Genomic DNA, 230,686 nt, shown 5'->3' on the forward strand with positions numbered 1-230,686 from the left:
ACGGGGAGCACCGGGTCGTCTTCCAGGACTACACCAACCCGTTGCCGTTCGACCTGCAGTCCAACTTCCGCAGCGAGGACGGCCGGGACGACACCCGGGACAAGTTCCGCGCGCTCGGCGCCGAACGGTACGCCGCCGGCTGCCCGATCCACCGCGCCAGCCTGCTGCCCGGCCACCACTTCTCCCAGGGGCTGGGCAGCCTGGTGCAGTCGACCCGGGACACGCTGGCCGCCGAGTTCCCCGCCGCCGACCTGGTCTACCTGAACGTTCAGCAGGCCTTCGACGGCGCGCGGCTCTGCGAGTCCGCGGCCAGCCCCACCGGCGCGCTGGCCACGCCGATCCGGCTCCAGAACAACCCGCCCGACGGCACCTTCGTCACGAGCCTTGCCGGCAAGGACAAGATCGCCATCCAGCGCATCGCGAACACCTGCGCCACGTACTTCCAGACCTGTCAGGAGTCCTGGCACCCGAACGCCGCCGGGCACCAGGTGCTCGGGCAGTGCCTCACCGGCGCCGCGGCCACGGCCGCCCGCGCGGTCACCTGCGTCCGCGCCGGCAACGGGTCGGTCACCGTCTCCTGACCAAGGACGTACGGAAGGACCCACCAGGCCGCCCCTGAAGCCCGGCCAGCGGACGGAACCGGGGAGCCCGGTCCCGCGGGCCACGCGCTCGGGATCCGCCGAACAACTTCCGGTCGTACGGCGGATCCCGGTGCGCTAGGGGCGCAGCGCCGCGCCGAGCACGTGCGGGGCGGCGGGCCCCGGGACGCCGGTTTCCGGGAAGCGGAACCGGTCCAACTCGGTGACGGTGAACCCGGCCGCGCCGATCGCCGCCAGCGTGTCGCGGCCGGTGTGGCAGCCACCGCAGAGCAGCGGCCAGCAGGTGGCGTCGACCACTCGCTGGACCCGGCGCAGGCCGGGCGAACGCGACCGGACGTGCTCGAAGAAACGCAGCTGCCCGCCGGAGCGCGTCACCCGGTGCGCCTCACGCAGCACGGCCGCCTGGTCGGCGACCGAGCAGAGCACCAGGGACACCACGACGGCGTCGGCCACCGCGTCCGACACCGGCAACGCCTCGGCCAACCCGTCGGCGACCGTGACCGGCACCGGCGCCGCCGCCGCGGCGACCCGGGCCGCGGCCCGCAGCCGGGGCTCCGGTTCGACGGCGAGCACCCTGGTCACGGTCGCCGGGTAGTGGGCGAAGTTACGTCCGTTGCCCGCGCCGACCTCGACCACGACGCCGCGCAGGCCGGCCAGTAGCCGGTGCCGGTGCCTCGCCCCGCCGGCACGGTCCATCGCCACACTGGCCCGCTCGAACACGCGGGCGAACAGCGGATGTGAAACTCGCCTACCGGTCATCGCTTCTCCGTCCGGGGGCACGGCACGGCCGGCGTCGAGCGGTGATCCGGCAGGCCGGCGGGACGCGGCCGCGGTCCCGTGCCGTCGGATCCCCGCGCCGGAGCGACGGTCCATACCGAGGAAAGCCGATGCCCAGCAGGCTAGGCGAAGCGGTCGAGGGGTGGGACCCCCGCCGAGGTCACTCCTCCGGTTCGATCGGCACCATCTCACCGTCGCGTTCGACCCGGATCTCGCCGTGGTCGCGTCGCGGCGGCACCTCCGCGATGTTCCGGTTGGGGTCGTTGCCCGGGTGCATCAGCACCGCGTCGGTGTCGGAAGTCTTCTCCCGGCTCTCATCCGGCTGCGTCATGGCACTTGCCCCCTCCTCGTTGGTCCCCCCTGCTCTACCCCCGCAGGCCCGGACGACTCCTCCCAGCGTGCCCGTAGCCCTTCCCGGCCCCCGCAACGGCGTGGTCGGCCCGGCTCGGTGCGGTCGCGTCTCCCGACGCACCGTTGTCCCCGTCCGTTCCACCGCCAGAGGTCTCGACCCGTGACACACCGGGGGTTAGCCGCAAGGGCGGCGGGTATGCCGCAGCGCCCGACACGGCGGAAGGGGATCAGATGTCGGAACGGCATAGCGCACTGCGCTCGATGCACGATCTGGGCTTGGCGGCCTGGTTCGGAGGGTCCCTGATGGGGGCGTTCGGCGTCAACGGCGCGGCGGGGAAGATCAAGGATGCGACGCAACGGCTTCCGGTGGCCTCGGCCGGCTGGTCCCGGTGGACGCCGGTGAACGCCGCCGCGATCGGCGCGCACCTCGCCGGCGCGGTCGGCGAACTGGTCACGGAGAGCCCACGGGTGGCCGCCCAGGCGGGCGTGGCGCGGGCCACGGTCGTCAAGACCGCACTGACCGTGGGCGCGCTCGCGGTCACCGGCTACAGCCGGCTGCTCGGCATGCGGTTGCAGCGGGCCGGCAACCCGCCGGTCGACGGCGTCACCGAACCGAACCACATGACCCCGGTGCAGGTGGCGGCCAGCCAGCGCCAGATGAAGCTGCTCCAATGGGCGGTGCCGGCCCTGACCGGCGCGTTGGTGGTGGTGACCGCCTACATGAGCGAGCAGCAGAAGCCGGGCCAGATGTGGCGCGGAGTGCTGAACCGGGCCGGCGGAATGATGGGCGCTCCGAAGGGCATGGCCAAGTTCGCAGCCGTGAGCAAGCTGACGGGGATGAACCGGCCCGCCGGGGGCGGCAGGATGGCCTTGGTGCACCTGCCCGCCGGAATCGGCAGGTTCGCGGGCATGGGAGCGGCCAAGCGGCCGACGGCCATGTCCAGCCGCTGAGCCCGACCGAGGAACCACTCATCCGCCGATCCGGCGGCGATCCCGCGGGATCGCCGCCGGATCGGCGGATCAGCGCTCGGCCGTGGCACTCGGCGCGCATGACCCGCGCGATGACGGGCAATCAGCCGCCGGTACCGGCGGACGAGCAGCGAGGTGGACATGACGGCGGACAAGGGACGCGATGACGGCCAGGCCCCGCGCGACCCGGAGGCCACGGTGCCGTGGGGCACCCGGGACGTCTACGACACGGAACCGCCCTGGGGCGTTGACGAGGACGATCCGATGGACGAGGGCAGCGAGGAGACGGCCGTCCCGCCTGGACGACGCGGCGAGCGCCGGGCCGGCCTGCCGTCCGGCCCGTCCGGGCCCGCGGGCCGGCACGGCTTCGGCTCGGTCGAACCGACCCGGGCGCCGATGGCCGGCCCGGGTGCGCCACCCGACCCGGCACCCAGCGGCCGGTCCTTTCCCGACGACGCCGACATCGACGAGCGGGCGCAGGACGCCTTCCGCAGCCGGGGCCGCCGTTCCGCCTGACCGATGCGAGCCGTCGGACCCTGCCGGACCTGCCGGTCGTACGGGTTCAGCTGGGGGCGCCGGCTGGCGCGGGACGCTGGTGCCCGGCGTCGGCCAGCAGCCCGGCCATCCGCCCAGCGTCGCGCTGCGCCTGGCCGGCACAACAGTTGTTGAACAGCACGTGCAGCTCGCTGGACTGCCCGGCCAGCTCGGTGAGCAGCTCCGACCAGTGGCGTAGCTCCCGCTCGCCGTACGCGTAGCGGAACTTCTCCCGTTTGTCCCCCGTCGCCCAGTCGTCGCTGTGCCCGTGGAACCGAACCATCGCCAGCTCCGTGGTGGCGATGAGGACCGGTGGGACCGAGGACGGGTGGCCCTGCGGCATGTCGACGCAGACGAGGCTGAGTTCGTGCCTACGCAGGAAGTCCACCGTGTCCAGCGCGGCCCGTCCGTCGAACCAGGATCGGTGTCGAAACTCCACGCCGACGCGCCACGGTCGGCACCGCTCGGCCAGGTCGACCACGCGTCGTTGGGCGGCAGCGCCACGGGCCAGCCACGGGGGCAGCTGGAGCAGCACCGCGCCGAGCTTGCCGGCCGCCGCGATCGGGTCCAACGCCGCGCGGAACCGGGCCCACATCTCGTCGTACGCCCCGGCGGACAGGTCCCGGCGGCGTACCCGTTCCGGGCCGCCCGCCGGGCGCAGGTCGCGCGGCAGCGCGGTGACGGGTGTGGGATGACCGGTGAAGAGACTGAACGCCTTGATGTCGAAGCTGAACCCGTCCGGGGCCGCGTCGGCCCAACCCTGCGTGGTCTCCGGTGCGGGCACCGCGTAGTACGAGGTGTCGACCTCGACGACCGGGAAGTGCCGGGCGTACCAGCGGAGCCGATCGGCCGGTGTGTTCGCCGACCGTGGATACCAGCCGGAGCCCAACACCTCCCGGTCGGCCCAGGACGACGTGCCAACCCGAATCACACCCATGTCATTCCGGTACCCGGGCCGCGCCCCCCGCAACCTCGGCGGACCAGCGGAAAGTGTCGGTACCTGAACGTACGGTGTCCCTGTCCCTGGTCGACAGACGAGCGAAGGGCGACATCCATGAGCACCGTGCAACAGGTCACCACCAGCGAACGGGCGGACCTCGTGCAGACGCTCCGCCGGCACCGTGACTTCCTGCGGCAGACCGTCGAGGGCCTCACCGACGAACAGGCGGCCGCCCGCACCACCGTCAGCGAACTCTGCCTCGGCGGCCTGATCAAGCACGTCGCGGGCACCGAGGAGAGCTGGATGCGATTCGCGGTGGGCGGCGCGGATGGCATGCAGAGCGCGCCGGTCGACTGGGAGGGCCAGTTCCGGATGCGCGAGGGTGAGACGCTCGCCGGGCTGCTCGACGACTATGCCCGGGTGGCGGCACGCACCGACGACCTGGTCGCCATGCTCGACCTCGACTCCACGCACCCCCTGCCGGTCGCACCCTGGTTCGAGCCGGGGGCGAGCTGGTCGGTCCGGCGGGTGTTGCTGCACGTCATCGCCGAGACGGCGCAGCACGCCGGGCACGCCGACATCCTGCGCGAGTCAATCGACGGGGCCAAGACCATGGGCTGACCAGCCGGCGGGCGAGGTGATGTGACGTCTCGTGGGCGCGCGGCGCTGACCGACACGAGATGAACGCAGAGCGGATGGACCAGGAGACCGTCGAACGGCTGCTCGACAGTCCCGTCGATGCCACGCGCGCCGAGACACATCCGATCGTGCCGCTCCTGCTGGCCGTGCGTGCCGAGCCCCACCCGCACGAGTTCGACGGCGAGAGTGCCGCGCTGATGGGGTACCGCCGGGCTCTGACCGACGCACCGGGTCCGCGGCTGCGCCCGGACACACCGCCGGTGCCGGTGGGTGCCGCGCCCGGCCGCGGCCTCATCCGTCTCGGGGCGCGAGCGGGCGTCGCCGCACTCGCCCTGGCCGCGACCGGCGGGATTGCCCTCGCCGCCACCGGGACCTGGCCGGGGTCGCGGCCGGCACCGCCGCCCAGCGTCCCGGCGTCGTCGGCACCGGCACCGACGACGAGCGCGGTGCCGCCGGGAAGCACCACCGCACCGGCGCCCTCGGCGGAACCCGGCGGGACGGCGCGGCCCGATCCTGAGGTCGCCCTTCCGGACCTGTGCCGGGCGTACCGCGCCGACGACGACCCCGGCGCGCTCGACAGCCCAGCCCTCGCCGGTCTCGTCGCGGCCGCGGGTGGCCGGTCCCGGGTACCCGGCTTCTGCGACCGGATGCTCGCCGACGACGCTCGGCACGCCACACCTCCCGGCCAGGTCAGGACTCCCACCCAGCGGAACGGACGCTCCGTGACACCATCCACCGAGCATCCCGGCCCTCCGGACGAGCGTGAACGCCGCACCCCGCCGGCCGACCCGCCGAGCGTGGCCGACCGGCACCGTTGACGTGGTGCGCTGAGCGTCGCCGTGGCGGCCGAGCCCGGAACGGCTCGCCACGGAGGTCGACCCCGTGACGGCGCTGTCCGCGCGATCTGCCGCGCCAGCCACCCGGACCGGATCGGACTGGACCGGTCCGGTCCGGATCAGACCGGACCGGAGCGGAGCGTCGGCAAGCTGCTCGGCCGGCCGAGAGGCGTGCGCTCAGCGCATCCGCGGGCGTCGCGCGCGGAGGTTGCCGCGGTCCCGCCCGTACGCGTCCGAATGCCCCCAGCGGCCGGGGATGTCCAACAGCTCGATCCGCCCGAACCCCGCCGGCAGCACGGGGCTCACCAGCAGGTTTTCGCCGCTGGGCCGCAGCCCGAGCAGGGTGGCGAGCAGCATCAGCAACCCGCCCGAGGACCAGGCCTGGGGTCGGCCGGCCGCCGGCAGCTGGATCGGATACTTCGTCACCTCGCGTTCGTATCCGGCGATGAGCTCGGGTACCGAACCGCCGAGCGTGCACGCCATGTCGAAGATGCCCGACGCGATCCGGGCAGCCTCCGCGTCGCGGCGATAATTGCGCAGCCCCGCCACGATCAGGGCGTTGTCCGACGGCCAGACCGCACCGAGGTGCGATCCGACCGGGTTGTACCGGTGCTGCCCGGCCGCGAACGTTCGCACCCCCCAGCCGGAGAAGAGATCCGGACCGACCAGGTGGGCGGCGAGCGCGCGGGCCCGTTCCTCCTCGACGATGCCGCTCCACAGCAGATGCCCCATGTTTGACGACAGCGCATCGACCGGCGTGCCGTCCGGCTCCAGCGCCAGCGCGTAGTACTCCGCTTGCGGGAGCCAGAAGTCGTTGTTGAACCGCCGTTTCAGCTCCGCCGCCTCCCGCTCCAGCCGGTCGGCGTACTCCGGCTCGCCCCAGAACTCCCGGGCCAGCCGGGCGCCACGTCGCTTGGCGTCGTACGCGTAGCCCTGGAGCTCGCAGGTGGCCCGGGGGAGGCCTGGTATCCGGCCGTCGGCGTACGTGATCGCGTCCGGCGAGTTCTGCCAGCCCTGGTTGACCCACCCCTTGCGGTCGTTGCGCGTCAGGTACCGCAGGTAGCCGTCACCGGTGAGGTCGCCGTACTCGTCGATCCAGTCCAGCGCCATCCGGGCCGGATGCCGCAGCTCGCGGACCAGGTCGGCGTCGCCCGACCAGCGCTCGTACTCGTCGAGCAGGACGACGAACAGCGGTGTGGTGTCCGCCGCGCCGTAGTAGAGGGCCGTCGGCTCCTCGCCGAACGCCGCCGCCTCGCCGTAGCGCAGCTCGGCCAGGATCTTCCCCGGCTCCTCGTCGTGCTCGTCGTCGAGCCTGTCCCCTTGCAGCGTGGCAAGGGTGTCCAGCGTCGCCCTGGCCAGTTCGGGAAGGAACGCCAACGTCTGTAGACAGGTGATGATCGCGTCCCGCCCGTACAACGCCATTCCCCACGGCAGGCCGCCCACCGGCACGAACCCCGTCTTGCTGAGCGGAAGGTAACGCAGCGCGGCCAGGTCGACGAGACACTGCCGGTACACCGCCGTCAGCTCCGGCCGCTCGGAGATCAGCAGCGGTGCCCGGTCGAGCCATTCCTGGAGGTCCTCGCGCATGGTGTGGCGGACGTGCTGCCGGTGCTCCTCCAGGCTGGCCCGTAGGTCGCGCCCGGCCGCGCCCTCGATGTGCGTCGCGACGTGCAGGTCCGTGATCCACTCGCCTTCCGGCTCGATCCGGATCCGGTACGTCAGTCCACCCTCGTCCACGTCCACGGGAGCGGTGCTGGTGACGACCGTCTGGCGGACGAACCGGTCCCGGGCGTACCGGAACCGCAGTTGGCGCCGCTCCGAGTCAGCGACCACGGAGACGTCGCGCGTACGCGGCTGTTGGATCTCCGAGGTGTCGGCGAAGTCGGATCCGATGTCCAGCCGGACGGTGAACTCGGCCGGCTCGGCGGAGTGGTTGAGCACGACGATGCGCTCATGAAAGGCCTCGTCGAGGGACCGATGCCGGATCAGCGAGACGTCCGTGTCGACGTAGTGGCTGGCCGCCCCGGGCACCAGGAAGAACCGGGTCTCGAAGTACGTCATGTCGTCACGGGAGAGGGCGTTCAGCCGTTCGCCGTCGACCTTGAGCACCCAGTGGGACAGGAACCGGGTGTCGAACGCGAAGTAGCCGATGGGGTCGTGCGGGTCGACGAGGATGTCACCCTGTCCGTCGCTGATGGCGAAGGCGTTCCCCGACATCACGTACACCCGCTCCGGTCTCATCGGCGACCGTCCCGTCCGGTGGAGGGATCGGCCGCGAGCTGCCGGGCGGCCTCGCGGGGGTGCCGGGCGCCCGCCGGGCCGGGGAAGATGCGGCGGAACACCACGAAGAGCCGCATGTCGCCCGCGACGGTCAGGTCGTTGCGCAGCATCGCCGCCGAGGCGCGCAGCTGCCCGGCGGCCATCCGGTCGAACACCGTCCGGTGCGCCCGCAAGACCAGGTCGGCCTCGTCGGCGGAGCGGCTGAACTCGACGTGCTGGTCGGTGACGGTGAGGTACCAGTGCTGGGTCCAGCCGTCTTCGTACGCGTCGAGGCGGAGCGTCCCGTTCAACGTCTCCGGTATCTCGGGACGTCGCTCAGGCGTCAGCGCCAGCAGCTGCTCCGCGGCCGTCGTGCCCATCAGTCTCCTCCCCTCGTCCGGTCACCTTCCCAGCGGCGGGGGTGAGTCCGGCTCACCCGCGACGGGTGAGTTCACGGCCGCGGGGTGGGTCAACCCGACGGGTGACACGACGCGGGCGGAGGGATCGTGGCGCGGTCAGCCCGTCCTGATCAGCCCACGGACGTAGGCGGCCTGGCCCACGTGCTGGAGGTCGTCCTCGATGACGCTGACCAGTCGGACCCCGAGCGTCACCGGCGGGTCCCACGAGGTGTCGACCACCCGGTCCAGGTCCTCGGCCTGCAACCCGGAGAGGAACTCTCGGGTACGGGTGTGTACCGCGTCGTAGTAGTCGAGCAGCACCTGCGCGCTCTCCGGCCGGACCGCGGCGACCTGTTCGGGCGTGTGCCCGTACCCGGTGTCGCCCGGGTCGGCGCGGGCCAGGCCGAAGCGGCCCGCCCAGTCACCGGTCACCCAGATCTGCTCGGTGTCGAGCAGTTCGGCCAGGTGGCCGTCCTGGACCCGGGTCAGGTGCCAGACCAGCCAGCCCACCGGGTTGGCGCCTCGGCTGGGAGCCTGGCGCAGCTGCTCCGGGCCGAGACCGTGGACCGCGCCGCGGACCAGGTCGGGCAGCCGGTCGTACGTCTCGATCAGCAGGTCACTCACGTCCACGTCGTACGCCTCCCGAGGGTCGTCTCCGCTCCCTGGTACCGCCCTCCACCCCGGCCAAACCTGCCCGTTACCGTGATCACGTGGTCGCGGCGCTGGAGCTATACCTCGACACCGACGCCACCCGTCGGATCCGGGTGCTGTGGGACGCGCTGGAGTCCGAGGGTGTGCAGAGCATGCGGTCCCTGCTGGAGCAGCGGCACCGCCCGCACGTGTCGCTCGCGGTGGCGCCCCGGTTCGATCCCGAACGGGTCGGCGCGGCGCTGCGTGGCATGGTGGTCGCGGCGCCGCTGCGGCTGTCGTTCGAGCACGTCGGGCAGTTCGTCGGCCGGGTGCTCTGGCTCGGTCCGGCGCCGACCGCCGAACTGCTCGCGCACCACCGGCAGGTGCACGCCCGGCTCGCGGCGGCCGGCATCACCCTGGTCGAGCACTACCAGCCGGGGCGCTGGGTGCCACACTGCACGCTGTCGATGCGGGTGCCGAACGCGCTGATGGCCGCCGCCGTACGACGTTGCCTGGAGATGCTGCCGCTGGAGGCGACGGTCGTCGGCGCAGCGCTCACCGACCACGCTCGCGGCATCTCCTGCCCCCTGCCCTGATCACCCCACCGCCCTCGACCGACCGAGACCTGCGGTGGGCTGCCCACCCGCTCGATGAGGTGGGCGGGCGGGTTGCCGGGAGCCTGGTTCGGGACGACACGAGTCGGGTAATGGGAAACCGCGTGTGCAGACGCTCCCTGGCGTGGGATCGTTCGAGTGAGCCGTGTCACAACAGGCCGGCGTGCGGGCCGCGAGGGGGCGGGATCCGCCCACCTGCCGCCCACCGCCGCTGTCGGTGGGCTCCGAGGGGTCACGGCTGCAAGAGAGAGGCATCGCCATGCAGGCTCAACGCAGCGCGCCACCGGTCGAATCGAGCCAGACCAGCGAAGAATCGCAGGTCGCCGGCAACACCGGACCTTCCACCCCCCTCTCGATCTGGGCCGCCGCGGCCCTGCTCGGCAGGATCGGCACCGACGAGGACGACATCGAGGACGAGCGCCACATCCTGCGCGGATTCGAGTAGCGGGCACAGCTCTCGGAACGCGACGCGCGGCGTCCGCGAGATCCGACCCTGGTCCGTACGCAGATCGACGATGATCCGTACCCGGATCGGCGATGGCCCGTGCCCGGATCACAGCCAGCCGCGTCGCTTGAAGATCAGGTAGAGGGTGCCGCAGACGAGCGCCATCAGCGCGATCGCGAAGAGGTACCCGAACCGCCAGCGCAACTCCGGCATGTGCACGAAGTTCATGCCGTAGACCGTGCCGATCAGGGTGGGTGCGAACAGGATCGCCGCCCACGAGGAGACCTTCTTCAGCTCCTCGTTCTGGGCGTAGCTGGCCGCGGTGAGGCTGCGCATCTCCTCGTTCTGCTGCTGCGAGACCAGGGTGGCGTTGACCGTGAGGATGTTCTGCAACAGGTGTCGGAAGCTGTCCACCCGTTCCACCACCTGGGTCAGGTGGTCGTTGACGTCCCGCAGGTAGCGCTGCAGTTCCTCGTCGGTGCCGTACTTGCCGGAGCCCGCCGCGAGCGCGTTCAGCACGCCGAGCAGCGGTCGGGCGGCCCGCTGGAACTGGATCACCTCCCGGCTCAGCTCGTAGATGCGCCGGCTCGCGTTGGGGTCGCCGCCGAAGACCTCCGTCTCGATCTCGTCGATGTCGTGTTCCAGTCCCGCCACGACCGGGGCGTACCCGTCGACCACCTGGTCGAGGATCGCGTAGAGCACCGCCTGCGGGCCACGGGCCAGCATCCCCGGTTCGCCCTCCATCCGGCCCCGGACGGTGGCGAGGTCGGGCGCCTCGCCGTGCCGGACGGTGATGACGAAGCCCGGGCCGATGAACAGGTGCACCTCGCTGAACTCGACCTCCTCGCGTACGTCGACGTAGCGGGCGGCGCGCAGCACGATGAAGAGCGTCTCCCCGTACCGTTCGAGCTTGGGTCGCTGGTGCGCGTTGATCGCGTCCTCGACCGCGAGGTCGTGCAGCCGGAACTCCTGGGCGAGGGAGAGGATCTGCTCACGGCCCGGCCGGTAGAGCCCGATCCACGCCATCCCGTCGTCCAGCTCCTGCAGGCAGCGGTACGTGTCGGCGAGGGTGGGCGGTGAGGCGTGCCGGTGCCCGTGGGCGTAGACGGCACTGTCGACCAACCCTCCCGGACCGCTCTGCGGCTCCTGCGGCCACCACCCGCCCGGCTCGTGCTCGTGCTCGTCGAGGCGGCGGCCGAAACCGCCCTCCTCCTCCGGGAGGTGACCGTTGCCGACCATGAACACCTCCCCACCGCTGCCCGACGGACGGCACGGGCGGCGACCCGCTCACCACGCCGGCCGGGTCGCTCTACATCCCCGCCTTCCGGCCACCGAAACCGCCCGCCCCACCGCTCAGGCGAGCAGCGAGCCGCCGTCGACGGTGATGATCGTGCCGGTGGCGAACGAGTCGGCCATGCAGAACAGGTAGGCCGGGGCCACGTCGTCGACCTCGCCCACCCGGCCCAGCGGAACCGCGTCGGCGGTCTGGCGGTACAGCTGCTCGCGGATCTCCTCGTCCATCCCGCCCCAGAGCGGGCTGCGGACCACGCCGGGGCGAACGGCGTTCACCCGGATCCGGCGGGGGGCCAACTCCACGGCGAGTGCCCGGGTGAGCGCTTCGGTCGCCCCGCAGATGCTGGACGCCACCGACCAGCCCGGCCCGGGGCGGCTGCCCGCGGTGCCGGTGGTCAGGGTGATGGAGCCACCGTCGCGAAGGTACGGCGCCGCGGCCTGTACCGCGCCGAGCGCCCCGAAGTAACGCAGCGCGAAGAACTCGCGGGCCCGCCCCAGGTCGAGCTCGGCCAACGGCATGAGAGTCAACGGCTCGCCGGCGGTGTAGGCGAGGTGGTCGATCACGATGCCGCTGTCGGCGAGCCCGGCGAAGAGCCGACCCACCGCGGCAGCGTCGGTCAGATCGACCGCGTGGCCGTGGGCGCTCTCCGGTAGTTCGGCGAGCGCCCGATCGACGCTGGCCGGGTTGCTGGAGACGACGGTGACGGTGGCTCCGGCGGCGCACGCCGCACGCGCCGTGGCGAGGCCGATGCCGGAGGTGCCGCCGAGAACGACGACGTGCTGGGAGTCAAGGTTCTGTGATGCCACTGTGTGCCCTTCTCGCGAATGTCGTGACACCCACCCTGCGCGCCGGAGCGAGCCGGCGTCCAAGACCTCTCTGGCCTCCTGTGATACCCGTAAGGTATTGACATGCCCGCCGACCTGGACCTCCGGAAGCTGCGGTACTTCCTCGCCGTCGCCGAGCACCGGCACTTCGGCCGGGCCGCCGCCCAGCTGCGCATCGCCCAGCCGGTGCTCTCCCGCCAGATCCGGGCGTTGGAGCGCGAACTGGGCGCAGAACTGCTGGTCCGCGACCGGCGACGCACCGAGCTGACCCCGGCCGGCGAGCAGTTGCGCGAGGAGGCGGGTCCGCTGCTGGCGCGGGCGACCGCCGTGCAACGGCGGGTCGCCGCGACCGCCCGCGGTGGCGCCGGCACCTTCACCGTCGGGTTCATGCCCGGCCTCACCGTCACCGCCGAAGTGCGCGCCCTCCGCGAGGCCAACCCCGGGCTGGACGTCGAGGTCGTCCGCACCAGCTGGGACACCCAGACCGAGGTAATCCGTGACGGGCGCGTCGACGTCGGATACGTCCGGCTCCCGATCGACGAGCGCGACCTGGCCCTGGAGCCGCTGTTCGAGGAGGCCCGGGTGGTCGTGGTGGCGGCCGACCATCCGCTGGCCGGCCGGCCACGGGTCAGCATCGAGGAACTCGGGGGCGAGCATCTCCTGCAGAACCCGGAGGCGGTCCCGGAGTGGCGGGCCGACGCCCACGGGCGGGGCGCCCGGCACGCCACCGAGACACCGGCGCTGACCGTGGAGGAGAAGCTGGAGTACGTGGCGGCCGGGCGCGGCATCATCGTGCTGCCGCTGTCCACGGCCCTCTTCTACAGCCGGCCCGACGTCAGGCACAGCGTCGTACCCGACATCGGCCCCAACCGGGTCTGCCTCGCGTGGGCCGCGGACAGCCGCAGCCGCCTGGTGCGGCAGTTCTTGACCATCGCGGTGGAGACGCACCGGCCTGGAACGCCGCGCCAGGGGTGACGGAGGCGTTAGCCATCTCACTTCACACCGCGAAAGTTTGCCGGAGCTGAAAGTTCTCCCTAGGTTGTTACGGTGATCGAGCAACCCGCTGCGCAGACCGTCGGACTACGGGACCGCAAAAAGCAGCAGACCCGCGATGCGCTGGCGACCGCCGCGCTGCGCCTGGTCGCCGAACGCGGCCTCGAACACGTGACGGTCGAGGAGATCAGCGCGGCGGCGGACGTCTCCTCCCGGACGTTCTTCAACTACTTCCCCTGTAAGGACGACGCCCTCGTCGCCGACCACTCCGTCGACAGCGCCCGTTTCCTGACCCGGTTGGCGCAGGTACCGCCGGAGGTCCCCGCTCTCGCGGCCGTACGCTCGGCCCTCGCCGAGATGATCGACCGGATGCAGGCCGACCGCGAGCGCTGGCTGCTGCGGATGGTGGTCATCGAACGGAATCCCGCCCTGCTGCCGCGCCTGGTCGCCGCCGGCGTCGAGACGGAACGGACGATGACGGAACTGCTCGCCGGCCGCGTCGGCGTACCGCCCGATCATCATTTTCCGGCCCTGCTCGCGGCCGTGACCGGCGCCGCCTTCCGATCTGCCATGCTCCGCTGGGCCGCCGACGACGGAGCGCGTTCCTTGTCCGACCTGGTGGACGAGGCGTTCGAGACGCTCGCCGCCGGCCTGCCGGACCCGCAGGCCCCCTGACTCCCATCCCTTCCGTACCCACGAATTAAGGAACCCGATGTCCGCACCCACCGCGCCCATCGACGCGGTCGAGGCCGCCCCGACACGCATGTCCCCACGGGAGGTCCTGCAGGCCCTCTCCGGACTGATGGTCGGCATGTTCGTATCGATCCTCGCGTCCACGGTCGTGGCGAACGCGCTGCCGCGCATCATCGCCGACCTGCACGGCAGCCAGACGGTCTACACCTGGATCGTCACCACCGAACTGCTGGCCATGACGGCGACCGTGCCGCTCTGGGGCAAGCTGGCCGACCTCTTCAGCAAGAAGCTGCTCATCCAGTCGTCCCTGTCGCTCTTCGTGATCGGCTCGCTGATCGCCGGCTTCACCCCGAACGTCGAGGTGCTGCTGATCAGCCGGATCGTCCAGGGCGTCGGCGCGGGCGGCATGACCGCCCTGGCCACGATCGTCATGGCGGCCATGATCCCGCCGCGGGAGCTCGGCCGGTACGCCGGCATCTTCGGCGCCGTCTTCGGCGTCGGCACCATCGCCGGACCACTGATCGGCGGCGTCCTGGTCGACACGTCCTGGCTCGGCTGGCGCTGGTGCTTCCTGATCGGCGTCCCGTTCACCCTGCTGTCGATCTTCCTGCTCCAGCGGACGCTGCACCTGCCCGTCACCCGGCGCAAGGTACGCATCGACTGGCTCGGCGCGCTCCTGATCACGACCGGCGTCTCGCTGCTGCTGATCTGGTCGTCCCTGGCCGGCAACAAGTTCGCCTGGGCGTCCGGCTGGAGCGCACTGATGGTCGCCGGCGGCGTCGTCCTGCTGGCCGTGGCGGTGTTCGTGGAGTCCCGGGCCGCAGAGCCGATCATCCCGTTGAAGATCTTCCGGAGCCGGACCGTCTCGCTGGCCACGATCGCCAGCGTCCTCGTCGGCGTGGCGATGTTCGGCGGCACGGTCTTCCTGTCGCAGTACTTCCAGATCTCGCTCGGCAAGTCGCCGACCGTGGCCGGTCTGATGAGCCTTCCGATGATCTTCGGTCTGCTCGTGTCGTCGACGATCGCCGGTCAGCTCATCACCAAGTACGGGCGTTGGAAGATGTTCCTCGTCGCCGGTGGTGCGACCATGACCGCCGGCATGGTCCTGCTCGGCACCATCGACGCGCGGACCAGCGTCGTCGTCCTGTCGATCTACATGGCCGTGCTCGGCATCGGCGTCGGCATGCTCATGCAGAACCTGGTGCTGGCGGCCCAGAACGACGTCCCGGCCCAGGAACTCGGCGCGGCCACCTCCGTGCTGACGTTCTTCCGCAGCATGGGCGGCGCCATCGGCGTCAGCGCGCTCGGCGCCGTGCTCGCCAACCGGATCACCACCCTGATGTCCGAGAAGCTGGGGCCGGCCGCGTCCGGCGGCGGCTCGACCAACGAGGTGCCCGACCTCACCAAACTGCCCGAGCCGGTGCTACGGATCGTGCAGGACGTCTACGGCATCGCCACCGCCGACCTGTTCCTGATCGGCGCGCCGCTGGCACTGCTCGCGATGGTCGTGGTTCTCTTCATCAAGGAGAAGCCGCTGCACACCCTCAGTGGTGACGAGCGGCGGGCCCAGGAGGAGGCTGCCCAGGCGGCCGCCATGTCCCACTGACGACCCCCACCGGGACGGGGTCCCGTGGCGCCGGCACCGCGCCACGGGACCCTTCAGGGCCGCGGATCTTCGATCATCTCGGGGTCGCGAAGGCACTCAGCGTGACGACCGTGCCCGCGCCTGAGGTTTCGATGGTGACATCCGCGCAGAGCCGCTGCACCAGCCAGAGCCCCCGACCGCCGAGCGTCTGCGGCGACGGCAGGCGAGGAGAGACATCGGCGGACATGCCGCCGCCATGATCGCGCACGGTGACCACCACCGCGCCCAGGCCCACTCTGATGGTGACGTCGGCAGTACCGCCACCGTGCTGGATCGCGTTGATCACCACCTCGTTGACGGCGATGGTGAACTGTTCCGCGCTGTCGGAGTCCAGGCCGGCGCTCACTGCCGCATCGGTCACCCGATGCCGGACGGCCGCGACGCCGGGTGCCGTGACACCGCGTACCGTCGCCAGCGCCGGACGCGAATCCGGCTGGTCGGCTGATGTCACATCCACGAGGTCCTCACCGCCGGAGCCTAACCACCACCGGCGATCTTCGCCCGAGGCGTCACGATGCCGGTGACTCACTATAAAGTCGGCACGTTCCCCCAGCCCGGGACGCGAGAGGAGAAGGACGTGCCGCTGTCGAACCCCCACCATCCTGACGCCGGTGGCGTCAGGGTGACCGCGCGGGGTGAGATCGACCTCTCCACCGCCGATGACCTGCAACACGAGATCGAGGCGGCCATCGCCAGCACCGCCTCGGCGGTCACCGTCGATCTCGCCGAGGTCACCTTCCTCGACTCGGCCGGGATCAACGCCCTGCTCAAAGGGCGACGGCTCGCCGACGAGCATCACAAGCCGTACCACGTCACGAACGCGCAGGGTATGGTCCGGCAGCTCCTGCGGCTGACAGGAGTGTGGGACCACCTCTCCAGGCCGGCGGGCGGGTAGTCGCGTTGCGGCGGCAGCGGGCAACGCACCCGGTACGATCGGACGCCGGCATGCAGGCCGGGCCCCGGTGAGGAAGCGACGGTGATGAGCAGCGACACCTCGCACGCCGGCAGTGAGGAGAAGCTCCGGCGACTGCAGGCGGTGACCGACGCCGCGCTCTCCCAGCTCGGCCTTGAGGACCTGCTGGACGAGCTGCTGGAACGCACCCGCGACCTGCTCCAGGCCGACACGGCCGCGATCCTGTTGGTCGACGCCAACGGCGAGGAACTGGTCGCCACCGCGGCGAGCGGTCTGGAACAGGAGGTCCGCCAGGGCGTACGGCTGCCCGTCGGTCGCGGCTTCGCCGGCTCGGTCGCCGCCCGCGGCGAGCCGCTCATGATCGAGCACGTCGACCGGACCAACGTCGTCAATCCGATCCTGATCACCCGCGGGGTGGCCTCCGTCCTGGGCGTGCCGATGCTCAACGGTTCCCAGGTCATCGGCGTCCTGCACGTCGGCACGCTCACCCCGCGGCGGTTCACCAGCGACGACGTCGACCTGCTCCGGCTGGTGGCCGACCGGGCCAGCCTGGCCACCCAGGCCCGGCTGTCGCGGCTCGACCGGGCTGCCGCGGTGGCCCTGCAACGCAGCCTGCTGCCCGCCCGCCCGCGGACGGTGCCCGGGCTCGACGTGGCCGCGCGTTACGTCCCCGGCACCGCCGTCGGGGTCGGTGGCGACTGGTACGACCTGTTCCCACTGCCGTCCGGGCACGTCGGGGTCGCCATCGGCGACGTCGCCGGCAACGGCCTGCGCGCCGCCGTCGTCATGGGCCGCATCCGCAGCGCGCTGCGGGCCTACGCGCTGGAGAGCGACGAACCCGCCGACGTGCTCACCCGCCTCGACCGCAAGGTGCAGCTCTTCGAGCCGGGCGCCATGGCCACCGCTCTCTACGCCGTCCTGGACCCCACACTGCGGAGCCTCACCATCGCCAGCGCCGGGCACCTGCCCCCGCTTGTCGCCGAGCCGGGCGAGGGCACCCGGCTCGTCCCGGTCGAACCGGACCTTCCGCTCGGCGCGTACCCCGGCGCTCCCCGGCACAGCACCCGCACCGAACTGGCGCCCGGTGGCTGCCTCTTCCTCTACACCGACGGGCTCATCGAACGGCGCACCCGTCCGCTCGACGTGGGGATCGACCTGCTGCTCCGGTCGCTGACCTGCCAGCCGGCCGACACGATGTGCAGCACGGCGATGGGCACCCTGCTCGGCGAGGAGGAAGCCACCGACGACGTCGCCGTCCTGGCCGTACGACGTACCGACGGCGCGGTCTGACCGCCGCCGGCGGCCCTTGAAGGTGCGGCGGCCACGGCCGCCCGTGCAACGGTTTGCCGCCCCCGGCACGCGGGTAGACGCCGCTGTCCGTGCCAGAGAAGGGCGGCGAAGGTGCAGAACAACGAGTTCATCGACTCCGTGGCGAAACGGCTGCGGACCTCGCCCGAGCAGGCGACCGCCATAACGCGGGCCACGCTCACCACGCTGGCCGAGCGAATCGAGAGCGGAGAGGCCAAGGACCTCGCGGCCCAGCTGCCCGAGGAACTGCAGGGGTACGCTCACGGGCCCGCCGGTGAAACCGGCCGATTCAGCTTCAACTCGTTCATCAACCAGGTCAGCGGGCGGGCCGAGGTGGACGGCTCGACGGCGCGGGACGGCGTACGCGCGGTCTTCGACACGCTGCGCGAGGCGATCCCACCCGGGGCGTACGACGACGTCGTCACCCAGCTGCCCGCCGAATTCTGGCAGCTCACCGACTCCGCCGGCCGGTACGACGGCCGACCCGGAAGCTGATCGGCGACCGGGTTCAGGGAGCCGCTGACCGGTCTACGCATCAGCCGCCGGCCGCGTGAGTCACCGAAGCGGAGCGGGCGCGTCTCGTCTGGCGGGCCGACCGGGAGCATCTGCCCGGCATGCGCGACGTCCGTTACGCCGCGGCCCGGCACTGACGGCCCGCCCCGGCCACGATCAGCGATCGGGCCGAAACGGCGACCGGCAGCAACGGTGCGGGTGCGCGGCTGCGCCCGCCGGAGCCGATCCCGGTCCTGGCCGACGGATACTCCGAAGGCGGTTGGCTTTACGCCGACGGCCACCTATGGTGGTCGGATGCCACCGGTCGGTAAGCACGCCGCCACCGTCACGACGTTGACGGTGCTTCGCGCTGCCCACCGGCCGGTCCGCGCCGCGCTGCCGGGAGGTCGTTTCCTCGGCGCACGCATCGCGCCCACCCTGGCCATCCAGGGCCTGCCAAGCCCCGTTCCGGGCCGTGGCCCACCGGCGGAACCGTTCACCTTAGAAACGGACGCCAAGGGCGAAGCTACACAGCTTCGGCCCTTTTTCTTTTACCCGGAGAAGGAGACGTCGCCATGAGCACCGGAACGCACCGGCGGGCCGACCAGGACCGGCTGGACAACCTGCATGCATCCCTCAGCAAGGAGTTCGAGGCCCAGACCACGAGACTGACCGAACTCACCGCCGACACCGGCGACCCGGGCGAGGCCCACACCCGGCAGGCGCTCATCGCCACCACCCGGCAGAGCATCGAGCAGATCGCCGGGGCACTACGGCGCGTCGCCGAGGGCACCTACGGCGTCTGCGAGCGGTGCCGGGGCGAGATCCCCGCCGAGCGCCTGGAGATCCTGCCGCACGCCCGCTTCTGCGTCCCCTGCCAGCAGAAGCAGAGCCGCTGATCCGTCGTGCGGGCCACGCGGTGCCGGCCGCCACGGTCGGTCCGCCGACGGCGTGCCCGCCGCCGGGATGGTGAGAGCCACCCCGGCGGCGGATCGGCTCAGCAGCGGGGTACCCCCGGGATGTACCCGTCGTGCCCGGTCAGGACGTACGCGTCGGAGACCCAGCGGTTGGTGCCGATCCGGTTCCAGACGTCGGTGGTGCCGTACGGGCCGGTGACCGTGGTGCCCGCGGTCTGGCAGTAGACACTCACCGTGGCACCGGGGGCGACGGAGCCGACGACCGGGTACCCGGTGCCGGGACCGGAGCGCACGTTGAGATTGCCCGACCCGGTGGTGACGGTGCCGGAGCCGATGCCGGTGATTCCGTTGACCAACTGGAGGTAGTAGGTCCAGTTCCAGTTCGGACCCGGGTCGGTGTGTGTGGCGCCCGGCACCTCGACGTGCCCGACGATGTGCGCCCGGTCCCGCGGAATGCCGTACTTCGCGGTGAGGCCGCGGGTCAGCGCGGCGGAGGCCCGGTACATCGCGTCGGTGAACCAGGCCGGGTTGTCCACGTACCCCTCGTGCTCGATGCCGATCGACCGCGTGTTGTAGGTCCAGTTGCCGGCGTGCCAGGCGATGTCCTTCTCCCGCACCGACTGGGTGACGGCGCCGTCCGAGGAGCGGAACGTGTAGTGCGCGCTGACCTGCGCGGCGGGGTCCTGGAACCAGCTGATCGAGCCGGCGTACGAGCCCTGGGTCACGTGGATGACGACCCGGTCGATCTGGTGACTGGCAGGCCGACCGGCCACCGTGTAGTTGCTGGTGCTGGCCGGCGCCCAGGCGGCCGGCGGGTAGTCGGTACTGAGCGTGCCCAGGTCACCGGCCCGCTCCAGCTTCCCGCGCTGCGGCGTCACGATCCCCGCGGCCACCGTCTCGCCCCGCTCGGCGGTGAATCCGCCGCGCAGCACGTCGAACACCGCGTCCGCGTAGCGGCGGGCGCTGACCGCCGTGCCCGCGCCGCCGTACCGGGCGACCGGCCCGTACCACCGGGCGAGGTCGTCGCGCGCCGTCGCGGTCAGCCCCGCCTGGTCGGCGTACGCGCGTAGCACGGCGGCCGCGCCGAGCACGTTCGCCGTCGGGTCGGTGCGCAGCGCGACCGGATCCAGCCCGGTGCGGGCGGCGGCCTCGTCGAGCGTGTGCTGCCTCGGATTGCTGACCAGGTGCATGAGTCCATATCCGCCGGCCGCGCTCGGCGAGCCGGCGTTCATGTCGAGCCGCGTCTCCGTGTACCCGATCGTCACGAGCAGGTCGCGCGGCACGTCGTAGCGCCTCGCCGCCGTGTCGAAGGCGGCGGCCAGCGGGGTGGACGGTGCGCCGGCCGGGTCGGCGACCGCCGGCGAGCCGGCAGTGGTCGTACCGCCGAGTGCGGTGAGCAGGGCGAGTGCGCCGCCGAACGCCAGGCGGGCACGGCGGGAGGTGCCTGCGGTCATTGCCACTCCTTTCCACTGTCGGCCACCGGGCGGCAGCCGACGGACACCCCGGTCAGCACCAGCCGTTGAGCGGACCGTTGACGCCGGTCCACAGGTACGCGTCGGAGACCCAACTGCCGTCGCTGAGCCGGTTCCAGAGCGCGGTGGCGCCGTACCGCCCGGTGTGGGTGGTGCCGTTCGCCGAGCAGGAGATCGTCACGGTGGCACCGTCGGCCAGCGAGCCGACCACGGCGTAGCCGGTGCCGGGACCGGCTCGCCGGGTCAGGGTGCCGCCACCGTTGGCGTCCACCACTCCCTGGTTGAGCCCGAGCGCCCCGTGGTTGTAGATGGCGCCGCCTGCGCCGATCCACGCCGAACCGTGCCGGGCCCCGCCCTGGTACGCGGACGCGCCGTTGGCGAACACCCACTTGCCGATGTCGTGGTCGGCCATCGGGACGTACGCGCTGTTCTGCCGTAGCCCGAAGTGGACGTGCCGGCCGTAGGCCGCCCCGCCACAGGTCACGTCGGTGCCGGTGTAGCCGAGGAAGGCACCCTGGGCGACGCTCGCCCCGTTGACCGAGATGTTGCTCCACAGGTGGTAGTAGTCGGTGGAGTAGCCGCGGTCGTGGATCACGCGGATCCAGCCCTGGCACATGGTGTACGCGGCACCGGCACGGGCGGCGCGTACCACCTGGTCGCCGTCGGCGAGGTCGACGGAACTGTAGGGAGATTCGCTGCCGCCCCAGCCGTGCGGGCCGCTGGTCAGCGTCCACGTCTGCCCGACCGCGAACGGCAGGGCCATGCCGGTGCGGTAGTCGCCGCCCGCGTAGAGGGGGGCCGGCGCGTTACCGAAGACCGTCTTCTCCTGGCTCGTCACCAGGGGCGACGCGGCGGCGAGGGTGGCGAACTCCGCCTCGCCGTCGAAGGCGACCCGCCACGCGCCGCGCTCGGCGCGGGCGACGAAGATCGCACCGGTGGGGTGCGCGTCCGCCTTCGCCGGCGCCAGGGCCACCGCCGTCCCGAAGGCCCACCCGGCACCGCTGCGGTCGACCGTTATCCGCGTCTGCGCCGCCGTCGTAGCCGCCGACGCGACGGAGGTGAGCAGCTTTCCGGTGACGGCGGCGGTCAGGGAGTCGGTGTCCGGTGCCGCGGCGACCGGTGGGGTGGCGGTGGTGGCGCCGCGGCTGCCGGTGTGGCCGCGAGCAGGAGCCCGGTGACCGTCAGCAGGGCCAGCATCGCGTCGCCAGCTCGTCGTCGACTGTGCCTCATCGTGACCTCGCTCTCGTCTTGCTCTCGATGACCGGAGGAGATTCAGCTCGGGGCCGCGACCGGTCCGGCGGGGGTGGCTGAGTGGGGCGAGGAAGCCGACGGCCGGCACGGCGGCGGCGACCCGGTCGACGGCCGCGGCAGTGTGCCGGCCGAGGAACCTCCACCCATGGACAAGAATCGATGCTTATGGATATAGCCGGAGATTGTTGTGTCGCAAAGCATCGAAGTCAATCGCTACGGCGAAGCTTTCCTACATCCGTCAGGACGGTGTGCCCGGCGGGTCGCGTCGTCATGTCGTACCGGCCGGGCAGGATTGCCCGCGGAGGCATCGGCTCGACGTGGGGACGCGCAATGGCATACGGCTACTTCAACTCGATGAGGACCAGCCCGGGGCACCGCGACGAGGTGGTGGCGATCCTGCTGGAGGGCGTCGACGGCCTGCGCGCCGCCGGTTGCCGGCTCTACGCGGTGGGGGTGGCGGAGGACGACCCCGACCTGATCCGGGTCAGCGAGATCTGGGACTCGAAGGAGCACCACGACCGGTCTCTCCAACTGCCCGAGACGAAGGCCGCCATCGCCCGGGCCATGCCCCTGCTCACCGGCGAGTTCGCGGGCCAGGAGATGACCGTCGTGGGCGGCCTCGGCGTGTGACGCCCGCCCGGACGGCCGAGCAACCGAGCGGCCCGAGGCACCCTCACACGCCGCGGGACCGCAGCGCCCGGATCGACCAGTCGAGCACCGGGGCCAGGCTGTCGGTGGCCGGCCAGCCGTTGACCACCGAGAGCAGCCGCAGGTAACGCTCGCGGCTCGGGTCGTGCGCCGCCTCGAGCCGGGCCAGCAGCCGACGCCGCGACGACAGGTCGTCGGGGCGCGCGCACAGCCGCGCGTACCGCCCGGTCATCGCGGCGACCACGGCGTCCGCCCGGGACGAGCCCGGGTCGACCCCGGCCGTCAGAGCCGGTCCGGCCTCGGCACGAACGATCGCCACCGCGTCCGGCCGCACCACGGTGGACGCGCCGTCGGCGCGGTCTGCCGCGTACTGTTCCGCCAGGCGCCGCATCCGGGCACAGAAGTCCTGGTCCTGGGCGAGTTCGGCCAGCTCGATCCACGCCTCGACCTGTTCGTCCTCCGGGTCGTCGGGCAGCTGCGGGGTCAACGAACGGCGTGGGCCGGCGAAGGCGGGGTCGGCGTCCACCCCGCCGAACACGGCGTCGAGGAAGTCGGCCACCAGGCGCTCGCGCTCCTCCTCGGTGAGCGTGGCCAGCTTGTGCATCAGTTCCATCCCCTCGGTCGTGGATTCGCGTCTGGCGACCATCGCGAGCACCGCTCGGCGCAGCCGCAGCAACCGGATCTGGACGGCTAGGGCGTCGGCGTGCGCCGCGGCGACCTCGGCGAGCGGGATCTCGCGATCGACGATCCGGGCGATCGTCGGAAGGTCGAGTCCGAGCCCGCGCAGTGTCCGCACCATCTCCAGCCGGGCGAGCGCCTGCACCCCGTACCGTCGATGACCGGCCGGGCTACGTCCGCTCGGCGGCACGATGCCGCGGTCGGCGTAGAACCGGATGGTCTTGACCGTCAACCCGGTACGGCGGGCCAGCTCACCGATCGAGTACCGCGTGTCGCCGTTCATGTCCTCCACCCTCGCGCCTCCCCTCGGGGGAGATGCAAGCATCCGTCCGGTCGGGGACCTCCGGACGAGAGGCGGCGGCCCGCCGCACCGTGGTGTGGGCGGGCCGCCGCGACGCTGGTGATCAGCGTCAGACGGCGATCCGGCCGCCGTCCACCGGCAGCACCGCGCCGTGCACGAAGCTCGCCCGGTCGCTGGCCAGGTAGGCGATCGCCTCGGCGATCTCCTCCGCCGAGCCGGGCCGGCCGGCCGGGGCCTGGGCCGCCTGCTGGTCGAGAGCGTCACCCATCGGGGCGGTGCCGCTGGTGAGGGTCGGCCCAGGGCTGACCGCGTTGACCCGGACGCCGTGCGAGCCGTACTCGGCGGCCCACGACTTGGTGAGCAGGACCAGCGCCGCCTTGCTCGACCCGTACAGGCCGAAGCCCGGGTCGCCGAACTCGGCGACCATCGTCGTCACGTTGACGATCGCGCCGTGACCCCGCTTGGCCATCTCCGGGGCGAGCTCGGCGACCAGGAAGTACGGCACCTTCACGTTGAGCGAGTACACCGCGTCGAAGGTCTTCCCGCTGGTCTGCTCGGTGGAGCCGTACGGGTAGATCCCGGCGTTGTTGACCAGGACGTCCACCTGCCCGGCCACCTCCCGTGCCCGAGCGGCCAGCGACCGTGCGGACGCTTCGTCACCCAGGTCGGCGACCAGGAAGTCGGCGCGGCCACCGGCCGCCCGGATCTCCCCGACCACTGCCTCGCCGCGGCTCGCGTCCCGGCCCGAGACCAGCACGTGCGCGCCCCGCTCGGCGAGGGCGAGGGCGGTTGCCCGGCCGATGCCGCTGGTGCCACCGGTCACCAGAGCCACATGTCCCTGCAGTTCCATGGTCTTTTCCACCCACATCTCGTGAAACTTCGGTCGGGGATGTCCCGACCCGTGGATGTCAAGGCGCAGGGCGCTCTGGGCTTTCCCACCGGGCTGCTGGAGCCGCTTATGGCCGCCATAAGTGGCTCCGGCGGCTACTCCGGTCCCTGGTACTCCAACGCGGCGATCAGGTGACCGAGGTCCCGCCGGCGCGAGCTGGCCGGCCAGGCCGCCCAGGTCCGCCGGACGAGCGGATGCCCGGCCAGGGGCGCCCAGGCCAGCGACTCCGGGATCGGTTGCTGCCAGTTCGGCGGCGCCAACGCGAACGCCCCACCGGCGGTCACCGCGGCGAGCTTCACCGGCGCGATGAGCCCCTGCCCCTCGGGCGGAGTGAGGCCCGGGTCGAGACCGTGGCTGCGCAGGATGGCGGTGATCTCGTCGTACCAGACCGGGCTTCCGGAGCGGGGAAAGCCGACCCAGGCCAGCCCGGCGAGGGCGTTCAGCCTGATCCCGTCGGGGCCGACCAGCTTCGCCGCCTGGTCGGCGGCGAGCAGCACTCCCAGTCGCTCCTCGACGACCAGCACGGCGTCCAGGTCGGGGCCGACCGGGTGCTCACGCAGCAGGCCGACGTCGAGGTCCCCGGCGCGGAGCGCGGCGAGTTGGTCCGCCGTCGACATGTGCAGGGCCTGGACCCGGGTGCCCGGATACGCGTCGGTCAGGTCGGCGAGCGGGCCGGACAGCAGGTCGGCGGGGAGCTCCAGCGGGATACCGAGCCGTAGCCGGGCCTCACCCGGCCCGGTGTGCCGGGTGACGGCCGCGATCGCCTGGTCGTACCGGGCGAGCACCGCGCGGGCCTCGGTGAGCAGCGTCGCGCCCGCTTCGGTGGCCTGGACCCCGGTGCTGCTGCGGACGAGCAGCTGCACGCCGAGCTGCCGCTCGAGGCCGTTCATCTGCTGCGACAGCGCCGGTTGACTCACGTGCAGCCGACGGGCCGCGCCGGAGAGGCTGCCCTCCTCCACCACCGCGACGAACGCGCGCATCTCCCGCAGTTCCACGCGCCCATGACACCACGCCCGGCGGCACCGATCGGCGGAACGCGCCACCGGCGTCACGTCCGCCACGGTCCGGTCCGGGTTCGCTACCCGGACGGCGAGACGTGTCGCGGTCCCGCCGGCGACATGGCCGCGCCTCCGTCGACGCCCCGAGCCGGTCCCGGCCCGTCGACGGAACGCGCCGGTCGCAACGACGAGCAGAGACGTGTGGTGTCGGCGATCCTGTCCCCTCGTCACCGGACCCGCTCCCGCTCGTGCCGTTCGGCGTCGGGGGCGCCGGCGGGGTCGGCCTGCTTCGGCGAGGATCGGCGTACCGCGGCGGCCACGGCGAGCAGGCAGACCGCGGCGGCCACGACGAACGACGGGCGACCGCCCAGGCCGACGGCGGCGGATCCGAGCGGGGTGGTCAGCACGATGGGCCCGAACATGGCGCTGTTGGCGGTGGCGGACACCCGGCCGAGCAGCGCCTGCGGCGTGTTCGTCTGCACCGCGGTGATCGCCGCGACCAGCGTCCACGGCAGACCGACACCGCCGACCACGGCCGCTACCACGACGGCCGACGGCCAGGGCAGGCACCGGCCGAGGCAGGCGGCGGCGAAGAGCAGGGCGCCGGCCGTCGCCACCCGTACCGTGCCGTACCGGGACAGGAGCCGACCGACGACCAGTCCCCCGGCGACCGATCCGGCGCCCTGCGCGCTGAGCAGCACGCCGAGGAACGTGCTCGGCAGGTTCAGGTCTTCGGTGACGACCGCGTAGTTCGCCGCGGTGGCGAAGCCGGACATGGCGATCGAGACGGCGGCGAGCCCGACGGTCACCCGGGTCGCCCGCTGCCCGACCAGGACACGGAATCCGGCCCGCACCCCACCGCGCTGTCCGGGTGGCGCGACGGCCGGGGCGTGGGTCGGCCGCAGGGCGGCGTACAGGACGGCCACCAGCACGGGCGCCACGGCGCAGACGACGGCGACGGCCTGCCCGCCGTGCCATGCGTACAGGCCCGCGCCCACCGCCGGAGAGATCAGTTTCATGCCCTCCCCGGCGCTGGAGCGCCAGCCGTTGACGTCGGCGAGTTCGGCGGGCGACAACATGGCGGGCAGCAGCGCGGTCTCCCCCGCCTCGATCAGCAGGTAGCTGATCCCGTAGCCGGCCGACACGGCGTAGAGCAGCCAGGTCTGATCCGGCCCGTGTACCGCCAGCAGGGTCAGTACGGAGGCGGCCAGGGCCAGATCGGTCGCGATGAGCAGCGGACGTCGCGGCAACCGGTCGAGCACACCGCCCAGCCACGGACCGGCGAGCTGGGGGCCGTAGAGGCAGAGCCCGGCGAGGGCCGCGAGGCCGGCCGACCCGGTGAGGTCGAGGACCCAGATGCCGGTCACCAGGTTCATGGCGCGCTGCCACCCAGGCCGGACAGGACGGATATCGACACGAACAGTGCCGCATTGCGTCGCACAGCCACTCCAGGATTGAGTCGGGATGACTCAAATCCTTAGAGGTGAGCCCTACAGGATCAATGTCGACCGGGAGCGTCAACCAATTGTTGACAGCGCGGCGTCCAGCCGGGCGGCAACCGCCTGGACCGGCGCCGGCAGGTGCTCCCGCCCGGCTCGGGTGAGGTCGTCGGCGATGTGCCCGGCCAGCGTGTGCAGCGCGCCCGGGTCGGCCTCGTGGGTGACCGCCACCGTGTCGCGGACGAGCGTCGCGCCCGGAAACCGGCCGTTCCACCGTCGGTCGGCGTCGATCCACTTCTGGAGGTCCGCCACGATCGTGCGCAGCGCCACGAGCCCGGGCGACCAGCCCCGGTCCAGTTCCCGTCGGCGGGCCCGACGCGCCGCGGCCAGCCGTTGCCGGCGCTGCTCGGCCGCCTGACGGCTGGTCAGGCCCAGCGCCGTGGCGATCTGCGCCCAGGTGGCGCCGGCGTACCTGGCCCGGTCGATGAGGTCCAACTCCTCCTCGTCGAGGCGCAGCCGGGCGGCCCGGAGCTCGCCCAGCCGAACCAGTTCGTCGGCCACCCGTCAACAGTACATTGACAGACCGGCGAGAAGATCGGGTAACCAGGACCGGAGCGCGGCTGCGATGATCTACTTTTGTGGAGATCAACAACCGCCGCGAGAGCGGCCGGCCGGGGCGCCTCACCGCGCGGCACGTACGGTCGGCGATCCTGGCGTTGGTCGGGCTGGCCGCCTTCGGCTACGCGCACACCCTGCCCTGGATCGCGGTACGGCCCGGACAGGACCTCGAGGAGCGGCTGCTCGGGCTCGCCCCGTCCGACGAGGTACGCACGTACGCCCTGACCGACCTGCCGGGTTCCCAGGTCGCGCTCTACCTGGGATGGCTCGCCCTGTCGGCGGTCCTCGTCCTGGCCTGGGTACGGCCGCAGTGGCGCGACGCCCTGCGGATCGCCGCCGGGGTGTCGGCGCTGGCGGTGGCGGCGCTGACCTTCCTGCCGAGCGGCGCCGCGGTGGATGCCAGCGGGTTTCCCCGGGCCGACCGGCCGGACAGCACGTATCTCGCCGGCACCTGGCTCGCGCTGAGCGCCATGGGCCTGCTGTCCCGGGCGGCCCTGTCGGCACTGCCGAGACCGGACTCGGCCGGGGCCGACAGCACCGCTGCGGCGCACGACGAGAGCCGTGCTCCGGAATCCGGGCGTCCGGCCGAGCCCGAATCGGCGGCGAGCGGTCCGGCGCCCGCCGGCACGACCGGCGGCCACGACGCCGACCCGATCCCCCTGTTCGTCGCCTCGTCCGACTGGGCTCGGCAGCGCCCCACCTCACGACGGCGGCCGTGGATGGTGGGCGGCGCAGCGCTCGGGGTGGTCGCGGTGGCGCTCGTCGCCACCGTGCTGGCCTGGCCGCGACCGGACGGGCCGGGTGACGGCGGCGCCGCCGAACGGCCGGAGCATGGCAGCGTCGCCGCGGCAGAGCCCGGCGACGACTCCAGTGGCCTCGCCGCGCTGCTGGTCGCGGCGCCGGACGACGCGACGCCCGGCCCCGCCCCGGTCCGGAACGACAAGCTCGACTCCACCCGGATCATGACGTTGGACGAGCCAGCCGCGTTGCTCATCCTCACCCAGCTGAGCAACGTCCGGCACGCGGCCGGCAAGGCTTGGACGGCACCGAACTCCGCCTCGATGATGGTCGTCCTGCTCCAGTTCGGCACCCCGGAGCTGGCCGAGGGCTTCCAGTCCTCCTACGCGGACATGGAGCGGAGCAGCCGCACGCCCGACTCGGAGGTGCCGCTCGCGTCCGTGCCCGGTGCGGCGGCCTACGTCGGCACGACGGGCAACGGGGCGGTCCTGCCCGAGGTGCACGCCGTCGCGCGACACGACGACATCGTCGTGCTCGTCACCGCGGGCGGCGGCGCCTCGGACGACGCCACCAGCGCCGAAGCCCTGCTACGCAGCCAGTACGAGCGGCTGTGACAGTTCGGGCGGCCCGGCCGGGTGATCGTCGTCATGCGGCCGGCGTCCCGCCGCCCGCGTAGATTCTGTGCCGCCGGGCCGGCGTCACCAGGACGTCGCCTGGGCTGCGGAGGATGGCATGACGGGTTCGGCGCAGGCACCGTTGCGGGTGGCGTTGCTGGGTTACGGCCTCGCGGGTCGGGTGTTCCACGCCCCGCTGATCGCCGCGACCGCGGGGCTGCGGCTGCACGCGGTCGTGACCCGGAATCCGGAGCGTCGGCAGCAGGTCCGGCAGGACCACCCCGACGCCCGCCTGGTCGACGACGCGGAGCTGCTGTGGCGCTCGCCCGAAGCGCTGGACCTGGTCGTGGTGGCCACCCCGAACCGACAGCACGTCGCGATGGCCCGGGCGGCGTTGGCCGCCGGCCTGCCGGTGGTGGTCGACAAGCCGCTCGCCGCCACCAGCACCGAGGGACGGGAGCTGGTGGACGAGGCGGGCCGGCGAGGCGTACCGCTGACCGTCTTCCAGAACCGCCGCTGGGACGGGGACTTCCTGACCGTCCGCCGCCTCGTCGAGCAGGGCGAGCTGGGACGGGTCACCCGCTTCGAGTCACGGTTCGAGCGTTGGCGGCCGACGATCAAGCCGGGCTGGCGGGAGAACGCCGCCCCGGAGGAGGCCGGCGGCGCGCTCTACGACCTGGGCGCCCACCTCATCGACCAGGCGGTGCAGCTCTTCGGACCCGTCTCGCACGTCTATGCCGAAGTGGATCGCCGGCGCGCGGGCGCGCAGGTCGACGACGACGCGTTCGTGGCGCTGACCCACGCCGGCGGAGTCCGTTCCCACCTGTGGATGAGCGCCACCGCCCCGCAACTCGGCCCGCGGTTCCGCGTCCTCGGCGACCGCGCGGGCTACACCACGTACGGGCTGGACCCGCAGGAGGACGCGCTGCGCGACGGCGGGCGGCCGGGCGGCACCGGCTGGGGCGAGGTCGCTCCCGAGCGTTACGGCCAGTTCGGTGCCGACGGTGACCTGCGGCCGATGCCGACCGAGCCGGGCCGCTACCAGAGCTTCTACGAGCAGGTGGTGACCGCGCTGCGCGACGGTGGGCCGATGCCGGTGGACGCGCGGGACTCGGTCGACACCGTCTCGCTGATCGAACTGGCGCACCGTTCCTCCGCGGAGGGCGCGGTCCTTCCCGTACCGCCCTCGGCGGCGCGCTGACCACCGGCCCGACCGGGCTCGCGGTACGGTGCCCGGGTCGGGCGGGCCGTGGCCGCGGGAGGTGCCGGAGTGACCATCGAAACGCGGGTGCCACCCGGAGCACCGCCACTGGACTACTACCTGCTCCTCGACCGGCCGGACGGGCCCGCCGAGCGCGCCGAGGCGGTCGTCGTCGAGGAGTTCGTGCACGCGCCCGACTGGTGGACGGTCGGGCTGGGCAGCGCGCTCTGGACGCCGGCGGCCGGCTGGCGGAGTTCGGTGTCGTTCAGCCAGGCCATGCGCGTCGCGCCGGAGGTACGCGCCCGGGTCCGACCGGTGGCGCGGGACGCCGCCGACCGCACCCACCGGCGGCTCGGCGACGGGCCGTTGCCCGACGAGAGGGTGCTGCGCACCCACCTCCACGACCGTCAGGTGTTCCCGGCCGCGGCACCGCTGCGGCTGGGCGACACCCAGCCACCGCACGGCTGCCACGAGCGGCGGGTGTACCGCGTCCTGTTCGCCGGCGAACTGCCCGCGGACCAGTTGGCCGGGCTCGGCGCCCGCTGGCGGCCGGCCGATGCCAGCAGCGGCGACGGCATGCCCGCCGGCCACGGCAGCCTCGGCGACGACCGATTCAGCTGGACGATGCGCCGGATCGGCGGGGGCGTCGCCTGGGCGGTAGACCTGACCGTGGACCTCGCCCGCGCCGCCGACGACACCGTCGGGCCGGTCCTGCACGAGCTGACCTCCACCGTGCGCCTGGCCGGGCTCATTCCGGTGACGACCGAACGGTTCAGCTGACCGTCGAGCGGCACCGCCTCGGCCGACGGGAATCGCGGCAGCCCGCGCCGGGGCAGTGCCCGCCGGTCAGTCGCCGGAGCCGTTCCGGTCGGCCGCCAGCGGTCCGAAGGCGTCCCGTACCAGACGGTTCGCGTCCTCCTGCTCCACTCCGGTGGCCACGAAGAGGTCACTGGTGGTGGTCCTGACCTGGGCGACCACCACCGACCCGGAGAAGCCCACCCCGGCTCGGTAGGCGGCACCCGCACCGGTCACGGCACGCAACGCCGTTCTCCGCGCCTTGTCGGGTTCGTGGCCGGTGGCGAACTCCCGGCGCAGCAGCCGCGTCGCCTCCGCCAGCGCGGACACCGCCTCCGGGAGGGTGTCCGGGATCGGCTCGGCGTCCTCGATCAGGGTCACCGTGCGGCGGATCAGCGTCCCGCTGTTGCGCATGGCCCGGTCGATCGGCTCCGCCGCCCGTGCGTACCGGGCCACCGGGCCCTGCCGGCTCTCCCAGCGCACCGGGGAGAGCGTGCTCGTCTCCCGCGCGGCCTGCGCCGCCTCGGTGAGCGCCGCGACCTCCTGCTTGTTGTCCCGGAGGCGGTCGAGCGCGGCCTGCGCGGCCGGCCCGTCGCGCCGCCGCAGCGCGTCCGCGGTGACGTCGAGCTGATCGGCGAGCAGGCAGAGCGCCGGCGCGGCCGCTCGATTGATCAGCCGCAGCGGGTGCAGCGGGAGCAGGACCGCGGTCACCGCCAACGACACCGCGCCGCCGACGAGAGCGGCCACGAAACGCGGGAACTCCAGGTTCTCCACCATCGGGCTCAGCGTGCCGATGAGGACCGCCGTGGCAGCGGACTGCACCATGACCGCCGGGCTGCCGCCGAGCAGCACCGCCGCGACGATGGACAGCACCACGATCAGCCCGAGCTGCCACGCCCCCGTCCCGACCAGGTAGATCAACGCGTCGCCGATGAGCACGCCGACAGCCACCCCGACGATCAGTTCGACCGTACGGCGCAACCGCTGGCCGACCGACGCGGCCAGCGCGATCACCGCGGAGATCGGCGCGAAGAGGGGCTGCGGGATGTGCAGCAGACCGTCCGCCACCCACCACGAGATGCCCGCGGCCAGACCGGCCTGCAACGCCAGCCCGCCGCTCGCGCGCACCCGTCGCAGCCGCTCGCCGACCCGGCCCCTGCTGCGCAGCGCGGCCAGGGCCCGGCCGTACGCCGCGGCGGCGCGCGGCTCGCCGTCGTCTCTGCGGGCGCTGGTGTCGGCCACGGCCGCATCTACCCTGTGCCGCCCCGCCCAACCGTCACCGCTCCGGGCAGTCCGCCGTTCGTCGGCCGGCCGGCCCCGGGCGCGGCCGTCGTGGCAGCGGATTCCGGACGTGGCCGCGAGTCGGTGGATGGCCGATCCTCGACCTCGGCCGCCGGGCCCGCGAGCCCGGCGCCGGTCCGCCCCGCACGGGTCCCACCACGCCTGCGGGACAATGGCCCCGTGCGGTTCGGCATCCTGGGTGCGACCGAGGTCTACCCGGCCGACGGTCGCCGACTCACCATCGGCGGTGCGCGGCTGCGGGCGCTGCTCGCGCTGCTGCTGCTCGACGCCGGTCGCGTGGTGCCCCGGGAACGCCTGATCGACGGCCTCTACGGCGCCGATCCGCCCGCTCGGGCCGCGAACGCGCTCCAGTCCCAGGTGTCCCGACTGCGTCACCTGCTGTCGGCCGGGCCGGTCGATCCGGTGGAGTTCCACCCGGCCGGCTACCGGCTCGCGGTCGATCCGGACGACGTCGACGCGCACCGGTTCACCCGGCTGGTGGACGTCGGTCGGCTCGCGCTCGCCGCAGGCGACCACGGCCGTGCCGCCGGGGAGCTGCGCGAGGCGCTCGCGCTGTGGCGTGGCGAGCCGCTCGCGGACGTGACCGACGCCCCGTTCGCGTCCGCCCACGCGGCCCGGCTGCGGGAGGGCCGACTGACCGCGACCGAGGACCGCATCGAGGCGGAACTCGCCCTGGCCTGCGCCCCGGAGGCCGTCCGGCCGCTGGTGGCCGAGCTGCGGGAACTGGTCGCCGCCCACCCGCTGCGGGAACGGCTGTACGGCCAGCTGATGCGCGCGCTGCACGCCGACGGCCGCCGGGCCGAAGGGCTCGCCCTCTTCGCCGACCTGCGTCGGCTGCTCGCCGACGAACTGGGCACCGACCCCTCCGCCGACCTGGTGGCCGTGCACACGACCCTGCTGCGCGACCGGGCCGACACCGCGCCGGCGCCGCCGCGGCTACCGCCGCTGCCCGGCCAGCTGACCAGCTTCGTGGGGCGGGAGGAGGAGCTGCGCCGCCTGGCGAAGCTGCTGGCCGAGGCCCGGCTGGTCACGCTGCACGGCCCGGGTGGCGTCGGGAAGACCCGGCTGGCCGTGGAGGCCGCCGGGCGGTACGACGGCGACGTGTGCCTGGTCGAGCTCGCCGCGCTGCCCCCGGGGGCGGAGGTGGCCCCGGCGGTGCTGGCCGCCCTGAACCTGCGCGACACCGCGCTACGCGTACCGGGCGGGCCGCGCGACGCCGCCGACCGGCTCGTCGCGGCGCTCGCCGACCGGCGGTTGCTGCTGCTGCTCGACAACTGCGAGCACGTTGTCGACGACGCCGCCCGATTCACCGCTCGGCTGCTCGGCGCGGCCCCGTCGGTACGGGTGCTGGCCACCAGCCGGGAGCCGCTCGGGCTGACCGGTGAGGCGCTCTGCCCGGTGCTCGGCCTGCCCGTCCCGCCGGACGAGACCGAGCCCGAGCAGGCACACCGGTACGCGGCGGTGCGGCTGTTCGCCGACCGTGCCGCCGACGTGGCACCCGGGTTCAGCGTCGAACCCGGCACCGTGACGGAGGTCCTGCGGATCTGTCGTACCCTCGACGGCCTTCCGCTCGCCATCGAGCTGGCCGCGGCGCGGCTGCGGGCGCTGCCCGTCGCGGAGGTCGCGGCCCGGTTGGACGACCGGTTCCGGCTGTTGAACCGGGGCAGCCGGGCCGCCGCGCCCCGGCACCAGACCCTGCATGCGGTGGTGCGTTGGAGCTGGGACCTGCTGGACAAGCCGGAGCGGCGGCTGGCCCGGCGGCTCAGCGTCCTCGCCGGCGACGCCGACCTGACGGCGGTCGAGCGGATCTGCGCGCCGCTCGGCGCGGAGGCGCTCGACGTGCTGACCGGCCTGGTGGAGAAGTCCCTCGTCGAGGCGGGCGACGGCCGCTTCCGGATGCTGGAGACCGTACGCGCGTTCGCCGCCGAACGGCTGGCCGAGGCGGGCGAGGCGGAGCGGCTGCGCCAGGCGCACGTGGCGTACTTCCTCGACCTTGCCCGGGCCGGTGACGCGGGCCTGCGCGGCCCCGCACAGCTCGACTGGCTGCGCCGGCTGGACGCGAACCGCGACGACCTGCACGCCGCGCTGCGCCGGTCGATCGACGGCAGCGACCTCACGAGCGGGCTGCGGCTGGTCGCCGCGCTGTCGTTCTACTGGTGGCTGCGCGGGCTGCGCGGCGAGGGGGCCGCGCTCGCCGGCCGGCTGGTCGACCGGCTCGACGGCCCACCCGCGGGGCTCGCCGAGGAGTACGCACTATGCCTGCTGGTCGCCGCGCTGGGCGTTTCCGGCGGTGAGAACCGGACGGACGTCGGCACGGCCGGTGACATCCTCTGGAGCCTGGGACGCCCCCCGAAGCACCCGTTCCTGCTCTACCTGTCCGGGATGACGGCCGGTCCCCCGTCGCAGCAACGGATGTCGGTGCTGCTCTCCGCCGAGGAGCGACGCACCATGCTCGGCACCGATGCGTGGAGCGAGGCGCTCGGGTCACTCGGTGTCGCCCTGGTGTGGCTGCTGGACGGCCGGTACGACGAGGCCCGGGCGGAGCTGACGGCCGCGTTCGACGGGTTCCGGGCCATCGGCGAACGGTGGGGCATGATCCTGGCCCTCACCACTCTCGGCGAGGCCGCCTACCGGGCCGGTGACCCGGCGGCGGCCACCGGTCCGATGGCGCAGGCGCTGCGGCTGGCCGACGAACTCGGCTCCACGCTCGACACGGCGGAGCTGCTGCGGACCCGGGCGGACGGGCGGCTCGGGGTCGGCGACCTGGACGGGGCGGAAGCCGACTACCGGCGGGTGGTGGCCATCGCGCAGCCGGCCGGGGCGCCGGAGGTGGTCGCGGCGGCCCACTACGGGCTCGGCGAGACCGCCCGCCGGCGCGGCGCTCTCGACGAGGCCAGGCGCTTCTGTGAGCAGGCGGTGGCGGACTGCCCGACCGGCTGGTTCGGCGCCGAGGTCGTCCGGCTCGCGGCGCTGGTCGCCCTCGGGCAGATCGCGGACGCGGCGGGAGACACGCCGGCGGCGCGCGGCCACTATCGGGAGGTGCTGGGCGCGACCGTGGGCCTGTGGGACGCGCCGACCGTGAGCGCCGCGGTGGACGGCCTGATCGGGCCGGTGCTGCGGCGCGGCGAGCACGAGCGGGCCGCGCTGCTGCTCGGCGCCGTGTCGGCGGTGCTGGCCGGCACGGGCGCCGAGGCCGCGGCACAGGCTGCGGCGGTGACCGGGGCGACCCGCGCCGGGATCGACGCCGACCGGTTCGAACGGGAGTTCACCCGGGGCGCCGCGCTCGGCCGGGAGCGGGCCCTCGCGCTGCTGGACAGCGCCTGACGAGGCACGGCGCCGCCCGTCAGCGCGCGGTGCGCGGCCGGTCAGCGCGTTCGGCGAGGCTGCCGCCATGACTGACGAGACATCGGCCGTCGTGGCCCGGGGCCTGCGCAAGACGTACGGCCGCACGACCGCCCTCGACGGATTCGACCTGACGGTGCCGCGGGGCACGGTCTGCGGACTGCTCGGCCCCAACGGCGCGGGTAAGACCACCGCCCTGCGGGTGCTGGCGACCCTGCTCCGCTTCGACGCCGGTCACGCCCGGGTCGCCGGACACGACGTGACCCGGCACCCCGAGCGGGTGCGCGCGGCGATCGGCCTGACCGGGCAGTACGCGGCGGTCGACGAGACCCTCAGCGGCCGGCAGAACCTGGTGCTGTTCGGCCGGCTCCGGCACCTGCCCGCCCGGATGGTCCGGCAGCGGTCGGACGAGCTGCTCGACCGGTTCGGGCTCACCGACGTGGCGGGACGCTCGGCCGCGACCTACTCCGGCGGCATGCGCCGCCGGCTCGACCTCGCCGCCAGCCTGATCACCACGCCGGAGGTGCTCTTTCTCGACGAGCCGACCACCGGGCTGGATCCGCGCAGCCGCAACGGCCTCTGGGACGCGGTCCGGACGCTGGTCACCGGCGGCACCACGGTGCTGCTGACCACGCAGTACCTGGAGGAGGCGGACCAGCTCGCCGACCGGATCTCGGTGGTGGACGCCGGCCGGGTGGTCGCCGAGGGCACCCCGGCCGAGCTGAAGACCCGCTTCGGCGCGGACCGCATCGAGCTGGTCGTCCGGCACGCCGGGCAGCTGACCGCGGCGGCGGGTCTCGTCGAGCGGATCACCGGCGGGCAGGTCCGCGTCGACCGGGAGATTCGCCGGCTCAGCGCGCCCGTCGCGGATCGGATCACCGCGCTCGCGGACCTGCTGCGCGCGTTGCAGGACGCCTCGATCGCGGTGGAGGACGTCGTCCTGCGCCGGCCGACGCTGGACGAGGCGTTCCTGAACATCACCGGACACGGCGCCTCGGAGCGTACGGAGGTGGCGGCGTGAGCACGACAGTCGAGATGGTTCGGGTCCCGTCGAGCGGCGCCGAGCAGGCCCCTGCCTCGGGCGCGCTCGGCCGGCTGCGCTGGGCGGTGGTCGACGGTTGGGTGATGACCGGCCGGAACATGCGGCACGTGATCCGCTCGCCCGAGGAGATCGTCCTCTACTTCAGTCTGCCGATCATGTTCGTGCTCGTCTTCGGGTACGTCTTCGGCAGCGGCATGGCGGTGCCCGGCGACGGCAGCTATCGGGAGTTCCTGCTGCCCGGGGTGTTCGTGATGACCATGCTGTACGGCCTGGGGGCCACCGCGTCGCAGATCGCCGTGGACGCCGGCCGCGGCGTGGTCGACCGGTTCCGTTCGCTGCCGATGGCCCGGTCGGCGCTGCTGACCGGGCGGGCCGGGGCGGACCTGCTGCGGGCGTTGCTGGAGTTGACCGTCCTGGTGGTGTGCGGGCTGCTCGTCGGCTGGCGGTGGCGCAACGGGATGGGTGACGCGTTGGCCGCCGTGGGTCTGATCCTGCTGCTGCGGCTGGCGTTCACCTGGCTCGGCATCCTGCTGGGCCTGCTCGTGCCGAACCCGGACACGGTGTCGGTGATCGTGTTCCCGTTCGCCTTCCCGCTCACCGCCCTGTCCAACGTGTTCGTGGCCCCGGAGCTGCTGCCGGACTGGTTGGGCGCGATCGCCGCCTGGAACCCGCTGTCGGCCACCGTCGCGGCGGCCCGCGAGCTCTTCGGCAATCCGGGCATCGGTGGGGAGTCCTGGGCCGCACAGCATGCGCTCCTGCTGGCCGTCGGCTGGCCGGTGCTGCTGATCGCGGTGCTCGCGCCGCTCGCCGTCCGGCGCTACCAGCGGTTGAGCCGCTGACCCCTGGGGCCCGACCGGCGGCACCGGCACCGGACTCGGCGGCACACGTCCGTCGCCGGGTCCGGCGCCCGGCCGGACTTCTGAGTCGGCGGGCGCGGCGTCCGCTCCGGGCTTCGGGGCGGACTAGCCGACGCCGGCCGGAAAGACGACGTCGAGTTGCGCGTCCAGCGCGGACAACGCCTGCTCGGCGGTGTAGTGGCCGCCGAGCAGGTAGACGCCGAGGCCCTCCATGAGCGCCAGCAGGCCCGCGGCCCGCTCCTGCTGCCCCGGCCCGGGCAGGAGACCCGCCACGAAGTCCGTCAGTTCCCGGGTGTCCTCGCGCAGGCCGGCGGCGGCCTCGGGCCGTACGGCGGTGTAGGCGAGGAACGCCAACGCGACCCGCCCGTCGGCGCGGGACTCCTCGGTGAGCGGCATGATCGTGATGAACATCGTGCGCAGCAGCAGCCGGGGTGGCGGCTCCTCGCCCAGTCGGACGATCGCCTCGGTGACCCGCGCCTGGTTGCGCTCCCGCACGACGGCCATGGCGAACGCCATCATCTCGTCCTTCGTACGGAAGTAGTGCTGCACCATGCCCGACGAGACGCCCGCCTCGGCCGCCACGTGACGCAGGCTGACGGCTTCCAGCCCGTGCCGGGCGGCCACCCGCATCAGCGCGTCGGCGATGAGCGTGCGCCGCTCCTGGTGGTCGACCTTCTTGGGCATGGGCCTCATGCTGTCACGTCGGGGACGGATCGTTGATCGTCGCCTGTGCCGTGCCACCGGCGGTTCCGGCTCACCGCACGGTCACCGTTCCGGCCGCGGCGTCCACCGTCACGATGTCGCCGGTCCGGATCCGGCGGGTCGCGTCGGGGACACAGATGACGGCGGGGATGCCGTACTCCCGCGCGACCGTGGGGCCGTGCGCCATGACTGCGCCGGTCTCCGTGACCAGCCCGGCGGCGGTGAGGAACAGCGGGGTCCAGCCGGGATCGGTGGTCGGCGCGACCAGGATCTCGCCGGGCTCCAGATGCGCGGTGGCCGGGTCACGCACCACCCGCGCCGGTCCGGTCGCCACCCCGGCCGCCGCGCCGACCCCCCGCAGCGACCCGGCCGTTCCGGTCGGCGCGGGCAGCGCGGCCTCGAGGTCGGTGCCGTCCGAGAGGATGGCCACCGGCACGGTGCGGCGGCGCAGCTCGCGCTCGTGCACCGCTCGGCGGGCGGTGACCGTCGAACGATGATCGGTGCCCTGGTGCACGGCCGCCGCGACCTCGTCCAGGTTCAGGAACATGATGTCGTCGGGCCGCGCCAGCAGGCCGCCGGCCGCCAGTTCGGCGCCGATGAGCAGAAGCTGGCGTCGCATCTCGCGCAGCCGGTACAGGCCGCCGAACTTGCCGGCCTCCCGCAGACCCGCCAGCGACCTGGCCCGGCGCAGCAGGAAACCGGCGAGGCGGCCGCGGACCGGCCGCCTGCGGCGGGCCCGTACGACGAGCCGGTCGAGGGTGGCCTCGGCGGTGGCGGCGGCACGGGCGAAACGGCGGTCGGGCGCCTGCTCGGGGTCGGTGACCCGCAGATAGTTGGCGATCATCGCGAAGACCGGCGTCGGGTCCTCCGCCCACCGGGGGATCCCGAGGTCGACCTCGGCGACGGCACGGTGACCGTACCGGTCCAGGAACGCCGCGAGCCCGATGTCGGGCAGCGCGCCGCGTCGGTACCGGTCGGCCAGCTCGGCGGGCGCGGTGGTGAGCAGCAGGTCGCGGTGGGTCCGGGCCCGTTCGCTGAGCCGCCACAGGGCGAGGTCCATCTCGATGGTGACGTTGTGCGGCATGCCGCCCAGCACACGGTCGATCTCGTCGCGCTCGGCGATGCCCTTCAGGAGGTGGACGGGCAGCGTGGCCGCCAGCATGCCCGCGACGATGGGCCAGACGATGTCGTCCGCGCCCGATGAGGTGTCCTCGTGGTCCCGCACGAACCGGAGCCGGTCGGCGGCGGTCCGCGGCTCGGCCGTGGTGTCCGGGTCGGCCGCGAGCCGCTCGATCTCGCGGAACAACCGGGCTCGGGCGGCCTCGGGCCGGGCCAGTGCCCTGACCACGCCGGTCAGCGCCCGCAGCGCCGTACCGGCGCTCGGCGCGCCGCCGTCGCGCCCGGCCCTGCCGCCGGGTCGAGGTGCGAAGCGAGGGTCGGCGAGCACCCGCTCCATCACCGCCTGGGCCCGCGGGCCGAAATCCACGGCCATGAGCTTGACCAGTCGTTTACGGGCGGACGGGTGCCGGGCCAGGTCGGTCAGGTCGCCGTAGAGCCGCCCGCCGATGTCGGTGACCTCGACCCGCAGCCCGAGGCTGGCGAGCATCGCCACGATCAGCGACTTCAGCGTGGACATGCCCATCGGGGTGACCGGACGCAGCATGCCTTGAACGTGTCCGAACTCCAGGTACACGCGGGGCTCGGGGTCGCCGGTGGGCGGCGGGAGGGGGAAGAGGGTGGTGATCGGCCGCGCCTGGAGCAGCCAGAGCACACCCTGCCGGTCGTACGCCCATTCGATGTCCTGCGGCCCGCCGAGCTGCCGCTGGAGCCGATCGCCCGCGGCGTGCAGTTCGTCGAGCTGGGCGGAGGTCAGCAGGCCCTGGGCGGGCTGAGGTGATCCGTCGAGGACGTACCGGTCGACGTCGCCGGTGCCGTCCACGACGGCGGTGCCGAGACCGGCTGCGGCCTCGACGACCATCTCGGTCCGGCGGCCGGTGACCGGGTTCGCGGTGAAGAGCACTCCGGCGAGCGCCGGCTCGACCATCCGCTGTACGACGACCGCCATCCGCACGGTCGCGTGGTCGATGTCGTGGGCGTCCCGGTAGGCCACGGCGCGGTCGGTGTGCAGCGAGTGCCAGCACTTCTCGATCGCCGACAGCAGGTCGGCGATGCCGGTGACGTTCAGGAACGTGTCCTGGATTCCGGCGAAGCTGGCGTCGGGCAGGTCCTCGGCGGTGGCGCTGGAGCGCACCGCCACCTGACCGCCGCCGAGCTGCCGGTACGCGGCTTCGATCTCGGCCTCCGGAAGCACGCCCGCCTCCTGGGCGGCGGTGGTGACGCAGAAGCCTTCCGGCACCCGTTCGCCGAGCCGGATCAGCTCCCCCAGTCCGGCCGCCTTGCCACCGACCAGCTCGGTCGTCACGCCGGTCAGTTCGGACAACGCGATCACGCGCATCAGGCACCCCTTTTGCAATACGCCTGTATTGCAAAAGAACCTACCTGTTTGGCAATGCACCCGCAATGCCAAGAGGTGTCAGCGGGGGTGGCGCACCCGGGACAGGCAGTACACGTCGCCGGAGTTGACCTCGTGCGGCAGCGAGCGCAGGTAAGCCGCCATCCTCGGCGCGGCCATCCACTGCGGGGAGGCCAGCGCCATGGTGTCGCCGAGCGCGAGGTTGAAGGCCTGGAAACCGAGTGCGGTGAGCCGGCCCAGGCACCGCTGCGCGAGCGCACGCTCGATCGTGGTGAACTCGAACGAGAGCGCGGGCACCGGACGACCGAGCCCGGCGAGCACCTCGTCCTCGTACCCCTCGACGTCGATCTTCACGAAGGCGGGCACCCCGTACTCGGCGATCAGCTCGTCGAGGGTCGTCGACGCGACGTCGATCCGCGCGTCCCACCGCTCCCCCTCCCAGCCGGCCGCGCCGTCGGCGGCCCGGATGAAGTGCGGAGAGGCGGTGGAGATGGTGGGGTTGGCGGAGTTGACGTTGAAGGAGACCCGCCCCGCCTCGGCACCGCAGACGGCCTCGACGACGATCACCTCGGCGTCGCCGGAGTAGATGGCGCGCAGCGCCCGCGTGCAGGGTGGCTGCGGCTCGACGGCGATCACGCGGGCGCCGAGGCGGCGGAAGCTGCCCACCCGGTCACCCACGTGTGCGCCGATGTCGAAGACGAGATCGCCGCGCCGGACGAAACGCGCGTAGAAGGCGTCCATGGCCGCCTCGCGCGCCGGATCGCCGTAGTAGACCTCGAGTGAACGGCGAATCGAGACGGCGTCGGGATCCGTCTTCAGTGCCTCGACAGCGCCGGCTCGGGCGTCCACCTCCAGAATCTAGCCCGGCTGACATGAGGATTTGTCGTCTTTCCGAGGCGCCGGCCAAGCGCGCGCTCCCCGGAGAACTCCGGCTTTCCGCGCAATCGGGGCGTCCGAAGCGCGTGGACGCCCGGCTTAAGGAACCCGAGTTGATCGTGCCTTGCCCCGCCGAACGCGCGAGACATAGGCTCCGGCCAATGTGACCCACCCGAGAGGGGAACTGCATGGCCCGGTCCAGGCGTCCATTCCGGATCGTCCCCGCACGACGGCTGGCGAGCGCCGCCACGATCGCTCTCCTGGTCGGCACGGTGCCGCTGCTCGGCGGCACCTCGGCCGGAGCCCGCCCGCCCTCACCCACCCACTGCCGCGCCGACCCGACCGCCCACCTGACCGGCGTGCCCAGCCCCGAGCAGGCGCTCGGCTTCCCACTCGGCCTCGGCCAGGAACGGCCCGTCACCACCGACGAGATCCGCAGCTACCTGCACACCGTGGACGCCGCCTCCGACCGGGTCGTCACCGGCGTACTCGGTACCAGCGGGCTCGGTCATCCGCTGCCGTACGCCGTGGTGTCGAACGAGCGCAACGTCCGGCCGGCCGCCCTGCGCAAGATCGCGGATGACATCCGGGACCTGCGGGATCCGCGCCGGACCACGCGGAGGCAGGCCGACAGGACAGCCGCCGACTCCCCGGCCATCGTCTGGGTGACCGGCAACGTGCACGGCGGTGAGAAGAGCGGCGCCGACGCGGCGCTCAAGACGCTGTACGAACTGGCCGCCGGTCTGTCCTGCGACGTCGCCGAGCGCAACGACAACCTCGTCACGATCATCGTGCCCACGCAGAACCCGGACGGCCGGGACGCGAGCCGGCGGCAGAACGAGTTCGGCTTCGACCTGAACCGGGACTGGTTCGCGCGTTCCCAGCAGGAGACCGACGGCAAGCTGGAGCTGATGCGCCGCTACCCGCCGCAGGTCTTCGTCGATGCCCACGAGATGGGTGGTTCGCAGTACTTCTTCCCACCCAACGCCGATCCGATCCACCACGAGATCTCCAGCGAGGCCGTCGACTGGATCAACCGGATCGGCGAGGCCAACAAGGCGGGCTTCGGCTACAACGGCGCCTGCACCGAGACCGTCACCACCGAGTGCTACTTCAACTACGCCCGCTACGACCTCTTCTTCATGGGCTACGGCGACACCGTGCCGTCGACCGGCTTCGGAGCCGCCGGCATGACGTTCGAGAAGGGCAGCGCCTCGGCGGTCGCCGACCGGGTCCAGCAGCAGTTCCACACCCAGTGGTCGACCCTGGGCTGGGCCGCCGCGAACAAGCGCGAGGTGCTGACCGGCTACTTCCGGATCTGGACGGACGCGCTCGCCCAGGGCCGGGCGGGCACGCTGGAACCGAACGAGGTGGTCCAGCCGACCAACGAGGTCCAGTTCCCGGTCCCGGACCAGCGGATCCGGTCCTACTTCCTGCTGCCCGATCGGCAGCTCGCCGACGTACGGCAGCTGGTCGAGCGGCTGCGCCGCATGGACGTCGAGGTGTACGAGGTGCAGCAGGCGACCCGGGTGCCCGACGCGCGGATCTTCGGCGGCCGCAGCGCCCGGAACGTGACAGTGCCGAAGGGCGCGTACTGGATCCCGATGGACCAGCCGCAGAAGCACTGGATCCAGGCGATCATGGGCGAGGACCCGTACACGCCGTTCCCCTACTTCTACGACGTCTCGTCCTGGAGCAACCCGCTGCTGATGGGCGTGTCGACCCTCTACACCGGCGACGACGTCCGGCCCAGGGCCAAGCTGGTCCGGCAGATCTCGGGCGGAAAGACCGGCCACCCCTCGCCCCGGGGCTCGTACGGCTACCGCCTCGACTCGGCCGCCGCCGCGGAGTTCACGTTCCGCCTGCTCGATCGCGGGGTACCGCTGGTGCGCGACGGGGCGAGCAGTGTCGTCCAGGTGGCGGCCAACCGGCTGACCCGGGAGATCGACGATCTGGCCAAGTCGCTCGGAGTGACCCTCACCCCGGGCGGGCCGGCCACCGGCGCCCGGGTCGAACTGCCCGACGTCGGTCTCTTCGCCGGCACCGGCATCTCCACCACCTCCGGGTCGCACGGTGAGGCCCGGTACGTGCTCGGCGAGCGGTGGGGGCTGGACCTGAAGCCGGTGACCACCGCCGACATCAACGACAACACCGAGGCGTTCACCGGCCGTACGGTGCTGCTCGTTCCGGACGGCAGCAGCTCGACCGGTGGCCTCACCGCCGCCGGTCAGGCCAACCTGCGCAACTGGATCGCGCAGGGGCACACGTACGTCGGGCTGCGCAACGAGGGCACCCGGATGGCCCGGGCCGCCGGGCTCACCTCCACGACGGAGAAGGCGAAGCCGGCCGGCTACCAGGTGATCGGCTCGCACCTGCGGGTCGACGTCGACTCCGACAGCCCGGTCGCCGCCGGGCGACCCGCCGAGGACTTCGAGTTCAACAACGGCGACCCCATCCTCAACGCCAGCACCACCGGCACCAACGTGCTGCGCTACCCGACTGGGGACACGTTCTGGGCGAACGGCTACACGGTGGGTGTCGACGCGCTGCGCGGCACGGCGGCTCTGGTCGACGAGCCGACCGGGGCCGGCCGTTCGGTGCTCTTCGCGTTCAACCCGCTGTTCCGGGCGTACAACGAGAGCGGGCTGCACCTGGTGGCCAACGCGCTGCTCTACCCCACGGCCGGCGGAGCGCCCACCGCGCAGCGGGCGGCGGCGGTCGATCCGGCCCGGGTCGCCGCGGCCCGGGCACCCGTGACGGAGGACCTGGGTGGCGGCTGGCGACCGGTCAGCATCGAGGTGGCGGACACGGACCTCGCCCGGACCCGGTCGATCGTCGAGCGGTTCACCGCGGACGTCCGGATCTCCGTGTCGGGCGGCTCGGCGTACCTGGTGATCCCGAACCCGCAAGGGTGGCAGGCCGACGAGCACCCGTTCCTGGGTGACCTGACCCGCGCTCTGCACACGGCCGGGGTGCCGCTGCGGTCGTTGGTCGCCTGACGGCGGCAGGTGGTCCGGACGGGCGCGACCGTCCGGACCACCTGCGCCGGCGGCGCCCGACGCCCGCTCGGGCGCTGCCGGCCTTCTCACCTGCCAGGCAGCTGTCCCGGTTTGTCGCGCAGGTCACGTGCCCGGACGTGGACGCCGGACCGGGCGCGCGAGAGTCTTGGAAAGCTGATTCCAAGACGAGGTGAAAGTTGCCATGGACCTGCGCTCAGACGCTGTCGTGCTCTTCGGTGTGACCGGAGACCTGGTCGCCAAGAAGCTCTTTCCGGCGCTGTACGAGCTGACCCGTCGCGGTCGGCTGGACATGCCGGTCATCGGCGTCGCCCGCTCCCGCTGGGACCACCAGCAGCTGCTGACGGCGGCCCGCAAGTCGGTGCTGGAGGCGCAGGGCCGAGTGGACGACGAGGTCTTCGACGCCCTCGCCCGGAACCTCACGATGCTCTCCGGCGACTACGCCGACCCCGACACCTATCAGCGGCTCGCCGAGGCGCTCTCGGCGGCCCAGCGCCCGCTGTTCTACCTGGCCATCCCGCCGGCGGTCTTCACGCCGGTGGTTGACGGTCTGGCCGGCGCCGGCCTGGCCGCTCGGGGCCGCGTGGTCGTCGAGAAGCCTTTCGGCCGCGACCTGGCCACCTCGCACGAGCTCAACAAGGCGCTGCGGGCGGCCTTCGACCCGGAGCGGATCTTCCGGATCGACCACTACCTCGGCAAGGAGGCCGTCGAAGGGCTGCGGGTCTTCCGCTTCGCCAACCGGCTCTTCGAGCCGCTCTGGAACGCCGAGCACATCGCCAACATCCAGGTGACGCTCGCCGAGGGCTTCGGCACCGAGGGGCGCGCCGGCTTCTACGACCGGGTCGGCGCCACCCGCGACGTGCTGCAGAACCACATGCTCCAGGTCGTGGCCCTGCTCGCCATGGAGTCCCCGGCCGACGCCGGCGACGAGGCGTACCGCGCCGAGGAGATCCGCGCCCTGGGCCAGGTGGAGCCGCTCTCGCCGGCGACCACGGTCCGCGGTCAGTACGCGGGCTACCGCGACGAGCCGGGCGTCGCCGCCGACTCCAACACCGAGACCTTCATCGCCACCGAGCTGCGGATCAATTCGCCCCGCTGGGCCGGAGTGCCGTTCTACCTGCGTACCGGCAAGCTGATGCCGAGCACCGCCACCGAGGTCGTGGTGGAGTTCAAGACGCCGGAGCGCAATCTCGTGCCGGGCGTCGACGCAGCCGTCCCGGAGCCGAACCTGCTCCGCTTCCGGCTGGGCCGCAACGACGGCATCAGCCTCTCGGTCCAGGTCAAGCAGCCCGGCGCGGAGGTCACCGGCGTTCCGGTCGAGCTTCCGGTCGATTTCGACGCCACGCTCGGACACCGGCGGGAGGCGTACGAGCGGCTGCTCGACGACGCTCTGGACGGCCGGCACCTGCGGTTCGCGCGTGAGGAGACGATCGAGCAGGAGTGGCGGATCGTCGAGCCGGTCCTGGACCTGACGGAGCCGGTGCTGTCGTACCCGCGGGGCAGCTGGGGCCCGGCCGAGGCGCAGAAGCTGACCTCTCGCTGGCACGCCCCGACCACCCGCTGACCACCGAAGTGGACCGGCGGACGGTGGGCACGTCCCGCCGCCCGCCGGTCGTACCGGACCGATGGTGCCCGGTCGGTCGTCCGGGACCATCCACCGATTGCCCACACCTCCGGGCGACGCAACTTAACCAACGTTAAGCTGGGGCGATGACACCAACCGATACCGCCTCCACCCCAGGCGCGGTGCCGGCCAGGCCGCGGCACACCGCCGCGGGTCGCCGCACCCGGGAGCGGATCGTGCAGACGGCGGCGGAGCTGATGTACCGCAAGGGCGTCGCCGGCACCAGCATCCCGGACGTGCAGCAGGCGGCCCGGGTCAGCGCCTCGCAGATCTACCACTACTTCAGCGACAAGACCGAGTTGGTGCGCGCCGTCATCGCACACCAGGTCGAGCGGACCATCGAGGGCCAGCAACCGCTGCTCGACCAGCTGGACAGCCTCCAGGCGCTCCGCGCGTGGCGCGACGCGGTGATCTCGGCGCAGGAGCGGCAGAACTGCGCGGGCGGCTGCGCGATCGGCTCGCTGGCGAGCGAGCTGGTCGAAACCTACGAACCCCTGCGAGGCGACCTGGCGGAGGCCTTCGACCGCTGGGAGTCGCCGATCCGGTCCGGGCTGCGCCGCATGCGGCAGGACGGGGTACTCGTCGCGACGGCCGACGTCGACCAACTGGCCAGCGCCTTGCTGGCGGCGGTCCAGGGCGGCCTGCTGCTCAGCCAGGTCCGCCGCTCGTCCCAGCCGCTACGGGCCGCCACCGAGGCGGCGATCGGCTACGTGGAGAGCTTCGCGGCATAGCTCCGACCGACCGCCGCGCAGCGATACGCCGGTCGACGTCAATCCACCTGCCGCCGGCGTGCCCGGTGGGCGCGCAGATTGGCCGGGCGGCCACAGACGCGTACGGAATGCCAGACCCCGCTGTTGTTGCGTGAGCGGTCGTAGAAGGCCACCTGGCAGCGCGGGTTGCGGCAGGTCTTGATCCGCCGCCGCTCATCGGTGAGTTGCGCCGCGAACAGTGCCGCGAGGACGAGCGCGATCAGCGCCTGGGCCCCGGCCCCGGTCGGTTCGAGGTGGACCGCTCCGTTCTCGTCGAGCCCGAGCGTGGCTCCCGCGGCGCGGGGCCAGCTCGAAGCGGGGTCGAGGCCCCCGGGGGCGGGTTGGCCGGAATCCGTCGCGCCCCGGCCGCCCACCCCCGAGGGCTATCCCGCGAGCCGCCGGCCGGGTACGGTCCGGAAGATCACGATCGATGGCGGGCGTACGCCCCCGGCCGCGCGTCCGCCGGCCGCGAGGGCCGTCCACCGATGGACGGAGGGGGCAGAGGTGAGGATCAGAGCGGGGCTGTGCGTGGCGGCGCTGGTCGCGGCCGGGCTGGTGGGGGTGGGAGCGGCGCCGGCCACGGCCGCGGACGTGGGCAGCGCCACGGTGGTGCCCGTCCAGGTGACCGGGGATCCGGCGGAGCGCTTCAACCTGGTGATGCTCGGTGACGGTTACACCGAGGCGGACCTGCCCACCTTCCGCTCGCACGTCGACAAGCACCTGAACACGCTGTGGACGATCGAACCGTTCAAGTCCTATCGCAGCTACTTCAACGTCTACGCGATCGAGATCGTCTCCGCCGAGTCGGGCGTGGACTGTGACCCTGGGCTGGGCGACCCCCAGCGGGACACCGCGCTCGGGATGGGTTTCTGGGGCGGCTGCAACCCCCACAGCGTGCAGCGCCTGCTCGGCGTCAACGGAGCAGCGGCGAACGCGTACGCCGACCTCGCGATCGGCACCAACCGCGGAAACCGGCAGCTCATCGCCCTGGCCAACAGCAACACGTACGGGGGCGCGGGTGGCGCCAACGCCACCGCGTCCGGCGGCAACGCGCTCTCCGCGCTGATCGGCCCGCACGAGATCGGGCACTCCCTGGGCGGCCTGCAGGACGAGTACGACTACTACGCCCGCGGCGTGGCCGGTGACACGTACGAGGGACCGGAACCCTCGTCGGCGCATCACACCCTGCTCACCGAGCAGCAGATGCGCGACACCCAGGCCAAGTGGTGGCGCTGGCTGGGCGAGCCGAGCGAGTCCGGTGGCACGATCGGCCGCTACGAGGGTGGGCTCTACCTGCAGAAGGGCGTGTGGCGCCCGAGCCAGCACTCGATGATGAAGTCGCTGGGCTTCTACTTCGACCAGGTCGCCCGCGAGCAGATGACCGAGCGGATCGCGAGCCGGGTCGACATCCTCGCCGGCGGCACGGAGACGGATCAGCCCATCGGCGCGGACCGGGTCGTCCGGGTCGAGACCCTGCACCCGGTGAGCCACGAGCTGACGGTCAGCTGGACCGTCGACGGCACGGCCGTTCCCGGCACCGGCAACGCCCGTGACCTCGATCTGCGGACGCTGCGGCTGACGCCCGGCACGCACACCGTCACCGCCACGGTCACCGACCCGACGCCGTTCGTACGCGACCCGGCGCTGCGGGACTCGCCGGCCCTGACCCAGCGCCGTACCTGGACCGTCGACACCCGCGTGGTCACCCCCGCCACGAACGAGCCACTCGCCATCACCGCGTCGACCGCGACCGACCGGCCGGTCGGCGCGCAGGATGTCGTGTACGTGGAGACCACCCACACCACCGACCGGATCCCGGCGGTGAGCTGGGCCCTCGACGGTCGCCCGGTGCCCAACCCCGGCCACGACGGTGACCTGGAACTCGCCCCGCTCAACCTGGCTCGGGGCGCCCATCAGCTGACCGCGACGGTCACCGACCCGGAGACGGGCGACGCGGTGACCCGCTCCTGGACGGTCGACGCCAACCGGCCCGACGTCGACTACGACCTCTCGGAGCCGTTGCTCACCACCGCGAAGTCCGGCAAGCCCACCGAGTACGTGTACAACGGCCCGTTCACCATGGGCCTGACCGGCACGGACGACAGCCCGGGACAGGTCACCGCGGAGTTCCGGCTCGACGGCGACGGCTGGCACAACTACTACGGCTCGCCGGCTGACGCGAAGGCGCCGTTCCAGTTCAGCGCGACCGGCACCGTCGTGGACGACCTCGTCTACGGCAATCTCGGCTCGGGTGGCCTGTCGATGTCGTCGTTCGCGCAGCGCTCCCCCGGCTACGGCCGCCACACGGTGGAGTACCGGGGCATCGACGCGGTGGGCAACATCGGCTCGGCCGGGAAGTTCGTGGCGACGCTGATCCCGTCGCCGCCGACCTGCACGGACGTCATCTCCGGCCGGCGCACCGGCGCGCTGGTGGTCACCTCCGGGGTCACCTGCCTGCGCGCGGCGACTCTCACCGGCAGCGTGACCGTCCGGCCCGGGGCCGCCCTCGTCGTCGAGCGGTCCTCGATCACCGGTGCGGTCTCGGCGACCGGCGCGACGGCCGTGGAGCTGTTGAACAGCAGCGTGCGGGGCGCGGTCACGGTGACCGGCACCACCGACCACGTCACGGCGGTGGGCACCCGCGTGGACGGCGCGCTACTGCTCACCGGAAACGCCACCGGCACGACGGCGGCCATCCTCGCCGGCAACGACGTGACCTCGCTGCACTGCTCGGGCAACAGCCCGGCCCCGGTCGACCTCGGCGCACCGAACACGGTGCGCGGCGGCACGTCGGGACAGTGCCCCGGCCGGTAGCGCACATCGGGTCCGGGGTGGTTGTCGTCGTCCGTGACGGCAGCCACCCCGGCGCCGGGCCACCGGCTACAACGTCGGATTGCCCTCCGGGACCGATCGTCGGTGCAGCTCGTCGAAGAGAGCGACGCCCACCAGGACCACCGCCACGGCGACGGCGGCGGCCACCGGCGCGAACAGCAACGTGATCGGCGCGACCGCGCCCAGGGCCAACAGACCGACGTAGAGCGCGCCGCTGCGCCGGACCGGACGGACCCCCTTCTCAAGGAACGCCCGGCCGATCAGGAACAGCGCCGGGCCACCGAAGATGACGACCACCAGCGCCCAGTCGATGGGATAGCTCGGTTCGCGGACGACCTGGCCGAAGCCGACCGCGCTGCAGATCACCCCGCCGACGATCAGCAGCAGGCTGAAGTTCGACCGGTCGGTGAGGCGCAGGACGGGGCCGGAGTCGCCCGGATGCTCCGATCGGCCCATCGACCGGTGGTAGAAGTAGATCCGCCAGTAGGCGACGACGGTCAGGAAGGCGGCCACGAGCACCGTCGTCCGGCCGACGGAGAGCCCGGGAAAACTGACGGCGGCGCCCGTCTCGAGCACCACCTCGGCGAGGGCGATCATGAAGAACTGGTTGTACCGCTCGGCGAGATGGCCGAAGACCAGCGAGTTGTAACTCCCCCGGTTCGAGCCGAGCCGGGGAACGACCCAGGCCGTGGCCATGCCGAGCACCTCGATGCCGACGGCGATGGTCCACAGGATGCCGCGACCGACATCCTCCCCGGCCGCGCCGGTGAGCCAGAAGACGGCAGAGGTCGTGTGCCAGCAGAGCACCCGCGCCGGAGACTTCCACTCCGGACCGCCGCGGAGCGCCAGGGCCAGGTGGAGCGGACGCACGACCTGGATGAGGACGTACGTGACGGCGAAGATCACGCCGCGCTCCCCGAACGCCTGCGGCAACGAGACGGCCAGCACCAACGTGCCGAACATCGTGGCCGTCAGCCCGATCTGGATGGTGGGGGAACGGGGGTCGTAGATGCTCGTGGTCACCGCGTTGATCGACCAGATCACCCACATGGCGACGAAGAACAGTAAGGTCTGGCCCGCCTCGGAGAGCAGCGTGTGCCGGACGATGGTCAGGTCGTCGGCGATCCGTCCGGCGAGACGGGCGAGCGCGAACACGTAGACGACATCGAAGAGCAGCTCCAGCACGGTCGCGCTGCGCGGGACCCCACCGCGGACCGGGCGGGCCGGAATACGGATCACCATGCCCGACTTACGTGGATTCGCACCTTCATCGCGGTCAGTTCTACCATGACCGTTCACGACCCCGGGCGCACACGACCAGCGCGCCCACGCGACAGTCGTCGTGGGTGCGGAGCAGCGGGAACGCCGGTCCACCGGACCCCGGACAAGCCGAGGGCCGCCCCGCCGACGAACGGCGAGGCGGCCCTGGCCACCACTGGGCGGAGGTTAGCGACCGGTGGCCGCGCGCTCCCGCCCGTCGTCGACGTTGACCTCGTCGAACGGGGGTGCGCCGTCGACCGCGTCCGCGGCCACCGCCGCCGACTTGACGCTGTCCGGCAGGTCGATGCTCGTGCGCAGCGTGACCGGCTTGAGCGCCAGCGCGGCGATGACACCGACCACGGCGATGACCGCGGAGATGAGGAAGATGTGCCCCGTGGCGTCGCCGTAGGCGGCCCGGACGATGTTCTGGATCGCGTCGGGCAGCGCGCCGATGTTCAGGTTGCTGGTCTCACCCGTGCCGGAGGTGGGGACGCCGGCGGCGGCCAGGTCGTGGGTGATCTGGTCGGTGACCCGGCGGGCCAGGACGGCGCCGAGCACCGAGACACCGATGGTGCCGCCGAGCGACCGGAAGAACGCCACGCTGGAGCTCGCGGCACCGATGTCCTTGAGCGAGACGGTGTTCTGCACCGCGAGGACGAGGTTCTGCATGGTCATACCGACGCCCACGCCGACGAGGAACATGGCCGCGCCGAGCAGGTACAACGACGTCTCGTGGTCGATCATGCCGAGCAGCGCGAAGCCGATGACCAGGACGATCGCGCCGAACACGATGTACGGCTTGATCCGTCCGCTCTTGGTGATCAGCCGTCCGGCGACGATCGAGGAGATCAGCACGCCACCCATCATCGGAATGGTGAGCAGGCCGGCCTCGGTCGGCGTGTAGCCGCGCCCGATCTGGAAGTACTGGCCGAGGAAGACCGAACCGCCGAACATGGCCATGCCGACCGCGAGGCTGCCGAGGATGGCCAGCGCGGTGGTGCGCTCGCGGATGATCGCCAGCGGGACGACCGGTTCGGCGGCCCGCTTCTCGACCACCATCGCCAGGGCGAGCAGGACGACCGAGCCGCCGACCATCGCGCCGGTCTGCCAGGAGACCCAGGCGAACGAGCTGTCGACGAACGAGATCCAGATGAGCAGCACGCTGACGCCGGCGGCGATCAGCGCCGAGCCGAGGTAGTCGATCTTGACGTTCTCCCGGCGCACGACGGGCAGCTTCAGCGTGGCTTGGAGCAGGACGAGCGCGATGATGGCGACGGGCACGCCGACGAAGAAGCACCACCGCCAGCCGAGCCAGGAGGTGTCGACGATGAGGCCGCCGAGCAGCGGGCCGCCGACCGTGGCGAGGGCCATCACACCACCGAGGTAGCCGTTGTAGCGGCCCCGCTCGCGAGGCGGGATCATCGCGGCGATCGCCACCTGGACGAGGGCTTGCAGGCCGCCGACCCCGATGCCCTGGAAGGCGCGGGCGGCGATGAGCTGGCCGGCGCTCTGCGAGAAACCGGCGACGATCGAGCCCAGCAGGAAGACGACGATGGCGAGCTGGATCAGGAGCTTCTTGCTGAACAGGTCGGCGAGCTTGCCCCAGATCGGGGTGGTCGCGGTCGCCGTCAGCAGGGTGGCGGTGACCACCCAGGTGTACTGGTTCTGCGAGCCGTTCAGCGCGCCAATGATCTTGGGCAGCGCCGTCGAGACGACCGTACTGCTCAGCAGCGCGACGAAGAGCACCAGCAGCAGACCGCTGAGTGCTTCGAGCGTCCGCCGGTGCGTCATCGGCTCGGCGCCGGCCGTTGTGGTGGGTGCGCTCATCGCGCGGCCTCCAGGTTTTCGTGATTTTCGAGGGCGACCTCTAGGTCGCGGGTGAATCGGCGCAGCCCGGCGCTGAGCGCGGCGACCTCGTCCGCGGTCCAGCCGGCGAGGGCCCGGTCGAGCAGTCGGGCGTACCAGTCGTGGGTGTCGGTCAGGGCGGTCCGGCCGTCGGGGGTGAGTGCCAGGACCTGTGCTCGCCGGTCGACCGGGTCTGGACGCCGCTCGACCAGACCGTGCGAGACGAGGGTGGCCACGGCACGGCTCACGGTCGACGGATCGAGCCGGGCCCGCAGCGCCAACTCCCGGGCATGACAACCGTCGGCGAGCCCGTCGAGCTGCGACAGGATACCGACCAGCCCCAGGGGGATGATTGGCCGCTCCTCGGCCCGGCGCTGCTTGATCAGCCGGACACCTCGGAGGAGGCCCTGGAGCCGGTGCACGAGTTCACGAGCGTCAGTACTCATGATTCCTCCCAACCGGCAGATGGTTGCCCTACGCAAGCATCTACAAACCTTGCCCAACAGGCAAGTTTGCCGCCTGAGAACTGCGTCACGTACGGTCAATGCCATGGACGAGACCCCTGGGCTGCGGGAACGCAAGAAGGCAGCCACCCGACTCGCCCTGCACGAGGCCGCGCTACGGCTCGCCATCGAGCAGGGAGTGGACGGCGTGACCGTCGAGGCCATCGCCGACACCGCGAACGTCTCCCGCCGGACCTTCTCGAACTACTTCTCCGGCAAGGAGGAGGCGATCTTCCACGGCGACACCATGCGACTGCGTCGGATGTTGGAGCTGATCCGGGAACAGCCGACCGACGAGCAGCCCTGGACGGTGCTCACCCGGGCGGCGTTGCGGCTCACCGAGGAGACCTACCTCGGCAACATGGAGTGGCTGATCCGGCGCCGGCAGCTGCGGGGGCACCCGAGCCTGGCCTCGCACCAGGTCGCGGCGTACACGGTGGTCGAGCGGGAGCTGGCCGCGGAGCTGGCGGACCGGCTCAGCGGCGACGACGTGGGACTGCGGGCCCGCGTCCTCGCGGCGGTCTTCCTGACCACCATGCGGGTCGCCGTTCAGGACTCCACCGAGCATCCGGATCGACCGCTGCTCGACGTCGTCAACGCCGCGCTCGCGGCCGCCGCGCCGGCCTGAGGCCTGTTTCATCAGACCGTGCCCGGCTGCGCCGGCCTGGAGCACCGCGCCGGCGGCGGACGACCGGCGGTCGGCCACGACGACGGACGAGCCGGGTCGGCACCCGGTCAGCGTCGCCAGACCGGCGGCGAGCGCCACTCGACCAGGGCCAGCGCGACCCACGCCACGGCGATGACCAGGACGGCGACCAGTGGTGGAAATCCGCCCAGGCCGATCACCAGGGCGGCGACCGCCAGCCCGACCTGGGCGAACGCGACCTGCCGGGTCACCCGCACGTCGAACCCGCGGTAGACGATGATGCAGCCCAGCAGCAGCGTCAACTGGCTGCCGCCGAGCAGCGGACCGGCCACCCCGTGGTCGCCGTGCACCCCCTCCCGCGCGGCCACCTCCACGGCGACGCCGGAGGCCACGATCGAGCCGTACACCAGCAGGTGACCGTAGGCGTAGAGGTAGCTGCGCACCACCAGCGCCCGGCCACCGCGAAGCGCCCGGTTGCCCGCCTCCTGGTCGAAGGTCGACGCGAAGTACACCCACCAGATCCCGCAGGCGATCACGAAGCCGCCGACGCCGACCGCCACGGCCGTCGGCTGCCACCCGGTCTCGCCGATCCCGTTGGCGACCGCGAGCACCGCCTCACCGAGGACGACGATGGTGAACAGTCCGAACCGCTCCGGCATGTGTGACCGCTGGACCGGTGCCCGACCCGCCCAGGTGTACGCCAACGGCCCGGCCACCGCGGCGTTCAAGGCGAGCCCCACGCCCCAGAGCGCGTAGCGGCCCGGAGACGGCACCAGCAGGGACGAGAACCACAGCACCGCATCGAGCAGGAATCCTGCGGCATTCCACCAGCAGAACTCCCGCGCCCGCTTCCGGCGCCACCCGACGACTCCGTACATGCCCGCGAGGAGGGCGAGCAGCAGCCCGTACGCCAGCGAGTACGGGGCCGAGTCGTCGGCCACCCCGCCGTCGAGCGTCGCGGCCAGCGCGAGCACTCCCAGCATCGCCACGAGCTGCACGAACCGGCTCGGCGGACGGTCGTCGTCGAAGAGATCCGCGAAGTACGAGAAGCTGAACCACAGCCACCAGATGGTCGTGATCAGGCCGGCGAAGACCAGCACCCCGTGGGCCGAGTGCTCCTCGTTGAGCAGCGCGCCGAGCTGGAACACGGCGACGACGAAGACCAGGTCGAAGAAGAGTTCCAGCCAACTCGAGCGTCGCGCCTCGGTGACCCCAACGGCCTCGGGAAGCCCACCGGTCCGTCCTGTCACCTCAGCAGACTAACTGCCGCTTATGCCCGTAAAATCGGTTTCTGTCTCGCCCGCCTCGTCGCGGCCGAACCCGCGGGCGTGACCATCAGCCTGGCCTATACCCACCATTCCGATCGGCGATGGCCGACCCGAAATCGGCCGACCCGGAGCCCGGTTGTGTCGGTTCGTTGGTCCAGTGGCGCCACGGCGTGCGGCGAGCCGATCAGGCCGAGCGTGCGGTGGCACCGAAACGTGAACTGCATTTTGGAGCGAAGTCATGGGAATGTTGGACGGCAAGGTCGCGCTGGTCACCGGCGGCACCTCCGGGATCGGCCGGGAGAGTGTTCTCCTGTTCGCCAGGGAAGGTGCCAAGGTGGCCTTCACCGGCCGACGTCCGGACGCCGGCCGGGAGGTGGCCGAGGAGGTCACGAAGCTGGGCGGCGAGGCCCTGTTCATCGAGGCGGACGCCACCCACTTCGAGGGTGCCGCGGACGTCGTACGGCAGGTCGTGGACCGTTTCGGCCGGCTCGACGCGGCGTTCAACAACGCCGGCACGGCCAACGTCGGTCCGCTGACCGAGCTGGACGAGCAGTTCTGGGACAACCTCATGGACGGCAACCTGAAGGGCGTCTTCTTCTACCTGCAGGCCGAGGCCGCACAGATGAAGCGGCAGGGCGGCACCGGTTCGATCGTGTTGAACGGCTCGGTCTTCGCCGAGCTGGGCACGTGGGGCATCTCGGCGTACAGCGCCAGCAAGGGCGGCGTCGCCGCGCTGGCCCGCGCGGCCGCCGTGGAGCTCGGCCCCGACCAGATCCGGGTGAACACCGTCAACCCGACGGTGATCCGGACGCCGCTGACGGCCGGCGGCATCACCACCACCGACGAGGGTTCGGAGCACCACCCGCACGGCGAGCGGATCCCGCTCGGCCGCATCGGCGAGCCGGAGGAGGTGGCCCAGGTGGCTCTCTTCCTCCTGTCCGACCGGGCCTCCTTCGTCACCGGGCAGTCGATCATGGTCGACGGCGGACAGAGCGTGAACTGACGCTCGTCCGGTAACGGCACGACGTGACGCCGGGGAAGTGGCGGCCTCCCACAACGGTGCGGGCGGCTACTTCCCCGGCGTCGTACGGCGGCGCGCGCGAGCGACCAGAGCCACGGCGATGAGCAGCACCCCCAACGCGCCGGCCGCCATGGCCACGCCGGAGACGACACCGATGTCGCGGTCGGCTCCGTCCGCGGACCGTTCGGCAGGCGTCGCGCCGGTCGGCTCCGCCGTCCGGGCCGGCGAACCGGACGGCGCAGGTGCCGTCAGCGGGTAGCGCAGGACCGTCGGCCGCGTCCCCGGCTGGCCGGCGCTCTCGGAGACGGTGAGCAGCGAGCGCCCGTCGGGGCTGTAGCTGATCGACTCGCCCTGCGGCTCGTCCGGCAGCGGCGTGGCGCGGGGGGTGCCACCGGTCAACGCCGCGATCACGTCGCCGTCGGCGACGTCGAACTCGAAGGCGTCGGCGTACGTGCGCAGCGCCACCCTGCGTCCGTCCGGCGCGGTGGCCGCACCCGTGATGACCGAACGACCCAGCAGGCCGTACGGGTTGGTGGTCGTCGAGGCGGGCAGCTTCACCTGCCCCACCTTCGCCAGCGGAACGGTCGCGCCGGGCCGCAGGGCGGCGGTCGGGGCGTACAGGTTGGCGGAGAACTTGGTGACGACGACCGGACGGCCGTCCCCGGTCACCAGCATGGCCTCGGCGTCGTGCGGGCCGTCCGGGTACCTCATCCGGTGCAGCACGGGCCGATCGGCGCCCGGCGCCAGCTTCCACACCGCGACCGTCTCCCGGGAGCGGTCGTTGTCGCCGACGTCCGCCACCCAGACCGTCCCGTCGGCGCCGACGGCCAGATCCTCGGTGTCGAGCGGCCGCGTCGGGTACGGCACCGCACGCACGACCGCGCAGTCCCGGTCGAGGAAGAAGATCCTTCGGCGCGCCTCGTTCTCCGCGCCGTCGTTGATCATCACGAAGCCGTCGTCCGTGGCGACCATCCCGGAGAGCTCGGTCAGCCGGGAGTCCCGGACCGCACAGGCCGCCTCGCCCGGGGCGGCCGCCAGCGCCTGCCCCGGCAACGCCACCACGGCCAGCAGCAGGAGAACGCCCAGCACCGCGCTTCGCCGCTTCCCGACTCCGTCCACTACCCGCATCCCCGCAATCTTTCCACCGCGGGCGGGTCCGCGTCGGCAGCGACTGCGCGTTGCCGTCCCGTCGGGTTCACGACGCGGCAGCGGACCGGACGCCGGTGGTCCGGCCGGGACGACATCGGACACGCCGGTGCCGGCCACCCGTGGGTGGCCGGCACCGGTGATCGGATCAGGCGGCGTTGAGTGACGCGGCCAGGGCGTCGGCGAACGCGGTGTCCGCCGGGGCACCGCTCACGCCGATGCGCCAGGTCCCGCCGGCGAGATCCCCGACGGGCAACGACCGGCCGCCCGGCTGCCACAGGGGCTGCCACGCGATGGAACCGCCCGCGCGGTTGAACCAGCGGTTGTCCTCGCTCCAGGCCGATCCGGCCCGGTAGGCGGCCACCAGGGTGGTCGACTCATCGGTGGCGAGCGTCCACGGGGAGAAGCCCGCGGCGTCGCCGTCGCGGTCCGCGCCCGCGGGGTCCCCGAGCCGGGGCAGGCTGGAGTCCAGGTTCCACGCGGCCTCCCAGACCGGGGCCGTGGTCGGGCCCGTCACGTGCCACCGGAAGCCCACGTCCACGGTGCTCGGCGCGAACCGGAACCGCCAGTCGACGGTCACCGGCTCGTCACCGAGCGGGATGCCGGTGAGATTCAGGTCGGTGCCGTCGGCCGACACGGTCACGCCCGCCGCCGCACCCGCCGTGTCGGTCGGCCCGAAGGTTCCGACCGCGAGGTACGGCGCCGTGGAGCGGAACGACGAGTCCGTCACCGTCCGGTACTCGCCGCGCCCGGCCGGGTCGGCGGCGTACGAGACCAACCGCGCCTGCGGTGCGGTCTGCACGACCGCCCGGTAGTACGGCGTGCTGACGACCTGCCCCTTCGTCACCACCGGAGTACGCCAGTCGAGCGGCGCGAGCCAGAGGCCGCCCTGCCCCCAGCCGGCGCCGGTGACGTACCACTGGCCGCCGCCCGTGTCGTCCTTGACCACCTCGGCGGCGTGCGCGTTGATCCGGCCGACCAACTGGTCGACGGTGAAGTGCAACGGGTCCGAGCTGCGGTAGACCCGGGTGTCCTGGTAGCCGCTCTCGCAGCAGACGAAGAGGTACCAGGAACCACCCTGGCGCACCACGAACGGCGACTCGGTCGGCCCACCGAAGGTGCCGGTGGCCGGGTGCTCGAAGGCCGTCTGCCGGTCACTCCAGTGCAGGAGATCCCGGCTCGTGCGGTAGGCGACGATGTGGTGACCACCGGCGGGGGTGCTGTTGGCCGTGTAGTACATCACCCACTGGTCGCCGACCCGGGTGACCATCGGATCCCGCCCGTCGAAGCCGTCGGTGAAGAGCGGGTTCGCCGAGCTCCGGGTCCAGTGCGTCAGGTCCTTGGAGGTGGCCAGGTGCATCCGGTACGCCTCATGATCCGGGGTGCCGCCGGCATAGAACATGTAGTAGGTGCCACCGTGGAACAGCACGTACGGGGCCCAGATGTGGGTCTCCCCCGCGCTCGGGTCGGCCTCCAGGGCGAACGGCTGCTTCGTCCAGGGGCCGCGCGGCGACGGCGCCGTGGCGTGCCCGAAGAACTTCTCGTCCAGCGGGTTGGCCGGCTCGGCGTGCGTGATCGCGAAGACGTGCCACAGGCCCGTCGTGCGGTCCCGCACCATGGTGTGGTCGTTGTAGTACCAGGGCTCGTTCTCGCCGACGCTCGGGTCGTAGACGTTCACGAACTCACCGGCGGTCACCTCGGTGGACCGGTTCTCGTACGGCTGGTTGTCGACTCCGGCGGGGCCGGCGGCGCGGGCCGGGACCGGGGCCACGACCAGCCCCACGGCGAGGGCGAGCAGCGCCGAGATCCGGCCGGCACGGGAAGGTGGGCGGGGCATCGCATTCCTCCACACGGATGGATGGGCGTTCCGGGGGTGCGGTGGGAGCGGGTGGGTCCGCCGCCGCGACCGGCGGCGGACCCACCCCGGGCGCTACTGCTTGCCGCCGAGCTCGGTGTAGACCTGGGCGGCGTTCTCCTTGGTGATCTGCGTCGTGCCGAGCGTGGTCGTCTTCGGCACGTCCTTCTGGCAGTCGACGAGGATCTTCTTGGCCATGTCGATCGCCTCGCGCCCACCGGTCGGGTACTGGAACGTCGCCTGCAACCGGCCCTGCTCGACGGCCTTGATGCCGCCGGACGGCACGGGCAGGGCGTCGATCCCGGTGAACTTGATGGCGCTCTCCTTGCCGGCCGCCTTCGCCGCCAGGTACGCGCCCTCCGCCATCGGGTCGTTGTGCGAGTAGACCGCGTCGATGTCGGGGTGGGCCTTGAGCATCGCGTCCATGACGCTCTGCCCCTTCTCCCGCAGCCACTCGGCCGTCTGGGTGGCCACGATCTCGATCTTCGGGTTGCCGGCGATGCCCTCCCGGAAGCCCTGGGCACGCTCGGCCGCCGGGGTGGAGCCGGGCAGGCCGGAGATCTCCACGACCTTGCCGCCCTGCGGCAGGAGCGTCTTCGCGTAGTACTCGCCCGCGGCCTTACCGATGGCCACGTTGTCACCGCCGATGAACGCGGTGTACGCGTCGCCCTCGACCTTGCGGTCCAGCACGATCACCGGGATCCCCTGGTCGTACGCCTTCTTGACCACCGCGGTGAGCGGCTTCGCCTCGTTGGGCGAGATGATCAGCAGGTTGATGCCCTGGGAGATGAAGTTCTCCACGTCGGCGACCTGCTTGCTGTTGTCCTGGGCGGCGTCCGAGACGACCACCTTGAAGCCGGGCACGTCCTTCGCCGCGTTGGTGATGTCGTCGTTCATGACCTGCCGGTACGGCTCGGCGTTGTTCGCCTGCGACATGCCGATCAGGAAGTCCTTGCCGCTGCCGCACTGGGCCGCGGCGTCCGTGCCGCCGTTGCCGTCGCCGGCCTTCTCGACGCTGCAGGCCGTGGTGGTGGCGAGGACGGTCAGCGCGAGGACGGCGACCGCTCTTCGGGCGTAGCGCATTGTTACCTCCGGTTGGTGGTGGGGGTCAGGAGATGCGGGGGCGGAGCTTCTGCAGCGCGGCGGCGGCCACGATGACCAGTCCCTTGACGACCAGCTGCACGTTCGCGTCGATGTTGTTCAAGGCGAGGATGTTGTTGAGGATCCCGAGCAGCAGCGCACCGGCGATGGTGCCGCCCATGGATCCACTGCCACCGGCGAGGCTCGTCCCGCCGATGACCACGGCCGCGATCGCGTCGAGCTCGTAGCCGGAGCCGTCGTTCGGGCTGCCCTGGTTGAGCTGCCCGGCGTGGATGATCCCGGCCAGCGCGGCGAGCAGGCCGGAGATGGCGAACACGGCGATCCGCACCCGGCGTACGGGGACGCCGGAGAGGCGGGCCGCCTTCTCGTTGCCGCCGATGGCGTACACGTGGCGGGCGAAGGCGGTGGTGCGCAGCAGCAGGAGCGCGCCGATCCCGATGGCGATGAACAGCACGGCCGGCACCGGCAGCACACCGTTGATCGACCCGCTCAGCAGCGAGAACGCCTCCGGGGCCTCCTGTGGCCCGTCCCCGTACGCGATCGGGATGCCGAGCCCGCCGGACCACATCCGGGCGATGCCCCGGGCCGCTTGGAGCCCGGCGAGCGTGACGATGAACGACTGGATGCCGATGCGGGCGACGATCGCCCCCTGGGTGGCGCCGAAGGCGGTGCCGATCAACAGCACGATCAGCACCGTCGGGAGGATGCCCAGTCCACTGTCGACCATGAGGGTGGCCGAGCCGACCGCGGCGAGGCCGAGCACCGCGCCGACGGAGAGGTCGATGCCCCCGATCAGGATGACGAACGTCATGCCGACCGCGATGATGCCGATCTCCGAGACCGCCCGGACGATGTTGGCCAGGTTGCCGGAGCTGAGGAAGATGTTCTCGCCGTTGCGGACGGGCGACACCGCGATCGCGATCAGGAAGACGGCGACCAGGCCGAACAGACTCTGGAACCGGAAGAAGTTGTCGACGAGCGCGTGCCGGTCCCTCGGCAGCCGCAGCGACGGCCGGCGGGGTGGCGGTGTCTCGGCCGGCGCTTCCTCGACGGCGGTGGGGTTGGGCGGGTTCATCGGGTCTCCTTGGCATCGTCGCCGTTGGCCGCGGCGAGGATCGCTTGTTGGGTGGCGGACGCCCGGGGCAGGGTGGCGACGGTGCGGCCGCGGTGCAGGACGACCACCCGGTCACAGAGGCTGAGCAGCTCCGGCAGCTCGGACGAGGCGAGCAGGATCGCCATGCCGGTGTCGGCCAGTCGGTGCAGCAGCCGGTAGATCTCCGCCTTGGCCCCGATGTCGACGCCTCTGGTCGGCTCGTCGAGCAGGAGCAGCCGCGGCCGGGTGAGCAGTTGCTTGGCGAAGACGATCTTCTGCTGGTTGCCGCCGGAGAGCGTGGCGGCGGCGACGGCCGGCGAGGCCGCCTTCACCGCGAGGGCGGTGAGCTGCTCGGCAACGGTCCGCCGCACTGCCTGGCGGCGTACCACACCGAGGGTCGTCAGTGACGACAGCGCGGAGAGCACGACATTCTCCGCCACCGAGTGCTCCAGCATCAGTCCCGCGCCCCGCCGGTCCTCGGGCACGAACGCGACCCCGCGGGCGAGCGCGGCCCGGGGGCCGTGCGGGTGGTACGGGCGGCCGTCTATCGCCACCTCGCCGGTGCGTCGGCCGGAGCCGCCCGCGCCGAAGAGCGTCTCGAGCAGCTCGGTGCGGCCGGCGCCCATCAGCCCGGCGAGGCCGACGATCTCCCCGGAGCGCACGGTGAGGTCCACTCCGGCCGGCTCGGTCCGGCCCGGGGTCGGCCGGCGCGGCGTCACGGCGAAGCCGCGTACGTCGAGCAGCACCTCCCCCGGCTCGTTGCGGCCCTCGCCGAACAACGCGTCGACCGACCGTCCGACCATCAGCTGGATGATCTCGTCGCGGGAGGCGGTCTTCGGGTCGACGGTGCCGGCCAGCCTGCCGTTGCGCAGCACGGTCGCCCGGTCCGCGATGACCTCGAGCTCCGCCATCCGGTGGGAGATGTAGACGATGCCGACGCCGGCGCGGCGCAGCCCCGCGATCGTCTCGAAGAGCCGCTCGACCTCCGCGTCCGCGAGCGCCGCGGTCGGCTCGTCCATGATCAGCACCCGGGCGTCGAGCGACAGCGCCCGCCCGATCTCGACCAGCTGCTGCTCGCCGACGCGTAGTGACCCCACGAGGCGGCGGGGGTCCAGGTCGGCGCCGAGGGTGCGCAGGTGGTCCGCCGCCTGCCGGCGCATCCGCCTGATGTCGACGGCGCCCAGCCGCGTACGTGGCTCTCGCCCCAGGAACATGTTCTCCGCGATGGAGAGGCCGGCCACGAGATCCAGTTCCTGGTGGATCGTGGCGATTCCGGCGCGCTGGGCGTCGACCGGTCCGGCGAAGCTCACCGGCCGGCCGTCGACCTCGATGGTGCCGTCGTAGTCAGTGATGACCCCGGACAGGATGTTGATCAAGGTCGACTTGCCGGCGCCGTTCTCGCCGAGCAGCGCGTGCACCTCACCGGCGCTGATGGTGAGGTCGATGTCGCGGCAGGCCTGGACACCGCCGAACCGCTTGCCGATGCCGGTCATCCGGACCAGCGGTCGTTCTGTCATACGGCACCTCGTGGGTCGTCTGCGGGATCTGCTGCGGTGGAGCCGGAGCCGCCGGGCCCGCGCGACGCGGACCCGGCGACTCCGCCGACGGTCACGACGAGGTCAGCTGCGCCTCGACGTAGTCGAGTCCGGCGAGGTATCCGGTCGACGCGGCGGCCTTACCGGTCACCGTGAGGGTGAGCGTGTGCCGACCTGCCGTCAGGTCCCGCTGGCCGTAGTCGATCGGGTCGCTGACCACCACCTCGGGCGAGTGGTACGCGTCGAACGCCGCACCGACCTGCGTCCCGTCGATCGCCACCGTGTTGATGCCGTAGTCCCGGGCCAGCGTCTGCACCAGGCGCAGCTGGTACGTGCCGGTCGTCGGGACCGTGAACGCCACGGTGACGCTCCGGTTCGGCGCGTCCGGCCGGAACCACAGCTGAGCGCTCTGCGACCAGTGCACGCCGCAGCAGTCGCCCTGCACCTCGGCCGGCCCCTCGGCGGTCACCGCCGGCAGCGTCGACTCGCCCTCGATGCGCAGGGTGTCGCCGGTGCGGGCCGAGTCGGTGGTCGAGTACGGCCCGGCGTTGCCCGCCGCGTCGACCGCGCGCACCCGGTAGTACCAGGTCTCGTGCAGGCCCAGCCCGCGGTGTTCGAAGCTGGGCCGGGTCGTGGTGCCGATCCGGTTGTCCGGTCCGGGCTCGAAGCCCGCCTCGCGGGAGGCGAAGACCTCGTAGCCCGGCGCGTACACGTCGTCCGCCGCCTGCTGCCAGGTCAACGTCACGGCGTTGGTGATGCCGCTGGTGGCGGTGAGTTCCTCGACCGCGCCCGGCCGGGTGTGGTCGGTGAACGGGTCGACCAGGCTGAGCGCCGCGTACCGGGCCGCGGACCACGCCGGCGCGTTCTCGGTGGGGGTCAGGGTGACCGTCACCTTCGACTTGCCGGCGGTGAGTGCGGCCGGCAGGCGGTACTCGTCGTCGAGCCAGCGGTGGGACTTGTTGGCCAGCGGCTGGGACCAGACGCCCGCATCCCGCCCGTCGACCCGGACGGCCACCGACTGGTACCCGGCGGACTGGTCGGCGAGCCGGCGCAGGACCGCGCCGGTGTTGTCGGGGTCGAGGGACACCCGGAACTGGATCGGCGTGGTGGAGGCACGGGTGTCGTCGGTGACCGGGCGAGGCGTACCGTCGTCGCCCTCGAAGGTCGCGGTGAGCGCCGCCGGCGTGCCGCCGCCGGCGTACCCGTGGGCGGACTCGCTCGCCGCGTCGCCGACGTCGACGGTGTCCGTCCACCGCTGTCCGACGGTGTCCTGGCCGTACCAGTACGCGGTGGAGCCGTACCGGGCCGGATCCTGGTCGCCCGGGCCGTGCTCGATGCCGAACCGCAGGCCGGTCGAGAACGACACCGACTCGGCCAGCATGAGCCGGAACGCGCCGGTGCAGTCGTACTGGCAGCCGTAGTCGGCGATCTCGTGGGCCGGGTTACCGTTCATGGGCGCGGAGAACGTGCCGTGGTTGAAGTACCAGCCGCTCTCGTAGAAGTCCTCGGTACCGGTGCCGTGGATGCTCGGGCTCTGCGCGCCGTCCACGTAGACCCGCTCGTCGCCCTCCAGGTAGTTGCGCTGGTTGCCGGCGGGGATGTGCCCCTCCATCGTCTGCGTGACGCCCACGAACTTCCCGCGCCCGGCGACGTCGAGGAAGAGGTGGTCGGCGCCGGGGACGGTGTCGGCGCTCGTCGCCGTGGCCCGGAAGTAGCCGGCGTCGCCGGTGGGGCGCAGTCCGGCCGCCCACTTGGCCGACCGGGCGGTGGTCACCGTGGCGGTCGACGACTCGATCGGCTCGGTCGAGCCGTTGCGCAGCTCGACGGTGTAGCGCGACCGGTAGGGCATCGGCCACCAGGCCGAGAGGGTGGCGGTCTCCGGGTCGACGCCGAACATCAGCGACCGGACCTCGTGCAGCCCGAGGCCGGTGCCGAAGAACTCGCCGAGCGGCGCGTCGACGGTGGTCTTCCCGTCGAACGTGATCCGCAGCCGGGTCTGGCGCAGCACCGCGTCGGAGGCGGCGACGGCCGCCTTGCGCTCGGCGTCCGCCGGGTAGGACAGGGTGTTGCTGCCCTGCCAGCTCTGCGCGGTGATCTTGTAGTCGTGTGCGGTCTCGACGTCGGCGTGGGCCGGGCCGAGGTCCACCGTGTCGGTGCGCTGGGGCGTGCCCGACACGACGCTGTCGACCCAGTAGGTGAACTCGTTGATGTCCAGGTCGGACGAGACGAACTCGTTGCCGATGGTGATCTTCGACTTGCCGGCCGTGGCGCTCGCGGGCAGCTCGACGGTCTGGTCCCGCCAGGTGCCGAAGGGCACCGGCTCGTTGGCCGGCCACTCGCCGACCGCCACCCCGTCGACCAGGATCCGCGCCCGCTGGTTACCGACGTGCGGGTCGAACCGGCGGGTGAGCCGTACGCCGGTGTTGGCCGGGTCGACGGCGACGGTGAACTGGCTGCCGCCGCCGGCGCCGAAGGCACGGCCGTCGTCGGCGATCGGCTGGGGCGCCCCGACGAGCTGCGGGATCCGCAGCGTGAGGCCGGTGACCGCGCCGGGACCGTTGCCGCTGGCGAGCGTCGCGCGGCCGCCGGCCGGCACCGAGAACTCATGCTCGACCGTCTTCGCGCCCGGCTCCGCACGCTTCGGATCGCGGGTACCGGCCGCCTTGAGCTGTTCGATGACGTCGAGGGCCCGGTCGGCCGGGTCGAAGGTGCGTACCCCCTCGGCGCTGGTGAACTTGCGGTAGGAGACGTGGTAGAAGATCGGGTTCTTCTCGGTGGTGACCACCATCGAACTGCGGTACGTCATCGGCGCCTTGATGTAGACGCCTCCGGAGCTCTGCGCGGCGTTCGCGACGACGGGATAGACGAAGGGTGCACCGAGCTTGCCGTCCACGACGTCCTGGATGTTCGCGTCGAGCACGGTGCGGCCGTCGAGGACGACCTTGATCTTGCCGGTGGCGGAGACGTTGCCCTCGTCCCGGGTGAACCAGATCGAGTCGATCTCGCCGGCGCCGGCGGCCTCGGCGATGACGCAGCCCTCCCCCGTGGTACGCAGGCAGGAGTACTGGCCAGAGAATCCGTCGTCGTTGCCGCCGCTGCGGTCGAAGCTGGAGAACTGGTAGGCGCGGGCCCCGTCGGTGAGGTTCGGGAGCCGGTCGAGCTGCCGGTAGACGTCCCAGCCGACGGGTCCGTCGGGGGCCGGGCCGGGCGCGGCCGCGGCCGGTCCGGCGAGACCGACGACGGCGGAGCCGGCGATGAGGGTCGCCGCAGCGGCGGCGCGGAGCAGCCGCCGGGCAGGGGTTCGTGGTGTGCGGGTGGTGGGTGTCATGAGTCGCCTTCCACATCGGTGGGTAGGGCGGTCCTGGGTGCGGTAGACAAGGAATCGATTTCTCACCGCAGTTGCGATCAGGTTAAGCAGCCTCCGGGCGACGGTCAATCCTCATCGGTCAAATACCAGGTCGACGGACCCCCGGCGTTGACAGCCATGCCGGTCGCTTCTATGGTCCTCGATCAGAACTGAGCAAACGATTTCTCCGTTCGCGAGCACACGTCGCAGCTCCGCGGCAGGCTGGGAGGTCCCCCGTGCCCCGACTCGTCGTCCTCACTGGATTTCTCGGTGCCGGCAAGACCACCACAATGCTGACTGCCGGGCGCCTGCTCGGCCGGCGCGGCCACCACGTCGCTGTCATCACGAACGACCAGGGCGGCGACCTGGTCGACACCCGGCTGGCCGAGGCGGTGGTACCCGACGTCGGTGAGGTGACCGGAGGATGCTTCTGCTGCCGTTTCGATGACCTCGCCGACCTCGTGACGGAGCTGCTCGACGGTGATCGGGCGGACACCATTCTGACCGAGGCCGTCGGCAGCTGCACCGACCTCCAAGCGACCGTTATCAGACCTTTGCGGGCCCGCTACCACGAGCGGCTCACGATCGCCCCCTTGACGACCGTCGTCGACCCGGCACGCCTCGACACCCTCACCGGGGACCTCGGCTACCTCTTCGACCGTCAACTCGCCGAGGCCGACGTCATCGCGGTCAACAAGGCGGACACCCTGTCGCGGGCGGAACTCGACGCGCTGCTCGACCGGATCCACGGGCGGCACCCCACCGCCGGCGTCCTGGCGTACAGCGCGAGTACCGGGGCGAACGTCGAGGAACTCGTCTCGCGCTGGACCGGCAGCCGGCCGAGCAGCCCCGCCGTCGACCTGGACGTGGACTACGACCGGTACGCCGCCGCGGAGGCCCAACTGGGCTGGCTCAACCAGACCTGGCAGGTCTCCGCCGCCGACGGGTTTCCCGCCCGACGATGGGCGCACGTCGCGCTCGACTCGCTCTCCGCGGCCTGCGCGCGGCGGGGCCACATCATCGGTCACGCCAAGCTTGCCGTCCAGTCGCCCGCCGGACTGATCCGGATGAGCGTCGTTGCCGCGGGTGAACCCCCGCGCCACGAACCCACCGGTTCCGAGGATCCGTCGGTGGCGCACGCCACCGTCCTCTTCAACATCCGCGCCGCCTGCCCACCCCGGGACCTCGAGTCGCTGCTCCGCGCCGCCGCACTCGACGCCGACGTGACCGTAGGAGCCGCCGCCCGGCCGGGCCCGGCCCGCGCGTTCGCCCCCTCCTATCCCCGACCCGTCCACCGCCTTCCCGCCGCCTCCGCATGACGACGTCAGGAGCCACACATGGCTGACCAGCCGTACGACGAGTGCTGTCCCGACAACTCCTGCAGCCCGAACCGCCGCCGTTTCCTCACCCTCTCGCTCGGCGCCGCCGTCGGCACCGTACTGGCCGGCAGCCGAGCGGAAGCCGCAGTCGCCCTGGGCGTCGCCGAGGAGCAGCTGATCGGCGTACCGCTCGACAAGGCGCTGCCTGAGGGTTGGTCCGCCGACCTGCACCGCCGCGGCGAACCCACCAGCTACGAGGGCTCAGACCTTCGGTGGCTCGGTATGCCGGTTGGCGGGGGTGCCGCGGGCCAGTTGTATCTCGGCGGCGACGGAAGGCTCTGGTACTGGGACATCCTCAACCGCCCCGCGGCCGGCACCACCGACTCCGGGTACGCGAACCCGCGACAGCCCAGCTCGCCCATCCGGCACGGGTTCGCACTCCGGACCCGGTCACGGGGGCACGTCCAGACCCGCCCGCTGGACGCCACCGGCTTCGGCCAGGTGCGCTTCACCGGGCAGTACCCGATCGGCCGGGTGCGCTATCGCGACGAGGACGCCCCGGTCGAGGTGACCCTGGAGGCGTTCTCCCCGTTCGTGCCGCTGTCAGTGACCGACTCGACCCTGCCGGCGACCGTCCTGGTGTACACGTTGCAGAACACGTCCGACAGCCCGGTGGACGCCACTCTGCTGGGCTACCTGGAGAATCCGGCGTGTCTCGATGCCCGGACCCAACGCGCGATCACCCTGCGGTCGGCGGCGATCGGCGGCGGATCCCTGCGCGGCGTCCAGTTCTCGGCCACCGAACCGGAGGCGACGGACGGCCGGCCCGACATCCTCTTCGAGGACTGGGAGCGGGACGACTACGACGGCTGGACCGTCGACGGCACCGCGTTCGGCGTCGGCCCCGTGCTGGTCTCCGAGGTGCCCGGCTACATGAAGCAGGGCGGGCCGCTCAACGTCACCGGGCAGAGATTCGTCACCTCGCACGACTTCCGCGGCGCCGACGGCGACATAGGCCGGGCCGACAGCCCGACCGGCCGGCTCACCAGTGCCCCCTTCACCATCGATCGACGGTCGATCCGGCTGTCCGTCGGCGGCGGCGACCACACGGGTCAGACGTGCGTGAATGTGCTGGTCGACGGCGTCGTGGTGGCCACGACGACCGGCCGCGACGCCGAGTCGATGCACACCGTGTTCCTGGACGTCACCGCTCACCAGGGAAAGACCGGCGTCATCGAGATCGTCGACGCCCACGACGGGGCATGGGGTCACATCAACTGCGACCGGATCGTGTTCACCGACACCGCGCCACGCCCGGACGTCGTGTTCGAGGACTGGGAGCGGGACGACTACGAGGGCTGGACCGTCGAGGGCACCGCGTTCGGCGCCGGCCCTGTGCCGGTCGCCGAGGTGCCGGACTACATGAAGCGATTCGGCGACCTCGGGGCCACCGGACAGCGGTTCGTGACGTCCCACGACTTCCGTGGCACCGACGGTGACACCGTCCGGGCCGACGCCGCGACCGGCAAGCTCACCAGCCGACCGTTCACGGTCGAACGCCGGTACGTCAACGTCGCCGTGGGCGGTGGCAGCCACCGTGGTCAGACGTGCGTGAACCTGCTGATCGACGGAACGGTGGTGGCGAGCGCCGCCGGACGCGACGTGGAACCGATGAGCCCGACGACGTTGAACGTATCCGCCTACCAGGGCCGCACCGCGGTCATCGAGATCGTGGACACGGACACCGGCGGCTGGGGCCACGTCAACGTCGACCGCATCGTGTTCACCGACGTGTCGAGCGACAGCCGACCGCTGGACCAGGTGCCGGACAACGGCACGTTGGTGCTCGCCGCGCTGGACGCACGGGCGCAGGTACGGCCGTCGCTGGCCCGGTGGGCCGACCCGGACCAGGTGTTCGACGGGGAGGACGGTCCGACGCAGGTGGACGGCTCCCTCGCCGGCCAGGCCGGGTCGGTGGCCGTACCCGTCCGGCTGGCGCCGGGTCAGCGGCGGACCGTCCGATTCGTGCTGGGCTGGCACTTCGGGGTGCCCGACCGGGTCTCGCTCGGTTTCCTGCACGGCTCGGACACCCTGCGGCGGCAGTACGCGACCCGCTTCGCCGATGCCCGCGCCGTGGTGGAGCACGTCGCCGGCAACCTCGACCGGCTGGAGGGCGACACTCGGACCTGGGTCAAGACCTGGTACACCGATGCCACCCTGCCGCACTGGTTGCTGGAACGCACCCTCGCTCCCGCGTCCACGCTCGCCACGAGCACCTGTTACCTCTTCGACGACGGACGGTTCTACGGCTGGGAGGGGGTGTACTGCTGCCCGGGCACCTGCGAGCACGTGTGGAACTACGCCCAATCGATCGCCCGGCTCTTTCCCCAGCTGGAGCGCGACACCCGAAGCAGGGTGGACCTCGGCATCGGGTTCCATCCCGACACCGGCCAGATCGGCAACCGCGCGGAGGCCGACATGGGCTGGGCGACCGACGGGCAGTGCGGCACGATCCTCCGCTGCTACCGGGAACACCTGACCGCGCCGGACGACACGTTCCTGCGGACGAACTGGCCGCGCCTGCGGCGCGCCCTGGAATGGGTCATGGAGCATGACGCCGGACCCGACGGCACGCTCGACGGCGCGCAGCCGAACACTCTCGACACCGTCTGGTACGGCGAGATCGCCTGGATCACCGGCATGTACGTGGCGGCGCTGCTGGCCGGCGCGGCCATGGCCGAGGAGATCGGCCAGAACGAGTTCGCCACCCGGTGCCGGGCCCTGGCCGAGTCGGGCAGCCGGCACCTGTCCACCGAACTGTTCAACGGCGAATACTTCATCCAGAAGACGGACCCGGCGCACGCCGACGTGATCAACAGCAATCGCGGCTGCCACATCGACCAACTCGTCGGGCAGAGCCTCGCCGGTCAGCTCGGGTTGCCGCGGGTGGTGTCGAAGGAGCAGGCGGTCAGCGCCCTGAGCAGCCTGTACCGGTACAACTTCACCCCCGACCAGGTCGCCTACCGCGAAGGCAGCGCGATCCCCGGCGGTCGTTGGTTCGCCATGGACCACGAGTGGGGGATGTTGATGACCAGTTGGCCGCACGGTGGCGACGACACCGCGGCGGGGAACCCGGCGAGCTGGGCCGCGATGTACTTCAACGAGGTGTGGACCGGGCAGGAGTACCAGGTCGCAGCGCACATGCTCCAGGAGGGCCTGGTCGAGGAGGGGCTGACGCTCACCCGGGCGGTGCACGAGCGGTACGCGGCCGGGAAACGCAACCCGTACAACGAGATCGAATGCGGCGACCACTACGCGCGGGCGATGGCCAGCCACGGCGTCTACCTCGCGGCGTGCGGCTTCGAGTACCACGGGCCCCGGGGCCACATCGGCTTCGCACCACGGATGAGCCCGGAGCGATTCGCCGCGGCGTTCACCGCCGCCGAAGGATGGGGACTCTTCCGACAGGAGCGGCATGGCCGGCACCTCGCCGGCACGATCGAGGTCCGATACGGCCGTCTCCGGGTGAGCAGCGTCGCACTGGCGGCGCCGCACCATCCGGCCAAGGTGACCGTGCGCCTGGGCAACCGTGCGCTGCCGATCGGTGACTGGTCGTACCGGGACGGGCGTATTCTCGTTACCTTGAGCTCCGAGGTCGTGGTGGGCCGGGGTGACGCCCTGCAGGTCACAGCCAATGGTTGACCGTGGCGGGCCCCGGCACCGGCCGGAAGGCCGTGACGATTCCGTCATTACCCACCCGTAGGATGCCGGGTCCCGTCACCGCAGCGGGCCGGGTGCCCGCGTGAGAGTTCACATCATCGTAGGAGTCGACCGGATGGAGGCGAATGGCGACGATCTATGACGTGGCACGGCAGGCTCAGGTCTCGCCCGCGACGGTGTCGCGGGTGCTGAACGGACGTACCACGGTCGATCCAGCCATGGCTGCGCGGGTGCACCAGGCGATGCGGGACCTCGACTACCGTCCCAACGCCGTCGCCCGTAACCTGCGTCTGAGCCAGACCAGCCTCTGGGCGGTCATCATTTCCGACATCGGGAACCCGTTCTTCACCTCGATGGTGCGCGGGGTGGAGGACGTCGCGCAGGGCACCGGCTACTCGGTCGTCCTGTGCAACAGCGACGAGGACCCGGAGAAGGAGTCCCGGTACATCGCCGCCGCCCTGGCCGAGCGGATGGCCGGTGTCATCATCTCCACGTCGGGCCGGTCGACCGCCATCAACCGGCTGGTCGAGGCGCGCATCCCGGTCGTCGCGATCGACCGCCAGCTGCGCGGCGTCACCATCGACACGGTGCTCGTCGACAACCTGCAGGGGGCGGAGATGGCCACCACCCACCTGCTCGACAACGGCTACCAGCGGGTCGCCTGCATCACCGGCCCGCGCCGCATCTCCACCGCCGCCCAGCGGCTCCGCGGTTACCAGCGCGCCCTCCGGGCAGCCGGCCACGAGGCGAGCGACAGCCTGGTGCGGTACGCGGACTTCCGCGAGGAGGGCGGTTACCGGGCCATGGCCTCGCTGCTCGACAGCGACAACCCACCCGACAGCGTCTTCGCGACCAACAACCTGATGACCGTCGGCGCCGTCGAGTGCCTCGTCGACCGCGGGGTGCAGGTGCCGGCGGCGTTCGGTGTGATCGGGTTCGACGACATTCCCTGGGCCCACCTGGTCAGACCCTCGCTGAGCACCGTCTCCCAGCCGACGTACGACCTCGGCCGGGCGGCCGCGGTGCTGCTCACGGAACGGATCGCCAACCCGACCCGACCGCCGTCGACCGTCACCCTCAGCACGGGCCTCCAGGTGCGGGAGAGTTCCACCCGCCCGCGCTGACCGGGACGGCGACGCGTTCGCCGCTTGGCCCTGCCGCAGTTGCGGCGTGCCGTCGGCTGAAGGGCGGGCAGCCTGCCCCCGTCAGGTCAGGCCGCCCGCCCGGCATCGCCGGCCGCCGACACCGGCGGCGGCAGTAGGGTGCGCCCCGGGTCGGACCGACCCGGGGCGCACCGGCACGTGGGACTAGAGAGCGACCTCACCGCAGAGGTGTACGTGGAGGCCCAGCTCGGCGAACATGGCGGCCTTCACCCGCAGCGCCCGGTCGGCGGTCTCCCGGTCCGGCGCGTACGCGACGTTGACGTGGTTGGCCTTGTGCCGGGCCATCAACTGGTCACGGCCCACCCCGTGCAGGACGGCGTGCATGATCGGCCACTGCGGGTTGGTGGCCTCCAGGCGGCGCCGGGTCTCCTCCTCGGGAAGCTCGACGACGGTCCCCCGACCCAGGTCGACGTGCAGCGCGCCGTCCATGATGAACACCCGCGACCAGACGATCTCGCCCGGCTTGGAGACGCCACTCAACGTGCCGCCACCCAGCGGGAAGAACATCGGCGGCTGCCGCATGCTGTACGACTTGTCGTACCCGCCGTTGTGCGAGGCGGGCACCGAGCCGGAGATCTCGAACACCCAGACGAAGTCCTCGCCGTACCGCTCCCCCCAACGGATGTCGTGCAGGGTCGTCGCCGGGTCGAGGCCCATGGCGGTCCAGATGCGGTTGGTGACCAGGGAGTCGACGGCCACACCCTCGTCGACCTCGTTGAAGTGCGGCAGGGGCGCGCCCGCGTACAGCTCACGGCTGCCGTCGCGGCTGAGCACCGGCGGCCGCTGCACGTTGTTCAGCAGGCCCTCGGCGAGGTCGCTGGCCGGGACGGTGTCCTTCAGGCCCTGCTGGTACTGGATACCGACGGCGTCCAGGCCGAAGTCGTCGGAGATGCGCAGCGCCGCGATGTACATCTTGAACTGGCTCGTGAGCTGGGCGTCGGTGAGCTCGGTGGCCTCGTCCGTGCCGGTGTGGAAGGTCATCCCGGCCTCGTCCAGCCAGCGGCGGACCGCGTGGGCCTCCTCGTCCGACACCCGTGCCATCTCCGCGACGAGCGCGCTCTGGGACAGCCGCTCCTTGTAGATGCCGAGCGGGTTGATCAGCTCGTCGTCGAAGATCGCGTTGTACATGCCCATGCAACCCTCGTCGAAGACGCCGATGATCGCCTTCTCCCTGGCCAGCTGGGTGGCCAGGGCGCGGCCGAGCTCGACCTCGGCATCGTCGGCAAGGGTCGGCAGATCCCGCACGTGGCTGGTGTCGTGGCGCAGCTCGCCGGTCTCCAGCCAGGTCCGCAGCCCCTCGACCGCCCACTCGTCGGTGAAGTCCTTGCTCCACAGCGCGGAGTGCTTCACCCCCGCCTTGGTGAGGCTCGCCGTGAGGTTGAGCAGGCCGACGAGCCCGGGGAACTCACCGCTCCAGTTGGCGACGATGAGGATGGGACCCCGGTGGCTGCGCAGGCCGGCGAGCACGTGGTGGCTGTACTGCCAGACCGCCTCGACCACGATGAGCGGCGCGTCCACGGGAAGCCGCTTGAAGACCTCGATACCGGCCCGCTGGCTGTCGATGAAACCGTGGCCCTTGGCCGCGTCGAACGCGTGGCCGCGCTCCACCTTCCAGCCGAGCGCGTTGACCGCGGTCGCGAGGTCGGTCTCCAGTTGCTGCTGGGTGGGCCAGCAGGTGATGTTGGCGCTGGGCCGGAGATCGCCGCTGGCCACTGTGTAGACGGTGCCGGGCGCGGCCGACGGTGGGTCGGCCAACTGGGGCAGCTGGTAACTGGTCATGGGGCGACTCCTTCGGTGCCTCGGTTGTCGCTGGCCACCGGCGGACCGGCGGCCAGAAGACGGACCTGACGTGCAGCGAGCGCATGCGCGACCCGCTTGGAACTCGTGTACAGCTCGCGATAGAGCCCGTAGAGCTCGTCGTAGTCGGCGGCAAGCTCGCGCCGGGGCGTCCGGATCTCCTTCACGGGGTTCCAGGTTTCGATCGAGACGTCCCACTCCGTTCGCGCGGCGAGGAAGGCGGCTCCGTAGCTCGCGCCGATCGTCTGCGAAGGGATCACCTGGTCGCGCCCGGTGACGTCCGAGACGATCTGGGTCCAGAGCCCGCCCTGGGTGCCGCCGCCGACCGCGACGACGCGTCGGATGTCGCCACCAGCGGCCTCGATCGTCTCGATGTTGTGGCGCACACCCAGGCCGGTCGCCTCGAGCGCCGCTCGGTACAGGTCTCCGCGCGTGTGCGAGACGGTGAGGCCGGCGAGTACGCCGCGCGCGTCCGGATCCAGGATGGGGGTCCGCTCGCCGGCGAAGTAGGGCAACATGAGCAGCCCTCTCGCGCCCGGCCCGGAGGCCTCGGCCAGCCGGAGCAGTTCGGGGTAGTCGGGCGAGCCGAACAGCTCGCGCAGCCATCCGGTGATCGCGCCGGAGGTGGCCAGGCCGCCGGCGAGGTTGCGGGTGCCGGGCAGGGCACCAACGGTTCCCCACAGTGACGGGCTCGTCAGGGCGGACGCGACCGTGTGGACCAGGAACATCGTGGTCCCGTACATCAGCATCAGGTCGCCGACGCCCTGGGCCCCGACGCTGATCGCCTCCGACCAGGCGTCGATGGTGCCCGTGATGACCGGAACACCCGGCGGCAGGCCGGCCTCCGCCGCAGCCTGTGCCGTCACGACCCCGGCCACCTCGCCGGGCCAGCTCAGCGGGGGCAGGACCAGGTCGGGAGCGATCTGCGCGGCCCAGGGCGCATACCAGTGCTCGCTCTCGGTGTCGTAGAGCGGCGTGCACTGGCTCGCCGAGTGCTGGTCGAGCACGTACCGGTCGGTGAGCCGCACGACGAGCCAGGAGCTGGGCATGAAGAGCCGCCGCGCCCGTCCGAAGAGCTCCGGTTCGTTGTCGGCGACCCAGGCGATCTTCGCGCCCGCCGCCTGGCTGGACAGCGCGGAGCCGCACCGGCGCAGGATCTCCGCCTCGCCGAACTGTTCGTTGAGGCGGGCGATCTGGGCGGTGGAGCGGGTGTCGACGCCGTACAGGATGGCCGGACGCAGCGGAACGTTGGCGGCGTCGGTGAGCAGCACGCACGGGCCCATCCCGCTCACCCCGACGGCCACGACCTCCGCGTCACCGGGCGCCAGCAACTCGCGGCTGAGCGAGACGAACTCCTGCCACCAGACGTCGGCGTCCATCTCGACCCAGCCGGGCCGGGGACGGCTCACCTCGTGCGATCGGGTGGCCGAGCGGACGACCCGGCCGGCGGCATCGACGAGGACACCCTTGCTGCTCGAGGTGCCGATGTCGACGCCCATGACGGTCGCAACCTTCATGGCGCCACTGTTTCAGCAATCGATTTCCGAATCAAGAGCGAAGTACCGGCCGGCTTTCCGTGCGCTCGACCGCCGGGCCACGGCCTGGCCGGAGTTTGCGCTGGTAAGAGGGTTCACGGTGACGGCATCGATGACCAGCGACGGCTGAGAAATCGTTAACCCGATTCGCGATTCCCCTGGGCGGTCACCTGCGGCAGATCAGCCGCCTGGCGGCCGGGGGCTCCCGTCGCGCACGCCTAGGCTGAGGTGATGGAGCTCGAATTCGCCGGCGAGATGTGGTTCTGGCGCGGACCGGCACCCTGGCACTTCGTCACCGTTCCGATCGCCGAGTGCCGCGAGTTGGCCGCGACGGCCTCTGCGGTGAGCTACGGCTGGGGCATGATCCCGGTCATCGCCCGCATCGGCACGACCACCTGGGCCACCTCCCTGTTCCCGAAGGACGGGAGTTACCTCGTACCGGTGCGTAGCTCGGTGCGGAAGGCCGAGGGGCTCGAGGTGGGCGAGACGGTGAGCGTACGGCTCAGCGTGGACGTCTGAATCGCTCCGGCCGGGATCGCCGCGTCGTTGTCCTCCGGATGCGTGGAGTGACCACGGCGCACAGAACACGCAACGTCACCACGAGCGCGGCGGTGCACCCACCGCTCCGCGCGCTTTGCTCTGCACCCCTATACGCACCACGCCGCTGAGCTGGGCCTTCTTCACAGGCAGCTAAGCGCGCCCGCCGAACGCTGTGACTTCCGGTGACTGGCGCGTATGCGGGTGCAGAGCAAAGCGTCCGCGGGGTGTGTCCGGAGCGGGTGCCGGCATTGCGCTGAGTGACTCCATCGCCGGCCGGGTGAACACTCTCTGCGCGGGAACGCCATCGGCCCCACGCGCCGGGACGGAACCCGGGCGCGCAGGGCCGAGGACGACGGACGCGTCAGCGGACGCGGACGAAGACCGGGTTCGAGTAGAACCAGAGGTCGTCCCACGGGCTCTCCAGCCCGTCGGCGAGCGGCTCCATCTCGTCGGTGCTGGTGCCACGCACCCGGGCGTACATGTCCTGCTCCACATCGCGCAGGGTGTGCCGGATGACGTACTCGGCACCCTGCCGGCGCCAGTCGCGAGGGCCGAACCGGGCGATGACCTTGGTCGTCGGGTTGGTGTCGGCGTTCACGTCGGCGCTCGGGCCGGTGATGTTGCCGACGATGAGGTCGACCCGCCGGACCTCCGGACGGTCACCGTTGGCGTTTTCGCCGTCCAGCGGCCGGAACCGGATCTCGATCTCGACGTCAGTCCTGTTCCGGCGGCTCAGCGTGATGGTCTCACCCATCTCGGCCTTGCGACCCTGGGAGCCTGCGGTGACGTCGAGGCTGCGGATCAGGTCACCGGTGCCGACCCAGATCCGGCCGTTGCGCAGGCCGTCCATGATGTCGGCGTAGTCCTGCCGGGCCAGCACGTGCGTCTTGCTGTACTCGCCCGGCCAGAAGTCGGAGCCACCGCGCGTCCAGTGCACGTGCGAGTCGGAGGTGGCGGTGATCCACCAGCGCCGCCCCTCACCGAGCAGCGAGTCCCAGAGGCCGCCGACGCGGGCGGTCATCTGATCGAAACCACCGTGGGTCGGGTAGTTGCCGTAGCCGCCGCGATCGCCCCCGTTGAGCGGCCCCGCCTGGTGTCCGGGCGCGCCCTCGAAACCGATGTAGACGTCCGGCGCGACGTTGTTGCCGTTGCGGAACTCCCGGGGGGTGTCCTGGCCGTACACGCCGAGTCCGGGCGCGGACCGGGACGCGTGGTGAGCGATCACGATCGGCTTGAGCGGCATGTTCCGGGCGACCTTGAGGAACTCGATCATCTTGGCCTCGGTGTCGCGGCCCGGGTCGCTGGGGAAGGCGTCGTACTTGGCGAACCGGCTCTCGAGTTCGAAGAGTTGCTTCGCCTCGTCCTCGTGCCGCGGGATCATCAGCGTGTGGTGGTCGAGGGACGGGGCGTCGAACTCCATGCCCCAGAACTGGAGCACCTCCGGCACCAGCTTGCGGGAACGCAGCAGATCCGGGTAGGCCTGCTCCAGGTTCACCTTGGAGTGCGTCGGGCCGCCGTGGTCGGTGCACATCGCCCAGGTCAGGCCGAAGTTCTTGGCCATGATGGCGTTGGTCACGATCGGGTAGACCGCGTCGGCGCCCTTGTGGAACGTGGGCGGGTTGGACGACGTGTCGAACTCGCCGCTGTACTCGGAGTGGACGTGGTGGTCCCCGGCCCGCCACACCCGGCCGCGGGCGTCACCCGGCTTCTTGCCGCGCTCCTCCTCCTCGTCGGCGAAGGCGGCGGTGGCACCCACCACCGGGCTGGCGGCGGCCAGCGTCGCGCCGACGCCGGCGTACTTGACCAACTTCCGCCGCGAGATCCGCGACTGCTCAGCCTGCTTCAGATCCTTGTCGCTCAAAGCGAAGCGCTCCTCAGTCCAGCAGTTGCCTGTGTCGACAGGCAGCCTCGGCAAGCGCTCTGAATACCGGCTGTACAGAGTTCGGGCATCCGGTGAACAGCGACGCGTAGATGCCTGAATCCGGCGGACTGACCAGCCCCGACACGACTCCACCGTGGATGATCGTGTCAGCTCGGGCGGGAGGCGTAACGGGAATGAGGCAGGCCAGGTCGGGCGGTCGACGCCGTCGACGGGCGGAAGCGATCCCCGCCCGTCGACGGCGCTGCCGTCAGAAGGCGCGGTAGCTGAGGTACTTGCCAGCCTCGTAGGTCCGCAGCGTGCCGGTGCTCGTCGCGATCCCGGTGCAGTCGGCGGTCCGGTAGAGCACGACGTCGGTGAAGCCGCTCCAGCCGACGTGGCCCGCCGCGGTCGCCGGCAACGGGGCGCACTCACCGGTCGGCGCGTCGACGTGCGCCACCTCGGTGCCGAAGTCGGCGGTGTAGAAGGTGAGACCGGACGGCGCGGACCCGGCCGCCGAGGCGGGCGAGGCCGCGACGCCGAGCCCGGCGGCCAACATGGCGGACGCCGCCAGGGCAGCCCCGATCCTTGCTCCGTTTCGTCGCATAAGAACCCTCCTGAGCATCGATGGGTGACTCTGGGATCCTCACCCAGTTTGTTTGCGGGAGCAAGTATCTGGATGCTCCTCGCCGCCGAGAGGAAGGACACAATTCCGGCGCGCACAACGGGGTAACGCCGGACCAGCCGGGCACACTCGACTGGGTACGCGGGTGCGACCTGGGACGGAGCGGACGGGAGCCGGTGAAGACCTCGATGGGCGCCGCGGCGGACGACAGCCCGCTCGTCCGGCTCGCGCAGACCGGCGATGCCACGGCGCTCGGTGTGCTGCTCTCCCGGCACGAGGCGCAGATGCGGGCGGTCGCCGTGAGCATGCTCGGTTACGGTCCGGACGCCGAGGACGCGGTACAGGACGCCATGGTGATCGCCCTCAGCCGCATCGGCGAGGTCCGCGACCCCGCGGCGGTCGGCGCCTGGCTGCGGACGGTCGTCCGCAACAACTGCCGGATGGTGCTGCGCGCGGCCCGTCCGCTGCCAGTGGCCGAACCGGAGTGGTTCGCCCTGCCCGCTGACTCGCCCACCCCGGAGCAGGCACTGGACCGGGGTGCACTGCGCGACTGGGTGTGGCACGCGATCGACGCGCTCTCCGAGTCCGACCGGCTGGTCACCCTGCTCCGGTACTTCAGCGACGCCTCCTCGTACGACCAGATCGCGACGCTGGCCGGCTTGCCGGTCGGCACCGTCCGCAGCCGGCTCAACCACGCCCGCCGCAAGCTCGCCGACGGTCTACGCGCGGCGGGCACGGCAGCGCACCCCGACGCGGCGGCGGCGACCGACGCGCGGTGGCGCGAGGGCCGGGACACGCTGGCCGCGGCGATGCGCGGCGACTGGGAACGCGTGGTACGCGACACCTGGTGGCCCGACGCCGAGATGCTCGTGCCGGAGATCGGCGTGCGCGGTGGCCGGGACTTCGCCGTCAAGGGCATGACGAACGACCTGAACGACGGCGTACGCCAGCGCCTGCGCAACGTCGTGGCCAGCCGCGACCTGCTGATCTGGGAGACCGATCTGATCAGCCCGCCGGACGACCCGGAGCACTGCCCGCCGGGTGCCCTCTGGCTCTACGAGCTGAACGAGGGCCGGGTGCGGCGGATGACCCTTTTCCACCCGACTGGCTCCCGGGAGAGCCGCAGCTCGGCGGAGTGAGCCGCGGCGCGGCCGGGTCGCTGGAAAAGATCTCCCGACCGAGCGAACTTTCCGGCCCACCGGCGCATCTGGTTCCCGGCATCAGCGCTCGACACCCGCCTCGGCGCACCGCCGGGCGGGCCAAGCAACGGGAGAGTCATGAATTCCACCAGTTCCGCCAACCTTGCCCCGGGACGGCACGAGTTCGACGTCGACGGCGTCCGGCAGGTCTACCACGTCGCGGGCAGCGGCCCGGTCTGCGTCGCGCACTCCGGCGGCCCCGGCATCGTCTGGGCGTACCTGCGGGCACCGCGCCTCGAGGAGCACTTCACGATGGTGTACGTCGAGCCGGTCGGCACCGGCGCCTCCGGCCGCCTCGAGAGCCGCGACGGCTACCGTCTCGACACCTACGTCCGGTTCCTGGCCGCTGTCGTCGAGCACCTCGGCGAACCGCGGGTGCATCTGCTCGGCCACTCGTACGGTGGTTTCGTCGTCCAGCGGTACGCGCTGGAGCACCCCGAGCGCGTCGCCGGTCTCGCCCTCTACGACACCTCCCCGGTGACCGGCGCCGAGTTCTGGAACGTGGCGATGGAAGGGCTGGCCGCGTACCCGCAGCGGTACCCGGAGAACCCGGAGGCGGCCGCGATCCCGGCCGCCTTCCAGCAGGCCATCAGCGCCACCGACGACGAGACGCTGACCACCGGCCTGCGCGGAGGCCTGCCGGTCTACTTCGCGGACTTCTGGGCTCGCCGGGACGAGTTCGCCCCGTTCGTGGCCGGCGTCCAGGCCTGGGCGGAGCCGGCGTCGGCGCAGGATCCGGTGCCGTTCGACGTGCGGGACCGGCTCGGCGAGATCACCGCGCCGACCGTGGTCATCGTCGGCTCGTACGACTTCATCTGCGGGCCGCGGTGGGCCGAGCAACTGCACGAGGGCATCAAGGGCTCACACCTGGCCGTCCTGGAACAGAGCGGCCACTTCGGGCACATCGAGCAGCCGGAGGAGTTCACGAAGGCCGTGACGGAGCTGCTGCGTCGCTGAGCCACTGGGCGCGTCGCTCCGGCACCCGGGGCGACGCGCCCGCCCGGGAGGGAGGACCTCCCTCACGCCCGGCGCGAGCGCGCTGCCCGGCCCGTACGCGGACTGGGCCGCCGGACGGGACGCCGCCTCGCTGAGCCTGGACTTCAAGCCGTACAACCTCGACTCCCTCACCCTCGACGGCAGGCCCGTGCGCGGCAGCGTCTCCGCGGAGGAGAAGCTCGTGGTGCAGGCTCCGATCACGACGGATCAGCAGTTCCTGCCGATGTTGAAGCGCACGCCGAGCTACCTCACCTGGCTGGAGGAGAAGTTCGGCTCGTACCCGTTCGACTCCGCCGGCGTGGTCCTGGCCGATTCGGCCTCGGCGATGGAGACCCAGCAGATGGTCACCCTCGGCAACATCTTCCCGATCTTCGGTGACGGCCGCTTCGACCGCACCGTCCTGCACGAACTCGCCCGCCACTGGTTCGGCGACGCGGTCACCCCCACCGGCTGGAACGCCTTCTGGGTCAGCGAGGGCTGGGCCCTCTACGCCGAGAAGCTCTAAGCGAAGGAGTGGAACAACGTCAGCGACGCCGAGTTCGTCCGCGGCAGCCGGGAGATCGACGCGCAGCTGCGCGGGGAGTTCGGGCCGCGTACGTCAACCGGGTGACGGGCCACGACTTCACCTCGCTCATCGACGCGCCCCCGGAGACCGGCCCGCTGACGTCCTGACCGGCACAGGACCCGGGTGGACCGGCGGGCACCGGTCCACCCGGAGTGTCGTCCGGGCGCCCGCTCAGCCGACCCGGGACGGCGCGAACACCACGTCGGCCGTGTCCACCGTGCCGGCGCTGCGGCCGGGCGCGCTCTGGAACTTCCAGTAGAGGTTGGTGTGCGCGATCACCTGGGCCGGCGGGGGAGCGCCGTAAGCGCTGAGGTCGTCCGTGGTGTGCGCGTCGGCGACCAGGGTCACGTCGTAGCCGCGGACGAAGGCCCCGTGCAAGGTCGAGCGAATGCACGCGTCGGTCGATGCGCCCGTGATCAGCACCCGCCCCACGCCACGCTCGGCGAGCAACGCCTCCAGGTCGGTGGCCTCGAACGAGTCGCCGTAGTTCTTGTGGACCAGCGGCTCTCCCTCGCGCTGGACCAGCTCCGGGACGTACTGCCAGCTCTCGCTGCCCCGCACGAGCTGCTCGTCGGCGTGCTGCACCCAGATGACCGGCACGTCCTGCGCGCGGGCCCGATCGAGCAGGACGTTGATGTTGGAGATGACGCCGTCGCGGTCGTGCGCGTTGGCCACCACCCCGTTCTGCACGTCGATGACGAGCAGGGCGGTGTGCGGCCGGTCGGGGAGGGTGGTCATGACAGCTCCTGGTTCGCCTCCCGAATCCGGGAATCGGATCCGGTGGATGGGTACCGTGCCGCTCCACCCTAGGCTCGACCGCCGACAGAAACGGCGTCCGCCGATGGCCTCCTGGTCCGTTTTGCCTGCTCTGGGTGGGGGTAGGGCGTACAGGCCCGCTCCAAACAGCTCCTGGAGGAAGCGTCCAGATGGATTCCAGCAAACCAGCCAAGGCGGTCCGCGATGCCGTCGAGGCCGCCGCCGAGAAGGTGGCCGACGTGCTGACTCCCGACCTGCCCGGTGCGCCGGGCAGCGCCGCGCCGACCGTCGACGAGCCGACGGCGCCGCACGACCCGTTGCCGCCGAAGAAGGATCAGGGTGCGCCGCAGACCCGCACGCCCACCGGCGCGCGGACCGGCGCGCCGCCGACCGCGTACGGCCAGCAGGGCGCCTACCTGACCAGCGCGCAGGGGGCCCGGCTGCGCGATACGGACCACTCCCTGAAGGCCGGCCCGCGCGGCCCGGTCCTGCTCCAGGACCACCATCTGCGCGAGAAGATCACGCATTTCGACCACGAGCGCATTCCCGAGCGCGTCGTGCACGCGCGGGGCGCCGGGGCGCACGGTGTGTTCACCGGATACGGCACCGCCGACGGGATCACGAAGGCGGCCTTCCTCAGCAAGGGCCGGGAGACCCAGGTCTTCGTACGCTTCTCCACCGTGCTCGGGTCGCGCGGCTCGGCCGACACGGTCCGCGACACGCGTGGCTTCGCCACGAAGTTCTACACCGACGAGGGCACGTTCGACCTCGTCGCCAACAACATCCCGGTCTTCTTCATCCAGGACGCGATCAAGTTCCCCGACATCATCCACGCCGGCAAGCCGCACCCTGACCGGGAGATTCCGCAGGCCCAGAGCGCGCACGACACCTTCTGGGACTTCGTCTCCCTGCACACCGAGGCGCAGCACCACACCATCTGGAACATGTCCGACCGGGGCATCCCCCGCTCCTACCGGATGATGGAGGGCTTCGGCGTACACACGTTCCGGCTGGTCAACGCCGCCGGCGAGACGGCGCTGGTGAAGTTCCACTGGAAGCCCAAGCTGGGCGTGCACTCCCTGACCTGGGAGGAGGCGCAGCTGCTGGGCGGTGTGGACCCGGACTTCCACCGCCGGGACCTGTACGACGCCATCGAGGCGGGCGCGTTCCCCGAATGGGAACTCGGCCTCCAGGTCTTCCCCGACACCCCCGAGGAGACCTTCGCCGGGATCGACCTGCTCGATCCGACGACGATCGTGCCGGAGGAGCTGGCCCCGGTGCAGGCGGTCGGGCGGCTGGTCCTCAACCGGACGCCGACGAACTTCTTCGCCGAGGTCGAGCAGGTCGCCTTCCACGTGGGCCACCTGCCGCCGGGGATCGACGTCACGAACGATCCGTTGTTGCAGGGCAGGCTCTTCTCGTACGTCGACACGCAGCTCACCCGGCTGGGCGGCCCGAACTTCGCCCAGATCCCGGTCAACCGCCCGCACGCCCCGGTCAACGACATGCAGCGCGACGGCTTCCACCAACACGCCGTCCATGCCGGGGTGGCCCCGTACCGGCCGAACTCGCTCGACGGTGGCAACCCCTCTCCGGCGGGGGACGACGAGAACGCGTTCGTCGACGTGCCGGTCACGGTGGCGGAGGCCCCGAAGGTACGCGCGAACCCGGTCTCCTTCGACGACCACTTCAGCCAGGCACGCCTGTTCTGGCTGAGCATGTCACCGGTGGAGAAGGAGCACATCGTCCGCGCGTACGCGTTCGAACTCGGCAAGTGCTTCCACCAGGCGATCCGGGAACGGCAGTTGCAGTGTCTCGCCAACATCGACCCCGTGTTGTGCGCGCAGGTCGCCGCCGGGCTGGGGCTGCCGGCGCCGGAGCCGACCGTGCCGCTCGCCGACGTCGCGCCGAGTCCCGCCCTGTCGCAGCTGGGCCGGGAGTGGCCGGGCGACGGCCGCGTGGTGGGGATCGTCGTCGACCCAGACGGCGATCTCGACGGCCTGTCCGAGGTACGCCGGGCCGTGCTCGGCGCGGGCATGGTGCCCCTGCTCATCGCCCCGCACGGCGGTGTGGTCGGCGACCTTCCGGTCCAGCGGACCTTCGCCACCGCCCGGTCGGTCGAGTTCGACGCGTTGCTGCTGGCCGGTGCCCCGGCTCCCGCGCCGGACGCGCTGCCTGCCCGCGACGGCAAGGCCGGCGCGGCCGGGTCGGCGACCGTGGATCCGCGGGTGCTGCTCCTGGTCGAGGAGGTCTGGCGGCACGCCAAGGCGGTCGGCGCGTGGGGGCCCGCTGTGATCGTCCTGGAGCGGGCCGGTGTGACGGGGACACCTGGCGTGGTGACCGTCGAGTCCGGCGTCGAGGCGTTCGGCGCGGTGCGGCGGCTGATGACCGCGCACCGGGTGTGGGAGCGGTTCCCGGCCTCGGTCCGCTGACCCGGCGGCCGGGGCGAGGGGCCGTTCCTCCGACGGGAGGAACGGCCCCTCGTCGGTCCCGGCGCAGCGTACGATTCGGCGGGTGACCAGCGATCCCGCCTTCGCGCAGCACCTGCGCGACCTCGCGCTGCTTCGCCGTGTCCGTGACCGGATCGATCGGGAGTACGCGCAGCCACTGAACGTCGAGGCGCTCGCGCGCGGGGTGAACATGTCGGCCGGGCACCTCAGCCGCCAGTTCCGGAACGCCTACGGTGAGTCGCCGTACTCGTACCTGATGACCCGGCGGATCGAGCGTGCCATGGCGCTGCTGCGTCGTGGCGACCTCAGCGTCACGGACGTCTGTTTCGCGGTCGGCTGCTCGTCGCTGGGCACCTTCAGCACCCGCTTCACGGAGTTGGTCGGGGTGCCGCCGAGCACCTATCGCGCCCAGGCCGCCTCCGCTGCGGCGGAGATGCCGTCGTGCATGTCGAAACAGGTGACCAGACCGATCAGGATTCGAGAAGCGCGGGTCAGCGGGACGCAACTAGCCTGACCGCCATGGACATCACCATTCACTACGCCTTCCTCCCGCAGACCGATCCGGACGCCGCGCTGGCCTTCTATCGCGACACCCTCGGCTTCGAGGTCCGCAACGACGTCGGATACGGGGGGATGCGCTGGATCACCGTCGGCCCGGTCAAGCAGCCGGGCACCTCGATCGTCCTGCACCCCCCGGCCGCCGATCCCGGCATCACCGACGACGAGCGACGGACCATCCTCGAACTGATCGCCAAGGGCAGCTACGGCGCCGTGACGCTGGCCAGCGACGATCTCGACGAGGTGTTCGAGCGGCTGGTGGCCAGTGGCGCGGAGGTCGTCCAGGAGCCGACCGAGCAGCCGTACGGTGTTCGCGATTGCGCCTTCCGCGATCCGACCGGCAACCTGATCCGTATCAACGCAGCACGCTGAGTTCTCCGGGCGCTCGCGGTCGCCCTGCCGGGAGCGGCCAGGGCCGTGGCGCGACCGCCCCGGCATAGGAAGACCAGACATACTGCTCGAAGCCGCAAAGATTGATTGGGCGACGTCGACGGGGACCGCAGCGACCGCCTCGCCCGACAGAGGGAGATCCGATGAGCAAGGCCACGCGGACGAACGCCCACTCGCCTGCGCCGCACGCCGCCGACCGCCACGAGGTGATCCGCGTGCAGGGTGCCCGCGAGAACAACCTCAAGGACGTCAACGTCGAGATCCCGAAGCGCCGGCTGACGGTGTTCACCGGCGTCTCCGGTTCGGGCAAGAGCTCCCTGGTGTTCGGCACGATCGCCGCCGAGTCACAGCGGATGATCAACGAGACGTACAGCGCGTTCGTGCAGGGCTTCATGCCGACGCTGTCCCGGCCTGAGGTCGACGTCCTGGAGGGACTGACGACGGCGATCATCGTCGACCAGGAGCGGATGGGCGCCAATCCCCGCTCCACGGTCGGCACCGCCACCGACGCCAACGCGATGCTGCGCATCCTCTTCAGCAGGCTCGGGCGGCCGCACATCGGCTCACCGAACGCGTACTCCTTCAACGTGCCCTCGGTGAAGGCCAGCGGCGCGATCACCGTCGAGCGCGGCGCCGGGCGGACGAAGACCGAGCGGGCGACCTTCAACCGGCTCGGCGGCATGTGTCCGCGCTGCGAGGGCATGGGTTCGGTCAACGACATCGACCTGACCCAGCTGTACGACGACAGCAAGTCGCTCAACGAGGGCGCCCTCACCATCCCCGGCTACAGCATGGAGGGCTGGTTCGGCCGCATCTTCCGTGGCTGCGGCTACTTCGACCCGGACAAGCCGATCCGCAGGTACACCAAGAAGGAGCTCCACGACCTGCTGTACCGGGAGCCGACCAAGATCAAGGTCGACGGGATCAACCTGACGTACGCGGGATTGATCCCGCAGATCCAGAAGTCGTTCCTGTCCAAGGACGTCGACGCGCTTCAGCCACACATCCGCGCCTTCGTGGAGCGGGCGGTGACGTTCACGACCTGCCCCGAGTGCGACGGCACCCGGCTGAGCAAGGAGGCCCGTTCGTCGAAGATCAAGGGCAAGAGCATCGCCGACGTCTGCGCGATGCAGATCAGCGACCTGGCCTCCTGGATCCGGGACCTCGACGAGCCATCGGTCGCCCCGCTGCTCACCGGGCTGCAACACCTCTTCGACTCGTTCGAGGAGATCGGCCTGGGGTATCTCTCGCTCGACCGGCCGGCCGGCACCCTGTCCGGTGGCGAGGCACAGCGGACCAAGATGATCCGGCACCTCGGCTCGTCGCTCACCGACGTGACCTACGTCTTCGACGAACCTACGATCGGCCTGCACCCGCACGACATCCAGCGGATGAACAATCTGCTGCTGCGGCTGCGCGACAAGGGCAACACCGTGCTGGTGGTGGAGCACAAGCCGGAGACGATCGCGATCGGCGACCACGTCGTCGACCTCGGGCCCGGCGCCGGCACGGGCGGCGGCGAGGTGGTGTTCGAGGGCACCGTCGACGGGCTGCGGGCCAGCGGCACGCTCACCGGGCAACATCTCGACGACCGGGCCGCCTTGAAGCCGTCGGTGCGGAAGCCGACCGGAGTCCTGTCGGTACGCGGCGCCGACACCCACAACCTGCGGGACGTCGACGTCGACATCCCCCTCGGCGTGCTGGTCGTCGTCACCGGCGTGGCGGGCTCGGGCAAGAGTTCACTGATCCACGGTTCGGTGTCCGGACGGGACGGGGTGGTCTCGGTCGACCAGACCGGGATCCGTGGCTCGCGGCGGAGCAACCCGGCGACCTACACGGGACTGCTCGACCCGATCCGCAAGGCGTTCGCGAAGGCCAACGGGGTGAAGCCGGCGCTGTTCAGTCCCAACTCCGAGGGCGCCTGCCCCACCTGCAACGGCGCCGGTGTCATCTACACGGACCTGGGCATGATGGCCGGGGTCGCCACCACCTGCGAGGAGTGCGAGGGCAGGCGGTTCCAGGCGTCGGTGCTGGAGTACCACCTCGGCGGCCGCGACATCAGCGAGGTGCTCGCGATGTCGGTGACCGAGGCCGAGGAGTTCTTCGGCGTCGGCGAGGCCCGCACGCCGGCCGCGCACGCCATCCTCGACCGGCTCGCCGACGTGGGGCTCGGTTACCTCACCCTCGGGCAGCCGCTCACCACGCTCTCCGGCGGCGAGCGGCAGCGGCTCAAGCTGGCCACCCACATGGCCGAGAAGGGCGGTGTCTACGTCCTCGACGAGCCGACCACCGGGCTGCACCTCGCCGACGTCGAGCAGCTGCTCGGCCTGCTCGACCGGCTCGTCGACTCCGGCAAGTCGGTCATCGTCATCGAGCACCACCAGGCGGTCATGGCCCACGCCGACTGGCTCATCGACCTCGGCCCCGGCGCCGGCCACGACGGCGGCCGGATCGTCTTCGAGGGCACTCCCGCCGACCTCGTCGCCGCCCGCTCCACCCTCACCGGCGAGCACCTCGCCGCCTACGTCGGCGCCTGATCGAGCACCGCGAGGGCCTCGGCCCGGGTCGCACCTGACCCGGGCCGTTGCAGGCTCGGCGCAGGTCCGACAGCATCTCGGCTTCGATGCGGATCGACCCCGAGGTGTCACCGGCAGCGCCGGCCACGGCTGGCGGAGGCAGGGCGACGCGGGCCCACCGCCGGCCGTCTCGGACCCCCAGGCGAGGCTGATAGAATGTGAACGTGGGACTGATTGAGGTAGACAGAGCCTAGCCACCGAACTGCCGGTGGCTTTCACTCGTGTGGGCACCGCCCGCGCCAGTGAACGATCGTTTTCCACGCACCCACGCGTGAGTCCGCCCTTCTCGGGCGTTGACACCGCCGCGTGCGTCTCGCCGGCACGTTCGCATCGTACCGATCCTGGTCCCGGGTACATGACTGCGAACGCGCGACTTCGACCTGCCAGGTACGCAACCACCTCCTGCCCGACATCCGGGTAGCGGCGCCTCGCCGCAGGACGGTGGCGCCTCGGCATCCCGTCGATTCTCTCGCCGCATCGGCACCCGGCTCCGTGGTCGGTCGTTCCGCCAGATCCGTCTGGCTTCGCCACCCATCCACGGAAGGGCATTGCCATGCAGCATCGCACCTCGCGCTCCCGCGCCCGTCACCGTCGCGCGCACTGGAAGGCCAGCGCGCCGGCACTCACCACCTGCACGAATCCCGCCTGCGGTAAGCCCACGCCTCCGCACCGCGCCTGCCAGCACTGCGGCTCCTATCGGGGACGTGAGGTCTTGCCCCCCACGGGCAGTGACACGTGAGCACCGTCCTGACAACACGAAGCCGTTGGATGCGCATCCGCGATCACCTCGCCGAGGCCGGCGAGCCCGCGTTCCGGTTCCGTCAACTCGTCACGGCGTGGCGAAGCTCGACAGCCGAGAACTTCGCCGACGTCCACGCCCTCCCGGCGCGTCTCCGTGGCGACCTCGCGGAGCGGTTCGGTCCGCGGCTGGAGAGGTACCCGCTCGCGCGGAGCCTCGACATCCTCGACCGGCAGGCAGCCACGAGCCACAGGAAGGTGTACCTGGCCTATCTGCTCATCGCCGACGTCAACGACAGCGCCGAGCATCTCGCCGCTCTCGCGGCGCTGGTCCACCAGCGCTCCCGGCCCGAACTGTTCCACGTCAGCGTCATCCGCTACAACGAGGCGGCCGGCGCAGCGCCGGAGTATCGCGCCCCGTCCCCGGCCCGCACCGACGAGTTCGTGCACGGGCTCACCTCGCGCGGTGTGCACGCGACCAGAAGACGCCAGTCCGGCACGGGTATCGACGCTGCCTGCGGGCAACTGCACGCCAGATACCTCTCCACGCACTCCCCGAAGGCCGCTCCCGTCGAATTCCCGCACATCCATCCGTTGGCGACGGCGGAGCAGACCACCGGCTACGAGGAACCGATCCCCGTCACGCCTGTCGGCGGTTGACGGAAGAGAAAAGGAACCACCACTCATGTCTACGAAGTCCGCCGTCACCCTCCGGGATCTGACCTTCGAGTGGCCCGACGGCACCGTCGCGCTCGCCGGCGTCACCGGCACCTTCAGCACCGGTCGGACCGGGCTCATCGGTCGCAACGGCGCCGGCAAGTCCACTCTGCTCCGGCTCATGGCCGGTAACCTGCGACCGACCGCCGGCCAGATCGAGACCAGCGGTGAGGTCGGCTACCTGCCGCAGACGCTCACCCTGCGGCAGGAGACCACCGTCGCCGAACTGCTCGGCATTCAGGGCATCCTCGCCGCGCTCAAGGCCATCGAGGCCGGCGACACCGGCGAACATCACTTCGATGCGATCGGCGACGACTGGGACATCGAGGCCCGCGCCGACGAGGCGCTGCATCAGATCGGGTTCGCCGCCGCGGACCTCGACCGCCGGGTCGCCGAAGTCTCCGGTGGGGAGGCCATGCTCATCGCGATCACGGGACTGCGCATCCGGCGCACTCCGATCACGCTGCTCGACGAGCCCACCAACAACCTCGACCGCGCCACGCGCGCCAAGCTCGCCGAGTTCGTCGACCAGTGGCCCGGGACGCTCGTCGTCGTGAGCCACGACCTCGACCTGCTGGAGCGCATGGAGAACACCACCGAGCTCTACGGCGGCACCCTGGAGACGTTCGGCGGCCCCTACAGCGCGTGGAAGGAACACCAGGAGCAGGAGCAGGCGGCCGCGATGCAAGCCGCACGCTCAGCTCAGCAGGCGCTCAAGGTGGAGAAGCGGCAACGTATCGAAGCGGAGACGAAGCTGGCACGCCGCGAACGGACAGCGAAGAAGACCCAGAAGGACGGCGGCATCCCGAAGATCCTCGCCGGCAACCGCGCCAGCAAGGCCCAGGCATCCGCGGGATCGCTGCGCTCCACTCTCGACGACAAGGTCCGGGCCGCGCAGGCCGCCCTCGACGCGGCGGGCGCACGTGTCCGCGACGAGGAGCACATCCACCTCGTCCTGCCCGACCCGGACGTCCCACGCGGACGGCGCCTGGTGGAGCTGGAGGACGAGAACCGGACCATCGTGATCCAGGGCCCGGAGCGGGTGGCGCTGATCGGCGCGAACGGCGCCGGGAAGTCCACCCTGATCGATCGACTGGTTCAGCGCGCCGAGCCGACTCCCGGGCGACCCCACGGTCGCCTCGTCACCGAACTCGTCGGGTACCTTCCGCAACGCCTCGACGGGCTCGACGACGACGCCAGCGCAATGGACAACGTGCAGGCCGTCGCTCCGGGCACGCCGGCGGGCACCATCCGCAACCAACTCGCCAGGCTGCTCCTTCGCGGCGACAGCGTGGACCGCCCCGTCCGCACCCTCTCCGGCGGGGAGCGATTCCGGGTCTCGCTCGCCCGGCTCCTCCTGGCCGAACCGCCCGCCCAACTGCTGATCCTGGACGAGCCGACGAACAACCTCGACATCGCGAGCGTCGAGCAACTCGCGGAAGCCCTCGACGCGTACCGCGGCGCCCTCCTCATCGTCAGCCACGACTTCGCCTTCCTCGAACGGATCGGCGTCGACACCGTCATCGAGCTCGACGGGAACGGGCGGATGCATCAGCGCCGGTCCCTGGACGCCTGACCGCCCTGGAGAGCGCGCTTCGACAGGCGAGCGAGGAGGTGGGTCGTCATCGACCCGCCTCCTCGCTCGCACAGGCGGGATCGACCATGACTCGACGCCGATTGCCCAGTTCGCAGACGTGGCGAGGGCCACAACGGCGCGGAAGCTCGACCGACAGCCATCCGGTCTTCACCGACGATTCACGCAACGCGCCCACCGGCCTGGCTAGCGTCGCGACCGTTCGAACGACCGAGCCCGCCGAGTCGTGTCGGGACAGCTCGCGCCGACCCGGGGCTCGTACGAGATGAGGGTCGCATGGAACTAGACCGCAGGAAGTTCATCGCCATCGGCGGTGCCGTCACGGCTGCCGCGCTGCTGCCCGGTGCCGCCGCCTGGGCGGACGCGGGTGACGCGGCCACGCCCGGCGCAGTCGACGAGCGCAAGCCCGGCAGGAGCGGCGAGCCGGACGGCGTCTGGCTACCAGGTGACACCCACGTGCACGACGACCACTCGTCGGACGGCAGCGCACCACGCCAGCTGACGGACCAGCGCGACCCGGGCAACCTCCCGGTCAGCGACCAGATCGCCTATGCGGAGTCGGCCGGCCTGGCCTTCCTGCCGCTGACCGACCACCGCACCTTCGACCAGCACTGGGACCCGCTGTGGCGCTCCGACAAACTGCTGCTCCTCACCGGTGAGGAGGTGAACGGCTCCCCGCACTCGGTGGTCCTCGGCGCGGTGGACACGGTGGTGGACGGCGCGAACCCGCCCGGCTCGGCCGCGTTCCGCCACATCCAGCAGTCGATCTGGGACACGCACGCCCAGGACGCGTTCTGGTCCGTCGCCCACCCGGACGACGGCGAGTACACCCCGGCCGCCGGCCCGAACGACAACGCCAACGTGCAGGGCGTCGACGCCGTCGAGCTGTGGAACGCCAGCAGCAACCCCGACGTCGAGATCGAGTACGCCGAGAACCGCTGGAACCACGGATTCCGCTTCGGGGGCGTGGCGGCCAGCGACAGCCACTTCAAGGAGCTGCGCCCGAACAGCGCCCCCGGTAAGCCCACCACCTGGGTCTTCGCGGCGGAACGGACGACCCGCGCCATCCTCGACGCGCTCCGCGCCGGCCGTACGACGCTGACGTACGGCACGGGCGGTGCGTTCGCCACGATCGAGGCCGACCTGGACGGCGACGGCCGGTTCGAGGCGATGGGCGGCGACGAGGTGATCGTCGGGAGTCGCTCCCTGCCGAAGCGGGCCGCCCTGCGGGTGCGGGTCAAGGCCGGTGTCGGCGCTCGGGTGCTCGTGTACGCCGCCCCGGGTCGCTCGGCCGGGCCGGTCGCCACGTACGTGCCCACAACGGACGACCAGACCTGGCTGATTCCGCTCGCGCTGACCGCTGACCACACCTGGTACCGGGTCGAGGTCCGCGCCCCGGGCGAGCTCTCCGGCCGGGAGGCGGACCCGAACCTGCCCGACCAGTTGCGCGCCGCCACGTCGCCGATCTTCGTGTCGGTGAAGCAGGCCGCCGTACCGGCTCCCGAGATCGAACTCCCGGCGGCGAACGGCACGAACGACCGGGCCGAGCTCGCGGTGGGTGAGCCGGGCGGCTTCGCCGGGTTCGCCGACATCGCCGTCGACGGGCAGGTCTCCCACGTCGTCGCCGAGGTGCACGAGGGCCACCGGACGTCCGTGGTCTACCGCCGACTCGACGGGCACGGGAACCCGCACAGCGACAAGACCGTCGTGCTCTCCGAGGACTCCGGCACCGCTCGCGCACCCCGCGTGGCCGTTTCGGGCAAGGACGTCTGGGTGGTCTGGCAGGACGCCAGGGGACATGAGCAGCCGCACCGGCCGGGCATCTGGCTGCGCCACAGCCACAACTGCGGGCAGAGCTTCGGGGCGGCCGAGCAGCTGGCGACCGGGCAGGGGCGGGCCGAGCACCCCGCGCTCGCCCTCCTCGACGGCGGGCACCCGGTGGTGGCCTGGGCGGAGAACAGTGGGGGCGCCTTCGACGTCCGCGTCCAGGTCGTCGGCGTCGACCGCGAGCCGGTCAACGTGTCGGCCGCCGGCAAGGTGATCGTCCCGGGCACGTCCGCCGACGCCCGCTCGCCGATCCACCCGGCCTCCCTCTTCCCGGCGATCGCCGTGACGAAGGACCGGCGGATCGTCGTGACCTGGCAGGACAACCGGTTCGACCCCGACGCCGGTTGGACCGGTCACACCCCGCCCGCCGGCCAGCCCGCCAGCGGCGGCACCAACCCCGACAACTGGGAGATCATGGCCGCGGTGCGGGCCGGCGAGGGCAGGAGCTGGAGCGCCCCCGTACGGGTCAGCGGCAACGACGACGCCGCCGACCGGCACCCGGGCGTGGCGGTGGACCGTGACGGGGCGTACGTCGTGGTCTGGGAATCGAAGGCGCTCTCGGCCTCCGGGGCGAACCTGTCGCTGCGGGCGAGCCGTTCCAGCGACGGTGTGACCTGGTCGGCGGCCGAGCCCGTCGCGCTCGACCCGAACGCGATGAGCCAGCGGCCCCGGGTCGCCGCCGACCCGGACGGCACGGTCCGCGTCGTCTGGTACGACTCCCGATCCGCCGACTGGCGCTGGAAGGTCTTCACCTCCCGGCGCAACCCCGCAGGCTGGACGCCACCCCTGCAGGTGAGCACCCTCGGGAACAACACCTGGCCGGCCGTGGACAAGGGGGCGGTCGTCTTCACCAGCGACCGCCGGGCCACGCGCAGCCAACGTGACCGTACCCAGGAGATCTACCTGGTGCGGCAGGGCTGAGCCGATCCGGTCGGGGCGGCGGCTTGTCCGCTGGCCGCCCCGACCGGGGCCGGACATCCATCCCGCCCGCCTGCCCACCTGCCCGCCGAGAGCAACCAGGTGGGCGCCGGCGGCGGAACGAGATAGTGTGCCAGGCATGGAGACCACCGGGCTGTCCTTCGCCGCGACCGCACGAGCTACCCGCTCGACGGTCGCCGCAGCCTGACCTCCTGAGTCCCCGCCGGCGGCCGGAAACGGTCCGCCGGCTTTCGTGTCTCCGCACCCTCTCCCGTGCCTGCGGACCTTTCCGGTCAATCCGACCCGAAAGGTCGCACCATGACATCCGAGAAGATCATCGGGACGTTCCTCGACTTCTACCGCGAGCGGGGTCACCGGCCCCTTCCCGAGAGCACGCTGGTCCGGCCCCCGGACGATCCGGTCCTCTTCACCACCTCCGGGATGCATCCGCTGACGCCCTACCTGGAGGGACGGCCACACCCGCTGGGCCGACGGCTGGTGAACGTCCAGCGTTGCCTGCGCACCACCGACCTGGGCGAGGTCGGCGACGACACCCACCTGACCGTCTTCCAGATGCTCGGATCCTGGTCCCTCGGTGACTACGGCGTCCCGCAGAGCCTGCGGTGGGGCTATGAACTGCTCCGCGACGGCTTCGGGGTTCCCCACGACCGGCTGCACGCGACCGTGTTCGGTGGCGACGACCAGGTCGGACCGGACACCGGCGCGCTGGGGGTCTGGGAGCAACTCGGCATACCCGTCGAGCTGACCGGCCGGGAGAACTGGTGGTCCAACGGACCGACCGGGCCGTGCGGGCCCGACTCGGAGATCTTCGTGTGGACCGGCGGCACCCCGCCGACCGGCACCCCGGGCACCGACGGGCGGTGGATGGAGGTGTGGAACCACGTGGGGATGCGCTACCACCGGCACGGCGACGGCCGGCTGGAGCCGCTACACCGGCCCGACGTCGACACCGGAATGGGGCTGGAGCGTCTGGAGATGGTGCTGCGCGGCCACCGTTCGGTCTTCGAGGGCGACAGCTTCGTGCCCTGGGTACGCGACGTCGACGGCCTGTGGCAGCCGGACGAGGAGGAGCTACGCCTCGTCTGCGACCACCTACGGTCCAGCGTGGTCGTCATGGCCGACGGGGTGCGTCCCACGAACACCGGTCGCGGCTACGTGCTGCGCCGGCTGATCCGCCGTACGCTCACCACGCTGTGGCGCGGCGACCCGGCGCGCAGCCTCGGCGACCTGCCGGACGAGCCGTTCACGCGGACGCTCGACCAGTTCCGGCAACACGCGGACATCGACGAGCTGCGCTACCTGCTGCTCGCCGAGGAGCGGCGGTTCCGGGACCTGCTGCGCCGTGGACGCCCGGTCGTGTCGCGTCACCTGTCCCGCGGACCGCTGCGCGACGAGGACTACCGCCACCTGCACGACACCTACGGGCTCCCCCGCGAACTGGTCGACGGCCTGGTCGCCGAGGCGGCGTGAACGACTACGGTGCTCCGGGCCGGCCCGGACGCCGGCCCGTAACCCGTCAGGTCAGCGGTGACGGAGACTCGGCGCCGGGCACCAGCAGCCGGGGCGCGCCGGAACCGTCCGCCGGCACCGACCAGACGTCGGGGCGGCCGTCGTCCTGGCGGAGCGTGTACGCGAGGGTCTCGCCGTCCAGCCACGCCGCCTGGTCGTCGACGCTCGCGGTCTCGGCGGTCGGCGTCACCCGCATCGTGGTCAGGTCCAGCACCGACAGACGCCAGCCCCGCTGCGGGTCGGCGTCGATCGCCTGCTTGAACGCGAGCCGCGTGCCGTCGGGCGACAGCGACGGGCACTCCACGTTCTCCTTCAGCGTCTCGACCTTCCGCGCGGCGAGGTCACCCCGGACCAGGTACCGCTTGCCGCTCGTCGACATCGTCGCGTAGAAGACGTTGTCGTCGGCGGTGAAGGTGACCCCCCAGTAGTTGACGTCGGCGCTGCGGTACGGCTCGCCGTCCCGCGTCACCGCGAATTCCTCCAGAGACGTGACGGTGGTGCCGCTGCGGGTGTCGAGGATGCCCGTGCGGGTGGAGAAGCCGCTGGACGTGTAGGAGTCCCCGCCGACGAACGTCGTCCAGGAGACCATGCGGCCGGAGGCGGAGACCCGGGCCCGGTTCGGCAGGCCCGGAACGGCTACCGACCGCCGCGGACGAAGTGCGGAGTCGAGCACGACGACCCGGTACGACCAGGCGTTCTCCGGCCCCAGGCAGACACCGGTGCCGGCGGCGGCGTACACCCGCAGGCATTCCAGGTTCGAGACGGTACGCGGGCCGGCCGGGTCCGCCGCGGCGACGGAGGCGACGTGCCGGTCGGTGACGGTGAGCAGGCGCGGTCCGGGTTCCAGGGTGACCGCACCGGCGCCCGCCCCGGCGGGTGCCGCCGGTGACCCGGCCGGCTCGGCGGCGAGTGCGGCGTAGCCGGCGGCCGCGCCGAAGAGCAGCACGGCCGAGGCTGCGGCCACGCCGACCTTCGCTCGCGTCGACATGGTGGTCATCGGGACACCTTCCGGGTGACGGGACCGTATGCGGGGGCCAGCAGGAGCACGGTGACCAGGAGGACGACCGCGACGGCCACTGCGGCGACCCGGGCCGAGTTCTCCGGTCCCCACGCCTGCCAGCCGAGGCCGAACAGGACGGATGAGACGAGGTACGCGAGCGCCTGCCCGCTCTGCACCAGCGCGATGCCGGTGGTGCGCAGTCGCGCCGGGAGCACCGGCCCGGCGAGCGCGATGAGCACCCCGTCGGTGGCCGCGTAGAAGACGCCGTAGAGGGTGAGTGCCAGCACGAGCAGGGGCCAGCCGGTGACCGGGCCCGCGAGCAGCAGGTAGGTGACGCCGAGCGCGGCGTACCCGCCGAGCACCACCGGCAGCCGGCCGATCCGGTCGGCGAGCAGGCCGATCGGGGTCGCGAGCAGCAGGTACACCAGGCTGGTGCCCACCGCGAGCAGCGGGAACCAGGTGAGGTCCACGTTCTCCCGGCGTTGCAGCAGCAGGTAGACGAACCCGTCCCCGATGGTGGCCAGCCCGAGCAGTGCGGCGGCCGTCACGAGCCGGCGGGCCGGCCGGTCGCGCAGCAGGCCGAGCACCTCGCGGACGGCGACCTTTCCACCGTCGGCGTCCTCCTCCGCCGCACCGTCGGCCCGGTCGGCCGCGCTCCGCGCGTCGCCCGCGGCCACGCGCCCGGTCGACGGCTGCGACGGCCGCTCACGAACGAACAGGACGAGCACGACGACGGCCAGCGCGGCGACGCAGAAGCTGGTCACGAAGACCGCGTCGTACGAGCGGCCGACGGCGAGCAGCACGGCCATGGCGACCAGCGGACCGAGGAACGCGCCTACGCTGTCCATCGTCCGGTGCACGCCGAACGCCCGACCCAGCGACTCCGGTGGCGTCGACGCCGTGATGAGCGCGTCCCGAGGTGCGCTGCGTACGCCCTTGCCGAGCCGGTCCACCGCGATGACCGCGCCGATCAGCGGCACGGACCGGCCGGCGAGCAGCAGGCCGAGCTTCGCCACCGCGGAGAGCGCGTACCCGAACCCGGCCACGAGCTTGCGCCGCCGGATCCGGTCGGCGACGAAGCCACCGACCACCCGCAGCAACGCGGTGGCTCCGGTGTACACGCCGTCGACGACGCCGAAGGCCAGCGGACTGAGCTGAAGCCCCAGCACCAGGTAGAGCGGCAGAACCGCGGTGACCATCTCGGCGGAGACGTCGGTGATCAGGCTGACCGCGCCGAGGGCGACGACGTTGCCGCTGACCAGGGCGATCCGGCGGCCGGCCCGACCGGTGTCCGCGCCCGGTGGTTCGGTCTTCGGCCGGGAGACGGTCGACAGGTACACGTGGCGTCCCCTTCGGATGGTGGCTGACGGTCGCCCATCGTGCGGCCCGCGCGCAGCGGCCACAACGGACCGCCGGTGCCGGGCGGGCGTGCAGGTGATGAACATCCGCGCAACAGCGAGGTGTTCGCCTACATGGATGTGTTGTTCACCCGCCGGTCGACGACCGGTCCATCGATCTCCCTACATTCCATCCGCTTCCAACCCCCGACCCTCGAAAGAGAGGTTCCTGGATGGGCATCCGCCTTTCCCGCCCCGCGGTGCCGATGGCGACGGTCGCGGTGCTGGTCACCGCCACCGCCGCCGTCGTCATGACCGGCGGCACCTCGGCCTCGGCGGCCACGGCCACGTTCAAGCCGGTCGCCGACACGTACGTCCAGAACGACGCGGCGTCCACCAACTACGGCACGTCGGCGCAGATCGTGGTCGACAACTCGCCGGTCCGCCGGATGTTCCTGCGCTTCACCGTGAGTGGGGTCAGCGGCACCGTCACGAGCGCCAAGCTGCGGCTGCGGACGATCAGTGGCAACGACGGCAGCAGCGCCGGCGGCACGTTCCGGGCCATGTCGAACACGACCTGGTCGGAGACCGGCACGACCTGGAACAACCAGCCGAGCATCGACGGTGCGACGCTCGGCTCGATCGGCTCGGTCGCCGCCGACGGGTGGTACGAGGTCGACGTGACGTCCCACGTCCGGGGCAACGGCACGTTCAGCTTCGGCGCGACCTCGTCCAACACCGACGGGGCGTACTACGACTCCCGCGAGAGCGGTGCGGACGCGCCGCAGCTGGTGATCACCACCGGCACGACGACGCCGCCGTCCTCGGGCGATCCGGTGCTGGTCGGCGCCGGCGACATCTCCGACTCCGGCTCCGGCGACACGGCGACCGCGGCGCTGCTGGACAACATCTCCGGCACGGTCTTCACCACCGGTGACAACGTCTACAGCAACGGCACCGCGTCCGAGTTCAGCTCGTACTACGCGCCCACCTGGGGCCGGCACAAGTCGCGTACCCGGCCGTCGCCGGGCAACCACGACTACAACACCTCGGGTGCCACGGGCTACTACAACTACTTCGGCACGCAGGCCGGCCCGAGCGGCCGCGGCTACTACTCCTACGACCTGGGCAACTGGCACGTCGTGTCGCTGAACTCGAACATCAGCATGTCGGCGGGCTCGGCGCAGGAGCAGTGGCTCCGCTCGGATCTGGCCCGCCAGCACCAAGCCGTGCACGCTGGCGTACTGGCACCATCCGCTCTACACGTCGAGCTCCAACCACGCGCCGTCGACGTCGACGCGCCCGCTCTACCAGGCGCTGTACGACAACAACGCCGACGTCGTGGTCTGGGGTCACAACCACGTGTACGAGCGGTTCGCGCCGATGAACCCGAACGGCGGGTACGACGCCGCCCGGGGGATGCGCAGCTTCGTCGCCGGGATGGGCGGTGCCGGCCACTACAGCTTCGGCACCATCCAGCCCAACAGCGAGGCGCGGAACAGCTCGGCGTACGGCGTCCTGAAGTTCACCCTGCACGCCAACAGCTACGACTGGCAGTTCGTGCCGGTGGCCGGGCAGAGCTACAGCGACAGCGGCACCGGCGCCTGCCACTGACGCATCCCGTGCCCGCCGGCGCGGTCACCTGGTGGTGGCCGCGCCGGTGGGCGCACCCGAGCTACCGGCGGGGTCGCTGCGCGGGGAGCCGCCCGACGGCGCGCCCGGCGCCGACCGGACCGGTGATGGTGACCCGGCGTACCCGCGGGTCGGCGATCAGCGCCTCGACCGCCGCGGGGGCATCCGCGTGATCGTTGGCGACCACGTTGACGACTCCGGTGGGCAGCCCGGCCTCGGCCAGCACGTCGGCGATGATGATCCCGGACATGACCGGCGCGTCCGCACCGGGCCGGATCAGCACCGTGTTGCCGACGGCCAGCGTCACGGCGATCGCCCGCGCGCAGTAGACCATCGAACCGTTCCAGGGCACGAACGACACGACCACGCCGGCCTCCTCGCGTCCGGTGGAGCCGGCCCGGTCCATGGCGAGGAGTTCCGCGACCGGCCGGGTCGCCATCGCAGCGCCCTGTCGCAGCTGCCCGGCGGCCAGCCGGATGTTGAACTCCGCCCACGCCAGGCTGCCCGCGGTCTCCTGACGCAGGATTCCGGCGAGCGCCTCCGTACGCTCCTCGAGCAGGTGCGCCGCGCCGAGAAGCACCGTCCGGCGCCCCGCCGCCCCGGTCGCGGCCCAGCCGGGGTACGCGGCCTGAGCCGCGTCCACGGCAGCGCGGACGTCGGCGGCGCGGACATCGCCGTCCGCCGCCGGAATCGTCCGGTACAGCTCCGTCACAGACATCCGGGCCGCCGTCAGCTGTGCGGGTGAAGAAGGTCCGCGAGGCCGATGCGGGTGAGGAACTCCGAACGGATCCGATCGGCGACCACGCTGACGACCTCCGAACCGTCGTCGGCCGGGTCGATGTGCACGCGGAACGGCCGCTTGCCGTGCGGGGTGTCCACGACGCGGACCACCGCGGCGGCGACCTCGGCGACGTCCGCGTCCGCCGGCGCGAGTTCGGCCAACCGCCGGCTCACCTGCTCCATCAGGCCCGCGTACCGCTCCTCGTAGGCCTTGACGGTCTCCTCGTCCGCCGGACGCCCGCTGTGCGCGAAGTGGTTGGTGCCGCTGGTGAAGGAGCCGGGCACGACGATGCTGGTCTCGATGTTGAACCGGGCCAGCTCGGCGGCGTAGCTGACGGCCAGCGCGTCCATGCCCGCCTTCGCCGCGAAGTACGGGGCGAGGTACGGCGGCGTGCCGCCCTTGGTGCTGCTGGAACCGATCCACACCACCAGGCCGTCACGGCGGGCGCGCATGACGGGCAACGCGGCCCGGTTCACCCGTTGCGTGCCCAGCACGTTGATGTCGTAGACGTGCGCGATCTCCTCGGGTGTGAACGCCTCGGCCGGGCCGGTGACCATGTGGCCGGCGTTGTGGACGAGCACGTCGAGCACGCCGTGCTCGGCGACGATCGCCGCGACGGCCGCGTCGGCGGACTCCTGCGACTGCACGTCCAGCTCGATGGTGCGCAGGTCGGCGCCGTGCTCCCGGGCGAACGCGTCGGCCTCGGCGACGGCCGGCGCGTTGCGGCCGGTGGTGTCGCGCATGCTGGCGTAGACGGTGTGACCGGCACGAGCCAGCGCCCGCGCCGAGAGCGCGCCGAAACCGCTGGACGCGCCGGTGATCAGTATGACTGACATGGCTGCTCCTAATACGTCAGAAGACGATGACGCTGCGGCCGTGCGCGGTGCCCGCGCCCATCGCCTCCAGCGTGGCGGGGGCCTGGTCGAGGGAGATCTTTGTGATCTCGGGAAGGATCCCGTGAGCCGCGGAGAACGCGAGCGTGTCGCGCAGGTCGTGCGGCGACCCGGACGGGTTTGCCATCACGTGCAGCCGGTTGAGCACCATCGGCTGGGTCGGCAGGCTCAGCGGCTCGCCGTCGTACCCGCAGAGCACGAGCGTGCCGTCCGGGGCGAGCCCGCCGAACGCCGCCGCGGCGGCCGCGGTCGTCGGAGCCGCGTTGAGGATGACGTTCGCACCGCCGTCCCAGGCCTTGAGCGACGCGGCCGGATCCTGCTCACTGGTCGCGACGAACCGCTCGGCGCCCAGCGACAGCGCCTGCTCCTCGGCCCGGCGCGAGTGGCCGAGCACCGCGACGCGCGCGCCCATCGCCACGGCGTAGCGGATGGCCAGCGCTCCGATGCCGCCCGAACCGATGACGGCGACCCGCGACTCGGGGCGGATGCCCGCCTGCCGCAGCCCGTTGAACGCGGTGATACCCGCACACATCAGCGGGGCCGCGGCGATCGGGTCCAGCCCGGCCGGCAGCGGGGTGACGTAACCGGCCTTCAGCAGGGCGTACTCGGCGTACCCGCCGTCGACGACGATGCCGGTGATCCGCTTGGACGGGCAGAGGATCTGGTCGCCACGGACGCAGTAGTCGCAGTGCCCGCACGAGTCGTAGAGGAACTGGGCACCCACGGCGGTGCCGACCGTCGGGAAGGTGACGCCCTCACCGACGGCCTCCACGACACCGGTGATCTCGTGTCCGGGCACCACGGGGAAACGGGCGAACGGGTAGTGCCCCCGGAGCAGGTTGAGGTCCGTGAAACACACCCCGCACGCGGTCATCCGGACGAGGACCTCCTCCGGCCCCGGTGTGGGCACCTCGCGTTCGACCAGTGACAAGGGTGTGTTGACAGCGGTCGCGACAGCGGCGCGCATCGTTACTCCTTCTTCATGGGTGGCCGGCCGACCGGCAGCTGGCCTGTCGGCCGAGGTCGGACGCCCGCACGACGCGTGAGCGGTTGCCGTGCGAACGCGATTCGGTGGGCGAGGGCGGCGGAGATGACGAGTGCCCCCGGTGGTGACAGCCCCGATGTTTAGGCTCGTTCACCCGGCATCTCCGCCGTCGCTCAGGTCGTCACTTGGCGAGGAAGCCGAGCAGCGCTTCGTTGACTTCCTCGGCGTGGGTCCAGAGCAGGCCGTGCGGCGCGCCTTCGACCTCGACGTACTCGGCGCTCGGCAGCGCCCGGTGGAACGGGCGTCCGGTGGCGTCGATCGGCAGGATCCGGTCGCCGGTGCCGTGCAGGATCAGGGCCGGTACGTCGATCTTGGCGATGTCGGCCCGGAAGTCGGTGAACCAGGTAATCGGCGCGGCGGCGGCGGCGTACCAACCGCCGCTGGCGGCCACGGACCAGCTGTTCCGAACGGCTTCCTCGCTGATCCTGGTGCCCAGGTTCTCGTCGAGGTTGTAGAAGTCGGCGTAGAACGCCGTGTAGTACGCGTACCGGTCCTTGCGTACCTGCTCCACGATGCCCTCGAAGAACTCCCGAGGCGCGGCGCCGGTGGGGTTCTCGTCCGTCTTGAGCAGGAACGGCTCCAGCGAGGCGAGGAAGGCCACCTTCGCGACCCGCGCCGACCCGTAGCGGCCCACGTACCGGGCGACCTCACCGGTGCCCATCGAGAAGCCGACCAGAACGGCGTTGGTCAGGTCGAGCTTCTCCATGAGGACGTTCAGGTCCGCGGCGAAGGTGTCGTAGTCGTACCCGACCACCGGCTGGCTGGACTGACCGAAACCGCGACGGTCGTAGGTGATGACCCGGTAGCCGGCCGCGAGCAGCTCGGCCGACTGCTTCTCCCACGAGTGCCCGCTGAGCGGAAAACCATGGATCAGTACGACCGGCTGACCGCTGCCGTGGTCTTCGTAGTACAGGTCGATCGGGGTGCTGTTCTCTTCACCTACGGTGACGTACGGCATGTTCTTCCCTTCGTTGTGCGATCCCCCGGGAGTGGGGGCGGGCAGGCGGCCACCGGTCCGGCGGACGGCTGCTGTTCCATCCGCCCGCCGGGCCCGGTCGCTGGCGCGCTCTGCGGTGATCCAAGAGTCGGCAAATGCTGTGTGTGCCGCATCTGTCAGATGACTGGGGCGCCGTCATCCGCACGGCGGAACGATCTCCACACCGATGACTTACCGACCGGTGTCCTGACGTACGTCGCGGGACGACATCGACCAGAGGCGTGCCGGCGGGCCGGCGCGTCATCCCTCAGCGGTCCCCGGGCGCGGCCGGCCACCTCGACCAACGCCGCGGCATCCGCCGGGACTGCGACGTCCGCGATGAGTCCCAGTCATCCGCTAAGTCATCTGACCGGTCACTTTCAGGCCCGGTGGGAGCAAATTGGGTGTCGAGCAGTTGCAGGGACTTTGGGCACCGGTCCGAGCGGAACCAGCTGGACGTGATCCTCGGGTGCCACCGGTAGTCGAACGGAGAACGAGATGCTTCACCCGCGGGCCGGCCACGGTGTGTCCTGGGCACGCCGGGACAGATACCAGTCCCCGGGCTTCACCGCGCCGTACGCCGAATCCTCGATGCATGGCGAGGCCGTCATCGAGGCGTCTCCGCAACGCGTGTACTCGCACCTGGTCGACGTATCGCGGTGGCCCGACTGGGTCCCGGAGGTGCGACGAGCGCACGTCCCGGACGAGATCCGGCTCGGCGCCGCGTTCGAGGTCGAGATGTACGGCGTGCGGCTGGAGGCCGTGGTCTCCGAGTACGAGCCGAACACCCGGTTCGGCTGGATCGGCTCCTCGGCCGACCTCAGCATCTACCAGGCCTGGGTGCTCGTTCCGGTCTCCCCCGGCACTCAGGTCATCGCCAAGAAGGTGGAGCGTGAGCTGACGACGGCACTGGTGCGCAATTCTCAGGCGGAAGAGTTCTACTACGCCCACCAGGACACGCTGCTGCGGTTGAAGCGCCTGGCGGAAGATGGCGGACCGTCGGCCTGACACCGGGCGTCGACGTGGGGCCGCACCGCTGGCACACCGTTACCCGGGCCGCCCGGGCGACGTCACTGATCCGGCACCTGTCCGAGCTGCGAATCTCCGTCCTCGGCGTCGGGAAGCGCCGCCAGGGCGTCGCGGAGCGCGGCTCTGGAGGTGATGCCGAGTTTGGGGAAGATCTGGTAGAGGTGCGTGCCGACGGTCCGGTGCGAGAGGAACAACTTCTCGCCGATCTGCTTGTTCGTCAGTCCGGAACCCGCGAGTTTCGCGATCTCACGTTCCTGCGGGGTGAGGACGGCCAGCCGGGCGACGCTTCTCGGTTTCGCCAGACCGGTGGCGCGCAACTCCTTGCTCGCCCGTTCGACCCACGGCCGGGCGCCCAGCCGTTCGAAGGTCGCCAGCGCGGCTCGAAGCTGTGCCCGGGACTTCGCGGTCGCCTTGTTCCGGCGCAACCGTTCGCCGTACGCGAGCCGGACCCTGGCCAGGTCGAACGGCCAGCGCTCGACGTCGGGCAGCGTCAACGCCGCCTCGAACGAGTCCTCGACCTGGTCGTCGGCCGCGACGTACGCCGACGCCGCGGCGCTGAGCAGTGCGAGCCGCGACGACAGCGCCCCGAGGTTCGCCTCCTTGATGGCGGCCGCGTGCGCGGCCGCCTCGGTGAACCGGTTGGTACGGAGCGCCGCCTCCACGAGGTCGAGACATCCCCAGAGCGCGTGCGGGACGTACGGCGCGATCGTGCCCGCCGGGCTGAGCAGGGTCAGGGTTTCGTACGCGCTCTCGGAGTCACCACACGCCAGGTCGTTCAGCCCTTCGGCGTGGTAGGCGAGGAACTCAGCGGCCCGGGCTCCCCGCGGTGCCGCGAAACTCAGCATGCGGTCGGTCAGGACCCGGCTGGTGTCGGCATCGCCGCGCGCGGCCGCGACCAGCGCCTGGACGTACTGGAAGTACCACATGAAGAAGCGGAAGCCGTGCTCGTGGCAGAGGCGCAGGCCCTCGTCGGCGAGTTCGATGGCCTCGTCCCAGCGCCCGGTGTGGATGTCCGCGAAGCAGAGATGCAGCAGGGCACCGAGGTGGCGACGGGCCGGTGCGGCACCGTCGCGCCCGAGGCGCACCACCCGCCAGTCCACGTCCCGGCAATCCGGAAGCCGGTCCAGGTAGATGGACGCGACTCCGATCCACACGATCTGCGTCGGGTCGATCTCGTCGCTCATTCCGCCGACCAGCGCATCGAGCCGGCTCACCGCCGCCTGCCCGGTCCGCGCCGGGTCGCCGAACGTCGCGGCCGCCACCGCGAGCACCTCGGGCGCCTCGGGCGTCAACCGGTCGAGGGCGGCGAGGAACGGCTCCCACATCCTGGGCTCACCGGAGAAGTAGCACAGCAGCAGAAGCGTGAGCATCGCGTCGATCAGGGACTGGTCCTCGGCGTCGTACCCGTGGTCACCCGATTCGATCGCTCCGACCAGGAGCCGGTGTGCGGTCCGGACGTCGCCGTCGCTGTTGAGCAACAGGTGGACGGCGGCGGCGGTGGCGTGCAACGAGTCACCCGGGCTGGCCCGGCGGGCATCGTCCAGCAGCTGCGACGCGTTCACCAGTTCCCCGCCCGCGTCGGCGCCGATGTAGGCGGCCTGTCCCAGACGTCGGCTCCGCTCGACCGGATCGGGACTCAGGTCGGCCGACCGCGTCAACGACGCGACCGCACCCACGGCGTCACCCCGTCGCAGGATCCGGTGCGCGGCCTGCTCCAGCAGGGTGGCGACCTGTTCGTCCGGGCCGAGCGTGGCCTCACCGAGGTGCCAGGCCTGGCGTTCGGGATACGCGACCAGCGTCCGCGCGAGGGCGCTGTGTGCCCAGCGCAGCTCACCGCTGGTGGCGACCTCGACGACCGCCGACTCGATGAGCGGATGCCGGAAGGCGAAGCGGCGGGTGTTGCTGTGCACGCGAACCAACTGGTCGCGTTCGGCCGGTTCGAGGTCGTCCAGGTCGTGTTCGCCGGACGCCGTGAGCAGCACGCCGAGTTCGCCCGTGCCGTCGAGCGCACCCAGCAGCAGGAGCCGGCGGCAGGACTCGGGCAGTCGGGACACCCGGGACGCGAAGAGCGCCTGCAGACGCCGGGGCAGCGGGAGGAACGAGGGCAGCGAAGCCGCCGCGAGGCGCTGCGGCTCGCTCAGCGCGGTGGGCAACTCCAGCAGCGCGAGCGGGTTGCCGCGAGCCTCCGACAGCAGCCGGCGTCGGACGGCCGGGGCGAGGTCCGGAAAACGTTTGTTGATCAGCTCGCTGGCGGCGTCGGCCGGCAGCGGCTGCAGGTTGAGCGTGGGGATGCCGCCCTGCTCGAAGAAGCTGGCGGTCTGCGACCTCGACGCACCCAGGAAGCCGACGCTGGTACCCACCAGGCGACGCGCGACGAACCCGAGTACCGCCGAACTGGCCCGGTCGAGCCAGGGCAGGTCGTCGACGATGAGCAGAAGCGGTCCGGCGGTGGCCATCGAGCGGAGCAGCAACAGCACGGCGTTGGAAACCAGCAGCCGGTCCGGCGGCTGGCCGGCGCCGAATCCGAGCGCCACCTGGAGCGCCTCACGGTGCGCGGGTGCGAGTTCGTCGAAGGCGTCGTACAGCGGGAACAACAACTGGTTCAAACCGGAGTAGCTGATGTCGGCCTCGAACTCCACGCCGGCCGCGCGGAGGACCCGGGTGCCAGTATCGACGGCGGCCTCCGCCACGACGTCGAGCAGTGCCGTCTTGCCGACCCCGGGCTCGCCCGAGATCAGCAGCGACCCGCCGTTGACCGCCGCCTGCCGGAGAAACCTGCGGGCCAGGACGAACTCTTCGTCACGGCCGACCAACGACCCCGTCGAGGCCTCGGTTTGATCCAAGCTGAGCACCTCCACGCCGTACTCGAGAAGAGAACCGGCCGGCGCCATCCTCCGTCATGGCTTGCTCACCATGAGCGGCGGCTCCGCCGATCACCGGCACCCGCCGCTGGTGGCCGGTCATCGGCTCCGCGGTCGGGACCGCTGCGTCAAACCGTCGACGAGCGCCTCGGCCCTCTGCCGGACGACCACTCTACCGACACTCCCATCGCACTTTATTCAAGCGATTGCATATCCCTCGCGTCGGTCAGTGCGGCCCGATTCGTGCTCGTTGCCGCTCGCACCGTCACCGGCCCCGGGAAGGGCCGAAACAAGGAAAGCAGGCCGATATAGGTGGAGGACGAGTCGAGCGCGGCCCATCGTTCCTAGGACTGGCTGGGCCACCCTGTAGAGTTGCCCGGGCAATTCACACAAAGGCTGGTTGGAAGCGTGCAAGAGCTCACTCTGGGCGATTTTTTACGTGCGCGCCGTGCGGCTCTCGTGCCGACCCAGGGCGACCTGCGTTCGGCACCGTCACGGCGGGTGCCGGGGCTGCGCCGCGAGGAAGTCGCCCGACGTGTCGGCGTCAGCGTCGACTACTACGTGAAACTCGAGCAGGGGCGGCGGATCACCCCGTCGGACAATGTCCTGCACGCTCTCGCCGATGTGCTCGAACTCGACGACGTGGCCCGCGAACACATGTTCGACCTGGCCCGGCGGGTCAACCACCCGCGGCTGGAGCGTGAACCGACTCAACGTGTACGCGTCGGAATGCTCCGCCTCATGGAATCACTGGGCGGAGTGCCCGCCGTACTCACCGGGCGGCGGACCGACATCCTCGCGGCGAATCCCGCCGCTCGTCTCCTCATTCACGACTTCAACGCGATGCCGGCACGCGAGCGGAACACGGCCCGATTCATGCTGCTCTGCGAGAAGGCCCGTCTGATTCATCAGGACTGGGAGGCTGCCGCGGCGGGCGTGGTCGGCATGCTCCGGATGGACTACGGCCGCCACCCGAACGACCCACGGGCGGCGGAGCTCGTCGAGGAGCTGAGCGCCAAGAGCGACGTCTTCCGAACGCTCTGGTCGGAGCGGCACGTCGCGACGAAGGCGGTCGTGGATACGAAGGTGATCGAGCACCCGATCATCGGCCCGATCCGGCTGCATCTCGAGGCGATGCAGACGCCCGAGGACAGCGACCAGACACTCCACGTGCTGATCCCCGCATCGGACTCCACGTCCCAATCGGCCATGCGGCACCTTCAGAAGCTGTTGGGCAGCCGCTGACCGTCGCCGGCTCGACGGGCCAGGGGACCCGAGGCGCCGGCGCGGCGAGCGACCGGGCTCCGTCGCCCGGGGGCGGTCCACCGGTCAGGCAGGTACGACGTAGGGGAAGGTGCCGGCTCTGGCTCCGGCGGCGACCTCGGCGCTGAGGCCGGAGGAGATTCCGGTGTTCAGCACCATGGAGAACATGACCTCGGGTGCGTTGTCGGCCATGGCGCGTCCGTTGCGGGTCGCGAACCCGTAGTTCGCCGCCGTGCCGACCTGGTACGACAGCACGTCCGGGTAGACCTCCCGCGCCACGCTCCAGCCGTACGCCTTCGGGTCGGGTGCCGTCCCGTTGGCGGCGACGACCCGGGCGACGGCCGAGGCGATCTCCTCACCGTCGGCCCTCAGGTCGTCGCAGGGGTGCCGGACGTTGGCCGGGTTGGAGAAGTCGGTGTCGGTGGGCCAGAAGATCGGCCACATCATGGGGTGTGCGGCCCGGTTGATCTGCCGCCACCCGCCCGCATCGGTGGCCAGCATGGTGCGACACCAGACACCGATCTGCGTGCCGTCACGCAGTATCTTCTCGTCGCGGGAGACCTCCAGGACGATCGACTCGACGGTGGTGCCGGCGAAGGTGTTCTTCGCATTCTCCGGCCGCCACGCCGACCGGTCCAGCTCGGCGCCGTTCTTGAACGCGTCGTTCACCGTCGCGAGCTGACCGAGGTCGATGTAGAACGGGTCGGCGATCCGTCCCGCCCAGACGCGCAGGTAGTTTCCCTCGATGATCTCGCCGGTCCGGCCCTCGACGAGGAGCGTTCCCGTGGCGGCGTCGTCGCGCGCCTCCGCCGCGGTGAGCGCGTGGAGCCTCAGCGCCTGCTTGCCCTGCCCGTCGCGTTCGCCGAAGGCCAGCCGGTAGGTCAACTCCTCGAGCTCGGCCCCGTTGAAGTGGACCTTGAACTCGTACCGCGCCTCGGCGTGGAAGCCCATTTTGATGTCGGCCCCGGTCACCGAGCTGTTGACGTCCATGACGAACACGGTGCCGCGTTCGCCGTCGAAGACGAACAGGTCGTTGAGGTAGAGCTGACCGCTCTGCGCGGCGTGCGGGGTGTCGAGATGATGCGACATGATCATACTCCGGCAAGAGCGGCTAATCGGGCGTTTCGACCATACCGGCGAAATGCCTGCCGCACCGAGGCGATCGGCCGAAAGCGGGTGCGCACCCGAGCCTCGCGTCGGACTCGAGATGATCCCGACGATCCGGAGCCGCCAGCAAGCGCCGGCGGCGACCACACCGGATGCGATCAGCCGCAGTTGTTGCTCGTACGCCGGACCGTGTACTCGCGGTCGTCGTGGGTGATGCCGGAGGGCGAGCCGTCGAACCACGTCTCGACCTTCTCCCAACCCCGGCGCTGCTCGAAGTGCAGGTGCGGGGCTCCGGAGTTGCCGGTGCTGCCGAGTCGACCGATCTGCTCGCCCTGGGCGACCTGCTGACCCTCCCGCACCATCGGCGGCTCGAGCAGGTGGAGGTACTGCGTCTCCCACCGGCCACCATGGTCGATCTTCACCCAGTAACCGCCGCCGCGCCCCCGCGGCCCCTCCGGGTTGTCCGGGGTACGCCCACCGAGCGAGCCGTTGATCCCGGCCACGGTGACCGTGCCCGCCGCGGCGGCGAGCACCGGCCTACCCCACGCCTCGCCCTCGATGGGAAACAGGTCGACGTCGTAGTCGTCATGGCCCGGATAGGTGCCGAGCTGCCAGGTCTCCCCACAGGCGACCGGAAGCTGGAACAGCGGACGCGGACCCGGCGGCAGCAGCATCGGAACGATCAGCGCGGCGACCGCCAGGACGGCCGCCGCCGCGACGAGCGCGAAGACGATCCGAGCCGTACGGCTGCGGGGGCGGCGGTGGGTGTGGCGTCTGCGGGGGCTGGCGGTCGTCACCGGACGAAGCATGGCAGACGCCGGCAACCACCCGTCACCGCAACAGCCACTTCTGGTGGTCCGCCCCGGCGTTGCAGGTCCACTGCTGCAACGGCGCGCCGTTCTCGGTGCGCTCGTCCACCACGTCCAGGCACTTCCCGCTGCTGGCGTTCACCAGCTGCCGCTCCTCGTTCAAGCTGAACTTCTGCGCCGGGGTGCCGTTGCAGTCGGTCAGCTGAACCACCGCGCCGTCGTCGCTGGACGCGTTGGCCACGTCCATGCACCGGCCGTCCAGCTTGATGCTCCCGTCCGGACCGAACGTCCAGAGCTGGTTGCGGTCACGCGCGGCCAGGCAGTCACGGATGAGCAGGCGCGGCGAGCCCGGTGCGTCGAGGTCCTTGATGTCCAGGCACCGGTTGCTCGCCACGCCGACGATCCGGCTGCCCGGCTTGCGCGGGGTGGGGCTCACCGTCCCCGTCGACGTGCCCGGCCTCGGCGGCGGGGCGGCGGCCGACGGGCTGCTGGTGGTCGTCGTGTCTCCACCGGAGCTCTCCACGGCCGACCGGAACCCGGCGGTGATCTTCTGGAACGCGCTCGCGTTGGTGGTCCAGACGGCCTCCGGTGTCGACCAGACGATCCGGTAGCCCTGCTGCTCGGCGGTCGCGAACGTGCGCTGACGCGCGTGGACGAGCACGCCGGAGTCGGCCGTGTAGACCCACTCCCAGTCGGCGGCACGGAGCTGGTAGTTGACGGCGACGATCTCGACCCGGCGGTAGTCGCGGTACTTCCCGCCGACGGCCGGGTCCTCCTCACGCCTGGTCAACTCGGCCACGGGGTCGTTACCGGGCGCGTCCGTCCGGGTGACCGTGAGCATCCGCTCGCCGCCCGGCTCGTGGAACTCGACCGTGCCGCCGCTCCGGACGATCCGCCAGTCACGCGGCGCCGGCAGGGAGTATCCGCTGCGGTCCTGGTAGACGGACCAGGCGAGCGCTCCCGGCGTGGGAGACGTCGACGAGTCGGCCGGCGAGGCCCCCTGGGGCACGGCCAGCTCCACCGGCTCGCCGAGGTCGGCGCGGTCCGCGGGCGCGTCACGTACGGCCAGCGGAACCCCGATCCCCAGCCCGAGCAGCAGCACGGCGGCGACCGCCCCCACCAGCCAGGCCCGCCGCCGGCGGGTGGTGCCGGCTGTTGGTCGCGGAGCGTCGGCGGCCGGTGCCGACGCGCTCCGGGCGGACGCGCCCGAAGGAGGTACGGCCGCCACGGGCGCCACCGGCGGCGTTTCCGGCCACTCGGGGGCGGGCCGCTCGGCGGCGGGCGACTCCCCGGGAGCTGCGGACCTGGGAACGGTCGGCGGCACCCCCGGATGCTGCGGGATCGGCTGTGTCTTCGCGGTGAGCGCCGCGCGCTGTGGCGCGTCGGCGAGCAGTCGACGCAGCAACTGTTCCGCGGTGTCGGCGTCCATCCGCTCGGCCGGATCCTTGCGGAGCAGCCCCTCCAGCAACGGTGTCAGCGGGCCCGCCTGGCGAGGCCGCGGTGGCGGCTCGGTGACGAGCGCGGTGAGGCTCATCATGCTGGACGGCCGGGCGTACGGCGACTGACCCTCGACGGCGGCGAAGAGCGTGGCGCCGAGCGACCACAGGTCGCCGGCCGGACCGATCGTGCCTTTCATGGCCCGCTCGGGCGAGACGTACGCGGGCGAGCCCAGGACGATCCCGGCGACGGTCAGGGTCGAGTCCTCGACCGCGGTGGCCAGACCGAAGTCGGTGAGGACGATCCGCCCGTCCGCGCCGATGAGGATGTTGGCCGGCTTGACGTCGCGGTGCACGATCCCGGCCCGGTGGGCGGCGCGGAGCGCGCCGAGCACCGCGAGCCCGATCTCGGCCGCCCGCACGGGCGGGAGCGAGCCCTCACCGGTGATGACGTCGTGCAGCGAGCGGGACGGCACGTACTCCATCACGATCTGCGGATCGCCGTCCGCGCTCAGCAACACGTCGAAGACCTTGACGGCGCTCACGTGGTCGAGTCGCGCGATGGCCCGCGCCTCGCGAAGCGACCGCACACGCAATTCCTGCCGCGCCTGATCGGTCAGGTTGGGCGGCGGAACAATTTCCTTGATGGCCACGTCTCGGTGCAGCATCCGGTCACGGGCTTTCCACACCCGACCCATTCCGCCTTGGCCGAGCAGCTCCAAGACCTCATACCGATCGGTAACAACGAGTGGTACGATCTCCGGCACGCGGGAGAGGTTACCTGCCTGATCCGGCGTTCATTTTCCTGCCGGTCGCCGCAGCCCATTTGTGACCCGGGCCATCCCTGCCCAACCCCGATTGCCACCGGTGATTGAGCGCGCCAGGTAACGGTGGTCGAGCGCACCGTGAGGATTGGTGCGGGATTTCCCGCAGGGCGTCGGATATTGGACACGGAGACGGGTGTCACCAACAGGTGCCGACCAACCACATTCGACGGTTAGCCGATAACCCCGCCGTCGAAATAGGTACTTCACCGGCAGCGACGCGGTCGCGGTGAGCCTCGGCACACATCGCCGCGCCGCATTCACGGACTGTTTCCGTACGCTGACAGATCCAGCCGGAGGCCGATTTCCGCATGCCTCCAACCACGCCGGCAGGCGTCGTCGACCACCTTCCCCCTCGACCCGGACCGCTGGCGCCGAGGGCCCCCGCCACCCACACGGCTCGAACGGAGGCTTCGGAACAGCGACGCCACGCTCCCAGCCGCCGTGCCACAAATGCTGTGGCGAGCGCTACAACGCCGCTCGCCCCGATGGCTGAACCAGGGATTTCTCCACGCCGTGTGTAGTACGAATGGCCCGGGAGCGCCGGGAAGCCGTCGCGCGCCCGGCACAGCGAACCCGAGATGTGAAAGTGGGACGGATGAACTCGTACGGCGCGACAGGCCCTGCTTCGCTGAACAGGGCCGACACTGCCGGCCTGACGGCGCGGATCGCCGGTCCCGTGTTGCTGCCGGAGGATGCGGACTACGCCACCGAATGCGCCACGTTCAACCTGATGACCGCGCTGCGACCGGCCGTCGCGGTCGGCGCGACCAGCGCGGCCGACGTGCGGGCGGCGGTCCGGTTCGCCGCCGAGCGGGACCTGCCGGTGGCCGTCCTCACGACCGGACACCAGGTGGCCCGCCCCGCCGAGGGCGCGTTGCTGATCAACATGTCCCGGATGAACGCGGTGCACGTCGACGCCGCCCGAAGCCTCGCCCGGGTCGAGGGCGGCGCCCGCTGGGAGCAGGTACTCCCCGAGACCGACAAGCACGGCCTCGCTCCGGTCAGCGGCACCTCCCCCACCGTCGGCGTCGTCGGTTACCACCTCGGCGGCGGGGGCAGCCCGATCCTGGGCCGTAGGTACGGGTACGCCGCCGACCACGTACAGGCCATCGAAATCGTCACCGCGGACGGTGAACTGCGCCGGGTCACCGCCGACTCGGAGCCGGACCTGTTCTGGGCGCTGCTCGGCGGCAAGGGCAACTTCGGCGTGGTCACCGCCCTGGAGTTCAACCTCTTTCCGGTGCAGCGCTTCTACGGCGGCGGCCTCTTCTTCGCCGGCGAGCACGCGGCCAAGGTGTTGCACACCTGGCGGGACTGGGTGGTCGACCTGCCGGAGGAGATGAACTCCTCCGTCGGTTTCCTGCGCCGTCCTCCGCTGCCTGACGTGCCGGAACCCCTGCGGGGAACCTTCGTGATGCACGTCCGGTTCACCTCGCTCGGACCTGCGGACGAGGCCGAGCGGCGGCTCGCGCCGATCCGCGAGATCGCGCCGACGGTGCTGGACACGATCACCGAACTCCGCTACCGCGAGGCCGGTTCGGTATTTCTGGACCCACCCAGACCCGTACCGTGGGTGGAACGCTCGACGGCGTTGCGGGACTTGCCCGGCGAGGCCGTCGATGCTCTGCTCGCCCAGCTCGGCCCCGACTCGGGCACCCAGCTGGGATTCGTCGAACTACGGCCCCTCGGCGGAGCGCTGGCCCGACCGACCGCGGTGGCGAACGCGGTGCCCGGTAGGAGCGCACGCTGGCAGCTCTTCGGCTCCGGTGGCGGCCGGCCCGAGCTGGCCCCCGTCTTTCGCGAGCAACTGACCGCCATGATCGACGCGGTGGCGCCGTGGGCACAGGACGAAATCATGCCCAACCTCCTCAGCGACCGGCAGGGCCGCACGCCGGAGGAGCTACGCAACATCTACGGTTCCGAACGCTACGACCGACTCGCCGCGATCAAGAAGCGCTACGACCCACGCAACCTCTTCCGCGTGAACCACAACATCACGCCCGCCTAGCCACGACGCCCCGTCCCGTGCGTCGCACAACCGCAGGAGGAATCACCCATGACGACCAGCGAGATCCCCACCCCGATCCAGGCCTTCATCGACGCCACGAACCGCGCCGACTCGGACGCCTTCGTCGCCTCGTTCACCGACGACGCGTACCTCAACGACTGGGGCCGCGAGTTCCGCGGCCGGGACGGGGTACGCGACTGGGACCGCACCGACAACATCGGCGTGCAGTCGCGCTTCGAGTTCAAGGGGATCAAGCCCGGCACGGACCCGGACAGCTACATCGTCACCCTGAAGGTCTCGGGCAACGGCTACAACGGCACCGGCCCGATGACGTTCCACCTGCGCGACGGCCTGATCTCGAGCCTGCGCATCAGCGGCTGACCCGGGCACCCGGAGATCCGACGAGCGGTCGTCGCGCGCCACCGAGGCGCAACTACCAGCGCTCTCCGGCGCGCACCTCCGCCACCCGCCACCGGCCCTCCGACTCGGGTAGCAGTCCGACGAGGAGCCGGGCCCCCTGACCGTTGGCGAACCGGACCTGCGCGTGCGTCTCGGCGTGCGACTGCCCTCGCTCGCGGACGATCGTCGTACCGTCGATGGTGTAGGCGGTGAGCGCCTGGTCCCCGGCGTAGAGCTCGGCGAACTCCGCCGGGCCGGCCTGCGCCCGGCGCTCGACCGTGAGCAACCCGTACGCCACCGCGAACTCCCCGGCCACGACCGCGTCGAGGTAGGCCTTCGCCGTCGCCTGCGCGGGGCCTCGCTCCGCGATCGCCCGCCTCGTCGTGGTCACCAACCAGACCATCGCGCAGCAGGCCGCGACCGCCCCGACCGCCAGCGCCGACCAGATCGACAATCGTCTGGTACAGCAGCCGAGGCAGGCGACGGCGATCAGGCCGAACGCCAGGACGCCCGACACTCTGGCCCCTCGACCCGACATGGTCAGGCAGCCTAGCCCGGCCCGGGCTCAGTCGACACCCCTGGCGGTCAAGGCGTCGGCCAGGTCGTCGGAGTGCTTGAGCGCCATCACGAGCAGGGGTACGACGAACGCCAGCGGCTGCACGGGCACACCGCGCGCACGTTGCGCCTCGCGCACCTGTGCGGCGAAACCCGCGATGACCGGCACGGTGGTGATCGTCATGGAGAGCATCAGGGCGATCCTGTTCGGATCGACCCCGAACCTCCGCAGTGGCCCGAGGGCACCGGCGATGGCGTCGATCAGATCCTCGGTGCGGGTCGTGAGGGTGACCAGGGCGGCGAGGAGTACGACCACGACCACCCGGGTGATGTTGACCGCCGCGGTCGGCAGCGACAGGAACAGCGCCTGCGGCACGAGCATGACGAGGATGAGCCAGCGCAGGTCCCGGAGCTGACGGCCGAGCTCGCGCAGCCCCAGGCCGGTGAGCAGATAGCAGCCGATCACGAACGCGATCGCGCCGGCGAGCAGCCATGGGTTCGCCGGGGCGAGTGAGATCGCCAGTGCGAGAGCCATGACGGTGAGCAGCTTCGGGCCGGCGGGCATCCGGTGCAGAACGCTGCCGCCCGGCCGGTACATCGCGATCAGAGCTGCTCCTCCTCGTACCGGGCGATGACGGCGGCCGGGTCACCGCGGTCCACCAAGGCGCCGGCCTCGAACCGCACCGCGATGTCGCACCGGGCGGCCAGCCGCGGATCGTGGGTGACTATGACGAGCTGCTGCGGCATCTCGTCGAGCAGGAACCGCGCGATGCGTCGGCTGTTGGAGGCGTCGAGGTACGCGGTCGGTTCGTCGGCGACGACGAGGCCGGGCTCGCGGATGAGCACCGCGCACAGCGCGAGGAGCTGCTTCTGCCCGCCGGAGAGGGTCTGGGCGGGCGCGTCGGCGTGCTCGCCGAGGCCGAAGCGGTCGAGCGCCGCGGTGACCCGCTCCTGGACCTCTGTACGGGACAGACCTCGTCCCCGGAAGGAGAACGCGACGTCCTCGGCCACGGTCGGCATGATGATCTGCGCGTCCGGGTTGCTGAAGACGAAGCCGACGCGGCGGCGGACCTCCTTCGGTTGCCGGGCCGGGTCGACCCCGTGCACCCGCACCTCACCCCTCGTCGGAGTGACGAGACCGTTCAGCATCCGGGCGAAGGTCGACTTTCCGGAGCCGTTGGAGCCGATCACGGCGATCCGACGTTCGTCGAGGTCGAGTGACAGGTCGCGCAGCACCTCCCGGCCGGAGAACTCGACCGACACGTTCTCGAAGTGGATCTCGTCGTTCACCGGACCACCTCGAACAGGGCGGCCACGCCGATCCCGCCACCGACGGCCGCCGTGGCCAGACCGAGCGACCCGGCCGGGGCACCCGATCGCACGAGCCGGGAGAAGAGCCGCACGACGCTGACCGCTCCGCTCGCGCCCCAGGGGTGCCCGAGCGCCAGCGCGCCACCGTCCGCGCAGACCCGTGCGTCGACCTCGTCACCGGCCGCCAGACCGAGACGGGTGAGCACGGCCAGCGTCTGCGCGGCGAACGCCTCCACGATCTCGACGGCGGCGACGTCGGAGAGGGTCACGCCGGCGCCGCGCAGCAGGGCCTCGACCGCGGGCACCGGCCCGAGCCCGGGCAGGGCCGGGTCGCAGCCGACGGTCGCGCTGGCGACCAGGGCGAGCCCCGGCGCGTCGCCACGGGCACCGGCCGGCACGATCGCGACGGCTGCGGCGCCGTCGCTGTTCCGGCAGGAGTTGCCTGCCGTCACGGTGCCGCCGTCCGCGGCGTCGGGGAACAGCGCCGGGAACCGGTCGAGCATGGTGGGGATGCGTGGGCGTGGGCCGCTGTCGCGGGTGAGGCCGTCGAGCGGCACGAGTTCGTCGTCGAAGCCGCCCCGCTCGCGGGTCGCGGAGGCGAGCCGGTGGCTGCGCGCGGCGTACCGGTCCTGGCGGTCGCGGCTGACCGCGTCGAGCACGGCGAGGTCCTGGGCGGCGCGCACCATGTCCGGGTCGGCGAAGCCGGCGGGGGTGAACGGCGCCTTGTGGTACGCGACCCCGTCCGCGATGCGGGTGGGCGCGGTGGATGCGCTCTCGGTGCCGCCCGCGATGCGGGTACGAGCATCGCCGGCCCGGATCGCGTCGGCGGCGGTGATGATCGCGGCCAGGCCGCTGCCGCACTGCCGGTCGATCGTCATGCCCGGTACCGAGAGATCCAGTCCCGCGGCGAGCGCCGCGAGCCGGGCGGTGTTGCCACCCGGCCCCATGCAGTTGCCGAGCACGACGTCGCCGATGGCGAGCGGCGCGGCCGTGGCCAGCGAGGCGTCGTCGACGCAGGCGCGGACGACGGGGGCGGCGAGTCGTTCCACGGTGACGTCGGCGAGCCGGCCGCCCTTGCTGGCGATCGGGGTACGCCGCGCCGCGACGACGACCGGGAGGTTCCGCTGCTGCTCAGACAACTCGGGTCATCCTCCCCTCGATCGCGTCGTGCCTGATCCGGTCGCGGGCGGGCTTGCCGGTGGCGGTACGCGGCAGGCGCTCGGTCCAGAACCAGCGGCGCGGCAGGTGCGTGCCGGACAGCAGCGCGCCCGCCTGGCTGCGCAACTCGCGGGCCGACGGTGGCCGGCCGCCCGGGCCGGTCTCGATGACCGCGGCGACGAGGGAACCCGCCCTCGTGTTGGGCAGCCCGAAGACCACCGCTTCCTCGATCCCGTCGATCCGCTGGAGTGCCGCTTCGACGTCCTCCGGGATCACCGTCGCGGCTGCGGTGAGGATGGCGCCGTCACTGCGGCCGCGGAATCGCAGCGGATCGGCTGCGTCACCGCTGACCAGGTCACCGACCGTGCCCCAACCGTCGTCGTCGCGTCGGAACGGTCCGGTGGCCGTACCGAGGTATCCGCCGGCGAAGTACGGGGATCGGACCCAGAGCACGCCGTCGTCGACGCGGGTCTCGACACCGTCGAAGGGGCGCAGTCCGCGGCCGTCGGGGTCGACGGCGACGAACGAGAGTTCGGCGGCTCCGTAGTAGGAGACCAGCCGGATACCGGCTGCTTCGGCCCTGCCGCGCAGGCCGGGGTCGAGTCGGGCACCACCGATCAGGGCGACGCGGAGCCGATGTTCCCGGCCCGCCTCGATCCGCTCGAGGACACCGCGCAGGGCGTACGGTGTCCCGTGCATCACGGTGGCGTGCTCGAGGTCCGGATCGGAGACGGTGTGCGTCCGGGGCAGGAGGATGCTCGCGCCGACCGTGCGGGCGTGGACGATGGAGAACATCGTCACCGACGAGACCAGTGGCGAGGGGACGTAGACGACGTCGGCGGCCGTGAGATCGAGGAGCCGCTCGACTCCCAGGTACGAGGCGGACCAGGACTCGTGCGTACGGACGATCACCCTCGGCGTCCCGGTGCTGCCCGAGCTGAAGGTGGCCCATGCCATGCCCGGTACCGGATCCGCCGCCGTGACCGTCCGGCGCAGGCCGTCCCAGTAGTCACCGTTCCACCGGTCGTCGCCGATCAGTGGCACGCCGCCCGCGTTCCGCACGGCGAAGGCCGTCGCGATCGCGTTCAGCCGATCCCCGTCGAGGATCGGGACGACCCGGCCGGGTGCGTCCACACCCCCCGTCCCGGCGGCCGAGATCCGCTCACGTAGCTGCGCCTCGGTCAGCACCGTCGATCCGCAGCGGACGGCGGGTCGCTCGCTCGTCACCGTACGCTCGCGTCGGTCTTCGGCTGCGCGGCCCGCGGCCGGGGCACGGCCGCCGTCTCCGCGCCGAACGCCCGGGGGTACGCGCGCCAGAGCGCCATGGCGACGGTCGCCGCGATGGCCACCTTCAGCAGGTCACCGGGGAGGAAGGCGGCGCTGGACAACGCCGCCTTCCCGAGCGGGAGCCGGGTGACGAGTGCCTGGACCGGGATGCCGACCGCGTAGACCACGAGCGCGCCCCCGATGAAACAACCCAGCGCCGTCCGCCACCATGTCGGGGGCCGGTTGCCGAACCGCACGATTGCCCCCGCGACGAAGGCTCCGGCGATCCAGCCGAAGAGGAAGCCGGCCGAGGGGCCGACGAACACGCCCGCGCCACCACGTCCACCCGACAGCAGCGGCAGACCCGCGAGGACGAGCACGAGGAAGAGCGTGACGGCGGCCGCGCCCCGCCAACGGCCCAGGATGGCGCCGGCGAGCATGACGCCGAGCGTCTGTGCGGTGATCGGCACGGCACCGCCGAACACCGAGATCGCGCCGGGGATCCCCAGGACCGCCAGGATCGCGGCGAAGACCACGATCCTCGTGACGTCCCGCGTGTCGAGACCGCGACGTCGCTCCATGGTCGGCTCCTTCCACGCCCGCGTTGGTCACGCGAGCCCGGTCTCTCGCCCGGCGACAGGACGCAGGCGTTCGGATGGCGTGGAGAACGCTGTTCACCTGAACACCGTTCTCCTGAACGGCGTTCACTATACTTGCGGGATGCCGAGGCCGGAAAGCACAGCCGCGTACGCCCGAAACTCCCGCGACGACGTCATCGAGGCAGCCCTGGGCATCCTGGACCAGCAGGGGCTACCGGATCTCACGATGCGTCATCTGGCCGCCACTCTCGGCATCCAGCCGAGCGGGCTCTACTGGCACTTCCCCAACAAGCAGGCGCTGCTCGCCGCGGTCTCCGACCGGATCATCGCGGGCGCCCGCAGCGTCGACACCGCCGGGCGCAGCTGGCAGCAGCGGGTGCAGGCAGAGGCCGGCGCCCTGCGTGACGCGCTCCTCGCGTTCAAGGACGGCGCGGAGGTCGTCTCGAGCACCCTCGCCCTCGGCCTCGGCGCGGAGGGGCTGCAACGGCGCCTGACCGGGGCGATCGACGCGGGCGGATTCGACGAGGAGACCAGCGAACTCGCCGCCGCGACCATGGTCCATTTCATCGTCGGCCACGCCTTCCACGAGCAGCAGCGCATCCAGGCCGACAGCCTCGGCGCGGTCGCGCACGCGCACGCCCTCGATCGGGAGGACCCCGCGGAGGCCGTCGACCGGCCCGGGGCGTTCGACTTCGGAATCACCCTCCTCATCGCCGGCCTTGAGCAGCAGGGGGCGAAAGCACCCGTCGATCCGGCCTCTGCCGGCTTTCAGTGATCAGCTGACCCACGCCGAGGTCGCCCGCGCCAGCACGCCGGCGACTACTCCTCCGGGGCGCCTGGGCCGACCTCACCACGCCTGAGGTGCTCGGCGTTGAGGTCGGCCTCGCTGTGCGCGTGCGCGGCTCCGTCACCGGGTTCTGCCGTTCGGCGTCCCTTGACGTCCTGATACACCGCGCCGCTCTCGAGCGCCTCTTCTTCCTGCTGCCGCCGACTCTTCCTCGGGGTGGTCACACACCCCCCTACCCCACCCCCCAACCCACAAACCCCCACCCACCCCCTCCCCGCAGGGGCCTCTTTCACGGAAAGAGGGGCCATCCGACGCGCGGAGGCCACTCTTTCCGTGAAAGTGCGGGGATTGACGGGGCAGGGGTCAGGGTGTCAGCCTGTTCTGACAGGGGTGTCAGCACAAACTGACAGCCCCGGAAGGGAACCAGCGGGATGACCCAGGCTCCGTCCTCGAGCGAAGAGCTCCTACAGGTGCTCACCGCGTTGGCGAGTCCGCATCGGCTGCGAATCATCGCGGCGCTCGCCGGAGGCCGTGTCTACGTCAGCCAGTTGGCTCGACAGCTGCAGATGAACCGACCGCTGCTCTACATGCACCTGCAGCGGTTGGAGGCGGCCGGCCTGGTGACGGGAACGCTGGAGACGACGCGCGACGGCAGTTCGGTGAAGTACTTCGAGTTGGTGCCGTTCGTACTGACTCTGACGCCGGAGGCGATCACCGAGGCCATGCGGTCGCCTCAGTCGGAGCAGGTGGAGACAGGCGGGGCGGGCACCGGTGGCCCGCAATCCGGTGGATCGCGAGAGGACAAGAGCTAGATGAGCACTGTGCTGAGCGCCGACCTGGACATCGCACACACGGCCACGATCGCCTCGACAGTGCTGGTAGTGGCTCTGGTAGCCATTCTCGGCTTCGTCGGACTCGGCTTCTATCGGGCCCGGCGATCGTCGGCAGGAGCGGAGCAGTACCAGGCGCTGGCCGAACGCGCCGCCGAGGCCGAGACGCGGATGGCGGACGCCGTCCGGGCCACCGCCGCCGAACTCAAGGCACTGCGCTCGGAGCTGGGCACCACCAGCGGCGAATTGGCCGGCGTCAAGCAGCGCCTCGGCGAGCTGGAACGCCTGTTGAGCCAGATCGGTTGACGTGCCCCCGCACCGGGCAACCCCTCGACGGAAGGACCGCCATGCGCTCGGGTGCACGGGCAGGGACGAGGAACAGGTTGCTGGCGGCCGTCGCGGCGCTGCTGTTGCCGCTGGCCGTGGCCGCCCCCGCGGCTGGTGACCCGACCGGCGACAGGTCGCCCGACGACCTGGTCGGGAGGGCGGCGGAATACCTGCGCCAGCACAAGATTGACAACCGGATACCGGGCCTGACGTACGCGATCGTGCGGGGTGACCGGGTGATAGGTCAGAACGCCTGGGGTGTCGACGGCGACGGCGGGTCGATCACCCCGCAGACCCCGTTCGTGCTGGGCTCGGTGAGCAAGTCGTTCACCGCACTGGCCGTCATGCAACTCGTGGAGGCGGGGCGGGTCGAGCTGGACGCCCCGGCGCGCCGCTATGTCTCCTGGCTGCGGCTGGCGGACGAGTCGGTCGCCGCCCGGATCACCGTACGGCAGCTGCTGACCCACACGAGCGGGCTGCCCGATGTGGTGAACCGGGGCTTGCTCGACCGGTTCGACAACTCCCCCGGTGGTCTGACCAGGACGGTACGGGAGCTGGCGACGGTCGCGCCGACCGCCCCGCCGGGTGAGGCGTACCAGTACAGCAACGCCAACTACATGGTGCTCGGCGCGCTCGTCGAGGCGGTGGCCGGGCAGTCGTTCGGCTCCTACCTGCGCCGTCACGTGCTGGACCCGCTCGGCATGACCCACGCCGTCACCAACGAGGCGGAGGCCCGCACATTCGGCCTGCCGGCCGGGCACCGCTACTACTTCGGCCGCCCGCAGCGATTCGACCCTCCCTTCGACACCGCCGGCCTGCCACACGGCTATCTGGCGATGAGCCTGGACGACCTGACGCACTACGCCATCGCCCAGCTGAACGGCGGCCGGTACGGCGACGCCTCGGTCCTCTCGCCACCGGGCATCGCACAACTGCACACCGGTCAGGTCACCACCGACGGCGGCGGCCGTTACGGGTTGGGCTGGCGGGAGAGTGTCCTCGACGGCCCCGGAGATCACATCGTCTGGCACGCCGGGGCGACTCCGCACTACTTCAGCCACCTTCTTCTCATCCCGGAATCCGACCTGGCCGTGTTGGTGATGTCCAACGTCTACGGCTTGTCCATGGACTGGCCGCTGGCCTCGGCGGCGTTCAACGTCGCCCGGATAATGCAGGGCGGCGAAGCGGTGCCGGGCGACCCGGATCCCGTCCTCAACCGGCTGCTGCTCGGGCTGGTCGTCGTCGGTGCGCTGCTGCTGGGCCTCCTGATCTGGACGACCGTGCGGATCCTGGGGCGGCGGCGAAACAGATCGAGGACGGCACGCAGACGGATCATCGCCGGCACCGCGGGCTGGGTCGTCGGTTGTGCGGCGCTCGCGGTCGGCGCGCTCTGGGCGTTACCGGCGGCGTTCGGCGGTGTCGGGCTGGCGCAGGCGATGTTGTACGCGATGGATCTCGCCCACACACTGATCGTCATCGCGGGGCTGGCCGTCGGCATCGCGGTTGTACGCCTCGGTGCCGCCGTGCACGAGCTGACCCGGCGAGGGTGACGCCGGCTGGCCGAGCAAGCTGTGTCGACAGTGGACCGAACGCGGGTACCATGCCGGCGTAGCGCACGAGTGGCAGGACGACGACCCTCTCGACAGGAGCCCCGGCATGGCTGGCCCGGACACCGAACTCGCCGCGAAGATCCAGTCCGACGTGCCGCACGCGGCGCGGATCTGGAACTACTGGATGGGTGGCAAGGACAACTTCCACGCCGACCGGGCGGCCGGCGACGCCGTGGCCGAGGTCTACCCGGAGATCGTGGTCATGGCACAGCAGTCCCGCCGGTTCCTGGTACGCGCCGTGCGCTTCCTGGCCGCCGAGGCGGGCATCCGCCAGTTCCTGGACATCGGCACCGGTCTGCCCACCATGCAGAACACCCACGCGGTCGCCCAGCAGATCGCGCCCGAGTCACGGATCGTCTACGTGGACAACGACCCGATGGTCCTCGTACACGCCCGTGCGCTGCTCGCCAACACCACCTCGGAAGGCGTCACGACCTACGTCCCCGCCGACTACCACGACCCGGAGAGGATTCTCGTCGAGGCGGCGCGAACGCTGGATTTCGACCAGCCGATCGCTGTGATGTTCATGGGCGTGATGGGCTACGAGCCGGACCTCGACGTGGTGCGTTCGATCGTCGGACGGACCATGGACGCCACCAGCTCCGGTAGCCATCTGGTGTTGTGGGACGGCACCGACACGAGCCCGTCGGTGGTCGCCGGAGCCGAGCGGCTGGCACAGAACGGCGGGGTTCCGTACATCCTGCGCAGCCCGCAGGATCTCGCCAGCTGCTTCGCGGGTCTCACGATGGTCGAGCCCGGCCTGGTGCCGATCCCGCTGTGGCGTCCCGACGCCGCCGACGCCGTGGGAATCGACGCGTACGGCGCGGTGGCCCGGAAACCCTGACCCGCACTGTGGCGGGAGCGCTCAGCCGGCTCCGGTGCGCTCGCCCCGGATCGGTAGCCAGTACGCCGGGATGAAGGCGGCTATCACCGCCACGCCGAGCAGCGGCAGGAACGCCCCGACCAGCGTTCCGGCGGCGATCCAGACGATCGCGACCCGGAAACGGCGGGCGACGAACCTGGCGCCGGCATCGTCGATGGTGGAGCCGAGCAACCGACGCCCGCGGCGGGCGTACGCCCAGATGATGTTGAAAAGGATCGCAGCCAACTCGATCGTGGCGCCGTAGAACACGACGGCGCTGCGCTCGCCGTCGCCGGAGTGGAACGCTTCGGACAGCACCGAGGCGGCGAACGGCAGGAACGCGACATCCATCAGCAGCAGGGTGTTCAGGAACATCAGCAGCCGATCCACCATCCGGATGTGATCGAACATCACGTGGTGGTTGACCCAGATCTGGCCGATCATCAGAAAGGTGACGGAGTAGGCCAGGTACGACGGCCACAGCACGCCCAGTCCGTGGAACAGCCGCCGGAAGTCCTCCGGCGGCCGGATGTCCAGCACGAGCAGGGTCACCGCGATGGCGAAGACGGCGTCGCTGAACGCGACCAGCCGTCCCGGGTTGCGGGTCCCACCGAACGCCGCCGATGGCGCGGCCACGCGGCCCCCGTGCCGTGGCACGCCTACGCCCCGGCCCGGTCGCGACGTCGGCGGTGACCGGCGCCGAACGGCAGGCGGGCACGCTTGATCGATCCGACGCTGATCTCTCTCTCCGGTGACGCCTCCGGCATGACCGGTCAACTCGCGGACGCGGGCCAGGGTGACTGGTGTCCGGGTAGCCTTTCGCCACGCCAACGCTCGAACCCGGCCGGATCCGCCTCATCGCCGGATCAATCCAACTGATGCTGATCATCGGAATGATTCGTTTGATTTGATGCTTCTCTCGCGCGACGCTTGATCCGTCAACGAACGAACACGGGTCAACGGAGGCTTCACATGAGCAACCCGCAGCGAGTAGCGATCGTCACCGGCGGTTCTCGGGGCATCGGCCGGCAGGTCGTGCAGCGGCTCGCCGAGGAGGGCTACGCCCTGGTCGTCAACTACGCGGGCAACAAGGCCGACGCGGACGCGACGATGGCCGCGCTGGCCGGGATCGGCGCGAAGGCGATCGCGTTCCAGGCCGACGTCGCCGACGAGAACGCCGTGGCCGCGATGTTCGACGCGGCGGAGCGGGAGTTCGGTGGCGTCGACGTGGTGGTGAACATGGCCGGGATCATGCCGATGGGTCCGTTGGTCGATCTCGACCTGGACACCCTCGACCGGACGATCCGCGTGAACCTGCGGGGCGCCTTCGTGGTCAGCCAGCAGGCCGCCCGCCGGGTACGGGCCGGTGGCGCGATCATCAGCACCTCCAGCTCGATCACCAAGTTCAGCCGGCCGGGCTATGCCGCCTACGCCGCCGCCAAGGGTGGGGTGGAGGCGATGACGCTGATCCTCGCCCGCGAGCTACGCGGTCGGGACATCACGGTCAACACGGTCGCCCCGGGCCCGATCGGCACGGAGCTGTTCCTGCGCGGCAAGGACGAGGAGACCATCGCCCGGATCGCCGCCGAGCCGCCGCTGGGACGGATGGGCATGCCCGAGGACGTCGCCCCCGTCGTTGCGTTCCTCGCCGGACCGGGCCGGTGGATCAACGGCCAGGTGGTGTACGCCAACGGCGGCGCCATCTGACCGCCGCACCGGCCCTGGCCGCCGCCGGGGCCTGGCGCCCGCCCCACATCCGAAGGCCCTCCCCTCACCACATCAGAGGTCTCCGACATGAGCAAGATCATCATTATCAGCGGCGCGTCCAGCGGATTCGGCGCACTCGCCGCCCGGGCGCTGGCCCGCGCCGGTCACACCGTGTACGCCGGAATGCGCGACCGGGCCGGGCGCAACGCCCGGGCCGTCGCGGCCGCCGAGGAGTACGCCACCGAACACGGTGTCGACCTGCGCACGGTGGAACTCGACGTGTCGTCGCAGCCGTCGGCGGACGCCGCGATCGCCACCGTCCTGGCCGAACAGGACCGCCTGGACGTCCTGGTCCACAACGCCGGCCACATGGTCACCGGCCCGGCCGAGGCCTTCACCCCCGAGGAGTTGGCCGCGGTCTACGACACGAACGTGCTCGGCACCCAGCGCCTCAACCGGGCCGCTCTCCCGCACCTTCGGGCCCAGCGCAGCGGTCTCGTGGTCTGGGTCGGTAGCTCCAGCACCCGCGGTGGCACCCCGCCCTACCTGGCGCCGTACTTCGCCGCGAAGGCCGGCATGGACGCGCTGGCGGTCAGCTACGCCGCCGAGCTCGCCCGGTTCGGCATCGAGACCTCGATCATCGTCCCGGGCGCCTTCACCAAGGGCACGAACCATTTCGCCAACGGCGGCCACCCTGCCGACCAGGCCACCGTCGCCGCCTACGACGAGCTCTACCCCGGGCTGGTGGAGCAGGTCGGCCAGCGGTTGGCCGAGATCGAACCACCCGACGCGAACGTCGAGTCGGTCGCCGAGGCCATCGTCGAGGTGGTGGACACGCCGGCCGGCAAGCGCCCGTTCCGCAGGCACATCGATCCCTCCGACGACGGGGCCGAGGTGGTCAACGCGGTCGCCGACCGGGTACGGGCCCAGTTGCTCACCCGGATCGGGCTGGCCGACCTGCTCGGGCCACGCCTTGCCCCCCGGTGAGTTGGGACCGGCCAGTCGGACCATGGCCGCCGAGGCGTCGCGCCGTACCGGGCCCGACGCCCGGCGGCGGTCCCGGATGGACCGTCCCTCGGAGCCTGGTGGCCTGCAACTGAGGCAGCTGGAGTACTTCCTCGCGGTCGCGGCCGAGCAGAGTTTCACCCGGGCGGCCAACCGGCTGCACGTCGTCCAGTCGGCCGTCTCGGCGGCGATCTCCGCACTGGAGCGGGAGCTGGACGCGGTGCTCTTCGAACGCAACGCCCGGCGCGTGGTGCTGACCGCCGCCGGGGAGGCGCTGGCGCCGGAGGCCCGGGCGACCCTGGACACCGCGCGAGCGGCCCGGAACGCGGTCCAGCAGGTCGGCAAGGAACTCGCCGGCACCATCGCCGTGGGTTGTCTCAGCGGCGTCGGCGGAATCGACTTCGCGGGCCTGCTGGGCGAGTTCCACGCTCGGCACCCGCTGGTCCGGCTCTGGCTGCGGACGGCGGAGTCGGCCGGGTCGGCCGGTCTGGCCAGGTCACTGACGGCCGGGGAACTCGACGTGGCGTTCCTCGGCCTCGCTGGTCGCCCGTTCCCCGAGCTACGTACCCGCCGGCTGCTGCGCCTGCCGCAGGTGCTGGCCGTTCCTTCCGCTCACCCGCTGGCGGACCGGGACACGGTCGCCCTGCCGGAGGTGGCGGACGAACAGTTCATCGACTATCCGCTGGGCTACGCCAACCGCACCGCGATCGACCAGGCATTCGCCACCGCCGGACTGCGACGCGTCATCGCGATGGAGGTCAGCGACGTGGCGGTGGCCGCGGAGTTCGTCAGCCACGGCTTGGGGGTGTCCTTCCTGCCCGCCCGGATGGCGTCGAACAGGGACGATCTCAGGACCTTGCCGCTGACCGGTCAGTCGCTGGAGTGGTCGCTGCACGTGGCGACCGCGAGCGGCCGGCGGATCACCGCGGCCACCGCAGCCCTGCTGGAGATGGTCGACGAGCACCTGGAGCCGGACGCGGAGTCCGAGTAGCTTCACCCGTGCGATCGCCGCGCCGGGACCGGCGGTTGCGGCACGGAACGAGCCGTGGGCCGCCTACTGGCCGAAGGTGTAGCGCAGGTCCGCGTTGACCAGTTCGTTGAGCCGTTTACGCAGGTGTCCCAGGAGCGACGCGTCGGGCAGGGGCTCGGCGACCAGCAGCGTCCAGCGCAGCCGCGTACCGGCACCACCGTCGGGCTCAAGATCGAAACGTACCTGGGCGTCCGGCCGCCGGGGCCAGAGTGATGACCAGACGACCAGGTGCGGACGGTCGGCGCGCAGGATCTGCGGCGATCGTTCGTCGTCGAGCAGGCGAAGCCAGGGACGCGCCGGATCCCGGTCGGGCTCGGTGAGCGCTTCGAAGACGACGTGCGGCGGAGGTGGCTGGCCGCGCACCCGACTGCCGGCTTCGATCACGCCCTCAGCCTAGGCGGCTCATCGCGCCGCCTCGACCTGACCGAGGTCGCCTGATCGGACTGCGGGTTCCGGCCCGGCCCACCGTCACGGCTCAGGTCGACGGCCGGCCTCTCGGGCGCTCGGGCGCGCCCAGGTCAGGCGTCGGCGGGCGCGGAGCGGAGCAACTTCTCCAGCTCCGGGCGAATCGCGTCGGTCCAGGGCGTCGGCCGCAGGGTGGCCGGGTCGAGGCGGACGATCACCGACAGCCCTCGGCGTCGACGGTCGCACCGTCCGGCGCTCCACGGCCGTTCAGATCTTCGTCACACGAGTGAGCTGCCCTCGCCGCCGGCTCCGTCGGTGACGGCCAGCGCGGCGTCGATGAGAGTCGCGGCGGCGGCGCGGGCATGCACGGCGGCATCGCTCGTACCGGCTATGGCGGCGGTGGTCTGCGCGCCCTCGGCGAGGATGGCGAGCTGGGAGGCGAGCGACGTGGGGCCGCCGGCCTCGGCGACGAGTTCGGCGAGCCGGGCCTGGAACTGTGCCTTGTGCTCACGGACGAGGTCGGCGACCCGCGGCGCGTTGGCGCCGAGTTCGCCGAACGTGTTGATGAAGACGCAGCCGCGGAAGTCGTCCTCGTCGAACCAACGGGCCAGCATGTCGTAGACGGCGAGCAGCTTCGCCCGCGGTGTCTCGCCGGTCTCGACGGCCGCCTCGACCATCTCGTTCCAGAGCCGCCGCCGGCGTTGCAGGACCTCCTCGACGATGCTCTCCTTCGAGGGGAAGAGCTGGTAGAGGCGCTTGAGCGAGACGCCGGCCTCGACCCGAAGCGCATCCATGCCGACCGCCTGGATGCCGCGGCTGTAGTAGAGCCGGTCAGCGGCGGCCAGCACCCTGTCCCGAGTCTCCTCGTCGGCCTGCGCGAGCATCTTCCCCTCCTGCTGTCCGGGTTCCGGTGATGACGGTCACGGCCGAATGCCCGTCGAGAGACTACCGCCGAGAACGGCCGTTCTCTACGCTACTCGACAGGACGTGAGAACGACCGTTCTCAGATGCGACCGGGAGGCCGTCATGCCATACATCACCGTCGGGACCGAGAACAGCACCGACATCGACCTCTACTACGAGGATCACGGCCAGGGGCAGCCCGTCGTCCTCATCCACGGCTACCCCCTCGACGGACACTCCTGGGAGAAGCAGAGCGCCGCCCTGCTCGCCGCCGGCTACCGGGTGATCACCTACGACCGACGGGGCTTCGGGCAGTCCAGCCAGCCCACCGTCGGCTACGACTACGACACCTTCGCCGCCGACCTCAACACCGTGCTGGAGACGCTCGACCTGACCGACGTCGTGCTCGTCGGTTTCAGCATGGGCACCGGCGAGGTGGGCCGCTACCTGAGCCGGTACGGCTCCGCCCGGGTGGCGAAGGCCGCCTTCCTGGCCTCGCTGGAACCGTTCCTGCTCAAGACCGAGGACAACCCCACCGGCGTGCCGCAGGAGGTCTTCGACGGCATCCTCGCCGCTGTCACGAACGACAGGTACGCCTACTTCACCGACTTCTACCGCAGCTTCTACAACACGGACGAGACGCTGGGCAGCCGGCTCTCCGAGGAGGCGCTGCGGAACAGCTGGAACGTCGCCGCCGGCTCCTCCTGGTACGCCTCCAGCGCCGCCGTACCGACCTGGCTCACCGACTTCCGGGCCGACATCGACAAGATCGACGTACCGACGCTGATCCTGCACGGCACGGCGGACAACATCCTGCCGATCGACGCCACCGGCCGTGAGTTCCACAAGCGGCTGCCGAAGGCCGACTACGTCGAGATCGAGGGCGCCCCGCACGGTCTGCTCTGGACCCACGCCGCCGAGGTGAACGAGGCGCTGCTGGCCTTCCTGGCCAAGTAACCCGAACCGGCCGAGGGAGGGCTCGCACCGCTCGGCGCGAACCCTCCCTCGATCATGTCCAGGCCCTGCCGTGTCGTACGTGGCAGGCAGGATGCGGGCATGTCCGAGTCCGCTCCACACCGACACCACGCCATCGACTACGTGGAACTCACGGTCACCGATCTCGAGCAGGCCAAGCGCTTCTACGCCGAGGCGTTCGGCTGGCGGTTCAACGACTACGGGCCGGCGTACGCCGGCATCCGCAGCCCGCAGGGCGACTCGGCGCCCGAGGTGGGTGGCCTCCGCACGGATCTGGAAGCCCGGCCCGCCGGCCCGCTGGTGCTGCTCTACTCGGCTGACCTGGACCGTTCCGTGGAGGCGGTGAAGGACGCCGGCGGCCGGGTGGTGAAGGGGCCGTACGGCTTTCCCGGTGGACGCCGGTTCCACTTCACCGACCCGAGCGGCAATGAACTGGGGGTCTGGTCCGAGCTCTAGCGCGAGGCGACGTCAGGGTTTCCGGCCGCCTCCCCCGCAGCCGTGCGCAGTCATCGAGCCCTGGGTGGCCGACGACTGCGGGAGGGTGATGGCAAACACGTCTCAACCCTTAATCGAACGGACTAGTCTGTTCGATTAAGGGAGGGGTCATGGTGACGAAGACGAGGAAGACCACCACCGAGGAGCGGATCCTCGCCACAGCCGCGAAGCTGTTCTACACGCATGGGCTACGCGGCGTCGGCATCGATCAGGTCATCGCCGAGTCCGGGGTCGCCAAGTCGACGCTGTACGTGCACTTCCGTACCAAGGAAGAGCTGATCGCCGCCTACCTACGGCGTACCGACGACTCCTGGATGGCGCAGTTGCAGGCCGCTGCCGCGCGCGCGGGTGACCGGCCCGCGGACCAGTTGGTCGGGCTCTTCGACGCGCTCCTGGACGCCTTCGACCGGCACGGGTTCTTCGGTTGCCCCTTCGTCAGCGCGGCCGTCGAGACGTCACTCGACTCCGAGGCCCGCGCAATCACCGTGGGTCACACCGAGCGCCGGCAGAGGTGGCTGGTGGACGTGTCGACCCAGGCCGGTGCCGCCGACCCCGACGCGCTCGCCCGACAGATCGGGCTCCTGATCGACGGCGCACTGGCCGCAGGCCGGCTGTCGCAGGACCGGGCGGTAGTGGACGAGGCGAAATCGGCCGCCCGGTCGCTCGTCGCCCAGCGCACCGTCTGATCGACGTTCGGCAGCCGACCCACCCGCCCATCCACCACAACGGTACAGATGCAAACGGAAGACGAGGTAGCGCCATGCGCGCTCTGGTGCTCAACGAATTCGGTGGCCCGCTGGTCCTGGACGAGGTCGAGAAACCCGCACCCGGCCCCGGACAGGTATTGGTGAAGGTCGCGGCGAGCGGCGTCAACCCGCTGGACACCAAGATCCGGGCGGGGAAGGCCCCCCATGCCCGCAACCTGCTGCCGGCCATACTCGGCCTGGACCTGGCCGGGGTCGTGGCCGAGGTTGGTCCGGAGGTCACCGGATTCGCCCCTGGCGACGAGGTGTACGGACTCACCGGCGGCGTCGGGGACCTACCGGGATCACTCGCCGAGTACGCAGCCGTGGACGCCCGGTTGCTGGCCCGTAAGCCGGCGTCGCTCAGCCTGCGTGAGGCCGCCGCCCTGCCGCTGGCCGCCATCACCAGTTGGGAGGCGCTCGTCGACCGGGCGCGGGCCCGCACGGGTCAGCGGGTGCTGGTGCACGGTGGTGCCGGCGGCGTCGGACAGCTGGGCATCCAGATCGCCCGCACGCTCGGCGCCGAGGTCTTCGCCACCGGATCGACCCGAAGCCTGGCGACCATCGCCCGGCTCGGCGCGACTCCCATCGACTACACCACCAGCCAAGTCGAGGAGTACGTCGCCGAGCACACCGCCGGCGAGGGCTTCGACGTCGTCTTCGACACCGTCGGCGGCGCCACCCTCGACCTGTCCTTCAGCGCGGTCCGGACCTACACCGGTCACGTCGTCAGCGCGCTCGGTTGGGGCACCCACAGCCTGGCGCCGCTGTCGTTCCGCGGCGCCAGCTACTCCGGGGTGTTCACCCTGTTGCCGATGCTGACCGGCCGCGGGCGTGAGCACCACGGCGAGATCCTGCGCGAGGTGGCCGCCCTGGCCGACGCGGGGAGGTTGAAGCCCCTGCTCGACCCCAGGCAGTTCGACCTCGGCACTGTCGCCGACGCCCACGCCGTCGTGGAGGCCGGCACCGCCAACGGCAAGGTCGTGATCAACGTGGCGGAGTGAGCGCCCTACCCGCGACCGATCCCGGATCCTCAGCTGCTCCCGGGCACAGCACGGCTAACTGCGGTTCGCCGATCTCCGGTTCCGTTGGCACCGGGGACGCGAGAATGAGGAGAGGGCTGCCGGCCCGCGGTGGCCGACCGTGTGGGTCGAGCAGCAATGGCACCTGACGGGAGCGACACGGTGCGCGGAAGCGTCAGATCATGATCACCGTCGGTGAACTGCTGCTGAGCCGGCTCCACGAACTCGGCGTACGGCACATCTTCGGCCTGCCCGGCGACTACAATATGGAGTTCCTCGACCAGATCGAGGCGTTTCCGGGGATCGAGTGGGTGGGCAGTTGCAACGAGCTGAACGCCTCCTACACCGCCGACGGCTACGCCCGACTGGCCGGCATCGCGGCGATCGTCACCACCTTCGGCCCGGGTGAGCTCTCCGCGGTGTGCGGCCTCGCCGGGGCGATGGCGGAGTCCGTGCCGATCGTCTCGATCGTGGGCGGGCCACCGGTCCGGATCATGGAGCGGCACGCGGCCATGCACCATTCGCTCGGTGACGGCGATTACGACCGTTGGGTCCGGATCGGCCGTGAGGTGACGGTGGCCCAGACCAGCCTGACCGCCGACAACGCCAGCAGCGAGATCGACCGGGTGTTGCGTGAAGGTTGGCTGGCCCGGCGACCGGTCTACATCCGGCTGCCGGGCGACGTCGCCCGGCAGCCGGCGGCGCCGCCCTCGTCGCCCCTCACCCCACCTGAGCCGGCAGTCGACCCGGAACAGCTCGACGCGTTCGTCGGTGCCGCCCGGCAGTTGCTCGCCGGCGCCGCCCGCCCGGCGCTGCTGGTGGGCAACCTGGCGATCCGCTACGACCTGCGGGAGTCGGTCGACTCGTTGCTGACCGACCGGAACTGGCCGGTCGCGACGCAGAGCATGGGGCGCGGGTTCATCGACGAGTCGAGCCCGCACTACGTCGGCATCTACAACGGCGGGGACAGCCTGGAACCGGCCCGTGCGGCGATCGAGGGGGCCGACGCCCTCGTCTGCGTCGGAACCAAGTTCTTCGACTGGGACGGGCTGTTCACCGCCGACCTGGACCTGTCGCGCATCATCGCGCTCGACACCGCCGTCAGCACCGTCGGGCAAGCCGTCTTCCCGTCCGTGACCCCGGCCGCGGCACTTCGCGCGCTGTACGAGGTCGCGCCGGTACGCGAGGCCGACTGGGAGGTGACGATCGAACCGAACCACAACCCGATCGACCCGACCAGCACCGAGCCGCTCCGGCAGGCGCTGCTCTGGTCCGCGGTCGCGGCCATGCTGCGTCCCGGTGACGTGCTCGTGCCGGAGACGGGCACTCCGTCGTTCGGCGTGGCGAACTTCCACCTACCGCCCGGCACGGACGTCCTGCTGGCGCCGCTCTGGGGCGCGATCGGGTACGCGACGCCGGCCGCGTTCGGCGCGGGGATGGCACGACCCGACCGCCGCGTCGTCCTCATCACCGGCGACGGCTCACTCCAGCTGACCGCCCAGGAGATCAGCCGGATGCTCGCCACCGGACAGCGCCCGATCATTCTGGTGCTGAACAACGGCGGGTACACCGTGGAGCGGGCGGTCGACGGCCCGCACCAGCCGTACAACGACATCGACAACTGGCGCTACGCCGAACTGCCGTCGGTGTTCGCGCGGAACGCGCCGATCAACTCGCACGTGGTCGCCACCGAAGGCGAGCTTGCCCGGGTCTTCGCCGGCCTGTCCGGCACACCCGACCGGTTGACCATCATCGAGGTGCAGCTCGACCCTTCGGATCTGCCGGCCGGCATGCCCCGTTGGGGCAGGGAGACGAGCGCCCTCGACTATCAGGTGCGGTTGTCCATGAACCCGCCCCGGTTGCCGTGGGGTGGCCTGCCCGGCCAGACGGCGAGCTGAACCCGGGCCCGGTCGGGTCGGCGGCTGCCGACCCGACCGCTTCGCCCGGCCCGAGCAATCCCGGCCATCGCATCGACCGAGCGCGCGCCTCCCGAGGGGGTGGTCACGCCTGCCGCCTCGCCGTAGCATGAGGCGACATGCATCGATGATCGACCATCTTCGGGGGACGCGTGGCCGAGCAGCAGATCCAGCGTGTGTTCATACCGCCATCCGACGGGCCCGGCCCGGACGTCCCGGCCGCCGCCGACCCGGCAGCACCGCTGAGCCCCGCGCGGATCACCGGCGTGGCAGCCGGTTTCATGACCGCCAAGGCGCTCTTCGTCGCCGCCGAGGTCGGCCTCTTCGCCGCCATTCCCGCCGAGGGAGCGACCGCGCCGGCCATCGCCGAACGCTGCCGGATCCCGGTGCGCAGCGCCCGCGCGCTCGCCGACCTGCTGGTCCCCACCGGTCTGCTCGAACACGACGGTGAGCGTTACCGCAACGCCCCCGACACCGAGGCGTTTCTCGCCGAGCGCGGCCCGCTCGACATGCGTCCCATGCTGACCTACTGGGACCTGGTCAGCTATTCGGCCTGGTCCCGAGCGTCCACCGCGTTCCGCACCAGGCAGGGCGTCCGCGGCGACCTCACCGAGGAGCAGGTCCAGGCGTACGAGGCGTCGGTGGCGCTGGTGACCGCGGAGACGGCCGTCGACCTCGCCAAGACCTTCGATTTCAGCCCCCACCGCCGGGTGCTCGACGTGGGTGGCGGCATCGGCACCTTCGCCAAGCCGCTCCTCGGGGCCTACCCACACCTCACCGCGACCCTGCTCGACCTGCCCGAGGTGGTGGCGGTGGCCCGGAAGAAGATCGCCGGTGACGCCTTCGCCGACCGGCTCGACCTGGTGAGCGCGGACGCGTTCGTCGATCCGCTGCCGGACGGGCACGACGTGGTGATCGTGGCCAACTTCCTGCACCTGTTCTCTCCGGAGCGCAACCTCGAACTACTGGCCCGGCTGCGCGCCGCCGTGACGCCGGACGGCCGGCTGCTGCTGGTCGACTGGTGGCGCGACGCCGCGGCCCCCCACCCCGCGACCCGCCTCGGCGGGGGTGAGTTCCTCATCATCAGCGGCGGCGACACCTACGAGGCGAGTGATGCGCAGCAGTGGCTCGACGCGACCGGTTGGCGGCTCGTGGAGCACCGGCCGATGGCCGCGCCGGCCGGGCTGATCGTCGCCGCACCGGCCTGAGTGGACCCACAATCGGGAACGTCGACGTACGCCTAAGGTGGACGGCATGGCAAGCGCGGCCTTCGACACCGGCGGCTCGGCCGCCCGGAATCCGCTGACCATGCTCACGCTGGACGAGCTCCGCCGGCGCACCAGCGTGAAGTGGCGGATGCACCCGCCCGACGTGCTGCCGCTCTGGGTCGCGGAGCAGGACACGCCCCTCGCTCCCCCGGTCGCCGACGCACTCCGCCGCGCGATCGACCTCGGCGACACCGGCTATTCGCACGGCACGGCGTACGCCGAGGCGCTCGGCGACTTCGCGGCCCACCGCTGGGGCTGGCACGACTTCCGCGTCGACCACACCACCGTCGTGCCCGACGTGATGATGGGCATCGTCGAGGTGCTCCGGCTCGTGACCGACCCCGGCGACGCCGTGGTGGTCTGCTCACCCGTGTACCCGCCCTTCTACGCCTTCGTCACACATGCCGGCCGGCAGGTGATCGAGGCTCCGCTCGGGCCGGACCTGCGGCTGGACCATGCCGCGCTCGACGAGGCGTTCGGCCGGGCCCGGGCCTGCGGCCGCCGGCCGGCGTTCCTGTTGTGCAACCCGCACAACCCGACCGGAGTCGTGCACCGCCGGGACGAACTCGAGGCCGTCGCCGACCTGGCCGACCGGCACGGCCTACGGGTGATCTCCGACGAGATCCACGCCCCACTCGTGCTTGCCGGGGCGCACTTCACCCCGTACCTCACGGTGGCCGGCGCCGAGGACGCCTTCGCCCTCACCTCCGCCTCGAAGGCGTGGAATCTCGCCGGCCTCAAGGCGGCGCTCGCGATCGCCGGGCCACGAGCCGTCGCCGACCTCGACCGCATGCCGGAAGAGGTCAGCCACGGCCCCAGCCACCTGGGCGCCCTCGCGCACACCGCCGCGTTCCGCGCCGGCGGCCAATGGCTGGACCTGCTCCTCGACGGTCTCGACAGCAACCGCACGCTGCTGGCGACGCTGCTCGCGGAGCACCTCCCCGCCGTCACGTATCACCGCCCCGAGGGCACCTACCTCGCCTGGCTGGACTGCACCCGGCTGGGCATCGCCACGCCGCGGCCGACCGGGGAGCCCGGCGTGGCCAGCGACCTCGCCGGGCCCGCGCGGATGTTCCTGGACCGAGCGCGGGTCGCCCTCAGCTCCGGGCACGTCTTCGGCACCGGCGGCGCGGGCTTCGTACGACTCAACTTCGCCACCTCGCCCGCGATCCTCACCGACGCCGTCACCCGCATGGGCGAGGCAGTCGAGGGCATCGCGCAGGCTGAGCCTCAGACGCCGCCGGCCCGCCCCGTGATGACAGCCGAGGCGTCGTGACCGGCCGCGCCGGCCCGGTAACCAACCATCCCCGTCATGGTGCTCGGCCGCGCTACGGACGGGACGTGACGCCCGCAGGCCGCCGGGTCAGCGCAGCCGCCGGGCGGTGAATCTCGCCGGTGGCTCGGCGATGGCGTCCTGGGCCGCGATCAGCTGGAGCTCCCGGGTGCCCGCCGCGAGGGTCGCCTCGAGTACGGCGAAGACGGAGGCGATGGTGCGCTCCAGTGCCGTCGCGGGCGAGCGCGTCGTCGACAGGTGTGCCAGGTACAGCGCGGCGGTGATGTCGCCACCGCCGTTCGGGTTGATCGGCAGCAGCGGTGTGGTGACGGCCCACGCGCCCTCGTCCGAGACCGCCACCACCTCCAGCGACCCCTCGGGCACGTCGCCGTGCAGCACGCTGGTGACCAGGACGTGTCGCGGCCCGGTGGCGCGCACCGTGTCGACGGCGTCCAGCACCTGCGGCAACGAGTTCGTCGTCCGGCCGGCGAGGAAGTCCAGCTCGAAATGGTTCGGGGTGATGATGTCCGCGCGCGGGACGACGACGTCGCGCATGTACTCCGGGATACCGGGTCGGACGAACATTCCGCGGCCGGTATCGCCCATCACCGGATCGCAGCAGTACACCGCGTTCGGGTTGATCGCCTTGACCTTGTCCACCGTTTCGAGGATCACCGCACCCATCGCCGGGTCGCCCTGGTAGCCCGACAGCACCGCGTCGGCGCTTCCGAGCACCCCGCGGTCCTCGATGCCGGCGATCACCTCGGCCACGTCGGCGGGCGCCAGCAGCGGCCCACGCCACGCGCCGTACCCCGTGTGGTTGGAGAAGTGAACGGTCAGCACCGGCCAGACCTCGTGCCCGAGCCGCTGCAGAGGGAAGACGGCCGCCGAGTTGCCGACGTAGCCGTACGCGACCGAAGACTGGATGGACAAGATTTTCACCGGCCCATCATGGCGGTTCCCGGCGGCGTCACACGCACTGCCCACCGCATTTGTCGGGTGACGCACTTCCGGCGGCTCAAGCGCGGACGGCCGATTCTCCCCCGGCCAGGACCGCGATGATCTCCGCCGGCGCAACGCTGGCCGGCCGGTCGCTGACCTGCCCGTCACCGAGTTCCACGACCCGCCACACACCGTCGGCGCGCAGCGCGAGATCCACGGTGACGAACGGCAGGGCCACCGCACGGACGAGCGGGGCGAGCCAGCCCAGGTCGAGGCGGCCCGGCGGTCGCGCCTCCGGCGTGTCCGGGTGCGGTCCCACCAGGACGCACCTGCCCTCCACCCACCAGGTCCGCACCTCCGCCGAGGTGAACGACTCGAACTCCCGCAGCACGAACCCGCCGACGAAGTCGTCGTCCCGCAGCTGCCTCATCCGGGAAGCCACCCGCCACGCGCCGTCGGCGTCCGCGACGTCCGGGATGAACGCCGCCTCGTCCCAGTGGTGCTTCGCCGACTTCACGTAGTCACGCAGGACTGCGGGGCCGGCGCCGAGCTCGAGCCGCGCGCGATCGAAGTCGGCACGGCCCGGACCGGTCGTCCACACCGAGCGCGGTGTCACCGGTGCCAGCGCCGGATACCAGCCGGGCAACTCGTGTGCCCGCCGGTACTGCTCCGCACTCGTACGCATCGTCACGCCACGCGCGGCGGCAAGCTGTACGAGAGCGCCGTATCGATGGCTGGGGAGCATCCAGCCCCGGTAGACGGCGGTCTCCCCGACGGGCAGGGACGGCACTGCTCGCTCCGGTTCCTCGCCCCGAGCCAACACGTCATGATCAACCACGGCGACGGTCAGACCGGCTTCCCGGGCCGTCCGCGCCTCCGCGGCGAAATGCTCATCGGGACGGCGTGGCCGCAGCGGATCCGAAGGAACGAGTAGCAACACGCTCCGGATCCTGCCCGGCCCGACCGCACCACCTCCATCGGATATCCAGCACGACGAGCGGCGCCTCCGGCCGATCTCATAACAGCCTGTCCGATTCACCCACCATGGTACGAATAGTTCGTTGCACAATCGGCGAGGCGGGCGAGCTGTGGCGCGGACCAGGTGGGAACGGCTCATACGGGATCCACGTCAGCCCCGAGAGATCACCTTCGTCGAACTCTTCTTCGACCTCGCCATCATCTTCGCGCTCATGCAGTTGTCGCGTCGTTTCCTGCGCGACTTCGGCTGGGAGAACTCGCTACAGACAGTGGTCCTCCTGGCGGCGGTCTGGTGGATCTGGGTAGGTGCAGCCCGTACCACCGACTGGCTCGACCCGGAGCAGCGTTTCACCCAGGGCATCGTCATCGGGATGATGTTCGCGGGTCTGGTGGCCGCCGCGTCGGTACCCGAGGCCTTCGGCCGGCACAGCCTCGTCTTCGCCGGGGCGAACGTCGCGGCGCACCTCGTACGGCACCTGTCGATCATCTCGGCGATGCATGGCCACCCGGTCGCGACGCGATCACTACGAGCCGCGATCTGGTTCGGCTCGACCGCGATCCTCTGGATCACGGGAGCGTTCCTGCCGACGGCGCCGCAGCTGGCGCTCTGGTCGATGGCGATCTTCCTGGACTACCTGGGCGTCGGGCTCGGCTGGCGGGTGCCCGGCATGCCGCCGGTGCCGGAGGAACACCTGCGGATACGGGGCGACCACATCGCGGAGCGCCACCGGCAGGTCTTCATCATCGCGGTCGGGGAGGTGGTCCTGACCAGCGGCGTGGCGCTCAGCCGAAGCGGACTCGACGGCGTCCGGATCGGCGCCTTCGCCATCGCGTTCGCGATCGCCGGACTGACCGCCCGGTCCTTCTTCCTGCCGCGTGGACTCCCGCTCAGCGAGGCCCTCGACCGGCGGCCGTCCGTGGTGGCCGTCCGCGCCTCGTACACCCACCTGCTCATGATCCTCGGGATCGTCGTCACGGCCATGAGTACCGAGGTACTGATCTCCCAACCGCTCGGCGAGGCCCGCGCCCAGTGGTCGGCCGCCATCCTGGCCGGCCCCTTCCTCTATCTGGCCGGACGCACCCTGTACGCCCGGTCCGTGTTCCAGCGGCGCCCCTGGCGGGCCCCGGCCGGGATGCTGGCCATCGTGGCCATGTCCCCGGGCATGCTGCGCCTACCGCCGCTCGCCGTGGCCGGCGCCGTCTGCCTGGTGCTGCTCGGCATCGTGTTCAGCTACGGACGGATCGGCGCCGACCCGGTCCGCGCGGACTCTCCGCTGGAACTGCTGCTGCGGAAACGGGAGAACGCTCGGCAGCTCTCCGCGTACGAGCTCTTCTTCGATCTCGCCATGATCTTCGCCCTCACCCAGGTGTCGCAGCGGATACTGGCCGACGTCAGCGTGGGCAACATCGCGGAGTCGATGGTCCTGCTGGCCGCGATCTACTGGATCTGGGTCGCGACGGCATGGTCGACGGACTGGTTCAACCCGGACGATCCGAGACTGCAACGGCTCATCATCGTCGTCATGTTCGCCGGGCTGCTGATGGCGGCCGCGGTGCCGACCGCCTTCGGCGAGAACGGCCTGCTCTTCGCCGGCGCGTACGCCGGGATCCACATCGTCCGGGGGATCGTGCTCGTTCCGGCCCTGCGGGGCTCTCCGCTGCAGGCCCGCTCGGCGCGGGTCCTCATCTGGTTCGGGATCTCGGCCGTCCCGTGGCTGGTGGGCGCCTTCCTGCCCGCCTCGGATCGGCTCTTCCTCTGGGCGGCGGCGATCGTCGTCGACGGTGTGAGCGCCTGGTTCGGCTGGCCGGTACCGAAGCTCACCGCGCCGCAGTCGCACCTGAAGGTCATCGGCGACCACATAGCGGAGCGGTACCGTCAGGTCTACGTCATCGCCCTGGGCGCGGTGGTCCTGCTGAGCGGCCGGGCCTACAGCAACTCGGGCTTCGAGGACTTCCGCACGTTGGCCTTCGTCCTCGCCTTCACCAATGCGGCGCTCATGCTGTGGAGCTACTTCCTACCGACCGCGCGGGACCTCGGGGCGGTGGTCGACTCGACCGCACCGAGGGTCGCGGTCGCGGCCGCGTACTGCCACGGGATCATGGTCGCGGGAACGGTCGTCGTGGCGGCCAGCGCCGTGATTTACATCCGCAGCCCGCTCGGCCAGGTGAACGCGGCGTGGTCGCTGCTCATCGTGGGTGGGGTAGCCCTGCACATCGTCGGGCGGACCCTCTTCGGCCTCGTGATGTACGGGGTGAGCCGTCCGTGGCGCGGCTCCCTGGCGTTGCTCCTGCTCGCCGCCATCACACCCGGGTTGCTGATGGCGCCGCCCCTCGTGGTGGCGATCGCCGTCGCGATCGTCGGGTTCGGGCTCACCCTCCTGTACGCGCGGGCCAGGTTCTCCTGACCCGCGATCCAGACGTCGTACCGTTCGCAGATCGCTCCGGCCGCGCCCGACGGCGCGGCCGGCCCTGAGCCGGCACCGCTGTCAGCCCGCGGCGCGCTGCGTCGAGATCGAGCGCACCGCGCCGTCGCGGAGCACCGCGTGCGCGCCGACGGTCTGGTTGACGATCTGCGTCACCCGTACGTCGACCGCGACGCTGGCCAGCGCCACCGCGTCGGGGCGGCTGATCCCGTACTGCCGCTGCATGAGGGTCAGCATCGAGTCCAGCGCCATGAAGGTGGCGTCGTCGAGGGTCGCGCCGACGCCGAGGGTCAGCCAGGCGTCCGCGGTACGGGCCACCGGGCCGGTGATCGGGAAGTCGTCGCGTACGTCGACGGTCAGGCTCACCTCGTCCATCGGGCACTCGATCGCGGTGCCGCCGACCTCCCCGTCCCCCTGCGCGGCGTGTCCGTCTCCCACCGAGAACAACGCTCCGTCGACCGGAATCGGCAGCAACAGGGTGCTGCCGGCGGTCAGCTCCTTGCAGTCCAGGTTGCCGCCCCACTGACGGGGCGGGACCGTCGAGTGCAGACCCGGCTCCGCCGGTGGCATGCCGAGCACTCCCATGAAGGGACGCAACGCCACCGTGTGGCCGTGCTGGTTACGGCCGACCATCGCCACCGGATCGAGTTCCCAGGAGTGCACCACGCCCTCGTCCTCGACGCCGTACCGCTCGTTGAATCCGCTCGGCCAGCCGCCGGCCACTGTGGTTCCCCAGGTCGCCGGGACGACCGCGTCGATGCGTACCTCGAGGGTCTGGCCGGCGCGGGCACCGCGGACCGCGACCGGACCGATGAGCGCGTGTCCGTGGTCCGGCTGGTACTGCGGGGCCCGGGCGCGGTCCCTGTTCCACCCTCCCTCGTAGGGGCCGGCCGACCACCAGCAGTCCAGCGTGCGGTAGGTGACGGTGTCGCCCGCGTCGATGGTGAGCACCGGTGGGAAGTCGGCGGAGAAGTGTCCGTGCAGCGTCTCGTCGCCTGGCGCGAGGATGTGTCGCATCTGGGCAGGCTAGTTGCCGGCCCGGGGAACGGGGTAGCTCCCCGCCCCGCCGGCCGGTGCGGCACGACATATGTCGTAACCGAGCAGAGCCCAACCGCTACGGATGGTCATTGACCCGACCGCTACATATCGATGACCATTCATCAGCCATGTGTCTCTGGAGCTGACGGAGGTAGGGGCATGGGATTTGCGCGGCGATTGACAGCCGTCGGAGCGATCGTCGGAATGGCGATCGTGAGTGCGCCCGCAGTGGCGAGCGCCGAGGTGGAAGCGCCCGGCATCGTGCTCGAGAACGGGGTGACCCAGCCGGTCTTCTCGTACGACGAGGCAGTTCAGGAGGTCGTCTACGTCGAGGCGCCGATGGACAGCGACGCCGACGGCCGCCGGGATCTGATCGAGGTCGACGTGGTCCGGCCGGCGGAGACCGAGGCGGGCATGCGGGTGCCGATCATCATGGAGGCCAGCCCGTACTACGGCCGGGACGCGGGTGATCCACTGCCGGATCAGACCCGCGGCTTCCCCGGCTGGTGGGACGAGTACTTCGTCCCCCGGGGTTACGCCGTCGTCCAGGTGGAGATGCAGGGCACGTCCCGATCGTTCGGCTGCCCCACGACCGGCGGGCCCGAGGACACGATCAGCATCAAGGCGGTCGTGGACTGGCTCAACGGGCGCGCCCCGGGCTTCCACCACGACGGAAGCGTGGCGGTCGCCGACTGGAGCACCGGCAACGTGGGCATGCAGGGCGTCTCGTACGTCGGCACCCTGCCCAACGCGGTCGCCACCCAGGGCGTACCCGGCCTGCGGACCGTGGTGCCCATCTCCGCGATCTCCAGCTGGTACCGGTACGTGAACGACCAGGGGGTCGCCTGGTCGACCTGGAGCGAGAACGTCGACTTCCGGTACACCGAGTACCTCGCCGACTACGTCTCCGTCGGCCGGACACTCCCCGGCTCGGTGTCGGCCCCGGCCTGCGAGTCGGTCATCACGGGGATCGGCGACGCCGAGGAGGCCAGCGACTCCGACTTCACCCCGTTCTGGCAGGAGCGGAGCTACCTACCGGACGCCAACAAGATCAAGACGGTCGGCACGTCCGTCTTCATGGTGCACGGTCTCACCGACTTCAACGTCAAGACCATGCACTTCGCCGACCTGTGGAGTGAGATCGAGAAGCGCAACATGCCCCGCAAGATCTGGCTGCACCGCGGCGCGCACGTGAACCCGACCAGCTTCCGGTTGCCGGAGTGGCAGGCGGTCATGCACCGGTGGATGGACTACTGGCTGTACGACATCCCGAACGGGGTCATGGACGAGCCGATGGCGGACATCCAGCGTCCCGACGGCAGCTGGGAGACCCACTCGACCTGGCCGGACGCCGACGCCAAGGAGGTCGACCTGCGCTTCGGCCCGAGCACGGACGGCGCGGCGGGCACCCTGTCACCGCAGGCGCCGGGCGGCAACCCCACGCAGAGCTTCGTCGACCAGCGTGAGTCACAGGCGATCAAGATCGGCAACGCCGAGCAGGCCAAGCCGGGCCGGCTCGCCTACGTGACCCCTCCGCTCGCGTCCGACGTACGCCTCTCCGGCACGCCCGAACTGGCGGTCCGGATGTCGACGACGGCCGAGACCGCGCTGCTGTCGGCCATGCTCGTCGACTACGGCGCGGGACCGACCGTCACCGTCGCGGGCAAGGAGCCGCTGGAGGTGGTCCAGGAGTCCTGCGAGCCTGCGGACCTGGCCGGCGGCACCGGGTGCGCCGAGCCGATGGAGACGAATGTGGAGATCACCCCCGAGCGCGTCCTGGCGTGGGGCCACATCGACGTCAAGAACTCGCCGGACCTGCGACGGAGCCAGCCGTTGACGCCCGGCACGCAGTACAACGTGAAGTGGAAGACCCTTCCGTCCGAGCACGTGATCCCGGCCGGGCACCGGATCGGGCTCGTCATCACCGGCAACTACGACGCGAACCCGTCGTCGAACCGGCCGGCGCGTGACACGGCCGCCATCGGCAGCGAGATCACGGTGTACCTGAACGGCAGCACCGTCACGCTTCCGGTCGTCGGCGGCAAGGCCGCCCTGGGCTTCTGACCAGGAAGCATTGCCGATCGTGTGGACCAGCGGGCGGGCCCCTCACAGCAGCTTCCAGGTGAGGGGCCCGTTCGTCTGGTCAGGCAGTCCCCTCCGAATTTCCGGCTCGCGCGGCGGCAACGGCCCGGCCGCGTTCCGAGTCCGGAAAGCGGGCGAGCATGGCCCGCACCTCGTCGGCGCTCACGTCGGCGCCGAACAGCTCGCTACCCGGTTCGAGCCGTACGCCCTCGGCCAGTGGGCCGGCGACGACCGGATCGAAGCCGAGCCGGTCGACGAGGGATGCAACGACCGCGAGGTCGGCGGAGTCGTCGCCGGCGATCGCGATGGCCTTGCGGCCGGCGGCCCCGGTGGGCCGCGCCTCGTCCTCGAGGTCGTGATATCCCATGTGGTTGAACGCCTTGACGACGCGGGAATCGGGCAGGAACGCCTGGACGGTCTCGCTCGACGAGGTGCGCGGGTCGGTGAGGTCGTCGCGGATGCCGTCGATCTCCCACCAGTAGTTCATCGCGTCGACGACGAGCTTGCCGCGCAACGCCTCCACGGGAATGCTGCGGTACTTGCCCAGCGGAAGGGCGAGGATCACGATGTCGGCGCCGGCGGCGTCGGCCGCGGTGGTGGCGACGGCGCCGGGTGTGAGCACCTCGATGGTGAGGGCGATCCTCGCCGGGTCACCGGAACCGGCGATGAGCACCCGGTAGCCGGCGGCGACGGCGAGCCGGGCGAGCACGGTGCCCACCTTGCCGGCGCCGAGGATGCCGAGGGTCTGTGGCGCGTTCCGGGCGCTGTCGTTCATGTCTTCCTTCCCCGACGCTGTTCTGATGTCCGTGGATCCGGTCAGCCGGCCAGGATGTCGCGAACCATCGGAATGACCTTGCTGCCGTACAGCTCCACGGCGCGCATCCGGGCGCTCACCGGCTGCGCGCCTGCCGTGTAGATGAGGTCGAACCGGCCGACGCCGACGCTGCGGATCGCGTGCGCCATGCGGCGGGCCACGGTCTCCGGCGAGCCGATGTAGAGGGATCCGTGCGCCACCTCGGAGTCGAACTCCTCGCGACGGATGGGCGGCCAGCCGCGCAGCTTGCCGATCCGGTCCCGCATGACCCGGTAGTACGGCCAGAACAGTTCCTTCGCCTGCTCGTCGGTGTCCGCGATGAAGCCCGGCGAGTGCATCCCGACCGGGTACGCGGTCGTCCCGAACTGCTCGGCCGCCCGCCGGTACAGGTCGATGTAGGGCGCGAAGCGCTCGGGATCGCCGCCGATGATGGCGAGCATCAGCGGGAGCCCGTAATGGGCGGTACGCACGACCGACTGCGGCGAACCACCGACGCCCACCCAGGTGTTGAGGTGACCCGATTCGGTCTTCGGGAAGACATCGGCGTTCTCGAGCGGGGCACGGACGCTGCCGCTCCAGGTGACCGGCTTCTCCTCCAGCAGCTTCGCGAAGAGCTCGATCTTCTCCTCGAAGAGCACGTCGTAGTCGCGCAGGTCGTAGCCGAACAGCGGGAAGGACTCAGTGAACGAGCCGCGTCCGAGGATCACCTCGGCGCGGCCGTTCGAGAGCGCGTCCACCGTCGCGAAGCGCTGGAACACCCGGACCGGGTCGTCCGAGCTCAGCACGGTCACACCGGAGGCGAGCCGGATGCGCGAGGTACGGGTGGCGATCCCCGCCAGCACGGTCTCCGGCGTCGAGATCGAGTACTCCGGCCGGTGGTGCTCGCCGAGGGCGATGACGTCGACGCCGAGGCCGTCCGCGAGCACCGCTTCCTCGACGACCTGCCGGATCGCCACGGCGTGGGAGACGGGCTTACCGGCGTCGTCCTCCGGCACGTCGCCGAAGGTGTCGAGACCGAACTCGAGGTCAGACATTGGTGGGCTCCTTCGCTAGCAGCTCGCGGACCCGCGGCGCCACCTCGCTGCCGAGCAGCTCGATGGTGCGCGCGCGTGCCTCGCGAGGCAGATGCATGATGTCGTACTTCAGGTCGAAGCGGCTCAGCCGCAGGTCACGGGCCACGGTGGCGATCTTCTGTGCGACCGTCTCGGGTGATCCGACGAACAGCGCCCCCTGGTCGATCTCGGCCTGGTACCGCTTGCGGTCCGGCTTGTAGAAGCCACGTTCCTCGGCGAGCGCCGCCACGACCGGCTGCCAGTACTGCCACCAGGTCTCCACGGCCTCCTCGTCGGTGTCCGCGACGAGGCCGAGCGAGTGCTGTCCGATCGGCTGCACGGGATGCCCGAACTGTTCGAGCGCCCGGTGGTAGAGGTCGACGTGTCCGGCGAACCGCTGCGGACGCCCGCCGATGATCGCGAGCATGAGCGGTAGTCCGTAGCGGGCGGCGCGGATCACCGAGTCCGGGCTCCCGCCGACGCCGATCCAGGTCGGGATCCCGCCCGGGCGCATCCGCGGATGCAGTCGCTGCCTGACCAGCGGGCTTCGGACGGTCCCGGACCAGGTGACGGGTTCGTCCTGCTGAAGCCGTACGAAGAGGTCGAGCTTCTCCTCGAACAGCCGCTCGTAGTCCGCGAGGTCGTAACCGAACAACGGGAACGACTCGGTCGCCGACGCACGTCCGAGGACGATCTGAGCGCGGCCGTTCGACACGGCGTCGAGGGTCGAGAACTCGTGGTAGAGCCGTACCGGATCGTTCGTGCTGAGCACCGTGACCGAGGTGCCGAGCCGGATCCGCTCGGTCGCCGTGGCGATCGCCGCGAGCAGCACCGGGGTCGCCGAGTCGTTGTGACCCTCCCGGTAGTGCTCACCCACGCTGAACACGTCCAGCCTGACCGACTCCGCGAGCCGCGCCTCGTCGACGAGCAGCCGCACGGTCTCGGCGTCGCTGAGAAGCCGGCCGCCGTCCGTGGCCACCTCTCCGAACGAGTCGAGCCCCAGTTCGAAGCCTTCGGTCGTCACCGTCTCCTCCTCACGCTCGCACCAGTCGGGGTACCCCCTACCGCCGAGCTCCCTCGACGATTGACATGTCAAACATGTTAGCTTTGGATTGACATGTCAACCCGGGAGGCGAACATGACGAAGGACACACCGCGGCAGCGCGGACGCCAACTGCCCACCGCGGAGGAGCTCCGGATCTGGCGCGACTTCATCGAGACGACGGACGTGCTCCGGTCCCGAATCGCGTCACGCCTCCAGAGCGAGTCCGCGCTGTCGCCGGGCGACTACGCCGTACTGCTCGCCCTCACCGAAGCCCCGGAACAGCAGATGCGCTCCTCCGAACTCGCGGCGCACATCGGCTGGGAACGCAGTCGGCTCTCCCATCACCTCGGGCGGATGGAGCGGCGTGGCCTCATCCGCCGACAGGAGTGCGCCACCGATCCGCGCGGAGCGGAGGTCCACCTCACGGCGGTGGGCGCCGAGGCGTTCCGCGGATCCACCGTGCCGCATCTGCGCGCCATCCGCGAACTCTTCGTCGACGCCCTCACCCCGGATCAGCTCCTCGCCGCCGGCGAGATCGCTGCGGCGCTGCGCGCCCACCTCGACACCCGGCAGGCGAAGTGATCACGCAATCTGCTCGTCGGCCCGGATGCGGGCGTGCAGGTGCATGTCGTGTCGACCGTCGGAGTGGACGGCGTCGCTCCGCTTGGTGCCCTCCAGCAGAAAGCCGGACTTGACGGCCACCCGGCAGGAGGCCAGGTTGCGGGTCGAGTGATCCAACGCCAGGCGATGGAAGCCGGCCTCGCCGAGGGCCCAGACGCTCAGGGCCGTGAGCGCGCCGGACGCCACGCCCGCACCACGGGCGGCCGGGAGCACCCAGTACGCGCACTCGGCGACACCGTCGTCGAGGTCGATCCCACGCATCGCGATGCGCCCCAGCACCTCGTCACCACCGCGGGTCACGGCCCAATGTGCGCCCCTCTCCTGCGCCCAGTCTCGGCGATACCGGTCGAACCACTCCCGGACCTGTTCCTCCGACGCCGGCCGGCGGGTGTGCCATCGCTGGATCTCGGGGTCACGGTAAGCGGCGAGGAAGACCGGGACGTCGGCCGCTTCCCAGGGCCGCAGCAGCAGATCGGCGGGGGCCGCGAGGACGGGTTGCGGGCCGGCGGCCAGCGTGCCGGCTGGGATGGTGGGCGGCGTCGAGAGGGCGGACGTCATCGCCCATCCTCTCCCGGCGACCGGCACGCGTGTCAAGTTCTCATGCGTACGCTCCGAGCGCGCGGCGGCTGCACGCCCGCGCCCCGATCGGCGAGAGGCGGCGACCGGACATGCGCGTGACGATGACGACCGCTGTGGCGCGGACCGGCCGGGTCAACGAGGACTTCACCGGCGCGGTACCGACGGCCGTGGTGCTGATCGACGGCGCCGGCATTCCCGGCACCGAATCGATCTGTCGGCACGGCGTGGCCTGGTACGCCACCAGTCTGGGTGGCATCATCCTCGGCGTCGTGTCACTCGTGCGGGACCGCAGCCTCCCGGCGCTGCTCGCCGAGGCCATCGAGCAGGTGACGGACGCGCACCGGGACACCTGCGACGTCGCCAACCCCATCAGTCCCTCGGCCGCCGTGGCCATCCTGCGCGTGTCCGGCGGCCACGTCGAGCACCTGGTGCTCGGCGACTCGGTCCTCGTCCTCGACCGGGTGGACGACGCGCCGCTCGTCGTCTCCGATCCCCGCGAAGTGGTCGTCAGCCGGTCCTACCGGTCCGCGATCGAGGCCAGCGTCGAGGGCAGCGACGAGTACCACCGGCTCCTACGGGAACTGCGCGCCAACCGGAACCAGCCGGGCGGCTTCTGGGTCGCCAAGGACGACCCACGCGCGGCCGAGGAGGCGATCACCGGCGGTTGCCCGGCCGCCGAGCTGACCGGTGCCGTACTGCTCAGCAACGGAGCCAGCCGCATCGTCGACCGGTTCGCCCTCGCCGACTGGCCGGAGGTCCTGGCCGTACTGGCGTCCAGCGGCCCCGCCGAGATCATCCGTCGGGTCCGGCAGGCGGAGGCGCGTCACGAGGTGACGGCGGACGACGCGACGATCGCGTACTGCACCGACCTCGGTGTCAGCCAGTGGTGACCGGGAGCGTGGCGTAGCCGCGCAGCACCAGGCGGTCGCGGCGCTCGGCCGGACCGGCCAGGCTCAGCCGGGGCAGCATCGCCAGCAGCAGCGGGAACGCGACCTGGGCCTCCAGCCGGGCCAGCGGCGCCCCGAGGCAGTAGTGTGCCCCGCCACCGAACGAGACCGGCTGGATGTTCGGACGGTCCGGGTCGAACCGGTGCGGGTCCGGGTAGCGGGCCGGGTCCCGATTGGCGGCGCCGAGCAGCATGGTCACGTCTGCTCCGCCCGGGAGGCTCAACCCGTCGCCGAGATCCAGTGGAACGGTCGTGAGCCGGCCGGTGAGCTGCACCGGGGAGTCGTACCGCAGGATCTCTTCGACGAACGCCGGCGCGAGGTGCGGGTCGGCCCGCAACCGGTCCGCCTGCTCGGGACGCTCCAGCAGCAGCTGGATGCCGGTGCCGAGCAGGTTCGTGGTGGTCTCGAAGCCGGCGACGAGCAGCAGTACCAGGTTGGCGAGCAACTCCTCGCCGGTCAAGCCGGTACCGCCGGTCTCGTCGTGCACGGCGACGAGCGCGCTCGTCAGGTCCTCCTGTGGGGCCCGGCGGCGCTCCTCGATCAGGTCGACGAAGTAGGCCTCGAGTTCCCGGCCCGCCACGTCGGCGAGCCGCATCTCCTCCTCCGTGCTGATCGGCTCCAGCACCACGGTCAGGTCCGCGGCCCGCTGCCGGAACCACGAGCGGTCCGCCTCCGGGACGCCGAGCAGCGCGCAGATCACCCCGATCGGCAGCGGGAACGCGAAGGCGCTCATGAAGTCCGCGCTGGCCGGCATCGACTTGATCAGGTCCTCGGCCTGACCCGCGATGACGTCGCGCATCTCGGCGACCCGGCGGGCCGTGAAGGTGGCCGAGGCGGCACGGCGTACCCGGCCGTGGTCCGGCGGGTTGGTCTGCAGCATGGACAGCACGATCGAGGCGACGCCGCGGTTACGCCGCCAGTCCGGCCAGAAGCGGTCGTAGTCGGTGGCATCGGCGATGCGCAGGGTCGGCTCGCGCAGCAGCCGGTTCGTGAGCGCGTGGGTGGTGACGAACCAGCGTCCGTCGGGCGCCTGGAAGATCGGCGAGTGAGCCCGGATCACGTCGTAGGCCGGGTACGGGTCGACGCGGCCCTCCGGCAGGAACAGCGACGCCAGCGCGGTCTGATGGTCCATCCCCGTGCCTCCCCTGTAGATGGATGTGCCGTCTTGCATCATGCCCGGCCGTGCTCACGTTGTGCTCGGCCTCGGCGGGCAGGCGTCGCGGCGGGAGGGACCTGGAAAGCCGACGCCACTCACGGCGACGCGAGATGATCTGGTCATGCAGGCGGCAGACGACACGCCGGCCCTACTGACGGTCGGTCACGGACCGTTGTCCCGTGCCGCGCTCGGCCGGCTGCTGACCGACGCCGCCGTGAGTCTGATAGTCGATGTACGCCGCTTTCCCGGCAGCCGCGCCAACCCCGACGTCCGACGGGACGCGTTGGCGCAGTGGCTGCCGGAACTGGGGATCGAATACCGCTGGGAGGAGCGCCTCGGTGGCCGACGGCATCTGCCGGCTGGTACACCCGCACACGACGTGTGGTGGACCGTCCCCGCGTTCCGCGCCTACGCCGCCTACACCCGCACACCACCGTTCCTGGCAGCGCTGGAACTCGTACTCGAACAGGCCGCGTCGGGCCCGACCGCGGTCATGTGCAGCGAGAGCGTCTGGTGGCGTTGTCACCGCCGGCTGATCGCCGACGTCACGATCCTGAGCCGTGCCGTGCCGGTACGACACCTCATGCCGGACGGACGGTTGACGTCGCACCCCGTGGCGGCCGGGGCCCGGCTGCGTCCCGACGGAGCCGTCGAGTGGACCGGCGGCTGAGGGGGAGCCACGCCGCGCTACGCGGCGGCGAGCAGGAGGATCCCGAGTGTGAGCAGCGTGGCCACCTTCGCCACCTCCAGCACCACATAGCTGAGGTGGCTTCCGGAGCGGGGCGCGTCCTCACCCGCGAGCACCCGCTTGGTCCGGGAATTCAGCCGGGGCCGGACCGCGACGAGTTGTAGCAGCAGCACCACGACCGCCAGGCCGGCCAGCCCCACGAGGGAGCCGGACGCCGAGCCGAGGACGACGGTCGCGAGCAGGGTCAGCGCGAAACAGGCTTCGATCACGTTGAGCGCTCGGAAGACCAGGCGTCCGATGCCGAGCCCGATGGGCACGGTGACTCCGGGCGCGCGGAACTTCAGCGGCGCTTCGAGGAACGAGATGGCCAGGACCATCCCGAGCCAGACGAAGACCACACCGGTGGCGAGGGCTGATGGCAGACTCATCGGCATCTCCTATCCCTGCGGGGGATCTTCGTGCGTCCGGAGCGTCGGACCGGCCACCGGGACGGGGCGCTGGCCGGGCGGACGACCGGCCAGCCGGCGTCGCATCGACCCGGCGATCCGACCGGCCTGGAGCTTCGCGTACTCGGCGTGGGGCCCGGCGTGCCGGTCGTCGATGGTGGCGGCCCAGAGTGCGAGCCAGCGCTCGAAGTGCCGTTCGGTCAGCGGTTCCAGCCGGTGCAGCGCGAAGTGGAGCTGGAGGGCGTTACGCCGGTAGGTGCCGGCCTTGAAGATCACGGTCTCCCAGAAGTCGCACATGATCGGGAGGTGCCGGTCGAGGTCGAGCTTCGCCACATCGACGAAGACGTGCCCGAGCAGGTCGTCGGCGAAGGCGCGGGAGTAGAAGTCGGTGACGATACCGGCGATGTCGCTGCGGTCCCTGATGTCGGTCCCCATCTCCGGCGCTCCTTTCTCACTGGGCGGGCGGCGAGGTCGAGGTTCCGGGCAGGCCCGGAACCTCGACGCGAGCCCTGGTCAGCGGCTACCGGCCCACGCGTCGGAGCCGAAGACCTCGTACCGGATCTGGGTGCCGGGTACGCCCCGCTCCCGCAGCCGGCCGCGGACCGCCTGCATGAACGGGAGTGGTCCGCACAGGTACACCTGCGCCTCCGGGGTCAGTGGGATCTCGTCGACCTCGATCCGCCCGGCGCGGACCTCGGTCGACCCGTCGAACTCGCGCGGCGTGGGCTGCTCGTACCAGACCAGATGCCGGAAGGAGCGCAGTCGGGCTCCGCTGCCGATGATGTCGGGTCGCAGGCAGTGTCGTTCGAGGCTGCGTTCGGCGTGCGCGACGACGACCTCGCGGTTCGGTTCCGCCCGGGAGACGTGGTCGAGGATGGCGGCCATCGGCGTGATCCCCACACCGGCGCTGACCAGCACCAACGGCGCGGTTCCGGCGGTCAGGGTGAGATCTCCGTAGGGAGCGCTCACCGCCAGCCGGTCCCCCGCACGAACGTGGTCGACGAGATGGCTCGACACGACCCCGTCCGGTGCCCCACCGACGCCCCGCACCCGGCGCACGGTGATCCGCAGCCCGCCCAGCCCGTGGGCCGCCTGGGACAACGAGTACTGGCGGATCTGCCGTCCGCCGTCCGGCAGGTCGACGGCGACACTGACGTACTGCCCCGCCCGATAACTCGGCGTCGGTGACCCGTCGGCACTGGTCAGCACGAACGAGACGGTGTCCTGCGCCTCCTCGCGTCGGTGACTCACCACCACTTCCCGCCACGGATGATCCGGATCGACCTCGGCGTCGGCGTACAGCCGGGCCTCCAGCCCGATCAGGCGGCAGGCGAACAGCCAGTAGACCTCGTCCCAGGCGGCGGCCACCTCCGGCGTGACCGCGTCGCCGAGCACTGCGCCGACCGCGTTCAGCAGGTATCGACCGACGATCGTGTACTGCTCCGGCCGGATGCCGAGCGAGGCATGCCGGTGGGCGATGCGGCGCACCACCGGGTCGAAGGGCGCCCCCTCGCCCACCAGGTCCGCTGCGAAGGCGACCACGGCGCCCGCGAGTGCCTTGCGCTGCTCACCGCTGGCCTGCGCGCTACGGCTGAACAGGCGCAGCAGTTCCGGGTTCTCGGTGAGCATGGTGTCGTAGAAGAGCCCGGTGATTGTTTCGATGTGTGCGCGGACGGCGGGCAGCGTGGCGCGCACGGTCGCTTCGTGCTTGTTGGACAGCACGGCTTCTCCGATCAGCTGTGGTGGATCAATGACCCGGGCGGGCCGGCGTCACTCACCTGGTGGTGAGCGACAGGAGCAGATCCCGGGTCGGCGGATGCAGCAGATCGCCGATGGTCACCTCGTCGAGGCTGGCGTAGAAGGCCTCCTGCGCGCGGCGCAGGGCGCCACGGAGCCGGCAACCGGCCCGCAGTGGGCAGGCGGGCGCGTCGCACCTGACCACCTCCTCGTCGGCCTCGAGCCGACGGATGAGGCCACCGATGCTCACCGATGTCGCGCCGTCCGCGAGCAGGACGCCGCCGCCACGGCCGCGGATCGTCTCGATCAGCCCCAGACGCTGGAGCCGCTGGACGATCTTCGCGAGGTGGTTCCGTGGCACCTCGAGGGACTGCGCCAGTTCGTCGACGGTGGTCCTACCGTCCCGGGTCCCCATGAGCATCACGACTCGGAGACCGATGTCCGTCGACTGATTGAGCTGCACATCGGCAGCCTAACAAAACAGGTATTCCAGAGTCCTGTTATGTGGGTCGGTTCACGCCTGCCCGCCGGAGCCCGCACACACCCAGCGCCGTAGCGCCCACCGTCGTACCCGCCTAGGGTCGAGGACCGTGCACAGGCTGTCCCGTACCGATGCGCGTCGCCTCGCCGTGCGCGCCCAACTCCTGGACGCGCGCCGGCCGACCGGGGTGTTCGAGGTCGTACGCCATCTGACGCTGGTGCAGAACGACCCGACCGCGGCCGTCGCGCCCAGCGCCGATCTGGTCCTGTGGGGCCGGCTCGGCTCCGCGTACTCCCCCGGGCAGCTCCGCGACGCTCTCGACGAGCAGACCCTGTTGGAGCTGCACGGCTTCATCCGGCCGCCCGAGGACCTCGCGCTCTACCGGGCCGAGATGGCCGACTGGCCCGGCCGTCCCCCACTGCGCGAATGGCAGGAGGACCTGCGGGACTGGGTGGCCGCGAACAACGGCTGCCGGCTGGACATCCTCGCCCGGCTCCGCGCCGACGGGCCGCTGACCTCGCGCGAACTTCCGGACACCTGCGTGGTCCCCTGGCGCTCCTCCGGCTGGACCAACAACCGCAACGTCACCAAGATGATCGACTTCCTCGTCCAGCGGGGCGAGATCGCGGCCGCCGGCCGGCGCGGCGCCGATCGGCTGTGGGACCTCGCCGAGCGGATCTACCCGGACGAGGTGGTGCCGCACGAGGAGGCGATGCGGATCCGGAACGAGCGCCGGCTGCGGGCGCTGGGCATCGCACGCGGACGTGCGCCGGTCTGCCCGGGCGAGCCGAACGACGTCGGTACGGCCGGCGAACCCGTGGTCGTCGAGGGCGTGAAGGGTCAGTGGCGGGTCGACCCCGAGTTGTTGGACCAGACGTTCACGGGTCGGACGGCGCTGCTGTCGCCGCTGGACCGGCTCGTCTACGACCGCACGCGGATCGCCGAGCTGTTCGAGTACGACTACCAGCTGGAGATGTACAAGCCGGCCGCGAAGCGCCGCTGGGGCTACTGGGCGATGCCCATCCTCTACGGGGACCGGCTGGTCGGGAAGCTCGACGCGACGGCCGACCGCAAGGCCGGTCTGCTCCACGTGCACGCGACCCACCAGGACGTACCGTTCAGCCGGGAGGTGACGGCCGCGGTACGGCGCGAGATCGAGGACCTCGCGGACTGGCTCCGGCTGACCGTGGTGCCGACGAACGCACGTTGATCGTGTCGGGCGGTGACGCTGGGCCGTCGGACCACGTCGGCTGCGGCGCCCGGCGGGGCACCGCAGCCGACGTGGTTGTGGCGGAACACTCGCCGCCTGCTGGGCGGCTCTACTGGAAGAGCTTGTCCAGCTGGTCCGCCTCGACGTCCTGTCCGGCGCCGTTGTACACGGCGTTCGTGACCACGGTCCAGGAGGCGCGCGGCCAGGTCCGGAAGGTGATGTGGCCGCCGGCGATGGTGGCCTCACCCTTGCCGACGTCGAACGTGGCGACGTTGGTGGCGCCGCCGATGGCCTTGGTCCCGTTGGCGTAGCCACTGACCAGCAGGTCGTCCTCGTCGGTATACGTGGCGGCGATCTCGGCGTCGCCGGTCACCTTGAACGCCGCGTCGTTGTTGAACCAGGTCGGCCAGGACTCGGGCATCCCCCAGGCCGCCGGAACATCGGTGTCGTAGCTCTGCTTGAGCAGCGCCCCGGGTGCGTTGAAGGCGCCCCTGTCGGTGGGCGTGACGTTCTGCACCGGGAGGCCGAGCGAGGTGGCCGCGGTCGTGGACGCGCTGCCGAGCGCCACGAGGTTGCCGCCGGACTTCACGAACTGCTGAAGCTTGTCGAGCCCGTCCGGCACACCGCGAGCCCAGGCGAACTCGGGGGGATTCTTGGCGGGGTCGAGACCACGGGTGATGCTGTTCGCCGAGATCCCCGGAGCGAGCACGATGGTGTCGTACTTGGCGCTCAGGTCGGCGTAGTCGTCCGCGGAGACGACCTGATAGTTCACGCCGATCTGGTCGAACATCCACATCATCCATCCGCCGGGCATGTTGTTCGCCCCGCGGACGAGACCCACCCGCGTGTCGTCCTTGAGCTTGACCGCGTCGACCTTGGGCACCGCGTTGGCGGCGTACACCGGCAGGCCCGTCTCCTGGCTGGCTCGGGTCAGCACCTGCCGTGCCTTCGGATCCTTCGACGGCACCAGCAGCGCACCGGCGGGCAGCTTCCGGCCCTCGACCGTGACAGCGGCCTTGGCGCGGTACGTCGGCACATCGGCCTTCTGCAGGTCGGCGATGACCTGAGCCAGCCCGTACGAGGTGGGGCTGAGGACGTAGGCGCCGCGCTGGCCGGGGTGAGCCGGCATCCGCTGCTGCACCGGCTCGATGCCCCTGACCCGGGTCGTGGCCGCCTCGAAGGGCTTCGCCACGGCGTCGACGTCGACCCCCAGCAGCAGGGCGAGATTGTCGGTGGTCTCGCTGTACGGCATGATCAGCGGGCACTGGGCGCACTTACGCGCGCTGTCCGGGTACTCGTCGATTCGCAGCAGCTGATCGATCCAGCGGCCCATCGGCTGCTTGGTCTTGAGGATGTAGGAGCCCTCGGGGTACTTCTTGTCCCCCGCGGTGAACGCCCGCGTGGCCTTCTCGATCTCCGCCTGCCCGAAATCGAGGAGCCTCATCATGTCGTACAGGGCGTACGGGTCGCGCTGATTCGCCGGAACCACGTACGCGTACGGGCCGCCGGTCCAGTTCTCGCCGTTCCGGTTGGACACGTAGAGGTTGTTGTACAGCCACGACCTGGGGTCGCCGGACACCGTCTTCATACCCGAGTAGGCGGCAGCTTCCCCGTACTCCACGATCTGCTTGAGCGTCCAGGTCTTGCTGTCGTACGGCAGCACCGACCGCAACGTGTTGTCGGCGGGCTCGAGGATCTTGTCGGAGGTGTAGGTGTACGCGAGGTCCCGGACCGACGCGATCTCGGTCAACCAGGTCGACGTACCGAGGAACGGGCTGTAGCCGATGACGTCGGCGTTCCACAGAATGCCGTACGCGTCATTCCACTTCGAGCCCTTCTTGCCCTCCGCGACCAGGTCACGCTGGGTCTGCATGCCGAGCGAGTTGGACGCGGACACCACGATCGGGTCCAACGTGTCGGACATCGGCTCGTCCCACGGCGGCGACCAGATCCGCGGGGACGTCGTCCCCGCCTGGTGCATGTAGTGCTGGGCGACCGGGCGGTACTTCTGCTCGAGCCGGACCCGGGTCTGCGACTCCTTCTGGGTCATCATGAACCAGTCGCGGTTGTCGTCATGCCCGGTGTAGTGGTGGTACAGGTCCGGATAGGTCCGGTCGTAGTTGGTGCCCGCCGTCTTGTTGAAGTGGTCGATCACCAGATGCTGACCGTCGGGGTTCTGCGACGGGACGATGAGCAGGATCGTGTTGTCGAGGACCTGCCGGGTGAAGTCGGAATTCTCCGTCGCCATCCGGTGCACGACGTTGACCAGGGACTGCGTGGAGCCCACCTCGGTCGAGTGGATCGTCCCCTCGATGTAGTAGACCGGCACGCTCTTGGCGGCGAGTTTCCGGGCGTACTCGTCGACGGCGATTCCGGCCCGCTTCGCCTCTTCCCGCATCACCCGCGGGTCGGAGAGCCGCTTGTTGATGTCGAGGATCTGGTCGATCCTCTTGAGGTTGTGCTTGTTGCTCATCAGCATGATCGGGTAGTCGTTGCCGAGTGTCGTCCGGTCGACAACCTGATATTCGGCCTCGTCGGAACGATCCGCGATGAGCTTGAAATAGCGTTTGACGCTGTTGAAGTCGGCGAGTTTCCCTTCATCTCCCATCTCGAAACCGAAGAAGTCCTTCGGCGTCGGGACACCCTTGACCTTGACGCCGGCCTGCACTGCCGCCCGCTCGCCCAGCTGGGCCTGCACGGGTACAGCCACGAGTCCGACCATGGCCGTGACGATCGCCACGGAGGCTACGTGCCGTAACCTCATGTCGCCTCCTCGCCTGGAAAACTGGTGGCGATAGAGTCCTGGCGATGCCATGAGATGGTCAACCATTACCAATCGGTAAGATCAAAATTAAGACGATCTTCCTGAAATCGATTGCCCGCCCGGCCATCCGTCCGCCGGTCGGCCGATCTTCAGACTTTTGATCCACGCCTATACCAAATATCGGGACAACCCTCCGGTCCACCGACGGTGACCACAAGTGCTCGTCAATGAACGAAAGCGCAGTGGGTCCTCGCCGACACCCGGACGCCGGCCGCGCTTGTCGGTGGTCAGGACAGCGTGGCCGACACCGCCCGCTCCGCCCGTCCGGACCGTTGCCACCCCGCCAACACCCTCCCGCACTACGCTCATCACAAAGGGACGACGAACCTGAGGGTGACCGATGTTCACGGCGGTAGCTACCGGCGTCGACGAGCCGCTGTCGATCGCCGAACGTGAGATCCCCGAGCCAGGTCTGGGCGAGGTCCTGGTCAAGATCACCGCATGCGGGGTCTGCTACACGGACCTGGACCTACTCCAGGGGCACTGGCCCATCGCGCGTTTTCCGGTCGTGCCGGGCCACGAGATCACTGGCGTGGTGACCGCCGCCGGTCCCGGCGTCTCGTGGCCGCCGGTCGGCACCGCCGTCGGCGCCCAGTTCCTCGGCGACTCCTGCCGCCACTGCGACTACTGCGTGCGCGGCGATCAGATCCTCTGCCCCCGCAAGCGGATCACGGGCATCGTCATGGACGGCGGATACACCGAGTACGCCGTCCTCCAGGCTGACTTCGTGACCCCGCTGCCGGAGGGGCTCGACCCGGTGGCGGCGGCACCGCTGATGTGCGCGGGCCTGACCGCCTTCAACAGTCTCCGGCAGGGTGGGATCACCGCCACCTCGCGCGTCGCGGTCATCGGCACCGGCGGCGTCGGCACGCTGGCGGTACGCTACGCCGTCGCCATGGGCGCCCGCGTGGCCGTCATCGGCCGGTCGCACCGGGGCGAAGCGGCGGCGCGGGAGCTGGGCGCCGAACGGTTCATCGCCACCCAGGACACCGACCCGGGCGAGGCGCTCAAGGCCTGGGACAACTGCGGCGCGAACCTCGTCGTCAACGCCGCGCCCTCGACCTCGGCCGCAGCCGCGACCGTCACCGGCCTGGCACCGGACGGCTGGCTCGTGCTGTGTGGGTACGACCCGGAGCCGCTGGTCCTGCCCACCCGGGTGATGGTCCTCAATCGACTGCACGCCATGGTCAACCCGTCTGGCTCCCCGCACGATCTGCGCGACACCCTCGAGTTCTCGGCGGCGCACGGCATCCTGCCCGAGATCGCCCCGATCGGCCTGCGCGACGCCAACGCGGCGCTCGACGCCATGGCCCAGGGCTCCTCCGCCAAGCGGTCGGTCATCGCCTTCGACTGAGCAACGGTCGAGCGAAGCGCAGCCGCACGGCGCGATCAGCTGAGCTTCAGCCAGTGGTTCGCCGGGACTCCCCCGAGTCGGCGACAGCGCCACCCGACCTTCGTGGTCGGCCGGGCACTGCCTGTCACGACCGTGCCGTGACCTGCATCTCAAGCGCGTCGGGGTGACTCGAAGTTTCCCCCGCGTTCTCCTGCTGGGCGTCGAACATTCCCCGGCACGCGGCCTGCCCGGCGCACGGTCGGACGGTGACGCGAGCCGGTGACCTGGCATTACCCGGGCATGCGGTCGGCTCCACAGCACCGAGAACCCCGGCTGCGTCCCCGGAAATCGAAAGGACCCGTCACATGGGTAACCCCCGCACGAGGTCGCGTCTCCATCCGAGATCCGCGATCGCCGCCGCGGCGACCGTCGTCGTCGCCCTGACCCCGTTCGCGGCGGCCGGACCCGCGTCCGCGGCAACCGACGCCGCTGACGCGACTCCGCAGCACATCGTGCTCACGCCCGCGGAGCACGCCGACACCGCACAATCCTTCACCTGGCAGACCGGCTCGAAGGTCACCGACGGAGAGGTGCACCTCCGCAAGGCGGGCACGAAGAAGTGGAGCGTCGCCAACGCCCGCGTCAACGAGGAGCTCGTGAGCGGCGGTGTTCCCACCCGCACGCACTCGGTGACCGTCGACGACCTCAAACCCGCCACGCGGTACGAGTACTACGTGGGCAACGCTGCCAAGATCAGCGACACCTACACGTTCACCACGGCGGGCAAGGCCGGCGATCCGTTCTCGTTCATCTACTTCGGCGACGCGCAGAACGACATCGGCAAGAAGTGGAGCCCCGTCGTCGACCAGGCGTTCCAGCGCTTCCCGGATGCCGTCGGCACGGTCAACGCCGGCGACCTCGTTGACGTGGGCAGCGACAACGGCCTGTGGAACGAGTGGTTCGGCGCGATGGACGGTCACAGCCAGACCCGCAACGTGATCGCGGCTCCCGGAAACCACGAGTACAAGCAGGCCGACCTCCTCAGGACCTTCAAGTCGAACTTCGAGTTCCCCGGTGACGGACCGGTCGCCGACGCCACGGCGACCAAGGGCATGACGGACGGCGAGAAGCAGAAGATCGCCTACCAGAAGCAGATGCAGATCGCGCTCGCGGAGACCGCGTACTACACGGACTACCAGGGCGTTCGTTTCATCACGCTGAACGCGACCCGGTCCGAGGCCCTCGAGCTGATGACGCCGAAGGACCTCCCCGAGTGCCACGTCGCGTGCCCGAACCCGATCGAGCTGTGGCTCGACATGCAGCGCGAGTGGCTCGACTCGGTGCTCCGGAACAACCCCAACAAGTGGGCGATCGCGGTCTTCCACCAGCCGGTCTTCTCGGGCTCCGAGGGCCGCGACGAAGCCGACCTGCGCGCCGCGTGGCTCCCGGTCTTCGAGCGTGACGACATCGACCTCGTCCTCATGGGCCACGACCACAACTACGTCCGGGGTTACGTGGACGCTGACGCGACCGGCACCCCCGGCATGACGACCGGCCCGGTCTACGCCATCTCGGTGTCCGGACCGAAGTACTACGAGCCCGCCCCGTACGACGACAACACGTGGACCCAGAACGGCGCGACCCAGGTCGTCCACGCCGCCCACACGTCGACCTTCCAGGGCATCAGCGTGTCGAAGGACCAGATCCACTACGAGTCGGTCGTCGCCGGGAAGTGGGACGACAAGTCGACGACGGACGTCCCCGTCGGCGGCACCCTCGACTCCTTCACCATCACCAAGTACGACGACGGTGAGAAGTACGTGACCGAGGCCGGGATGCCGATCCCCAAGCCGAAGAGCACCGGCGAGGTCAGCAACAAGCGCACGGCGGACGAGACCACCGCGCAGCAGCCCGCGAAGGTCGCGCTCGGCCACGAGCGCATCGGCACCCTCACCGCGCCGACCGTGGCGCAGCCCGGCCCGACGACCGTGAACCCGACCACCGGCGCCGTGTACGTCGCCGACGGCGCGAGCACCGGCAAGGGACGGATCGAGTCCGTCGACCCCACGACCGGCAAGGTCACCGAGTCGTTCGAGGCCGGAGCGCCGATCAAGGACCTCTCTTACGATCCGGCGTTCAACGGCGTTCTCGTCGCCTACCAGGATGGTCGGATCGCGTCGTTCATCGTCAGCCCGGGCCACTTCGGCGACCCGTACATTCCGCCGATCCCGACCGGGATGAAGGTCGTCTCGGTGCAGTACGACAGCGCCACCGGGCAGGTCTTCCTCGGCCTCGCGGACGGCACCGTGGTCTGGCTCGACGGGGACTTCAAGCCGGTGGGCCAGGCGAACGTCGGGGCCGGCCTGTCGGCCATCCGCCTCGACGACGCCACCGGCACCCTGTACGTGACCTACGACAACGCCGTCGACGGCGAACCCGGCCTCCGTCTGTTCGACACGCGTAACGGCATGCACAAGCTCGCCGAGTACGCCCTCGACGCCGGTGCCGCCTCCCTCGACGTCGACATGCAGGTCGGCGTCGCGTACGTCGGCCACGCGGCCGTCGAGGGGGATGCCGAGAACGGTGGTCTCTCGGTCGTCGACCTGCTCGGCGGCAAGGTGACCCGCTCCGACGAGCCGGAGTTCGGCACCTCGATCGGCGGTGTGGGTGTCGACCCCGCGCGGGGCATCGTCTACCTCGCGAGCGCCGACAAGTCTCCGGCCCCGGTGATCGTCGTCGGCCGTGAGCAGGCCCCGAGCATCGACGCGTCCCCGGTCGCGCGGATCGCGATCGTCGGTCAGACCGCGACCTTCGACGCCAGCGGTCACGGCATGCCCACCGCGACCGTACGCTGGGAGATGCGCAAGGGCGCCCCGGGCAACGACAAGTGGACGCCGGTCGCCGGTGCCACCTCCGACGTCCTCAAGGTCGTCGCGTCGAAGGCCGTCGACGGGAGCCAGTACCGCGCGGTCTACAGCAACTCGATCGGTGGCAAGGTCTACTCGACCAGCACCGCCTCCGCGACCCTGCGGGTCGTGGGCGAGAAGTGACCCACGGCTGCTCTCCGGCGCGGTAAGGCTGGACACCGACCCACCGGTGCGGGGCGCGTTCCGGGTAGCCGGAGCTCGTCGAGACCGCTGCCGAACCCACGGTGGTGCGCCTCCGGACGGGGCCGTCGCGATCCTTCGCGGCGGCCCCGTCCGCGCCTTTTCGCGGCGACCCTCGCCCTTACCCTCCACCCTGGGCGGGGCGGCCCGTCAGGGGACCACGCGGGTGGCCGGGCTCTCTCCCGGCAGGCCCGACATCTCGGTCTCCCCCGGGGCCACCGGAGTGCTTCCCAGCACGTCTCCGTCCGAGGAGTAGGCGGTGACGGTGGCCTGCTGGTCGTGCGGCACCGTGGCGGTTCCCGCGTTCGCCCCGTCCAGGGTGACCGGGGTTGGCGGTGCGCTGCCGACCGCGACCGTGACGCGGGCCGCGTCCGGCGGGGCTACGATCCGCACCTGGTCCGTCGGCGTGCGGCCGCGGTTGTCGGCCCGGACACGCCAGCCGATCGGCCGCTGGTCGGCGCCTTCGGCGGGCAGCAGCAGCCGCAGGTCCTTCCACCAGCCGGTTCGGTCGTCGCCGTGCATGGCGTACGCGATGACCCCGCCGCCGGCAGGCTGCACGGTGAGCAGTGCGGCGTCCTGGCCGTCCACGCTCGCCGACCAGCGCACCCGCACCGTCGTCCCGGCGGCGGGGAGGCGACTGTCGGTCAGTGCCGTTCCCACGAAGTTACGCAGGTTGACGTCCCTCAGCGGCACACCCGGGGCGTCCCGCTTCACGTCGGCGAGCAGCGCGTCCATTTCCGGTCCGGTCGGGTCCACCGCGGCGTACGGGCCGCCGCCGAGGCCTAGCTGATAAAGCAGGTGCTCGCCGCGGCTGACCCGGACGCCGGGTTCGCCCCGCAGCGGCGCGGCGGGCAGGACGGCGACCCCCACGCCGCTGCCGTCGGGCCTCGCGAGGTTCTCATACTCCACGGTTCCCCTCGGCGTGTATCGAGGGTCACCGCTGATCGTCACGGTGGAATCGGTCGGCCCGACGACGACCGCCAGACCATTCGACCCGGATCCGGCCCGCATCAGGGTCATCACGGCATTGTCGTCGCCCTCGCTGTGGCCGGCGTAGCGCAGCTGTTCGACGCCGGCCCCGGGCGGACCCACGAACCAGACCAGCGAATTCTTCGTGAGCAGGCCGATCCGCAGCGGCACCGCCACCAGCGCCACCCGGTGGCCCGGCTGGTCGCTGCCGTAGAGCAGGCGGATCCGGTCGCGGTCACCGACCTTCCACATGCCGTCCGGATGCCAGCCACCCAGGGACGAGTCCGTGCTCAGCCGCGTCCGCAGCCTGTCCAGCCAGGCATCGTCGCCGGTCAGGGCGCCGCGCGGTGGCGCGTCGAGCAGCGACGTCGGGGCGGCCGCGACGGCGATGCCGGGTGCCCAACCGGGCAGGCTCACCACGTTGGTCTGGACGCCGACGAGCATGGCCATGACCGTGGCGACCGCCGCCGTCCACCCCAACCGGATGCGCCGATGCCGCTGCTCGCGTCGCGCGAACGACGGCCACGGGTCCTCGGGTACGCCGATGCCGTCCGCGGCCTGCCTGAGCGCGGCAGTGAGCGCCGATTCCGCGAAGCTCTCGTTCATGCCGGTTCCTCCTTCAGCCGGTGCGAGGACGCCACGGCAGTTGCGCCCAACCCGGCACGCAGTCGGGCCAACCCACGCGATGCCTGACTCTTCACCGCTCCGACGGAGCAGCCGAGGACCTTTGCGGTATCCGCCTCGCTCAGGTCCTCGAAATAGCGCAGCGTCAGGATTGCCTGTGTCCTGGGCGGCAAGCGCCGCAGCGCGGCGAGGAGCAGTTCTCGTTCCTCCACCTGTCCATAGGGGTCCGGCGCCGCAGCGCTGTCGGAGGTCAGCAGCGGAACCTCCAGCGGCCGCCGCCGACGCCGCCAGGAGATCGCCGTGTTGACCATCACCCGGCGTACGTAGACCTCGGGTGCGTCCCTGCGCAGCACCCGCCCCCAGCGCCGGTGGGTCTTCTCCAACGCCGACTGCACGAGGTCCTCGGCTGTCCCCCGGTCACCGGTCAACAGGTAGGCCGTGCGGAGCAACGGCCCCCATTGTCGCTGTACGAACAGCCGGAACTGATCGTCGTCCTGCCGCGCTGTCACGCCACCTCCAGGTCGCATCCACCGCGTTTTTTCGTGCGCATGCAGAGCCAGACGCATCCGGCGGCAGCTGAGGTTGAGTCGAAACCGGACGCCGCGGTGAATTGTCTCCGGGGCATCCGGCCGGGCCGGGCGGGACAGCTCGTGAACTCCGCTCTCGACGCGGGCACTGCGGCAGGTCCCTCCGGCGAGGGAGCGCTCTCCCCCGTCGGCGGGGGTCGCGCGGGCCGGGGCGCCGGAAGGATCGGACGCATGACGACATCGGCATCGATCGCTCGCCGGACCGGCCACGGAATGACGTACGCGGTGCTCGGCTGGGCCGTGGCATACGGGGGCGTACGTCTGGCGTGGACCGTCGGTGAGGCTCCGGAGTTCCGGCAGTTCGGGTCGGACCTGCTCGGCTTCACCGGCTGGCCGTCGGTGGCGTCATGCGTGGCCGCGGGTGTGGTGGCGGTCGCCCTGGACCGGGCCGCGACATGGCGGCCGGTGCTCGCGGCGCTCGCCTGGACGGTCACCGGGGCGCTTGTCGCGGCGGCCGCGATCCTGCTGCCGGAGCTGGTGAGCCTGCTCCTGTTCGCGGCCGGGCCGTACTTCGACCCGGTGGCGTTCGCCAGCCGGCTCGGTTGCGTCACCGGAGCGGTCCTGCTCGGGCTGGCCACCGCCCGCTACCAGCGGCGGACCCGCGGCGACTGTCCGGACTGCTGCCGCACGGGCCGACCGGGTCATCGGCGGCAGGCACCCGCACGCTGGGCGCGCTGGGCCGCGTACGCCGCGATGGCCGGCCTCGTCACCCGCTTCGCGGCCCAGTTCGTGGTGGGATTCGACGGCCTCACCAACGACGCCGCCCTGATCCGGTTGGAGATCGGTCTGCTGCTGGCCGGGGTGCTGTTGCCGCTGGCACTGGTACACCGCTGGGGCGAGACCTGGCCGCAGTGGGTACCGCTGCTCGCCGGCCGCACGATCCCTCGACCGCTGCTGCTGGTGCCCGGCTTCGGGCTCGGGACAGGGATCGTCGCCTACTTCGGCATGGGGCTGGTGCAGTTGACGTCCGGATCGGTCAGCGAATTCTCCGACACGTTCCTCTGGGTGGCGATGTCGGCGTACTGCATCCTGGGGCTCGGCCTGCTCGTGGCGTCGAGCGACTACCACCTGCGTACCCGCGCCGCATGCCGCGCCTGCGGCCGGTGACCCCGGGGATAGCCGCAGCGTCCGCGCCAGGGCGTGTGTCGAAGTCTTCGGCCGGGCCGAGGCGAAGTCCGGTCCTCGTCCGGGCGCGCCGCAGGCCGGCCAGGACCTCTGACACACGCCCTAATCCTGCAGGAGATTGCGCACGTACCGTAGGACCAGGAACCAGGTCGATTCGGGACGTTCCACGGCGACCGGGTCCGCCTGCCGCATCCGGCTCAGCAGCCTCTGCTCGGCGCTCTCCGGGTCGACGCCTCCGTCGGTGCTGGCCTCGACGTCGTAGTCGGGCCGCTCCTCCTCCAGCGCGTGCAGGAAATACGCCAGCGCGTCGATGCTCGTGTTGAGCAGGTGTGGAGGGCCGTCCTCCGGGATCGAGTACACCATCCCCGTGGCGGTGTCGACGATGACGTCGTCCAACGCGATCCCGCCCAGAGTCAGCCAGGTCGACATGTCGAACGGGCAGCTCGGATACTTTCGCGAGACCGCCTGCCAGGCAGCACCGCCGATCCGCAGGTCGCCGTCGAGAAGGCGCTGGTCGGCCTGGAACCAGCCAACCTGGTCCGGCAGGCCGACCTCCCGCAGGAAGGTCCGGGTCGGCTCGTGCGCGATCACGGCGAGCACCCGGTCGTCCAGGGTGACCAGTTCATCGGCGGGAAACACGGACTCCATCACGGTCCGGTCGATCAGGGGGCTCATGGAACCGCATCCTTGTGCAGATTGGTGGTCACGGCGACCCGCCGCGCGATGGGCGGCACCGGCGCCCCAGACATGGACGTGTCTCAACGTGCCGCTTCCGCCGGAGTTCGACGCCGCCGCTCTGGCCCACCTCGGCACTAACGATCCCTACCAGTTCGGCACCGAGGTGACCGGCCGCGTCGGCTGTGCCTGGATCTCGGAATGGTTCCGCGCGAAGCGCACCGGCGACGACGCGGCGCTCAAGCGGGCCGCCGACGCGATGCTCAGCAGCCACGAGTGGCGGGTGCTGCGCCTGATGAACGAAAAGGGTGACCGGCCGGAGGTGTTCTGGGACATCGCCGACCAGGTCGCCGCCGGGAATCCGCCGATCGGCTACGCCCCAGCGTTAGGCTGCGACTAGCTGTACTTGGGCTGCCGGACCGAGGGCCCTGACTGCAAACGCGTCCCACGAGGAGCAGGCCGAGCGGTCACGGGTAAGCGGTCTGGCCGGCGGAGATCTGGGTATGCAGAGCGGCGTGGAACGGACACCGATCGCCGAGTACGGCTTTCTGTCCGATTGCCGCTCGGCCGCCCTTGTCAGCCGGGACGGCTCGGTGGACTGGTGGTGCCCGGAGCGATTCGACAGCCCATCGGTCTTCGGCCGGATCCTCGACCCCGACGCCGGGCACTGGGTCCTGCGCCCGGTCGGCGAGCGGAACGGCCGGCGCACCGAGCGGGCGTACGTCGGCGACACTCTCGTGCTGCGCACCGTGCACCGGACCGACAGCGGCAGCGTCGCGGTCACCGAGGCGCTCGCCTCCGAGCCGGGCGCCCGCGGCCACGAGCTGGGCTCCGCGTCACCCGCGGTGCTGCTGCGCACCGTCGAAGGGCTCAGCGGCCGGGTGCGCATGTCGACCGACTTCGCGCCCCGCCCCGAATACGGCCTGCTCACGCCTCACCTGCACTGCCAGCCGAACCGAGTTGTGGCAGCCGCCGGGCCCGCCAGCCTGACCTTACGGGCCGGCGTACCGCTGACCTGCGAGCGCGGCCGCGTCCACGCCGAGTTCGACGTCTCTGCCGGCCAGCTGGTCGGGTTCGACCTGGCGTACGCGCCGTCGTTCGGTGGCCCGCCGGCTGCGGAGCTGGATCCGGTCGCGGCGATCGCCGAAACCGTCCAGGCGTGGCAGGTTCTGCAGGACGGCCATCGCTACGACGGCCGCTACCCCGATCTCGTCCGCCGCAGCTCCGTGATCCTGCAGGGCCTGACCTATCGGCCCAGCGGTGCGGTCGTGGCCGCAGCGACCACCTCGCTGCCCGAGCAGCTCGGCGGTGACCGCAACTACGACTACCGGTTCGGCTGGCTGCGCGACTTCTCGTACACCCTGCACGCGCTCTGGGTCGCCGCCTGCACTGAGGACACGTCCCGGCACTTCGCCTGGGCGGTCCGCTCGGCGGGCCGACTCGGACCTGAGCCCGCGCCGATCATGTACGGCGTCGGTGGTGAACGGGACCTGTCCGAGCACGTCCTCGACTATCTGGGCGGTTACGCGGACAGCCGCCCGGTACGTGCCGGGAACGACGCCTGGCGGCAGCGACAGATGGATGTGTCCGGCGAGGTGCTGGAAGCCGCCTACCTGCTCCGGGACCGATTGGGGCAGTTCGACGAGGAGCTGCGGGAAACGCTGGTCGACCTCGCTGATCAGACGGTGGCCATCTGGCACCGGCCCGACGCCGGCATGTGGGAGGTCCGGGACGAGGAGCGGCACTACACGTCGTCGAAGGTGGGGTGCTGGGTGGCGCTGGATCGGGCGGTACGGCTCGCGCCGTGGCTCGGGGATAGAGCGGACCCTCGGCGGTGGGCCGCGGCCCGTGACGAGATCCACCGAACGGTGCTGGAGCAGAGCTGGAACGAGCGGGTCGGCGCCTTCACGGTTGCCTTCGAGTCGGACGAGTTGAACGCCTCGGTGCTGATGATGCCGCTGGTCGACTTCCTTCCGGCCGGCGACCCGCGGATGTGGGCGACGATCAAGGCCATCGAGCGGGAACTCGCCACCGACGGCGTCGTGCGGCGCTCGGCGACAGAGCCCGCCGGCTTCGTGTGGTGCTCGTTCTGGCTGGTGAGTTGCCTGGTGCTGGCCGGCGACATCCAGCGGGCGACGGAGCTCTTCGAGCGCACCAACGCCAAGGCCAACGACCTCGGCATCTTCGCCGAGCAGTACGACCTGGTGACGGGTGAGCACCTGGGCAACACTCCCCAGGCCCTGTCGCACATCGGCCAGATCCTCTCCGCTGCGCGGCTCACCGACCCGACCCTGAGGTTTTGATCCACTGGTCGACAGGATCGGCCCTTGACGCGGTCAGCGCGCGCTGGGCGACAGGAACCGATTCCGGCCGGCCGCCGAATTGCTGTTCCGGATCCTCGCCAAGTTCGGTGGCCGAACCCGCGACCTGGGCGAGGCTGCTTCGTTGCGTCACAAATGGCCCTGGCCTCAGGAGCGTAGAGCCAGTCAGGATCCGGTCGCCTGCAATCTACGGAGCGCAGCTTCCGCGAGCTGGCTGAGGTACTTGTCGCCGCCGGGATCGTTGGCCATCTCCTGAACGACAACCAGTGTGGTTCCGACCCGGACGAAGACGCCGTCGCATTCCAGCGTTCCAGCGGCGGACGTCATCCTGCAGATGACACGAACACTCTCGTCGCCAAGTTGCGGCCCTGGTGCCGTCGCGAAGCGGTAGCTGTATCCGTCGGACAACGCGACGGTGGGGCATCGGCTGATGAAGGTCCGCAAGTCGGTCAGTGCGCGCCGGGCGCCGTCATCGGCGTAGGTCCTGAGGACTTCGTTACCCACCCAGAGGCTATCGGGACCTCCGCCGTAGCTGAGGGTGGCCGCGGCGATCGCTGATGGAGTCCCGGTTAGCTGAGTGCCCGACAGTAGCGGGATCATGCTGTCCGAACAGGGCACTTCGGCGTCCGGGCGCTGATCTCCGGCATCCCGGGCCATGATCGTCGCGATGTCCACGGTGAATCCGGGCGGCACCGAGCCCGCGGCGACCAAACGCGCGGACAACACCGCGGAGTAACTCGGCCGGCCGGTCGCCGGAACCGCCGGGGAAGCCGGCTCCGCGGTTGTAGCCGAGCCGGTCGCCTGCGCAGCCGCGGAGACGGTTCCGCCCGCTGACCGGTCCGCTCCAGGAGCCGTTGAAGAACCGCAGGCGGTCACCGCACAGACGGTCACCACCGCGACTGACCTACGCAGCATCATGCTGAGCACCGGGCAGATTCCACCTCTCGGGCGAGACGCGCCAGGCTACCAGCGCCCGTGACTGTTGGGTCCGGCACCGGGCCGAAGGATCTTGGCAGGCCACGCGTCGGGTCGCGGAAGGTGCGATCCGTTCAGGAGCCTTGATAGACGCACGAGGGTACGGAGAGCGATCGCGGCGCATCCGGACGTCCCCGTTGGCCGCAGCGAGCTTGTCCCATCCCTCTGCTCTAATCCCGCCATGCATGTCGTCGTCACAGGCGCACTCGTCGCAAACGGCGCGGTCCTGCTCGTACACCGCAGGCCGACCAAGCGGGCATACCCAGATGTCTGGGATCTGCCCGGGGGGCAAGTCGAAGCGGGTGAGTCGGAACTACAAGCCCTCGCGCGTGAGATGCACGAGGAGCTCGGTGTTCACATCGTGGCGGAGTCCGCCGCACGGTTGGGCGTCGTGCATGACGGCAGTGGTGAGGACGCCGTTCACGTGGGCGTCTGGCGGATTGGCGACTGGGTTGGCTCTCCCACCAACCGCGCACCTGACGAGCATGACGACATCGCATGGGTCGGGATCAGTGAGCTGGGCGACCTTCCCCTCACACACGGCGTCTTGGCGGCAATGGTTCGTTCGCTGCCCGAGTTCGAATGCGACCGCAGGCAGCAAGATGTCACCGACTGCACCGACCGGGATGGCCGAAGGAACCAAGGCCGGCTGTCGTGCATGTGCTGCGACGGATTCGTCAATCCGGTGATGGGACCAGCCACGGCGCGGTCCCAGGCCAGTGCGAACACCGCGACGCGCGACCTGGCTGGTCTCCGAAGGCGTAACGATCAACGACGTGACGACGTCGATGGGACACGAGCAGACCTCGACCGCGTCGAACCGCTGCACCCACGCGACGGCTGAACGCGACGGCCCTCGCTTGTGAGTTCTGGGCGTTCTGTCCGGCGGCATTCGTCGGCGTCCCTCACCTCGGCGCCACCGTCCGGCGGCGGTCCTCGCTGGGTAGCTCTGCTGTCACCGATCCGGTCGGCAGCTCAGGCGCCGACTCCAACCACCCGCCGTGCGGCCTGCCGCACGCGCGTTTGTCGGATAGCTTGTCCGGTATGGGCATTGATGCTGATCGTAATCGCACTGCTAATGGCGGCTCACCGGACGGGAGCGATCGGATCTCGTCTCCGCCACCCGCGCCGGTGCTGCTCGCCGCACTGCTCGTCGCCGCTGGCGCGCTGGTGCCACTCGGGTTGCTCGTCCTGCTGCTGACCGAGTACGAGGCTCGGAATCTGGTGCCGGCGCTACTGCTCGCTGCGGTCGGCGTGGGTGTCTGCGCGTCAACCGGGTACGGGCTGTGGCGCGGCTGGCGTGGGTCCCGGATCGTGGCCGTGCTGCTCGGCGTGCTGCTTCTGCTGTCGGGGTTGAGTTCGCTCGGGTCCAGCGATTTCGGATTCCTGCCGATGGCGTACGGCGCATTGGTGACGCTGCTCGTGCTGGTTCCCGCCTCCGCCCGAGCCTGGTTCCGTCATTCCTGACGCGCCCTTCATATCGGATCGAACCAGCGGCCTCCTCGTGTGAACTCTGGGGTGGCGTAGGTGGTCTACTCGTGTTGCCAACCGAGGGGAACGCCGTGCCACCGCGTTACCGCTACGAGCAGATCGCCGACGACCTCGCAGAACGCATCAAGTCCGGCGAGTTCCCGCCCTGCTCCAAGCTGCCCAGCCGGCGAGAGTTGATCGAGCACTACGGCGTCACCGAGCGCAGCGGACGGGGCTTGGTTTCCGTCGCTCAGCGCTGCCCAATGGTTGGGCTGCTTCTCTGGTTGCTCGGCAGGCTCCTCGATACGCCCACTCGTCAGGTCAGGCCGCGCAGGGGCCGTAGTCAATCGCTGAGGTCAAGCCGACTCATCACTCGGTTAATGGCCGCGAGTGGTCATTCGTTGGAACGAGTCTTCGCCCTTCCGGGCGGCCTCGCACTGTGGACCGCTCCGGCGGTGTCCAACGTCGGCGACGGTGTCGTTGCTGGCCCACTGTTGGTGTTCCAGCTGGATCCGTCGCCGAGAAGCGCGTCACCTCGCGGCCGGCGCACGTAGAAGACCAGCCGCCCGGCTCGCTGCCGAGCGACCAGGCCAGCGGTTACGAGCCGCGAGGTGGGCCGAGACTCGGTTTGGGGCCAGTCCTGCATCCGATGAGCGGCCCAGCTCGGCCTTCCCTGCCGTCCACGATGACCCAGCGTCGCGCACCTCCACGGGGTGGGGACAACCTGCGGCGACTCGTCGACAGCACAGCTAGGCGTGAGCCAGGTCCGGCCGATCTCTGACATGCGATCGTTTGCACGGATGTCGATGTGGTTCGTGCTTCCGATCGATCGTCCGCTGGGGTTAGGGTCCCGTTCACGTTTCTCCGAAATGATCAATGAGTTCGCAGTCGGCCCGGAGAGCAAGAGGACCCCACCCCTATGCCCGAGAATGACCAGAGCTCATCCCGATTCACCCGTCGACGACTTCTCGGGACCGGGGCCGCAGCCGCCCTCGGTGCTGCGTCGTTGGCGCTGCCGCCGAACGTGCAGAAGGCGCTTGCCTCGCCGCCGAGGACCTCCGGTCGTCTCAGCGACATCAAGCACGTCGTGATGTTGATGCAGGAGAACCGCAGCTTCGACCACTACTTCGGCACGATGTCGGGCGTCTGCGGCTTCGACGACCCGAATGCGCTGATCCTGGAGAACGGCCGCTCCGTCTTCCACCAGCCCTGGGACGGTCACCCGGACGGTTACGTGCTGCCGTTCCACCTTGACACCAAGAAGCTCGCCGGCCACGCGCTGCCCTCCACCGACCACGGTTGGCAGGGCCAGCACGAGGCGTGGAACGGCGGCAAGATGGACAACTGGATCCCGGCGCACATTCCGCACGACGGCCAGAACGCACCGTTCACCATGGGCTACCTGACCCGTGAGGACATCCCGTTCCACTACGCACTGGCTGAGTCCTTCACCATCCTGGACCATTACCACTGTTCGGTGATCGGCCCGACCGGCCCGAACCGGCACATGTGGATGTCGGGCACGATCGACGTCGATGGTCTGGCCGGCGGCCCATCACTGACCACCAGTGGTCCGGCCAGCCAGTTCTCCTGGAAGACCTACCCGAAGCGGCTCAGCGAAGCCGGCGTGAGCTGGAAGGTCTACCGCCAGCCGGGCGGCCTCACCGGATCGTCCGCGATCAGCAAGTTCACCGACTTCGCCCAGGCCCAGCCCGGCGACGGCTTCTACGAGAACGGCGTGGCGACCCAGCCCCTGGGTCAGTTCGAGTACGACTGCCTGAACGACTCGCTGCCGACGGTCAGCTGGATCCTGCCGCCGTCCGGTTACGACGAGCACCCCTCCACCCCGGGCTCGGCCGCGGCCGGTGCGCAGTTCATCGCGGGCAAGATCGACGCCATCGCGTCGAACCCGGAGGTATGGGCCAAGACCGTCTTCATCCTGTCCTACGACGAGAACGACGGCCTTTTCGACCACGTCGTTCCGCCGACCCCGCCGGCCGGCACCCCGGACGAGTTCGTCTTCAAGACCTCCACCGTCGGTGAGCAGGGCCGGGGATGGCCCAGCGGCCTCGGCTTCCGGGTGCCGTGCATCATCGTGTCGCCGTGGACGGCGGGCGGATACGTCTGCTCCGAGGTCTCCGACCACACCTCGCAGTTGCAGTTCCTGGAGCACATCACCGGGGTCAAGGAGACCAACATCAGCGCGTGGCGCCGGGAAACCTGTGGTGACCTGACCGCGGCGTTCCGGTTCAACAACGGGCGGGCCAAGGCCCCGACGATGCCGGACACCGTGGGCGACTACAACTTCACCCAGTACGCGATCAACAACCTGCCGATGCCGGAAGGGCCACCGGCGAAGCAGCAGATGCCCAGGCAGGAGAAGGGCCACCGGCCTCACGTCGGCTGACACCTACCGAAGCTCATCGCGGGCCCGGCCGGAGAATACCTCCCGGCCGGGCCCTCACCCTCTACGCGGGCACCCGGTACACCACTCATCAAGACTTCGACCTGCCCGGCGCTACCTGAGCGGTAGGAGTGCCGCTCGTCGGATGAGAAGTTGCCTGATCCGACTGAAGGGTGCTGACAGGTGTTTCGTCCAATGCGCGTCGAGGCGCAATTGCCTTTGTAGAGGAACGACGGGTTCTTCCTCCGGACCCCGCCGGAGTCATGCGGGTAGCCCTCGATCAGGCCGTCGCCGGCCTGCGCGATTAGCTCGACGGCTCCGCAGGGTGATCACCGCCAGGCCCGCACCACGAAGGACGCGTTCGACCTGTGCCAACAGCAGGGCTGAGCTGTCCGAGCGGCCACCGAAGTCCACAGGCGTTCCGCGCTGTCGTGTGCCCCATGGGTGCCCCAGACAGCCATCCGCCGACCACCGTCTGACGTCCCCGACGAGGGACTTACACTGTCGCGAATGTCGGTCAGCTATCCCGTGTTCCTCGCCATCGTTGGCGGCTTGCTCTTCGCCGGGGCACTCGCGATACCTTCCGGCGTTCTCGCCATCCGCTTCCGGCTTGCGCGCGGGATCAAGGTCATCGGCACGATGCTCATGCCGGTGGTGGGACTTGGCGCGGGGATCGGCCTGCTTTGGCTGAACCCTGTCGAAGGCGAGTACAAGGTGGGGCTCTGGTTCCTCCTCCTGGGCATACTCGGACCTTTCGCCGCCGTCTATGACCTGCGTCGGGTGCTCGCACGGCGGCGGGAGGCCGAGCGCGGGCCCGTACGTCAAGCGGACCTTGACGCACGTGCGGACGCTGTCGGAACGGGCTGAGCCGGCTCTCGTGTCACGGACCGCGCCCGCGACGGTCACCGCCACAGCGGCGCAGTTGACCCAACGTCGAGGCCCCTAGAACATCGTTCGGTCGGCGCGATTCGGGTCGGTAAGAACGTCCCAGTCCTCGGCGCTCATCGGGAACGGCCCCCAGTGCGGCAGATAGAAGGGCCGCCGCGGTGGGTCGGCCACCGTGAACGGCTTGAACGCCGGATCCGCGATCACCCGGTAGACGAACTCGGCCGTCGACATGTCCAGCTGGTGCCACGGCTCGATGCCGTTCCACCGCGCGACCACAGGCCAGCGGTCGGGCTCCACAGAGCGGTCCGCCAGCCAGTAGTACTCCCCTTCGGTCTGATCGCTGCCCCACTGGATCAGCCCCGACCCCCTGGCGGGCTCGTACATCTCGTACGGGGCCCACAACCTCGCGGAGTCATGCTCACTCGCCCACTGCCGGCAGAAGGCCCAAGTCCGAAGCAGCGGCTGCGCGTGATGGTCGGTCGGCCGCAGAAGGTCCAGGTACGCGTAGAACGCTCCCGGCACGAACCGCCGGCACAGCTCCTTGAAGTCCGACGGAAGCCCGATCCCCAGCTCGGCTTCCACCTGTTCCCAGCCGGTATCGCCCTCAGACTCGTGGTGCCATCCGGTCACGTCGATGACCCGGTCGATCCACGTCAGCTGATCATTCACGGCCGGCAAAGTAGCAGCACAGGCGGACATCTCCTCGCCTGGACGTCCCGCCTGCTGACCGTTGCTGTACTTAGCTGCTGTACGGACGGCAAAAAGGCCATCACCGATGCCCGGGAATGGCCTTTTACCTGCGTGGGCGATACCGGGATCGAACCAGTGACCTCTTCGGTGTGAACGCGGACGCGGGCCACCATCGGGTGTCGTCGGATGCTGTTGTGCAGTGCCTGGCACGGCCTACTTGCCGCCCCGCGCGGTCCGGTACCGGTCGCTGCTGTTGCTTTCGCTGCCTTCTGGCTGCCTCGCCTCCGACGTAGTTCAGGGCGAGCTGTCGGGCTGGGCGAGGATCCTGGAGGCGGCCCGGGTGGAGAAGGCCGATCAGCTGATCACCGAGGTCGCCCGATCCACCACCAAGGCCATCGCTAGATTCAAAGCCCGTAAACCAGAGCCCCCACGACGGGCAGCCGCCCCGCTCGCCCGTCCAGCGCAAGGAGTAGCAGCCCGGTGAGCTTTCACATGCACCTGCGGGCCACGGCCTCCAACGAGATTCCACAGGACTTCTCGTCGCTGCTTGACTTCATGTGGGCCGCCTGGGAGGCGCACCCGGAGGAGTACGCGGCTGGCATCGCCGATTCCATCGAGAAGGACTTCGGCCACGTCGAAAAGCTTTACACCATGGGCACGGGCCATGGTGACGCCACGAATGCCGCCAGCACTTTGCCGATCTCCGGCGGCCGCCAGATATACAGCAGCCCTGCGAAGGACCAACCGCCGTTCGTCATCCTCAGCCCCGCCGAGACGCGAAAAACGGCCGAGCTCCTCCACATCGTCTCCTTCGACGAACGCTGGCAGATCGCCGGGGCGAAACTCTCCAAGCCATACGTCAGCTGGGAGGACGAAAACGCGGCTAGAAACATCTTCCTCGGCTACCACAACAACTTACGCACCTTCTACGCGCGGGCCGCGCAAGCCGGGCACGCGGTGATCAAAGCCTTTTGGTACTAGACGCCATCGGGCAACGCAGCCCAGGACAACTAGCCGCTCGACGTGCAGCCGGCTACCCTCGACACAAGATCGTCTCGCCGGATGTGTCACCCACGTCCCGATACCGATCTGTCATGCAGGTCCTGAGACCCGACATTCCGGCGGTCGGCCGTGTCCTCCGCCAACTAATCCACAACACCTCAGCGCGCTGATGGCGGCATGAGACTGCGGGGCGTCGGCCCCTCGACGCGGCGAAGCGAAGCACCCAGGTGCCGGGCGACGTCTCGCGAGGGAGCGAGGACTCAGCGGGCGGGAACCGGATCGGTCGACGGCCACTCCCGCCTGATCAGCCCGTAGACCCACGAGTCGGAGACCTCGCCGTTCACGACGCAGTCTTCCCGCAACGTCCCTTCACGCACAAAGCCGAGCTTCTCCAGCACGCGGGCAGATGCCACGTTGCGCGTATCGGCCTCAGCCTGGACGCGATTCAGGTCCAGCGTGTCGAATGCCCACCGCAGCAACTCGCGCGCGGCCTCCGTCGCGTAGCCATGGCCCCAGGCCGCATCGTCGAAGCAGTAGCCCAGCGACGCGCTGCGGTAATCCGGGTTCCACCGGTTCAGGCTGCACCAGCCGATAAACGCCCCGTCGGAGACACGATCCACGGCCAGCCGCGCCCCGGTGCCCACCTCTGCCATCTGCCGGCAAGCCGTGATGAACCGCTCGGCGCGCACGCGTTCGCTCCACGGCGGCGCGTCCCAGTAGCGCAGCACGTAGGCGTTGCTGTGCAGCGCGAAAAGGTCGTTCGCATCCGCGTCGTCGAAGGGACGCAGCCGAAGGCGAGCGGTGTGCAACGTGGGCGTGGGCAGCGACATGTGCGTCATTTTGCCTCCCGTGATTGATGGCCGATCTACCCGGCATCTGATGCCGCCCACTCGCAACGGGTTTCTCGGCGGGCGGGAGAGTGGCGTGCCCGCTCACCGGCAGATTCGCGCGTCCCGAGGCGCACCGACGTGCACCTCGATCCCTGCTGTCAAGCATCAGGTGGCAGGGATGTCGCACGTCAGTTGTCGGGCCACGTGGGCAACGGGCCGGCCTCGGCGTTACCGCTTCGGCCAGAGATCTCAGCGAGCGGCGCGGAGACGTCTTAATGGCCACTCGTCCCGCGGAGTGCTCCTCGAACGCGTGGCGCATCAGCATGAACGGCCGCCGCGCCCCGGCTGGCTGCCGGCCCACGAACCTCAACCACCTCGGCGCTACCGTCTACGGCGGCCCCGGGTTTCCCGCTTTCCGCGCCAGCCGCCGGGCGTTCTGGCTGGCCGGCGTGGAGCGACAGCCGAGCGTCGGACGCGCGCCCAGGCGGCGGCGCATGCGGCCCGTTCAGGGCCGCCTTGATAGATGTACGGAAAGCCCTCCCACATGCGCCGGCAGCCGGCTGTGCTCCGTCGGTGAGGCGCGACACTCGTCCGCCGAGTGCCCTGCGAAAGTCGATGGCGCGGATCGCGGCATGAATCAGTGTCAGCGGCCACCTTCGGTCCACCGCCAGCGGTACCGCTCAGGGATCCAGGCTAGGGCGTCGGCATTGGTCGGCTCCGTCAGAGCGACTACGGACTCGTCGAACAGGTGCCACTCGTGCCGGGAATACGCCTCGGCGGCGATGAGCAACGTCGAGGCGTGGTCGCCGTGCAGCAAGACCTCGCTCACGAGCCCAGCGTCGTGACGGCCCTCGACAACGGTGTCGTAGACGACTTCCACCTGGTTGATTGGGCCGCGTACGAGCGGAACCCCTCGGCGGGACCGCAGCGAGCCGGAGTCGAACTCCGGCAGTCGGAGTTGCACGGTCGGGATGAAGCAGAGGCCGAAGAGCGCGTCATCCTGGTAGACGCTGACCTCTGCCGATGCGTCGGCGCCGATGGCGCGTAGCCAGGCGTAGGGCGTCCGTGCGGCGTCGGGTTCAGCCCACGCAATCGCGACATCGCCAGGACCAGACTCAAGGGCCCGTTCCACTCCCTCCCACGACTCGACACTCATGGAGGCCAGCAGAAGTGCGGCCGAGATGTTCTCAGTGATCCAGCCGTGTCGGTCAGCCAGTCCAGCGGCAGCCAAGAGGTCTGCCACAGCCTCGCGCGTCATGGCGGCTAGGTCGTCCGCCGAAGGCATGATGTGCCCGCGCGCTGCGGAGAAGACCGGGAACGGGCCACCGTCCTCGCGGAAGACTGCCCAGGCCGGTTCACCGGTCCGGCTGGTGAACTCCCAGCCAAGGCCGTCTCGGGCGCTCACATCACTGGCGATAACCGCATCCCACAGAGAGCGCCAGTCCGCCATCAGTCAACTCCTTTCGGGTGTGATGGCCTGTCGTCAGACGGCATTCGCACGGTAGCGACTGTGCGCGGCGAACCGGCGGTGGTGTGCGGCTCGACTCAGACGAGGTGCGAGAAGGCCAACGTCAAACCGATCACCGTTCACGACGCCAGGCGCACCTGCGCCACGCTCCTGGCCGACCTCGACGTCCACCCCAGAGTCGCCATGCAGGTGCTGAGGCACGCCCGCTCCTCCGTGACGATGGAGATCTACACCCAGGTATCGATCAAGGCGACCAGAGACGCACTCAAACGCCTCGGCGACTCACTCGCGCAATACCGAGCTGCTGTAGTTAACTGCTGTACAACAGCAGAAAGGCCACCTCCCGAACCCGGGAAGTGGCCTTTGACCTGCGTGGGCGATACTGGGATCGAACCAGTGACCTCTTCGGTGTGAACGAAGCGCTCTCCCGCTGAGCTAATCGCCCTCAGCGCGGATGACTTTACCTGATCGTCCGCCCCGACCGCGAATCCGGGGTCAGTGCGTCGCGAGGTAGTGCATCAGGCGGGCGATCACGTCGATGCCGAGGCTGTACTTGAGCGACAGCCAGAGCACCACCGCCACGAAGATCAGGCCGACCGAGCCGAGCACGATCCGTACGCCGAGGGATTGTCGCGTCACCCACTGTGTCCAGCCCTGCACGTGGCGGCGGGTGAAGCCGAGCAGCCTTCGGGCCCAGTGGTACTCGACGGCCCAGATTCCGAGGCCCGCGATCACCAGCAGCCAGCCGGGTCCGGGTAGTGGGATGAGAGCGACACCCACGGTGACCACGATCGCGCCCGCGATCGTGATGAAGATCTTGAGGGTGATCCGGCCGGTCGGGTTGGCGCGGATGAGTTCGAGGGTGGTGGAGGCACGTGTCCGCCAGCGTGGCCGTGGGTCAGCGAGGGCTACACCCCCCGCGTCGGCCTCCGGCCACCTTTCACCGGAGTCCGGCCGACCGGTCTGGTCGTGCTGATCCATCGGCACCGCGTACCCCCGCTTTTTGGCTGTTCGGACCGCGACTTTCGGTGGGCGAGGCGCCGCGATCGGATCCACTGAGGATCGGTTCGTGACCATTTCACCCCCCAGTGTCGCTCGGGACCGTCACCCCTTCCGACGACTGGACGTTACCGGAGTAAGTCGACGACTGAGCCACCCGATCCCGGGCGGGACGACGCACTGGGCAGAACCGGAAATCCTACATGAATTTTCACATTCAGGAGGCCTTTCCGAACCCCTTCCCACCACTGGGTGAAGTCAGCGTATGGCGGAGCGTAGCCAGGAGTAGCACCTGAGTATGGGAAAAGCGGGACACGCGCGTTCCGCAGCGGTGCCGGGGGGAGAACGTCCATGAGTGTCATCCGACCGACGACCGTAGAGGTCGAGACGTCGCTAAGGCTCGTCGCGCCTGACGCCACCGCCTTGCCGGTGCGTGCCAGCTTGCGTTACGACCCTGCTGACCCGTATGCGGTCCATGTCCTGTTCCATGCCGAGTCGGCCGGAGGCGAGGCGGTGAGCTGGTCCTTCGCCCGCGAACTGCTGGTCACCGGGCTCGACGAACCGGCCGGCATCGGGGACGTCCGGGTATGGCCGTGGGCCACCCCGCGCGGCGACTTCGTCGCGCTCGCGCTGTCGTCACCCGACGGCAACGCTCTCTTCGAGGTGCCGCGGAGCGTCCTGGTGCGCTTCCTGCGGCGGACGTACGTCGTCGTCCCGCGCGGCCGCGAGGCCGAGCACCTGGACGTCGACACGGCGGTGAACCGGCTGCTCGCCGGCCGCTGAGTACCCGCACACCGGGCAACACCGGCCATTCGGCCACAGGAGCCGCGCGGACCTGCCGAGTCCGCGCGGCTCCGGCATGCCCAGGTGTACGCCGACGCCCGCCCCGGGGGCCGGTTCGCGGTCAGCCGTGGGTGGTGATGCCCCCGTCGACCGGAATGACCGCTCCCGTGAGGTACGCCCCGGCGCGCGACGAGAGGTAGATGGCCGTGCCGGCCATGTCCTCCGGCCGCCCGATCCGCCCCAGCGGCACCTGCTGCTCGATGGTCGCCCGGGACGTCGGGTCGTCCAGGGCGAACGCCATCATCTTGCTCTCGAACGGGCCGGGCGCGATCGCGTTGACGGTGATCCGGTCGCCGGCGAGCTGGTGGGCGAGGCTGCGGGTGAGCATGTGCACGGCAGCCTTGGTCGCCGAGTACGCGTACACCTCCATCCACGGCACCCGGACGCCGTCGATGGAGCCGATGTTGATCACGCGGGCGGGGTCGCCGTCGCTCGCTGCGGCGCGCAGGGCCGGCAGCAGCGCGGTGGTGAGCCGGAACACGGCCTTGACGTTCACCGCCCAGAGCTTGTCGAACGCGCTCTCCGGGTACGCCTCCAGCGGCGCGCCCCAGGTCGCACCCGCGTTGTTGATCAGAACGTCGAGCCGGTCGTACCGCTGGCGGATCGCGGCGGCGAGCGCTTCGGCGCCGGCGTCGGTGGACAGGTCCGCCGGAATCGCCTCGCAGCGTCCCTCCGCGGAGAGCTTCTCGGCCACGGCGGCGCAGACGTCCGCCTTCCGCGACGAAATGATCACGTGCGCGCCGGCCTGCACGAAGCCCTGGGCGATCATCAGGCCGATGCCTCGGGAACCGCCGGTGACCAGGACCGTCTTGCCTTCGACCGAGAACAGATCCGTCATGCCCATCCCATCGCGAGTCGCCGGGTCGCCGCCGGCCGTCCAGCTGGCGGCGGCCGGTCGAGTGACGACGCGGCACTGTCGTCGCCGACCGGCACTACCGCCGGGTAACGTAGCCCGGCCCGGCGGACCGGGACAAGACCGTGCCGCCGCGGTCCGTCGGCGGACGCACCACGTCGAAGATCCGCGGCGCGGCAGAGAGATGCAACGACCTGCGTTGCGGGCTAACGTCGGGTGCGATGGTCTCCTCTGGTCAGTACCCCCCGGCAACGGTCAGCACGGCTCTCCCCTCCGCCGCCGCCGAGATCGACACTCTCGGGCTGGCCGGCCTGGCCGGCGATCCCGGCTGGCGGCGGCCGGTGCTGGTCGACCGGGACCTGCTGGTGCTGACCACGAGCGGGCACGGTGACGCCGAACTGGACTTCGAGCCGATCCCGTGCCGCCCCGGCACCCTGCTGCGGGTGCACGCCGGGCAGGTGTTGCGCTGCCCCTGTCCACAGCTGGACGCCACGGTGGTGCGCTGGAACGCCAACGCCCTGCGGGGCCTCGACGTGGATCCGGACGCCGTACCGACCTGGCGGCAACTCGCCGGCGAGGACGAGGACGCGGTGATCACCGAGGTGAGCCAGCTCGCCGTGGACTGTGCCCGGCACCGGGCGGTGCCCGCCGCGCGAGGGCTGCTGCGCCATCAGCTCGCCGTGCTGCTGCTCCGGCTCACGCTGGCCGGCGGCGGGCCGTCGACGTCCCGGCCCGAGGAAGCCACCTTCCACCGGCTCTGCCGGGAAGTCGAACGCGGCTACCGGCACACCCGCCGGGTCGAGGACTACGCCGCGCGGCTGGGCTGCTCGGTGCGTACGCTCACCCGGGCCTGTCTGGCGGTGACCGGGCGCAGCGCCAAGCAGGTGATCGACGAGCGGGTGGCCCTGCAGGCCAGCCGTTTGCTCGCGGCAACCGACGAACCGATCGCCCGGATCGGCCGAGGCCTCGGCTTCAGCGAGCCGACCAACTTCGGGCGGTTCTTCACCCGCGAGACGGGAACGAGCCCCGGCGCGTTCCGGGCCGCCCGCGAGCAGCCGCTACCCGGCCAGGTCGTCCGGCCCCGTACGCTCGTCGAGCCGAGCCTCGATCGCGCGCTCGACGCTCTCCCCAACGCCCGGCGACCGCGCTGAATCCACCGTGGACCACGCGGGCGTTTCCCGATCCGCCGCTGCGGGCATCTTCGATCCCGACACGACAGGCATGGCGGGGAAGGGAGCCCGGCGATGGGTGTGATGTTCCGCAAGCGGCAGAAGATCGGGCCGCTGATCCTCAACTTCACCGAGAACGGCTTCTCCTCGTGGAGCGTGAAGATCGGCCGGTGGTCCTGGAACTCCCGGGCGCGGGCGCACCGGGTCGATCTACCCGGCCCGCTGTCCTGGAAGCAGGACAAGTCCCGCCGCTGAGCTCCGGAGGACGTGTGGGGTGCCGGTGGCGACACCGGCACCCCGTTCGCCGTCGGGTGTCGGTGCTGTTCAGGCTGCTCCGGCCGAGCGGGTGAGGACCACGTCGCCGCCGAGCCGTCCCTCGGCCGGGTCACGGGTGACCACGCCCGCCGCGAGCAGGTCGGTCAGCGCCCGCAGCGCGTCCGACGAGCGGTAGACGGTCGCGGTCAGCGCGTGGCGGCGAAGCTCGGTGACCGTACGGGGGCCGGTTCGGGCCAGCTCGGCGAGGAGTTCCCGGCCCAGCGGGTCGAGCTCCGGATCGCCGCCGGCGTCGGGCAGCCGCCCAGCCGGGTCGCGCAGCCGTACGTCGCCGGCCACCCAGAGCGTCTCCTTGAACGCCTCCAGGCTCCGGTCCGACCCGGTGCCGAACGTGATCGACGCCGTCTCGCCGCCTGCGGGCACCAGATCCACCTCGGTCACCAGCGGAAAGCCGGCCGCGTCCAGTTCGGCGCGGGCGCTGCGGCCGGCGCGGAGCAGGAGCTCGGCGGGTCGGCCGCCGGCCGCTGCTCGTAACACCGCGGCGTCGGGGACACCGGAGGCGCCGACGGCGTCCACGAAGGAGAAGAGCGGGGCACCGGCCGCCCCGCCCGCCTTCAGCGCGACCGGCAGCCGGCTCGGGTCACCCGGCACCACGTGCACGGCGACGTCGGCCGGCAGCCCGGCCTCGATCGGGCCGAGCCGGGCCGGCAGGTCGGCCGCCGCCTCGGCGAGCACCAGCACGGTGAGCCGGAGCCCGCGTAGCCGGTCGGCCTGCCCGGCGACGAGCCGCAGCGCGGCCTCGGCGGAGTCGACGTCGGGGTGCGCGTACGCCAGGGCCACGGTGGCCCGTCGAGAACGGTGCAGGGCCGTCGGCAGCCAGGTCTCCAGCTGGCGGACGAGCAGTTCGCGGAGGGCGGCGGCGGTCGGGTCGGTCGGCATCCTGCCGTTCTACCGCACCGGCCGGTCAGGCCGGCACGGAGATGCCCACCCCGCCGCGGGTCTGCCCGCCGTAGCGCTGCCGCTCGCGGTCGAGGTCGAGCCGTCCGATGCGCTTGCGTGCGGCGCGGGCGGCGTCGTCGAGCAGGTCGGCCGGGACGAGCCAGACCACCTCGAACTCGAGGCCGTCGGGGTCCTGCCCGTAGAGGCTCTTGGTGGTGCCGTGGTCGGAGCTGCCGACCAGCGCGCCGGCCGCGGCGAGCCGTTCGGCGGTGACGGCGAGCTCGTCGAGCGTGTCCACCTCCCAGGCCAGGTGGTAGAGGCCGACGGTGCCGCGCCCCGCGGTCGACCGGCCGGCGCCCGCGCCGATCTCGAACAGGCCGAGGTCGTGGTCGTTGGTCGAGCCGGGCGCCTGGAGGAAGGCGCCGCGGAAGCCGTCCGGGGCCATCTCGACCGGACGGAAGCTCAGCGCGTCGCGGTAGAAGGCGACGCTGCGGGCGAGGTCGCTGACGTAGAGGACGGCGTGGTTGAGCCGGTGGATTCCCATGCCCCAACGGTAGCCCGATTTAGTTGAGCGTTCAACTACTGACGTTATGATGGGTGTCATGACGCGGTGGTTGAACACGGACGAGCAGCGCACCTGGCGGGCGTTCCTCGCCGCCTCCCGCGGCGTGATGGACGCCCTCGACCGCGAGCTGCAACGGGACGCGGGCATGCCGCACGCGTACTACGAGATCCTGGTCCGCCTCTCCGAGGCACCGGATCGCCGGATGCGGATGAGCGAGCTGGCCGAGCTGACCGGATCGTCGCGCAGCCGGCTCTCGCACGCCGTCGCCCGCCTCGAGGCCGCCGGCTGGGTCCGTCGCGAGGACTGCCCCACCGACCGGCGCGGCCAGGTCGCACACCTCACCGAGGCCGGCTTCGAAACGCTCGCGGCCGCCGCGCCCGGCCACGTCGAGGGCGTACGCCGGCACCTGTTCGACGCCCTCTCCCCCGCCCAGGTCGACCAGCTGCGCAGGATCAGCGAGACGCTGGCCGCCCACCTGACCGGATCCTGACGCATCCACACCGGCGCGGGTCTTGTACTTACCGTTCTCGGATGAGCACGATGGGGCGTGCCCTCCGGCTTCGGCGAACTGACTGACCAGGCGCATCACCTGGTGTCCACCGGCGACCTGGCCGGTGCTCAACGGCTGCTCTCCGACGCGCTGAGCGACGCCGATCCACGCCCGGCGAACGCCACCACCGAACTGGCCGAGGCGGCGAGCCTCCAGGCGCGGGTCCTGGTCGCCCTCGGCGAGCCACACTCCGCCCGAGGTTGGGCCGCGTTCGCGTACGCCGCCCACACCCGGCTGCACGGCCGTTCCGACCCGCGTACGGTGGCCGCCGCCGCGACCCTGGCCGCGGTGCTGCACCGGGTGGGCAGCCATCCACGGGCCGCCCGGCTCTACCGGGACGTCATCATCGAGCTGACCGCGCAGGACGGGCCGGAGTCGCTGCGGGTGCTCGCCGCCCACGCCGACCTGGCCACCGTCGAGTACGCCCGCGGGCAATGCCGGACCGCCCGGGACCGCCTGCAGGACGCCTGGGAGCTGCACCGCGAGGTCTACGGCGACGGGCATCCCAGCGGCATCAAGATGCTGGCCCGGCTCGGCGCGATGCAGCGCGACTGCGGGCAGTTCGGCGAAGCGCACGACAGCCTCGCCCTGGCCCGGGAGCTCTGCCGGCAGCACCTCGCCGGCGACGACCCGCTCGCCGGCCAGGTCGCCACGCTGGCCCGGGCCGCCGCCAACCCGGATCACGTCTGTTCGGACTCCCCGCCGGCCGCGCACGACGCGCCGGTCGTGCCCGCCGCCCGCACCCCGTCCTACGGGGACACGCCGGGGTACCCGCCGTCGGAGCCGGAGGGGCGGACCGTACCGGTGCCGCGCCAGCCGGTGGACGACCCGGCGGGGGCGGAGCAGGCGAGGGCGGAGCAGGCCTGGTGGTCGCCGGACTCCGACCAACAGGTCCCGGGCGCCGGCGCCGAGCCGCCCGGTGGATCGGGCGGCGGCGCCGGGACGCTGCCGCCGCACGGCGATGCGCGGCTCGGGGCGGAGTGGACGACCTCAGCCGGGGACGGGCCGCCGCCCCTCTCCGGAACGGAGGCGGGTGGCTACCCGCCGGTCGACGACGCCGCCCCGCCGGCCGGGAGCGCCGTGCCACCGGCGGTGATGGCGCTCGGCGGCGGGCAGCAGGAGGCCGACGGCGTGCACCGGGTACGCCGCGACGTCGAGCCGTACGAGCCGTCGAGGCTGCTGCCCGTGCCGGTGCGCCGCACGCCCTCCACGTCGGGGCGGCGACTGGTAACGCTCGTGATCGCCGGGGTGGCCGTGGTGCTGCTCGGCGCCGCGGCGGTGATCGCCGGCGTGTCCCGGGTCGGCGGCGACGACCCGCCGCCCGAGCTACCGCCCGGCTCGGCCGGCTCCACCCCGACGAGCACGACCGCGAGCCGGTCCGCCGCGGCGAGCCCGACGCCCCGCATCGGCGCCCCTCCCGCCGGGGTCGACCTGCGCGACAACCGGGACAACGTCGCACTGCGCTGGACCTACCCGGCCGGCGGCGAGGGGCCGGTGGTCATCTCGGGTGGAAGGGCCGGCCAGCCCAAGAGCGCCCTCACGGATCTGCCCGCAGGCACGAGCGACTTCGTGGTCTACGGGCTGAGCCCGAGCAACGACTACTGCTTCACGGTGGCGGTCGTCTGGTCCACCGACACCGTCGCCACCGCCGACGAAATCTGCACCCACCGCCGCTAACCCCACCGCCCCACCCCACCTTCCGCCCCAACCCCGCCCTCCCCCCCGCCCAAGATCCGCGCACCTTCACGGAAAGAGTGGCTATTCCGCGGCGAATAGCCACTCTTTCCGTGAACTAGTTGCTGCGGTCGTCGGTGGGTAGGGGCGGGAGGCGGAGCAGTACCCGCAGTCCGGGGTCGGCGTCGGCGAGGCTGACCGTGCCACCGGCCCGGCGCACCAGCTCGCGGACGATCGACAGCCCCAGGCCGGCCCCACCGGCGTCGCGGGCCCGCGCGTCGTCCAGCCGGGTGAACCGGTCGAAGACCCGATCGCGGTCCGCGGCGGGAATGCCCGGTCCGTCGTCGGTCACCGTCACCAGGTGGTACGCGCCGTCCGGTACGGCGGCCAGCACCACCCGGGTACGCGCGTGCCGAACCGCGTTGTCCACCAGGTTGGTCAGCACCCGGCGCAACTCGTCCGGGTGCCCGACGATCCACAGCGGCTCGTCCGGCGGCGACGCGTGGACCGGCGGCGACGGGTAGCGGGCGGCGACCGCGGTGAGCAACTCGCCCAACTCGACCGGGCCGACGCCGCTCGACCGGGCCCCGCCGCTGACGCCGCTGCCCGCCCCGGCCGCGCCGCTGACACCGCCGCCCGCCCCGGTCGTGCCGGCATTCCCGTCCTGGTCGGCGTCGGACTCGTCGAGCCGGGCCAGCAGCAACAGGTCGTTCACCAGCCGGCCCAGCCGTTCGGTGTCGGCGAGCAGGTTCTCGGTCACCGCCGCCCAGTCCGTACGGTCGCCGAGGCGGCGGGCCACCTCCAGTTCGGTGCGGATGTTGGTGACCGGACTGCGCAGCTCGTGGGCCGCGTCGGCGAGGAAGGCCCGCTGTCGTCGCCGAGCCGAATCCAGCCGATCCAACATCCCGTTGAGGGTGACGGCCAGCCGGTGCACCTCGTCGCGCGAGGCGGGCACCGGAAGACGGTCGGGTCCGGCTCGTCCGGTGATCTCCTCGGCGCCGCGACGCAGCGCCTCCACCGGCCGCAGGGTCGCGCCGACCACCCGCCAGGCGACCGCGGCGAGGACCGCCACCAGCAACGGAAAACTGATCAGGAGGATGCTCCCGACCACCTGCGTGCTGTGCCGTACGTCCGTCATCGACTTCGCGACCAGGACGGTGAGCGGGTCGGTGGCCGTACCGGCGGGCACCGTCACGACCCGGACCGGGCCGGCGAGCCCGGCCCGCTCCCCCGACACCGACAGGCGCTGCCGGCGGTGCGGTTCGAGCCGCTCCGGGCGGACCATCGGCACCAGGCGGTCGGCGTCGATCGACGCGGCCCGTACCCGCCCCTGGGTGTCGATCACCTGGACCCGGACCTGCCCGCCGGCCACCGGCAGTGGATCGGGCAACGCGTCCTCGGCGGCGAGCAGGGCGACCGCGTCCGCGGTGCGGAACGCCTCGCTGTCCACGCTGCGCTGCAGCACGTAACCCAGCACACCGAGCAGCACCAGCCCGCCGAGCGCCAGTCCGACCGAGAGACCGAACACGCCGATCGCCATCAGCCGGCCGCGCAGCCCGAGCGCGGGCAGCCACGGACGCGGCAGCGCGCTCACGTGGCGAGCCGATAGCCGGCGCCGCGGACCGTCTCCAGTCGCTCGCGGCCGATCTTGCGGCGCAGGTAGCCGACGTAGACCTCGACGGCGTTGGGTGCCGTCTCCACACTCGCGTCCCAGACGTGGTCCAACAGTTCGGTCTTGGAGACCACCTCGCCGGGGCGGCGCATCAGGTAGTCGAGCAGCGCGAACTCACGGGCGGTAAGTGCCACCTCCGTGCCGGCCCGGGTCACCCGCCGCCGCGCGGGGTCGAGCCTGAGGTCGCCCACCGCCAGCACGACCGGGCGTTCCGGCGCGCCGCGCCGCAGCAGCGCGCGCAGCCGAGCCAGCAGCACCACGTACGAGAAGGGCTTGGTGAGATAGTCGTCGGCCCCGCAGTCCAGCCCGTCGGCCTGGTCGTACTCGCCGTCCTTGGCCGAGAGCATGAGCACCGGAAGCCAGTGTTCCTCGGCACGCAGCCGACGGACCACCTCGTAGCCCGAACAACCCGGCAACATGACGTCCAGGATCATCGCGTCGTAGCCACCGCCCCGCGCCGCGTCCAATCCGGCCGGCCCGGTCGGCGCCACGTCCACCGCGAAGCCCTCAGCCTGCAGACCTCGTTGCAGCGAGGCCGCCAGCCGCGCCTCGTCCTCCACCACCAGCAGCCGCACGGATCAAGGGTGCCACTGCGCCGCACTCCGGCCTCCTCGCCCTCGAAGCCGGGCGAGGAGGCCGGAGCCGTCCCGCGTCAGGGACGGTCGATCAACCGACCGGCGTGCAGGGTCGCGGTGAGCAGCTCTGGGTCGCCGGTGCGGTCGTACGACTCGACTGCCGTGTCGGCGAACTTCAGGACGTGCTCGTCGCCGTGCTCGGCCGCCTGCTGGAGCGCGTCCGCACGGGTCGGCTGCGGATGGCGTCGGACGATCTCCGCGTACGGTGCCGGCCGGGCCGGGGCGTACGTGGCGACGACCGCCACCACGGCCGCCCAGGCCGCCGTGAGGCTCGGCAGCCACTGTTCGGTCGGCAGGACCGGGAGCACGTGCCGCACGGCGTTGGGCGCGGTGGCGGCGTGCACCAGCAGGACCGGTGAGCCGTGACCGAACCCGAGGTAGGCCTTGGCTGCGAGGTCGACGAGCGATTCCACCCGCGCCGGGACCTGCTCGGCGGACGGGGCGGGTTCCAGCGCACGCAGGCTCGCGGTCCAGCCCGGGCTGCGCTCGAGCCGGTCGAGCCGGTGAGCGATGAAGCCGCTCTGGTCCTCGAGCCGGGTGACGGCCCGCAGGGCCTGGTCCGGTGTGAGGGTGCCCGCGGGCGCGACCGTCCCGCCGAGCTCGCGGTAACGTGCCGCCCAGAACGCCAGCCCGTGGGCCAATTCGTCGAGGGTCTGCCGGGCCGGTGGGCGATCCGTGCCGCGCAGCGTACGCACCGCGTGCCCGACCCGGATGACGCCGTGGGTGGAGCCGGCCACGATCCCCGGCAGCAGTCGCGGCCACCACTCGGCGAGCACCTCCGACCACGGGCGTTCGGTCAGCTCGTGCCGGAAGAACGCGGTCCAGTCCGGCAGCCGTCGTGCCTGGCCCAGCGCCACGTTCCACTCGCCGCGCCGGACGGCCTCGCTCGTGCCGGGCAGCTCCGCCAGGCGGCGTACGTAGCGCCCGAGCCAGCCCTCGACGTCGATGTCGAGCCCCCGCCGGACCATGACCTCCACGGCCATCGGGCCGTGGTTGGTCAGCCCGTGGTTGCCCTCCTCGTCGCCCCCGAACTCCGGCCCGTACGCGTGCAGCCGTTCGTAGGCCGCGGGCAGGGCGTCCGTCGTCGCTCCGCTGGTCATGGCGGCGGGGAGCCTCAGCGGACGACGTCGTAGACGAGCTTGGTGATGCCGTTGGCGTACGTCTCGGACTCGAGCAGCTTCAACATCTGCTTGTCCTTGTCGGTGTCGCTGAACATCCGCTTGCCGGCGCCGAGCAGCAACGGGTAGAGCAGCAGATGGTAGCGGTCGATCAGGCCGGCGTCGGAGAGGTTGCGGGCGAGGGTGGCGCTGCCGTGGATGAAGATCGGGCCACCGTCGGTCTCCTTGACCTTCGCGATGTCGTCGAGGCTGCGCAGGATCGTGATGTCACCCCAGTTGTCGACGAGGGCGTCCTCGCCGAGGGTGCCGGACACGACGTACTTCGGCAGCTCCTTGAGGTCGGCGAACTCCGCCATGTCCGGCCACACCGGCGAGAACACCTCGTAGCTCTTCCGGCCGAACATCAGCGCGGTGGCCTCCTGGGTCTCCCGGCCCTTGAGCTCGTACGCCTCGGGCACGACCTTGATGTCCTTGTAGGTCCAGCCACCGCTGCGGTGGTTCTCGGTCGGGCTGCCACCGCCGGGCGAGTCGACGACGCCGTCGAGCGAGACGAAGGCGGTGTAGATCAGCGTGCGCATTCTCAATGTCCTATCCGTTGTCCGAATGGTGACCTCAGTCTGTAGTGGTGTCCCACGCCCGGCCACGATTAGGCTCAGACCTAATCGGGAGGGGTGGCTGATTGATCCACCTGCACTTCACGGCGGCCGACCTGGCCCGGGTACGCTTCGCCGCCTCGCCCCTCACGGAGACCGTCGCCAGCCTCCGTGCGCTGGCCGCCGGGAGTCGGGGACGGCACCTGCACCGTCCCTGGATCGACCGGTTCGCCGAGTGCGCGGGCAGGCTGCGCAAGCGCGATCTGGACCTGCTGCGAGCGTTGGTGCGCCCGGCGGGCTACATCCCCGACTTCCTGGTACCGCCGCCGGGTCGCCGGTCCCCGACCTTCGCGGACGCCCTCGCGCAGGTCGCCGACGCCGACCCGGAGGCGGTGGCCAAGGAGTTGGCGCACCTGGCGTCACACCGGGTCGCCCAGCAGGGGCCCGGCTGCGAACGGCGGCGGGCACTGCTCCAGGCGCTGGTGGACCGGCCCGACGCGGGCATCGGACCGATCACCGAGGCGATCGAGGCGTACCACCGGGTTGCCATCGCCCCGCACTGGCCGCGGATCGACGCGCTGCTCAACGAGGACATCGCGTACCGGCTCGAGGCGCTGGCCGACGGTGGCGTCGACCGGATGATGAACAATCTGCATCCGTCGGTGACGTTCGCCGACCAGACGCTGACGATCGCCAAGTACTACGAGGGCCACGCCGACTGCGGCGGACGAGGCCTGCTCCTCGTGCCCTGCGCCTTCGCCTGGCCGGATGTCCTGGTGCGGACCGCGCAGCCCGAGTCGCCCAGCGTCTCCTACTCCCCGCGCGGTCTCGGCCGGCTCTGGGGAGAGCACTCCGAGCAGCCCGACTCGGCGCTCGCCGGCGTGCTCGGGCAGACCCGGGCCGCCCTGCTGGCCCAGCTCGATCTGCCGATGTCGACCAGCCAGGCCGCCACCCAGATGGCGCTCTCCGCGCCGACGCTCAGCGTGCACCTTCAGGCGCTGCGCGCCGCCGGACTGCTCACCTCGCGTCGCGCGGGCCGGCAGGTGCTCTACTCACGGACCGCACTCGGCGACCAACTGCTCAGCGAGGCGGGCCGACCCTCCGGCGCCTGAACGTGCCCATCCGGTGGTGTCGGGCGACACTCCCGACACCGGACGAGCGCTCGGATCGGCCGCTCTCAGCGCCGTCACAGCGTGAACCAGGCAGTATGTCATCAGGAGGTGTCACATCATGTCCGTCCTGAAGAGCCGTCCCGTTCTGCGCTGGCTGGTGCCGGTGGCCGCCGCCGTCACCGTGATCGGCGGTGGCGCCGCGGTCGGCACGTTCGCCGCCGAGGCCGAGCCGAGCCTGCCGCCCCGCACCGCCGCGCAGCTCCTGGTAGATCTGCAGACCTCGCAGCTGGAAGGGCTCTCGGGCACCGTCGTGCAACGGGCCGACCTGGGCCTGCCGTCGATCGCGGGCCTCGCCGCGGGCAGCAACGACCTGGCCGCGCTGGCCAGCGGTACGCACACCCTGCGGGTCTGGCACTCCGGGCCGGACCGGCAGCGGATCGCGCTGCTGGACACGCTCGGCGAACGCGACCTCATCCGCAACGGCCGGGACGTGTGGACCTGGGACAGCCGCGGCAACACGGCGACCCACCGCACCCTGGGCAGCGAGGCCGCCGGGAAGCGCGGGACCGGCGGCGACGCCGCGCCGGAGCTGCCGGCCACGCCCCAGGAGGCCGCCGACCAGGCGCTCGCCGCCATCGAGCCGAGCACCGTGGTCAGCGTCGGGCGCGCCGCCACGGTCGCCGGGCGGGAGGCGTACGAACTGGTGCTGGAGCCGCGCGACGAGGCGTCGCTGGTCCACCAGGTGCGGATCGCCATCGACGCCGACGAGCACGTCCCGCTGCGGTTCGAGATCTTCGCGACCGGCAGCGACCAGCCTGCCTTCGAGGTCGCGTTCACCCAGATCGACTTCCGGCGCCCGGACGCCGACCAGTTCACCTTCAACCCGCCGCCCGGCGTGACGGTGCGGGAGGAGAAGGCCGATCGGACGGACCGCCCGGCCGCCAGGCCCGCGATGCCGGAGCACCCGCAGTTGCGTACGGTCGGGACCGGCTGGACCACGGTGCTGGTGGCGCAGGTCGGCGCGAAGGGCGCCGCCGGGACCAAGAGCCCGGCCGGCGGTGAGATCGCCGGCGTGCTCGGCTCGTTGCCGGAGGTCAGCGGCGCCTGGGGCAGCGGACGGCTGTTCACCGCGAAGCTGTTCAACGTGCTGCTCACCGACGACGGCCGGGTGCTGGCCGGGGCGGTGACCCCGGAGCGGCTCTACGAGGCGGCCCGCGGCTGACCTGGCCACCCGCCCGATTCGACAGGGGCGGACATCGAGAGACGACGGCGCCGCCGGCACATCACCGGCGGCGCCGTCGCACGTACCGGACCGGTCGCGAAGTCCACCGGTCCGTTCGTTTGGCCGAGACGGCGGCGGCACGCTATCTTTCAGAATTCAGGCATAAAAAAAGAACGGCTAAAAAATGCCGTTCCAGCAACAATTATAGTTTCTAGGGAGACGGCTTGTCAAGGCACTCCGGCGGTACCGGCGAATTGCCGCTCGACGACGAGATCGGCCGCGAGCAGGAGTACGTCTCTGTGCTCTACCAACGCCTCGACCAGCTTCGTGAGCAGGCCGCCAGCCGGCTCACCGACGAGCTACGGACGACCGGCGGCACCCTCCAGGCCCGTTCCCAGCGCGACAGTTCGGTGCGCATGTACGCCGAACAGGTCGAGCAGCTCTCCGCGGTCGAGAACGGGCTCTGTTTCGGCCGGCTCGACGGCGAGGACGGTTCGCGTCGCTACATCGGCCGGATCGGCATCTTCGACACCAGCGGCGACTACGACCCGCTGCTGATGGACTGGCGGGCGCCGGCGGCCCGCCCGTTCTACCTCGCCACGGCCGCCAACCCGCAGGGCGTACGGCGCCGACGGCACCTGCGTACGCGGCAGCGCAAGGTGACCGGCCTCAACGACGAGGTGCTGGACATCAACACCGCCTCTCCCACGGCACACGAGGAGCTGACCGGCGAAGCGTCGCTGTTGGCGGCCTTGAACGCCGGGCGTAGCGGCCGGATGCGGGACATCGTCGAGACCATCCAGGTCGAACAGGACAAGATCATCCGCGCCGATCTTCCCGGCGTCCTCGTGGTCCAGGGCGGCCCGGGCACCGGCAAGACCGCCGTCGCGCTGCACCGGGCGGCGTACCTGCTCTACACGCACCGACGCGAGCTCTCCACCCGGGGCGTGCTGCTGCTCGGCCCGAACGCCACGTTCCTGCGCTACATCTCCCACGTGCTCCCGGCGCTGGCCGAGACCGGTGTGCTGCTGCGTACCCAGGCCGACCTCTTCCCCGGTGTACAGGCGCGCCGCGTCGAGCCCGCCGAGACCGCAGCGCTCAAGGGCCGCGCGGTGATGGTCGACGTGCTGGCGGCCGCGGTGCGGGACCGGCAGCGGGTGCCGGACGAACCGATGGAGATCGAGGTGGAGCGGGAAGCGCTCACCCTGGACCCCGAGACGGTACGCGCGGCCCGTGATCGGGCCCGCCGCACCGGCCGACCGCACAACCTGGCCCGGGCGCTCTTCGACGTCGAGATCGTCCACGCTCTCGCCGAGCAGGTGGCCGAGCGCATCGGCGCCGATCCGCTGGGCGGCGAGAACCTGCTCGACGAGGCCGACCGCGCTGAGATCCGCCGCGAGCTGCGGGAGGAGCCGGAGATCCGGGCGGCGTTGGACGAACTGTGGCCCGTGCTCAGCCCACAGCGACTCCTCGCCGACTTGTACGCCGACCCGGACCGCATCGCCACCGCGGCGCCGATGCTCACCGCGGAGGAGCGCTCGCTGCTGCACCGGGAGCCGGGCGGCTGGACGCCGGCCGACGTGCCGCTGCTCGACGAGGCCGCCGAACTGCTCGGCGAGGACGAGCGCGAGGCCGCGGCTCTCCGGGAGCGCATCCGCTCGCTCCAACGGGAGTACGCCGAAGGCGTACTGGAGATCGCCCGCGGCTCACGCTCGATCGACGTGGAGGACGAGGCCGACGGCGGTGAGATCCTCGGTGTGACCGACCTGATCGACGCCGAACGGCTGCTGGAACGGCAGGAGGAGACGGACCGGCTGACCACCGCGCAGCGAGCGGCGGCCGACCGGAAGTGGGCCTTCGGACACGTCATCGTGGACGAGGCGCAGGAACTGTCGCCGATGGCCTGGCGCCTGCTGATGCGCCGCTGCCCGAGCCGGTCGATGACCATCGTGGGCGACGTGGCGCAGACGGGCGCGCTCACCGGCACCCGGTCCTGGCGGGAGGCGTTGGCGCCGTACGTGGCCGACCGGTGGCGGCTGACCGAGCTGACCGTCAGCTACCGCACCCCGGCGGAGATCATGGCGGTCGCCGCCGACCTGCTCACCGAGATCGACCCGACGCTGACCCCGCCCCGCTCCGTACGCGCCAGCGGCGTACCGCCGTGGGACCGCACGGTCGCCGCGGACCGGCTGACCGTTGAGCTGGTCGACGCGGCGGCCCGGGAGGCGGCCGGGCTGGGCGACGGCCGGCTCGGCGTGATCGTGCCGGCCGGACTGGTCGACGAGCTGGGGGCGACGCTCACCGCGGCGCTGCCGGAGGCCGCCATCGGCGACAACCCCGAACTGGAGAGCCGGGTCGTCGTCCTCACCGTGGCGCAGGCGAAGGGGCTCGAGTTCGACTCGGTGCTGGTGATCGACCCGGACCTGATCGTGGCGGAGTCGCCGCGCGGCCGCAGCGATCTCTACGTCGCCCTCACCCGGGCCACCCAACGCCTCGGCGTCCTCCGCCCGGCCACGACGGCCTGACGGAGGACACCACCGGTCGATCATGAGGTTGGCGTGGGCTTTCGATCTCGGACAGTCCCGCCAACCTCATGATCACCGGGACGGGTCCGTCTCGGTGGTGAAGTTGCCCACCTGGCTGGCGCTGCTGGACTGGTCACTTGTGGATCCGCCGGCCGGGGTGCTCATGCCACCGGTGGTGGCGTCCCCGGTGGTCGTCGGCGCCACCTTGCCGCGATGTTGCTCCGGCTGCCGCGCCACCCGCCGCGCGCTGGCCGGGCCGGCGGTGCCGCCGGTCGTGGTGACCGCTCCCTGCCCGCCGACGGGCCCGCCGTCGCGGAGCACGGTCGGGTCGATCCGCTCGTGTGCCGGGTCGTCCGGGTCGACATCCTGAATCGCCCGCTGCACATCCGTGCGCGGCACCGTCACCTCGTCGACGGCGCCCTTGCCGTAGATCCCGCCGGCGATGCGTTCCTCGGCCCGCCGGGCGGCCTCCTGTCGCATGTCATCCTCACGCACGTCAAACCACCTCGCAGAAACGTCGGTCTCGCTGCGTGCCCGCCGCCGGGGACGTCAAACACGGCGGCCGCGCCGCGGATCCCGCGTCGAACAGCGACGGACGGCCCGGTCGCCGCAAAGGACGCCGTCGCGCCGGACCCTCAGCCGGCACGACGAACCTCCGTCAGGAGAAGGGAACGCGCACAACCACTCACGCATCGACGAGGTGGACATACACCGTCCCTACCGGTTAACCCGCGCGTTTCCCGCTGTGCGCCTCCCCGCCGTACCCACTGCCCATGCTGACCCGCGACCGGCGGGAGTGGCCTGCCGGAGGAGGAGTGACAGCGTGCGCACAGTACGACGTATCGCGGTCGCGGCCCTTGCGGCGGCGACCGTGACAACCGGGCTCACGGCGCCCGCCGCAGCGAAGCCGCGTCCGGACCGGACGTTCGACCTGCAGGCTCACCGCGGCGGCCTCGGGCTGCGGGTGGAGAACACGCTCGCCTCGTTCGGCAACGCCCTCCAGCTCGGGGTCGGCACCCTCGAACTGGACGTACAGATCACCGAGGACGGGCAGGCCGTGGTGACCCACGACCGCAGGATCAGCGGCGCGAAGTGCGTCGACACCGCGCCGGTGACGCCCGGCGATCCGGAGTACCCGTACGTCGGGAAGTACGTCAACACGCTCACCCTGCCCCAGGTACGCACCCTCGACTGCGGCTCGAAGACGCTGGCGGACAAGCCGGGTCAGCTCGCCGTGCCGGGTGCGCGGATGCCACTGCTGCGCGAGGTCTTCGACCTGGTGAAGCGGTACGACGCCGACGACGTGAAGCTCAACGTGGAGACCAAGGTGGAGGCCGGCGCGCCGGCCGAGACCGCGCCTCGGGAACAGTTCGTGCAGGTCACCGCGGCCGAGATCCGCCGCGCCGGCCTGCTCGGGCAGGTGACGATCCAGAGCTTCGACTGGGGCGCGCTGATGCGGATGCGCCAGGTCGAACCACGGCTGCCGCTGGTGGCCCTCACCAACTACGACTTCCTGCAGACGGGCCAGCCGGGCGCTTCGCCGTGGCTGGGCGGCCTCGACATCGACGACTTCGGCGGCGATCCGATCAAGGCAATCCGCAGCTTCGGCGCGGCCGCGTTCTCACCCGTGCACGGCTTCCCACAGAACGGCATGGTCACCGACCCCGACTATCAGCCGTACGTCACCAAGGAGATGGTGGCGCGGGCCCACCGCTACGGCATCAAGGTGATCCCGTGGACGGTGGACGACGTGCCGACCATGGCGAAGCTCATCGACGACGGCGTGGACGGCCTCATCACCGACTACCCGGACCGGCTGCGCGGCCTGCTCGCGCAGCGCGGCTACCGGCTGCCGAAGGCGTACGCCTCGCCCTTCGACATTCAGGCGCACCGCGGCGGCCGGGCCGAACTGCCGGAGAACACCCTGCCCGCGTTCACCAACGCGCTGGGGAACAAGGCGATCTCGACCCTGGAGCTCGACACGGGGGTCACCGCCGACGGCGCGCTCGTCGTGCTGCACGATCGCGCCATCAACGGTTCGCACTGCGTCGACACCGCGCCGGCCCGCCCGGGTGACCCGGAGTTCCCGTACGTCGGCAAGCTGGTGCACGAGCTGACCCTCGCACAGATCAAGACGATCGACTGCGGCACCAGGACGCTGCCCGAGCTACCCGAGCAGGTGCCCGCTCCCGGTGCCCGGATCCCCACACTCGACGAGGTCTTCGCGCTGGTGGAGCGCAGCGGCCGGAACGACATCCGGATGAACATCGAAACCAAGATCAGCCCACTGGTCGACGACACCGAGCCGTACCGCAGTTTCACCCGCAAGCTGGTGACCGCGATCGAGCGGGCCGGGTTCACCGACCGCGTCACGATCCAGTCCTTCGACTGGCGAACCATCACCTACGCCCGCCGGCTGAACAAGCGCATCGACACCGTCGCGCTGCTCTGGCAGTACGGCCCGGCCGAGTGCGCCAGCCTCGCCGACGAGTGCTCGTTGCAGGCGGTGTACGGCGACCGGTCCGTGAAGAGCCCCTGGACGGCCGGGCTGGACTGGTGGAAGTACCAGGACCTCGGGAAGCTGATCCGGGCCGCCGGCGCCGGCACCGTGTCGGCCAACTGGCAGGTGCACGACCCGGCGCAGGGCACCGTCGCCTCAGCCGACTGGTACCTGCGCGAGAACCCGGCGTACTTCCACGGACCGGATGTGCGGACCCTGCAGAGCCGGTACGGGCTGAAGGTGGTTCCCTACACCGTCGACGACGCGTCGGTGATGCAGCGCGTGATCGAACTCGGTGTGGACGGCATCATCACCGACGACCCCGCCCTGCTGGTCGGCGTCGCGATCCGCAACGGCCTGCGCTGACGTACCACGCCGGTGGTGCCCGCCCAGGGCGTCACCGGCGTCGGTGCGACGCAGACCACCGCCGATTTCCGGACCGGCACCGGGTGTTACCTCTCCCTGAGCCTCGGGTAGTCGGTGAGCGTCCCCGCCACGAGACCCGAAACCATGCCGTGGCCGAAACGCGGTAGCGGGGCGGGGAGCGCACGACTCATCGCATCCTGAGGAGGACAAGATGAGCACCCAGGCTGCATCCACCAGGCCGATGAACCGACCGGCCGCCGACGTTCAGAACCGTCAGGCCATGCAGGAGACGCCGACGCGTCCGATGCCGGTGATCAGTGACGGGCATCGGGAGCAGATGCCGCAGACCGGCACCGAGACCAAGCAGGCGTTTCTCACGACGGAATTCTGGATTTACGCCGTCGTGATGGCGGGCGTGGTGATCGCCGCGTTCTGGGGCGGTTCGGACACCAACGGGTTGAACATCAACAACCCGGTTCAGTCGTGGTGGATCATCGCCGCGCTGACCGCCGGTTACCTGGTGAGCCGAGGTCTCTCGAAGGCCGGGTCGCCGAAGCGGTCGCTCAGCGAGCGGCGCACCGGCCGGCGTTGACGCTTCCTACGGACGGCGGCCTCCGGGAACTCCCGGAGGCCGCCGTCCTACGCGTCCCACTTGCGAAACCGATGGACCTACTCGTCGAAGCCGAGGTCCTCGCCCAGGTCGCCCTCGAAGGCGTCCTCGATCAGCTCCCCGGCGACCAGGCCGCCGGCGACGCCGAGCGCGCCGGCGGCGAGCATCCCGCCCATCCCCGGGCCACGCCCGTGTCCGTGGTGTCCCTGGTGGCCGCCGTACGCCGGGGCGTGCCCGAAGCCGCCGGCGTGCATGCTGCCGTAGTGCGAGGTCGTCTCGCGTAGCCAGCCGTCGACGACCTGCGTCCAGTCGAGCCGGTCGGCGTCGGCGTGCGCGACCTGGTAGCGGCCGTAGCTGTCGTGCCCGGAGCTGAGGAAGCCGCCCCGCTTGTCGCACTCCAGCACCACGTCGACGCCGTACTGGTTGGTCACGAAGGTCAGCTCGACTTCGCGGACCGTCTGCGCGTACTGCGGCGCCGCGAAGAACTCGATCTCCTGGTAGAACGGCAGCGTCTGCTGCACGCCGTAGATCTGACCGCGTTCGAGGTCGGCGTTCTTGAACCGGAAGCCGAGGCGCTGGAACGCGTCGAGGATCCGCTCGTGCACCGGCAGCGGGTGCACCGCCACCTGGTCCAGATCGCTCTTGTCCACCGCGCGGGCCACCGCCAGCTCGGTACGCAGACCCATCGTCATGCCGCGCAGCCGCTGGCCGTAGACGTCGGTGATCGGCGTCTCCCACGGCACCGGCAGCTGGAACGGGATGGCCAACTGCTGCTTCGGGGCCAGCTCCAGCGGGCCGCTGACCACCATGCGGTGGAACTCCACCATGCCCGCGTACTCGGTGTCGTGCCCCTCGATCTCGACCCGGGTGACCAGCCCGAGCACCACCTGCTCGATCTTTGCCGGCGTGTCCCCGCCGAGCAGGTTGACCTGCCCGTCGAGGCCCAGACCCGGACGGGTGTTCGGGTTGGTCAGCACCGTGTCGACGCTGGGGCCGCCCACACCGAACGCGCTCATCATCTTCTTGAAGACCATCGGAACTCCCGTGCGACCGCCGAGGGCTCCACCGTGGAGCCGGACGTTGCTCGATCGCACCCTATCGAGCACCCCTGTGAGGTCCCTGTGAAGCGCGCCGGTACGGGTGACGGCAGGCGGGTCGGCCGGTGGGTCGCCAGCTACCGCGCGTCACGGCCGGCGGTTGCCGCGCGTTGGTCGTGACACAAGGGTCCGGCGCAGTTGCTTCCCCGTGCAACCCGCCGAGGGGGACACCGCGTGACTAACTCGAATCGTGGGGACGGAGGTTTCTCATGGCTGATCGCGACGCCGCGTTCGCGGAGTACTTCGCGGCGCGGTCGGACGCGATGCGTGCCACCGCCTATTTGCTCTGTGGCGACTGGCACCGGGCGGAGGACCTGGTGCAGACGGCGTTCACGAAGCTCTACCTGGTCTGGAACCGGGTGGCGCGGCACGAGGTGCTGGACTCCTACGTGCGCCAGATCCTGGTCCGCACGTTCCTCGACGAGCGACGGCGCGGCTGGTGGCGACGAGAGCAGGTGGGCGGCGCGGACACCGATCGGCCGACGCCGCCGCACTCGCCGGAGAACCGGTTGGTGATGCTCCAGGCGTTGGCCGCCGTGCCGCCGCGCCAACGTGCCGTCCTGATTCTCCGGTACTGGGAGGACCTGTCGGTCGAGGAGTCCGCCACGCTGCTGGGCTGCTCACCCGGGACGGTGAAGAGCCAGGCCGCCCGGGGCCTCGACACGCTCCGCGGCCTCCTCCCCGTCAGTCACAACGAGATCCAGTAGGAGGCCCGATGAACGGGGACGAGCTGCGTGCGGCGCTACGCGGCGAGATGGCGGCCAGTCACCCACCACCACCACTGGGTACCGCCGGCATGCTCGGCGTGGCCCGGCGGGCCCGCGCACGCCGCCGTACCATCTGGGCCTGCGCCGGATCCGCCGCAGCGGTGTTGGCCCTCGCCGGCGTCGCCACCGCGAACACCCCGGACGGCAGCTACTCCGGCCCCGCGGGTCCAGCGCCGGCCACGCCACCGACGAAGCCGGCCGGCCCCGCGTCGGCCGTGCCGCCCACGTCGAAGGATTCCGCGACGCCGTGGCCGACCGGACCGGACGGCCACCCGCAGGAAGACCGGACCGCACAGGCCGGTTCGAGGTACGACCAGGGTGTCCGGCTGCTCGGTGAGATCGTCTCCGTCGTACCCACCGGTTACACCGCGCCCGAGGACGCGCCGGGCCGGCCGGCGGACGCGATGCCGCTACGAAGCCACCAGGCGCAGTTCGAGGAGCGGGTGGACGGTGTCGACGTCTGGAGTTACATGTCGTCGGCGGCCCTCGCCCAGGGCGATCGGACCGGCCGGCTGCTCGTCGAGACACACACCGCGGGCAATGAGCTACCGAGCGAGCCGTGCGCGCTCGCCCGCGGGTTCTGGGGCATGCAGGGCGAGTGCCAGGTGGTGACCGTCGAAACGGCGCAGGTGGGTGTGGTGGCCCGGCCCACCGTGGACGACCGGTTCGACCAGTGGGCGGCCTACCGGCATCCGGACGGCGTGGTGGTCTTCGTCGCTCAGGGGCGGACGCTCGACGCGAACGAGCCGGGTCTCGTCACGCTGCCGTTCTCCCTTCGGCAGCTGGCGGGCCTCGCCGTCGACGAACGTTTCCACCTGGAGTGAGGGGCCGGGCGGTCGACTGTCCGCGCCCAACGGCACGGCAGCCGACGGCCGGCGGGACGTCCGCTCGTCGAGCCGGTGCTACGTCGGCTCGACGAGGACCAGCTCACCGACCTGCTCACCGATGAGCGTCCGCCCCTCCGGGGGCAGCCCGGCGTCGGTGATCAGAATGTCGGCGGCCTCCAGCGGCGCGATGGTGGCGATCCCGATCGTCTCCCACTTGGTGTGGTCGGCGAGCACCACCAGCCGGCGGGCCGCGCCGATGAGGCATCGGTTGACGCCCGCCTCGAGCAGGTTCGGCGTGGTGAAGCCCGTACGCGGGCTCATCCCGTGCACGCCGAGGAAGAGCAGGTCGACGTTGAGCGTGCCGATCGCCGACTCGGCCACCGGGCCGGTGAGCGCGTCCGAGGGCGTACGGATGCCGCCGGTCAGCACGACCGTCTGGTCGGCCCGGGGATCCTGGTAGAGCGCGTCGGCCACCGGGATCGAGTTGGTCACCACGGTGAGGCCGCGTACCTCGGAGAGCAGCCGTGCCAGCGCGGCGGTGGTCGTACCGGCGGAGAGCGCGACGGCCATGCCGGGCTCCACGAGCGAGGCGGCCCGCCGGGCGATGGCCCGCTTCTCGGCCTGCTGGCGGATCGACTTCGCCGCGAATCCCGGCTCTTCGGCGGAGCCCGGCCCGGCCAGCGTCGCGCCGCCGTGCACCTTGTCCACCAGGCCCCGTTCGGCCAGCACCTCCAGGTCCCGCCGGATGGTCATGTCCGACACGCCGAACCGGCTCACCAGGTGGCTGACCCGGACGCCGCCGTGCTGCCGGATCAGCTCGAGGATGGCGCTCTGCCGTTGCTGGGCGAGCATCCGGTCAACCTCCTTCGACCCGTCGCCGCCGGTGGGTCAGGCCGTCGCCGCGGCGTCCTCACGGACCACCGCGACCTCGCCGGCGGGCACCAGCAGCTCGCCGTCGCACCGTTCGCCGGTCAGCAGGTCGACGCCGGCGGCGGCGATCCTCGCGGCGTCCTCGGTGTGGTTGACCACGAACAGCCAGCTGCCTTCGCCGGCACGGCGGCGGACCACCTCCACGCCGGCCGGTGCCGCGGCGGCCGGCCGGACGCCGGACTCGGCAACCAGGCGGGCGACCAGCCGGTCGGTGGCCGGCTGCGCCAACCGGGTGCCGACGTACCAGGCGGCGCCCGCGCCCACCGCGTGCCGGGTCACCGCGGCCACGCCGGGCAGCGGCCCGTCGGCGTACGAGGCGAGCACTTCCGCGCCCTCCGGGTGCAGCCACTCCGTCCACACGTCGGCCGTGGTCCCGTCGTCGAGCCGGACCTGCTCCCCCTCGCGCAGCGGGAAGAACTCCTCGGTCCGCACACCGAGCAGCTCGCGGAACGCGCCCGGGTAGCCGCCCAGCCGGATGTGGTCGTGCTCGTCGACGATGCCGCTGAAGTAGGTGACCAGTGCGGTGCCACCGGACTCGACGAACCGGCGCAGCGCGGCGGTGTCGGCGTCCCGGGTCAGGTAGAGCGTGGGCACCAGGACCAGCCGGTACCGGTCCAGGTCGGCCGAGGGGTGCACGACGTCGACCGTGATCCCGGTGCGCCAGAGCGAGTCGTAGAGCGCGGTGATCCGGTCCAGGTACGTGACGTCGGCGCTGGGGTGCGAGTCGAGTTCGACGCCCCACCAGGCCTCGTAGTCGAAGAGGATCGCCACCTGGGCGTCGACCCGGCTGCCCCGGATCTCGGCCAGCGCTTCGAGGTCGGCGCCGAGCCGGCAGACCTCACGGAAGACCTTGGTCTCCGGGCCTGCGTGCGGCACCAGCGCCGAGTGGAACTTCTCCGCACCCGCCCGGGACGCCCGCCACTGGAAGAAGAGCACCCCGTCGGCGCCCCGGGCCACGTGCGTCAGGCTGTTGCGGCGCAGCTGGCCGGGGGTCTTGGCGATGTTGCGTGGTTGCCAGTTGACCGCGCTGGTGGAGTGCTCCATGAGCAGCCAGGGTTCGCCACCGGCGACACCGCGGGTGTGATCGGCGGAGAACGCCAGCCCGACGTGCGCCCTCGGATCGGCGGCGGTCAGGTAGTGGTCGTTGGCGACGAGGTCCACGTCGCCGGCCCACGAGTGGTAGTCGAGGTGCTTGATGCCCGTGCCGATCATGAAGTTCGTCGTCACCGGCTGGCGGACCAGCCCGCGCAGCACCTCGCGCTCGGCGCGCAGTTGCGCGCGCTGTTCGTCGGAGGAGAAGCGCAGGAAATCGAGTTGCTGGGTGGGGTTGGCGAAGGTCGGCGCGCTGCGCGGCGGATTGATCTCGGCCCAGTCGGCGTACCGCTGGCTCCAGAAGGCGGTGCCCCAGGCGGCGTTGAGCCGCTCCAGGTCGCCGTAGCGCTCGCGCAGCCAGGCCCGGAACGCCTCGGCGCTGACGTCGCAGTAGCAGTGCACGTTGTGGCAGCCGAGCTCGTTCGACACGTGCCACATGACCACGGCGGGATGCTCGGCGTACCGGGTGGCGATCGTTTCCACCAGTGCGAGCGACCGCTCCCGGAAGATCGGGGAGCTCGGGCAGTACGCCTGCCGGCCGCCCGGCCAGAGGATCGTGCCGTCGGCCCGGCGAGGCAAAGTCTCCGGGTGGTGCCGCGCCAGCCAGGGTGGCGGGCTCGCGGTGGCGGTGGCCAGGTCGACGTCGACACCACCGGAGTGCAGCAGGTCGAGCACCCGGTCCAGCCAGCCGAACTCGTACCGGCCGGGCGCCGGTTCGAGCAGGGCCCAGGAGAAGATCCCGACGGAGACCAGGTTGACCCCGGCCCGGCGCATGAGTTGGACGTCCTCGGCCCAGGTCTCCTCCGGCCACTGCTCCGGGTTGTAGTCGCCGCCGTAGAAGATCCGATCGCCCTGCCATTGCCGCATGGCAGCAGAGCGTGCCCCTATCGATCCCTCAAGTCAACAGATTCCAACATAGAAAGGTTTCCAACGTTTACCTCGTAACAGCCCAGTCACGACTAGGCCATCGATCCCTTCCGGCCCTCTTGACACGGACGTCGGGACGGGTAGCTTGAGGCGCCACTGGGAGTTCGTGTTCAGCAATGTGGATTAACGGTGGATCCAGTGTGCGATCACGAGCACCCATCCCCCACCCCCGACCTTGGGCACAGCGCACCTCTTCATCCGCAGGAGGAACCATGTCCCGTCCCCGTACCCAGGCCGAGTATCTGGCCAGACTCGTACCGCCCTCCGTCGCCGGCCTCAACCGCCGTTCGCTGCTGGCCGGCGCGGCCGGCGCGGGCGGCCTGCTCGGCACGGGAATGCTCGCCGGATGCGGCGACTCCGACTCCGGCGGGTCCGGATCCAAGACGGTGTCGATGGGCTCGAACGCGTCCGACCCGACGCCGAAGGACGTGCTCGCCAAGGTGTCGGGCGCCTTCAAGACGTCCTCGGGCATCGAGGTCGCGATCAACACCGTCGACCACAACACGTTCCAGGAGAACATCAACAACTACCTGCAGGGCAAGCCGGACGACGTGTTCACCTGGTTCGCCGGCTACCGGATGCGGTTCTTCGCCGAACGGGGACTGGCCGGTGACGTCTCCGACGTCTGGGGCAAGCTCTCCGGCTTCTCCGACGCCTTCAAGAAGGCCTCCACCGGCGACGACGGCAAGCAGTACTTCGTGCCGTTCTCGTACTACCCGTGGGCGGTCTTCTACCGCAAGTCGGTCTGGCAGCAGCACGGATACCAGGTGCCCAAGGACCTGGACGAGTTCACCGCGCTGGCCAACCAGATGAAGAAGGACGGCCTCGTCCCGATCGCCTTCGCCGACAAGGACGGCTGGCCGGCGATGGGCACGTTCGACATCCTGAACCTGCGGATCAACGGCTACCAGTTCCACGTCGACCTGATGGCCGGCAAGGAGGCGTGGACCTCCGACAAGGTGAAGAAGGTCTTCGACACCTGGGCCGGGTTGCTGCCGCTGCACCAGCCGGACTCGCTGGGCCGCACCTGGCAGGAGGCCGCCCAGTCACTGCAACAGAAGAAGAGCGGCATGTACCTGCTCGGCCTCTTCGTGGCGCAGCAGTTCAACGCCGACGAGCAGGCCGACATCGACTTCTTCACCTTCCCGGAGATCGACTCGGTGGTCGGCGCCAAGGCGCTGGACGCGCCGATCGACGGCTACATGATGGCGCGCAAGCCGAAGTCCGAGGCCAACGCCAAGAAGCTGCTGGAGTACATCGGCGGCGTGGACGCGGCGAACATCTCCGTGCAGACCGACCCCGGCACCCTCGTCGCCAACACCGGCGCGGACACCAGCGGCTACAGCGCCCTGCAGAAGAAGGCGGCCGAACTGGTGGGCTCGGCCACCGAGATCGCCCAGTTCCTCGACCGGGACACCCGGCCGGACTTCGCCTCCACGGTGATCATCCCGGCACTTCAGCAGTTCATCAAGGACCCGAAGGACATCGGCGGGCTGCTGACCAGCATCGAGAACCAGAAGAAGTCGATCTTCACGAGCTGACGGCGAGAGGGGGAGGACATCATGTCCGACCTGCCCCTGATCCAAGCGGATCGCGCCGTGGAACCGCCGGCCGCGACCACCACCACGAGTGGTGGTCGCGGCCGGCGGCTGCGGCTCCTGTCCCGCACCGACCGCGTGGTGATCACGCTGATGGTCCTGGTTCCACTGCTGCTGGTCACCGCCCTGGTATGGCTGCCCGCGCTGGCCACCGTGGTGCTCTCGGGCACCGACTGGGACGGCATCGGCCCGCTGGACGACATCGACTTCGTCGGCGGACGCAACTACCGCGACGTCTTCACCATCTACCCACCGTTCGTGCCGGCGGTGCAGCACAACCTGCTCTGGCTCGCGGCGCTTTTCCTGGTGGCCACGCCGTTCGGCATGTTCCTGGCCGTACTGCTCGACAAGGAGCTGCGCGGCGGCCGCTTCTACCAGACCGCGCTCTACCTGCCGGTGGTGCTCTCGCTGGCACTGATCGGCTTCGTCTGGCAGCTCATCTACTCCCGCGACCAGGGCCTGCTCAACGCGGTGCTCGGCACCGACGTCGACTGGTACGGCGACCCGGGTGTGAACATCTGGGCGGTCATGCTCGCCTCCGGCTGGCGGCACGTCGGCTACATCATGCTGCTCTACCTGGCCGGGCTGAAGGGCGTCGACCCGTCGCTGCGCGAGGCCGCGTCCGTCGACGGGGCCTCGGAGGCGAAGGCGTTCTTCCGGGTGATCTTCCCGGTGCTACGCCCCATCAACATCATCGTGCTGGTCGTCACGGTGATCGAGTCGCTGCGCGCGTTCGACCTGGTGTGGGTCGTCAACAAGGGACGCAACGGGTTGGAGCTGCTCTCCGCCCTGGTAACCCAGAACGTGGTGGGCGAGGCCAGCCGGATCGGCTTCGGCTCGGCACTGGCGACGATCATGCTGGTCGTGTCGCTGGTGTTCATCACCGTCTACCTGGTCACCGTGATGCGCGGGGAGGACCGATGACCACCAGCACAGCGACCCGGCCACCGGCCGCCGAGGACGCGCCGCCGCAACGGCGCCGGCTCACCCCGCAGCGGGTGGTGCTGCACGTCTTCCTCATCGCGGTGGCGATCGGCTGGCTGTTCCCGGTCCTCTGGGCCGTGCTCACCTCGCTGCGGTCGTACGACTACACCGCCACCCACGGGTACGTCTCGTTCGGCGGCTGGACCATCGACAACTACGTGACCGCGTGGCAGACCGCCGAGTTCGGCAAGCACTTCCTCAACTCGGTCTACATCACGGTCCCGGCGGTGCTGCTGACGCTCTTCCTCGCCTCCTGCGTGGCCTTCGTCATCGCCAGGTTCAGCTGGAAGATCAACCTGGTGCTGCTCGGCCTCTTCACCGCGGCCAACCTGCTGCCCCAGCAAGCCCTGCTCATCCCGCTGTTCCGGCTCTTCACCGAGGTGCCGCTGCCCGAGTTCATGAGCGACTCGGAGCTGCTGTACGACAGCTACTGGGGCCTGATCCTGATCAACGTCGCCTTCCAGTGCGGCTTCTGCGTCTTCGTGCTCAGCAACTACATGAAGGCGCTGCCACGCGACCTGTACGAGGCGGCGATGGTCGACGGGGCGAGCGTCTGGCGACAGTACTGGCAGGTGACCATGCCGCTGTGCCGACCGGCGCTGGCCGCGCTCGCCACGCTGGAGGTGACCTGGATCTACAACGAGTTCTTCTGGGCCACCGTGCTCATGCGCAGCGGGGACAAGTTCCCCGTCACCAGCTCGCTGAACAACCTACGCGGCGAGTTCTTCACCGACAACAACCTGGTCTCGGCCGGTAGCGTGCTGGTCGCGATCCCGACCCTGGTGATCTTCTTCCTGCTCCAGCGACACTTCGTCCGGGGCCTGACCTTGGGAGCCAGCAAAGGATGAGCGTTGTCCACCTGCGCCGCGCGCGGACCAGCCTGGTGCTCGACGCGCGCGGCCCGGGACTGCCCCGGGTCGTGCACTGGGGCGGCGACACCGGCGACCTCGACGACCACGGACTTCGCCAGCTCGCCGACGCCACGGTGCCGCCGGTGGTGCCCAGCAGCTTCGACGTTCCGACGGTGCTCTCCCTGCTGCCCGAGGCGAGCGCCGGCTGGAGCGGACGGCCGGCACTGGCCGGGCATCGCGGCCGTACCGACTGGTCCACCTCGTTCCGGCTGGACCGGCTGGAGGTGGACGACCCGGCGGACCCGGCCGCTCCCGCGCGGGTCGGCGTCCACGCGTCCGACCCCGAAGCCGGCCTGTCGCTGACCATCGAGCTCACCCTGGACCCGACCGGCCTGGTGCTGCTGCGCCACCGGCTCCGCAACGACGGTACGAGCCCGTACGAGCTGCGGGAGCTCACCCCGGTGCTGCCGGTACCCGCGGTCGCCACCGAGCTGCTCGACCTGACCGGCCGGTGGTGCCGGGAACGGTCGCCGCAGCGGCACCCGTGGCCGATGGGCACCTGGGTACGGGAGGGCCGGCACGGGCGCACCGGCCACGACGCGACGTTGCTCCTGGTCGCCGGCACGGCCGGTTTCGGCTTCGCCACCGGTGAGGTGTGGGCGGTGCACACGGCGTGGAGCGGCGACCACGTGACCTTCGCCGAGCGCAGCCCCACCGGCACGGCGACCCTCGGCGGCGGCGAACTGCTCGCCCCGGGCGAGGTGGTGCTCGGCCCCGGTGACTCGTACGCCACTCCCCTGCTCTACGCGGTCTGGTCCGACGCGGGGCTGGACGGGCTCAGCGACGCCCTGCACACCCACCTGCGGGCCCGGCCGCAGCATCCCCGTGCGCCGCGACCGGTCACCCTCAACGTCTGGGAGGCGGTCTACTTCGACCACGACCTGGCCCGGCTGCGCGCGCTCGCGGACCAGGTGGCCGAGGTCGGTGTCGAACGGTTCGTGCTGGACGACGGCTGGTTCCGGGGCCGGCGGGCGGACACCGCCGGGCTCGGCGACTGGTACGTCGACGAGGGCGTCTGGCCCGACGGCCTGCACCCGCTGATCGACCACGTCACCAAACTCGGCCTCCAGTTCGGCCTCTGGGTCGAGCCGGAGATGGTCAACCCGGACTCGGACCTGTTCCGCGCCCACCCCGAGTGGGTGCTCGCCGCTCCGGGGCGGCTGCCCCTGCCGTGGCGCAACCAGCAGGTGCTCGACCTGGCCCAGCCCGAGGCGTACGCGTATCTGCTGGACCGGCTCGACGCGCTGCTGACCGAGCATCCCGGCATCAGCTACCTGAAGTGGGACCACAACCGGGACCTCACCGAGGCGGGCCACCAGGGCCGGCCCGGTGTGCACGCGCAGACCGAGGCGGTCTACCGCCTCCTCGACGAACTGCGCCGCCGACACCGGAACGTGGAGATCGAGAGCTGCTCCTCCGGTGGCGCCCGGGTCGACCTGGAGATCCTCGCCCGCACCGACCGGGTCTGGGCGAGTGACTGCAACGACGCCCTGGAGCGGCTCGCCATCCAGCGCTGGACCGGGCTGCTGCTCCCGCCGGAGCTGATCGGCAGCCACATCGGCTCGGAGCGTTCGCACACCACCAACCGAGTGCACGATCTCGGCTTCCGGGCCACCACGGCGCTCTTCGGCCACCACGGCATCGAGTGGGACATCGCCTCGATCAGCCCGGTGCAGCGGAGGGAACTGGCCGCCTGGGTGGCGCTGCACAAGCGACTGCGCCCGCTGCTGCACACCGGCCGTACGGTCCGGGTGGACCACCCCGACCCGGCCGTCTGGGCGCACGGCGTGGTGGCCCACAACGGTTCCGAAGCGGTGTACGCGGTCAGCCGGCTGGCCACCTCCGTGGCCCAGGTACCGGGCGCGGTCCGCCTGCCCGGCCTGGACCGGCGGCGGCGGTACACGGTGCGACCGGCGCAGGGGGTACCGGCGCCGGCGACGGTGCAGCGGGCCGAGCCGGGCTGGCTTCCGACCGGGGTGACGCTGACCGGGGCCGCCCTGGGCACCGTGGGTCTGCAACTGCCGGCCCTGCACCCCGAGCAGGCCCTGCTGTTGGAGGTCACCGCGGTCGACTGATTTTGTTCGAAGATTTTCGGCCGGGCATGTCGAGACGGCGGGCCACTGCTTCTACCTGAGAGTGAGAGCACCGACAATGAGGTGCGTAGGCGTGAGGAGCCGACCGTGAAGTACATGTTGCTGATGCAGTTCAGCGCCGCCGGGACCGAGTTCCCCCCGATCGGGACGTGGACGCCGGAGGAGATCCGGGCGCACATCGCCTTCATGGGCGACGTCAACGCCAAGCTCACCGCGGACGGCGAATGGGTCCAGGGGGAAGGGCTCGGCGGCCCGGAGCAGGCCCGGATCGTCCGGGCCGGCGAGGGCGGTGTGCCGGTGGTGACCGAGGGCCCCTTTCCGGAGACGAAGGAGTTCCTCGCCGGCTGGTGGATCGTCGACTGTGCGACCCCGGAGCGGGCCGTGCAGATCGCCGCGCACATCTCCACCGCCCCCGGGCCGGGCGGACGGCCGCTGAACATGCCGATCGAGGTGCACCCGGTGATGTCCGCCCCGCCCCAGGAGCTGTGACGGCTGGCCACCACCGACCGACGCACCGAGGACCTGCTGCGCGAGCTGGCGCCGCAGGTCCTCGGCGTGCTCGCCCGGCGTTTCGGTGACTTCGCCACCGCCGAGGACGCCGTCCAGGAGGCGCTGCTGGCCGCGGCGAGACAGTGGCCGGACGAGGGGACGCCGGCGAACCCGCGCGGGTGGCTGATCCAGGTCGCGTACCGCCGGATGATCGAACTGGTTCGCGCGGAGGCCGCCCGGCGCAACCGTGAGGATCTGGTGGCGCGGCGGGAGCCGGACGACCGGCGGGCCGCCCCGGCGGCGGACGAACAGCTCTTCGGGGAGCGGGACGACACCCTGGTCCTGCTCTTCCTCTGCTGCCACCCGGCGCTCTCCCCCGCCTCGGCCATCGCGCTGACCCTGCGCGCGGTCGGTGGCCTGAGCACCGCCGAGATCGCCCACGCCTTCCTGGTGCCCGAGGCCACGATGGCGCAGCGCATCAGCCGCGCCAAACAGCGGATCCGCTCCTCCGGGTTGCCGTTCCGGATGCCCGACGAGGCCGACCGTGGTGACCGGTTGGCCGCCGTCCGGCACGTCCTCTATCTGATCTTCACCGAGGGACACACCAGCAGCGCCGGACCCGACCTGCGCCGGGTGGACCTGTCAGTGGAGGCGATCCGGCTGACCCGGACGCTGCACGAGCAACTGCCCGACGACAGCGAGACGACCGGACTGCTCGCGCTGATGCTGCTCACCGAGGCGCGTAGCCCGGCGCGTACCGGCCCGTCAGGTGAACTGATCTCCCTGGCGGAGCAGGACCGCAGCCGGTGGGACGCTTCGGCCGTCGCCGAGGGCGTCGCGCTGGTCACCCACGCGCTGCCCCGCGGCCCCGTCGGGCCTTACCAGATCCAGGCCGCCATCGCGGCGCTGCACGACGAGGCGCCCTCGGCGGAGCAGACCGACTGGCCACAGATCCTCGCCCTGTACGAGGTCCTCGAACGACAGTCCGGCAGCCCGGTGGTGGCGCTCAACCGCGCCGTGGCCACCGCCATGGTGCACGGGCCGGACGCCGGCCTGGCCGCCATCGCCGAACTCGGAAACGATCCCCGGCTGGCCGGGCACCATCGGGTGCACGCCGCCCGCGCCCATCTGTACGAGATGGCCGGTGATCGCGACCGCGCGATAACCGAATACCGGGCGGCGGCGGCCCGGACGAACAGCCTGCCCGAGCAGCGGTACCTGGCCATGCGTGCCGCCCGGCTGGCCGGTGCGCGGAGCTCATCGAACGACGAGTGACGGGGTACGACATGGCGTACGTCCTGCTGGGCATCGCGATCGCGGCCGAGGTGATGGCCACCAGTCTGCTCAAGTCCACCGCGGGGTTCACCCGGCTCTGGCCGACGCTGGCCTGTCTCGGCGGCTACGGGCTGGCGTTCGTGCTGCTGTCGCAGGCGGTGAAGCAGATCCCCGTCGGCGTCGCGTACGCCCTCTGGTCCGGGCTGGGGACCGCGACGATCGTGGCGATCGGCGCGGTCTTCCTCGGTGAGCCGGTCGGCGCGGTGAAACTCGTCGGCATCGCGTTGATCATCGCGGGCGTGGTCATCGTGAACCTGAACGGCACCCACTGACCCGACTCCTCGGACAAACTGGCCTGAACCGGACCTGAGGGTTGACCGTGCCCCGACGGGGTATTCGCCGAAGATCAGCCGGTGGGGAAGGAGACGCCACATGGTCAGCGTGGGTTACACCCTGTTGTGCGAGCAGGCCGGGCCGAAGGAGCTCGTCGACCACGCGGTGCGGGCGGAGGCAGCCGGGTTCGATCATCTGGTCGTCTCCGACCACTACTACCCCTGGCTGGACTCGCAGGGCCACTCCCCGTACGCCTGGTCGGTGCTGGGCGCGGTCGCGCACGCCACCGACCGCGTCGACCTGATGTCGTTCGTGACCTGCCCGATCCGCCGCTACCACCCGGCCGTGGTGGCCCAGAAGGCCAGCACCGTCGGCCTGCTCTCGGACGGCCGGTTCACCCTCGGCCTCGGCGCGGGCGAGAACCTCAACGAGCATGTGGTCGGCGGCTGGCCGCACGTGCAGCAGCGGCACGAGATGTTCGAGGAGGCGCTGCAGATCATCCGCCCGCTGCTCAACGGCGAGACCCTGACCTTCTCCGGCAACCACTTCGACGTGCCCGACGCGTACGTCTGGGACCGCCCGGACACCCCGGTGCCGATGGCGGTCGCCGCCTCCGGCCCGCAGTCGGCCAGCCTCGCCGCCGAGTACGGCGACGGCCTCATCGCCACCGAGCCCGATCCGCAGATCATCGCGCTGTACGAGGACGCGGGCGGTGGTGACCGCAACCGCTACGGCCAGCTGGCGATCTGCTACGGCCCGGACGAGGCCGAGTGCCGCAAGATCGCACACGACCAGTTCCGCTGGTTCGGATTGGGGTGGCGGGTGATGCCGGACCTGCCCAATCCGGGGGCGTTCAACGCCGCCACCCAGTTCGTCCGCGAGGAGGACGTGGCGCAGGGGATCACCTGCGGTCCGGACGTCGAGCGGCACGTCGAGGCGTTCCGCGCCTTCGTCGAGGCCGGCTTCACCCACGTCGCACTCGTCCAGGTGGGCGGCGAACGCCAGCCGATGTTCCTGGACTGGGCCCAGGAGCAGTTGCTGCCGCGGCTGCGCGAGCTGTGAACCGACCGACAACGAAGGAACCCCGATGCGAATCGGCAACGTGGAGATCCGCCCGCTCGGTGGCGGCCTCGGCTGCCTGCTGATGATCCTCTTCTCGGTGCTCGCCTCGGTGGTGCTCACCGTCCTGGTCAACCTGCTGCTCTGACCACACCGGCCGCCGGGCCGGCGACCACCGCTCGACCTGAAATCCGGCCGGCCTGCCGGTCAGGCCGGGTCCAGCGCCACGTCGGCCACCACCGGGTAGTGATCCGACGCGTGCTCCGCGACGCCACCCCGCACCACCCGCACCTCCCGCACCCGACCGACCAACGCCGGCGAGCCGAGCAGGTAGTCCAGCCGCATCCCGACGAACTCCGCCCCGCCGTGCCAGGTCGGTACGGTGAGCCCCTCGTCCGATCCACCGACCGCGGGTTGCAGGTCGACCAGGCCCGCGCCCAGCAACACGGCCACCGCCCGGGTGTCCACCGTGCGCCCGTCACGACGCAGGTGCCGACGGCGGTACTTCGGTTGGAGCCGGCTCAGCTGCTCGCTGTGATCCGTCGCCGGGTCGAGCGCGTTCAGGTCGCCGCCGACCAGCGTCAACTCGCCCGGCGCCCGCCGGACGGCCCCCGCCAGCCAGTCCACCTCGACCCGCCGCCAGCCGCCCGAGTACGGACTCAGGTGGGCACCGAGCACGGTGAGCGGCCCCGCTTCGGTGGCCAGCACCACCCGGGCCGCCGCGTAATGGAACGGCCGGCGCAGCGGGCCGGCGGCGAGCGTACGCAGCGGTGGGCGTACGAGCACGGCCACCGGCTGACCCACACAGCTGCCCGCCCGGTGCGGGCGCAGACCCAGCCGGTCGGCGAACCCGGCGAGCACCTGGTCGTCGAAGCCGCGCAGCTCCTGCAGGAGCAGCACGTCGGGCCGCTGCGCGTTGATCAGCCCGACGATCTCGTCCCGCCGATCGGAACCGTCGGCGTCCCGACCGCCGGTACGGATGTTCCAGGTCATCACACGCAGCACGGCACCCTCATTCCGTCCGGGCGGCCCGGACCAGTTCGTCGTCGAGGGTGTCCACGTCCTCCGCCTCGAGACTCGGGCGGTTGCCCGCGTACACGTCGGCGTTGGGCCGCACGATCCAGTAGAGCAGGCCGATCCAGAGCGCGCTGAGCAGGATCGCGCCCATGAAGTCGGTGGGGTGGTGCATGCCCCGGTAGATCCGGGAGGTGGCCACTCCCAGCGGCATGACCACGGCGAGCACCACGGTCAGCCACCGCCACCAGCGGTCGGTACGAGCCATGACCAGCACGGCGATCGCCGTGTACAGGCAGATAGTCGCGGCGATGTGACCGGACGGGAACGACGACGTGGGCATCGGCCCGTCCAGGTTCTCCACCGGCGGGCGGGGCCGGTCCACCGCGTGGGCGCTGGTGAGGAAGAGGCTCAGCTCGCCGAACATGGCCAGCGCCACGAAGAGCACGGGCCGCCACCGCCGCCACACCGCGAGCACCAGCGGGCAGAACACCAGCGAGACGAGCAGGATCGCGTGGGTGTCGCCGAACTTGCTCCACCACCAGCTCAGCTCGGTCAGGGCCGGGGTGTGCCGGTGCGCGAACCAACGCGGCACCTCGGTGTCGAGGGTGGCCAGGAACGTCACGCCGGCGTGGTAGCTGACGTACATCCCGAAGCCGTAGAGCACGCCGAAGACCAGCACCCACCCGACGAGCAGTTCCGCCACGGCGGAGCGTGGGTGCTCCAGTACGTGTTCCTCGGCCGGCGCCGGTGCGATGTCGTGCCCCGCCTCCGGCTCCAGCCCGTCCGCCAGCGCAGGCGCCCGCCGGCCGCGCTCCCGCCGCCAGAGCCGGAAGGCGTACGCGGTGACGCCGAGCCAGGCCGCACCGAGCAGCCAACCGGCGAGCACGTCGGAGACGAAGTGCACGCCCAGCGCTATACGGGTCAGCCCGATGAGGACGACCAGCACGGTGACCAGGGCGATGGCCGGCCTACGCCAGCGGGGCGCCAGCGCCGGGAGGAAGACCAGCAGCAGCGCCCCGTACGCCACGAACGACCCGAGGGCGTGCCCACTGGGGAAGCTGTTGCCGGGCGCGCTGGCCACCGGCACGTCGACGATCGGCCGGAGCCGGCCGACCAGCGTCTTCAGCGACGGATCGAGGATCAGGCCACCGACGCCGGTGACGATCAGGTAGACGGCCAGCCGGGGCTGGCGGCGAATGAGCAACCCGACCACGGCGATGGTGACCAGCCAGATCAGGATCGGCCGTCCACCGAGGTCGGTGACCGCCTGGAGCACGGTCACGACGGGGCTGTGCGAGGCGACCAGGTGGTTGAACCACTCGGCGACCGCCCGGTCGGCGGTCTGCAGCGGGCGCCAGCGGAACCGGACCAGCATGAGCAGCAGGCCGAACGCGGCTCCGGCGCCGATGATCGCCGCCAGCCCCGCGACGCTCCGCTCGGCGAAATGCCCGATCGGTCGCCGCAGCACCTCCCTGACCGCGGTCATCCCGCACCTCCCTCGATCTCCCTGGCGAGGCGGCTTTACCCGGTTCGCGCGGCGCGTACACAGGAGGGTCAGCCGCCCGGCGCGGCGGTCGGGGTCGCGACGCTGCCGGTCTGGCCCGGGGGGGTTGCCGGTCGGGGCCGGGGCGCGTCAGGTGACGGTCATCTCGCCCGGGTCCACCGCGCGTTCCTCCTCCGGCTCCCACAGGTCCGGCTGGGCCGGCTCGCGCACACCGATCCGCAGCGCCTCGAGCTGGGCGGTGAACGCGAGCCCGCCGAAGAGCGCCATGCCGGTGAGGTTGGCCCAGATCAGCAGCGCCATCATCCCCGTCAACGCGCCGTACGTCTGCCCGAACGCGTCGCTGAAGCCGACGTACGCGGCCAGCAGCAGGCTGGTCGACCACCAGAGCACGGTCGCGATGCCGGCGCCGAAGAACAGCCAGGACAGGCCGGGTTGCCGCCGCCGGGGCGCGTGCCGGAAGAGCACCGCCACCGCGAGCACGGTCAGCGCCAGGCTGATTGGCCAGCGGACCACGTCCCAGACGCCGTGGACCCACTTGCCCCACGCGTAGTGCCGCTGGACCGAGTCCCCCATCGGTCCACCGCCGACGAGGATCAGGAACCCGGTCAGCGCCGGCACGCCGGCGGTGACCGCGAGGACGGCGGCCCGCAGGTACTTCCAGAGGGCGGGCCGGTCCCGCTCGACGCCGTAGATGCGATTGGCGCCGCGCTCGATCTGGGCCATGGTGGTGGTGAGCGCCACCAGGCCGGTGAGCAGGCCGAGGGTGAGGGCCAGCTCGCCGGCGCGCTCGGTGCTCTCCCCCTCGCCGAGCAGTTCGGCCACGACCGGCTCGCTCGCCCCGGGGGTGACCGCCAGTACGGTGTCGGCGACCACCTGGCCGCCCTCCTCCACACCGAGCTCGCTGATCAGGCCGGTCAGCGCGATCATGAACGGCACCACGGCGAGGCAGAGCTGGAGCGCGAAGGCGCGGGAGTGGCTGAAGCCGTCGCCGTAGCGGAACCGGATGAACGCGTCCCGCAGCAGGTGCCAGCCGCCCTGCCGGCGCAGGGTGTGCCAGGCGTCGTCGGCGGAGAGCTCCTCGTCGGCCATGAGGCGGGTCTCCGGCACCATCCGGGTGCTACTCACGGCGCGCCTCCTCGACCAGTTCCTCACCCCGCTCGGCGGCGCGCTCGGCGTCGACGGCGAGGTCGCGCGCCCGCTCGGGTTGCGGCACGCACAGCCAGAGCGACTTCGGCCTGATCACCGCGCGCAGCCGGCGGCCGGGGGCGATGAGGTCACCGTCGAGTTCCCGGGGCTGGGCGCGGCTGGCGGTGACGATCACCCGCCGGCCGCGGAACACCTCCATCCTCGGCACCCGGCCGCGGCCGCGGATCACCGCCCAGCCGAGGGAGAGCCAGTGCCGCAGGGTGCGCGGGGTGAGCACGGCGACGTCCAGCCAGCCGTCGTCCGGTTCGGCCTCGGTGAGCAGCCGGATGCCGCCCTGCAACCGCCCGACGTTGGCGACCAGCACCGAGCGGGCCCGGCGGCGCACCGGGGGCCGGTCGTCGACCCGGATCGACACCCGCATCGGACGGTCGCGCAGGTGGCGGGCGGCTCCCACCACGTACGCGGGCCAGCCGATCCGCGCCTTGGTCGCCTCGCTGGTGGCGGCGAGCATCTGGGCGTCGAAGCCCATGCCGGCCATGACGGTGAAGTAGCGCCCGTCGACCTCTCCCACGTCCAGCAGTCGGCGGCCGCGTTCGATGGCGACCTGCAGCCCGGCGGCCAGGTCGGTGGAGAGGCCGAGGTTGGCGGCGAGGAGGTTGCCGGTGCCCTGGGGCAGGACGGCCAGCGCCACGTCGGTGCCGACCAGTCCGCTGACGCAGGACATGACAGTGCCGTCGCCGCCGCAGGCGAAGACCACCTCGACGCCGGCCTCGACCGCCGCCTCGGTCTGCCCTCGCCCCGGGTCCTCGACGCTGGTCTCGTACCACAGCGGCTCGGGCCAGCCGGCGGCGGCGAGGACGTCGTTCACCGTACGCCGCAGCCGGTCCGGATCGGCCACCTTCACCGGGTTGACCACGACGGCGGACCGCAGCCCGCCGTCGTCACACGCCGTCCGCGCGCCCCGTCCACCAGTCACGGCGTCAGTGTGCAGCAACGGGCATCGTCTAGCGAGCCGTGGCGGGCGAGCGTAGGAAGTGCCACAGACAGGTTTGGGTCAGGTGTGCGTGCGCCCCAGCGGCTGGACCGGGCGTGCCCGCCGGCCCGCCGCTGGTCGGGGGGTCGACCGCGCCCGGACCGCGGGGGCGGGCGGGCCCGGGCGCCGGATCACGCGGCCGTACGCAGCGCCTGCTCCACCCGCCGGCGCAGGTCGTCGAGGTCGGCCCCGGCCTCGGTGAGCACCAGTGCCGCCAGCCCATGGCCCTCGCGGAGCAGACCGAGCAGGATGTGCTCGCTGCCGATGTGGTTGTGCCGCAGCCGGATCGCCTCGCGCAGCGACAGTTCCAGCACCTTCTTCGACCGGGGTGAGAACGGACCGCCGGCGTGGCGGCGCCGCCCCCAGCGGCGGCGCGGTTCGGGCATCGCCTCGCGCAGCGCGTCGGGGCCGAACGTCTGCTCGACGCGGGCCACGATGGCGGCCAGATCGATGCCGATCTCGCGTAGTGCCGCCGCGTCGGCGTCGCCGAGGCCGACGCCGCCGACCTCGACGTGCCGCCGGATGCCTGTCCGCAGGTCGTCGGCGTCGACGCCGGCCTCGGTGAGCACCCGGCTGGCGAGGCTGGCCTCGTCGGAGAGCAGGGCGAGCAGCAGGTGCTCGGTCCCCACCGGCCGTTGCCCCTCGGCTCGGGCCTCGTCCCGCGCCCGGCGGACGATCTCGCGGGCTCGGTCGGTGAACCGTTCGAACATCACGCCTCCCAGGAAGTGGGCACCGCAGGTCGCCCGCCATGCTTCTTGTGGACCGCCTGCCGGCTGACCTCGAGCGCGTCGGCGATCTCCTGCCAGGACCAGCCCTGCCGGCGGGCGTTGTCCACCTGGACCACCTCGAGCCGCTCGAGCAGCCGGCGCAGCGCGCGGACGGCGCGCAGGCCGACCCGGGGGTCGGGGCTGCCCGCGGCTGCCGCGAGTTCTGTCGCCTGAGTCATGTTGTCAACTTACGTTGACAGCCCCGTCATGTCAACCCTGGTTGACATTCCGACGGCGAACCGACCCGCCACCCGTGGTCGCGCGACTACCCTCGGTCGAGGAGCGTGGTCGTGCCGGGCGCGACGCCCGGGAGGTGATGTCCGATGACCGCAGCCACCGATCGGGCGGTGCTGGTCGGCCTCGGCACGGAGCGCAACCTCCCGATGGTGCGGCTCGCCGCCGAGGAAGCCGTCGGGCACGGCCGGCCGCTGCACCTGGTGCACGCCTTCGACTGGCGCAGCGCGTTCGAGGCGGAGACCGTGGCGGCCCCCCGAGAGGAGGCCGAGGACCTCATCGCGTGGGCCAACGACCTGGCCCGCGACGTCGGACCGGAGCTGGCGGTGACCGGCGAGATCGTCGAAGGGCCCCGGATACCCGTCCTGCTGCGCCGGTCCCAGCAGGCGTTCCTTCTCGTCGTCGGCGACAGCGGCATGTCCACCCGCGAAGACTGCGTACCGGCGGAGGCGCCCGCCGTGCAGTTCGCCGCCCAGGCGAGCTGCCCGGTGCTGGTGGCCCGCCCCGACCCGCCTCCGCAGGGCCCCGTTCTGGTCGGCTTCGACGGATCACCCAGCTCCCACCAGGCACTGAAGTGGGCGTTCGACTGCACGCAACGGCGCGGCAGCCGGCTGCTCGCCATCCGGGCGGTGGAACCCGACGAGGACGACGAGGAGATCTCTCGACAGCTCACCGAGGCGGTCGACAGGTACGCCGGCCACCACCCCGAGGTACCCGTGGAGTGCCACACGATCCGCGGTGACCCCGGGAGAGTGCTGGTCGAACAGTCCCGCTCGGCGCAGGTGGCGATGATCGCCCCGCGCGGCGACGAGCCGGGCCGGGGCATGCTCGGCGCGGTGGCGCAGGCGCTGCTCTACCACGCCGCGTCGCCGGTGATCGTCGTCCGCGGCATGACCGGCACCGCCCCGTAGGAATCCTCCGCTCACCCGACGGGACCAACGAAATGCGCTTCCGGATGCAGCACCCCCCGAACCGCGAGAGGCTCAATCACCATGGACACGGCTCTCGATGCGCAAGGCCCGCTGACCGAGGACGAGCTGCGCCGGCTGGACGCGTACTGGCGAGCGGCGAACTACCTCACCGTCGGACAGATCTACCTGCTGGACAATCCGCTGCTCCGTCAGCCGCTGACCCCCGAGCACCTCAAGCCCCGCCTCCTCGGCCACTGGGGCACCAGCCCGGGGCTGAACCTGCTCTACGCCCACCTCAACCGGGCCATCGTCGCCCACGACCTGAACGCCATGTTCATCACCGGGCCGGGTCACGGCGGCCCGGCGATCGTGGCGAACACCTGGCTGGAGGGCACGTGGAGCGAGCGCTACCACGACGTCGGACGCGACGAGGCCGGCATGGCCCGGCTGTTCCGGCAGTTCTCCTTCCCCGGCGGCATCCCCAGTCACGTGGCCGCGGAGGTGCCGGGCTCGATCCACGAGGGCGGTGAGCTGGGGTACGCGCTCAGCCACGCGTACGGGGCCGCGTTCGACCATCCCGACCTGCTGGTCGCCTGCGTGATCGGCGACGGCGAGGCGGAGACCGGGCCGTTGGCCGGCAGTTGGCTCTCCGACGTCTTCCTCAACCCGGCCCGCGACGGGGCGGTCCTGCCGATCCTGCACCTCAACGGCTACAAGATCGCCGGACCGACGGTGCTGTCCCGGATCCCGGAACCGGATCTGCTCGAACTCATGCGCGGCAACGGCTACCGGCCGTACGTGGTCGCCGGCGACGACCCGGCGCAGGTGCACCAGATTCTCGCCGCCACGCTGGACCGGGCACTCGCCGAGATCGCGACCATCCAGCGGCTGGCCCGCTCCGGCGGACCCGTCGAACGCCCCCGCTGGCCGATGATCATTCTGCGGACGCCGAAGGGCTGGACCGGCCCGCGCGAGGTCGACGGCAAGCCGGTCGAGGGCACCTACCACTCGCATCAGGTGCCGCTGGCCGAGGTACGCACCAATCCGGGGCACCTGGCCGAACTCGAGCGCTGGTTGCGCAGCTACCGGCCGGAGGAGCTCTTCGACGCCACCGGCGCGCCCATCGCCGAGCTGGCCTCGCTCCCGCCGCGCGGCGACCGGCGGATGAGCGCCAACCCGGTCACCAACGGCGGCATGGTGGTGCGGGAACTCGCCCTGCCCGACTTCCGCGACTACGCCGTCGACGTGCCCCGCCCGGGCGAACCGATGGCCGGCGCCACGGGCGTGCTCGGCCCGTGGATCCGCGACGTGATCGCGGCCAACCCGGAGACGTTCCGGCTCTTCGGGCCGGACGAGGTCGCCTCCAACCGGCTCGGTGCCGCCTTCGAGGTCACCGACCGGGCCTGGGTCGCCGGCACCGTGCCCGGCGACGACCACCTCTCCCCGGACGGGCGGGTGATGGAGGTGCTCTCCGAGCACCTGTGCCAGGGCTGGCTGGAGGGCTACCTGCTGACCGGACGGCACGGGTTGTTCACCAGTTACGAGGCGTTCATCCACATCGTCGACTCGATGGTCAACCAGCATGCGAAGTGGCTCAAGGTCACCCGGGGCATCCCCTGGCGACGCCCGCTCGCCTCGCTGAACTACCTGCTCTCCAGCCACGTCTGGCGGCAGGACCACAACGGCTTCTCGCATCAGGATCCGGGCTTCATCGACCACGTGGTCAACAAGAAGGCCGAGGTGGTCCGCATCTATCTGCCGCCGGACGCCAACACCCTGCTCTCCACCATGGACCACTGCCTGCGCAGCCGGCACTACATCAACGTGGTGGTGGCCGGGAAGCAACCGGCCCCGAACTGGCTGACCATGTCCGAGGCGATCCAGCACACCCGCCGGGGACTGGGCATCTGGGACTGGGCGAGCAACGACGCCGGCAGCGAGCCGGACGTGGTGCTCGCCTGCTGCGGTGACGTGCCGACCCTGGAGGCGCTGGCCGCCGCGGACCTGCTCCGCCAGCACCTGCCGGAGCTGAAGGTGCGGCTGGTCAACGTGGTCGATCTGATGCGGCTCCAGCCGCCCAGCGAACACCCGCACGGCCTGTCGGACAGCGAGTTCGACACCATCTTCACCGCCGACCGGCAGATCATCTTCGCGTACCACGGCTACCCGTGGCTGATCCACCGCCTCACCTACCGCCGTACCAACCACGACAACCTGCACGTACGCGGCTACAAGGAGGAAGGCACCACGACGACCCCGTTCGACATGGTGATGCTCAACGACCTGGACCGCTTCCACCTGGTCATCGACGTCATCGACCGGGTGCCCGGGCTGGCCGCCCGCGCCGCCCACCTGCGTCAGCACATGGTCGACACCCGGCAGGCCTGCCGCGACTACACGCGCCAGCACGGTGAGGACGACCCACGGGTGGCGGAGTGGCGCTGGGTCCGGGAGACCGACCCCGGGTTGCGAGGCGGCACGTGAGCGGCACCGAGATCCTGGTCGGCTACGACGGTTCCCCCGACTCGGCGGTGGCACTGCAGTGGGCGCTGGACGAGGCGGCACGCAGCGGCCGCCCGGTCCGCCTGGCGTACGTCTTCGAGTGGGCGACCGTGGTGGGCTGGCTCGGCCCCGGCGTTGCCCCGGGCGTCTGGCCGGACGAGTCCGCCCGGCGCGAGGTCGAACGGCTGGTGCACCGGGCGGCGGGCGACACCGCGAACGCGCACCCGGATCTGGACGTCACCGGCGAGGTGCTCGACGGCCCGCCCGCGTTCATGCTCCAGGAACGGTCGGCGGACGCCGGGCTGCTGGTGCTCGGCAGCCGGGGACACGGCGGGTTCGTCGGACTCCTCGTCGGCTCCACCACGGTCAATGTCACCGCCCACGCGCACTGCCCGGTCGTGGTGGTACGCGCGCCCGCCGGGAACGTGCCGGCCGGGTCACCCGACGGGCCGGTCGTGGTCGGCGTGGACGGGTCCGAGCAGTCGCTCGCAGCGTTGGGCTTCGCTGCCGAACGGGCAGCCCAGCGACGGGTACGGCTGCGGGTGATCCGAGCCTGGTCGCCGCAGGGCGCCGGCGACGCTTCCGGCGACATCGACGAGCGGCTGGCGGGTGAACGCGGCGCGCTGGCGGAGTCCCTCGCACCCTGGCAGCGCACGTTCCCGGGGCTGGACGCCACCGTCGAGGTGGCGATCGGTAGCCCCGCGTCCCTGCTGGTCGAGGCGAGCGGCGGGGCGCAGCTGGTGGCGGTCGGCACCCGCGGGCGGGGCGGGCTGCGTGGCATGCTGCTCGGCTCGGTGAGCCAGCAGCTCATCCAGCACGCGCGGTGCCCGGTGGCGGTCGTCCGGGAACGCTGAGCTCGGCGGGCCGCGCTGGCGTCCGGATCGGACCCATGGCCCGCCGGACCGGCCGCACGGACCCGGTGTCCCACGACAGCCGCCGCCCAGCCCCGCCGGATCAGACCGGGTCGACGGCTCCCGCGGCAGCCAGCACGGCCGCTTCCCGCGCCGGATCCAGGCCGACCGGCGTCCGCGCCGGACGGCCGGCGCGCGGCGGCACGCCGCCCACCTCCTGCAGCCAGCGCCAGGTGTCCCCGACCGTCTCGACCGCCGGGCGGCAGCTCAGCCCGGCCGCGTACGCCCGCTCGACCGCACGCTCCTGCAACCACCGGTACTCGTGGCCGCGCGGGATCCAGATCGGCAGGTCGTTCCAGGGCACGATGCCGGCGGCGAGGATCGGCTCGGGCGGCGTCCAGCGCAGCCGCACGTCCGCCCCGGTCACGCGTACGCAGGCGTCGAGCAGCTCGCCCATGGTGGTGTGCCCCGTCCGGCTGACCACGTTGTACGCCCCGCCGCGCGCCCGGGCGCCCTGGTCGAGCAGCCAGCCGGCGAGATCGCGTACGTCGACGTACTGCACCGGCAGGTCGGCCGGGCCGGGGGCCAGCACGTCCCCGCCCCGGGCGACGCGCCCCAGCCACCACGGCAGCCGGCCGATGTCCTCACCCGGGCCGAGGATCAGCCCCGCCCGGGCGAGCAGCGCCCGCTCACCGAACACCTCGCGTACCGCCCGCTCGGCACCGGCCTTGTTCTGCGGGTAGTCGCCGTCCTCGGCGTCCGCAGCGGCCTCGACGGTGGGCGCGTCCTCGTCCGAGCCGGGCGCTACCGGCTCCGCGTAGACCGAACCGCTGGACACGTAGCCGTAGTGCCCGACCGCGCCGGCCAGCGTACGGGCCGAGTCGAGGATCACCCGCGGCGCGCCGTCCCAGGTGTCCACCACGAGATCCCACTCGCCGCCGGCCAACGCCGCCAACCCGTCGGGGGTGGTCCGATCACCGCGCAGCCGGCGTACGCCCTGCGGCACGTCGCCGTGCAGCCCCCGGTTGAACACCGTCACCGACCAGCCTCGGCGCACCGCCTCCGCGACCGTCGCCCCGCCTACGAACCCCGTACCGCCCAGCACCAGAAGCCTCATGGCTCCACCGTGCCCGGTCGCCGGCCGGGGATCGAGCGTTGTTCACGGTGAGCGGATCTGCCGACGGCAGAACTCAGCTCTCGATCAGCTCGCGGCAGCGGCGCAGGGCGGCCAGGGCGACCGGGGCGTCGCGTCCCTCGATGCCGGCCGCCAACTCCCGCACGACAGCTACCGCTCGGGCCGGCTCGCCCGCCGCCACCGCCGCCTCGGTCAGCACCAGGACGGCTTCGGCGGCCCAGGCCCAGATTCCCTTGCCGCGCACCAGCATCAGGGCGTCGGTCGCGTGCCGGGAGGCCTCGTCGGGTCGCTCGACGAGAATCAGCCGGGCCAACGCCGAGCGCGCCTGCACCAACGGCCAGATCGCTCCGACCCGCTGGGCGGTGGCGACGACCTCGCGCAGCGTCCGCTCGGCCCGGCCGATCTCGGCGCCGGTGGCCGTACGGGCCAGCACGGTGGCCAGCTCGGCCCGCGCGTCGAGCAGGGTGACCGGCATCCGCTCGGCTGCGGCGACCAGTTGCTCGAGCCGCTCGGCCAGCCCGGCCAGCCGCCCGGCGGCCCGTTCCAGCGACAGTCCGGTCGCCTCCACGAGAGTGGTCAGCCGCTCGTACCCGGTCTCCTCGACCAGTTCCCGGCCGGCCGCGAGGAGCGCGGCGGCCTGGTCCAGGTGTCCGGCGTGCAGTGCGCCCTGCGCCCAGTTCAGGCAGGCCCGCGCGTGTTCCCGGGGCCGGTCGGCCAGCACCGCGGAGGCGCGCAGCTCGGCGATGACCGTCCAGGCCGCCGGGTCGCCCAGTTCCAGCAGCAGCGAGGCGCGGGCGATCCGCACCGCGAGGTGCGCGGCCGGGTCGCCGCTGGCCTCCGCGGCGGCCTCGGCCTCCACGCACCGGGCCAGGTGGTCGTCGACGTGACGGCCGACGACCGTGTCGGGGGCCGCCAGCACCGCGAGGGCCGGCGCCCGGCGGCGCGGCGTCCGCAGGTACGGCACCGCGCGCTCGATCTCGGTGTACCCGCGCAGCGCCTCCCCCTGCTGGCGCAGCAGGCGGCCGAGCACCAGGCCCAGCTCGCCCCGGGCGCCGGGTGGCAGTCGCCGGTCGGCCAGCAGCCGTTCCAGCACCGGGATCGCGGTGGCCTGGCTGAGCCCGTCGATGGCGGATCGGCCCAACTTGCCGGCGAGCCGGACCCGGACCGGCCGGGGCAGCTCCGCGACGTCCATCGTCTGGAGCAGGAAACCGGCGGCGGTCGCGTCGTCGCCGCGTTCGGTGGCCAGGTCGGCGGCGGCCTCGGCGTTGCGGACGAAGTCGGCGTCGCTGCCGGCCAGCCGGTAGTGGTACGCCAGCTGGGCGACCGGTCGGGGCAGCTTCTGCTCCAGCACCCGTGCGATCCGCAGGTGCAGCCACTCCCGGGTCTGCCGGGGCACCAGGTCGTACACGACCTGCCGGGCGAGGTCGTGCCGGAACCGCAGCCCGTCCCCGGCGTCGTGCAGCAGCCCGGCCCGGTGCGCGGCGGTCAGCGCCGCGCCGACGGTCGCCCGGTCCTGGCCCAGCACCGCCGTGAGGATGCGCGGATCGGGGGCGAGGCTCAGCACCGCAGCCGCGCCGAGCACCTCCCGGGCGCTCTCGTCGAGCGGGCGCAGCCGCCACAGGAGCACGTCGCGCAGGACGAACGGGACGCTGTCGTCGGCGAGCGGGTCGCCGCCCCGCTCGGCGAGCGTACGCAGCACCTCCTCGACCACGAACGGAATCCCGGCCGTACGGTCGAGCAGGGTCGTGGTGAGCTGCTGGGGCGGCTCGCCGAGCCGCAGTGTCCGCGCCGCCAGCCGGCGTACGTCGTCGGCCCCGAGCGGGCCCAGCGGGACACGGGTGACCGCCCCGGGGGGCGTACGCGCCAGCGCGTCGTGGATCGGCGTGCTGCCACCGGGCACCGGTGTGCGGGCGGTGAGCACCACGGCCAGCCCGTCCACCGGGTGGCCGCTCAGGTAGGCGAGGAACTCGCAGGTCGCCGGGTCCGCCCAGTGCAGGTCCTCCAGGACCAGTACCGCGGGCGAGAGCCCGGCGAGCAGCGCGGCGACGGCCCGCAGCAGCCGGTGCCGCTCCGCCGCCGGGTCGGTCAACGGGGGTGGCGCGGCGGGGAGCACGTCGGCGAGTTCGGGCAGCAGCGGAGCGAGTGCCCCGGCCACCGGGTTGAGCGGACCGAGCCGGTCGCCGTACGCGCGGACGGCGTCCAGCAGGACGCCGAGCGGGAAGGGCTCGGGCACGTCGTCGCACTCGCCGATCAGGTGGTTCCCGGGTAGCGAGGCGAGCAGCTCGCGGACGAACCGGCTCTTGCCGATGCCGGGTTCACCCTCCAGCAGGACCAGGCACGGCGGGGCGCCGATGAGCCGGCGCAGCAACGCCAGCTCGTCGGCACGCCCGACGAACTCGACGGGCCCGCGCAGGCGTGCGGGGCGGATCGGGGATGTGACCCCGCCGCCCCGCACGTCGTCCTCGCCGCCGCCGGTCACCGTGATGGCGAGCACATCACCTCGGCGTCGACCGGGAACGGCCCGGCGCGCCGGCGGTGACCTGGGTCACGTCGCCGGCCCGCCGGGCCGGAGGTGGGTCAGGACTCGACGGTGATCGGCACGGTCTTGAGCGGACCGTCGCCGTTGCGGAACTCCAGCTGCCCGACGTAGCGGACCCCCGGCTTGAGGCCGGACCACCGCAGCGTCAGGTTCGCCTTCGCGCCCGGCTGGACCGTGCGCTGCTTCGGATCGATGGTGAGCTTGCCGGTGGAGCTGCCCGGCGCGCCCGGCAGGTAGGTGGTGACGGTGTACCCGACGCCGTCCTGATCCGCGGGCAGGTTTTCGACGAACTCCTGCTCGACGACGAGGACGTAGTCCCCGGCGGCCGGCAGGTCCACCTTGGCGCCGCGGCGGGAGCTGACCGTGGCGGTGACGAACTTACCGGCGGTGTCGTAGACGTAGACGCTGTACTCGGTACACGCCATCACCCCCTCCTCGTCCTCCCAGTCGATGGCCGAGCAGGCGGGCAGCTGCGAGGTCACCAGCACGTGCGGGTCAGGGGTGCCGGCCGGCACGTGCAAGGTGCTGCGGTACATCGACGCGGGCAGCGGGTTCGGCAGGTTGTCCAGCGAGGACCAGTCCCACGAGGCGCCCTCGCCGCGCAGCGTGACCGCGTCGCTGGTGCCGGCGGTCAACCCGGTGAGCTGCGCGACCAGCTTGCCCTGGTAGCCGGCCTCGGTGGCGATCTCGACGCTGCCCGAGGTGCCGGAACCGGTGATCGAGTCGGGGGCGATCAGCCCGCTGTTGTGCACGACCAGCGGGATCCGTACGTCGTGCCGGTACTGGTCGCGCCAGGCCAGCGCGCCGTCGGCCCAGGTGTCGAACGCGCCACCGTTGTTGGTGACCTCCACCGTGAAGCGGGCCGTCTTGCCGGGGCGGACGGTCAGCTTGGCCGGGGTGACCTTCACCTTGTAGCCCGCGGGCGCCTCGACCGACGCGGTGTACGTGCTGGTCCGGTCGCTGACGTTGGTGACGGTACGGGTGACCTTCTGCTTGCCGACCATCCGGCCCAGGGCGATCGACGGGTAGTTCAACTGGACGGTGTCGATCGCACCGATCTCGTCGCAGCCCTCCACGTTCGCCCCGGTCTCACTGGCCCGGTCCTCGTCCAGCCCACACAGGTACCGCAGCCAGTCCTGCGGGGTGGAGTCGTAGACCAGGCCCGGGTCGAACGCCCCGCCGGGCCGCACCTCACCGGCACCGTAGTTCAGCGGGCTGGCGTCGTACGTGCCGATCTTGATCGGGTTGCCCTTGTCGGTACGGTCGGCCGCGCTGGTCATCAGCGCCGAACGGACCGCCGTCGGCGACCAGTCCGGGTGCTTGGCCAGCACCAGCGCCGCGATGCCGGCGATGTGCGGCGCGGCCATCGAGGTACCGGACTCCAGGGCGAAGTCGTTACCGCCCGCCGACGGCGAGAACGCCGCGACGACGTCCACGCCCGGGGCGCTGATGTCCGGCTTGAGCAGGTCACCGGCGCTCAACTTCGACGGGCCGGCGGAGGAGAACGCGGCGACGGAGGGCGCCTCGACCGTCTCCAGGGTGCTCGCCGAGATGGTCGCCGTGGCGTTGCCGGCGGCGACGTACGCGAGGACCGTCGCGGCGTCGACCTCGTTGATGTGCACCGACGGAACCGCGTGGACGTCGGCGTTGAGCGAGTTCAACGTGTCGTTGTACATCACCATGCCGACCCCGCCCGCGCGCGCGACGGCGATGCTCTTGTCGGTACGCGGGATCTCGCCGCGCAGACACATCACGATCTTGCCCTTGACCTTGGCCGGGTCCAGGACGTCGTCGGCGCAGAGTTCGGCGGCGTACGTGTTGTTCGGGTCGATCGCGCTGTCCCGCGCGGTGACCAGCGGGGCCGGCCCGACACTTGTCTCGCCCATGCCCACACCCTCGACGGTGGTGCCGTTGCCGAGGGTGAGCGTCCGGGTGTACTGCTGGTCGGTGGCGGTCGCCGCCACCGTCGTCACCCACGGGCTGGAGTTGTCGACGGTGCTCGGGGTGGGGCCTGCGTTGCCGGCTGCAGCGGAAACGAACACCCCGGCCACGGCGGCGTTGAAGAACGCGGCGTCGATCGCGTTGAGGGTCTCGTTGTCGTCACCGATCGAGTAGTTGATCACGTCGACGCCGTCGGCGACCGCGTCGTCGATCGCGTGCACGATGTCGATCTCACTGCCGACCGCCGAGCCGGCGCCGTCGTCGTACAGCGCCTTGTAGACCGCGAGCCGGGCGGCCGGCGCCATGCCGGAGATCGTGCCGAGGTCGCGGCCGCCCGAGGTCGCCCGCACGCCGTTGTTGCCGGCGGCGGTGCTGGCCGTGTGGGTGCCGTGGCCGTTCCGGTCGCGAGGCGAGAGGAAGTCGTCGGGGAACGCGTCGGCGATCCCGCTGTCGTTGTACCAGCGCGCCCCGATCACCTTGTTGTTGCAGCTGACCGGCGCCTCGACGCCGACGTCACAGGCGCCCTTCCACTTGGCGTCGACGACCGCCTGATCGGGACGCGGGGTGGGCAGCGGCGCGAAGCTCGCGCTCTCCGGCCAGAAACCGCTGTCGATGACCCCGATGATCATGCCTTCGCCGGCGTGCCCGACGTCGCCGAACTGCTGCTGCCACACGCCACCGCGCCCGGTCAGGCCCAGGTAGTCGGGGGTGTGCGAGGTGAGCGCGTGCACCCTGCGGTCCGCGTACACCGCGCGTACGCCGCGGGTGGCGCGCAGCCGGGCCGCCTGCGGCCCGGTCAACTCCGCCACGAAGCCGTTGAACGCCGTCTCCATCGAGACCCGGGGCTGAGCCGTGACGCCCACGCCCTTGAGCACGTCCGTGCGTTTGCGGCGCAGGTGCTCCCGGTAGGCCGTGGCGTTCCCGGAGTTCTTGTTGAGCTTGCCGCCACGGGCCGGCTTGGTCGCCGCGATCCCGGCCACGCCGCCGGTGTAGGTCGCCAGCGGCTGCTCGTCGAGCTGGACGAGGTACCGGGCCGTCGGCCCGCCGCTGCCGGTCGGCGCGGCCGCGGCGGCACCTCCCGCCACGCTCGTCAGGCTCGCCGCGACCAGTGCGGCGGCGGCCAGCAGGCCGACCCCGCGCACGGTGCGCCCGGACCTCTGCACGTTCGGTTCTGGCACGTCGTTGTCCTCCGCGTTGTGTGCCGGCCGTCACGCGGATGGTGACGGTGGCCGAAAGGTAGGAGCGACGAACGATCATGCGGAAGCGCCCGTAACCCAGCCGTTACCTTGGAAACAGTCTCGTAACGTCACGGGTACTTTCCATGTCATTTGGCGGGCCGCGAGCCGCATCGAGCGACCGTTCGGTCACCCCCGACCGACCGCCGGGAGACCCGGCAGACGTCGACCGGTTCACCGTCCACGGCGGATGTTCACCGGCCCGTCCACCGCTCGTCCGCACCCCGCCAGGGCACCTATCCGGTAGCTGACTGTACGGAATGCGCCGGTCACCCGGCGCATACGCTCCGACGTGCCTGCCCGTCCCACCAGGCATTCTTCCCGTCGGCAGCCCCGATCCCCGGGATCCGGGCCACCAGCTCGAATGAGGTCCGTATGACCAAAGTGGTGTACGCCGCCGAGCCCGCCGTGGGCTGGCGACGGCGTCTGGGGGCGATACCGGTCGTCCCGGTACTCGTCAGCGCGTTGCTGCCCGTCCTGGTGCTCAGCAGCCCGGCGGCGGCGGCCGATCTCAACATGACCGTCCGGGTGACCGTCGAGCGCGTCGAAGGCCACGACTTCGGCGAGGACCCCGACTTCTACAGCTACGTGGAGATCGCCGGAGAGTCGTTCAACAACGAGGACACCCCGGCGACCGACCCGTTCGAGGACACCTACACGATCGAACCGAACTGGGAGTTCTCCAAGCAGGTCGCCCTCTCCAGCGGCACCGTCCCCATCTACCTGGAGATCCGCGACGAGGACGGCTTCCTCCGGTTCGACGACGACATCG

General features: G+C 71.3%; 201 protein-coding genes, 1 tRNA gene and 3 pseudogenes (2 of these 205 only partly in view). 106 read left to right on the forward strand and 99 right to left on the reverse strand.

The genetic code is table 11. The annotated features are described in order from the left end of the window. Positions 1-581 carry the 3' portion of a hypothetical protein gene (locus tag AB0F98_RS00740; RefSeq protein WP_357726516.1) on the forward strand. It extends 679 nt beyond the left edge of the window, so 581 of the gene's 1,260 nt are visible here — the last part of the coding sequence; its start codon lies off the left edge, out of view; the stop codon is at positions 579-581. A 135-nt stretch (positions 582-716) separates the two neighbouring features. On the opposite strand, the gene AB0F98_RS00745 is transcribed toward AB0F98_RS00740, so the two are convergent. Together AB0F98_RS00745 and AB0F98_RS00750 are read right to left on the reverse strand one after the other, a co-directional pair. Then, positions 717-1,358 carry a methyltransferase domain-containing protein gene (locus AB0F98_RS00745; RefSeq protein ID WP_357726519.1) on the reverse strand — a complete coding sequence of 214 codons (642 nt, stop codon included), beginning with the start codon at positions 1,356-1,358 and terminating at the stop codon, positions 717-719. 178 nt (positions 1,359-1,536) lie between these two features. Then, entirely contained in the window at positions 1,537-1,707 is a 171-nt protein-coding gene (locus tag AB0F98_RS00750; protein ID WP_357726522.1) for a hypothetical protein, read from the reverse strand. 251 nt (positions 1,708-1,958) lie between these two features. Between AB0F98_RS00750 and AB0F98_RS00755 the strand changes: the two genes are divergently transcribed. Next, positions 1,959-2,678, forward strand: a complete 720-nt coding sequence (locus AB0F98_RS00755; RefSeq protein ID WP_357726525.1) for a hypothetical protein — start codon at positions 1,959-1,961, stop codon at positions 2,676-2,678. 159 nt (positions 2,679-2,837) lie between these two features. Then, a complete protein-coding gene (locus AB0F98_RS00760) occupies positions 2,838-3,212 on the forward strand; it encodes a hypothetical protein (RefSeq protein ID WP_357726528.1) in 375 nt (124 codons plus the stop codon). Between the two features lie 46 nt (positions 3,213-3,258). On the opposite strand, the gene AB0F98_RS00765 is transcribed toward AB0F98_RS00760, so the two are convergent. Further along, positions 3,259-4,167 carry a DUF72 domain-containing protein gene (locus tag AB0F98_RS00765; protein WP_357726531.1) on the reverse strand — a complete coding sequence of 303 codons (909 nt, stop codon included), beginning with the start codon at positions 4,165-4,167 and terminating at the stop codon, positions 3,259-3,261. Positions 4,168-4,284: 117 nt separating this feature from the next. Here AB0F98_RS00765 and AB0F98_RS00770 point away from each other — a divergent pair, with 117 nt between their 5' ends. Further along, positions 4,285-4,791, forward strand: coding sequence for a DinB family protein (locus tag AB0F98_RS00770; RefSeq protein ID WP_357726534.1), 507 nt, complete (start codon positions 4,285-4,287; stop codon positions 4,789-4,791). A 59-nt stretch (positions 4,792-4,850) separates the two neighbouring features. After that, complete coding sequence (locus tag AB0F98_RS00775; RefSeq protein WP_357726537.1) at positions 4,851-5,627, forward strand: hypothetical protein; 777 nt, start codon at positions 4,851-4,853, stop codon at positions 5,625-5,627. A gap of 195 nt (positions 5,628-5,822) precedes the next feature. Here the strand turns inward: AB0F98_RS00775 and AB0F98_RS00780 are convergent, their stop codons facing one another. From AB0F98_RS00780 to AB0F98_RS00790, 3 genes are all read right to left on the reverse strand, one after another. After that, on the reverse strand, positions 5,823-7,886 hold the full coding sequence (locus AB0F98_RS00780) for a glycogen debranching N-terminal domain-containing protein (RefSeq protein ID WP_357726540.1): 2,064 nt from the start codon (positions 7,884-7,886) through the stop codon (positions 5,823-5,825). Next, on the reverse strand, positions 7,883-8,284 hold the full coding sequence (locus AB0F98_RS00785) for an SCP2 sterol-binding domain-containing protein (RefSeq protein WP_357726543.1): 402 nt from the start codon (positions 8,282-8,284) through the stop codon (positions 7,883-7,885). Before AB0F98_RS00785 ends, AB0F98_RS00780 begins: the two co-directional genes overlap by 4 nt. 135 nt (positions 8,285-8,419) lie before the next feature. After that, the gene (locus AB0F98_RS00790; RefSeq protein ID WP_357726546.1) at positions 8,420-8,932 is read right to left on the reverse strand and encodes a DUF664 domain-containing protein; all 513 of its coding nucleotides are present in this window, start codon (positions 8,930-8,932) and stop codon (positions 8,420-8,422) included. Positions 8,933-9,012: 80 nt separating this feature from the next. Here AB0F98_RS00790 and AB0F98_RS00795 point away from each other — a divergent pair, with 80 nt between their 5' ends. Further along, complete coding sequence (locus AB0F98_RS00795; RefSeq protein ID WP_357726549.1) at positions 9,013-9,528, forward strand: 2'-5' RNA ligase family protein; 516 nt, start codon at positions 9,013-9,015, stop codon at positions 9,526-9,528. A gap of 277 nt (positions 9,529-9,805) precedes the next feature. Continuing rightward, a complete protein-coding gene (locus tag AB0F98_RS00800) occupies positions 9,806-9,991 on the forward strand; it encodes a hypothetical protein (RefSeq protein WP_357726552.1) in 186 nt (61 codons plus the stop codon). Between the two features lie 108 nt (positions 9,992-10,099). On the opposite strand, the gene corA is transcribed toward AB0F98_RS00800, so the two are convergent. Together corA and AB0F98_RS00810 are read right to left on the reverse strand one after the other, a co-directional pair. Continuing rightward, complete coding sequence (gene corA / locus AB0F98_RS00805; protein WP_357726555.1) at positions 10,100-11,230, reverse strand: magnesium/cobalt transporter CorA; 1,131 nt, start codon at positions 11,228-11,230, stop codon at positions 10,100-10,102. Between the two features lie 114 nt (positions 11,231-11,344). After that, complete coding sequence (locus tag AB0F98_RS00810) at positions 11,345-12,091, reverse strand: SDR family oxidoreductase (RefSeq protein ID WP_357726558.1); 747 nt, start codon at positions 12,089-12,091, stop codon at positions 11,345-11,347. Between the two features lie 102 nt (positions 12,092-12,193). Between AB0F98_RS00810 and AB0F98_RS00815 the strand changes: the two genes are divergently transcribed. The 3 genes from AB0F98_RS00815 (at position 12,194) to AB0F98_RS00825 (ending at position 15,401) form a co-directional block, all read left to right on the forward strand. Beyond that, positions 12,194-13,084, forward strand: a complete 891-nt coding sequence (locus tag AB0F98_RS00815; protein WP_357726561.1) for a LysR substrate-binding domain-containing protein — start codon at positions 12,194-12,196, stop codon at positions 13,082-13,084. A gap of 72 nt (positions 13,085-13,156) precedes the next feature. Beyond that, positions 13,157-13,777 carry a TetR family transcriptional regulator gene (locus AB0F98_RS00820; protein ID WP_357726564.1) on the forward strand — a complete coding sequence of 207 codons (621 nt, stop codon included), beginning with the start codon at positions 13,157-13,159 and terminating at the stop codon, positions 13,775-13,777. A 37-nt stretch (positions 13,778-13,814) separates the two neighbouring features. Then, complete coding sequence (locus AB0F98_RS00825) at positions 13,815-15,401, forward strand: MDR family MFS transporter (protein ID WP_357726567.1); 1,587 nt, start codon at positions 13,815-13,817, stop codon at positions 15,399-15,401. A 73-nt stretch (positions 15,402-15,474) separates the two neighbouring features. On the opposite strand, the gene AB0F98_RS00830 is transcribed toward AB0F98_RS00825, so the two are convergent. Then, positions 15,475-16,041, reverse strand: coding sequence for an ATP-binding protein (locus tag AB0F98_RS00830; RefSeq protein WP_357726570.1), 567 nt, complete (start codon positions 16,039-16,041; stop codon positions 15,475-15,477). On the opposite strand from AB0F98_RS00830, the gene AB0F98_RS00835 reads away from it, so the two are divergent. The 4 genes from AB0F98_RS00835 to AB0F98_RS00850 all read left to right on the forward strand — a co-directional run bounded on the left by AB0F98_RS00835 (position 15,955) and on the right by AB0F98_RS00850 (position 19,052). Further along, entirely contained in the window at positions 15,955-16,335 is a 381-nt protein-coding gene (locus tag AB0F98_RS00835; protein ID WP_357726573.1) for an STAS domain-containing protein, read from the forward strand. The two genes, AB0F98_RS00830 and AB0F98_RS00835, sit on opposite strands and share 87 nt — an antisense overlap. 84 nt (positions 16,336-16,419) lie before the next feature. After that, positions 16,420-17,643 (forward strand): GAF domain-containing SpoIIE family protein phosphatase, encoded by a 1,224-nt coding sequence (locus AB0F98_RS00840; RefSeq protein ID WP_357726576.1) that lies wholly within the window; start codon positions 16,420-16,422, stop codon positions 17,641-17,643. Between the two features lie 111 nt (positions 17,644-17,754). Next, positions 17,755-18,156 carry a DUF2267 domain-containing protein gene (locus tag AB0F98_RS00845; protein ID WP_357726579.1) on the forward strand — a complete coding sequence of 134 codons (402 nt, stop codon included), beginning with the start codon at positions 17,755-17,757 and terminating at the stop codon, positions 18,154-18,156. A gap of 572 nt (positions 18,157-18,728) precedes the next feature. Beyond that, entirely contained in the window at positions 18,729-19,052 is a 324-nt protein-coding gene (locus AB0F98_RS00850; protein ID WP_357726582.1) for a TraR/DksA C4-type zinc finger protein, read from the forward strand. Between the two features lie 98 nt (positions 19,053-19,150). On the opposite strand, the gene AB0F98_RS00855 is transcribed toward AB0F98_RS00850, so the two are convergent. Beyond that, the gene (locus tag AB0F98_RS00855) at positions 19,151-20,524 is read right to left on the reverse strand and encodes an N-acetylmuramoyl-L-alanine amidase (protein WP_357726585.1); all 1,374 of its coding nucleotides are present in this window, start codon (positions 20,522-20,524) and stop codon (positions 19,151-19,153) included. A 52-nt stretch (positions 20,525-20,576) separates the two neighbouring features. Further along, positions 20,577-21,515 (reverse strand): peptidoglycan DD-metalloendopeptidase family protein, encoded by a 939-nt coding sequence (locus AB0F98_RS00860; RefSeq protein WP_357726588.1) that lies wholly within the window; start codon positions 21,513-21,515, stop codon positions 20,577-20,579. Positions 21,516-22,123: 608 nt separating this feature from the next. Between AB0F98_RS00860 and AB0F98_RS00865 the strand changes: the two genes are divergently transcribed. After that, positions 22,124-22,423 carry a putative quinol monooxygenase gene (locus tag AB0F98_RS00865; RefSeq protein WP_357726591.1) on the forward strand — a complete coding sequence of 100 codons (300 nt, stop codon included), beginning with the start codon at positions 22,124-22,126 and terminating at the stop codon, positions 22,421-22,423. A 43-nt stretch (positions 22,424-22,466) separates the two neighbouring features. Here the strand turns inward: AB0F98_RS00865 and AB0F98_RS00870 are convergent, their stop codons facing one another. From AB0F98_RS00870 to AB0F98_RS00890, 5 genes are all read right to left on the reverse strand, one after another. Further along, a complete protein-coding gene (locus AB0F98_RS00870) occupies positions 22,467-23,402 on the reverse strand; it encodes a MerR family transcriptional regulator (RefSeq protein ID WP_357726594.1) in 936 nt (311 codons plus the stop codon). Between the two features lie 127 nt (positions 23,403-23,529). Next, positions 23,530-24,282, reverse strand: a complete 753-nt coding sequence (locus tag AB0F98_RS00875) for an SDR family NAD(P)-dependent oxidoreductase (protein ID WP_357726597.1) — start codon at positions 24,280-24,282, stop codon at positions 23,530-23,532. Positions 24,283-24,404: 122 nt separating this feature from the next. Then, a complete protein-coding gene (locus AB0F98_RS00880; protein WP_357726600.1) occupies positions 24,405-25,304 on the reverse strand; it encodes a LysR substrate-binding domain-containing protein in 900 nt (299 codons plus the stop codon). Positions 25,305-25,534: 230 nt separating this feature from the next. Further along, positions 25,535-26,683, reverse strand: a complete 1,149-nt coding sequence (locus AB0F98_RS00885) for an MFS transporter (RefSeq protein ID WP_357726603.1) — start codon at positions 26,681-26,683, stop codon at positions 25,535-25,537. A 141-nt stretch (positions 26,684-26,824) separates the two neighbouring features. Continuing rightward, positions 26,825-27,307, reverse strand: coding sequence for a hypothetical protein (locus AB0F98_RS00890; RefSeq protein ID WP_357726606.1), 483 nt, complete (start codon positions 27,305-27,307; stop codon positions 26,825-26,827). Between the two features lie 77 nt (positions 27,308-27,384). Here AB0F98_RS00890 and AB0F98_RS00895 point away from each other — a divergent pair, with 77 nt between their 5' ends. From AB0F98_RS00895 to AB0F98_RS00905, 3 genes are all read left to right on the forward strand, one after another. Further along, the gene (locus tag AB0F98_RS00895) at positions 27,385-28,716 is read left to right on the forward strand and encodes a hypothetical protein (protein ID WP_357726609.1); all 1,332 of its coding nucleotides are present in this window, start codon (positions 27,385-27,387) and stop codon (positions 28,714-28,716) included. A 118-nt stretch (positions 28,717-28,834) separates the two neighbouring features. Further along, positions 28,835-29,917, forward strand: coding sequence for a Gfo/Idh/MocA family oxidoreductase (locus AB0F98_RS00900; RefSeq protein WP_357726612.1), 1,083 nt, complete (start codon positions 28,835-28,837; stop codon positions 29,915-29,917). A gap of 69 nt (positions 29,918-29,986) precedes the next feature. Beyond that, the gene (locus tag AB0F98_RS00905) at positions 29,987-30,697 is read left to right on the forward strand and encodes a hypothetical protein (RefSeq protein ID WP_357726615.1); all 711 of its coding nucleotides are present in this window, start codon (positions 29,987-29,989) and stop codon (positions 30,695-30,697) included. A gap of 66 nt (positions 30,698-30,763) precedes the next feature. On the opposite strand, the gene AB0F98_RS00910 is transcribed toward AB0F98_RS00905, so the two are convergent. Further along, on the reverse strand, positions 30,764-31,888 hold the full coding sequence (locus AB0F98_RS00910) for an FUSC family protein (RefSeq protein ID WP_357728965.1): 1,125 nt from the start codon (positions 31,886-31,888) through the stop codon (positions 30,764-30,766). A gap of 285 nt (positions 31,889-32,173) precedes the next feature. On the opposite strand from AB0F98_RS00910, the gene AB0F98_RS00915 reads away from it, so the two are divergent. From AB0F98_RS00915 to AB0F98_RS00925, 3 genes are all read left to right on the forward strand, one after another. Beyond that, positions 32,174-35,338: a BTAD domain-containing putative transcriptional regulator gene (locus AB0F98_RS00915; RefSeq protein WP_357726618.1), complete on the forward strand. Its 3,165-nt coding sequence runs from the start codon at positions 32,174-32,176 to the stop codon at positions 35,336-35,338. A 67-nt stretch (positions 35,339-35,405) separates the two neighbouring features. Then, a complete protein-coding gene (locus AB0F98_RS00920; protein WP_357726621.1) occupies positions 35,406-36,377 on the forward strand; it encodes an ATP-binding cassette domain-containing protein in 972 nt (323 codons plus the stop codon). Continuing rightward, on the forward strand, positions 36,374-37,237 hold the full coding sequence (locus AB0F98_RS00925; RefSeq protein ID WP_357726624.1) for an ABC transporter permease: 864 nt from the start codon (positions 36,374-36,376) through the stop codon (positions 37,235-37,237). Before AB0F98_RS00920 ends, AB0F98_RS00925 begins: the two co-directional genes overlap by 4 nt. A 123-nt stretch (positions 37,238-37,360) precedes the next feature. Here the strand turns inward: AB0F98_RS00925 and AB0F98_RS00930 are convergent, their stop codons facing one another. The 3 genes from AB0F98_RS00930 to AB0F98_RS00940 all read right to left on the reverse strand — a co-directional run bounded on the left by AB0F98_RS00930 (position 37,361) and on the right by AB0F98_RS00940 (position 41,279). Then, the gene (locus tag AB0F98_RS00930) at positions 37,361-37,939 is read right to left on the reverse strand and encodes a TetR/AcrR family transcriptional regulator (RefSeq protein WP_357726627.1); all 579 of its coding nucleotides are present in this window, start codon (positions 37,937-37,939) and stop codon (positions 37,361-37,363) included. 70 nt (positions 37,940-38,009) lie between these two features. After that, positions 38,010-40,412 (reverse strand): PEP/pyruvate-binding domain-containing protein, encoded by a 2,403-nt coding sequence (locus AB0F98_RS00935; RefSeq protein WP_357726630.1) that lies wholly within the window; start codon positions 40,410-40,412, stop codon positions 38,010-38,012. Between the two features lie 78 nt (positions 40,413-40,490). Then, positions 40,491-41,279 (reverse strand): FkbM family methyltransferase, encoded by a 789-nt coding sequence (locus tag AB0F98_RS00940; protein WP_357726633.1) that lies wholly within the window; start codon positions 41,277-41,279, stop codon positions 40,491-40,493. Between the two features lie 215 nt (positions 41,280-41,494). Between AB0F98_RS00940 and AB0F98_RS00945 the strand changes: the two genes are divergently transcribed. The 3 genes from AB0F98_RS00945 (at position 41,495) to AB0F98_RS00955 (ending at position 46,678) form a co-directional block, all read left to right on the forward strand. Then, a complete protein-coding gene (locus AB0F98_RS00945) occupies positions 41,495-44,305 on the forward strand; it encodes a M14 family zinc carboxypeptidase (protein ID WP_357726636.1) in 2,811 nt (936 codons plus the stop codon). A 202-nt stretch (positions 44,306-44,507) separates the two neighbouring features. Then, complete coding sequence (gene zwf, locus AB0F98_RS00950; RefSeq protein WP_357726639.1) at positions 44,508-45,887, forward strand: glucose-6-phosphate dehydrogenase; 1,380 nt, start codon at positions 44,508-44,510, stop codon at positions 45,885-45,887. A 146-nt stretch (positions 45,888-46,033) separates the two neighbouring features. Continuing rightward, on the forward strand, positions 46,034-46,678 hold the full coding sequence (locus tag AB0F98_RS00955; protein WP_357726643.1) for a TetR family transcriptional regulator C-terminal domain-containing protein: 645 nt from the start codon (positions 46,034-46,036) through the stop codon (positions 46,676-46,678). A 38-nt stretch (positions 46,679-46,716) separates the two neighbouring features. Here the strand turns inward: AB0F98_RS00955 and AB0F98_RS00960 are convergent, their stop codons facing one another. Then, positions 46,717-47,070 (reverse strand): CGNR zinc finger domain-containing protein, encoded by a 354-nt coding sequence (locus AB0F98_RS00960; RefSeq protein ID WP_357726646.1) that lies wholly within the window; start codon positions 47,068-47,070, stop codon positions 46,717-46,719. Between the two features lie 130 nt (positions 47,071-47,200). Between AB0F98_RS00960 and AB0F98_RS00965 the strand changes: the two genes are divergently transcribed. Beyond that, entirely contained in the window at positions 47,201-49,510 is a 2,310-nt protein-coding gene (locus AB0F98_RS00965; RefSeq protein ID WP_357726649.1) for a M64 family metallopeptidase, read from the forward strand. 66 nt (positions 49,511-49,576) lie between these two features. On the opposite strand, the gene AB0F98_RS00970 is transcribed toward AB0F98_RS00965, so the two are convergent. The 3 genes from AB0F98_RS00970 to AB0F98_RS00980 all read right to left on the reverse strand — a co-directional run bounded on the left by AB0F98_RS00970 (position 49,577) and on the right by AB0F98_RS00980 (position 53,079). Then, a complete protein-coding gene (locus tag AB0F98_RS00970) occupies positions 49,577-50,770 on the reverse strand; it encodes a low temperature requirement protein A (RefSeq protein WP_357726652.1) in 1,194 nt (397 codons plus the stop codon). A gap of 204 nt (positions 50,771-50,974) precedes the next feature. Continuing rightward, positions 50,975-52,615 carry an MDR family MFS transporter gene (locus AB0F98_RS00975; RefSeq protein WP_357726655.1) on the reverse strand — a complete coding sequence of 547 codons (1,641 nt, stop codon included), beginning with the start codon at positions 52,613-52,615 and terminating at the stop codon, positions 50,975-50,977. Continuing rightward, positions 52,612-53,079, reverse strand: a complete 468-nt coding sequence (locus tag AB0F98_RS00980; protein ID WP_357726658.1) for a MarR family transcriptional regulator — start codon at positions 53,077-53,079, stop codon at positions 52,612-52,614. Before AB0F98_RS00980 ends, AB0F98_RS00975 begins: the two co-directional genes overlap by 4 nt. Before the next feature lie 103 nt (positions 53,080-53,182). Here AB0F98_RS00980 and AB0F98_RS00985 point away from each other — a divergent pair, with 103 nt between their 5' ends. Further along, positions 53,183-53,764, forward strand: coding sequence for a helix-turn-helix domain-containing protein (locus AB0F98_RS00985; RefSeq protein ID WP_357726661.1), 582 nt, complete (start codon positions 53,183-53,185; stop codon positions 53,762-53,764). 107 nt (positions 53,765-53,871) lie between these two features. On the opposite strand, the gene AB0F98_RS00990 is transcribed toward AB0F98_RS00985, so the two are convergent. Beyond that, positions 53,872-55,032 carry a low temperature requirement protein A gene (locus AB0F98_RS00990; RefSeq protein WP_357726665.1) on the reverse strand — a complete coding sequence of 387 codons (1,161 nt, stop codon included), beginning with the start codon at positions 55,030-55,032 and terminating at the stop codon, positions 53,872-53,874. Positions 55,033-55,288: 256 nt separating this feature from the next. On the opposite strand from AB0F98_RS00990, the gene AB0F98_RS00995 reads away from it, so the two are divergent. Next, the gene (locus tag AB0F98_RS00995; RefSeq protein WP_357726668.1) at positions 55,289-56,053 is read left to right on the forward strand and encodes an SDR family oxidoreductase; all 765 of its coding nucleotides are present in this window, start codon (positions 55,289-55,291) and stop codon (positions 56,051-56,053) included. Between the two features lie 66 nt (positions 56,054-56,119). On the opposite strand, the gene AB0F98_RS01000 is transcribed toward AB0F98_RS00995, so the two are convergent. The 6 genes from AB0F98_RS01000 to AB0F98_RS01025 form a co-directional block, all read right to left on the reverse strand. Beyond that, a complete protein-coding gene (locus AB0F98_RS01000) occupies positions 56,120-57,199 on the reverse strand; it encodes a hypothetical protein (RefSeq protein ID WP_357726671.1) in 1,080 nt (359 codons plus the stop codon). A 166-nt stretch (positions 57,200-57,365) separates the two neighbouring features. After that, complete coding sequence (locus AB0F98_RS01005) at positions 57,366-59,054, reverse strand: family 43 glycosylhydrolase (protein WP_357726674.1); 1,689 nt, start codon at positions 59,052-59,054, stop codon at positions 57,366-57,368. Positions 59,055-59,147: 93 nt separating this feature from the next. Beyond that, on the reverse strand, positions 59,148-60,155 hold the full coding sequence (locus AB0F98_RS01010; RefSeq protein ID WP_357726677.1) for a substrate-binding domain-containing protein: 1,008 nt from the start codon (positions 60,153-60,155) through the stop codon (positions 59,148-59,150). Between the two features lie 25 nt (positions 60,156-60,180). Then, positions 60,181-61,248 (reverse strand): ABC transporter permease, encoded by a 1,068-nt coding sequence (locus tag AB0F98_RS01015; RefSeq protein ID WP_084752536.1) that lies wholly within the window; start codon positions 61,246-61,248, stop codon positions 60,181-60,183. Next, positions 61,245-62,783: a sugar ABC transporter ATP-binding protein gene (locus AB0F98_RS01020; RefSeq protein WP_357726681.1), complete on the reverse strand. Its 1,539-nt coding sequence runs from the start codon at positions 62,781-62,783 to the stop codon at positions 61,245-61,247. Before AB0F98_RS01020 ends, AB0F98_RS01015 begins: the two co-directional genes overlap by 4 nt. Before the next feature lie 91 nt (positions 62,784-62,874). Next, entirely contained in the window at positions 62,875-66,129 is a 3,255-nt protein-coding gene (locus AB0F98_RS01025; RefSeq protein WP_357726684.1) for a DUF2961 domain-containing protein, read from the reverse strand. Between the two features lie 254 nt (positions 66,130-66,383). Between AB0F98_RS01025 and AB0F98_RS01030 the strand changes: the two genes are divergently transcribed. From AB0F98_RS01030 to AB0F98_RS01040, 3 genes are all read left to right on the forward strand, one after another. Continuing rightward, positions 66,384-67,466, forward strand: a complete 1,083-nt coding sequence (locus tag AB0F98_RS01030; protein WP_357726687.1) for a GTP-binding protein — start codon at positions 66,384-66,386, stop codon at positions 67,464-67,466. A gap of 18 nt (positions 67,467-67,484) precedes the next feature. Beyond that, positions 67,485-71,168 carry a GH116 family glycosyl hydrolase gene (locus AB0F98_RS01035; RefSeq protein WP_357726691.1) on the forward strand — a complete coding sequence of 1,228 codons (3,684 nt, stop codon included), beginning with the start codon at positions 67,485-67,487 and terminating at the stop codon, positions 71,166-71,168. A gap of 143 nt (positions 71,169-71,311) precedes the next feature. Next, positions 71,312-72,310, forward strand: coding sequence for a LacI family DNA-binding transcriptional regulator (locus AB0F98_RS01040; RefSeq protein ID WP_357726694.1), 999 nt, complete (start codon positions 71,312-71,314; stop codon positions 72,308-72,310). 183 nt (positions 72,311-72,493) lie between these two features. Here the strand turns inward: AB0F98_RS01040 and AB0F98_RS01045 are convergent, their stop codons facing one another. Together AB0F98_RS01045 and AB0F98_RS01050 are read right to left on the reverse strand one after the other, a co-directional pair. After that, a complete protein-coding gene (locus AB0F98_RS01045; RefSeq protein ID WP_357726697.1) occupies positions 72,494-74,128 on the reverse strand; it encodes a fucose isomerase in 1,635 nt (544 codons plus the stop codon). Then, positions 74,125-75,663: an FGGY-family carbohydrate kinase gene (locus AB0F98_RS01050; RefSeq protein ID WP_357726700.1), complete on the reverse strand. Its 1,539-nt coding sequence runs from the start codon at positions 75,661-75,663 to the stop codon at positions 74,125-74,127. Before AB0F98_RS01050 ends, AB0F98_RS01045 begins: the two co-directional genes overlap by 4 nt. Before the next feature lie 249 nt (positions 75,664-75,912). On the opposite strand from AB0F98_RS01050, the gene AB0F98_RS01055 reads away from it, so the two are divergent. After that, complete coding sequence (locus tag AB0F98_RS01055) at positions 75,913-76,200, forward strand: DUF1905 domain-containing protein (protein ID WP_357726703.1); 288 nt, start codon at positions 75,913-75,915, stop codon at positions 76,198-76,200. A gap of 382 nt (positions 76,201-76,582) precedes the next feature. Here AB0F98_RS01055 and AB0F98_RS01060 read toward each other — a convergent pair whose 3' ends face one another. After that, positions 76,583-78,082, reverse strand: coding sequence for a phosphoesterase (locus AB0F98_RS01060; protein WP_357726706.1), 1,500 nt, complete (start codon positions 78,080-78,082; stop codon positions 76,583-76,585). 268 nt (positions 78,083-78,350) lie between these two features. Continuing rightward, the gene (locus tag AB0F98_RS01065; protein ID WP_357726709.1) at positions 78,351-78,686 is read right to left on the reverse strand and encodes a hypothetical protein; all 336 of its coding nucleotides are present in this window, start codon (positions 78,684-78,686) and stop codon (positions 78,351-78,353) included. 194 nt (positions 78,687-78,880) lie between these two features. Between AB0F98_RS01065 and AB0F98_RS01070 the strand changes: the two genes are divergently transcribed. From AB0F98_RS01070 to AB0F98_RS01080, 3 genes are all read left to right on the forward strand, one after another. Beyond that, the gene (locus AB0F98_RS01070) at positions 78,881-79,843 is read left to right on the forward strand and encodes a sigma-70 family RNA polymerase sigma factor (protein WP_357726712.1); all 963 of its coding nucleotides are present in this window, start codon (positions 78,881-78,883) and stop codon (positions 79,841-79,843) included. A gap of 138 nt (positions 79,844-79,981) precedes the next feature. Continuing rightward, a complete protein-coding gene (locus AB0F98_RS01075; RefSeq protein WP_357726715.1) occupies positions 79,982-80,860 on the forward strand; it encodes an alpha/beta hydrolase in 879 nt (292 codons plus the stop codon). A 220-nt stretch (positions 80,861-81,080) separates the two neighbouring features. Beyond that, positions 81,081-81,404 carry a M1 family aminopeptidase gene (locus tag AB0F98_RS01080; protein WP_357726718.1) on the forward strand — a complete coding sequence of 108 codons (324 nt, stop codon included), beginning with the start codon at positions 81,081-81,083 and terminating at the stop codon, positions 81,402-81,404. A gap of 231 nt (positions 81,405-81,635) precedes the next feature. Here the strand turns inward: AB0F98_RS01080 and AB0F98_RS01085 are convergent, their stop codons facing one another. Then, positions 81,636-82,202 carry a cysteine hydrolase family protein gene (locus tag AB0F98_RS01085; protein ID WP_357726721.1) on the reverse strand — a complete coding sequence of 189 codons (567 nt, stop codon included), beginning with the start codon at positions 82,200-82,202 and terminating at the stop codon, positions 81,636-81,638. A 188-nt stretch (positions 82,203-82,390) separates the two neighbouring features. On the opposite strand from AB0F98_RS01085, the gene AB0F98_RS01090 reads away from it, so the two are divergent. The 9 genes from AB0F98_RS01090 to AB0F98_RS01130 all read left to right on the forward strand — a co-directional run bounded on the left by AB0F98_RS01090 (position 82,391) and on the right by AB0F98_RS01130 (position 95,479). Then, positions 82,391-84,652, forward strand: coding sequence for a catalase (locus tag AB0F98_RS01090; RefSeq protein WP_357726724.1), 2,262 nt, complete (start codon positions 82,391-82,393; stop codon positions 84,650-84,652). 82 nt (positions 84,653-84,734) lie between these two features. Next, the gene (locus tag AB0F98_RS01095; RefSeq protein WP_357726727.1) at positions 84,735-85,184 is read left to right on the forward strand and encodes a helix-turn-helix transcriptional regulator; all 450 of its coding nucleotides are present in this window, start codon (positions 84,735-84,737) and stop codon (positions 85,182-85,184) included. A 5-nt stretch (positions 85,185-85,189) separates the two neighbouring features. Beyond that, positions 85,190-85,600: a VOC family protein gene (locus tag AB0F98_RS01100; protein ID WP_357726730.1), complete on the forward strand. Its 411-nt coding sequence runs from the start codon at positions 85,190-85,192 to the stop codon at positions 85,598-85,600. 161 nt (positions 85,601-85,761) lie between these two features. Further along, positions 85,762-88,155 (forward strand): excinuclease ABC subunit UvrA, encoded by a 2,394-nt coding sequence (locus AB0F98_RS01105; protein WP_357726733.1) that lies wholly within the window; start codon positions 85,762-85,764, stop codon positions 88,153-88,155. Between the two features lie 592 nt (positions 88,156-88,747). Continuing rightward, positions 88,748-88,933, forward strand: a complete 186-nt coding sequence (gene rpmF / locus AB0F98_RS01110; RefSeq protein WP_357726736.1) for a 50S ribosomal protein L32 — start codon at positions 88,748-88,750, stop codon at positions 88,931-88,933. Between the two features lie 29 nt (positions 88,934-88,962). Beyond that, positions 88,963-89,592 (forward strand): hypothetical protein, encoded by a 630-nt coding sequence (locus tag AB0F98_RS01115; protein ID WP_357726739.1) that lies wholly within the window; start codon positions 88,963-88,965, stop codon positions 89,590-89,592. Positions 89,593-89,617: 25 nt separating this feature from the next. Beyond that, complete coding sequence (locus AB0F98_RS01120; protein WP_357726742.1) at positions 89,618-91,225, forward strand: ABC-F family ATP-binding cassette domain-containing protein; 1,608 nt, start codon at positions 89,618-89,620, stop codon at positions 91,223-91,225. A gap of 294 nt (positions 91,226-91,519) precedes the next feature. Further along, positions 91,520-93,991, forward strand: coding sequence for a CehA/McbA family metallohydrolase (locus AB0F98_RS01125; RefSeq protein WP_357726745.1), 2,472 nt, complete (start codon positions 91,520-91,522; stop codon positions 93,989-93,991). Between the two features lie 315 nt (positions 93,992-94,306). Further along, complete coding sequence (locus AB0F98_RS01130) at positions 94,307-95,479, forward strand: alanine--tRNA ligase-related protein (protein ID WP_357726747.1); 1,173 nt, start codon at positions 94,307-94,309, stop codon at positions 95,477-95,479. Positions 95,480-95,525: 46 nt separating this feature from the next. On the opposite strand, the gene AB0F98_RS01135 is transcribed toward AB0F98_RS01130, so the two are convergent. Both AB0F98_RS01135 and AB0F98_RS01140 read right to left on the reverse strand, forming a co-directional pair. Next, positions 95,526-96,515: a hypothetical protein gene (locus AB0F98_RS01135; RefSeq protein WP_357726749.1), complete on the reverse strand. Its 990-nt coding sequence runs from the start codon at positions 96,513-96,515 to the stop codon at positions 95,526-95,528. Then, complete coding sequence (locus tag AB0F98_RS01140) at positions 96,512-97,858, reverse strand: MFS transporter (protein ID WP_357726752.1); 1,347 nt, start codon at positions 97,856-97,858, stop codon at positions 96,512-96,514. The genes AB0F98_RS01135 and AB0F98_RS01140 overlap by 4 nt, the downstream gene beginning before the upstream one ends. A 308-nt stretch (positions 97,859-98,166) precedes the next feature. Here AB0F98_RS01140 and AB0F98_RS01145 point away from each other — a divergent pair. Beyond that, positions 98,167-98,595 (forward strand): annotated as a pseudogene (locus AB0F98_RS01145) (DNRLRE domain-containing protein); the annotation flags it as partial. 496 nt (positions 98,596-99,091) lie between these two features. Then, the gene (locus AB0F98_RS01150) at positions 99,092-99,469 is read left to right on the forward strand and encodes a hypothetical protein (protein ID WP_357728968.1); all 378 of its coding nucleotides are present in this window, start codon (positions 99,092-99,094) and stop codon (positions 99,467-99,469) included. A gap of 61 nt (positions 99,470-99,530) precedes the next feature. Here the strand turns inward: AB0F98_RS01150 and AB0F98_RS01155 are convergent, their stop codons facing one another. From AB0F98_RS01155 to AB0F98_RS01170, 4 genes are all read right to left on the reverse strand, one after another. Continuing rightward, a complete protein-coding gene (locus AB0F98_RS01155; protein ID WP_357726755.1) occupies positions 99,531-100,205 on the reverse strand; it encodes an aldehyde dehydrogenase family protein in 675 nt (224 codons plus the stop codon). 11 nt (positions 100,206-100,216) lie between these two features. Next, positions 100,217-101,104: an SDR family NAD(P)-dependent oxidoreductase gene (locus AB0F98_RS01160; RefSeq protein ID WP_357726758.1), complete on the reverse strand. Its 888-nt coding sequence runs from the start codon at positions 101,102-101,104 to the stop codon at positions 100,217-100,219. 16 nt (positions 101,105-101,120) lie between these two features. Then, positions 101,121-102,128, reverse strand: coding sequence for an alcohol dehydrogenase catalytic domain-containing protein (locus AB0F98_RS01165; protein ID WP_357726761.1), 1,008 nt, complete (start codon positions 102,126-102,128; stop codon positions 101,121-101,123). A gap of 199 nt (positions 102,129-102,327) precedes the next feature. Next, complete coding sequence (locus tag AB0F98_RS01170; protein ID WP_357726764.1) at positions 102,328-103,164, reverse strand: alpha/beta hydrolase; 837 nt, start codon at positions 103,162-103,164, stop codon at positions 102,328-102,330. Positions 103,165-103,680: 516 nt separating this feature from the next. On the opposite strand from AB0F98_RS01170, the gene AB0F98_RS01175 reads away from it, so the two are divergent. Beyond that, positions 103,681-104,190, forward strand: coding sequence for an SRPBCC family protein (locus AB0F98_RS01175; RefSeq protein ID WP_357726767.1), 510 nt, complete (start codon positions 103,681-103,683; stop codon positions 104,188-104,190). Positions 104,191-104,252: 62 nt separating this feature from the next. Here AB0F98_RS01175 and AB0F98_RS01180 read toward each other — a convergent pair whose 3' ends face one another. Continuing rightward, the gene (locus AB0F98_RS01180) at positions 104,253-107,054 is read right to left on the reverse strand and encodes an AAA family ATPase (RefSeq protein ID WP_357726769.1); all 2,802 of its coding nucleotides are present in this window, start codon (positions 107,052-107,054) and stop codon (positions 104,253-104,255) included. A 426-nt stretch (positions 107,055-107,480) separates the two neighbouring features. Here AB0F98_RS01180 and AB0F98_RS01185 point away from each other — a divergent pair, with 426 nt between their 5' ends. Beyond that, the gene (locus AB0F98_RS01185) at positions 107,481-108,317 is read left to right on the forward strand and encodes a helix-turn-helix transcriptional regulator (protein ID WP_357726772.1); all 837 of its coding nucleotides are present in this window, start codon (positions 107,481-107,483) and stop codon (positions 108,315-108,317) included. Between the two features lie 84 nt (positions 108,318-108,401). On the opposite strand, the gene AB0F98_RS01190 is transcribed toward AB0F98_RS01185, so the two are convergent. The 4 genes and pseudogenes from AB0F98_RS01190 to AB0F98_RS01205 form a co-directional block, all read right to left on the reverse strand. Further along, positions 108,402-109,424 (reverse strand): DUF4331 family protein, encoded by a 1,023-nt coding sequence (locus tag AB0F98_RS01190; RefSeq protein WP_357726774.1) that lies wholly within the window; start codon positions 109,422-109,424, stop codon positions 108,402-108,404. A gap of 176 nt (positions 109,425-109,600) precedes the next feature. Continuing rightward, on the reverse strand, positions 109,601-110,251 hold the full coding sequence (locus tag AB0F98_RS01195) for a M23 family metallopeptidase (protein ID WP_357726777.1): 651 nt from the start codon (positions 110,249-110,251) through the stop codon (positions 109,601-109,603). 22 nt (positions 110,252-110,273) lie between these two features. Continuing rightward, positions 110,274-110,774, reverse strand: a complete 501-nt coding sequence (locus AB0F98_RS01200) for an RICIN domain-containing protein (RefSeq protein WP_357728971.1) — start codon at positions 110,772-110,774, stop codon at positions 110,274-110,276. Positions 110,775-110,783: 9 nt separating this feature from the next. Further along, positions 110,784-112,454, reverse strand: a pseudogene (locus tag AB0F98_RS01205) (serine/threonine-protein kinase); the annotation flags it as partial. 655 nt (positions 112,455-113,109) lie between these two features. On the opposite strand from AB0F98_RS01205, the gene AB0F98_RS01210 reads away from it, so the two are divergent. Next, the gene (locus AB0F98_RS01210) at positions 113,110-114,522 is read left to right on the forward strand and encodes an FAD-binding oxidoreductase (RefSeq protein ID WP_357726780.1); all 1,413 of its coding nucleotides are present in this window, start codon (positions 113,110-113,112) and stop codon (positions 114,520-114,522) included. A gap of 48 nt (positions 114,523-114,570) precedes the next feature. Beyond that, on the forward strand, positions 114,571-114,903 hold the full coding sequence (locus tag AB0F98_RS01215) for a nuclear transport factor 2 family protein (RefSeq protein ID WP_357726783.1): 333 nt from the start codon (positions 114,571-114,573) through the stop codon (positions 114,901-114,903). A gap of 52 nt (positions 114,904-114,955) precedes the next feature. Here the strand turns inward: AB0F98_RS01215 and AB0F98_RS01220 are convergent, their stop codons facing one another. The 6 genes from AB0F98_RS01220 to AB0F98_RS01245 are packed head-to-tail and all read right to left on the reverse strand — an operon-like array spanning position 114,956 to position 119,792. Next, positions 114,956-115,438: a hypothetical protein gene (locus tag AB0F98_RS01220; RefSeq protein ID WP_357726786.1), complete on the reverse strand. Its 483-nt coding sequence runs from the start codon at positions 115,436-115,438 to the stop codon at positions 114,956-114,958. A gap of 48 nt (positions 115,439-115,486) precedes the next feature. Further along, the gene (locus tag AB0F98_RS01225) at positions 115,487-116,074 is read right to left on the reverse strand and encodes an energy-coupling factor transporter transmembrane protein EcfT (RefSeq protein ID WP_357726789.1); all 588 of its coding nucleotides are present in this window, start codon (positions 116,072-116,074) and stop codon (positions 115,487-115,489) included. A 5-nt stretch (positions 116,075-116,079) separates the two neighbouring features. Further along, positions 116,080-116,766, reverse strand: coding sequence for an ABC transporter ATP-binding protein (locus tag AB0F98_RS01230; protein ID WP_357726792.1), 687 nt, complete (start codon positions 116,764-116,766; stop codon positions 116,080-116,082). Further along, entirely contained in the window at positions 116,763-117,926 is a 1,164-nt protein-coding gene (locus AB0F98_RS01235; RefSeq protein WP_357726795.1) for a thiolase family protein, read from the reverse strand. The genes AB0F98_RS01230 and AB0F98_RS01235 overlap by 4 nt, the downstream gene beginning before the upstream one ends. Next, entirely contained in the window at positions 117,919-119,172 is a 1,254-nt protein-coding gene (locus tag AB0F98_RS01240) for an AMP-binding protein (protein ID WP_357726798.1), read from the reverse strand. The genes AB0F98_RS01235 and AB0F98_RS01240 overlap by 8 nt, the downstream gene beginning before the upstream one ends. Then, on the reverse strand, positions 119,169-119,792 hold the full coding sequence (locus tag AB0F98_RS01245; protein ID WP_357726801.1) for a biotin transporter BioY: 624 nt from the start codon (positions 119,790-119,792) through the stop codon (positions 119,169-119,171). The genes AB0F98_RS01240 and AB0F98_RS01245 overlap by 4 nt, the downstream gene beginning before the upstream one ends. Positions 119,793-119,931: 139 nt before the next feature. Here AB0F98_RS01245 and AB0F98_RS01250 point away from each other — a divergent pair, with 139 nt between their 5' ends. After that, positions 119,932-120,585, forward strand: a complete 654-nt coding sequence (locus AB0F98_RS01250) for a TetR family transcriptional regulator (protein ID WP_357726804.1) — start codon at positions 119,932-119,934, stop codon at positions 120,583-120,585. A 44-nt stretch (positions 120,586-120,629) separates the two neighbouring features. On the opposite strand, the gene AB0F98_RS01255 is transcribed toward AB0F98_RS01250, so the two are convergent. After that, the gene (locus AB0F98_RS01255) at positions 120,630-120,821 is read right to left on the reverse strand and encodes a ribonuclease (RefSeq protein ID WP_357726807.1); all 192 of its coding nucleotides are present in this window, start codon (positions 120,819-120,821) and stop codon (positions 120,630-120,632) included. Between the two features lie 207 nt (positions 120,822-121,028). On the opposite strand from AB0F98_RS01255, the gene AB0F98_RS01260 reads away from it, so the two are divergent. The 4 genes from AB0F98_RS01260 to AB0F98_RS01275 all read left to right on the forward strand — a co-directional run bounded on the left by AB0F98_RS01260 (position 121,029) and on the right by AB0F98_RS01275 (position 124,208). Then, on the forward strand, positions 121,029-121,409 hold the full coding sequence (locus AB0F98_RS01260) for a winged helix-turn-helix domain-containing protein (protein ID WP_357726810.1): 381 nt from the start codon (positions 121,029-121,031) through the stop codon (positions 121,407-121,409). Further along, on the forward strand, positions 121,410-121,733 hold the full coding sequence (locus tag AB0F98_RS01265; RefSeq protein WP_357726813.1) for a hypothetical protein: 324 nt from the start codon (positions 121,410-121,412) through the stop codon (positions 121,731-121,733). Positions 121,734-121,810: 77 nt separating this feature from the next. Next, on the forward strand, positions 121,811-123,304 hold the full coding sequence (locus AB0F98_RS01270; protein ID WP_357726815.1) for a serine hydrolase domain-containing protein: 1,494 nt from the start codon (positions 121,811-121,813) through the stop codon (positions 123,302-123,304). 106 nt (positions 123,305-123,410) lie between these two features. After that, positions 123,411-124,208, forward strand: coding sequence for an SAM-dependent methyltransferase (locus AB0F98_RS01275; protein ID WP_357726818.1), 798 nt, complete (start codon positions 123,411-123,413; stop codon positions 124,206-124,208). Between the two features lie 21 nt (positions 124,209-124,229). Here AB0F98_RS01275 and AB0F98_RS01280 read toward each other — a convergent pair whose 3' ends face one another. Continuing rightward, entirely contained in the window at positions 124,230-124,862 is a 633-nt protein-coding gene (locus AB0F98_RS01280; protein ID WP_357726821.1) for a TMEM175 family protein, read from the reverse strand. Positions 124,863-125,198: 336 nt separating this feature from the next. On the opposite strand from AB0F98_RS01280, the gene AB0F98_RS01285 reads away from it, so the two are divergent. The 3 genes from AB0F98_RS01285 to AB0F98_RS01295 all read left to right on the forward strand — a co-directional run bounded on the left by AB0F98_RS01285 (position 125,199) and on the right by AB0F98_RS01295 (position 127,929). Beyond that, positions 125,199-125,933, forward strand: coding sequence for an SDR family oxidoreductase (locus AB0F98_RS01285; protein ID WP_357726824.1), 735 nt, complete (start codon positions 125,199-125,201; stop codon positions 125,931-125,933). An 87-nt stretch (positions 125,934-126,020) separates the two neighbouring features. Next, entirely contained in the window at positions 126,021-126,920 is a 900-nt protein-coding gene (locus AB0F98_RS01290; protein WP_357726827.1) for an SDR family oxidoreductase, read from the forward strand. Positions 126,921-126,996: 76 nt separating this feature from the next. After that, a complete protein-coding gene (locus AB0F98_RS01295; RefSeq protein WP_357726830.1) occupies positions 126,997-127,929 on the forward strand; it encodes a LysR family transcriptional regulator in 933 nt (310 codons plus the stop codon). Between the two features lie 63 nt (positions 127,930-127,992). Here the strand turns inward: AB0F98_RS01295 and AB0F98_RS01300 are convergent, their stop codons facing one another. Together AB0F98_RS01300 and AB0F98_RS01305 are read right to left on the reverse strand one after the other, a co-directional pair. Continuing rightward, complete coding sequence (locus AB0F98_RS01300; protein WP_357726833.1) at positions 127,993-128,352, reverse strand: hypothetical protein; 360 nt, start codon at positions 128,350-128,352, stop codon at positions 127,993-127,995. Between the two features lie 299 nt (positions 128,353-128,651). Then, positions 128,652-129,257 carry a TetR/AcrR family transcriptional regulator gene (locus AB0F98_RS01305; RefSeq protein ID WP_357726836.1) on the reverse strand — a complete coding sequence of 202 codons (606 nt, stop codon included), beginning with the start codon at positions 129,255-129,257 and terminating at the stop codon, positions 128,652-128,654. A 142-nt stretch (positions 129,258-129,399) separates the two neighbouring features. Between AB0F98_RS01305 and AB0F98_RS01310 the strand changes: the two genes are divergently transcribed. The 7 genes from AB0F98_RS01310 to AB0F98_RS01340 all read left to right on the forward strand — a co-directional run bounded on the left by AB0F98_RS01310 (position 129,400) and on the right by AB0F98_RS01340 (position 136,971). Next, a complete protein-coding gene (locus tag AB0F98_RS01310) occupies positions 129,400-130,233 on the forward strand; it encodes an alpha/beta hydrolase (RefSeq protein ID WP_357726839.1) in 834 nt (277 codons plus the stop codon). Between the two features lie 99 nt (positions 130,234-130,332). Further along, positions 130,333-130,707, forward strand: coding sequence for a VOC family protein (locus AB0F98_RS01315; RefSeq protein ID WP_357726842.1), 375 nt, complete (start codon positions 130,333-130,335; stop codon positions 130,705-130,707). Between the two features lie 149 nt (positions 130,708-130,856). Continuing rightward, complete coding sequence (locus AB0F98_RS01320; protein WP_357726845.1) at positions 130,857-131,432, forward strand: TetR/AcrR family transcriptional regulator; 576 nt, start codon at positions 130,857-130,859, stop codon at positions 131,430-131,432. Positions 131,433-131,506: 74 nt separating this feature from the next. Next, positions 131,507-132,493, forward strand: coding sequence for a zinc-dependent alcohol dehydrogenase family protein (locus AB0F98_RS01325; protein WP_357726848.1), 987 nt, complete (start codon positions 131,507-131,509; stop codon positions 132,491-132,493). A 200-nt stretch (positions 132,494-132,693) separates the two neighbouring features. Continuing rightward, the gene (locus tag AB0F98_RS01330) at positions 132,694-134,409 is read left to right on the forward strand and encodes a thiamine pyrophosphate-binding protein (RefSeq protein WP_357726851.1); all 1,716 of its coding nucleotides are present in this window, start codon (positions 132,694-132,696) and stop codon (positions 134,407-134,409) included. 170 nt (positions 134,410-134,579) lie between these two features. After that, positions 134,580-135,635 carry a methyltransferase gene (locus tag AB0F98_RS01335; RefSeq protein WP_357726854.1) on the forward strand — a complete coding sequence of 352 codons (1,056 nt, stop codon included), beginning with the start codon at positions 134,580-134,582 and terminating at the stop codon, positions 135,633-135,635. Positions 135,636-135,681: 46 nt separating this feature from the next. Continuing rightward, complete coding sequence (locus tag AB0F98_RS01340; RefSeq protein ID WP_357726857.1) at positions 135,682-136,971, forward strand: MalY/PatB family protein; 1,290 nt, start codon at positions 135,682-135,684, stop codon at positions 136,969-136,971. A gap of 87 nt (positions 136,972-137,058) precedes the next feature. On the opposite strand, the gene pdxY is transcribed toward AB0F98_RS01340, so the two are convergent. Together pdxY and AB0F98_RS01350 are read right to left on the reverse strand one after the other, a co-directional pair. Further along, complete coding sequence (gene pdxY / locus AB0F98_RS01345) at positions 137,059-137,910, reverse strand: pyridoxal kinase PdxY (protein ID WP_357726860.1); 852 nt, start codon at positions 137,908-137,910, stop codon at positions 137,059-137,061. A gap of 76 nt (positions 137,911-137,986) precedes the next feature. Next, entirely contained in the window at positions 137,987-138,850 is an 864-nt protein-coding gene (locus AB0F98_RS01350) for an ATP-grasp domain-containing protein (protein WP_357726863.1), read from the reverse strand. Between the two features lie 148 nt (positions 138,851-138,998). On the opposite strand from AB0F98_RS01350, the gene AB0F98_RS01355 reads away from it, so the two are divergent. After that, complete coding sequence (locus AB0F98_RS01355) at positions 138,999-141,293, forward strand: low temperature requirement protein A (protein ID WP_357726866.1); 2,295 nt, start codon at positions 138,999-139,001, stop codon at positions 141,291-141,293. Between the two features lie 81 nt (positions 141,294-141,374). On the opposite strand, the gene AB0F98_RS01360 is transcribed toward AB0F98_RS01355, so the two are convergent. Continuing rightward, positions 141,375-142,328: an acetamidase/formamidase family protein gene (locus tag AB0F98_RS01360; protein ID WP_357726869.1), complete on the reverse strand. Its 954-nt coding sequence runs from the start codon at positions 142,326-142,328 to the stop codon at positions 141,375-141,377. Positions 142,329-142,562: 234 nt separating this feature from the next. On the opposite strand from AB0F98_RS01360, the gene AB0F98_RS01365 reads away from it, so the two are divergent. Then, positions 142,563-144,413 (forward strand): CocE/NonD family hydrolase, encoded by a 1,851-nt coding sequence (locus AB0F98_RS01365; protein WP_357726872.1) that lies wholly within the window; start codon positions 142,563-142,565, stop codon positions 144,411-144,413. Positions 144,414-144,492: 79 nt separating this feature from the next. Here AB0F98_RS01365 and AB0F98_RS01370 read toward each other — a convergent pair whose 3' ends face one another. From AB0F98_RS01370 to AB0F98_RS01380, 3 genes are read right to left on the reverse strand one after another with little or no spacing between them, the layout of a single operon-like run. Then, a complete protein-coding gene (locus AB0F98_RS01370) occupies positions 144,493-145,206 on the reverse strand; it encodes an NAD(P)-binding domain-containing protein (RefSeq protein ID WP_357726875.1) in 714 nt (237 codons plus the stop codon). A gap of 41 nt (positions 145,207-145,247) precedes the next feature. After that, positions 145,248-146,279: an LLM class flavin-dependent oxidoreductase gene (locus AB0F98_RS01375; protein ID WP_357726878.1), complete on the reverse strand. Its 1,032-nt coding sequence runs from the start codon at positions 146,277-146,279 to the stop codon at positions 145,248-145,250. Beyond that, on the reverse strand, positions 146,272-147,321 hold the full coding sequence (locus AB0F98_RS01380) for an LLM class flavin-dependent oxidoreductase (RefSeq protein WP_357726881.1): 1,050 nt from the start codon (positions 147,319-147,321) through the stop codon (positions 146,272-146,274). The genes AB0F98_RS01375 and AB0F98_RS01380 overlap by 8 nt, the downstream gene beginning before the upstream one ends. A 114-nt stretch (positions 147,322-147,435) precedes the next feature. Between AB0F98_RS01380 and AB0F98_RS01385 the strand changes: the two genes are divergently transcribed. Further along, positions 147,436-147,924, forward strand: coding sequence for a MarR family transcriptional regulator (locus AB0F98_RS01385; protein WP_357726884.1), 489 nt, complete (start codon positions 147,436-147,438; stop codon positions 147,922-147,924). Here the strand turns inward: AB0F98_RS01385 and AB0F98_RS01390 are convergent, their stop codons facing one another. After that, on the reverse strand, positions 147,925-148,521 hold the full coding sequence (locus tag AB0F98_RS01390; protein WP_357726887.1) for a GNAT family N-acetyltransferase: 597 nt from the start codon (positions 148,519-148,521) through the stop codon (positions 147,925-147,927). A 122-nt stretch (positions 148,522-148,643) separates the two neighbouring features. Between AB0F98_RS01390 and AB0F98_RS01395 the strand changes: the two genes are divergently transcribed. Beyond that, positions 148,644-149,432 (forward strand): hypothetical protein, encoded by a 789-nt coding sequence (locus AB0F98_RS01395; protein WP_357726890.1) that lies wholly within the window; start codon positions 148,644-148,646, stop codon positions 149,430-149,432. Here the strand turns inward: AB0F98_RS01395 and AB0F98_RS01400 are convergent. Beyond that, on the reverse strand, positions 149,419-150,621 hold the full coding sequence (locus AB0F98_RS01400) for a cytochrome P450 (protein ID WP_357726893.1): 1,203 nt from the start codon (positions 150,619-150,621) through the stop codon (positions 149,419-149,421). The two genes, AB0F98_RS01395 and AB0F98_RS01400, sit on opposite strands and share 14 nt — an antisense overlap. 145 nt (positions 150,622-150,766) lie before the next feature. Between AB0F98_RS01400 and AB0F98_RS01405 the strand changes: the two genes are divergently transcribed. Continuing rightward, positions 150,767-151,315, forward strand: a complete 549-nt coding sequence (locus AB0F98_RS01405; protein WP_357726897.1) for a DUF488 domain-containing protein — start codon at positions 150,767-150,769, stop codon at positions 151,313-151,315. A gap of 17 nt (positions 151,316-151,332) precedes the next feature. Here AB0F98_RS01405 and AB0F98_RS01410 read toward each other — a convergent pair whose 3' ends face one another. The 4 genes from AB0F98_RS01410 to AB0F98_RS01425 form a co-directional block, all read right to left on the reverse strand. Further along, positions 151,333-151,761: a hypothetical protein gene (locus tag AB0F98_RS01410; RefSeq protein ID WP_357726900.1), complete on the reverse strand. Its 429-nt coding sequence runs from the start codon at positions 151,759-151,761 to the stop codon at positions 151,333-151,335. A 9-nt stretch (positions 151,762-151,770) separates the two neighbouring features. Further along, positions 151,771-152,214 carry a group III truncated hemoglobin gene (locus AB0F98_RS01415; protein ID WP_357726903.1) on the reverse strand — a complete coding sequence of 148 codons (444 nt, stop codon included), beginning with the start codon at positions 152,212-152,214 and terminating at the stop codon, positions 151,771-151,773. 78 nt (positions 152,215-152,292) lie between these two features. Further along, positions 152,293-153,501: a globin domain-containing protein gene (locus tag AB0F98_RS01420; protein WP_357726906.1), complete on the reverse strand. Its 1,209-nt coding sequence runs from the start codon at positions 153,499-153,501 to the stop codon at positions 152,293-152,295. 52 nt (positions 153,502-153,553) lie between these two features. Further along, entirely contained in the window at positions 153,554-153,979 is a 426-nt protein-coding gene (locus AB0F98_RS01425) for an Rrf2 family transcriptional regulator (protein WP_357726909.1), read from the reverse strand. Positions 153,980-154,106: 127 nt separating this feature from the next. Here AB0F98_RS01425 and AB0F98_RS01430 point away from each other — a divergent pair, with 127 nt between their 5' ends. Then, on the forward strand, positions 154,107-155,207 hold the full coding sequence (locus AB0F98_RS01430) for a crosslink repair DNA glycosylase YcaQ family protein (RefSeq protein WP_357726912.1): 1,101 nt from the start codon (positions 154,107-154,109) through the stop codon (positions 155,205-155,207). A 109-nt stretch (positions 155,208-155,316) separates the two neighbouring features. Here AB0F98_RS01430 and AB0F98_RS01435 read toward each other — a convergent pair whose 3' ends face one another. Continuing rightward, positions 155,317-157,917, reverse strand: a complete 2,601-nt coding sequence (locus tag AB0F98_RS01435) for a M14 family zinc carboxypeptidase (protein WP_357726915.1) — start codon at positions 157,915-157,917, stop codon at positions 155,317-155,319. Positions 157,918-158,371: 454 nt separating this feature from the next. On the opposite strand from AB0F98_RS01435, the gene AB0F98_RS01440 reads away from it, so the two are divergent. Both AB0F98_RS01440 and AB0F98_RS01445 read left to right on the forward strand, forming a co-directional pair. Then, on the forward strand, positions 158,372-159,385 hold the full coding sequence (locus AB0F98_RS01440) for an alcohol dehydrogenase catalytic domain-containing protein (protein ID WP_357726920.1): 1,014 nt from the start codon (positions 158,372-158,374) through the stop codon (positions 159,383-159,385). A gap of 344 nt (positions 159,386-159,729) precedes the next feature. After that, positions 159,730-162,414 carry a fibronectin type III domain-containing protein gene (locus AB0F98_RS01445; protein WP_357726923.1) on the forward strand — a complete coding sequence of 895 codons (2,685 nt, stop codon included), beginning with the start codon at positions 159,730-159,732 and terminating at the stop codon, positions 162,412-162,414. 207 nt (positions 162,415-162,621) lie between these two features. Here AB0F98_RS01445 and AB0F98_RS01450 read toward each other — a convergent pair whose 3' ends face one another. Together AB0F98_RS01450 and AB0F98_RS01455 are read right to left on the reverse strand one after the other, a co-directional pair. Then, entirely contained in the window at positions 162,622-164,046 is a 1,425-nt protein-coding gene (locus tag AB0F98_RS01450) for a hypothetical protein (RefSeq protein ID WP_357726926.1), read from the reverse strand. Continuing rightward, positions 164,043-164,573, reverse strand: a complete 531-nt coding sequence (locus AB0F98_RS01455; RefSeq protein ID WP_357726929.1) for a SigE family RNA polymerase sigma factor — start codon at positions 164,571-164,573, stop codon at positions 164,043-164,045. The genes AB0F98_RS01450 and AB0F98_RS01455 overlap by 4 nt, the downstream gene beginning before the upstream one ends. A 249-nt stretch (positions 164,574-164,822) precedes the next feature. Here AB0F98_RS01455 and AB0F98_RS01460 point away from each other — a divergent pair, with 249 nt between their 5' ends. Further along, positions 164,823-165,758, forward strand: coding sequence for a hypothetical protein (locus tag AB0F98_RS01460; RefSeq protein WP_357726932.1), 936 nt, complete (start codon positions 164,823-164,825; stop codon positions 165,756-165,758). Between the two features lie 120 nt (positions 165,759-165,878). Here the strand turns inward: AB0F98_RS01460 and AB0F98_RS01465 are convergent, their stop codons facing one another. Further along, positions 165,879-166,451: an SUKH-4 family immunity protein gene (locus tag AB0F98_RS01465; RefSeq protein WP_357726935.1), complete on the reverse strand. Its 573-nt coding sequence runs from the start codon at positions 166,449-166,451 to the stop codon at positions 165,879-165,881. Between the two features lie 88 nt (positions 166,452-166,539). On the opposite strand from AB0F98_RS01465, the gene AB0F98_RS01470 reads away from it, so the two are divergent. Together AB0F98_RS01470 and AB0F98_RS01475 are read left to right on the forward strand one after the other, a co-directional pair. Further along, positions 166,540-166,851 carry a hypothetical protein gene (locus AB0F98_RS01470; protein ID WP_357726938.1) on the forward strand — a complete coding sequence of 104 codons (312 nt, stop codon included), beginning with the start codon at positions 166,540-166,542 and terminating at the stop codon, positions 166,849-166,851. Positions 166,852-166,966: 115 nt separating this feature from the next. After that, positions 166,967-168,754: a glycoside hydrolase family 15 protein gene (locus AB0F98_RS01475; protein ID WP_357726941.1), complete on the forward strand. Its 1,788-nt coding sequence runs from the start codon at positions 166,967-166,969 to the stop codon at positions 168,752-168,754. A gap of 183 nt (positions 168,755-168,937) precedes the next feature. Here AB0F98_RS01475 and AB0F98_RS01480 read toward each other — a convergent pair whose 3' ends face one another. After that, the gene (locus tag AB0F98_RS01480) at positions 168,938-169,699 is read right to left on the reverse strand and encodes a hypothetical protein (protein WP_357726944.1); all 762 of its coding nucleotides are present in this window, start codon (positions 169,697-169,699) and stop codon (positions 168,938-168,940) included. 229 nt (positions 169,700-169,928) lie between these two features. On the opposite strand from AB0F98_RS01480, the gene AB0F98_RS01485 reads away from it, so the two are divergent. The 5 genes from AB0F98_RS01485 (at position 169,929) to AB0F98_RS01505 (ending at position 174,488) form a co-directional block, all read left to right on the forward strand. After that, entirely contained in the window at positions 169,929-170,591 is a 663-nt protein-coding gene (locus tag AB0F98_RS01485; protein ID WP_357726947.1) for an NUDIX domain-containing protein, read from the forward strand. Between the two features lie 200 nt (positions 170,592-170,791). Continuing rightward, positions 170,792-171,214: a hypothetical protein gene (locus tag AB0F98_RS01490; protein WP_357726950.1), complete on the forward strand. Its 423-nt coding sequence runs from the start codon at positions 170,792-170,794 to the stop codon at positions 171,212-171,214. A gap of 95 nt (positions 171,215-171,309) precedes the next feature. Further along, positions 171,310-171,771 (forward strand): GntR family transcriptional regulator, encoded by a 462-nt coding sequence (locus AB0F98_RS01495; RefSeq protein ID WP_357728974.1) that lies wholly within the window; start codon positions 171,310-171,312, stop codon positions 171,769-171,771. 452 nt (positions 171,772-172,223) lie between these two features. Then, a complete protein-coding gene (locus tag AB0F98_RS01500) occupies positions 172,224-173,624 on the forward strand; it encodes an alkaline phosphatase family protein (protein WP_357726953.1) in 1,401 nt (466 codons plus the stop codon). 507 nt (positions 173,625-174,131) lie between these two features. Then, the gene (locus AB0F98_RS01505; RefSeq protein ID WP_357726956.1) at positions 174,132-174,488 is read left to right on the forward strand and encodes a hypothetical protein; all 357 of its coding nucleotides are present in this window, start codon (positions 174,132-174,134) and stop codon (positions 174,486-174,488) included. 75 nt (positions 174,489-174,563) lie between these two features. On the opposite strand, the gene AB0F98_RS01510 is transcribed toward AB0F98_RS01505, so the two are convergent. Beyond that, positions 174,564-175,178, reverse strand: a complete 615-nt coding sequence (locus AB0F98_RS01510) for a hypothetical protein (RefSeq protein WP_357726959.1) — start codon at positions 175,176-175,178, stop codon at positions 174,564-174,566. Between the two features lie 501 nt (positions 175,179-175,679). Between AB0F98_RS01510 and AB0F98_RS01515 the strand changes: the two genes are divergently transcribed. Then, entirely contained in the window at positions 175,680-176,180 is a 501-nt protein-coding gene (locus tag AB0F98_RS01515; protein ID WP_357726962.1) for a DUF1877 family protein, read from the forward strand. A gap of 281 nt (positions 176,181-176,461) precedes the next feature. On the opposite strand, the gene AB0F98_RS01520 is transcribed toward AB0F98_RS01515, so the two are convergent. Then, positions 176,462-177,031, reverse strand: a complete 570-nt coding sequence (locus AB0F98_RS01520; protein WP_357726965.1) for a GNAT family N-acetyltransferase — start codon at positions 177,029-177,031, stop codon at positions 176,462-176,464. A gap of 643 nt (positions 177,032-177,674) precedes the next feature. Beyond that, a complete protein-coding gene (locus tag AB0F98_RS01525; protein WP_357726968.1) occupies positions 177,675-178,481 on the reverse strand; it encodes a hypothetical protein in 807 nt (268 codons plus the stop codon). Positions 178,482-178,577: 96 nt separating this feature from the next. Here AB0F98_RS01525 and AB0F98_RS01530 point away from each other — a divergent pair. Then, positions 178,578-178,793, forward strand: a pseudogene (locus AB0F98_RS01530) (tyrosine-type recombinase/integrase); the annotation flags it as partial. Positions 178,794-178,872: 79 nt separating this feature from the next. On the opposite strand, the gene AB0F98_RS01535 reads toward AB0F98_RS01530, so the two are convergent. Next, a tRNA-Val gene (locus AB0F98_RS01535) sits at positions 178,873-178,944 on the reverse strand. Positions 178,945-178,994: 50 nt separating this feature from the next. Then, positions 178,995-179,480 (reverse strand): TIGR02611 family protein, encoded by a 486-nt coding sequence (locus tag AB0F98_RS01540; protein ID WP_357726971.1) that lies wholly within the window; start codon positions 179,478-179,480, stop codon positions 178,995-178,997. A gap of 369 nt (positions 179,481-179,849) precedes the next feature. Here AB0F98_RS01540 and AB0F98_RS01545 point away from each other — a divergent pair, with 369 nt between their 5' ends. Beyond that, positions 179,850-180,281 (forward strand): SsgA family sporulation/cell division regulator, encoded by a 432-nt coding sequence (locus tag AB0F98_RS01545; RefSeq protein ID WP_007457244.1) that lies wholly within the window; start codon positions 179,850-179,852, stop codon positions 180,279-180,281. A 121-nt stretch (positions 180,282-180,402) separates the two neighbouring features. Here AB0F98_RS01545 and AB0F98_RS01550 read toward each other — a convergent pair whose 3' ends face one another. Then, on the reverse strand, positions 180,403-181,179 hold the full coding sequence (locus tag AB0F98_RS01550) for a glucose 1-dehydrogenase (RefSeq protein WP_357726974.1): 777 nt from the start codon (positions 181,177-181,179) through the stop codon (positions 180,403-180,405). Between the two features lie 236 nt (positions 181,180-181,415). On the opposite strand from AB0F98_RS01550, the gene AB0F98_RS01555 reads away from it, so the two are divergent. Next, a complete protein-coding gene (locus AB0F98_RS01555; protein WP_357726977.1) occupies positions 181,416-182,345 on the forward strand; it encodes an AraC family transcriptional regulator in 930 nt (309 codons plus the stop codon). A gap of 93 nt (positions 182,346-182,438) precedes the next feature. After that, complete coding sequence (locus tag AB0F98_RS01560; RefSeq protein ID WP_076471474.1) at positions 182,439-182,618, forward strand: DUF4236 domain-containing protein; 180 nt, start codon at positions 182,439-182,441, stop codon at positions 182,616-182,618. A 69-nt stretch (positions 182,619-182,687) separates the two neighbouring features. On the opposite strand, the gene AB0F98_RS01565 is transcribed toward AB0F98_RS01560, so the two are convergent. Both AB0F98_RS01565 and AB0F98_RS01570 read right to left on the reverse strand, forming a co-directional pair. Continuing rightward, entirely contained in the window at positions 182,688-183,575 is an 888-nt protein-coding gene (locus AB0F98_RS01565; protein WP_357726984.1) for a hypothetical protein, read from the reverse strand. Between the two features lie 25 nt (positions 183,576-183,600). After that, positions 183,601-184,119, reverse strand: coding sequence for a VOC family protein (locus AB0F98_RS01570; RefSeq protein ID WP_357726988.1), 519 nt, complete (start codon positions 184,117-184,119; stop codon positions 183,601-183,603). 49 nt (positions 184,120-184,168) lie between these two features. Here AB0F98_RS01570 and AB0F98_RS01575 point away from each other — a divergent pair, with 49 nt between their 5' ends. Further along, positions 184,169-184,630 (forward strand): MarR family transcriptional regulator, encoded by a 462-nt coding sequence (locus AB0F98_RS01575; RefSeq protein ID WP_357726991.1) that lies wholly within the window; start codon positions 184,169-184,171, stop codon positions 184,628-184,630. A 57-nt stretch (positions 184,631-184,687) separates the two neighbouring features. Continuing rightward, positions 184,688-186,367 (forward strand): tetratricopeptide repeat protein, encoded by a 1,680-nt coding sequence (locus tag AB0F98_RS01580; RefSeq protein ID WP_357726994.1) that lies wholly within the window; start codon positions 184,688-184,690, stop codon positions 186,365-186,367. A gap of 115 nt (positions 186,368-186,482) precedes the next feature. Here the strand turns inward: AB0F98_RS01580 and AB0F98_RS01585 are convergent, their stop codons facing one another. The 4 genes from AB0F98_RS01585 to AB0F98_RS01600 form a co-directional block, all read right to left on the reverse strand. Beyond that, positions 186,483-187,904, reverse strand: coding sequence for an ATP-binding protein (locus tag AB0F98_RS01585; RefSeq protein ID WP_357728977.1), 1,422 nt, complete (start codon positions 187,902-187,904; stop codon positions 186,483-186,485). 50 nt (positions 187,905-187,954) lie between these two features. Beyond that, positions 187,955-188,611 (reverse strand): response regulator transcription factor, encoded by a 657-nt coding sequence (locus tag AB0F98_RS01590; protein ID WP_357726997.1) that lies wholly within the window; start codon positions 188,609-188,611, stop codon positions 187,955-187,957. 77 nt (positions 188,612-188,688) lie between these two features. Further along, positions 188,689-189,771, reverse strand: a complete 1,083-nt coding sequence (locus AB0F98_RS01595) for a questin oxidase family protein (protein WP_357727001.1) — start codon at positions 189,769-189,771, stop codon at positions 188,689-188,691. A gap of 14 nt (positions 189,772-189,785) precedes the next feature. Then, positions 189,786-190,367, reverse strand: coding sequence for a dihydrofolate reductase family protein (locus tag AB0F98_RS01600; RefSeq protein WP_357727004.1), 582 nt, complete (start codon positions 190,365-190,367; stop codon positions 189,786-189,788). A gap of 101 nt (positions 190,368-190,468) precedes the next feature. On the opposite strand from AB0F98_RS01600, the gene AB0F98_RS01605 reads away from it, so the two are divergent. From AB0F98_RS01605 to AB0F98_RS01615, 3 genes are all read left to right on the forward strand, one after another. After that, complete coding sequence (locus AB0F98_RS01605) at positions 190,469-191,494, forward strand: DUF5937 family protein (RefSeq protein ID WP_357727007.1); 1,026 nt, start codon at positions 190,469-190,471, stop codon at positions 191,492-191,494. A gap of 118 nt (positions 191,495-191,612) precedes the next feature. Beyond that, entirely contained in the window at positions 191,613-192,716 is a 1,104-nt protein-coding gene (locus tag AB0F98_RS01610; RefSeq protein WP_357727010.1) for a sigma-E factor regulatory protein RseB domain-containing protein, read from the forward strand. Positions 192,717-192,940: 224 nt separating this feature from the next. After that, positions 192,941-195,241: an AAA family ATPase gene (locus tag AB0F98_RS01615; RefSeq protein WP_357727013.1), complete on the forward strand. Its 2,301-nt coding sequence runs from the start codon at positions 192,941-192,943 to the stop codon at positions 195,239-195,241. A 72-nt stretch (positions 195,242-195,313) separates the two neighbouring features. Here AB0F98_RS01615 and AB0F98_RS01620 read toward each other — a convergent pair whose 3' ends face one another. Then, a complete protein-coding gene (locus AB0F98_RS01620; protein ID WP_350788391.1) occupies positions 195,314-195,736 on the reverse strand; it encodes a hypothetical protein in 423 nt (140 codons plus the stop codon). Positions 195,737-196,064: 328 nt separating this feature from the next. Here AB0F98_RS01620 and AB0F98_RS01625 point away from each other — a divergent pair, with 328 nt between their 5' ends. After that, entirely contained in the window at positions 196,065-198,107 is a 2,043-nt protein-coding gene (locus tag AB0F98_RS01625; protein WP_357727017.1) for a glycerophosphodiester phosphodiesterase family protein, read from the forward strand. A gap of 211 nt (positions 198,108-198,318) precedes the next feature. After that, positions 198,319-198,699, forward strand: coding sequence for a hypothetical protein (locus tag AB0F98_RS01630; RefSeq protein WP_357727020.1), 381 nt, complete (start codon positions 198,319-198,321; stop codon positions 198,697-198,699). Between the two features lie 77 nt (positions 198,700-198,776). Here the strand turns inward: AB0F98_RS01630 and AB0F98_RS01635 are convergent, their stop codons facing one another. After that, positions 198,777-199,751 (reverse strand): sporulation protein, encoded by a 975-nt coding sequence (locus tag AB0F98_RS01635; protein WP_357727023.1) that lies wholly within the window; start codon positions 199,749-199,751, stop codon positions 198,777-198,779. Between the two features lie 272 nt (positions 199,752-200,023). Here AB0F98_RS01635 and AB0F98_RS01640 point away from each other — a divergent pair, with 272 nt between their 5' ends. Both AB0F98_RS01640 and AB0F98_RS01645 read left to right on the forward strand, forming a co-directional pair. Continuing rightward, positions 200,024-200,521, forward strand: coding sequence for a SigE family RNA polymerase sigma factor (locus tag AB0F98_RS01640; RefSeq protein ID WP_357727025.1), 498 nt, complete (start codon positions 200,024-200,026; stop codon positions 200,519-200,521). A gap of 8 nt (positions 200,522-200,529) precedes the next feature. Further along, positions 200,530-201,405 carry a hypothetical protein gene (locus AB0F98_RS01645; protein WP_357727028.1) on the forward strand — a complete coding sequence of 292 codons (876 nt, stop codon included), beginning with the start codon at positions 200,530-200,532 and terminating at the stop codon, positions 201,403-201,405. Between the two features lie 78 nt (positions 201,406-201,483). Here AB0F98_RS01645 and AB0F98_RS01650 read toward each other — a convergent pair whose 3' ends face one another. Together AB0F98_RS01650 and AB0F98_RS01655 are read right to left on the reverse strand one after the other, a co-directional pair. Then, positions 201,484-202,260: a DeoR/GlpR family DNA-binding transcription regulator gene (locus AB0F98_RS01650; protein WP_357727031.1), complete on the reverse strand. Its 777-nt coding sequence runs from the start codon at positions 202,258-202,260 to the stop codon at positions 201,484-201,486. A 36-nt stretch (positions 202,261-202,296) separates the two neighbouring features. Beyond that, positions 202,297-204,297, reverse strand: a complete 2,001-nt coding sequence (locus AB0F98_RS01655) for a beta-galactosidase (RefSeq protein WP_357727034.1) — start codon at positions 204,295-204,297, stop codon at positions 202,297-202,299. A gap of 272 nt (positions 204,298-204,569) precedes the next feature. Between AB0F98_RS01655 and AB0F98_RS01660 the strand changes: the two genes are divergently transcribed. From AB0F98_RS01660 to AB0F98_RS01695, 8 genes are all read left to right on the forward strand, one after another. Further along, positions 204,570-205,898 (forward strand): ABC transporter substrate-binding protein, encoded by a 1,329-nt coding sequence (locus AB0F98_RS01660; protein ID WP_357727037.1) that lies wholly within the window; start codon positions 204,570-204,572, stop codon positions 205,896-205,898. A gap of 21 nt (positions 205,899-205,919) precedes the next feature. Then, entirely contained in the window at positions 205,920-206,879 is a 960-nt protein-coding gene (locus tag AB0F98_RS01665; protein WP_357727040.1) for a sugar ABC transporter permease, read from the forward strand. After that, positions 206,876-207,787, forward strand: coding sequence for a carbohydrate ABC transporter permease (locus AB0F98_RS01670; protein ID WP_357727043.1), 912 nt, complete (start codon positions 206,876-206,878; stop codon positions 207,785-207,787). Before AB0F98_RS01665 ends, AB0F98_RS01670 begins: the two co-directional genes overlap by 4 nt. Then, positions 207,784-209,925: an alpha-galactosidase gene (locus tag AB0F98_RS01675; RefSeq protein WP_357727046.1), complete on the forward strand. Its 2,142-nt coding sequence runs from the start codon at positions 207,784-207,786 to the stop codon at positions 209,923-209,925. Before AB0F98_RS01670 ends, AB0F98_RS01675 begins: the two co-directional genes overlap by 4 nt. Positions 209,926-210,039: 114 nt before the next feature. Then, positions 210,040-210,432, forward strand: a complete 393-nt coding sequence (locus AB0F98_RS01680) for a YciI family protein (protein ID WP_245828296.1) — start codon at positions 210,040-210,042, stop codon at positions 210,430-210,432. A gap of 3 nt (positions 210,433-210,435) precedes the next feature. Beyond that, entirely contained in the window at positions 210,436-211,707 is a 1,272-nt protein-coding gene (locus tag AB0F98_RS01685) for a sigma-70 family RNA polymerase sigma factor (protein ID WP_357728981.1), read from the forward strand. Positions 211,708-211,718: 11 nt separating this feature from the next. Further along, a complete protein-coding gene (locus AB0F98_RS01690; protein ID WP_357728984.1) occupies positions 211,719-212,039 on the forward strand; it encodes a multidrug efflux SMR transporter in 321 nt (106 codons plus the stop codon). A gap of 100 nt (positions 212,040-212,139) precedes the next feature. Then, positions 212,140-213,102, forward strand: coding sequence for a TIGR03557 family F420-dependent LLM class oxidoreductase (locus AB0F98_RS01695; protein ID WP_357727049.1), 963 nt, complete (start codon positions 212,140-212,142; stop codon positions 213,100-213,102). Between the two features lie 204 nt (positions 213,103-213,306). On the opposite strand, the gene AB0F98_RS01700 is transcribed toward AB0F98_RS01695, so the two are convergent. The 6 genes from AB0F98_RS01700 to AB0F98_RS01725 form a co-directional block, all read right to left on the reverse strand. After that, positions 213,307-214,104 (reverse strand): endonuclease/exonuclease/phosphatase family protein, encoded by a 798-nt coding sequence (locus tag AB0F98_RS01700; RefSeq protein WP_357727052.1) that lies wholly within the window; start codon positions 214,102-214,104, stop codon positions 213,307-213,309. Positions 214,105-214,111: 7 nt separating this feature from the next. Continuing rightward, positions 214,112-215,602, reverse strand: a complete 1,491-nt coding sequence (locus tag AB0F98_RS01705) for a phosphatase PAP2 family protein (RefSeq protein WP_357727055.1) — start codon at positions 215,600-215,602, stop codon at positions 214,112-214,114. A gap of 147 nt (positions 215,603-215,749) precedes the next feature. Beyond that, a complete protein-coding gene (locus tag AB0F98_RS01710; RefSeq protein ID WP_357727058.1) occupies positions 215,750-216,745 on the reverse strand; it encodes a YihY/virulence factor BrkB family protein in 996 nt (331 codons plus the stop codon). After that, positions 216,738-217,742, reverse strand: coding sequence for a diacylglycerol kinase family protein (locus AB0F98_RS01715; RefSeq protein ID WP_357727062.1), 1,005 nt, complete (start codon positions 217,740-217,742; stop codon positions 216,738-216,740). The genes AB0F98_RS01710 and AB0F98_RS01715 overlap by 8 nt, the downstream gene beginning before the upstream one ends. Positions 217,743-217,930: 188 nt before the next feature. Next, positions 217,931-218,509 (reverse strand): Clp protease N-terminal domain-containing protein, encoded by a 579-nt coding sequence (locus AB0F98_RS01720; protein WP_357727066.1) that lies wholly within the window; start codon positions 218,507-218,509, stop codon positions 217,931-217,933. Next, positions 218,509-218,745, reverse strand: coding sequence for an HTH domain-containing protein (locus AB0F98_RS01725; RefSeq protein ID WP_355144601.1), 237 nt, complete (start codon positions 218,743-218,745; stop codon positions 218,509-218,511). The genes AB0F98_RS01720 and AB0F98_RS01725 overlap by 1 nt, the downstream gene beginning before the upstream one ends. 144 nt (positions 218,746-218,889) lie before the next feature. Here AB0F98_RS01725 and AB0F98_RS01730 point away from each other — a divergent pair, with 144 nt between their 5' ends. The 3 genes from AB0F98_RS01730 to AB0F98_RS01740 all read left to right on the forward strand — a co-directional run bounded on the left by AB0F98_RS01730 (position 218,890) and on the right by AB0F98_RS01740 (position 223,067). Further along, positions 218,890-219,711: a universal stress protein gene (locus tag AB0F98_RS01730; RefSeq protein ID WP_357727070.1), complete on the forward strand. Its 822-nt coding sequence runs from the start codon at positions 218,890-218,892 to the stop codon at positions 219,709-219,711. An 81-nt stretch (positions 219,712-219,792) separates the two neighbouring features. After that, positions 219,793-222,195: a phosphoketolase family protein gene (locus AB0F98_RS01735; protein ID WP_357727073.1), complete on the forward strand. Its 2,403-nt coding sequence runs from the start codon at positions 219,793-219,795 to the stop codon at positions 222,193-222,195. Next, positions 222,192-223,067, forward strand: a complete 876-nt coding sequence (locus tag AB0F98_RS01740; RefSeq protein ID WP_357727076.1) for a universal stress protein — start codon at positions 222,192-222,194, stop codon at positions 223,065-223,067. The genes AB0F98_RS01735 and AB0F98_RS01740 overlap by 4 nt, the downstream gene beginning before the upstream one ends. Before the next feature lie 100 nt (positions 223,068-223,167). Here AB0F98_RS01740 and AB0F98_RS01745 read toward each other — a convergent pair whose 3' ends face one another. The 3 genes from AB0F98_RS01745 to AB0F98_RS01755 form a co-directional block, all read right to left on the reverse strand. Continuing rightward, a complete protein-coding gene (locus AB0F98_RS01745) occupies positions 223,168-224,181 on the reverse strand; it encodes an NAD-dependent epimerase/dehydratase family protein (RefSeq protein WP_357727079.1) in 1,014 nt (337 codons plus the stop codon). A 73-nt stretch (positions 224,182-224,254) separates the two neighbouring features. After that, the gene (locus AB0F98_RS01750) at positions 224,255-226,693 is read right to left on the reverse strand and encodes an AAA family ATPase (RefSeq protein ID WP_357727082.1); all 2,439 of its coding nucleotides are present in this window, start codon (positions 226,691-226,693) and stop codon (positions 224,255-224,257) included. A gap of 83 nt (positions 226,694-226,776) precedes the next feature. Further along, positions 226,777-229,857, reverse strand: coding sequence for a S8 family serine peptidase (locus AB0F98_RS01755; RefSeq protein ID WP_357727084.1), 3,081 nt, complete (start codon positions 229,855-229,857; stop codon positions 226,777-226,779). 432 nt (positions 229,858-230,289) lie between these two features. Here AB0F98_RS01755 and AB0F98_RS01760 point away from each other — a divergent pair, with 432 nt between their 5' ends. Beyond that, positions 230,290-230,686, forward strand: partial view of a hypothetical protein gene (locus AB0F98_RS01760; RefSeq protein WP_357727087.1) — the start only. The gene runs 1,172 nt beyond the window's last position; the window shows 397 of its 1,569 coding nt (coding positions 1-397); it begins with the start codon at positions 230,290-230,292; its stop codon lies off the right edge, out of view.

Source organism: Micromonospora sp. NPDC023737, assembly GCF_040639715.1.
Lineage (GTDB): Bacteria > Actinomycetota > Actinomycetes > Mycobacteriales > Micromonosporaceae > Micromonospora.

Excerpts from the sequence above, each read along its gene's own strand:
- AB0F98_RS00745 (WP_357726519.1), bottom strand. The coding sequence starts at position 1,358 with ATGACCGGTAGGCGAGTTTCACATCCGCTGTTCGCCCGCGTGTTCGAG.
- AB0F98_RS00750 (WP_357726522.1), bottom strand. The coding sequence starts at position 1,707 with ATGACGCAGCCGGATGAGAGCCGGGAGAAGACTTCCGACACCGACGCG.
- AB0F98_RS00755 (WP_357726525.1), top strand. The coding sequence starts at position 1,959 with ATGTCGGAACGGCATAGCGCACTGCGCTCGATGCACGATCTGGGCTTG.
- AB0F98_RS00760 (WP_357726528.1), top strand. The coding sequence starts at position 2,838 with ATGACGGCGGACAAGGGACGCGATGACGGCCAGGCCCCGCGCGACCCG.
- AB0F98_RS00765 (WP_357726531.1), bottom strand. The coding sequence starts at position 4,167 with ATGGGTGTGATTCGGGTTGGCACGTCGTCCTGGGCCGACCGGGAGGTG.
- AB0F98_RS00770 (WP_357726534.1), top strand. The coding sequence starts at position 4,285 with ATGAGCACCGTGCAACAGGTCACCACCAGCGAACGGGCGGACCTCGTG.
- AB0F98_RS00775 (WP_357726537.1), top strand. The coding sequence starts at position 4,851 with ATGAACGCAGAGCGGATGGACCAGGAGACCGTCGAACGGCTGCTCGAC.
- AB0F98_RS00780 (WP_357726540.1), bottom strand. The coding sequence starts at position 7,886 with ATGAGACCGGAGCGGGTGTACGTGATGTCGGGGAACGCCTTCGCCATC.
- AB0F98_RS00785 (WP_357726543.1), bottom strand. The coding sequence starts at position 8,284 with ATGGGCACGACGGCCGCGGAGCAGCTGCTGGCGCTGACGCCTGAGCGA.
- AB0F98_RS00800 (WP_357726552.1), top strand. The coding sequence starts at position 9,806 with ATGCAGGCTCAACGCAGCGCGCCACCGGTCGAATCGAGCCAGACCAGC.
- corA (WP_357726555.1), bottom strand. The coding sequence starts at position 11,230 with ATGGTCGGCAACGGTCACCTCCCGGAGGAGGAGGGCGGTTTCGGCCGC.
- AB0F98_RS00815 (WP_357726561.1), top strand. The coding sequence starts at position 12,194 with ATGCCCGCCGACCTGGACCTCCGGAAGCTGCGGTACTTCCTCGCCGTC.
- AB0F98_RS00825 (WP_357726567.1), top strand. The coding sequence starts at position 13,815 with ATGTCCGCACCCACCGCGCCCATCGACGCGGTCGAGGCCGCCCCGACA.
- AB0F98_RS00835 (WP_357726573.1), top strand. The coding sequence starts at position 15,955 with ATGCCGGTGACTCACTATAAAGTCGGCACGTTCCCCCAGCCCGGGACG.
- AB0F98_RS00830 (WP_357726570.1), bottom strand. The coding sequence starts at position 16,041 with ATGGTGGGGGTTCGACAGCGGCACGTCCTTCTCCTCTCGCGTCCCGGG.
- AB0F98_RS00840 (WP_357726576.1), top strand. The coding sequence starts at position 16,420 with ATGAGCAGCGACACCTCGCACGCCGGCAGTGAGGAGAAGCTCCGGCGA.
- AB0F98_RS00850 (WP_357726582.1), top strand. The coding sequence starts at position 18,729 with ATGAGCACCGGAACGCACCGGCGGGCCGACCAGGACCGGCTGGACAAC.
- AB0F98_RS00855 (WP_357726585.1), bottom strand. The coding sequence starts at position 20,524 with ATGACCGCAGGCACCTCCCGCCGTGCCCGCCTGGCGTTCGGCGGCGCA.
- AB0F98_RS00865 (WP_357726591.1), top strand. The coding sequence starts at position 22,124 with ATGGCATACGGCTACTTCAACTCGATGAGGACCAGCCCGGGGCACCGC.
- AB0F98_RS00870 (WP_357726594.1), bottom strand. The coding sequence starts at position 23,402 with ATGAACGGCGACACGCGGTACTCGATCGGTGAGCTGGCCCGCCGTACC.
- AB0F98_RS00885 (WP_357726603.1), bottom strand. The coding sequence starts at position 26,683 with ATGAACCTGGTGACCGGCATCTGGGTCCTCGACCTCACCGGGTCGGCC.
- AB0F98_RS00900 (WP_357726612.1), top strand. The coding sequence starts at position 28,835 with ATGACGGGTTCGGCGCAGGCACCGTTGCGGGTGGCGTTGCTGGGTTAC.
- AB0F98_RS00920 (WP_357726621.1), top strand. The coding sequence starts at position 35,406 with ATGACTGACGAGACATCGGCCGTCGTGGCCCGGGGCCTGCGCAAGACG.
- AB0F98_RS00930 (WP_357726627.1), bottom strand. The coding sequence starts at position 37,939 with ATGCCCAAGAAGGTCGACCACCAGGAGCGGCGCACGCTCATCGCCGAC.
- AB0F98_RS00935 (WP_357726630.1), bottom strand. The coding sequence starts at position 40,412 with ATGCGCGTGATCGCGTTGTCCGAACTGACCGGCGTGACGACCGAGCTG.
- AB0F98_RS00945 (WP_357726636.1), top strand. The coding sequence starts at position 41,495 with ATGGCCCGGTCCAGGCGTCCATTCCGGATCGTCCCCGCACGACGGCTG.
- zwf (WP_357726639.1), top strand. The coding sequence starts at position 44,508 with ATGGACCTGCGCTCAGACGCTGTCGTGCTCTTCGGTGTGACCGGAGAC.
- AB0F98_RS00955 (WP_357726643.1), top strand. The coding sequence starts at position 46,034 with ATGACACCAACCGATACCGCCTCCACCCCAGGCGCGGTGCCGGCCAGG.
- AB0F98_RS00970 (WP_357726652.1), bottom strand. The coding sequence starts at position 50,770 with ATGGTGATCCGTATTCCGGCCCGCCCGGTCCGCGGTGGGGTCCCGCGC.
- AB0F98_RS00975 (WP_357726655.1), bottom strand. The coding sequence starts at position 52,615 with ATGAGCGCACCCACCACAACGGCCGGCGCCGAGCCGATGACGCACCGG.
- AB0F98_RS00980 (WP_357726658.1), bottom strand. The coding sequence starts at position 53,079 with ATGAGTACTGACGCTCGTGAACTCGTGCACCGGCTCCAGGGCCTCCTC.
- AB0F98_RS00985 (WP_357726661.1), top strand. The coding sequence starts at position 53,183 with ATGGACGAGACCCCTGGGCTGCGGGAACGCAAGAAGGCAGCCACCCGA.
- AB0F98_RS00995 (WP_357726668.1), top strand. The coding sequence starts at position 55,289 with ATGGGAATGTTGGACGGCAAGGTCGCGCTGGTCACCGGCGGCACCTCC.
- AB0F98_RS01000 (WP_357726671.1), bottom strand. The coding sequence starts at position 57,199 with ATGCGGGTAGTGGACGGAGTCGGGAAGCGGCGAAGCGCGGTGCTGGGC.
- AB0F98_RS01005 (WP_357726674.1), bottom strand. The coding sequence starts at position 59,054 with ATGCCCCGCCCACCTTCCCGTGCCGGCCGGATCTCGGCGCTGCTCGCC.
- AB0F98_RS01010 (WP_357726677.1), bottom strand. The coding sequence starts at position 60,155 with ATGCGCTACGCCCGAAGAGCGGTCGCCGTCCTCGCGCTGACCGTCCTC.
- AB0F98_RS01015 (WP_084752536.1), bottom strand. The coding sequence starts at position 61,248 with ATGAACCCGCCCAACCCCACCGCCGTCGAGGAAGCGCCGGCCGAGACA.
- AB0F98_RS01020 (WP_357726681.1), bottom strand. The coding sequence starts at position 62,783 with ATGACAGAACGACCGCTGGTCCGGATGACCGGCATCGGCAAGCGGTTC.
- AB0F98_RS01025 (WP_357726684.1), bottom strand. The coding sequence starts at position 66,129 with ATGACACCCACCACCCGCACACCACGAACCCCTGCCCGGCGGCTGCTC.
- AB0F98_RS01035 (WP_357726691.1), top strand. The coding sequence starts at position 67,485 with ATGGCTGACCAGCCGTACGACGAGTGCTGTCCCGACAACTCCTGCAGC.
- AB0F98_RS01040 (WP_357726694.1), top strand. The coding sequence starts at position 71,312 with ATGGCGACGATCTATGACGTGGCACGGCAGGCTCAGGTCTCGCCCGCG.
- AB0F98_RS01045 (WP_357726697.1), bottom strand. The coding sequence starts at position 74,128 with ATGACCAGTTACCAGCTGCCCCAGTTGGCCGACCCACCGTCGGCCGCG.
- AB0F98_RS01050 (WP_357726700.1), bottom strand. The coding sequence starts at position 75,663 with ATGAAGGTTGCGACCGTCATGGGCGTCGACATCGGCACCTCGAGCAGC.
- AB0F98_RS01055 (WP_357726703.1), top strand. The coding sequence starts at position 75,913 with ATGGAGCTCGAATTCGCCGGCGAGATGTGGTTCTGGCGCGGACCGGCA.
- AB0F98_RS01065 (WP_357726709.1), bottom strand. The coding sequence starts at position 78,686 with ATGCGACGAAACGGAGCAAGGATCGGGGCTGCCCTGGCGGCGTCCGCC.
- AB0F98_RS01075 (WP_357726715.1), top strand. The coding sequence starts at position 79,982 with ATGAATTCCACCAGTTCCGCCAACCTTGCCCCGGGACGGCACGAGTTC.
- AB0F98_RS01085 (WP_357726721.1), bottom strand. The coding sequence starts at position 82,202 with ATGACCACCCTCCCCGACCGGCCGCACACCGCCCTGCTCGTCATCGAC.
- AB0F98_RS01090 (WP_357726724.1), top strand. The coding sequence starts at position 82,391 with ATGGATTCCAGCAAACCAGCCAAGGCGGTCCGCGATGCCGTCGAGGCC.
- AB0F98_RS01100 (WP_357726730.1), top strand. The coding sequence starts at position 85,190 with ATGGACATCACCATTCACTACGCCTTCCTCCCGCAGACCGATCCGGAC.
- AB0F98_RS01105 (WP_357726733.1), top strand. The coding sequence starts at position 85,762 with ATGAGCAAGGCCACGCGGACGAACGCCCACTCGCCTGCGCCGCACGCC.
- rpmF (WP_357726736.1), top strand. The coding sequence starts at position 88,748 with ATGCAGCATCGCACCTCGCGCTCCCGCGCCCGTCACCGTCGCGCGCAC.
- AB0F98_RS01115 (WP_357726739.1), top strand. The coding sequence starts at position 88,963 with ATGCGCATCCGCGATCACCTCGCCGAGGCCGGCGAGCCCGCGTTCCGG.
- AB0F98_RS01120 (WP_357726742.1), top strand. The coding sequence starts at position 89,618 with ATGTCTACGAAGTCCGCCGTCACCCTCCGGGATCTGACCTTCGAGTGG.
- AB0F98_RS01125 (WP_357726745.1), top strand. The coding sequence starts at position 91,520 with ATGGAACTAGACCGCAGGAAGTTCATCGCCATCGGCGGTGCCGTCACG.
- AB0F98_RS01130 (WP_357726747.1), top strand. The coding sequence starts at position 94,307 with ATGACATCCGAGAAGATCATCGGGACGTTCCTCGACTTCTACCGCGAG.
- AB0F98_RS01135 (WP_357726749.1), bottom strand. The coding sequence starts at position 96,515 with ATGACCACCATGTCGACGCGAGCGAAGGTCGGCGTGGCCGCAGCCTCG.
- AB0F98_RS01155 (WP_357726755.1), bottom strand. The coding sequence starts at position 100,205 with ATGTCTGTGACGGAGCTGTACCGGACGATTCCGGCGGCGGACGGCGAT.
- AB0F98_RS01160 (WP_357726758.1), bottom strand. The coding sequence starts at position 101,104 with ATGTCAGTCATACTGATCACCGGCGCGTCCAGCGGTTTCGGCGCGCTC.
- AB0F98_RS01165 (WP_357726761.1), bottom strand. The coding sequence starts at position 102,128 with ATGCGCGCCGCTGTCGCGACCGCTGTCAACACACCCTTGTCACTGGTC.
- AB0F98_RS01170 (WP_357726764.1), bottom strand. The coding sequence starts at position 103,164 with ATGCCGTACGTCACCGTAGGTGAAGAGAACAGCACCCCGATCGACCTG.
- AB0F98_RS01175 (WP_357726767.1), top strand. The coding sequence starts at position 103,681 with ATGCTTCACCCGCGGGCCGGCCACGGTGTGTCCTGGGCACGCCGGGAC.
- AB0F98_RS01190 (WP_357726774.1), bottom strand. The coding sequence starts at position 109,424 with ATGTCGCATCATCTCGACACCCCGCACGCCGCGCAGAGCGGTCAGCTC.
- AB0F98_RS01195 (WP_357726777.1), bottom strand. The coding sequence starts at position 110,251 with ATGCTTCGTCCGGTGACGACCGCCAGCCCCCGCAGACGCCACACCCAC.
- AB0F98_RS01210 (WP_357726780.1), top strand. The coding sequence starts at position 113,110 with ATGAACTCGTACGGCGCGACAGGCCCTGCTTCGCTGAACAGGGCCGAC.
- AB0F98_RS01215 (WP_357726783.1), top strand. The coding sequence starts at position 114,571 with ATGACGACCAGCGAGATCCCCACCCCGATCCAGGCCTTCATCGACGCC.
- AB0F98_RS01225 (WP_357726789.1), bottom strand. The coding sequence starts at position 116,074 with ATGTACCGGCCGGGCGGCAGCGTTCTGCACCGGATGCCCGCCGGCCCG.
- AB0F98_RS01245 (WP_357726801.1), bottom strand. The coding sequence starts at position 119,792 with ATGGAGCGACGTCGCGGTCTCGACACGCGGGACGTCACGAGGATCGTG.
- AB0F98_RS01250 (WP_357726804.1), top strand. The coding sequence starts at position 119,932 with ATGCCGAGGCCGGAAAGCACAGCCGCGTACGCCCGAAACTCCCGCGAC.
- AB0F98_RS01260 (WP_357726810.1), top strand. The coding sequence starts at position 121,029 with ATGACCCAGGCTCCGTCCTCGAGCGAAGAGCTCCTACAGGTGCTCACC.
- AB0F98_RS01265 (WP_357726813.1), top strand. The coding sequence starts at position 121,410 with ATGAGCACTGTGCTGAGCGCCGACCTGGACATCGCACACACGGCCACG.
- AB0F98_RS01275 (WP_357726818.1), top strand. The coding sequence starts at position 123,411 with ATGGCTGGCCCGGACACCGAACTCGCCGCGAAGATCCAGTCCGACGTG.
- AB0F98_RS01285 (WP_357726824.1), top strand. The coding sequence starts at position 125,199 with ATGAGCAACCCGCAGCGAGTAGCGATCGTCACCGGCGGTTCTCGGGGC.
- AB0F98_RS01290 (WP_357726827.1), top strand. The coding sequence starts at position 126,021 with ATGAGCAAGATCATCATTATCAGCGGCGCGTCCAGCGGATTCGGCGCA.
- AB0F98_RS01295 (WP_357726830.1), top strand. The coding sequence starts at position 126,997 with ATGGACCGTCCCTCGGAGCCTGGTGGCCTGCAACTGAGGCAGCTGGAG.
- AB0F98_RS01305 (WP_357726836.1), bottom strand. The coding sequence starts at position 129,257 with ATGCTCGCGCAGGCCGACGAGGAGACTCGGGACAGGGTGCTGGCCGCC.
- AB0F98_RS01310 (WP_357726839.1), top strand. The coding sequence starts at position 129,400 with ATGCCATACATCACCGTCGGGACCGAGAACAGCACCGACATCGACCTC.
- AB0F98_RS01315 (WP_357726842.1), top strand. The coding sequence starts at position 130,333 with ATGTCCGAGTCCGCTCCACACCGACACCACGCCATCGACTACGTGGAA.
- AB0F98_RS01320 (WP_357726845.1), top strand. The coding sequence starts at position 130,857 with ATGGTGACGAAGACGAGGAAGACCACCACCGAGGAGCGGATCCTCGCC.
- AB0F98_RS01325 (WP_357726848.1), top strand. The coding sequence starts at position 131,507 with ATGCGCGCTCTGGTGCTCAACGAATTCGGTGGCCCGCTGGTCCTGGAC.
- AB0F98_RS01330 (WP_357726851.1), top strand. The coding sequence starts at position 132,694 with ATGATCACCGTCGGTGAACTGCTGCTGAGCCGGCTCCACGAACTCGGC.
- AB0F98_RS01340 (WP_357726857.1), top strand. The coding sequence starts at position 135,682 with ATGGCAAGCGCGGCCTTCGACACCGGCGGCTCGGCCGCCCGGAATCCG.
- AB0F98_RS01360 (WP_357726869.1), bottom strand. The coding sequence starts at position 142,328 with ATGCGACACATCCTCGCGCCAGGCGACGAGACGCTGCACGGACACTTC.
- AB0F98_RS01370 (WP_357726875.1), bottom strand. The coding sequence starts at position 145,206 with ATGAACGACAGCGCCCGGAACGCGCCACAGACCCTCGGCATCCTCGGC.
- AB0F98_RS01375 (WP_357726878.1), bottom strand. The coding sequence starts at position 146,279 with ATGTCTGACCTCGAGTTCGGTCTCGACACCTTCGGCGACGTGCCGGAG.
- AB0F98_RS01385 (WP_357726884.1), top strand. The coding sequence starts at position 147,436 with ATGACGAAGGACACACCGCGGCAGCGCGGACGCCAACTGCCCACCGCG.
- AB0F98_RS01390 (WP_357726887.1), bottom strand. The coding sequence starts at position 148,521 with ATGACGTCCGCCCTCTCGACGCCGCCCACCATCCCAGCCGGCACGCTG.
- AB0F98_RS01395 (WP_357726890.1), top strand. The coding sequence starts at position 148,644 with ATGACGACCGCTGTGGCGCGGACCGGCCGGGTCAACGAGGACTTCACC.
- AB0F98_RS01400 (WP_357726893.1), bottom strand. The coding sequence starts at position 150,621 with ATGGACCATCAGACCGCGCTGGCGTCGCTGTTCCTGCCGGAGGGCCGC.
- AB0F98_RS01405 (WP_357726897.1), top strand. The coding sequence starts at position 150,767 with ATGCAGGCGGCAGACGACACGCCGGCCCTACTGACGGTCGGTCACGGA.
- AB0F98_RS01410 (WP_357726900.1), bottom strand. The coding sequence starts at position 151,761 with ATGAGTCTGCCATCAGCCCTCGCCACCGGTGTGGTCTTCGTCTGGCTC.
- AB0F98_RS01415 (WP_357726903.1), bottom strand. The coding sequence starts at position 152,214 with ATGGGGACCGACATCAGGGACCGCAGCGACATCGCCGGTATCGTCACC.
- AB0F98_RS01440 (WP_357726920.1), top strand. The coding sequence starts at position 158,372 with ATGTTCACGGCGGTAGCTACCGGCGTCGACGAGCCGCTGTCGATCGCC.
- AB0F98_RS01445 (WP_357726923.1), top strand. The coding sequence starts at position 159,730 with ATGGGTAACCCCCGCACGAGGTCGCGTCTCCATCCGAGATCCGCGATC.
- AB0F98_RS01450 (WP_357726926.1), bottom strand. The coding sequence starts at position 164,046 with ATGAACGAGAGCTTCGCGGAATCGGCGCTCACTGCCGCGCTCAGGCAG.
- AB0F98_RS01460 (WP_357726932.1), top strand. The coding sequence starts at position 164,823 with ATGACGACATCGGCATCGATCGCTCGCCGGACCGGCCACGGAATGACG.
- AB0F98_RS01465 (WP_357726935.1), bottom strand. The coding sequence starts at position 166,451 with ATGAGCCCCCTGATCGACCGGACCGTGATGGAGTCCGTGTTTCCCGCC.
- AB0F98_RS01485 (WP_357726947.1), top strand. The coding sequence starts at position 169,929 with ATGCATGTCGTCGTCACAGGCGCACTCGTCGCAAACGGCGCGGTCCTG.
- AB0F98_RS01490 (WP_357726950.1), top strand. The coding sequence starts at position 170,792 with ATGGGCATTGATGCTGATCGTAATCGCACTGCTAATGGCGGCTCACCG.
- AB0F98_RS01505 (WP_357726956.1), top strand. The coding sequence starts at position 174,132 with ATGTCGGTCAGCTATCCCGTGTTCCTCGCCATCGTTGGCGGCTTGCTC.
- AB0F98_RS01520 (WP_357726965.1), bottom strand. The coding sequence starts at position 177,031 with ATGTCGCTGCCCACGCCCACGTTGCACACCGCTCGCCTTCGGCTGCGT.
- AB0F98_RS01525 (WP_357726968.1), bottom strand. The coding sequence starts at position 178,481 with ATGGCGGACTGGCGCTCTCTGTGGGATGCGGTTATCGCCAGTGATGTG.
- AB0F98_RS01540 (WP_357726971.1), bottom strand. The coding sequence starts at position 179,480 with ATGGATCAGCACGACCAGACCGGTCGGCCGGACTCCGGTGAAAGGTGG.
- AB0F98_RS01545 (WP_007457244.1), top strand. The coding sequence starts at position 179,850 with ATGAGTGTCATCCGACCGACGACCGTAGAGGTCGAGACGTCGCTAAGG.
- AB0F98_RS01550 (WP_357726974.1), bottom strand. The coding sequence starts at position 181,179 with ATGACGGATCTGTTCTCGGTCGAAGGCAAGACGGTCCTGGTCACCGGC.
- AB0F98_RS01555 (WP_357726977.1), top strand. The coding sequence starts at position 181,416 with ATGGTCTCCTCTGGTCAGTACCCCCCGGCAACGGTCAGCACGGCTCTC.
- AB0F98_RS01560 (WP_076471474.1), top strand. The coding sequence starts at position 182,439 with ATGGGTGTGATGTTCCGCAAGCGGCAGAAGATCGGGCCGCTGATCCTC.
- AB0F98_RS01565 (WP_357726984.1), bottom strand. The coding sequence starts at position 183,575 with ATGCCGACCGACCCGACCGCCGCCGCCCTCCGCGAACTGCTCGTCCGC.
- AB0F98_RS01570 (WP_357726988.1), bottom strand. The coding sequence starts at position 184,119 with ATGGGAATCCACCGGCTCAACCACGCCGTCCTCTACGTCAGCGACCTC.
- AB0F98_RS01575 (WP_357726991.1), top strand. The coding sequence starts at position 184,169 with ATGGGTGTCATGACGCGGTGGTTGAACACGGACGAGCAGCGCACCTGG.
- AB0F98_RS01585 (WP_357728977.1), bottom strand. The coding sequence starts at position 187,904 with ATGGCGATCGGCGTGTTCGGTCTCTCGGTCGGACTGGCGCTCGGCGGG.
- AB0F98_RS01595 (WP_357727001.1), bottom strand. The coding sequence starts at position 189,771 with ATGACCAGCGGAGCGACGACGGACGCCCTGCCCGCGGCCTACGAACGG.
- AB0F98_RS01600 (WP_357727004.1), bottom strand. The coding sequence starts at position 190,367 with ATGCGCACGCTGATCTACACCGCCTTCGTCTCGCTCGACGGCGTCGTC.
- AB0F98_RS01610 (WP_357727010.1), top strand. The coding sequence starts at position 191,613 with ATGTCCGTCCTGAAGAGCCGTCCCGTTCTGCGCTGGCTGGTGCCGGTG.
- AB0F98_RS01630 (WP_357727020.1), top strand. The coding sequence starts at position 198,319 with ATGAGCACCCAGGCTGCATCCACCAGGCCGATGAACCGACCGGCCGCC.
- AB0F98_RS01635 (WP_357727023.1), bottom strand. The coding sequence starts at position 199,751 with ATGGTCTTCAAGAAGATGATGAGCGCGTTCGGTGTGGGCGGCCCCAGC.
- AB0F98_RS01640 (WP_357727025.1), top strand. The coding sequence starts at position 200,024 with ATGGCTGATCGCGACGCCGCGTTCGCGGAGTACTTCGCGGCGCGGTCG.
- AB0F98_RS01645 (WP_357727028.1), top strand. The coding sequence starts at position 200,530 with ATGAACGGGGACGAGCTGCGTGCGGCGCTACGCGGCGAGATGGCGGCC.
- AB0F98_RS01650 (WP_357727031.1), bottom strand. The coding sequence starts at position 202,260 with ATGCTCGCCCAGCAACGGCAGAGCGCCATCCTCGAGCTGATCCGGCAG.
- AB0F98_RS01655 (WP_357727034.1), bottom strand. The coding sequence starts at position 204,297 with ATGCGGCAATGGCAGGGCGATCGGATCTTCTACGGCGGCGACTACAAC.
- AB0F98_RS01660 (WP_357727037.1), top strand. The coding sequence starts at position 204,570 with ATGTCCCGTCCCCGTACCCAGGCCGAGTATCTGGCCAGACTCGTACCG.
- AB0F98_RS01665 (WP_357727040.1), top strand. The coding sequence starts at position 205,920 with ATGTCCGACCTGCCCCTGATCCAAGCGGATCGCGCCGTGGAACCGCCG.
- AB0F98_RS01670 (WP_357727043.1), top strand. The coding sequence starts at position 206,876 with ATGACCACCAGCACAGCGACCCGGCCACCGGCCGCCGAGGACGCGCCG.
- AB0F98_RS01675 (WP_357727046.1), top strand. The coding sequence starts at position 207,784 with ATGAGCGTTGTCCACCTGCGCCGCGCGCGGACCAGCCTGGTGCTCGAC.
- AB0F98_RS01680 (WP_245828296.1), top strand. The coding sequence starts at position 210,040 with ATGTTGCTGATGCAGTTCAGCGCCGCCGGGACCGAGTTCCCCCCGATC.
- AB0F98_RS01690 (WP_357728984.1), top strand. The coding sequence starts at position 211,719 with ATGGCGTACGTCCTGCTGGGCATCGCGATCGCGGCCGAGGTGATGGCC.
- AB0F98_RS01695 (WP_357727049.1), top strand. The coding sequence starts at position 212,140 with ATGGTCAGCGTGGGTTACACCCTGTTGTGCGAGCAGGCCGGGCCGAAG.
- AB0F98_RS01705 (WP_357727055.1), bottom strand. The coding sequence starts at position 215,602 with ATGACCGCGGTCAGGGAGGTGCTGCGGCGACCGATCGGGCATTTCGCC.
- AB0F98_RS01720 (WP_357727066.1), bottom strand. The coding sequence starts at position 218,509 with ATGTTCGAACGGTTCACCGACCGAGCCCGCGAGATCGTCCGCCGGGCG.
- AB0F98_RS01725 (WP_355144601.1), bottom strand. The coding sequence starts at position 218,745 with ATGACTCAGGCGACAGAACTCGCGGCAGCCGCGGGCAGCCCCGACCCC.
- AB0F98_RS01730 (WP_357727070.1), top strand. The coding sequence starts at position 218,890 with ATGACCGCAGCCACCGATCGGGCGGTGCTGGTCGGCCTCGGCACGGAG.
- AB0F98_RS01735 (WP_357727073.1), top strand. The coding sequence starts at position 219,793 with ATGGACACGGCTCTCGATGCGCAAGGCCCGCTGACCGAGGACGAGCTG.
- AB0F98_RS01745 (WP_357727079.1), bottom strand. The coding sequence starts at position 224,181 with ATGAGGCTTCTGGTGCTGGGCGGTACGGGGTTCGTAGGCGGGGCGACG.